General features: G+C 68.9%; 199 protein-coding genes, 2 pseudogenes and 2 riboswitches (2 of these 203 only partly in view). Of the genes and pseudogenes, 110 read left to right on the top strand and 91 right to left on the bottom strand.

The window, feature by feature from the left end; translation table 11 throughout:
* Positions 1–484, bottom strand: partial view of a 3-hydroxybutyrate dehydrogenase gene (locus tag ACFVVM_RS05890; protein WP_387613403.1) — the 5' portion only. Its footprint begins 263 nt before the window's first position; the window shows 484 of its 747 coding nt (coding positions 1–484); its start codon is at positions 482–484; its stop codon lies off the left edge, out of view.
* Positions 481–1,857, bottom strand: coding sequence for an MFS transporter (locus ACFVVM_RS05885; protein ID WP_387613400.1), 1,377 nt, complete (start codon positions 1,855–1,857; stop codon positions 481–483). Before ACFVVM_RS05885 ends, ACFVVM_RS05890 begins: the two co-directional genes overlap by 4 nt.
* Before the next feature lie 139 nt (positions 1,858–1,996).
* Here ACFVVM_RS05885 and ACFVVM_RS05880 point away from each other — a divergent pair, with 139 nt between their 5' ends.
* A complete protein-coding gene (locus ACFVVM_RS05880; protein ID WP_387613398.1) occupies positions 1,997–2,923 on the top strand; it encodes a LysR family transcriptional regulator in 927 nt (308 codons plus the stop codon).
* Positions 2,924–3,029: 106 nt separating this feature from the next.
* On the opposite strand, the gene ACFVVM_RS05875 is transcribed toward ACFVVM_RS05880, so the two are convergent.
* Complete coding sequence (locus ACFVVM_RS05875) at positions 3,030–3,470, bottom strand: exonuclease domain-containing protein (protein ID WP_387613395.1); 441 nt, start codon at positions 3,468–3,470, stop codon at positions 3,030–3,032.
* Between the two features lie 111 nt (positions 3,471–3,581).
* On the opposite strand from ACFVVM_RS05875, the gene ACFVVM_RS05870 reads away from it, so the two are divergent.
* From ACFVVM_RS05870 to ACFVVM_RS05860, 3 genes are all read left to right on the top strand, one after another.
* On the top strand, positions 3,582–3,902 hold the full coding sequence (locus ACFVVM_RS05870; RefSeq protein ID WP_387613394.1) for a hypothetical protein: 321 nt from the start codon (positions 3,582–3,584) through the stop codon (positions 3,900–3,902).
* A complete protein-coding gene (locus ACFVVM_RS05865; RefSeq protein ID WP_387613392.1) occupies positions 3,890–4,216 on the top strand; it encodes a transcriptional regulator in 327 nt (108 codons plus the stop codon). The genes ACFVVM_RS05870 and ACFVVM_RS05865 overlap by 13 nt, the downstream gene beginning before the upstream one ends.
* A 187-nt stretch (positions 4,217–4,403) precedes the next feature.
* Positions 4,404–4,919, top strand: coding sequence for a hypothetical protein (locus ACFVVM_RS05860; RefSeq protein WP_387613389.1), 516 nt, complete (start codon positions 4,404–4,406; stop codon positions 4,917–4,919).
* 6 nt (positions 4,920–4,925) lie between these two features.
* Here ACFVVM_RS05860 and ACFVVM_RS05855 read toward each other — a convergent pair whose 3' ends face one another.
* The 6 genes from ACFVVM_RS05855 to ACFVVM_RS05830 form a co-directional block, all read right to left on the bottom strand.
* Positions 4,926–5,546 carry a hypothetical protein gene (locus ACFVVM_RS05855; RefSeq protein WP_387613386.1) on the bottom strand — a complete coding sequence of 207 codons (621 nt, stop codon included), beginning with the start codon at positions 5,544–5,546 and terminating at the stop codon, positions 4,926–4,928.
* On the bottom strand, positions 5,543–6,331 hold the full coding sequence (locus ACFVVM_RS05850) for an ABC transporter ATP-binding protein (protein ID WP_387613383.1): 789 nt from the start codon (positions 6,329–6,331) through the stop codon (positions 5,543–5,545). The genes ACFVVM_RS05855 and ACFVVM_RS05850 overlap by 4 nt, the downstream gene beginning before the upstream one ends.
* On the bottom strand, positions 6,328–7,425 hold the full coding sequence (locus tag ACFVVM_RS05845) for a FecCD family ABC transporter permease (protein ID WP_387613381.1): 1,098 nt from the start codon (positions 7,423–7,425) through the stop codon (positions 6,328–6,330). Before ACFVVM_RS05845 ends, ACFVVM_RS05850 begins: the two co-directional genes overlap by 4 nt.
* Positions 7,422–8,420, bottom strand: coding sequence for a FecCD family ABC transporter permease (locus ACFVVM_RS05840; RefSeq protein WP_387613378.1), 999 nt, complete (start codon positions 8,418–8,420; stop codon positions 7,422–7,424). The genes ACFVVM_RS05845 and ACFVVM_RS05840 overlap by 4 nt, the downstream gene beginning before the upstream one ends.
* Positions 8,417–9,454 (bottom strand): ABC transporter substrate-binding protein, encoded by a 1,038-nt coding sequence (locus ACFVVM_RS05835; RefSeq protein WP_387613375.1) that lies wholly within the window; start codon positions 9,452–9,454, stop codon positions 8,417–8,419. Before ACFVVM_RS05835 ends, ACFVVM_RS05840 begins: the two co-directional genes overlap by 4 nt.
* A 28-nt stretch (positions 9,455–9,482) precedes the next feature.
* Positions 9,483–9,697: riboswitch (cobalamin riboswitch) on the bottom strand.
* Between the two features lie 26 nt (positions 9,698–9,723).
* On the bottom strand, positions 9,724–11,259 hold the full coding sequence (locus ACFVVM_RS05830) for a TerD family protein (RefSeq protein ID WP_387613372.1): 1,536 nt from the start codon (positions 11,257–11,259) through the stop codon (positions 9,724–9,726).
* Between the two features lie 242 nt (positions 11,260–11,501).
* On the opposite strand from ACFVVM_RS05830, the gene ACFVVM_RS05825 reads away from it, so the two are divergent.
* A complete protein-coding gene (locus ACFVVM_RS05825; RefSeq protein ID WP_387613370.1) occupies positions 11,502–12,383 on the top strand; it encodes a glucosyl-3-phosphoglycerate synthase in 882 nt (293 codons plus the stop codon).
* 64 nt (positions 12,384–12,447) lie between these two features.
* On the opposite strand, the gene ACFVVM_RS05820 is transcribed toward ACFVVM_RS05825, so the two are convergent.
* From ACFVVM_RS05820 to ACFVVM_RS05780, 9 genes are all read right to left on the bottom strand, one after another.
* Positions 12,448–14,304, bottom strand: coding sequence for an ATP-binding cassette domain-containing protein (locus ACFVVM_RS05820; RefSeq protein ID WP_387613367.1), 1,857 nt, complete (start codon positions 14,302–14,304; stop codon positions 12,448–12,450).
* A gap of 11 nt (positions 14,305–14,315) precedes the next feature.
* A complete protein-coding gene (locus ACFVVM_RS05815) occupies positions 14,316–15,509 on the bottom strand; it encodes a type III polyketide synthase (protein WP_387613365.1) in 1,194 nt (397 codons plus the stop codon).
* A gap of 43 nt (positions 15,510–15,552) precedes the next feature.
* Positions 15,553–17,022, bottom strand: coding sequence for a fatty acid desaturase (locus ACFVVM_RS05810; RefSeq protein WP_387613362.1), 1,470 nt, complete (start codon positions 17,020–17,022; stop codon positions 15,553–15,555).
* 208 nt (positions 17,023–17,230) lie between these two features.
* Positions 17,231–18,043: an LppX_LprAFG lipoprotein gene (locus tag ACFVVM_RS05805; RefSeq protein WP_387613360.1), complete on the bottom strand. Its 813-nt coding sequence runs from the start codon at positions 18,041–18,043 to the stop codon at positions 17,231–17,233.
* Between the two features lie 232 nt (positions 18,044–18,275).
* The gene (locus ACFVVM_RS05800) at positions 18,276–19,463 is read right to left on the bottom strand and encodes a dihydrolipoamide acetyltransferase family protein (protein ID WP_387613358.1); all 1,188 of its coding nucleotides are present in this window, start codon (positions 19,461–19,463) and stop codon (positions 18,276–18,278) included.
* 27 nt (positions 19,464–19,490) lie between these two features.
* A complete protein-coding gene (locus ACFVVM_RS05795) occupies positions 19,491–20,474 on the bottom strand; it encodes an alpha-ketoacid dehydrogenase subunit beta (protein WP_387613355.1) in 984 nt (327 codons plus the stop codon).
* Between the two features lie 19 nt (positions 20,475–20,493).
* Positions 20,494–21,540 (bottom strand): pyruvate dehydrogenase (acetyl-transferring) E1 component subunit alpha, encoded by a 1,047-nt coding sequence (pdhA, locus tag ACFVVM_RS05790; RefSeq protein ID WP_387613353.1) that lies wholly within the window; start codon positions 21,538–21,540, stop codon positions 20,494–20,496.
* Positions 21,541–21,552: 12 nt separating this feature from the next.
* Positions 21,553–23,001, bottom strand: coding sequence for a dihydrolipoyl dehydrogenase (gene lpdA, locus ACFVVM_RS05785; RefSeq protein WP_387613349.1), 1,449 nt, complete (start codon positions 22,999–23,001; stop codon positions 21,553–21,555).
* Between the two features lie 140 nt (positions 23,002–23,141).
* Positions 23,142–24,356: a PucR family transcriptional regulator gene (locus tag ACFVVM_RS05780; protein ID WP_387613347.1), complete on the bottom strand. Its 1,215-nt coding sequence runs from the start codon at positions 24,354–24,356 to the stop codon at positions 23,142–23,144.
* A 355-nt stretch (positions 24,357–24,711) separates the two neighbouring features.
* Between ACFVVM_RS05780 and ahpC the strand changes: the two genes are divergently transcribed.
* Together ahpC and ahpF are read left to right on the top strand one after the other, a co-directional pair.
* Entirely contained in the window at positions 24,712–25,275 is a 564-nt protein-coding gene (ahpC, locus tag ACFVVM_RS05775; protein ID WP_387613344.1) for an alkyl hydroperoxide reductase subunit C, read from the top strand.
* A 5-nt stretch (positions 25,276–25,280) separates the two neighbouring features.
* Entirely contained in the window at positions 25,281–26,900 is a 1,620-nt protein-coding gene (ahpF, locus tag ACFVVM_RS05770) for an alkyl hydroperoxide reductase subunit F (protein ID WP_387613342.1), read from the top strand.
* Between the two features lie 61 nt (positions 26,901–26,961).
* On the opposite strand, the gene ACFVVM_RS05765 is transcribed toward ahpF, so the two are convergent.
* Entirely contained in the window at positions 26,962–27,612 is a 651-nt protein-coding gene (locus ACFVVM_RS05765) for a TetR/AcrR family transcriptional regulator (RefSeq protein WP_387613339.1), read from the bottom strand.
* A gap of 173 nt (positions 27,613–27,785) precedes the next feature.
* The gene (locus tag ACFVVM_RS05760) at positions 27,786–29,150 is read right to left on the bottom strand and encodes a flavin monoamine oxidase family protein (protein WP_387613336.1); all 1,365 of its coding nucleotides are present in this window, start codon (positions 29,148–29,150) and stop codon (positions 27,786–27,788) included.
* Positions 29,151–29,344: 194 nt separating this feature from the next.
* On the opposite strand from ACFVVM_RS05760, the gene ACFVVM_RS05755 reads away from it, so the two are divergent.
* The 7 genes from ACFVVM_RS05755 to ACFVVM_RS05725 all read left to right on the top strand — a co-directional run bounded on the left by ACFVVM_RS05755 (position 29,345) and on the right by ACFVVM_RS05725 (position 36,789).
* Positions 29,345–30,415 (top strand): agmatine/peptidylarginine deiminase, encoded by a 1,071-nt coding sequence (locus ACFVVM_RS05755; RefSeq protein ID WP_387613333.1) that lies wholly within the window; start codon positions 29,345–29,347, stop codon positions 30,413–30,415.
* A complete protein-coding gene (locus ACFVVM_RS05750; protein ID WP_387613331.1) occupies positions 30,412–31,392 on the top strand; it encodes a nitrilase-related carbon-nitrogen hydrolase in 981 nt (326 codons plus the stop codon). Before ACFVVM_RS05755 ends, ACFVVM_RS05750 begins: the two co-directional genes overlap by 4 nt.
* Positions 31,393–31,595: 203 nt before the next feature.
* Entirely contained in the window at positions 31,596–33,107 is a 1,512-nt protein-coding gene (locus ACFVVM_RS05745; protein ID WP_387613329.1) for an ABC transporter substrate-binding protein, read from the top strand.
* Position 33,108: 1 nt separating this feature from the next.
* Positions 33,109–34,056, top strand: coding sequence for an ABC transporter permease (locus tag ACFVVM_RS05740; RefSeq protein ID WP_387613326.1), 948 nt, complete (start codon positions 33,109–33,111; stop codon positions 34,054–34,056).
* A complete protein-coding gene (locus ACFVVM_RS05735) occupies positions 34,053–34,949 on the top strand; it encodes an ABC transporter permease (protein WP_387613323.1) in 897 nt (298 codons plus the stop codon). Before ACFVVM_RS05740 ends, ACFVVM_RS05735 begins: the two co-directional genes overlap by 4 nt.
* Positions 34,946–35,995 (top strand): ABC transporter ATP-binding protein, encoded by a 1,050-nt coding sequence (locus ACFVVM_RS05730; protein ID WP_387613320.1) that lies wholly within the window; start codon positions 34,946–34,948, stop codon positions 35,993–35,995. The genes ACFVVM_RS05735 and ACFVVM_RS05730 overlap by 4 nt, the downstream gene beginning before the upstream one ends.
* Positions 35,992–36,789: an ABC transporter ATP-binding protein gene (locus ACFVVM_RS05725; protein ID WP_387613317.1), complete on the top strand. Its 798-nt coding sequence runs from the start codon at positions 35,992–35,994 to the stop codon at positions 36,787–36,789. The genes ACFVVM_RS05730 and ACFVVM_RS05725 overlap by 4 nt, the downstream gene beginning before the upstream one ends.
* 81 nt (positions 36,790–36,870) lie before the next feature.
* Here the strand turns inward: ACFVVM_RS05725 and ACFVVM_RS05720 are convergent, their stop codons facing one another.
* From ACFVVM_RS05720 to ACFVVM_RS05695, 6 genes are all read right to left on the bottom strand, one after another.
* The gene (locus ACFVVM_RS05720; protein ID WP_387613314.1) at positions 36,871–38,247 is read right to left on the bottom strand and encodes an APC family permease; all 1,377 of its coding nucleotides are present in this window, start codon (positions 38,245–38,247) and stop codon (positions 36,871–36,873) included.
* Between the two features lie 155 nt (positions 38,248–38,402).
* Entirely contained in the window at positions 38,403–39,251 is an 849-nt protein-coding gene (locus ACFVVM_RS05715) for a fumarylacetoacetate hydrolase family protein (RefSeq protein ID WP_387613310.1), read from the bottom strand.
* A 144-nt stretch (positions 39,252–39,395) separates the two neighbouring features.
* Positions 39,396–40,418: an agmatine/peptidylarginine deiminase gene (locus ACFVVM_RS05710; RefSeq protein ID WP_387613307.1), complete on the bottom strand. Its 1,023-nt coding sequence runs from the start codon at positions 40,416–40,418 to the stop codon at positions 39,396–39,398.
* Positions 40,415–41,407, bottom strand: a complete 993-nt coding sequence (locus tag ACFVVM_RS05705; protein ID WP_387616762.1) for a nitrilase-related carbon-nitrogen hydrolase — start codon at positions 41,405–41,407, stop codon at positions 40,415–40,417. The genes ACFVVM_RS05710 and ACFVVM_RS05705 overlap by 4 nt, the downstream gene beginning before the upstream one ends.
* Before the next feature lie 11 nt (positions 41,408–41,418).
* Positions 41,419–42,063, bottom strand: coding sequence for a TetR/AcrR family transcriptional regulator (locus ACFVVM_RS05700; protein ID WP_387613304.1), 645 nt, complete (start codon positions 42,061–42,063; stop codon positions 41,419–41,421).
* Positions 42,060–43,562 carry a purine-cytosine permease family protein gene (locus tag ACFVVM_RS05695; RefSeq protein ID WP_387616761.1) on the bottom strand — a complete coding sequence of 501 codons (1,503 nt, stop codon included), beginning with the start codon at positions 43,560–43,562 and terminating at the stop codon, positions 42,060–42,062. The genes ACFVVM_RS05700 and ACFVVM_RS05695 overlap by 4 nt, the downstream gene beginning before the upstream one ends.
* Before the next feature lie 247 nt (positions 43,563–43,809).
* Between ACFVVM_RS05695 and ACFVVM_RS05690 the strand changes: the two genes are divergently transcribed.
* Entirely contained in the window at positions 43,810–47,004 is a 3,195-nt protein-coding gene (locus ACFVVM_RS05690; protein WP_387613301.1) for an NAD-glutamate dehydrogenase domain-containing protein, read from the top strand.
* Here ACFVVM_RS05690 and ACFVVM_RS05685 read toward each other — a convergent pair.
* Complete coding sequence (locus ACFVVM_RS05685) at positions 46,985–48,511, bottom strand: PucR family transcriptional regulator (protein ID WP_387613298.1); 1,527 nt, start codon at positions 48,509–48,511, stop codon at positions 46,985–46,987. The genes ACFVVM_RS05690 and ACFVVM_RS05685 overlap by 20 nt on opposite strands.
* A 215-nt stretch (positions 48,512–48,726) precedes the next feature.
* Here ACFVVM_RS05685 and ACFVVM_RS05680 point away from each other — a divergent pair, with 215 nt between their 5' ends.
* The 6 genes from ACFVVM_RS05680 to ACFVVM_RS05655 all read left to right on the top strand — a co-directional run bounded on the left by ACFVVM_RS05680 (position 48,727) and on the right by ACFVVM_RS05655 (position 56,048).
* The gene (locus ACFVVM_RS05680) at positions 48,727–50,160 is read left to right on the top strand and encodes an aminobutyraldehyde dehydrogenase (protein ID WP_387613295.1); all 1,434 of its coding nucleotides are present in this window, start codon (positions 48,727–48,729) and stop codon (positions 50,158–50,160) included.
* A gap of 49 nt (positions 50,161–50,209) precedes the next feature.
* Positions 50,210–51,553 carry a 4-aminobutyrate--2-oxoglutarate transaminase gene (gene gabT, locus ACFVVM_RS05675; protein ID WP_387613292.1) on the top strand — a complete coding sequence of 448 codons (1,344 nt, stop codon included), beginning with the start codon at positions 50,210–50,212 and terminating at the stop codon, positions 51,551–51,553.
* A gap of 34 nt (positions 51,554–51,587) precedes the next feature.
* Entirely contained in the window at positions 51,588–53,045 is a 1,458-nt protein-coding gene (locus tag ACFVVM_RS05670) for an NAD-dependent succinate-semialdehyde dehydrogenase (RefSeq protein WP_387613289.1), read from the top strand.
* 33 nt (positions 53,046–53,078) lie between these two features.
* Positions 53,079–54,053 carry a nitrilase-related carbon-nitrogen hydrolase gene (locus ACFVVM_RS05665; RefSeq protein ID WP_387613287.1) on the top strand — a complete coding sequence of 325 codons (975 nt, stop codon included), beginning with the start codon at positions 53,079–53,081 and terminating at the stop codon, positions 54,051–54,053.
* 148 nt (positions 54,054–54,201) lie between these two features.
* Entirely contained in the window at positions 54,202–55,410 is a 1,209-nt protein-coding gene (locus tag ACFVVM_RS05660) for a serine/threonine-protein kinase (RefSeq protein ID WP_387613284.1), read from the top strand.
* Between the two features lie 65 nt (positions 55,411–55,475).
* A complete protein-coding gene (locus tag ACFVVM_RS05655; protein WP_387613282.1) occupies positions 55,476–56,048 on the top strand; it encodes a TetR/AcrR family transcriptional regulator in 573 nt (190 codons plus the stop codon).
* Positions 56,049–56,138: 90 nt separating this feature from the next.
* Here the strand turns inward: ACFVVM_RS05655 and ACFVVM_RS05650 are convergent, their stop codons facing one another.
* From ACFVVM_RS05650 to ACFVVM_RS05630, 5 genes are all read right to left on the bottom strand, one after another.
* The gene (locus ACFVVM_RS05650; protein ID WP_387613279.1) at positions 56,139–57,287 is read right to left on the bottom strand and encodes an agmatine/peptidylarginine deiminase; all 1,149 of its coding nucleotides are present in this window, start codon (positions 57,285–57,287) and stop codon (positions 56,139–56,141) included.
* Between the two features lie 53 nt (positions 57,288–57,340).
* Positions 57,341–58,555, bottom strand: a complete 1,215-nt coding sequence (locus ACFVVM_RS05645; protein ID WP_387613276.1) for a sensor histidine kinase — start codon at positions 58,553–58,555, stop codon at positions 57,341–57,343.
* A 5-nt stretch (positions 58,556–58,560) separates the two neighbouring features.
* The gene (locus ACFVVM_RS05640) at positions 58,561–59,631 is read right to left on the bottom strand and encodes an agmatine/peptidylarginine deiminase (protein ID WP_387613273.1); all 1,071 of its coding nucleotides are present in this window, start codon (positions 59,629–59,631) and stop codon (positions 58,561–58,563) included.
* 125 nt (positions 59,632–59,756) lie between these two features.
* Entirely contained in the window at positions 59,757–59,984 is a 228-nt protein-coding gene (locus ACFVVM_RS05635; protein WP_387613270.1) for a hypothetical protein, read from the bottom strand.
* Between the two features lie 303 nt (positions 59,985–60,287).
* Positions 60,288–61,214, bottom strand: a complete 927-nt coding sequence (locus ACFVVM_RS05630; protein ID WP_387613267.1) for a DUF4436 family protein — start codon at positions 61,212–61,214, stop codon at positions 60,288–60,290.
* 88 nt (positions 61,215–61,302) lie between these two features.
* On the opposite strand from ACFVVM_RS05630, the gene ACFVVM_RS05625 reads away from it, so the two are divergent.
* Positions 61,303–62,442: an agmatine deiminase family protein gene (locus tag ACFVVM_RS05625; protein WP_387613265.1), complete on the top strand. Its 1,140-nt coding sequence runs from the start codon at positions 61,303–61,305 to the stop codon at positions 62,440–62,442.
* A gap of 60 nt (positions 62,443–62,502) precedes the next feature.
* Here the strand turns inward: ACFVVM_RS05625 and ACFVVM_RS05620 are convergent, their stop codons facing one another.
* From ACFVVM_RS05620 to ACFVVM_RS05605, 4 genes are all read right to left on the bottom strand, one after another.
* Entirely contained in the window at positions 62,503–63,165 is a 663-nt protein-coding gene (locus ACFVVM_RS05620) for a response regulator (protein ID WP_387613262.1), read from the bottom strand.
* A 192-nt stretch (positions 63,166–63,357) separates the two neighbouring features.
* Complete coding sequence (locus ACFVVM_RS05615) at positions 63,358–63,576, bottom strand: hypothetical protein (RefSeq protein WP_387613259.1); 219 nt, start codon at positions 63,574–63,576, stop codon at positions 63,358–63,360.
* Positions 63,573–63,875, bottom strand: a complete 303-nt coding sequence (locus ACFVVM_RS05610; RefSeq protein ID WP_387613256.1) for a hypothetical protein — start codon at positions 63,873–63,875, stop codon at positions 63,573–63,575. Before ACFVVM_RS05610 ends, ACFVVM_RS05615 begins: the two co-directional genes overlap by 4 nt.
* A gap of 302 nt (positions 63,876–64,177) precedes the next feature.
* Positions 64,178–65,509 carry a hypothetical protein gene (locus tag ACFVVM_RS05605; RefSeq protein WP_387613253.1) on the bottom strand — a complete coding sequence of 444 codons (1,332 nt, stop codon included), beginning with the start codon at positions 65,507–65,509 and terminating at the stop codon, positions 64,178–64,180.
* 1,178 nt (positions 65,510–66,687) lie between these two features.
* Between ACFVVM_RS05605 and ACFVVM_RS05600 the strand changes: the two genes are divergently transcribed.
* The 3 genes from ACFVVM_RS05600 (at position 66,688) to ACFVVM_RS05590 (ending at position 68,652) form a co-directional block, all read left to right on the top strand.
* Positions 66,688–67,053, top strand: coding sequence for a hypothetical protein (locus ACFVVM_RS05600; RefSeq protein ID WP_387613250.1), 366 nt, complete (start codon positions 66,688–66,690; stop codon positions 67,051–67,053).
* Positions 67,050–67,610, top strand: a complete 561-nt coding sequence (locus ACFVVM_RS05595) for a hypothetical protein (protein ID WP_387613247.1) — start codon at positions 67,050–67,052, stop codon at positions 67,608–67,610. Before ACFVVM_RS05600 ends, ACFVVM_RS05595 begins: the two co-directional genes overlap by 4 nt.
* 499 nt (positions 67,611–68,109) lie before the next feature.
* On the top strand, positions 68,110–68,652 hold the full coding sequence (locus ACFVVM_RS05590; RefSeq protein WP_387613244.1) for a hypothetical protein: 543 nt from the start codon (positions 68,110–68,112) through the stop codon (positions 68,650–68,652).
* A gap of 98 nt (positions 68,653–68,750) precedes the next feature.
* On the opposite strand, the gene ACFVVM_RS05585 is transcribed toward ACFVVM_RS05590, so the two are convergent.
* Positions 68,751–69,434, bottom strand: coding sequence for a hypothetical protein (locus tag ACFVVM_RS05585; protein WP_387613242.1), 684 nt, complete (start codon positions 69,432–69,434; stop codon positions 68,751–68,753).
* A gap of 354 nt (positions 69,435–69,788) precedes the next feature.
* Between ACFVVM_RS05585 and ACFVVM_RS05580 the strand changes: the two genes are divergently transcribed.
* From ACFVVM_RS05580 to ACFVVM_RS05570, 3 genes are all read left to right on the top strand, one after another.
* Positions 69,789–71,435: an ankyrin repeat domain-containing protein gene (locus ACFVVM_RS05580; RefSeq protein ID WP_387613240.1), complete on the top strand. Its 1,647-nt coding sequence runs from the start codon at positions 69,789–69,791 to the stop codon at positions 71,433–71,435.
* Between the two features lie 113 nt (positions 71,436–71,548).
* Positions 71,549–71,926 carry a hypothetical protein gene (locus ACFVVM_RS05575; protein WP_387613238.1) on the top strand — a complete coding sequence of 126 codons (378 nt, stop codon included), beginning with the start codon at positions 71,549–71,551 and terminating at the stop codon, positions 71,924–71,926.
* A gap of 151 nt (positions 71,927–72,077) precedes the next feature.
* Positions 72,078–73,301, top strand: a complete 1,224-nt coding sequence (locus ACFVVM_RS05570) for a lipase family protein (RefSeq protein ID WP_387613236.1) — start codon at positions 72,078–72,080, stop codon at positions 73,299–73,301.
* 20 nt (positions 73,302–73,321) lie between these two features.
* On the opposite strand, the gene ACFVVM_RS05565 is transcribed toward ACFVVM_RS05570, so the two are convergent.
* The 6 genes from ACFVVM_RS05565 to ACFVVM_RS05540 all read right to left on the bottom strand — a co-directional run bounded on the left by ACFVVM_RS05565 (position 73,322) and on the right by ACFVVM_RS05540 (position 80,105).
* The gene (locus ACFVVM_RS05565) at positions 73,322–73,966 is read right to left on the bottom strand and encodes a TetR/AcrR family transcriptional regulator (protein ID WP_387613234.1); all 645 of its coding nucleotides are present in this window, start codon (positions 73,964–73,966) and stop codon (positions 73,322–73,324) included.
* Positions 73,967–73,975: 9 nt separating this feature from the next.
* The gene (locus ACFVVM_RS05560; protein ID WP_387613233.1) at positions 73,976–75,736 is read right to left on the bottom strand and encodes an ABC transporter ATP-binding protein; all 1,761 of its coding nucleotides are present in this window, start codon (positions 75,734–75,736) and stop codon (positions 73,976–73,978) included.
* Positions 75,733–77,613, bottom strand: a complete 1,881-nt coding sequence (locus ACFVVM_RS05555; protein WP_387613231.1) for an ABC transporter ATP-binding protein — start codon at positions 77,611–77,613, stop codon at positions 75,733–75,735. The genes ACFVVM_RS05560 and ACFVVM_RS05555 overlap by 4 nt, the downstream gene beginning before the upstream one ends.
* A gap of 362 nt (positions 77,614–77,975) precedes the next feature.
* Entirely contained in the window at positions 77,976–78,368 is a 393-nt protein-coding gene (locus ACFVVM_RS05550; RefSeq protein WP_387613229.1) for a hypothetical protein, read from the bottom strand.
* Positions 78,369–78,423: 55 nt separating this feature from the next.
* Entirely contained in the window at positions 78,424–79,254 is an 831-nt protein-coding gene (locus ACFVVM_RS05545) for an SAM-dependent methyltransferase (RefSeq protein ID WP_387613228.1), read from the bottom strand.
* A gap of 95 nt (positions 79,255–79,349) precedes the next feature.
* Positions 79,350–80,105, bottom strand: coding sequence for an SDR family oxidoreductase (locus ACFVVM_RS05540; protein WP_387613226.1), 756 nt, complete (start codon positions 80,103–80,105; stop codon positions 79,350–79,352).
* 155 nt (positions 80,106–80,260) lie between these two features.
* On the opposite strand from ACFVVM_RS05540, the gene ACFVVM_RS05535 reads away from it, so the two are divergent.
* Together ACFVVM_RS05535 and ACFVVM_RS05530 are read left to right on the top strand one after the other, a co-directional pair.
* The gene (locus ACFVVM_RS05535; RefSeq protein WP_387613224.1) at positions 80,261–82,264 is read left to right on the top strand and encodes a protein kinase; all 2,004 of its coding nucleotides are present in this window, start codon (positions 80,261–80,263) and stop codon (positions 82,262–82,264) included.
* The gene (locus tag ACFVVM_RS05530) at positions 82,240–83,457 is read left to right on the top strand and encodes a hypothetical protein (RefSeq protein WP_387613222.1); all 1,218 of its coding nucleotides are present in this window, start codon (positions 82,240–82,242) and stop codon (positions 83,455–83,457) included. The genes ACFVVM_RS05535 and ACFVVM_RS05530 overlap by 25 nt, the downstream gene beginning before the upstream one ends.
* Before the next feature lies 1 nt (position 83,458).
* Here the strand turns inward: ACFVVM_RS05530 and ACFVVM_RS05525 are convergent, their stop codons facing one another.
* A complete protein-coding gene (locus ACFVVM_RS05525) occupies positions 83,459–83,980 on the bottom strand; it encodes a glutathione peroxidase (protein ID WP_387613220.1) in 522 nt (173 codons plus the stop codon).
* A 137-nt stretch (positions 83,981–84,117) separates the two neighbouring features.
* On the opposite strand from ACFVVM_RS05525, the gene ACFVVM_RS05520 reads away from it, so the two are divergent.
* Together ACFVVM_RS05520 and ACFVVM_RS05515 are read left to right on the top strand one after the other, a co-directional pair.
* A complete protein-coding gene (locus tag ACFVVM_RS05520) occupies positions 84,118–85,608 on the top strand; it encodes an FAD-dependent oxidoreductase (protein WP_387613218.1) in 1,491 nt (496 codons plus the stop codon).
* A gap of 154 nt (positions 85,609–85,762) precedes the next feature.
* Positions 85,763–87,352 (top strand): GMC family oxidoreductase, encoded by a 1,590-nt coding sequence (locus ACFVVM_RS05515; protein WP_387613216.1) that lies wholly within the window; start codon positions 85,763–85,765, stop codon positions 87,350–87,352.
* A 45-nt stretch (positions 87,353–87,397) separates the two neighbouring features.
* Here the strand turns inward: ACFVVM_RS05515 and ACFVVM_RS05510 are convergent, their stop codons facing one another.
* Positions 87,398–89,149 carry a phytoene desaturase family protein gene (locus ACFVVM_RS05510; protein WP_387613214.1) on the bottom strand — a complete coding sequence of 584 codons (1,752 nt, stop codon included), beginning with the start codon at positions 89,147–89,149 and terminating at the stop codon, positions 87,398–87,400.
* A gap of 85 nt (positions 89,150–89,234) precedes the next feature.
* Between ACFVVM_RS05510 and ACFVVM_RS05505 the strand changes: the two genes are divergently transcribed.
* The gene (locus ACFVVM_RS05505; protein ID WP_387613212.1) at positions 89,235–89,807 is read left to right on the top strand and encodes a TetR/AcrR family transcriptional regulator; all 573 of its coding nucleotides are present in this window, start codon (positions 89,235–89,237) and stop codon (positions 89,805–89,807) included.
* Between the two features lie 99 nt (positions 89,808–89,906).
* Here ACFVVM_RS05505 and ACFVVM_RS05500 read toward each other — a convergent pair whose 3' ends face one another.
* Positions 89,907–90,383 (bottom strand): HAD-IIIC family phosphatase, encoded by a 477-nt coding sequence (locus tag ACFVVM_RS05500; RefSeq protein WP_387613211.1) that lies wholly within the window; start codon positions 90,381–90,383, stop codon positions 89,907–89,909.
* A gap of 207 nt (positions 90,384–90,590) precedes the next feature.
* Between ACFVVM_RS05500 and ACFVVM_RS05495 the strand changes: the two genes are divergently transcribed.
* Positions 90,591–91,817, top strand: a complete 1,227-nt coding sequence (locus ACFVVM_RS05495) for a PucR family transcriptional regulator (protein ID WP_387613209.1) — start codon at positions 90,591–90,593, stop codon at positions 91,815–91,817.
* A gap of 108 nt (positions 91,818–91,925) precedes the next feature.
* Positions 91,926–93,476 carry an acyl-CoA carboxylase subunit beta gene (locus ACFVVM_RS05490; RefSeq protein ID WP_387613207.1) on the top strand — a complete coding sequence of 517 codons (1,551 nt, stop codon included), beginning with the start codon at positions 91,926–91,928 and terminating at the stop codon, positions 93,474–93,476.
* On the opposite strand, the gene ACFVVM_RS05485 is transcribed toward ACFVVM_RS05490, so the two are convergent.
* Positions 93,477–94,835, bottom strand: coding sequence for a lipase family protein (locus ACFVVM_RS05485; RefSeq protein WP_387613205.1), 1,359 nt, complete (start codon positions 94,833–94,835; stop codon positions 93,477–93,479).
* A gap of 231 nt (positions 94,836–95,066) precedes the next feature.
* Positions 95,067–96,260, bottom strand: coding sequence for a lipase family protein (locus tag ACFVVM_RS05480; protein WP_387613203.1), 1,194 nt, complete (start codon positions 96,258–96,260; stop codon positions 95,067–95,069).
* 219 nt (positions 96,261–96,479) lie between these two features.
* On the opposite strand from ACFVVM_RS05480, the gene ACFVVM_RS05475 reads away from it, so the two are divergent.
* The 4 genes from ACFVVM_RS05475 to ACFVVM_RS05460 all read left to right on the top strand — a co-directional run bounded on the left by ACFVVM_RS05475 (position 96,480) and on the right by ACFVVM_RS05460 (position 98,671).
* Positions 96,480–96,797 (top strand): hypothetical protein, encoded by a 318-nt coding sequence (locus ACFVVM_RS05475; RefSeq protein ID WP_387613202.1) that lies wholly within the window; start codon positions 96,480–96,482, stop codon positions 96,795–96,797.
* A gap of 93 nt (positions 96,798–96,890) precedes the next feature.
* On the top strand, positions 96,891–97,376 hold the full coding sequence (locus ACFVVM_RS05470) for a DUF2599 domain-containing protein (protein WP_387613200.1): 486 nt from the start codon (positions 96,891–96,893) through the stop codon (positions 97,374–97,376).
* A gap of 35 nt (positions 97,377–97,411) precedes the next feature.
* Positions 97,412–98,068 (top strand): NAD(P)-binding oxidoreductase, encoded by a 657-nt coding sequence (locus ACFVVM_RS05465; protein WP_387613198.1) that lies wholly within the window; start codon positions 97,412–97,414, stop codon positions 98,066–98,068.
* Positions 98,069–98,416: 348 nt separating this feature from the next.
* Complete coding sequence (locus tag ACFVVM_RS05460; protein ID WP_071928500.1) at positions 98,417–98,671, top strand: hypothetical protein; 255 nt, start codon at positions 98,417–98,419, stop codon at positions 98,669–98,671.
* A gap of 71 nt (positions 98,672–98,742) precedes the next feature.
* Here ACFVVM_RS05460 and ACFVVM_RS05455 read toward each other — a convergent pair.
* Positions 98,743–99,627: pseudogene (locus tag ACFVVM_RS05455) on the bottom strand (helix-turn-helix domain-containing protein).
* A gap of 18 nt (positions 99,628–99,645) precedes the next feature.
* Positions 99,646–99,879 carry a DUF397 domain-containing protein gene (locus tag ACFVVM_RS05450; protein WP_387613195.1) on the bottom strand — a complete coding sequence of 78 codons (234 nt, stop codon included), beginning with the start codon at positions 99,877–99,879 and terminating at the stop codon, positions 99,646–99,648.
* Between the two features lie 357 nt (positions 99,880–100,236).
* Between ACFVVM_RS05450 and ACFVVM_RS05445 the strand changes: the two genes are divergently transcribed.
* The 6 genes from ACFVVM_RS05445 (at position 100,237) to ACFVVM_RS05420 (ending at position 106,311) form a co-directional block, all read left to right on the top strand.
* The gene (locus ACFVVM_RS05445) at positions 100,237–100,470 is read left to right on the top strand and encodes a hypothetical protein (RefSeq protein WP_387613193.1); all 234 of its coding nucleotides are present in this window, start codon (positions 100,237–100,239) and stop codon (positions 100,468–100,470) included.
* Between the two features lie 89 nt (positions 100,471–100,559).
* On the top strand, positions 100,560–100,994 hold the full coding sequence (locus ACFVVM_RS05440) for a CBS domain-containing protein (RefSeq protein ID WP_387613192.1): 435 nt from the start codon (positions 100,560–100,562) through the stop codon (positions 100,992–100,994).
* Between the two features lie 46 nt (positions 100,995–101,040).
* The gene (locus tag ACFVVM_RS05435; RefSeq protein ID WP_387613190.1) at positions 101,041–102,315 is read left to right on the top strand and encodes an aminotransferase class V-fold PLP-dependent enzyme; all 1,275 of its coding nucleotides are present in this window, start codon (positions 101,041–101,043) and stop codon (positions 102,313–102,315) included.
* 32 nt (positions 102,316–102,347) lie between these two features.
* Positions 102,348–103,598, top strand: coding sequence for a heavy-metal-associated domain-containing protein (locus ACFVVM_RS05430; RefSeq protein ID WP_387613188.1), 1,251 nt, complete (start codon positions 102,348–102,350; stop codon positions 103,596–103,598).
* Positions 103,595–104,998: an alanine racemase gene (locus ACFVVM_RS05425; RefSeq protein WP_387613186.1), complete on the top strand. Its 1,404-nt coding sequence runs from the start codon at positions 103,595–103,597 to the stop codon at positions 104,996–104,998. Before ACFVVM_RS05430 ends, ACFVVM_RS05425 begins: the two co-directional genes overlap by 4 nt.
* Positions 104,998–106,311: a pyridoxal-phosphate dependent enzyme gene (locus ACFVVM_RS05420; protein WP_387613185.1), complete on the top strand. Its 1,314-nt coding sequence runs from the start codon at positions 104,998–105,000 to the stop codon at positions 106,309–106,311. Before ACFVVM_RS05425 ends, ACFVVM_RS05420 begins: the two co-directional genes overlap by 1 nt.
* Here the strand turns inward: ACFVVM_RS05420 and ACFVVM_RS05415 are convergent, their stop codons facing one another.
* Positions 106,312–107,829 carry a condensation domain-containing protein gene (locus tag ACFVVM_RS05415; protein ID WP_387613183.1) on the bottom strand — a complete coding sequence of 506 codons (1,518 nt, stop codon included), beginning with the start codon at positions 107,827–107,829 and terminating at the stop codon, positions 106,312–106,314. It abuts the gene before it with no gap.
* Between the two features lie 217 nt (positions 107,830–108,046).
* Here ACFVVM_RS05415 and ACFVVM_RS05410 point away from each other — a divergent pair, with 217 nt between their 5' ends.
* The 4 genes from ACFVVM_RS05410 to ligD all read left to right on the top strand — a co-directional run bounded on the left by ACFVVM_RS05410 (position 108,047) and on the right by ligD (position 112,150).
* Complete coding sequence (locus tag ACFVVM_RS05410; RefSeq protein ID WP_387613181.1) at positions 108,047–108,439, top strand: cold shock domain-containing protein; 393 nt, start codon at positions 108,047–108,049, stop codon at positions 108,437–108,439.
* A gap of 202 nt (positions 108,440–108,641) precedes the next feature.
* Positions 108,642–110,054: a zinc ribbon domain-containing protein gene (locus ACFVVM_RS05405; protein ID WP_387613179.1), complete on the top strand. Its 1,413-nt coding sequence runs from the start codon at positions 108,642–108,644 to the stop codon at positions 110,052–110,054.
* 18 nt (positions 110,055–110,072) lie between these two features.
* Entirely contained in the window at positions 110,073–111,152 is a 1,080-nt protein-coding gene (locus ACFVVM_RS05400; protein WP_387613177.1) for an ATP-dependent DNA ligase, read from the top strand.
* On the top strand, positions 111,149–112,150 hold the full coding sequence (gene ligD, locus ACFVVM_RS05395; RefSeq protein WP_387613175.1) for a non-homologous end-joining DNA ligase: 1,002 nt from the start codon (positions 111,149–111,151) through the stop codon (positions 112,148–112,150). Before ACFVVM_RS05400 ends, ligD begins: the two co-directional genes overlap by 4 nt.
* Positions 112,151–112,153: 3 nt before the next feature.
* Here the strand turns inward: ligD and ACFVVM_RS05390 are convergent, their stop codons facing one another.
* On the bottom strand, positions 112,154–112,852 hold the full coding sequence (locus ACFVVM_RS05390) for a hypothetical protein (RefSeq protein WP_387613173.1): 699 nt from the start codon (positions 112,850–112,852) through the stop codon (positions 112,154–112,156).
* Between the two features lie 248 nt (positions 112,853–113,100).
* Between ACFVVM_RS05390 and ACFVVM_RS05385 the strand changes: the two genes are divergently transcribed.
* Positions 113,101–113,457 (top strand): hypothetical protein, encoded by a 357-nt coding sequence (locus ACFVVM_RS05385; RefSeq protein WP_387613171.1) that lies wholly within the window; start codon positions 113,101–113,103, stop codon positions 113,455–113,457.
* Here ACFVVM_RS05385 and ACFVVM_RS05380 read toward each other — a convergent pair.
* Positions 113,454–114,005 carry a TetR/AcrR family transcriptional regulator gene (locus ACFVVM_RS05380; RefSeq protein WP_387613169.1) on the bottom strand — a complete coding sequence of 184 codons (552 nt, stop codon included), beginning with the start codon at positions 114,003–114,005 and terminating at the stop codon, positions 113,454–113,456. The two genes, ACFVVM_RS05385 and ACFVVM_RS05380, sit on opposite strands and share 4 nt — an antisense overlap.
* 235 nt (positions 114,006–114,240) lie before the next feature.
* Here ACFVVM_RS05380 and ACFVVM_RS05375 point away from each other — a divergent pair, with 235 nt between their 5' ends.
* Together ACFVVM_RS05375 and ACFVVM_RS05370 are read left to right on the top strand one after the other, a co-directional pair.
* Entirely contained in the window at positions 114,241–115,671 is a 1,431-nt protein-coding gene (locus ACFVVM_RS05375) for an SDR family NAD(P)-dependent oxidoreductase (protein WP_387613167.1), read from the top strand.
* A 73-nt stretch (positions 115,672–115,744) separates the two neighbouring features.
* Entirely contained in the window at positions 115,745–116,125 is a 381-nt protein-coding gene (locus tag ACFVVM_RS05370) for a DUF2784 domain-containing protein (protein ID WP_387613165.1), read from the top strand.
* A 1-nt stretch (position 116,126) separates the two neighbouring features.
* Here ACFVVM_RS05370 and ACFVVM_RS05365 read toward each other — a convergent pair whose 3' ends face one another.
* Together ACFVVM_RS05365 and ACFVVM_RS05360 are read right to left on the bottom strand one after the other, a co-directional pair.
* Complete coding sequence (locus ACFVVM_RS05365; RefSeq protein ID WP_387613163.1) at positions 116,127–117,005, bottom strand: LGFP repeat-containing protein; 879 nt, start codon at positions 117,003–117,005, stop codon at positions 116,127–116,129.
* A 250-nt stretch (positions 117,006–117,255) separates the two neighbouring features.
* Positions 117,256–118,008, bottom strand: a complete 753-nt coding sequence (locus tag ACFVVM_RS05360) for a thioesterase II family protein (RefSeq protein WP_387613162.1) — start codon at positions 118,006–118,008, stop codon at positions 117,256–117,258.
* Between the two features lie 42 nt (positions 118,009–118,050).
* Between ACFVVM_RS05360 and ACFVVM_RS05355 the strand changes: the two genes are divergently transcribed.
* Positions 118,051–119,430, top strand: coding sequence for a CoA transferase (locus ACFVVM_RS05355; RefSeq protein ID WP_387613161.1), 1,380 nt, complete (start codon positions 118,051–118,053; stop codon positions 119,428–119,430).
* A gap of 93 nt (positions 119,431–119,523) precedes the next feature.
* Here the strand turns inward: ACFVVM_RS05355 and ACFVVM_RS05350 are convergent, their stop codons facing one another.
* Positions 119,524–120,093: a TetR family transcriptional regulator gene (locus ACFVVM_RS05350; RefSeq protein ID WP_387613159.1), complete on the bottom strand. Its 570-nt coding sequence runs from the start codon at positions 120,091–120,093 to the stop codon at positions 119,524–119,526.
* Between the two features lie 105 nt (positions 120,094–120,198).
* On the opposite strand from ACFVVM_RS05350, the gene ACFVVM_RS05345 reads away from it, so the two are divergent.
* The 3 genes from ACFVVM_RS05345 to ACFVVM_RS05335 all read left to right on the top strand — a co-directional run bounded on the left by ACFVVM_RS05345 (position 120,199) and on the right by ACFVVM_RS05335 (position 123,460).
* Complete coding sequence (locus tag ACFVVM_RS05345; protein ID WP_387613158.1) at positions 120,199–121,446, top strand: FAD-dependent monooxygenase; 1,248 nt, start codon at positions 120,199–120,201, stop codon at positions 121,444–121,446.
* A 92-nt stretch (positions 121,447–121,538) separates the two neighbouring features.
* A complete protein-coding gene (locus ACFVVM_RS05340) occupies positions 121,539–122,582 on the top strand; it encodes a nucleoside hydrolase (protein WP_387613156.1) in 1,044 nt (347 codons plus the stop codon).
* Positions 122,579–123,460, top strand: coding sequence for an amidohydrolase family protein (locus tag ACFVVM_RS05335; protein ID WP_387613154.1), 882 nt, complete (start codon positions 122,579–122,581; stop codon positions 123,458–123,460). The genes ACFVVM_RS05340 and ACFVVM_RS05335 overlap by 4 nt, the downstream gene beginning before the upstream one ends.
* Here the strand turns inward: ACFVVM_RS05335 and ACFVVM_RS05330 are convergent, their stop codons facing one another.
* The 3 genes from ACFVVM_RS05330 to ACFVVM_RS05320 form a co-directional block, all read right to left on the bottom strand.
* A complete protein-coding gene (locus tag ACFVVM_RS05330) occupies positions 123,461–124,489 on the bottom strand; it encodes an alpha/beta hydrolase (protein ID WP_387613152.1) in 1,029 nt (342 codons plus the stop codon).
* Between the two features lie 116 nt (positions 124,490–124,605).
* Positions 124,606–125,235 (bottom strand): response regulator, encoded by a 630-nt coding sequence (locus tag ACFVVM_RS05325; RefSeq protein ID WP_387616760.1) that lies wholly within the window; start codon positions 125,233–125,235, stop codon positions 124,606–124,608.
* Positions 125,232–126,398 carry a sensor histidine kinase gene (locus ACFVVM_RS05320; protein ID WP_387613150.1) on the bottom strand — a complete coding sequence of 389 codons (1,167 nt, stop codon included), beginning with the start codon at positions 126,396–126,398 and terminating at the stop codon, positions 125,232–125,234. Before ACFVVM_RS05320 ends, ACFVVM_RS05325 begins: the two co-directional genes overlap by 4 nt.
* A 159-nt stretch (positions 126,399–126,557) precedes the next feature.
* On the opposite strand from ACFVVM_RS05320, the gene ACFVVM_RS05315 reads away from it, so the two are divergent.
* The 3 genes from ACFVVM_RS05315 to ACFVVM_RS05305 all read left to right on the top strand — a co-directional run bounded on the left by ACFVVM_RS05315 (position 126,558) and on the right by ACFVVM_RS05305 (position 128,820).
* Positions 126,558–128,045 carry a multicopper oxidase family protein gene (locus tag ACFVVM_RS05315; protein WP_387613148.1) on the top strand — a complete coding sequence of 496 codons (1,488 nt, stop codon included), beginning with the start codon at positions 126,558–126,560 and terminating at the stop codon, positions 128,043–128,045.
* A gap of 68 nt (positions 128,046–128,113) precedes the next feature.
* Complete coding sequence (locus ACFVVM_RS05310) at positions 128,114–128,395, top strand: type II toxin-antitoxin system Phd/YefM family antitoxin (protein ID WP_387613147.1); 282 nt, start codon at positions 128,114–128,116, stop codon at positions 128,393–128,395.
* Entirely contained in the window at positions 128,392–128,820 is a 429-nt protein-coding gene (locus tag ACFVVM_RS05305; protein ID WP_387613145.1) for a type II toxin-antitoxin system VapC family toxin, read from the top strand. Before ACFVVM_RS05310 ends, ACFVVM_RS05305 begins: the two co-directional genes overlap by 4 nt.
* 4 nt (positions 128,821–128,824) lie before the next feature.
* Here ACFVVM_RS05305 and ACFVVM_RS05300 read toward each other — a convergent pair whose 3' ends face one another.
* The 4 genes from ACFVVM_RS05300 to ACFVVM_RS05285 form a co-directional block, all read right to left on the bottom strand.
* The gene (locus ACFVVM_RS05300; RefSeq protein ID WP_387613143.1) at positions 128,825–129,154 is read right to left on the bottom strand and encodes a hypothetical protein; all 330 of its coding nucleotides are present in this window, start codon (positions 129,152–129,154) and stop codon (positions 128,825–128,827) included.
* Between the two features lie 198 nt (positions 129,155–129,352).
* On the bottom strand, positions 129,353–130,495 hold the full coding sequence (meaB, locus tag ACFVVM_RS05295; protein WP_387613141.1) for a methylmalonyl Co-A mutase-associated GTPase MeaB: 1,143 nt from the start codon (positions 130,493–130,495) through the stop codon (positions 129,353–129,355).
* On the bottom strand, positions 130,492–132,756 hold the full coding sequence (gene scpA, locus ACFVVM_RS05290; protein ID WP_387613139.1) for a methylmalonyl-CoA mutase: 2,265 nt from the start codon (positions 132,754–132,756) through the stop codon (positions 130,492–130,494). Before scpA ends, meaB begins: the two co-directional genes overlap by 4 nt.
* Entirely contained in the window at positions 132,756–134,627 is a 1,872-nt protein-coding gene (locus ACFVVM_RS05285; protein WP_387613137.1) for a methylmalonyl-CoA mutase family protein, read from the bottom strand. The genes scpA and ACFVVM_RS05285 overlap by 1 nt, the downstream gene beginning before the upstream one ends.
* Positions 134,628–134,813: 186 nt before the next feature.
* Between ACFVVM_RS05285 and ACFVVM_RS05280 the strand changes: the two genes are divergently transcribed.
* From ACFVVM_RS05280 to ACFVVM_RS05210, 15 genes are all read left to right on the top strand, one after another.
* A complete protein-coding gene (locus tag ACFVVM_RS05280; RefSeq protein ID WP_387613135.1) occupies positions 134,814–135,500 on the top strand; it encodes a TVP38/TMEM64 family protein in 687 nt (228 codons plus the stop codon).
* 54 nt (positions 135,501–135,554) lie between these two features.
* Entirely contained in the window at positions 135,555–136,499 is a 945-nt protein-coding gene (locus tag ACFVVM_RS05275) for a hypothetical protein (RefSeq protein WP_387613133.1), read from the top strand.
* Positions 136,500–136,768: 269 nt separating this feature from the next.
* Entirely contained in the window at positions 136,769–138,193 is a 1,425-nt protein-coding gene (locus ACFVVM_RS05270) for a condensation domain-containing protein (protein WP_387613131.1), read from the top strand.
* A 2-nt stretch (positions 138,194–138,195) separates the two neighbouring features.
* Positions 138,196–139,452 (top strand): glycosyltransferase, encoded by a 1,257-nt coding sequence (locus ACFVVM_RS05265; RefSeq protein WP_387613129.1) that lies wholly within the window; start codon positions 138,196–138,198, stop codon positions 139,450–139,452.
* On the top strand, positions 139,449–140,411 hold the full coding sequence (locus tag ACFVVM_RS05260; protein ID WP_387613127.1) for an ATP-binding cassette domain-containing protein: 963 nt from the start codon (positions 139,449–139,451) through the stop codon (positions 140,409–140,411). Before ACFVVM_RS05265 ends, ACFVVM_RS05260 begins: the two co-directional genes overlap by 4 nt.
* Entirely contained in the window at positions 140,408–141,256 is an 849-nt protein-coding gene (locus ACFVVM_RS05255) for an ABC transporter permease (protein ID WP_387613125.1), read from the top strand. The genes ACFVVM_RS05260 and ACFVVM_RS05255 overlap by 4 nt, the downstream gene beginning before the upstream one ends.
* Before the next feature lie 10 nt (positions 141,257–141,266).
* The gene (locus ACFVVM_RS05250; protein ID WP_387613124.1) at positions 141,267–142,652 is read left to right on the top strand and encodes a hypothetical protein; all 1,386 of its coding nucleotides are present in this window, start codon (positions 141,267–141,269) and stop codon (positions 142,650–142,652) included.
* Between the two features lie 93 nt (positions 142,653–142,745).
* Positions 142,746–148,655, top strand: a complete 5,910-nt coding sequence (locus ACFVVM_RS05245; protein WP_387613122.1) for an amino acid adenylation domain-containing protein — start codon at positions 142,746–142,748, stop codon at positions 148,653–148,655.
* Positions 148,656–149,109: 454 nt separating this feature from the next.
* Positions 149,110–150,159, top strand: coding sequence for a 3-oxoacyl-ACP synthase III family protein (locus tag ACFVVM_RS05240; RefSeq protein ID WP_387613120.1), 1,050 nt, complete (start codon positions 149,110–149,112; stop codon positions 150,157–150,159).
* A gap of 8 nt (positions 150,160–150,167) precedes the next feature.
* On the top strand, positions 150,168–151,067 hold the full coding sequence (locus ACFVVM_RS05235; RefSeq protein ID WP_387613118.1) for a hypothetical protein: 900 nt from the start codon (positions 150,168–150,170) through the stop codon (positions 151,065–151,067).
* Entirely contained in the window at positions 151,064–152,725 is a 1,662-nt protein-coding gene (locus tag ACFVVM_RS05230; protein ID WP_387613116.1) for a fatty acid CoA ligase family protein, read from the top strand. Before ACFVVM_RS05235 ends, ACFVVM_RS05230 begins: the two co-directional genes overlap by 4 nt.
* The gene (locus ACFVVM_RS05225) at positions 152,722–153,765 is read left to right on the top strand and encodes an NAD-dependent epimerase/dehydratase family protein (protein ID WP_387613114.1); all 1,044 of its coding nucleotides are present in this window, start codon (positions 152,722–152,724) and stop codon (positions 153,763–153,765) included. The genes ACFVVM_RS05230 and ACFVVM_RS05225 overlap by 4 nt, the downstream gene beginning before the upstream one ends.
* Positions 153,766–153,794: 29 nt before the next feature.
* A complete protein-coding gene (locus ACFVVM_RS05220; RefSeq protein ID WP_387613112.1) occupies positions 153,795–155,000 on the top strand; it encodes a peptide synthetase in 1,206 nt (401 codons plus the stop codon).
* Complete coding sequence (locus ACFVVM_RS05215) at positions 154,997–157,162, top strand: MMPL family transporter (protein WP_387613111.1); 2,166 nt, start codon at positions 154,997–154,999, stop codon at positions 157,160–157,162. Before ACFVVM_RS05220 ends, ACFVVM_RS05215 begins: the two co-directional genes overlap by 4 nt.
* 170 nt (positions 157,163–157,332) lie before the next feature.
* Complete coding sequence (locus ACFVVM_RS05210) at positions 157,333–157,746, top strand: MerR family transcriptional regulator (RefSeq protein ID WP_387613109.1); 414 nt, start codon at positions 157,333–157,335, stop codon at positions 157,744–157,746.
* 6 nt (positions 157,747–157,752) lie between these two features.
* Here ACFVVM_RS05210 and ptsP read toward each other — a convergent pair whose 3' ends face one another.
* From ptsP to ACFVVM_RS05190, 4 genes are read right to left on the bottom strand one after another with little or no spacing between them, the layout of a single operon-like run.
* Positions 157,753–160,335, bottom strand: a complete 2,583-nt coding sequence (gene ptsP, locus ACFVVM_RS05205) for a phosphoenolpyruvate--protein phosphotransferase (protein ID WP_387613107.1) — start codon at positions 160,333–160,335, stop codon at positions 157,753–157,755.
* Positions 160,332–160,952, bottom strand: coding sequence for a dihydroxyacetone kinase subunit DhaL (gene dhaL, locus ACFVVM_RS05200; protein ID WP_387613105.1), 621 nt, complete (start codon positions 160,950–160,952; stop codon positions 160,332–160,334). Before dhaL ends, ptsP begins: the two co-directional genes overlap by 4 nt.
* 2 nt (positions 160,953–160,954) lie before the next feature.
* Positions 160,955–161,956 carry a dihydroxyacetone kinase subunit DhaK gene (gene dhaK, locus ACFVVM_RS05195; RefSeq protein WP_387613103.1) on the bottom strand — a complete coding sequence of 334 codons (1,002 nt, stop codon included), beginning with the start codon at positions 161,954–161,956 and terminating at the stop codon, positions 160,955–160,957.
* 13 nt (positions 161,957–161,969) lie between these two features.
* Complete coding sequence (locus ACFVVM_RS05190; protein ID WP_387613101.1) at positions 161,970–162,707, bottom strand: MIP/aquaporin family protein; 738 nt, start codon at positions 162,705–162,707, stop codon at positions 161,970–161,972.
* A 115-nt stretch (positions 162,708–162,822) separates the two neighbouring features.
* On the opposite strand from ACFVVM_RS05190, the gene ACFVVM_RS05185 reads away from it, so the two are divergent.
* Positions 162,823–163,566 (top strand): IclR family transcriptional regulator, encoded by a 744-nt coding sequence (locus ACFVVM_RS05185; RefSeq protein WP_387613099.1) that lies wholly within the window; start codon positions 162,823–162,825, stop codon positions 163,564–163,566.
* 43 nt (positions 163,567–163,609) lie between these two features.
* Here the strand turns inward: ACFVVM_RS05185 and ACFVVM_RS05180 are convergent, their stop codons facing one another.
* The 6 genes from ACFVVM_RS05180 to ACFVVM_RS05155 form a co-directional block, all read right to left on the bottom strand.
* Positions 163,610–165,361 (bottom strand): copper resistance CopC/CopD family protein, encoded by a 1,752-nt coding sequence (locus tag ACFVVM_RS05180; RefSeq protein ID WP_387613097.1) that lies wholly within the window; start codon positions 165,359–165,361, stop codon positions 163,610–163,612.
* A 534-nt stretch (positions 165,362–165,895) separates the two neighbouring features.
* Positions 165,896–166,591, bottom strand: a complete 696-nt coding sequence (locus ACFVVM_RS05175) for a YcnI family protein (RefSeq protein ID WP_387613095.1) — start codon at positions 166,589–166,591, stop codon at positions 165,896–165,898.
* On the bottom strand, positions 166,588–168,285 hold the full coding sequence (locus ACFVVM_RS05170) for a PLP-dependent cysteine synthase family protein (RefSeq protein WP_387613093.1): 1,698 nt from the start codon (positions 168,283–168,285) through the stop codon (positions 166,588–166,590). Before ACFVVM_RS05170 ends, ACFVVM_RS05175 begins: the two co-directional genes overlap by 4 nt.
* On the bottom strand, positions 168,282–169,133 hold the full coding sequence (locus ACFVVM_RS05165; protein ID WP_387613091.1) for an ABC transporter ATP-binding protein: 852 nt from the start codon (positions 169,131–169,133) through the stop codon (positions 168,282–168,284). The genes ACFVVM_RS05170 and ACFVVM_RS05165 overlap by 4 nt, the downstream gene beginning before the upstream one ends.
* Positions 169,127–170,137 (bottom strand): ABC transporter permease, encoded by a 1,011-nt coding sequence (locus tag ACFVVM_RS05160; RefSeq protein ID WP_387613089.1) that lies wholly within the window; start codon positions 170,135–170,137, stop codon positions 169,127–169,129. The genes ACFVVM_RS05165 and ACFVVM_RS05160 overlap by 7 nt, the downstream gene beginning before the upstream one ends.
* Positions 170,138–170,141: 4 nt before the next feature.
* Positions 170,142–171,239 carry an ABC transporter substrate-binding protein gene (locus tag ACFVVM_RS05155; RefSeq protein WP_387613087.1) on the bottom strand — a complete coding sequence of 366 codons (1,098 nt, stop codon included), beginning with the start codon at positions 171,237–171,239 and terminating at the stop codon, positions 170,142–170,144.
* Positions 171,240–171,463: 224 nt separating this feature from the next.
* On the opposite strand from ACFVVM_RS05155, the gene ACFVVM_RS05150 reads away from it, so the two are divergent.
* The 7 genes from ACFVVM_RS05150 to ACFVVM_RS05120 all read left to right on the top strand — a co-directional run bounded on the left by ACFVVM_RS05150 (position 171,464) and on the right by ACFVVM_RS05120 (position 178,669).
* A complete protein-coding gene (locus ACFVVM_RS05150) occupies positions 171,464–172,204 on the top strand; it encodes an IclR family transcriptional regulator (RefSeq protein WP_387613085.1) in 741 nt (246 codons plus the stop codon).
* A 316-nt stretch (positions 172,205–172,520) separates the two neighbouring features.
* Positions 172,521–173,603, top strand: coding sequence for an ABC transporter substrate-binding protein (locus ACFVVM_RS05145; protein ID WP_387613083.1), 1,083 nt, complete (start codon positions 172,521–172,523; stop codon positions 173,601–173,603).
* Entirely contained in the window at positions 173,600–174,451 is an 852-nt protein-coding gene (locus ACFVVM_RS05140) for an ABC transporter ATP-binding protein (protein ID WP_387613081.1), read from the top strand. Before ACFVVM_RS05145 ends, ACFVVM_RS05140 begins: the two co-directional genes overlap by 4 nt.
* Complete coding sequence (locus ACFVVM_RS05135; protein WP_387613079.1) at positions 174,444–175,328, top strand: ABC transporter permease; 885 nt, start codon at positions 174,444–174,446, stop codon at positions 175,326–175,328. The genes ACFVVM_RS05140 and ACFVVM_RS05135 overlap by 8 nt, the downstream gene beginning before the upstream one ends.
* A 15-nt stretch (positions 175,329–175,343) precedes the next feature.
* Positions 175,344–176,684 (top strand): LLM class flavin-dependent oxidoreductase, encoded by a 1,341-nt coding sequence (locus tag ACFVVM_RS05130; protein ID WP_387613077.1) that lies wholly within the window; start codon positions 175,344–175,346, stop codon positions 176,682–176,684.
* A gap of 66 nt (positions 176,685–176,750) precedes the next feature.
* Positions 176,751–178,334 (top strand): FAD-binding protein, encoded by a 1,584-nt coding sequence (locus tag ACFVVM_RS05125; RefSeq protein ID WP_387613075.1) that lies wholly within the window; start codon positions 176,751–176,753, stop codon positions 178,332–178,334.
* Complete coding sequence (locus tag ACFVVM_RS05120; RefSeq protein WP_387613073.1) at positions 178,331–178,669, top strand: 4Fe-4S dicluster domain-containing protein; 339 nt, start codon at positions 178,331–178,333, stop codon at positions 178,667–178,669. Before ACFVVM_RS05125 ends, ACFVVM_RS05120 begins: the two co-directional genes overlap by 4 nt.
* Here the strand turns inward: ACFVVM_RS05120 and ACFVVM_RS05115 are convergent.
* Positions 178,659–179,381, bottom strand: a complete 723-nt coding sequence (locus ACFVVM_RS05115; RefSeq protein WP_387613072.1) for a 2'-5' RNA ligase family protein — start codon at positions 179,379–179,381, stop codon at positions 178,659–178,661. The two genes, ACFVVM_RS05120 and ACFVVM_RS05115, sit on opposite strands and share 11 nt — an antisense overlap.
* A gap of 160 nt (positions 179,382–179,541) precedes the next feature.
* On the opposite strand from ACFVVM_RS05115, the gene ACFVVM_RS05110 reads away from it, so the two are divergent.
* A complete protein-coding gene (locus tag ACFVVM_RS05110; protein ID WP_387613071.1) occupies positions 179,542–179,880 on the top strand; it encodes a hypothetical protein in 339 nt (112 codons plus the stop codon).
* 4 nt (positions 179,881–179,884) lie between these two features.
* Here ACFVVM_RS05110 and ACFVVM_RS05105 read toward each other — a convergent pair whose 3' ends face one another.
* On the bottom strand, positions 179,885–180,256 hold the full coding sequence (locus tag ACFVVM_RS05105; RefSeq protein ID WP_387613069.1) for a YybH family protein: 372 nt from the start codon (positions 180,254–180,256) through the stop codon (positions 179,885–179,887).
* A gap of 545 nt (positions 180,257–180,801) precedes the next feature.
* Here ACFVVM_RS05105 and ACFVVM_RS05100 point away from each other — a divergent pair.
* The 6 genes from ACFVVM_RS05100 to ACFVVM_RS05075 all read left to right on the top strand — a co-directional run bounded on the left by ACFVVM_RS05100 (position 180,802) and on the right by ACFVVM_RS05075 (position 188,394).
* Positions 180,802–182,496, top strand: a complete 1,695-nt coding sequence (locus tag ACFVVM_RS05100; protein ID WP_387613067.1) for a condensation domain-containing protein — start codon at positions 180,802–180,804, stop codon at positions 182,494–182,496.
* A 4-nt stretch (positions 182,497–182,500) separates the two neighbouring features.
* Entirely contained in the window at positions 182,501–183,952 is a 1,452-nt protein-coding gene (locus ACFVVM_RS05095; protein ID WP_387613065.1) for a glycosyltransferase, read from the top strand.
* Positions 183,949–184,896: an ATP-binding cassette domain-containing protein gene (locus tag ACFVVM_RS05090; RefSeq protein WP_387613063.1), complete on the top strand. Its 948-nt coding sequence runs from the start codon at positions 183,949–183,951 to the stop codon at positions 184,894–184,896. The genes ACFVVM_RS05095 and ACFVVM_RS05090 overlap by 4 nt, the downstream gene beginning before the upstream one ends.
* 22 nt (positions 184,897–184,918) lie before the next feature.
* Positions 184,919–185,755 (top strand): ABC transporter permease, encoded by an 837-nt coding sequence (locus ACFVVM_RS05085; RefSeq protein ID WP_387613062.1) that lies wholly within the window; start codon positions 184,919–184,921, stop codon positions 185,753–185,755.
* Between the two features lie 10 nt (positions 185,756–185,765).
* Positions 185,766–187,133, top strand: a complete 1,368-nt coding sequence (locus ACFVVM_RS05080) for a hypothetical protein (RefSeq protein ID WP_387613060.1) — start codon at positions 185,766–185,768, stop codon at positions 187,131–187,133.
* An 82-nt stretch (positions 187,134–187,215) separates the two neighbouring features.
* Complete coding sequence (locus tag ACFVVM_RS05075; protein WP_387613058.1) at positions 187,216–188,394, top strand: NAD(P)/FAD-dependent oxidoreductase; 1,179 nt, start codon at positions 187,216–187,218, stop codon at positions 188,392–188,394.
* 8 nt (positions 188,395–188,402) lie between these two features.
* Here ACFVVM_RS05075 and ACFVVM_RS05070 read toward each other — a convergent pair whose 3' ends face one another.
* On the bottom strand, positions 188,403–189,581 hold the full coding sequence (locus tag ACFVVM_RS05070; RefSeq protein WP_387613057.1) for an FAD-dependent oxidoreductase: 1,179 nt from the start codon (positions 189,579–189,581) through the stop codon (positions 188,403–188,405).
* A 97-nt stretch (positions 189,582–189,678) separates the two neighbouring features.
* Here ACFVVM_RS05070 and ACFVVM_RS05065 point away from each other — a divergent pair, with 97 nt between their 5' ends.
* Complete coding sequence (locus ACFVVM_RS05065) at positions 189,679–190,323, top strand: TetR/AcrR family transcriptional regulator (protein ID WP_387613055.1); 645 nt, start codon at positions 189,679–189,681, stop codon at positions 190,321–190,323.
* Positions 190,324–190,409: 86 nt separating this feature from the next.
* On the top strand, positions 190,410–191,180 hold the full coding sequence (locus tag ACFVVM_RS05060) for a DUF899 family protein (RefSeq protein WP_387613053.1): 771 nt from the start codon (positions 190,410–190,412) through the stop codon (positions 191,178–191,180).
* Positions 191,181–191,273: 93 nt separating this feature from the next.
* On the opposite strand, the gene ACFVVM_RS05055 is transcribed toward ACFVVM_RS05060, so the two are convergent.
* Entirely contained in the window at positions 191,274–191,702 is a 429-nt protein-coding gene (locus ACFVVM_RS05055; protein ID WP_387613052.1) for a nitroreductase family deazaflavin-dependent oxidoreductase, read from the bottom strand.
* Positions 191,699–192,337: a TetR/AcrR family transcriptional regulator gene (locus tag ACFVVM_RS05050; RefSeq protein WP_387613050.1), complete on the bottom strand. Its 639-nt coding sequence runs from the start codon at positions 192,335–192,337 to the stop codon at positions 191,699–191,701. Before ACFVVM_RS05050 ends, ACFVVM_RS05055 begins: the two co-directional genes overlap by 4 nt.
* A gap of 405 nt (positions 192,338–192,742) precedes the next feature.
* On the opposite strand from ACFVVM_RS05050, the gene ACFVVM_RS05045 reads away from it, so the two are divergent.
* Together ACFVVM_RS05045 and ACFVVM_RS05040 are read left to right on the top strand one after the other, a co-directional pair.
* Positions 192,743–193,384: a PadR family transcriptional regulator gene (locus ACFVVM_RS05045; protein WP_387613048.1), complete on the top strand. Its 642-nt coding sequence runs from the start codon at positions 192,743–192,745 to the stop codon at positions 193,382–193,384.
* Positions 193,385–193,487: 103 nt separating this feature from the next.
* Positions 193,488–194,534 (top strand): alpha/beta fold hydrolase, encoded by a 1,047-nt coding sequence (locus ACFVVM_RS05040; RefSeq protein WP_387613047.1) that lies wholly within the window; start codon positions 193,488–193,490, stop codon positions 194,532–194,534.
* 536 nt (positions 194,535–195,070) lie between these two features.
* On the opposite strand, the gene ACFVVM_RS05035 is transcribed toward ACFVVM_RS05040, so the two are convergent.
* Positions 195,071–197,248: a malate synthase G gene (locus ACFVVM_RS05035; RefSeq protein ID WP_387613045.1), complete on the bottom strand. Its 2,178-nt coding sequence runs from the start codon at positions 197,246–197,248 to the stop codon at positions 195,071–195,073.
* Between the two features lie 246 nt (positions 197,249–197,494).
* Between ACFVVM_RS05035 and ACFVVM_RS05030 the strand changes: the two genes are divergently transcribed.
* From ACFVVM_RS05030 to ACFVVM_RS04985, 10 genes and pseudogenes are all read left to right on the top strand, one after another.
* Positions 197,495–198,163, top strand: coding sequence for a TetR/AcrR family transcriptional regulator (locus ACFVVM_RS05030; protein ID WP_387613043.1), 669 nt, complete (start codon positions 197,495–197,497; stop codon positions 198,161–198,163).
* A gap of 2 nt (positions 198,164–198,165) precedes the next feature.
* A complete protein-coding gene (locus ACFVVM_RS05025) occupies positions 198,166–199,455 on the top strand; it encodes an acyl-CoA dehydrogenase family protein (RefSeq protein ID WP_387613042.1) in 1,290 nt (429 codons plus the stop codon).
* Between the two features lie 88 nt (positions 199,456–199,543).
* Complete coding sequence (gene betT / locus ACFVVM_RS05020) at positions 199,544–201,697, top strand: choline BCCT transporter BetT (protein WP_387613041.1); 2,154 nt, start codon at positions 199,544–199,546, stop codon at positions 201,695–201,697.
* Positions 201,694–203,208 carry an aldehyde dehydrogenase family protein gene (locus ACFVVM_RS05015; protein ID WP_387613039.1) on the top strand — a complete coding sequence of 505 codons (1,515 nt, stop codon included), beginning with the start codon at positions 201,694–201,696 and terminating at the stop codon, positions 203,206–203,208. The genes betT and ACFVVM_RS05015 overlap by 4 nt, the downstream gene beginning before the upstream one ends.
* Positions 203,205–204,755 carry a GMC family oxidoreductase gene (locus ACFVVM_RS05010; RefSeq protein ID WP_387613037.1) on the top strand — a complete coding sequence of 517 codons (1,551 nt, stop codon included), beginning with the start codon at positions 203,205–203,207 and terminating at the stop codon, positions 204,753–204,755. The genes ACFVVM_RS05015 and ACFVVM_RS05010 overlap by 4 nt, the downstream gene beginning before the upstream one ends.
* Positions 204,756–204,871: 116 nt before the next feature.
* Positions 204,872–206,037, top strand: a pseudogene (locus ACFVVM_RS05005) (NAD(P)/FAD-dependent oxidoreductase).
* Between the two features lie 47 nt (positions 206,038–206,084).
* Positions 206,085–206,264: a hypothetical protein gene (locus ACFVVM_RS05000; RefSeq protein ID WP_387613036.1), complete on the top strand. Its 180-nt coding sequence runs from the start codon at positions 206,085–206,087 to the stop codon at positions 206,262–206,264.
* 59 nt (positions 206,265–206,323) lie between these two features.
* Positions 206,324–206,866 (top strand): HNH endonuclease, encoded by a 543-nt coding sequence (locus tag ACFVVM_RS04995; RefSeq protein WP_387613034.1) that lies wholly within the window; start codon positions 206,324–206,326, stop codon positions 206,864–206,866.
* A complete protein-coding gene (locus ACFVVM_RS04990) occupies positions 206,863–207,117 on the top strand; it encodes a WhiB family transcriptional regulator (RefSeq protein WP_387613032.1) in 255 nt (84 codons plus the stop codon). Before ACFVVM_RS04995 ends, ACFVVM_RS04990 begins: the two co-directional genes overlap by 4 nt.
* 112 nt (positions 207,118–207,229) lie before the next feature.
* Positions 207,230–208,897, top strand: a complete 1,668-nt coding sequence (locus ACFVVM_RS04985) for a substrate-binding domain-containing protein (protein ID WP_387613030.1) — start codon at positions 207,230–207,232, stop codon at positions 208,895–208,897.
* A gap of 16 nt (positions 208,898–208,913) precedes the next feature.
* Here the strand turns inward: ACFVVM_RS04985 and ACFVVM_RS04980 are convergent, their stop codons facing one another.
* From ACFVVM_RS04980 to ACFVVM_RS04970, 3 genes are all read right to left on the bottom strand, one after another.
* Entirely contained in the window at positions 208,914–210,461 is a 1,548-nt protein-coding gene (locus tag ACFVVM_RS04980) for a helix-turn-helix domain-containing protein (RefSeq protein ID WP_387613029.1), read from the bottom strand.
* Between the two features lie 136 nt (positions 210,462–210,597).
* Entirely contained in the window at positions 210,598–211,443 is an 846-nt protein-coding gene (locus tag ACFVVM_RS04975) for a virginiamycin B lyase (RefSeq protein WP_387613027.1), read from the bottom strand.
* Positions 211,436–212,911 (bottom strand): ABC-F family ATP-binding cassette domain-containing protein, encoded by a 1,476-nt coding sequence (locus ACFVVM_RS04970; RefSeq protein ID WP_387613025.1) that lies wholly within the window; start codon positions 212,909–212,911, stop codon positions 211,436–211,438. The genes ACFVVM_RS04975 and ACFVVM_RS04970 overlap by 8 nt, the downstream gene beginning before the upstream one ends.
* A gap of 73 nt (positions 212,912–212,984) precedes the next feature.
* On the opposite strand from ACFVVM_RS04970, the gene ACFVVM_RS04965 reads away from it, so the two are divergent.
* Positions 212,985–213,596: a TetR/AcrR family transcriptional regulator gene (locus tag ACFVVM_RS04965; protein ID WP_387613024.1), complete on the top strand. Its 612-nt coding sequence runs from the start codon at positions 212,985–212,987 to the stop codon at positions 213,594–213,596.
* Between the two features lie 22 nt (positions 213,597–213,618).
* On the opposite strand, the gene gcvP is transcribed toward ACFVVM_RS04965, so the two are convergent.
* The 7 genes from gcvP to ACFVVM_RS04930 form a co-directional block, all read right to left on the bottom strand.
* Entirely contained in the window at positions 213,619–216,429 is a 2,811-nt protein-coding gene (gene gcvP / locus ACFVVM_RS04960) for an aminomethyl-transferring glycine dehydrogenase (RefSeq protein WP_387613023.1), read from the bottom strand.
* 161 nt (positions 216,430–216,590) lie between these two features.
* Positions 216,591–216,690: riboswitch (glycine riboswitch) on the bottom strand.
* 211 nt (positions 216,691–216,901) lie between these two features.
* Complete coding sequence (locus ACFVVM_RS04955; protein WP_387613021.1) at positions 216,902–217,459, bottom strand: MerR family transcriptional regulator; 558 nt, start codon at positions 217,457–217,459, stop codon at positions 216,902–216,904.
* Between the two features lie 168 nt (positions 217,460–217,627).
* Entirely contained in the window at positions 217,628–218,101 is a 474-nt protein-coding gene (locus tag ACFVVM_RS04950) for a bifunctional nuclease family protein (RefSeq protein ID WP_387613020.1), read from the bottom strand.
* A 157-nt stretch (positions 218,102–218,258) separates the two neighbouring features.
* Complete coding sequence (locus ACFVVM_RS04945) at positions 218,259–219,041, bottom strand: MerR family transcriptional regulator (protein ID WP_387613018.1); 783 nt, start codon at positions 219,039–219,041, stop codon at positions 218,259–218,261.
* 70 nt (positions 219,042–219,111) lie between these two features.
* Positions 219,112–219,597, bottom strand: coding sequence for an FHA domain-containing protein (locus ACFVVM_RS04940; protein WP_110041099.1), 486 nt, complete (start codon positions 219,595–219,597; stop codon positions 219,112–219,114).
* Positions 219,598–219,775: 178 nt separating this feature from the next.
* Positions 219,776–220,174 (bottom strand): glycine cleavage system protein GcvH, encoded by a 399-nt coding sequence (gene gcvH, locus ACFVVM_RS04935; protein ID WP_387613016.1) that lies wholly within the window; start codon positions 220,172–220,174, stop codon positions 219,776–219,778.
* Positions 220,175–220,216: 42 nt separating this feature from the next.
* Positions 220,217–220,852, bottom strand: a complete 636-nt coding sequence (locus ACFVVM_RS04930; protein ID WP_387613015.1) for a CDP-alcohol phosphatidyltransferase family protein — start codon at positions 220,850–220,852, stop codon at positions 220,217–220,219.
* Between the two features lie 133 nt (positions 220,853–220,985).
* Here ACFVVM_RS04930 and ACFVVM_RS04925 point away from each other — a divergent pair, with 133 nt between their 5' ends.
* From ACFVVM_RS04925 to ACFVVM_RS04915, 3 genes are all read left to right on the top strand, one after another.
* A complete protein-coding gene (locus tag ACFVVM_RS04925; protein ID WP_387613013.1) occupies positions 220,986–222,383 on the top strand; it encodes a DUF2252 domain-containing protein in 1,398 nt (465 codons plus the stop codon).
* 100 nt (positions 222,384–222,483) lie between these two features.
* Positions 222,484–223,374, top strand: coding sequence for an NERD domain-containing protein (locus tag ACFVVM_RS04920; protein ID WP_387613012.1), 891 nt, complete (start codon positions 222,484–222,486; stop codon positions 223,372–223,374).
* A 43-nt stretch (positions 223,375–223,417) separates the two neighbouring features.
* Entirely contained in the window at positions 223,418–224,041 is a 624-nt protein-coding gene (locus ACFVVM_RS04915) for a phosphatase PAP2 family protein (RefSeq protein WP_387613010.1), read from the top strand.
* 25 nt (positions 224,042–224,066) lie between these two features.
* On the opposite strand, the gene ACFVVM_RS04910 is transcribed toward ACFVVM_RS04915, so the two are convergent.
* The gene (locus tag ACFVVM_RS04910; RefSeq protein WP_387613009.1) at positions 224,067–225,998 is read right to left on the bottom strand and encodes an acyl-CoA dehydrogenase; all 1,932 of its coding nucleotides are present in this window, start codon (positions 225,996–225,998) and stop codon (positions 224,067–224,069) included.
* Positions 225,999–226,099: 101 nt separating this feature from the next.
* Between ACFVVM_RS04910 and ACFVVM_RS04905 the strand changes: the two genes are divergently transcribed.
* Genes ACFVVM_RS04905 through ACFVVM_RS04895 form a run of 3 tightly spaced genes read left to right on the top strand, consistent with a single transcriptional unit; the run spans position 226,100 to position 229,302 of the window.
* Positions 226,100–226,747 carry a TetR family transcriptional regulator gene (locus ACFVVM_RS04905; RefSeq protein WP_387613008.1) on the top strand — a complete coding sequence of 216 codons (648 nt, stop codon included), beginning with the start codon at positions 226,100–226,102 and terminating at the stop codon, positions 226,745–226,747.
* Between the two features lie 3 nt (positions 226,748–226,750).
* A complete protein-coding gene (locus tag ACFVVM_RS04900) occupies positions 226,751–227,674 on the top strand; it encodes an ATP-binding cassette domain-containing protein (protein WP_387613007.1) in 924 nt (307 codons plus the stop codon).
* Entirely contained in the window at positions 227,671–229,302 is a 1,632-nt protein-coding gene (locus ACFVVM_RS04895) for an ABC transporter permease (protein WP_387613005.1), read from the top strand. Before ACFVVM_RS04900 ends, ACFVVM_RS04895 begins: the two co-directional genes overlap by 4 nt.
* 7 nt (positions 229,303–229,309) lie before the next feature.
* On the opposite strand, the gene ACFVVM_RS04890 is transcribed toward ACFVVM_RS04895, so the two are convergent.
* Positions 229,310–230,686: the 3' portion of a sugar transferase gene (locus ACFVVM_RS04890; protein WP_387613003.1), read on the bottom strand. It continues 120 nt past the right edge of the window; only the last 1,377 of its 1,497 coding nucleotides appear in the window; its start codon lies beyond the right edge, outside the window; the stop codon is at positions 229,310–229,312.

The raw sequence follows: 230,686 nt of genomic DNA, 5'->3' as shown, positions 1-230,686 counted from the left end.
CCCCTTCGAGAGCTGTCACCTTCGACAGCCCTTCCAGGCCGTGCTTGGCGGTCACATAGGCGACCTTGTACTGCGATGCGCGCAGCCCGTGCACCGACGAGATGTTCACGATCCGGCCGAATCCCCGCGCGTACATGTGCGGCAGCGCCGCGCGGATGAGCAGGAAGGGCGCCTCGACCATCAGGGTCTGCATGGCGCGGAACTGCTCGGGGTCGAAGGACTCGATCGGGCTGACGCGCTGGACTCCGGCGTTGTTCACCAGGATGTCCACGTCCAGGCGCAGGGCGGCCAGGGCGTCGACCTCGAGCAGGTCGACGGTCCAGGCGTGCCCGCCGATCTCCTCGGCGACCGTCTTCGCGCCGACGCCGTCGACATCGGCCACGGTCACCTCGGCACCGCGCGCGGCCAGGTCACGGGCACACGCCGCGCCGATCCCGCTCGCGGCGCCGGTGACCAGTGCTGTGCGTCCGGTGAGTTCGCTCATGCCGCAACGCCTTTCGCCTCGGTGGCGGCGTCGGCCAGGTCGACCGATTCGAGGTCGATACCGCGCGTCTCCCTGGCACAGATCACCGCGACCACGGTGACCGCCGCCGCCGCGGCCAGGTACCAGGCGATCGGGACCGAGGACCCGTAGACGTCGAGCAGGCGGACCGCGATGATCGGCGCCAGCGAGCCCGCGACGATCGAGGTCACCTGATAGCCCATCGACACACCGGAATACCGCATCCTGGTCGGGAACATCTCCGCCATGATGGCGGGCTGACCGGCGTACATGAGGCCGTGGAAGACCAGCCCGATGATGATCGCGAACAGGATGACCGCGCTGTGCCCGCTGTCCATCATCGGGAACGCGAAGAAGCCCCAGGTGCCCGCGGCGACCGCGCCGACCAGATACACCGGCCGCCGTCCGAACCGGTCGCCCAGATACCCGGCCAGCGGAATCACCAGGCAGTGCACGGCATGTGCGGCGAGCAGCCACCACAGGATGGTCGCGGTGTCGGCCTGCACGTGCACCTTCAGGTAGGTGATCGAGAAGGTGACGACCAGGTAGTACATGATGTTCTCGCCGAACCGCAGGCCCATCGCGGTGAACACGCCACGCGGGTACTTGCGCAGCACCTCGAACGGGCTGAACGCGGTCGCCTTCGACTGCTCCCTGGCCTGCTGCGCATCGAGGAAGATCGGGGCGTCGGTGACCTTGGTGCGCACGTAGTAGCCCACGAGCACGACCACCGCCGAGAGCCAGAACGCCACGCGCCAGCCCCAACTCAGGAAGGCCGCGTCCGACAGCGTCGAGGTCAGCACCAGCAGGACGACGGTGGCGAGCAGGTTGCCCATCGGCACGCCCGCCTGCGGCCAGCTCGACCAGAAGGCGCGGCTGCGGCTGGGACTGTGCTCGGCCACCAGCAGGACCGCGCCGCCCCATTCGCCGCCGATCGCGAAGCCCTGGATGAAGCGCAGGGTCACCAGCAGCGCGGGTGCCCAGTAGCCGATCTGGTTGAAGGTCGGCAGACAGCCCATCAGGAAGGTCGCGCCGCCGACGAGCACCAGGCTCACCTGCAACAGCTGCTTGCGACCGTATCGGTCGCCGAAGTAGCCGAACACGATGCCGCCGAGCGGGCGGGCCGCGAAGCCGACGGCGTAGGTGACGAACGCGGCCAGGATCGCGTCGAGCTCGCTGGTGCCCTGGGCGAAGAACACCTTCGAGAACACCAGCGTCGCGGCGGTGCCGTAGAGGAAGAACTCGTACCATTCGACGACGGTGCCCGCCATCGAGGCGGCCACCACCCGCCGCAGGCCCGAGGGGGCTTTGTCCGGCTCGTCCCCGGCCGGTCGGACCGCGCTGCGCACGCTCATCGGATCACTCCTTCAATGCTCCACATCACATCCGAGTCGAATTGTGATGTGACCCACATGTTCTGCGAGGAGTATTCGTGCAGATCCTTCTCGGCCGCAATGGTCAGTTTCGCACCAGCATTCTGCAAGAATGCAGATCATGAGCCCGTCTCCTTCGTCACCAGGGCGTAGACCGAGTGCCGACGATTTGCTGGTGCTGCTCGCCGTCGGCCGGTCGGGGCGCTACACCACCGCCGCCGACGAACTCGGCATCAACCACACGACGATCTCCCGGCGCATCGCGGCGCTCGAGCACGCCATCGGCGGGCGGGTGCTGACCCGCGTGACCGGCGGCTGGGAGCTCACCGAACTGGGCCGGGAAGCCCTCGCGGCGGCCGAAGCCGTGGAGGCCGCGGTCCGCACGCTCGGTTCGGCCGCGGGCGAGCGCACCCTCGAAGGTGTCGTCCGGCTCTCGGCCACCGATGGTTTCAGCGCGTATCTGGCCGCGCCGACGGCCGCGCGGGTCCAGCGCAGGCATCCGGGCGTGGCCGTCGAGATCATCGCCACCACCCGCCGGGCATCCACCCAGCGAACCGGGCTCGACATCGAAGTGGTGGTCGGCCGACCCCAGGTCCACCGCGCCGAGGCGATCGAACTCGGCGACTACTGCCTCGGCCTCTACGCCGCCCGCGACTACCTCGCCGAGCGCGGCACACCGTCGAGCGTCAGGGACCTCGCCGCCCATCCGCTGGTCTACTTCATCGAATCCATGCTCCAGGTCGACGACCTCGACATCGCCGCCGCCTTCGCCCCCGCCATGCGCCAGTCCGTCTCCTCCACCAACGTCTTCGTCCACGTGGAGGCCACCCGCGCCGCCGCGGGCCTCGGCCTGCTCCCCTGCTTCATGGCCGACCGCCACCCCGACCTGATCCGCGTCCTCCCGGCCGAGGTCAGCGTCCAACTCACCTACTGGCTCGTCACCCGCCCCGAAACCCTGCGTCGCCCCGAGGTGGCCGCGGTCATCGAGGCCCTCCGGACCACGGTCCGCGACCGCCGCGACGAACTCCTCGGCAGTCAGCCGGGCTAGCGGCTCAGTACCGGGGGCCATTTCCAGTTCGATCGCGCCGACATCTCCGAAACTGCGGTCGGTGCCGTCGAGTGCGGCAGCAAGGACGATCCGCGCACAGTGCTCGTCACATCGAGCCCGGCCGCCTCGGCGCGTGCGACCAGTTCGCATCGGCGACCATCGCCCGCAGAACCTGGGCCAGCACACGGGTGTCATCGAGCGCATCGTGAGCCTTGTGTTGTGGCACACCGTAATACGAGGCGAGAGTGCCCAGTTTGTAGTCGGGGGTCGGTGGCGCAACGCGACGCGCGAGAGCCAGCGTGCACATGCGGCGGTCCACCGGCAGCCGCGTACCGGTTCTGGCGAATTCGCGCGCGAGGAAGCCGTAGTCGAACAGCGCGTTGTGCGCCACCAGCATTCGACCCGCGAGCAGGCCTGACAGCTGGGCGCAGACCTGTACGAATTCCGGTGCACCGCGCAGTATCTCGGCTGTGCCCGTAGCGAAATAGGTTGATGGATGGAAACCTATTGGCCTAGAGTAACCATTGTGAACGAACTGTCCCCGCAAGATCAGCTCGACGTCGCTGCCTCGGTCACCCTGCGAGCCCGGACCGCGACGCCTATGCCCAGGTGGGTTCCACCCGTGGCAGCGCTACTGGGAGCCTCCAGCCTTATCGTGGTGGGCCTTGCTCGTCCCGAGTCCGACGATGCGGACTTCTGGACCGTCATGTCCCTCGGCGGCGCACTGTTCTGCGCATTCGTCGCCCTGATGAGCTGGATATGGCGCAGGGAACGCAACAGCGGAGTCGTTCCACGGTACTTGCTCGACCTGCCTCAGCGGCGCTGGCAGCGGGTTTCGCTGCTTCTGCTGGTCGTGCTGATTCCCGGCGTGGTGCAAGGGTTCCTCGACGGGTGGGCTCATGTCGTCTGTGCCGTGCTCCTCGGCGGCATCGGGTGGTGGGTGCTGGAACGGCAGCGGCGGGCTACATGCCCGAGCTGAGCGATGTGCTGGGCTCGCTGCCACGGTTGAAGCTGGTCGCGTTCCTGGACGGCTGCAAGCAGGCCGAGTTCGGCACCGTCGCGGACCTGTGCGTTCTGAACAAGTCCACGCTGTCGAAAGCGATGACCGTGCTCGAGGACGCCGGTTACGTCGAGGTTCGCAAGGGATATCTAGGGCGCAGGCCGAAAACCTGGCTCGCGCTGACCGATCACGGTCGGCTGGCCTATCGCGAACACCAAGCCGCTCTGGCAGCCCTCACCTCCATGGCAGAACGGGCCGAAGCCTCGACCCGGCCACCACCTCCCGAGGCGTGAAACCCGCCTGAACCCGACTCGCGCCGAGGTACGGCCCGCATTGCCAACCCGGTGGGAGGCCGATGATCGCTTGATACATCATATTCCGGTGGATCTAGATCAAATCAGGGCGCAGACCGACGAACTCGCGTCGAGGTTCGGTGTGCGGGCTCCGCGGATCGAGCTGGGCAAGGACTCGAACTGGTGCGTGGACGGGGTGCGTCCACGCTTGCGGGGCAACCGGTCGGTCCTGATCATCGGCCCCGCGTACGACAAGCTTTCACCAGCCGAGAAGCAAGGTGCACTCGCCGAAGCCGTTGTGCACGTGGACATGCAGCGGGCAGGTCGATGGAAGGCCGCCATGGTCGTCTTGTTCGTGGTTGGTGTGCCCTTCCTGACGTTGAGCTACCTCGCCGGGTACGCCACCGGCCGTGGCATCCTGCCCGAGATCGCCGGGTGGCAGGTGGGAGTGCTGAGTTTGCTGGCGTACGCGGCAGCGGTCATCACGGTGAACGCTGTCTGGGCTCGACGAATCCTCTATCAACTCGATCGTCGGATGCTGGACGTGCTGGGCGCAGAGATGGTGGCCTTGATACTGGATCTGGACGAGCGCAGTCGGATTCGCGCCCGCGGTGTGGTCGGCATTTTCGTCAAGCTCGTGTTGCCCAGCAAGGCTCGTCGTGCGCGGCGACTCGACAGCGACCTCCTGGCCGGGGTTGCGTGATCCGCACTAGGTCCCCTCGTTCGCATCGACCACGGAATCCAGTGCGTTGGTGTGCCATTGGCCGTCCGGGTAGGTGATGTAGAGCGGGCCCAGGTTGCAGGGGTTGAGACAGCCGGTGGGGGTGACCAGCGCGTCGGGATTGTCTTGGCGGAGAGTGCGGTGGAGTTCGGCCGCGCCGAAGACGGTGCAGCGCGGGCCGCGGCAGACCAGGATGTGTTCGGTGTGCTCGGGGATGTGGGACCAGGCTGGGCTGCGGAAGGCGCGGGGGCTCGCGGTGACGGGCGTGCCGCCCTCGGCCATCCTGGTGCGTACCACGTCGACGAAACCGGTTGCGGTGTCGATTCCTTCGGTGACCCGCACGTCGAGTTCGCGGCCGCGGGTCTCCTTCCAGTTGGCGACCGCGCGGGCGATCCAGGTCTCCAGGTAGCGGTCGCGCGGCACGGCCAGCGGGATCAGGGTGACCGGGATGTCGTCGCGGGCGGCCTCGTCGAGGGTGTCGTGGATGGTCGGTTCGCCCTGGTCGAGGAGCGCGTAGCCGATTCCGCAGGCCTCGGCGAGCGCGCCGACGGCGGTGAGGTCGACACCGGACGGGGTGGGCCGGGCGACGAAGACGTGACGGCGGGTCATGCGGTACGCACCGTTCGGCCGGCCGGAACCACCAGGGGCGTCCCGGTCATCGGATCGTCGATCACCGCGCACTCCACACCGAACACCTCGGCGACGAGTTCCGGGCGCACGATCTCGGCGGGCGAACCCTGCGCGACCACCCGGCCGTCCTTCATGGCGACGAGGTGATCGGCGTAGCGGGCCGCCAGGTTCAGATCGTGCAGCACGGCGATGATGGTGCGCGGCAGCAGGTTCCGCAGGACGTCGAGGATGTCGAGCTGGTGGGCGAGGTCGAGGAAGGTGGTCGGCTCGTCCAGCAGCATCACCTCCGGGTCCTGGGCCATCGCGAGCGCCAGCCACACCCGCTGCTTCTGTCCGCCGGAGAGCTGGTCGAGGGTGCGGTCGACCAGGTCGAGGGTGTCGGTGGCGGTCAGCGCCGCCCGGACCGCGTCCTCGTCGTCGGCCGACCACTGCCGGAACCATCGCTGATGCGGGTGACGGCCGCGCCCGACGAGATCGCCGACGGTGATGCCGTCGGGGGCGACGGGCTGCTGGGGCAGCATCCCCACCCGGCGCGCCACCGTCCGCGCCGGCTGCGGTGCGATGTCGGCACCGTCGAGCAGCACCGCGCCCGCGCTGGGAGCGGTCAGCCGGGCGAGGCCGCGCAGCAGGGTCGACTTGCCGCAACCGTTGCGGCCGACGATGACGGTGATCCGGCCGGGCGGGAAGTCGACGGTGGCATCGGAGACGATCGTGGTGTCGCCGTAGGCGAGTGCGAGTCCCTCGGTGGTGAGATGTGCGGTCATCCAGCATGTCCGATTCGGGTTGCGCGGGCGAGAAGGTAGACGAGAACGGGGGCGCCGAGCAGCGCGGTCACCACCCCGACGGGCAGTTCCGCCGGAAACAGCCTGCGCGCGGCCAGGTCGGCGGCGACGACCAGCAGCGCGCCCGCCGCCGCGGCCGGGGCGAGGCAGGCGCCGCGTTCGGCGAGCAGCCTGCGCACGATCTGCGGTGCCACCAGCGCCACGAAGGCGATCGGCCCCGCCGCTGCCGTGGCCAGCGCGGCGGCGGCCGAGGCGAGCACGATCAGGATGGTGCGGTGCGGGCCGCGTCTGCCTGCCAGCGAGTTGGCCAGCTCGTCGCCCAGTTCGAGCAGCGGCAGTGAGCGAGCGAACACGATCAGCGGCGGCACGACCACGGCGAGCGCCGCGACCGCGAACCAGACGTGCAGCCAGTCGCGATTGGCGAGACTGCCGGTGAGCCACATGGCGGCCGTATGCGCCTGGTAGACATTGGCTCTGGTGAGGATGAACGCGATGGCCGAGGACAACATGGCCGTCACCCCGATCCCGACCAGCACGAGCCGGTAGCCGTCGAGGCCGTCCTTCGTCGCCACCAGCACGATCAGCGCCATCGCCACGAACGCACCGGCCAACGCACCGCCGACCAGGCCGAGGCCGGTACCGCCGAGCAGCACACTCACCACCAGCGCGCCGAGCGAGGCGCCCGCGTTGATGCCGATGATCTCCGGGCTGACGAGGGGGTTCGTCGCGATCCGCTGCAGGATCGCGCCGGAGAGGGCGAAGGCGGCGCCGGTGGCGAGCCCGGTGAGCACGCGTGGCAGCCGGTCGGCGACGACGACGTCGTATTCGATGAGCGTGCCGCCACCGCTCAGGACCCGGAGCACGTCGGCGGTGGTGAGCGGATAGTGGCCGACAGTGAGCGACCAGGCCGCGATGGCCAGTGCCACCACTGTGAGCAGCACAGTGAGAAGCAGGGATCGCCGATGGACTCGGATGACGATCCGGCGGCCAGGCGAGCGCACCAGGAGGGTGCCGTCGGGGAGCACACTGCGTTCGGAGCGCGCCGGCTGCGGCCGCGTCCGCTGGGTGGACGTCACAGTGTCGCCACCTTCCGGTTGCGCACGAGATAGAGGAAGAACGGCGCACCGGCGAACGCGGTGATGATGCCGACCTGGATCTCCTGCGGCCGCGCGACGATCCGGCCGAGGATGTCGGCGAGCAGCAGCAGCGTCGGCCCGAGCACCGCCGACCAGACCAGCACCCACCGGTAGTCGTGTCCGACGAGCGCACGCGCGATGTGCGGGATCACCAGGCCGACGAACGCGATCGGCCCGGCGATCGCCACCGCCGACCCCGCGAGCAGCACCACACCGGCCGCGCCGGTCGCGCGCACCGCGACCAGGCGGGTACCGAGCGTGCGGGCCAGGTCGTCACCGATGGCGATGGCGTTCAGCGGCCGCGTCACCGCGACGGCCAGCACCGCGCCGACCGCGATGAACGGCGCTATCGCCCAGACGGATTCGGTGTCGGCCCGGCTCAGGGAGCCGACCACCCAGAATCGGAAGTTGTCGAAGGTGGTCCGGTCCAACAGCGTGATGGCCGTGGTGATGGACCCGCACAGCGCGGTGAACGCGGCACCGGCCAGCGCCAGCTTCACCGGTGTCGCACCGCCGAAGCCGAGCGAACCGAGCACGTAGACGAACACGGCCGCGACGGCGGCGCCGAGGAAGGCGAACCAGACGAAGCCCGCCGGGTCGGTCAGACTCAGCGCGCCCATCGCGAGCACGATCGCCAGCGAGGCACCGGCATTGATCCCGAGCAGGCCGGGCCCGGCGAGCGGGTTACGGGTGAGGCCCTGCATGACCACACCCGCCAGCGCGAGCGCGACACCGGCGAGCAGCCCGGCCAGCGTGCGCGGCAGCCGGATGTAGCGCACGACCCGGTCGCTGTCGGTGCCCTGGAAGTCGGTGAACGCCGCGAACGCCTGGTCGAGGGTGAGCGGGTGCGAGCCGATCAGGATCGAGGCCACGCAGACAGCGGCGAGCGCCGCACCGGCCAGGATCAGGCCGGTGCCGCGAACGGCGAGCGTCACCGTCCGAACAGATCGGGGTGGATCAGCTCGGCGACCAGTTCGGTGGCGTGCGCGATCCGCACACCGGCGGCGCGATCGGCGAACAGGAACGGATGCACGACGCCGTTGCGGACCGCGGTCAGGTTCGCGAAGGCCGGATTGCCGACGAGCTTGTCGACCTGGGGCTGTCCGTCGGCGCGGGTGTAGGTGGCCTTGCAGCAGGCGCTGGTGAGAATGATGTCGGGGTCGCGGGCGATGAGCTCCTCGGCGCCGATCTGGACGTTGCGGCGCTCGGTGAGGTCGGCGAAGGCGTTCACCCCGCCCGCCGCCTCGATGATCTGGGTGATGAAGTCGATGCCACCGGCGGCGGTGTAGGTGCCGTCGTCCTTGGGCGTGATCACCGCGACCCTCGGCTTCGGCGCGTCCGCCACCTTCGCGCCGACCGCGGCGATCCGCGCGCTCAGCTCCGTGACCACGTCCTCGGCCCGGTCTGAGACACCCCAGAGTGCTCCGAGGTCACGCAGATCCGCGTACACGTTCTCGAACCGCACGGTCTTGGGGTCGATCGCCTCGTCGGCGAGTCCGTCGGCGCTCGGGCACAGCGGGCTCACGACCCAGGTCTGTACGCCCAGCTCGTGCAGGCTCGCGCGGGTGCCGACGCTGTTCTGCGCCGACTTGGCGAACACGCCGTTGAACCCCGACAGCACGAAATCGGGCTTCTGGGAGAGCAATTCGTCGCGACTCGGCAGCTTCTCGACATAGGCCGACTTCGCCTGCGCGTCCTGGTATTCGGGCAGTACCGTGGAGTCGAGGAACGCGGTGCCGACGAGCCGGTCGGTGACACCGAGCGCGTGCGCGATCTCGATCGAGGGCTGGTAGGCGGCGTAGATGCGCTGCGGCGGTGCGCCGACGGTGATGTCGATCCCGCAGTTCGCGCGGGTCACGGCGTTCGCGCCGGTGGCTTCGGATTCGGGCTGCACACCACAACCGGCGACGACGACCGCACAAGCGATCAGCGCACCGGTACGTAGGCGCGCGACAACAGACAGGGTCACGGTGACGGCCTTCCAGGTCCTCGTGGAACGGTTACTGCGTAGCCGTGGCCGGTCTCCTGGCTGACGGGGATTCGCGCGACGGATCCACCTTCCCAGGGCACACGTGCCCCAGTGGCTCCGGACGACAACAGCCGTCCGGATCGATCCGTCGCTCCCGATCACAGTGGCGAGGGCCGCACCGGTTTCACACCGATTTCCCGAACACCACGGCTCGGGGACTGTACCAAGATCACTACTGGACGGTCGACTTCCCCCGGGTCATCGCGCGATCAGCGGGCGTCGGGGCAGCGGCCGGAGTAGGTGCTCAGACCCAGACCGTTGCTCTTCTTGCTGCGACCGACGGGGCCGTTCTTCGCGGAACGGACCCAATTGCCCGCGGTGTCGAGGACAGGCATGCGCTCGCTGAAGGCCCGGCTGTACTGGACGGTGCCATCGACGGTGAGGATGCCCTCGCGGACGTCGATGTGGGCGACGGTGGCCCAGAAGGAGTTCTTGCCGTTGCCGATCACGACGGTGATCTGGTCGGCGTCGGGACCCGGCAGGCCGTCGGGACCGGGGCGGCCGTAGCGGACGCGCACGCGCGGGTTGCCGAACTTGTCGATGGCGCCCGCGCCGTTGTCGACGGACTGGTAGACGTTGAGCAGCAGGTCGCCGTTCTCGGTGGGGCGCACGATCACTTGCTCGGTGGCGGGCAGGTTGTTGGCGCCGGGGCCGCGGCTGTCGCCCTGGTGGTGCATGAACGGCCAGGTGTTCAGGTCACCCTGGTGCCCCTTCTCACCGCTGATCACGACGTAGTCGCCGGTGACCTCGTTGCGGCAGAAGAAGTACACGTCGAGGTCACCGACCCCGAACTGGGTGACGCGGCCGTGCTGGTCGTATTTCGCACCGCGCCCGTCCCATTCGAGGCCGACGGTGAGGACGTAGCCCGGGTCACCCTTGCGCAGGTCGATGCTGGCGCGGCGGCTCGGCGAATCCTTGGTGAGGACGACGTCGACCTTGCGGAGGTCGATCGCGGGTCCTGAGGCGGGCGGAACCTGTTGTGGCGCACCGGCAGGCGTCGCGAAGGGGGCTTGCTGCTGGCCGTATTGGGGCGGCGCGGCAGGGTGCGGCTGCCCGGGAAACTGCGGCGCACCGGCAGGCTGGGGCGGCGCGAAAGACTGCGGCGGTGCGGGGTACTGCGGTGCGCCAGGCTGCGGCGGCACGGGGAACTGTGGCGCACCAGCAGGCTGCGGCGGCGCGAAAGACTGCGGCGGCGCGGGGTGTTGCGGCGCAACGGGTTGCGGCGCGGCGGGTTCCTCGTCGACGGAGATCCCGTGCTCGGTCGCGAAGGCCGCGAGCCCGGCGCTGTATCCCTGCCCGACCGCGTCGAGCCGCCACCCGCTCCCCCGGCGATACAGCGCGACGGCCTGCAACACCGTCTCGCTGTCCAGACCCGGCGGCACGAAGGTCAACGACTGACTCGCACCGGCGATCGAGATCCGCAACCCGGTGACCTCACCGAACCGAATCTCCTGTGCCTCGGTGCTGCCCGCGATCACGACCCGATGGATGTCGGCGGGCAATGCCGAAAGGTCCACCGACACAACAGCATCGGATTCCAGCTGCACGCCGGGCGCCGAGGGATTGTTGAAGAAGACGAAATCGGCGTCGGAGCGCACCTTGCCGTCGGCGGTCACCAGCACCGCGGACACATCCACCGCCCCCGCCGGGCTGTCGAGGTCGATGCGCACGGTGTAGCGCCCGTCGACCAGATCGGTCTTCGACCCCTTGGACACCTCGCCGACGGTTGCCGCGGTCCCACTCATGTCGTGCTCCTACCCCATCCGTGCGCCGACCGTCGCGCCCGATCGAGGTGATCGGCGCGACTCCGCTCCCACCGTACCTGCCGGGCGCCGGTGCCACGGCGGGTCGCGCACGAGGTGATCACCCCGGCGCGGTGTTCACCCTTGTCCCGCTCGATAGCGCCGCCGGTTCGCGCGTTGGCTTCGATCACAGCGTCCCGGAACATCGGTCGCGGACGCGGCCGCTGTGTCGTTCACTGGAGGCCATGGACGTCCGTGCGCTGATCGACCGCAAGCTGGGTCGCCGGGTCTCGGTGATCGTCCCCGCCCACGACGACGAGGACACCGTGGCCGGGGTGATCGCCTCCCTGCGACCGCTGCTCGGCGGACTCGTCGACGAACTGCTCGTGCTCGACGGCGGCTCCACCGACCGCACGGTGGCTCGCGCCCGGGCAGCGGGCGCCGCCGTCTACACCAGGGAGGAGGCGCTGCCCGAGATCTCGCCGCGCCCCGGCAAGGGTGAGGTGCTGTGGCGCTCGCTGGCGGTGTCAACGGGTGACGTGCTGGTGTTCCTGGACGCGGACCTGGTCGAACCCGATCCGATGTTCGTGCCGATGCTGGTCGAACCGCTGCTCGCCGATCCCGAGCTCGCCCTGGTCAAGGGCTACTACCGGCGTCCGATGACCAGCGGCCCCGGCTTCGACGCCGACGGCGGCGGCCGGGTCACCCAGTTGGTCGCGCGTCCCCTGCTCACCGCGCTCGCGCCCGCCCTGGCCGAGATCGTGCAACCACTCGGCGGGGAGTACGCCGCCACCCGTGCGCTGCTCGGCGAGATCTCGGTCGCCAGCGGCTACGGCGCCGAGATCGGGATCCTGCTCGATTGCTGGCAGCGCCACGGCCTCGCGGCCATCGCCCAGGTCGATCTGGGTGTGCGCGTGCACCGCAACCGGCCGACCCACGAGTTGGCGGTGATGAGCAGGCAGGTCGTCGCCACCCTGCTCGACCGGCTCGGCATCCGGGATTCCGGGATCGGGCTGGTGCAGTTCCTGCCGGGCGAGACGGGTTGGCAGCGCACGCCTTCGGAGGTGAGTCTCACCGACCGCCCGCCGATGACCCAGGTGATGGCGGCCCGGCGCGAGATCGCCTGACCGGGCACGCACGACGGGCGCCGGCTCGGCTCCATGGCCGGACCAGCGCCCGTTCGCTCGCGAATTACGCGGAGACCATGCCGAAGTCGAGCTTCACCAGCTGGTCGGCGCAGCCGAAGTAGCGGTCGTCGTGGGTGATCACGATGACCGTCTTCCCGCGGCGCTTCAGGTCGCTGAGGATCTCGTGATAGAAGACGTCGCGGAAGCGCGGCTCCTGATCGGCGGCCCATTCGTCGAAGACGTAGATCTGGCGGTCCTCGAGCAGCGCGGTGAGCAGCGCCAGGCGCTTACGCTGTCCCTGCGACAGATCCACGGTCGACAGGCGCCCGTCCCGCACGGTCACCTTGTGCGCGATCTGCAATTCCTCGAGATACCGCTGGACCTCGTCGTCGATCCCGGGGCGGTCGAAGCCCAGGTAGTCCTCGAACAGGTGGAAATCGGTGAACACCGCCGACGAGTTCTGCCGGTACCACTCGATGTTGTCGTGGTCGATCCGCTCCCCGTTGAGCGACAACGACCCCGTGCGCGGCACGTACAGACCGGTGATCAGCTTGGCCAGCGTCGACTTCCCGCTGCCGTTGCCGCCGACGATGAACGTGATCTGCCCCGGTTCGAAGACCAGGTCGATCGGACCGAGCCGGAAACCCGAGTCCGTGGACTCGTCGAGCCCGGGCGGCGGACCCAGCGGCACCGGCCGCACATCGGTCGCACCGTGATCGACCCACTTCTTGCCGTTCACATCCGGTTGGGCGGAGCCGGGATTCGCGCCGGGATGGGCGGGATGGCGTCCGCCCGGACCGGGATGGCCGTTGCGCGGCGGCATGCCGGGACGCGGCGGCGGACCACCGTGCCCGGGCGGACCACCCGGATGCGTACCGGGCGGCGGCGGCACCGGCGACGGCGCCTCGGACCGGTACACGTAGCTGACATCGGTCAGTTCCAGCTTGGCCTCTCCCGCCGCCGGACGATCCGAGTAGGGCAGCAGTTCCTCGTCGTGCAGGGTCTCCATGGACAGGTTCATCGCCCGGATCTTGGCCAGCGCCACGTCACCGCGCAGCAGGTCGGGGATGCGGTGCATGAAGTTCTGCATCGGCATCGCCAGGAACGTGGTGACCAGCACGTAGCCGACCATGGTCTCGCGCGGCAGTTCCAGCGCCACGGCGATGACGAACAGGATCAGCGCCATCGTCGTCAGCTGCAGTGCCTGGCCGAAGCCCTGCGCGTAGGAGAACTTCGAGCCCGCGTCGGTGTTCTGATCGCGCAGCGTGCCCGCCGAACCGAGCAGGTGCCGGTCCATGAAATCCTGCCGACGGCCGCGGTGCAGCTTCAGTTCCTTGATGCCGAGGGTGACGGCCTGGAACGAGCGCAGCAGCGCGTCCTCGTTCTCGCGGGCCTCGCGGTAGATCCCGCGCACCCGCTTGAGCACCATCTCGACACACGCGATGCCGACGAGTGTGCCCGCCACCGTCACCGCGAAGATCGGTCCCGACACGATGAAAAGGAACACGAAGCAGCCGACGATGGTCGCTACGTCGACGCAGATCGACGGGATGGCGGTCACCGCCTGCGACAGCGAGCGCACGTCCTCGGTCAGCGTCGCCATCAGGCGATGCATGCCGAGCCGTTCGAGGTGTTCCAGTGGCGCGGAGACGATTCCGGAGCTCAGGTCGCTGCGCAACCGGTAGATGGCCTCCTGTGAGAGCCGGATCAGCAGCACCTGCGAGAGCACGCCGCTGACCAGGATCACCAGCCCGGTGAACCCGAACCGCAGCAGCAGGTTGTCCGGCTGCGGGCGGGGTGAGACGACCGCGTTGATCAGCGTCACCAGGTAGGTGTTGGCCACGCCGCAGATCAGGCCCGCGGCGACCACGGCCGCGATCCTGGCCGGTGACAGCGCGGCGAGAAAACGGAGCAATTGCATGACTTACGCTCTCAGCTGCGGATGACATCGAAGACGATGCCCTCGAGGGTGACACCGGGCGCGAACGAGAACGCCACCCCGGTGGAGATCGGCGCCGCCGCCTGCGCGTCGCGGATCATCCGCTCCAGCACGAAGATCAGCGACACACTGAGCATGTTGCCGTGCTCGGCGAGCACCGCCCAGCTCGGCGCGGCGGCCTCGGCGGGGATGCCGAGCGAGCGCGCCGACTCCTCGATGATGCGCGGACCACCGGGGTGGATCGCCCACAGATCGACGGTCGACTTGTCCAAACCGTTGCGCGCCAGCACTTCCGAGACGACCGGGTCGACGCCGCGGTAGATGTAGTCGGGCAGGCTGGAGGCCAGTTCGCAGGTGATGCCCGCGTCCTGCACGCCGAGCACGATGCCGTCCTCGGCGTCGTCGAACAGGTGGCTGAAGCTGTCGCGGATCACCACGCTGCCCGCGGCGAGTGGCTGCTGCACCTGGTTGGCGCCGATCACCACCGCGCCGCAACCGTCGCCGAAGAGGCTGTGGGTGATCACGTCGTTGACGTCGTCGTCGAACACCGCGTTCACCGAACTCAACTCGATGCACAGCACCATCGACTTCTTGTCCGGGTGCGCCCGCACGTAGTCGACGGCGGTGCGGATGCCGTTCATCGCGGCGGCACAGCCCATGAAGTTGACGATCATCCGGTTGACCGTCGGCGCGAGGCCGAGCTGCTTGACCACGGCCACATCGACGCCGGGGGCGATGAATCCGGTACTGGTCACGAAGATCAGCTGCCCGATCTCCTCGGCCGGATCGGCCAGGCCCTCGACCGCGCGGCGGGCGACGTCGACGGCCAGCGGCACCGCGTGCTCGAAGAACAGGTTCATCCGCTCCCGGATGGTGGCGGGCTTACGGCTGAACTCGAGGAACTCCGGATCGAGCGGGTCGATCGCGAGGTGGCGGGTGTCGATCCTGGTCTTCTGGTAGATCCGCGGGATGCGCTGGCGCTGAGCGGGATCGGAGAACAGTTCGGCAACACGGCCGGCGTTGACGGTCTGTTCGACCACCCGCCGCGGCGAGCCCGTGGCGACCGCTTCGATCACGCCGACGGTGGTCGGCGGGGTGGGCGGTAGCAGGTCGTGTCCTCGCTCGACGTCGGCACTCCGGTGGGGGCCGTGGGGTCGGCGCGTACCTTCATCAAGGGAAACAGACACGGGTACAAATCCTTTCGAAACAGATATGACGTGACAGCGGAGCTCAGACGGTTCCGATGCCGGAGAAGCCCTGCGCGGTGTACACGACACAGGTCTTCAGCGCTGAGGGCGCGCAGTGCTCGCGCACGAAACCCCACTTGTTCTCCACGGCCTCGTTCGAGGGTGCGAGCAGGTAGGTCCGGCACAGCTTGGGGAAACGGTCACCGAAGAAGCTCTTGGCGGGCAGCCATTCCACGCCGAACTTCGCGGCTTCCTCGCGCACCACATTCTCGGTGGCGATATTGGCGAATCCGCTGCGCTGGAACGGAAGTACGTGATGCACGCGGTGCGAGCTCAGGCCCGCGGAGAGGAAGCAGTCGACGTACTTGTTGCCGACCACGGTCAGGTCGTAGGCCTGCTCGAGCTGGTTGACCGCCCAGTCCTCGGTGTCGCCGTGCGGCAGTTCCTCGGTCGGGATCTCGAAGTCGTGGCTGGCGACCACCATGAAGGTGCTGATCCACAGCGTGATCACGAATTGCAGGGCCCAGGCCCAGAAATCGCCCGCGATCGTGAAGACGACGAATTCGGCCACCAGCAGGAACCGGACACCGAACGAGCCGATGAAGTGCGGCAGCGCGCCTTTCCAGGTGCCGTACATGTCCTTGATGCCCACCTTGCGGGTGAGGCGGCAGACATCGAGCAGGCGAATGATCATGCCGGTGAGCAGGTGGCCGAATTTGTGCACGGTGTGCACGGGCACCCGGTACAGGCGCGGCACCTGCATCATCATCGTGAAGACGTTCTTCTTGATGTCGACTTCACTCTGGGTGTGCGGGTGGTGCAGCAGGGCATGACCGTCCGCGGTGACGAAAGACAGTGCGACATAATTCATGTCGAACGCGTTGACCGCGTATTTGTTGAGGCCCTTCTGCGCGCGATGGATCGCGTAATGGCCGAAACCGGCCAGTGAACTGCGCAGCAGCACCATCGCGATCACGAAGGCGGGCAACGGCATCCAGCTGGTGTCGTAGAGGCGCAGACCTTGCACCGCGAAATAGGCGACGATCAGGACACCGACGACGATGTCGAAGATTCGGTCCATGCGCTTCAGGCGGGCGGCGAGCTCGGGTTCCTTCAGCCGCGCCTTCACCTTGTGCAGCAGGTCGTTCTTGTCGTCGAACTTGTATTTCGGGGTGTCGTCCCAGCTGTTGAAGCCTTCCTTGAACAGGAAGTCGGGCGCGTTGTTCTTCGGGTGGATGTCCTCGGGAACGGCGTTGCGATCGAGGCTGTAGCGCTCGAGCATGCGCGCGATCTTTTCCGGGTCACGGTGGTAGGAACCGATGATCGAGGTGATGTCACGGTTCTTCGTGCGGCCGATGAAGAATTCCCCGCCGGGATGCTTGGAGATCCATTCGCTCAGGTCGTAGGCTCTGCCGTTGTAGACCCAGACGTTGTTGACGGGCGGCCGGCCCCCCGGACCCGGTGGTGGCGGGAGCTCCCGCTCCGCTTCATCAGGTCGATCATCGATCGTCATTGCTTTCTTCCTCCGTGTCCGATCGGCGTCGATGCGTCTTGCCTGCCGACCAGCGTCCCGACACGAATAGTCCTTGTGGCGCCTTGCATCTCGCTGAACAATCTCTTATTGGATACACACCCAGACGACACACGGCCCGGGGCCGCGCACGGCACGCTCGGTGCCGGACACGCGGTCCCCGGACCGGTGTGGGTAGGTGCTGCTCGGATCAGCCCGCGGGCTTGACGATGTTGACCGGCTTGGCCCAGTTGGACAGGCCGACGGTGACCTCGCCCTGGTCCTTCTTCACCACGGCGCGAACGAGATTCGGACCCTCACCGGTGGAGGCGGCCTCCGACGGCTTGGTCGAATCCGAGGCGGGCGGTGCCACGTCCTGGATCCACAGCGTGATCGGCAGGGTGCCCGCCTCCGCACCGATCCGCGGCACGATCGGGTCGATCACGGCGCCGTCGATGGTGCCGGTGATCTTGACGGTGGCGATGCCGTCGATGGTCTCGCGGGCCTCGGCCTTCGGGTTCTGCACGTTGGCGATGACGTTCGCGATGCCGAGGTCCTTGTCCAGGATGACGCCCGGATCGTAGACCTTCTCCGCCGGACCGGCGGGCACGTAGCGGCCACCGTTCTGGGTGTAGAGCACCTTGTCCACCACGAGGAACTTCGCCTCGGTGAACGGGTCGTCCGGGGTGAGCTTGACCTTCGCCTCGCCCATCGCCGCACCCGAGCCCTGGGTCTCGTTGGTGACATCGGCCGACACGGTCTCCACCGGCAGATCCGGCAGGTTCTCCACGTCGATCTTCAGGTGCACGGTGCGCAGGGTCTGGGTGGTCTTGGCCGACTCCGCCACGATCTGCGCGCCGTCGGGCAGTTCGGCCGGCGGCGGCGCGGTGGCGGTGGTCGAATCATCGGACGAGCAGCCGGTCACGAGGGCCGCGCCCAGCGCCGCCGCCGCGAAGACCGCGGTGATGCCGGAACGCCGCGCGAAACGGCGCCGGGGAGTGGGGTGCGAAGTGTTGTCGATCAAGATTCATCCCCTGGAGATGGTCGTATATCGCTTGGTTGAGGCAGCCGTAGCTGCCGCGTGCCTGCGACATGTTAAGCAGACCATCGGACATCTCGTGCTCCCCCGTCGGCGATAGTACCCGAGGTTTTCGATTTGCGAGTTGTCTGCGCGCACTATCGATTTCACACCACGTCCCCACCCTTGGCGAACCCCATCACCGCAGATCAGACCGGGGCCGACCGGTCCGGGGAGCTCAAACGACGATCCGCAACGGGGATTCGATTCGCTCTTTCAGGTTGGCCAGGAATTGGGCAGCCACCGCGCCGTCGATCGCACGGTGGTCTGCGGACAAGGTCACCCGAAGGATCGTGCGGGCGACCACTTCGTCGCCATCCAGACGTAGTTCCTCGGTCGCCGCACCGACCGCGAGGATCGCGGACTCCGGTGGATTGATGACCGCGGTGAACTGCTCGACGCCGAACATGCCGAGGTTCGAGAGGGTGAACGTGCCGCCGGTCATCTCGTCCGCGCGAAGTTTGCGGGCGCGGGCCCGGGTTGCCTTGTCCCGGATCTCGGCCGCGATCTCCGAGACACTCTTTCGGTCCGCGTCGCGGATCACCGGCACCAGCAGACCGACCGGTGTCGCTACCGCGATGCCGAGATTGATTCCGTTGTGACGCAGCAGTTTGTCGCCGGCGAAGCTGACGTTCACCGAGCGATCATCACGCAGGGCGCCGGCCACGGCCTTGACGAGCAGATCGTTGACGCTGATCTTGCTGTCCGCGGTATCTCCCTGCGTCTGGTTGACCCGGGCACGGAAGACGAGCAGGTCGGTCACATCGATCGCACTGGTCAGGTAGATGTGCGGTGCCTGTTGCTTGCTCTCGACGAGACGGGCCGCCGAGACCTGCTGGACCGAGGTGAGCGGCACCTCTTCGTAGTCGGCGGCAGCCGGACTCGCCTGCGCCACAGCCACACTCGGCATGGGCTGCCCGGCGGAGGCGGCAATGGGGACGGTCGGCACAGCGATCGCCCCGTGGGCGGCCTCGACGTCCTGCTTGGTGATGCGGCCACCTGGGCCGGTACCTTCCACGGTGACAAGGTCCACGCCCAGCTCGCGCGCGACCTTGCGGGCCAGCGGAGAGGTCTTCTGCCGGGCGGCGGAACTCGATTCCGCGGCGCCACCGGCAGACACCGAACCCCCCAGTCCGTCCCCGATGACAGCGATCGGTTCACCGATCGGGATGCGAGCGCCGGGCTCGGCCAGAATCCGTTCGAGTACGCCGTCGTCGTAGGCCTCGAGCTCCATGAGTGCTTTGTCGGTCTCGATCTCGGCGACGATCTCCCCGCGGGTGATCCGATCGCCGACCTGCTTCAACCACGAGGAGACGACACCGTCTTCCATGGTGTCCGAAAGCCTGGGCATGATGATGTCGGGCATTGCTTCTGTCCTTCGTCTTCCCGGTTCTCAGCGCCGTCGACCGACAGCAGCGAGGGTTTCGGTGGCCGCGGTGTAGAGGGAATCCGCGGACGGCAGTGCCAGTTTCTCCAGCGGTTTGGCGTATGGGAGTGGCACTTCGGCCATCGCGACCCGACGGACGGGGGCATCCAGGTAGTCGAACGCTCCGTCCGAGATCGAGGCGGCGATCTCCGCACCGATGCCATAGGTGAGCCAGTCGTCTTCACCGACGACCGCGCAGCCCGTCTTGCGAACGGACGCCACCACGGTGTCGCGATCGAGCGGACGCAGACTGCGCAGGTCGATCACCTCGGCGGAGATGCCCTCCGCGGCCAGGCGTTCAGCGACCTGGGTGGCGACGGTGGCCATGCGGGAGTAACCGATCAACGTGATGTCGGCGCCTTCCCTGGTGACCGCCGCCTTGCCGATCTGGATGGGCGGAAGATCTTCGGGTACTTCACCTTTGGTGTTGTAGAGGGCGAGATTCTCCAGGAACAGGACTGGATCGTCGTCTTCGATCGCGGCCTTGAGCAGTGCCCGCGCATCGGCAGGTGTGCTGGGCGCGACCACCTTCAACCCCGGCACGAAGGCGTAGTACAGCTCGATGTTCTGTGAGTGCGTGGCACCGAGTTGCTGGCCGCCACCACCCGGGGTTCGGATCACCATCGGTACGTTGGTCTGCCCGCCGAACATGCCATAGATCTTGGCGGCGTGATTCACGATCTGATCGAGCGCCAGCAGCGAGAAGTTGATCGTCATGATCTCGACGACCGGGCGCAGGCCCAGCATGGCCGCACCGATCGCGGCGCCGACAAAACCCTCCTCGGCGATCGGGGTGTCGCGAACTCGCTTCTCCCCGAACTCCGTGAGCAGGCCGGCGGTGATCTTGTAGGAGCCTTCGAAGACGCCGATCTCCTCACCGATCAGGAAGATGTCGTCGTCGCGCCGCATCTCTTCGCGCAGGGTTTCGCGCAGCGCATCGCGATAGGTCATGACAGGCACAGGGCAGTCCTCAGTGAGTGAAGAGCGGGTCGGCGGGCAGCCGGTGCGAGTCGCCCGGCACCGGGGTGGCGTAGTTGTAGTCGAACAGGGTGGCGGGATCGGGATGCGGGCTCGACTCGGCGAATTCGACGGCGGCGGCGACACCCGCGGTGACGTCGCGCTCGATGGTCGCGAGGGCATGGTCGGTCAGTACTCCGGCTTCCCGCAGGCGGTTCTGCCACAGCACGACGGGATCGTTGGCCTGTGCGAGGGCGACCGCGCCGCCGGCACGGTATTTCGCGGGGTCAACCACGGAGTGCCCCTTGAGCCGATGGCTCACCGCTTCGAGCAACGCGGGCCTTCCTTCGCGGCGCGCGTCCTCGATGAGCTCGCTCGCGAGGTCGCGCACGGCCAGCACATCCGTGCCGTCCACCCGCTCACCGCGCATGCGGTAGGCGGCGGCGCGCTTCCACAGATCCGGCTCGGCGGAGGACTTCTCGACCGTCGTACCCATCCCGGTGTGGTTGTTGATCACCAGGAACACGACCGGAAGCCGCCACAGCGCGGCGATGTTGAGCGACTCGTGAAAGGCGCCGATGTTCGTGGTGCCCTCCCCCATCTGGCAGACGACGACGTCGTCGCCGCCCTGGTAGTCGATGGCGAGCGCCGCTCCGATGGCGAGGGGAATCTGGCCACCGACGATGGCGTAGCCACCCAGTAGCCGGGTTGCGGTGTCATACATGTGCATCGATCCACCCCAGCCCTTCGAGGTCCCCGTCGAGCGACCATAGAGCTCCGCCATGACCCGGCCGGGTTCGATGCCCTTGGCCAGCGCGTAGCCGTGTTCGCGGTAGTTGGTGAACAGGTAGTCGGTGGGGCGCATCGCCGCGCCCACGCCGACCACGGTGGCTTCCTCGCCCAGATTGAGGTGGCAGTAGCCACCGATCCGGGCCTGCTGGTAGCTCTGCGCGGTACGTTCTTCGAAGCGCCGCACGAACAGCATGTCGCGGTAGAGCTTGCGGAGAGTGTCGGGATCGGCTGCGGCAATGGCAGATTCGGTCGTGGCTGGCACGGTCATCGGTCGAACTCCTCAGCGTTTGCGCGGGGCGATGTGCACCGGCAGCCCCAGACCGGCCATCGCGGTCTCCATGCCGATTTCGCCCAGGGTGGGGTGGGCGTGAATGGTGTCGGCCAGTTCGTCGAGGGTGGCCTCCAGCGAGATCGCCAGTGCGCCCTCGGCGATCAGATCGCTGGCCGACGGGCCGATGATGTGGACCCCGAGCACTTCTCCGTGGGTCCGGCCTGCGACGATCTTGACGAATCCCTCGGTCTCACCGAACGTCCTGGCCCGGCCGAGTGCCGCGAAGGGAAACTTCGCGACCGTCACCTGGTGGCCAGCTGCGAGCGCGGCTGCCTCGGTGAGGCCGACACTCGCCATCTCCGGGTGGGTGAACGTCGCCGCGGGGATCACCGAATAGTCGATGCGAGCATCGTGTCCGGCGATCACGTCCGCGGCGGTGAGCCCCTGGTGTGAGGCGACATGGGCCAGCAATGCCCGTCCGGTCACGTCCCCGATGGCGGACACGTGCTCGACACCGGTTCGCAGTCGATCGTCGACCTCGATGAAACCTCTGGTGTCGGTGGCGATTCCCGCGATGTCGAGACCGAGCTGTCCGGTGTTGGGCTTTCGCCCGACCCCGACGAGTACCACGTCAGCGGCCAGATCCCCGGCCTGCGGACCGCTCACCGACACCCGCAGCGGAGACCCGTCGGCGATGGCGGTGACAGTGGCGCCCGTGAGTACGGTGATGCCACGCTCGGTGAACGACCGACCGAGCGCCCGACCGATCTCCTCGTCCTCCGCGGGAACCAGTCGATCCCGCATCTCCACCACAGTGACCTGGCTGCCGAAGGCCGCGAACAGGCTCGCCCATTCCGCTCCGACCGCACTGCCGCCGATGACCACCAGCTTCTGCGGCACCTCGGTCAGGCCGAAGGCTCCGTCGGAGGTGACGACACCGGGCAGGTCGGCACCCGGAATCGGTAGGTCGGCCGGCACCGAACCGGTGGCGACGATGACGTCGCGCGCACTCACCTCGCGGACCCGGGTTCCCGGCGCGGCGGCGTATCGGGGGCCGCCGTCGAACACCGGCGAGGCGCCGACCTCGAGTACTTCCACCGTGGTCGGCCCGGTGAAACGCGCGTGTCCCTCGATCACCGTCACTCCATTGGCCCGCAGCAAGCTCGCGACACCATCGGTCAATTCCTTGACGATGGCGTCCTTGCGGGCGCGCACGGCGGCGAAGTCGTAGCGGACGTTCTCGGCGTGTATTCCGAATTCGGCCGCGGTGGTGACGGTCTGAAATACCTCTGCCGAACGGAGCATCGCCTTGGTGGGGATGCAACCCCAGTTCAGGCAGACACCGCCGGGCCGCTCCTTCTCCACCACGCACACCCGCAGGCCACGTTGCGCGGCCCGGATCGCGGCGACATATCCGCCCGGCCCGCCACCGATCACCAAGAGATCGAATTCCGGCACTCGTGGTGCTCCTCAGCTCGACGTTCACATCGACCCGGCCGGATGCGGCGGGCCATCAATCGAGTCTCGCGATCGGTCGATGCCCGAACAATCTGCCGACAGCCCAGAATTCGATGCCGGGAAATGGGCGCAGCGCCCAATCAGTCCGGCGTCGTCGCGACCAGGTCCATGGCAGCCAGCGCGAGGGAGAGTTCCAGATAGGACCGCTGCCCCTCCAGGCTCCGGCCCAGCAGCGCCGAGACCCGCTGCAACCGGTTGATCACGGTGTTTCGATGGCAGTGCAGCCGCGGCGCCGCGTTGGCCGCGGACCGGTTCTCCGCCAACCAGACCGCCAGCGTGTGCAACAGCACCTCGCGTTCCTTCGCGGGCAGCTCCAGCACCGGGCCGAGCGTGTCCTCGGTCATCGACCTGGTCAGGTCCGGAGATCGCAGCAGCAGGGCCTCGGGGTACCGCTGGTCCAGCGACACCAAGCCCTGTTCTGTCGAAGTCAAGGTGTCGAGGGTGAGCTCGGCCAGTGCGTACGCGGTGTCGATGTCGGCGAGTCCCGCCGCGACCGGCGACACTCCCGCTCGACCTCGAACCCGCTTCCGAACATGTTCCAGCACAGGGGTGCTGTCGCGTTGCTCCAAGGCGATCAAGCCGACGACGGTTCCTACCCGGTCGTGCCACACCGACCGAATGCCGACGGCCGCCAATGCCGCCTCGGTGCCGAACTCCACTGTCGTATCGTCGCCGCATACGACCACCAGGTAGCCACCGTGAGCCGGCAGATTCAGCTCGCGCGTGGCCCGTGCCGCGACCGCCGCTTCCTGCGCGCGACCCGCCAGCAAGTCCTCGATCAGCGCCTGGCGGAGCCGCTCGTCGTGCCGGACCCGCTCGAGTTCGGTGGTGCGAAAGGACGTGACGAGCGTCGAGGACATCCGGTCGATCACCGACCAGGTCGCCACCCCGACCTCGCGGAACTCCGCCGGAGGCAGCTCACTGCCTTTGTCGAGCATCGCCTCCCAGACCACCTGACCACCGAGGCGGAAGGTCCGCAGCATGACCTCCAACGGCACACCCTGCACCGCGCGGTTGCGACCGATGGCCGCCGCGACGTCGTCGCGGTCGAGCAGGGTGACGTCATCGGCCAGCAGATCCAGCACCCGGCCCAGATAGCGGCGGCACGCGGTGTCCAGATCGTCGCGGCTGACCGGCGAGTAGTCCGTCCACTCCGGCACGTCGGTGAAGATCGCGGCCAGCAGGCGCCGCGTCAACGTCGGGAGTTCCGTTCGGCACTGCGCCGCCAGGTGTCGGGTGCGCACCGAGGGACCGGCACGCTCGGGTGTCGTCACCCTACGGTCATCAGCGGGCATGGGGAAGGTCCTTGCGAATCGGCACTGGAATCGGAGTCATTATCCGGCGAAGCCTGGCCGATGCGAAACGCCCGGATGGCGAATCTCGACGGTGCGGTCGTGCCGGAATGTCCTTTGACTTGGGAAGATGCGACTTCCGCCGTCGAGAGCGCGATGCCGGATCGCCACCGACGGCCGGGCCCTGAGGTGAGTCGTCTGTCACATTTCCGCCGGAAATTTGATCGATTCCAGAAACGCAGGCAGCCCTTATTGGCTAGCACTATCAATCAATGAGCCAGTTTTGATTAGTTCTATCAATGAACGGTCGATAGCTTCGGAACCGACAACCCACCACCGTTCGGAATGAGGCCAGTTCATGTCGCTGATCAACAAGAGGATCAAGCCCTTCGCCGCGGAGGCGTTCAAAAACGGCGCCTTCGTGACGGTTTCCGACGAGGACATCAAGGGCAAGTGGGCGATCTTCTTCTTCTATCCCGCCGACTTCACCTTCGTCTGCCCGACCGAGCTCGGCGATCTCGCCGATCACTACCAGGAGCTGCAGCGTCTGGGCGTCGAGGTCTTCTCCGTCTCCACCGACACCCACTTCACCCACAAGGCGTGGCACGCGTCCTCCGACACCATCGGCAAGATCGAGTACGCGATGATCGGCGACCCGACCCTGCGGATCAGCACCGACTTCGAGGTGCTGCGCGAGGACGAGGGCCTCGCCGACCGCGGTACCTTCCTGGTCGACCCGGACGGCGTCATCCAGTTCACCGAGGTCACCGCCGAGGGCATCGGCCGTAACGCCGCCGAACTGCTCCGCAAGGTCAAGGCCGCGCAGTACGTGCGCTCGCACCCGGGCGAGGTCTGCCCGGCGAAGTGGGAGGAAGGCGACGACACCCTCGCCCCGTCGCTCGAGCTCGTCGGCAAGATCTGACTCGCATGCTCGAGACCGCGCTCGCACGCCAATTGAAGACACTGCTCGAGAAGCTGACTCAGCCGATCGAGCTGGTATCCACCCTCGACGACCGCGCCAAGTCCACCGAACTCGCCGAACTCCTCGACGAGATCGCGGGCCTGTCGGATCTGGTCACGCACGAGCGGACCGGCAGTGACCCGCGCCGGCCGTCGTTCGTCATCCGTCGCACCGGCACCGACATCGAGGTGCGCTTCGCAGGCGTCCCGCTCGGACACGAGTTCTCCTCCCTGGTCCTCGCGCTGCTCCAGGTCGGCGGCCACCCCTCCAAGGAGGCGGCGGAGCTGCTCGCGCAGGTGCGCGATCTCGAAGGGCACTACTCCTTCGAAACCTACTTCTCGCTGTCCTGCCAGAACTGCCCGGACGTCGTGCAGGCACTGAACCTGATGTGCGTGCTGAACCCCAACATCGAGCACATCGCGATCGATGGCGCCCTGTTCCCCGACGAGGTCGAAAGCCGTCAGGTCATGGCAGTGCCGACGGTGTTCCTCAACGGTGAGCCGTTCGACTCCGGACGGATGACGCTCGAGCAGATCGTCGGCCGGCTCGACACCGGGTCGGCCGAACGCACCGCCGCCGCGATCTCGCAGAAGGATCCCTTCGACGTCCTCGTCGTCGGCGGCGGACCGGCCGGCGCCACCGCGGCGATCTACGCGGCCAGGAAGGGAATTCGCACCGGCGTCGTGGCGGAGCGCTTCGGTGGCCAGACGCTCGACACCATGGGCATCGAGAACTTCGCGTCGGTCCCCTACACCGAGGGCCCGAAGTTCGCCGCCGAGCTGGAGAACCATGTTCGCCAGTACGACGTCGACATCATGAACACGCAGAACGCCGCGAAACTGACCCCCGCCGCCACGGCGCAGGGCTTGGTGGAGGTGGAGCTCGCGAGCGGTGCGCGGCTGCTCTCGCGCAGCGTGATCGTGTCCACCGGAGCGCGGTGGCGGTCGATGAACGTTCCCGGCGAGACCGAGTACCGGAACAAGGGCGTCACCTACTGCCCGCACTGCGACGGCCCCCTGTTCAAGGGCAAGCGGGTCGCGGTGGTCGGCGGCGGCAACTCCGGTGTGGAAGCCGCCATCGACCTCGCCGGAATCGTCGCCCACGTGACCCTGGTCGAATTCGACGCCGAGTTGCGCGCCGACGAGGTCCTGCAACGCAAGCTCCGCAGCCTGCCCAACGTCGAGATCCTGCTCAGCGCGCAGACGACCGAGGTCGTCGGTGACGGCGCGAAAGTCACCGGCCTGACCTACGCCGACCGCACGACCGAGACCTGGCACTCCGTCGCGGTGGACGGCGTCTTCGTGCAGATCGGCCTGCTGCCCAACACCGAATGGCTCTCCGGCACCGTCGATCTCACCCCCCGAGGCGAGATCGTCATCGACGATCACGGGCGCACGTCCGCCTCCGGCGTGTTCGCGGCGGGCGACTGCACCACGGCCCCGTTCAAACAGATCATCGTCGCCGCGGGAGCCGGAGCGACAGCGGCGCTCGGCGCGTTCGACCATCTGATCCGCACCTCGACGCCGGATGAGGAGAACAGCCAGGGCGAGCCTGCCGCGCGGTCGAAGGTTGCCGTTCTGCCATAGCGCGGGAGGCACCGGCCGAGGCCGTGCGCACGATGGACCGCATCGTGCGCACGGCAACCTTTCATCGTGCCCGAGGTGAACCCTGCGGGAACCTCGGTGACAGCCCGTCCAGGACGCGCTCCAGCCCGTACCCGAACGTGGCGGCCCGGATCTCGGCCTGTCCACGCGCCGAGATCGACTCCCCGGTTGGGTGATTCGATCCGGCGGAACAGTCGAGCCGCGATCTCGCCCGATCGACCAACTGCTGCTCCGAACAACCACTGCGCGCAACCTGCGCCAGCCGGCCGGTCTCGGCGACCGCCATGCCGACGACGTATCCGAGCACGGTCGAGATGGCGCTGTCGATCTCGTCGGCCGGGAATCCAGCGGCGTCGCAGACCGCGATCAACTCATCGACGAGGCGCCGGACATTCGGGCCAGGACAGTGCAGTCCCACACCGGGTAGCGCGGTCGCGATCCAGCTGTGCGCCAGCACCATCGCGCGCATGCTCCACGCACACGCGCTCATCGCGTCCCGCCACTGCGCGGGTCCGTCGCAGCCGGGAACGTGAACCTCGCCGTAGACCCGATCCACCGCCAGCTCGAGCAGTTCCTGCCGGTTGGCGATGTGCCGGTACATCGAAGTCGTCCCCGCCCCCAGCCGCCGCCCGAGCGCCCGCATGGTCAGGGCGTCGGCACCGTCGGCGTCCATGAGCGCGATCGCTTCGTCCACGATGCGCTCCGCCTTCGGTGCCGGCCGCACCCGAGTCGACGGTCGAGCCCACGCCGTCGAAACCGCTGGCGTATCAGCCATTCCGGGACAACCTCCTGCTGGCCGGCGGACATAGGGGCAAGACGCGCAATGGGCCGCGGACATCGTCCGCGGCCCATGAACCACTGCCCGGCTCAGACCGGACTGTGCTGCGCCACGATGGCGGCAGCGGCTGCCTTGCCCATGCGGACCGCGCCGTCGACGTGCTGGAAGCCATCGCCGATGAGGTCTGAACAGGCGAAGTGCATGGGCCCGATCGGGTCGCGGTGATCGTGGCCGTAGCGGGTCAGGCCGCCGAAGTCGAAGCTGACACCGTAGGCGCCGCGCGTCCATTCCTCCGAGCCCCAGTCGGATTCGTAGAAGACGACCGGGTCGGCGGCCTCGGGGCCCAGGTAGCGAACCAGGCAGTCGAGCGCGGCCCGCTTGCGTTCGGCGGGACCCATGGCGAAGTAGGCGTCGGCCTGCTCGTGGGCGATGAAGCCGACCATGGCGCCGTTGTCCATGCCGTGGTTGGTGTTGTCGTACACCTCCGAGACCATGTCGGTGTCGCTGAAACCGGTGCCGGACAGACCCTTCGCGCGCCAGAAGGGGGTCTCGTACACCGCGTGCACCTTCACCACGAAGCCGAAGGACATGTGCTGATACATCTGATGGCGGCGGCGCGGCAGCGGCGGATCGAAACTGATGCCCGCGTACAGGTTCGGCGGCACTGCCAGCACCAGGCGACCCGCGCGCACCTCGATGTCGCCGTCGGCGAAGACGGACACCCCCGAGTCGGACCACTGGATACGGCGGACCGGTGCGTTCAGATGCACGTCCTCGCCGAGGGCTGCGGCCAGACGCTGCGAAACCTGCTGCATTCCGCCGATGACCCGCTTGTCGAGCATGAAGGTGTCGGTGGCCAACGCGGTGTAGGAGCCCTGCGCGGCGGCCATGTGCAGGGCCTGCAGGGCGGAGAAGGTGTGCGCGGGCTTGGTCAGCATGGCGCCGGCGACGTAGAACGACACGGTCTCGCGCGCGTACTCGTTGTCGGACTGACGCTCGAGCCAGATGCTGAACGGCACCGAATCCAGTTCCGCCGCTTGCGGATGCGCCCAGGGGTCTTGCGGGCCCACCTCGGCCGCCAGCTCGTCGAGCAGCGTGATCAGCCGGGCGATCTCGTCGGCGGTCTCGGCGGGGGCGGGGAAGACGTCGCCGACGAATTGCTGCCGGGTGCCGTCCGCGGCCAGGTAGACCGATTCGCCCTCGCGGTACCGGGAGAACGTCTCCAGCCCCAGTTCCCGCACCATCTCCAGCGCGGCGGTGTGGTGCGGGGACAGCCACTGTCCGCCGATCTCGATCATCGCGCCATCGATGTCGCCGGTCCAGGTGCGGCCGCCGACCCGATCGCGGGCCTCCAGTACCGACACCGTCAGGCCGGACTTCCGCAGTTCCGCCGCAGCGGTGAGGCCGGATGGTCCAGCACCCACGATCACGACGTCACGAGTGATGACAGCCACGAGAGCTCCTTAACCGGTTATTCGAGGGTCTCCGGATAGCCCGGAGGTTGCTGTTCCAGTATGTGGGCCCGATCACGATCGCACCCGTGCCATTTCGGCACATGCCCCCTCCCGTCGATCGCCAGTTCGGCGGGAGGGGTCGGAATACCGAATTCTATCTTGACTAATTTTTTAGTTAGTGTGACGATCCTCTCATGACTCCGATCTCGAAGAGCCAGAACGAACCCATCACCCACCCTTCGACTCCCTGGCGGATGCCTGCCGAATGGGCACCCCACGAGCGAACCCTCATGGCGTGGCCGACCCGCGAAAGCCTGTGGGGCCCCTACTTCGCCGAGGCGAAGGCGGAGTACGCGGCCACGGCCAACGCGATCAGCAACTTCGAGCCCGTCCTCATGATCACCAACCCCGGCCAGGCCGACGAGGTCCGCGCGGCGTGCAACAGCGCGGTGGAGATCATGGAGCTGGGCATCGACGACTCCTGGATTCGGGACTCCGGTCCGCTCACCGTCCTCGACCAGGGCGGGCGGCGTGCCGCGGCGGATTTCCGCTTCAACTCGTGGGGCGAGCGGTTCCTGCCGTACGACCAGGACGCATCGATCGGTGCCAGGGTGCTTGCGGCACTCGGGATCGAGCGGCGGGCATCGGACATGATCCTCGAGGGCGGGGCGATCACGGTCGACGGTGAGGGGACGCTGATCACGACCGAGCAGTGCCTGCTCAATCCGAACCGCAACCCCTCGATGTCGCGCGCGGACATCGAGGACGAGCTGCGGCGCCGGCTGGGCATCGAGAAGGTGATCTGGCTTCCGTACGGCCACTTCGACGACACCCACACCGACGGGCACGTCGACGGCGTCTGCACCTACGTGCGGCCCGGCGTCGTCATCGCCCAGACCTGTGAGGATCCGTCCCTGCCCGACTTCGACCGGATGGCCGCCAACCTGAAGGTGCTGCGCGACTCCACCGATGCCGCCGGCCGCCGGTTCGAGATTCTCGAACTCCCCGAGTTCCCGGTCCAGACCCTGCCGGACGGCACCGAGACGATGGTGGCCTACGCCAACTTCTACATCGTGAACGGTGGCGTGATCGTGCCGATCGCGGAGCACGAGCTCGACGACCTCGCCCTGGCGACCTTGCGGCGGGCCTTCCCCGATCGCGAAGTGGTCGGCGTGCCCGGCAATGTCGTCGCCTACGGCGGCGGCGGCGTGCACTGCATCACCCAGCAGGTCGTGGCGGCCGGCACCGAAGGGGTGAACCGATGAGCGAGACCCACGTCGACGGCGCGCTCGGTCAGCGGGTCGAGTTCGACGGTGAGTTCGTGATCGCCACCGCGATCGACGCACCGCTGCCCTCCCCCGCTCGCGTGGAACCCGGGACGAGGACCCCGATCCGGGTCGGCGCCGTGCAGACCTCCTGGCACGCCGATCCGGACGAGCACCGCGCCGTACTCGCATCCGGCATCGCTCGCGCGGCGGCGCTGGGCGCCCAGGTGGTGTGTCTGCAGGAGCTGACCTTGAGCCCCTACTTCGCGACCGTCCCCGACAACCCCGACGCGGCCAACCATCGGGAACCGATTCCCGGTGGACCGACGACGGAGTTCGCGCGGGAGCTCGCGGCCCGGCACAACGTCCACGTCCACGCCTCGCTCTACGAACACAGCGACACCGGCCGCGGGTACAACACGGCGATCCTCGTCTCCCCCGCCGGCGATGTGCTCGCCCGCACGCGCAAACTGCACATCCCCGAATTCCCCGGCTATCACGAAGACCGGTACTTCGATTCGGCCGACAGCGGGTTCCCGGTGGTGACCGCCGCAGAAGGGCGATTCGGATTCCCCACCTGCTGGGATCAGTGGTTCCCCGAACTGGCCCGGGTCTACTCGCTGCACGGCGCGGAGATTCTCGTCTATCCGACGGCCATCGGCAGCGACCCCGACCTGAAGGAATTCGACACCCAGCCGATGTGGCACCAGATGATCGCGGGTAACGGTCTCGCCAACGCCACCTTCATGGTCGCGGTGAACCGAATCGGGCACGAGGACGGCATCACCTTCTACGGTTCGTCCTTCATCTCCGACCCGTACGGGCGGACGATCGTCCAAGCACCCCGTGACCGCGACACCGTGCTCGTGGCGGATCTCGACCTCGATCAGCGCCGGGACTGGCTCACGTTCGGCTTGCTCGACACTCGGCAGCCGACCAGCTACACCGCCCTGACCGCCAGTTCCACCGAGGCCTGACAAGCCACTCATCCACCCCCGGCGGCTCGCACGAGCTCACCGAGAAAGCCCATCCATCCCGAGGGACGAAAATGCACAGCACCACAAAGAAGGCCGTGGCTCTCGCTGCCGCGTGTACGACGGCAGTACTGGCGGGGTGTGGCGGACGGCCGGAAACAGCCGTGACCACCATATCCAGCGCACAGTTCCTAGACCTTCCCTCGATGACCGATGCGGCCGCCGGGCCGGTGGACAGCGTGACCTGGGCGCTGTACCGGGATCCGACCACCGTCGATCCGGCCACCGCGTTCGACTATCCCGAGAACACCGTCGTCTCGACGATGTGCGAAGCACTGCTGCGCCAGGAGCCGGACGGCACCATCGGGCCCGGACTGGCCAGTGAGTACCACTTCGCGACACCGACCACCCTGGTCATGAAGCTCCGCAGCGGCGTCACGTTCTGGGACGGACAGCCGTTGACCGCCGCCGATGTCGCCTTCAGCCTGGAACGCAACCTGGATCCGGCGACGGGAGGCTTCTACGCCACCGTCCTCGACCGGGTCACCTCGATCGAGATCGACGGATCCGACACGATCACCCTGAATCTCAGCAGTCCCGACTACTGGCTCCCTGGCGAACTGTCCTCGATGGCCGGCATGGTCATCCAGGAACGGTATGCCCGTGAGAAGGGACAGGCCTACGGCACGCCGGCCGGCGGGGCGATGTGCACCGGCCCGTACGAACTGGCGGAGTGGACACCCGGAAAACCTTTGCGGGTCACGCAGAACCCCGACTATTGGGATCCGTCGCTGAAACCGCTCACCCAGCAACTCGAATTCCGCGGGATCTCCAGCACCGCCACCCTGACCACCGGGCTGTCGACCGGTGAGATCGACGGATCCTGGCTGACCGACACCTCGACGCTTCGGCAGTTGCAGCAGACGGGCAACGTCGCCATCCATCTCGGCCCGTCGCTCGAGACCCAGTTCTTCATTCCCGCCGACCTCACCGGCGTTCTCGGCGACCTGCGGGTTCGCCAGGCACTGTCACTGGCATTCGACAGGAACAGCTTCAACAACGCGGTCTACGGCGGCAATGCCGTCAGTCCGCGGATGTCCACGAATCCGGGAACGTGGGGATTCGGCAAGGAGACCTTCACCGCGGCGTGGAACAACGCGGCCGATCCGACGCCCGACCTCGAGAAGGCCAAGGAACTCATCCGCGAAGCAGGCGCCGAAGGCAAGTCACTGGTCATCGGCACCTCCACCGGACTCGCGACGGTCAACACCGTGTCCAACGCGTGGATGCAAGCGGCCAACTCGATCGGGTTGCAGGCGAGCCTGCACAACGTGTCCCCGCAGAACTACATCGACTTCTTCACCGACCCCGAGGCCAGGAAGGACGTCGACGCCTTCAGCACCACGACCTACGGGGACTACGCCGATCCGGCCGCACTCATCGCCAGCTATGTGGAGCCCGCCGGCGTGCAGAACTACTCCGGCTACAGCAATCCAGAACTCTCCGCGACCCTCGAGCGGGCCCGGACGCAGGCCGATCCCGCGCTGCGGGCCGCGGCCACGGTCGAGGCCGACCAGCTGGTCATGCAGGACCTGCCGTGGATTCCGGTGGTCCATCCGCCCACGTTCCTGACACTCGACCGCACGCTGACCGGTGCTCCCTCCTCGTTCGGCTACATGCAGGCACCGTGGCTGGCCAGGCTCGGGCGGGGGGAATGACATGGGACGTTTCCTCCTCCGCCGCGGCGCGCTCCTGTTCGCCACGCTGTTCGTCTCGAGCATCGTGATCTATGCCGCCATGTACCTCGCGCCCGGTGACCCCATCGCCGTGCTCACAGGCGGACGGCAGATCACCCCGGAAGCGCGGGCGATCCTGACCGAGCGCTATCGCCTCGACGATCCGTTGCCGGTGCGCTACTGGCACTGGCTGACCTCCGCCCTGCAGGGCGACCTCGGATACTCCATCGGGACCAGGCAGGACGTGTCGACGCTGATCGCCGAACGCACACCGACGACCATCTCCCTGGTGGTGTACACCTCGCTGATCATCGTGATCGTCGGGGTCGGCATCGGTGTTCTGAGCGCACTGAAGCCCGGTTGGGTCGACACCTCGGCGCTGCTGGCGACCACCCTGCTGGCCGCGATTCCCTCGTTCGTGGCGGCGCTCGCCCTGATCAGTGTCTTCGCGGTCCAACTGCAGTGGTTTCCGGCGCTCGGCGAAGGCACCGGGTTCGTCGGTCAGCTCGAGCATCTGACGCTGCCCGCCATCGCCCTGGCGTGCTCGTCGCTGGCACTCGTCGCGCGGATCACCCGCACCTCGGTCCGGGCGGAGTCCAAACGCGAGCACGTGCAGACCGCGATCAGCCGCGGTCTGCCACCGGCGATCGTGTTACGCAGGCACATCCTGCGCAATGCCGCCATCCCGGTCACCACGGTCACCGGCCTGACCATCGCCTCGCTGATCGTCTTGGTCTCGATCGTGGAACAGGCGTTCAACCTCAACGGGCTGGGTTCATCGTTGGTGACCGCCGCACAGAACAGGGATTTCGCAGTGGTGCAGGCTATTTCGCTGCTCATGGTGGTGGCGTTCGTGATCGTCAACAGTATCGTCGATCTTCTCTACGCGGTGCTCGACCCCCGGGTCAGCCTCGGAACGGCCGCGGCATGACCGCCGCGACCGGGCATGCCCCGGTTCCGAGCACGGTCGTCACGGCCACCCCGCGGACGCGCCGATGGCAGGCGCTGAGCCTGCGCGGTGTCGGGTGGATCGGCTACACGAGCGCGGCGATCATCGCGGTGGCGACCTTGCTCGCGATCTTCGGACCACTGCTCGCACCGTTTCCCCCGAACCAGAGCGACCTCTCGCACGCGTTCGTCGGACCGACTCCCGCGCATCCACTGGGCTTCGACTCCCAGGGCCGAGATCTGCTGTCTCGGTTGCTGGTCGGTGCGCGCTCATCGATGCTCGGCGCGCTCATCGTCGTCGTGGTGTCGATCACCGCGGGAACGGCGCTCGCCGTGATCGCGGCGTGGCGGCGCGGATGGGTCGACAGCGTCATCTCGTCGGGGTCGAATCTGGTCTTCGCCTTCCCCGGGCTGCTCCTGGCGGTCCTCGCGGCCGCGGTCTTCGGCCCGAGTCAGTGGTCGGCCGCGCTGGCCTTGTCCGTCGCCTACACACCGTATGTCGCCAGGCTCATGCGAGGCGTGGCGTTGGCCGAACGGTCGCTGCCTTATATCGAGGCACTCGAAGTGCAGGGCAGTAGCGCCTGGTCCATCGGCGTCCGGCACCTCCTACCCAACATCGCGCCGTTGCTCGTCGCCCAGGCCACCATCCTGTTCGGTTGGGCCGCACTCGATCTCGCTGCGGTCTCCTTCCTCGGATTGGGAGTCACGCCGCCGCAGGCGGACTGGGGCGTCATGGTGTCGGAGGGCCAAACCGGTGTCCTCCAGGGTTTTCCCGCCGAAGCACTGATCGCCGGCACAGCCCTGGTCCTGGTCATCATCTCGTTCAACATCCTCGGCGAACGCCTCAACGACAGGCAGGACAGGCAACGCTCATGATCACCTCAGTACCCCACGCCGGGGTCAACCTGGCCACCAGGAGTCCGCTCGAGTACAGCGGGCCGCTCGTCGAGGTCGACGGGCTGAACCTGACACTGGAGGTCAACGGCGCCAAGCGGCAAGTGCTGCGCGATGTTTCGCTGACGATCGAGCGAGGCGAAGCGCTCGCGCTGGTCGGTGAGTCCGGTGCCGGAAAATCGATGACGGCGCGCACCATCGCCCAGCTTCTCCCCGATCGGGCCACCGCCACCGGCACCATCCGGTTCGACGGCCACGACCTGCTCGGACTGCGCGGTGAATCGTTGCGCCGCGTCCGCTCCGAGATGGCTGTGATCTTCCAGGATCCCCGCGCCTACATCAATCCGGTGCGCCGGATCGGTGACTTCCTCACCGAACAGTTGCGCACTGTCGGCCATGTCGACCGGCAGCAGGCGACCCAACGCGCACAGCAGATGCTCTCCGAGGTCGGTATCACCGACACCGCGCGCAGAATGCGCCAGTACCCGGGCGACCTGTCCGGCGGAATGCTGCAGCGGGTGATGATCGCCGCGGCCCTGCTCGGCGAGCCCAAGCTCATCCTCGCGGATGAGCCGACAACCGCCCTCGACGTGACGACGCAGTCGGAGGTGATGGCGATCCTCGACGAACTGCGGCACGCCGCCGGCGTCGCACTGTTGTTCATCACCCACGATCTGGATCTCGCCGCCGCGGTCTGCGACCGCACGACGGTGATGTACGCGGGTCAGATCGTCGAATCGCAGGAATCCGTGGCGTTGCACCACGATCCGCGCCACCCCTACACCGCCGCACTCGCCGCCGCCCGCCCCGATCTCGAGCGACCGAAGTCGAGACTCGCCGCGATTCCGGGCCACCCCATCGGGGCCTGGGAAGCGGCTGACACCTGCGCATTCGGACCACGGTGCCCGTTCCAGCAATCGAGCTGCACGGCATCTGGACCGGTGCCCCTGACCATCGAGTCCAGCTACGCGGTGCGGTGCCTGCGCGCCGACGAGCTCGGGCCGCGCCTGCGAGGAGACGTCGAATGACCGAGCCAGCCCTGCGGGTCTCCGGCCTGCGCAAGACCTTCGGTACGTTCACCGCGGTCGAGGACGTGTCCTTCGAACTCGCCGCCGGGTCCTCGATCGGGATCGTCGGTGAATCGGGCTCCGGAAAAACGACGGTGGCCCGCATGATCATCGGATTGGAGCAGCCGACAGCGGGCCGCATAGTCTGCTGCGGCAACGATCGGTCACGGCCTTCCCACTCGACCCGCGCCCGACGCGCGCGGGCACGCGAGGCCCAGATCGTGTTCCAGGACCCGTACACGAGTCTCGACCCGCACCGGACAGTGCTGCAGACACTCACCGAAGCTGTTCGCCTGCACGCGTCCGCGGCGATGTCTGGTATCGACCGGATCCAGCAACTGGCCGACATGGTTTCCCTCGATGCCCGCCTGCTCGCGTCCATGCCCGGGCACCTGTCCGGTGGCCAACGCCAGCGCGTCGCCATCGCCCGCGCCCTGGCCGCCAATCCCCGGGTGCTCGTGCTCGACGAGGCCGTCGCGGCCTTGGATGTCTCCATCCAGGCACAGATTCTCAATCTGCTGGACGACATTCGGGACACCACCGGGATCTCGTACCTGTTCATCACCCACGACCTGGGCGTCGTTCGGCAGGTGACCGACTCGTGCCTGGTCATGCAGGGCGGACGCGTCGTCGAGAGCGGCGACACCGACACCCTGCTCCGGGATCCGGCACATCCCTACACGTGCGCGCTGCTCGACAGCGTGCCCCGCCAGGGGTGGACTCCGCGACGCAGGCCCGCGCCCGAGACCAACTGACCTCCACCGACCAGCGCCGGCCACCGATGAGGGGGTGGCCGGCGCTGGCGCATGTCGGGCCCGATGAGGTCGGGCCTTCCGTCAGTGCTCCAGGTTCAAACTCGGTGGCGGGCGGCGGAATCCGCGAGTCAGGACGCCCAGGATCGCGAGACCCGCAGCGAGCCAACCGATGCCGATGACCAAGGCGGTCGCCGACAGGCTCGTCCACAGCCAGACGGTGAGCGCGAAACCGATGGTCGGCAGGATGCCGTACAGGACGATGTCGTTGCGGCCCTTGCGCTGACGGTCGATGACGTAGTGCTTGATCACCGACAGGTTGACCGCGGAGAAGGCGGCGAGTGCGCCGAAGCTGATCATGGACGCCAACGTCGTCAGATCGAGAACGAGCGCGAACAGCGAGATCACCGAGACGATGAGCACAGCGATCACCGGCGTCCCGAAGCGCATCGAGATGCGGCCGAACACATTGCGCGGAAGCACACCCTCCCGTCCCATGGAGTAGAGGATGCGCGACACCGATGCCTGCGCCGTGAGCGCGGATCCGAGTGAGCCCGCGATATAGGCAGCGGTGAAGAACACCGCCAAGAAGTTGCCGCCCGCGCTGGTCATCACGTCCAGCGAACCGGAGTCGACATCCGCGAACTCGTGGCTCGGAAACACGAGGTGACCGACGTAGGACAGCGACACGAAGATCAGACCGGCGATGACCGTGGTGGCCATGATCGCCCGCGGGATGTTGCGGGTCGGGTCGCGCGTCTCCTCCGCGAGCGTGGACACGGCGTCGAAACCGAGGAAGGACAAGCACAGAATCGCGGCGCCCGCGAAGAGCGGCGCCCACTCGCCACCGGCCCCGGTGAACGGTGCCAGCAGATCGGGACCGCCTCGGCGCATGATCGTGGCGATGGAGATCGCGATGAACACGACGACGAAGATCGCCTGGACGGTAACGATCAGCCCGCTGGCCTTCGCGACGCTGCTGATGCCCACGACGTTGAGAATCGTGACGACAGCGATCGCCGCGAGCACGAAGACCCATGCGGGCACGGCGGGGAACTGCGCGTTGAGGTAGAGACCGATGAGCAGGTAGTTGATCATCGGCAGGAAGAGGTAGTCGAGCAGCAGCGACCACCCCGCGGCGAAGCCCGCGCTGCCACCGAAGGACTTGCTCGTGTAGCTGTAGGCCGACCCGGCCAGTGGGTAGGCCCTGGCCATCGCACCGTAGGACCACGCGGTGAAGAGCATGGCGACCAGGGTGATCAGGTAGGTGGTCGGCAGTCGGCCACCCGTCAGGTCGGTGATCAGTCCGTACGTGGTGAAGATGGTGAGCGGCACCATGTAGACCAGGCCGAACAGGACCAAGGACGGCAATCCGAGCACTCGCCGCAAGTGGGCACCACCGGAGTGGTTGTCGCCGGGGACCGGGGTCGCGTTCCCGCGTAACGTTTCAGATGCGGACATCGTCGTAACTCACTCTCAGTGGCGAAGCAGCGTGCTGTGATGCGGGTCACCGTGTGGCCCGGGACAATTGTGTGAGCCCACCGCATCCGGCCGCACCAGCCAGAGTGTCGAAATCTCGCACCGGGATTCCGCCGGTCCGTACAGGTTCACAGCGCTCAGGACAGCGCCGGCTCGCCGATGTTCGACTCCTCGACAACGGGGTTGGTGAGCGTCCCCAGTCCATCGATCGAGACCGACACGACCATTCCCTCCCGCAGCGTTCGCCGGCCCGCGGGACTTCCGGTCAGAATCAGATCTCCCGGCTCCAGGCGGAAGGACCGGGAGACGTGGGCGACCAACTCGGGCACGCCGATGCGCATCTCCGCGGTGTTTCCCCGCTGCACGAGGTCGCCGTCGATCACGGTGGTGATGCCGACGGCGGTCGGGTCGAAGTCGGTATCGATCCAGGGGCCGAGGGGGCAGAACGAGTCGTAGCCCTTGGCACGTGACCACTGGCCGTCATCGACCATCAGATCGCGGGCCGAGACGTCGTTGGCGACCGTGTAGCCGAAGATGTACCGCGACGAGTCCGCGGCCGGGATCCGGCGGCCCCGCGCCCCGATGACCACCGCGAGCTCGCCCTCGGCCTCACAATGCGCGCTCTCGGGCGGCAGGCAGATCGGATCTCCGGGCCCGACGATCGATGATGGCGGCTTGAGGAACACCACGGGCTGTTCACCGGCGTGCCAACCCATTTCGGCCACGTGCGACGCGTAGTTCCGCCCGAGTGCCACCACCTTCGATGGTCGCGCCAGCGGTGCGAGCAGCCGCACAGCGGCAGTCGGCACGCGGCCGGCGCCCTGGACGGGCCCCACCAACGGGTCGCCGTCGAGTACGAAGATGTCTCCCCCGACGAGATGACCCCATCTCGGGGTCCTGGTGTCGGCGGTGGAAAAACGTACGATCTTCAATTTCGCTGTTCCGTCCTGCGTGGAGGCGTCGGCTCGAGCGGCGACCGGTGGCATCTCGCCGCCGGTCGCCGCTCGAGGTGGAGGTTTCGCCGGATCCGGTACGGGTGAACGCGCAACCGATCATAGCTTGACTAATATTTTAGTCAAGACTCGACAAACGTCGAATACACGGCCGATGCCAGCACACCGCGCAGTGCCTCAGCTGGACCTCGGCTGATGCTGGGTGATGCAGTGGATTCCACCGCCGCGCGCGAAGATCGGCCGGGCGTCGACCGTGACGACCTCGCGGCCGGGGTAGGCCGCCGCCAGCACATCGCGGGCCTCGTCGTCGTTCGGGTCGTCGAAGCCGCAGGCGATGACGCCACCGTTGACCACGAGGTGGTTGACGTAGCTGTAGTCCACCCAGCCCTCCGTGTCGCGCAAGGTGACCGGCGCCGGGATCTCCAGCACCTCCCACCGGCCACCACCGGAGTCGACACTCGCCGACAGCACCTCGAGGATCTCGCGGCTCACGGCGTGATCGGGATGCGCGGGATCGCGTTGGACGTGGACGAGCACCACGCCGGGCGCAGGGATGGTGGCGACGATGTCGACATGCCCGCGGGTACCGAGCTTCTCCGAGTCACGCGTCAGTCCACGCGGCAGCCAGATGACGTTGTCGGCGCCGATGGTGCGCGCCAACTCGGCCTCGACGTCGGCCTTGGACATCGTGGGATTGCGGAACGGGTCGAGCTGCACGGTCTCGGTGACCAGTACAGTGCCCCGTCCGTCGACGTGGATCCCGCCGCCCTCGTTGACCATCGACGACGACACCGCATCCGCCCCGGACCAGCGGGTGACCGCCGCGCCGATCGCCTGATCCTTTCCCCAGGTGGCCCAGTCCTGCTGCCCCCAACCGTTGAAGACCCAATCCACCGCGCCGAGCCGGCCGTCCTCGCCGAGCACGAACGTCGGCCCGATGTCGCGCATCCACGCGTCGTCGAGCGGCGCCTCGACGAGGTCGATGTGCGCGGACAGGTAGCGGCGGGCCACCGCGGCGTCGGCGGGGTCGACGACCATCGTCACCGGTTCGAACTCGGCGACGGCGTGCGCGACGCTCGACCATGTGGTGCGGGCCTCGTGCGCGTCCTCGGCGGTCTCGCTGATCGAGGAACCCAGCGGCGGGAACGCCATCCACACGCGCTCCTGTGGATCGGTCTCGCTCGGCATCCGCCACGTCATGAGCGGACCATCGCCGACGACAGGGCGGGAAGTTCGCCGTAGGGACGCTCGTGCTCGACCGGCTCGGTGAGGCGGCCGTAGGTGTCCGGGCGACGGGTGGTCAGGAACGGGAACAGGTCGAGCCAGTCCTTCCGTTGCTCCAGGTCGAGGTCGGCGACGAGGACGGTCTCCTCGTCGCGGGGTGCCGAGACGAGTACCCGGCCGTACGGATCGGAGATGAACGACGACCCGTAGAAGTGCACGCCGCCCTCGTCACCGCAGCGGTTCGGCACCACCATGAACGTGCCGTTGGTAATGCCGTTGGCGACGATCACCTTCTGCCACAGCGGCTGCGTGTCGAAGTCGGGGACGCTGGGTTCGGATCCGATGGCGGTCGGGTAGGCGAGGATCTCGGCGCCACCGAGGGAGTACATCCGGGCGACCTCGGGGAACCACTCGTCCCAGCAGGTCGGCAGCCCGAGGGCCGCGCCGTCCAGCTCAGCGGGTCGATACACCGGGTACGCCTCGTCGGCGTGGCCGCCACGGAAGTAGGTGTCCTCGTAGTAGCCGGCGCTGACCGGGATGTGCAGCTTGCGCGTGCGGCCGAGCAACTCGCCTGCCGGCGACACCAGGATCGCGGTGTTGAACCCCAGCCCGTCCGGGCCGTCGGCGCGCTCGTACAGCGAGGCGTGCACGGCCACGCCGTGTTCCTTCGCCGCCGCCGCCGCGAAGGCGAAGGTGGGGCCGGTCAGCAGGTCCTCGGCGTGCTCGCCCGGCGTGCCGGTGGCCCGCACGTCGGCGGGGTATCGCGAGAGCGTGAGCTCGGGCAGGAACACCACCCGGGCGCCGTGCTCGGCAGCCTGTGCGATGCCGCCGGCCAACGCCGCCCGCAGCGCGCCGGGATCGGGCAGCCACCGGTGCTGCACCAGAGCGACCCGCAGTGGCGGGCGGGTTCGGTCGACGAAGCGGGCAGGGGACGGCGGCGCGGTGAGAGCGGTCGACACCTTCATCGGTCGTGTGATCATCGATCTTCCTTCTGTGTGTGAATTTCTGAGCAGGTAACGGACATGACGGAGGGGCCCGGTCGGCGCACCGGGGACGGCATCACCATCCCGACGGCATCGAGCACGAGGGCGCGGGCCTCGTCGGCGCTGAGCTCGCCGCACAACCAGCGCCCGGACAAACCCTCGACCAGCGCCGTCATCGTGACCGCCGAGCGGTGCGGATCGATCGTGGCCACGACGTCACCCGCGGCCTGTGCCCGCGACACCGCGTCGGCGATCTCGGAGACCCAGGCCCGCGTGGTTCGGGCGAGCGGGCCGCGCAACGCCTCCTCGTAGACGGCGCACGCACGCACCTCGTTCCACGCGAGCGAGTTCTCGACCACATCGGGTCGCTCCTGGATCTCACCGAGCAGGGCGTGCAGCAATCTGTCGCGCGCTGAGTCGGCGGGCACGTCACTGGCGCTGCGATAGTCGCGGGCACGGTCGTTGATGTGGATCAGCGCGGCTTCGAGCAGCCCGATCCGGTCCTTGAAGTGGTAGTAGAGCAGCCCTGGTGACACGCCGGCCACCTCGGCCACATCGTGCACGCGCAGTCCCCGGATACCGCGTTCGGCGATCGCCTTCGCACTGGCCCGCAGGATCGCCTCCCGGCGCGCACTCATCGGGGATCTCCGGTCAGCCAGTCGGTCCTGCGCGGGTGTACCGGAGCGATACGTTCGGGCCAGAGCTTCAGGGCGAGAAGATATCCGGCCACCGCGATGACCACAGGCCCGAGCAGGCTGACGTCCACCCCTCCGGCGATGTCCGCGAAAGGTCCAGTGAACAGGGTGGTTTGGACGGTACAGATGCCGAACACCGAGGCCACCGCCCAGGGGATCACGGCTCGGGCGTTCCAGCCACCGGTGAACCAGTAGCGTCCGCCCCGCCGGCCCTCGTTGAAGACCTGGAGGTCCACCGGGTCGTACTGCCCACGGCGCGCGACCAGGAATCCGACGACGTTGATGGCCACCCACGGAGCCGCGGCGCCGTTGAGCACCAGGGTCATCGCGGTGATCGAATCCACGGCATCGACGACGAAGACGCCGAGATACAGCAGGACAACCGCCATCAGGGACGTGATCAGTGTGGTTTGCACCCGGCGCAGCCGCGGGATCAACGCCTCCAGGTCCAACCCACTGGCGTACACGTTCATGACGCCTTGTCCCAGTCCGCCCGCGAGCGCGATGACGACGATCGGGAGGACGTACCACCCCGGGGACGCGGAGACGAGATCGCTCACGTACGAGCCGGTCGGATCGGTGAAGGTGGACGCGGTGAACGAACCGAACGTCGCGGTCGCGAAGAGGCCGAAGAAGATACCGGCCGTTGTCGCGGCCAGGATCGACCGGTCGCTGTACTTCGTGTGGGAGATGCGGCGGCTGTAGTCGCCCAGGGTCGGCGCGTAGGAGAGCGGACCCCCGATCGCCAGGGCCACGACGAGAAGCCAGGTGGGCCAGAAGCCGCCGAGGAGGTAGTCGCCACCCGCGGCACCCGGATCGAACTCCCCGCCGAACGCGAACACCCCGAGCAGTAGCAGCACGCCCACCACGGGAAGGACGAACTTCTGCATGGTGACCACGGTGCCGTGGCCGAACAACGCCACGACGACGATCTCTGTCGCGATCACGCCGTAGCCCAGTGCGAGCATCGCATCGCTGGTCGGCGTTCCCAGGAGGCGGTGGGCGGCGGCCACGAGCGCGTCACCCGATGTCCACACCGCGATCGCCGCGTACGCCAGCGCGAACAGCAGGGTGAGCAGCGACCCGATCATCCGGCCGTTGACACCGAAGTGCGCCCCGCTCGAGACGGTGTTGCTGGTTCCGGTGCGCGGCCCGAGCAGCGACATCGGCGAGATGAGCAGCGTGCCGACAGCGAGTCCGACGGCACTCGCGGCGACCGCGCTCGGCCAGCTGAGGCCGAAGGTGATCGGGAGCCAGCCGAACACGATCACCGAGAACGCGAGATTGCCGCCGAAGTACACCGCGAGCATGTTCAGCGGTCGTGAATCACGTTGCGACTCGGGGATGTACTCCACCCCGACGGACTCGACATGGCCGAATCGGTCCCTGGTCGACGCGTCGGTGTGGTGATCGGAGTTCGCCCCCGGATCGGGTGTGCGCACGGTGTTGCGGGCGCTGCGCCTGACGAGCACGGCGGGCCTCCTGATTCGGATTCGTGGGATTCGATGTCGGTGATGGGCATCACACGCTCTGATACGAACGGTAGCTTCGACTGAATTTTCAGTCAAGCCCGGAGCCAAAAGGGAGCGCCCGGCTTCCGCTCGTGCACCGTTTTGGCGAGTGTGGTGGCGGTCTCATCCGAACAGACTCGTTCTCATCACACGATCTGCAACGAGGTAGGGACTATCGATGAGGCACATCGCCACGGCCGCCGGTCGAGATGGCACCGTATTGGACATCCGATCTGGCACCCTGACGCCGTCGCCGAACCGCGGGCGGCCGACACTGGAGTTCGACGCGATCGACCCGCAGGGCGACGGCGCCCTCGAAGCCACCCTCGCCTGGCCGACAGGTACTCCCCTGCTCGCCGATCTCGTGGAGACCTTCGCCCACATGGGCCTGTGCGTCGCCGCACACGAGCTGGTGTACGCGAGCGGGTCGGACGTCGACTTCTCGACCCTGCACCGATTCACGTTCTGCCCCACCGAGTTCGCCTGGGACGCAACCAGCGCGGACCTGGTGTCGCAGGCGTTCACCGCCGCGGTGTCCGGCGCCGCGGAGGTCGACGGCTTCATCCGGCTCGTGGCCGCCGCCCGGCTGCCCTGGTCGGAGGTGGTCCTCGTCCGGGCCGCAGGCCGCTACGTGCGACAGGCGGGACTCGAGCTGTCCGAATCCACCATCACCGACATCCTCTCCGCGCAGCCCACTTTCGTCGGTGCCCTCATCGACCTGTTCCGCGCGCGATTCACCCCGGATCTCACGGATCGTGACGAACGCGTCGCCGACGCCGACTCGGCATTGACCCGCAGTGTCGAGGCGACCTCCACTCTCGACGAGGACCGGTTGCTGCGGGGCATGTGGTCCTTCGTCTCGGCGACCTTGCGTACCAATTGGTTCCAGCGCGACCGCCGGCCGGACGCTCCGGTGGCCTTCAAGATCGACCCGTCACGAGTGAGTCCGCAGGCCGCGATCGTGCCTCATCGTGAAATCTTCGTGCACGCGCCGAATGTCGAAGGCAGTCACCTGCGCGGCGGACCCATCTCCCGAGGTGGTCTTCGCTGGTCCGACCGGCGAGATGACTTCCGGACCGAGGTACTCGGGCTGATGAAGACGCAGATCGTGAAGAACTCGCTGATCGTGCCCATGGGCGCCAAAGGCGCCTTCGTGGTCCGCAGCGCGGCGGAACCGACCCAGGACCAGGTCCGCCGCGCGTACTCCGACTTCATCGGGGCACTGCTCGACGTGACCGACAACATCGTCGAGGGCGCCATCGTGCACCCGCCCGACACCATGGTCTACGACGGTCCCGATCCCTACCTGGTGGTCGCCGCCGACAAGGGCACCGCGCGATTCTCCGACCTTGCCAACGGCATCGCGGCCGCCCGTGGCTTCTGGCTCGGGGACGGCTTCGCCTCCGGCGGTTCGGCCGGCTACGACCACAAGAAGATGGGTATCACCGCGCGCGGGGCATGGGGCTCGGTCCGGCGGCATCTCGCCGAGATCGGGCTCGACATCGACACCGACCCCTGCTCCGTCGTCGGGATCGGCGACATGTCCGGCGACGTGTTCGGCAACGGCATGCTGCTCTCCCCGCGGATCCGCCTGATCGGGGCCTTCGATCACCGCCACATCTTTCTCGACCCCGACCCCGATCCCGGCGCATCGCACCGCGAACGCGAACGCCTCTCCGCGCTGGCCCGCAGCAGCTGGGACGACTACGACCGCGCGGCGATCTCGCCCGGCGGTGGCGTGTGGCCGCGGACCTCGAAGTCGATCTCGTTGTCGCCCCAGGTACGCGAGCGACTCGGCGTCGAGGCTGCCGAGTTGCCGCCGCACCAGGTGATCCAGGCCCTGCTGCGCGCCGAGGTCGACCTGTTGTGGAACGGTGGCGTCGGCACCTATGTCAAGGCATCCACCGACACCAACGCCCAGGCCGCCGATCCGGCCAACGACGGCGTTCGCGTCGATGCCGACACCCTGCGGTGCCGATCGGTCGGCGAAGGCGGCAATCTCGGATTCACCCAACGCGCCAGGGTGGAGTTCGCGCTCGCGGGCGGCAAGATCAACGCCGACTTCATCGACAACGCGGCCGGGGTGGCCACCTCCGATCGCGAGGTCAATCTCAAGATCGCGCTCGACGCCCAGGTCCGCTCGGGCCGACTGGCCACCGCCGATCGCGATCGGCTGCTCGCCGATCTGGAGGCGCACGTCGCCGCCTCGGTACTCGCCGATTGCGATCGGCAGACACTGGCCATCAGCCTCGCCGAGGTCCACGCGCCGTTCCTGCTCAGCCGCCACGAACGGTTGATCGAGAACCTCGAGGAAGCCACCGGAATGAACCGAGCCGCGGAGGTGCTGCCCTCGGCGGGCGAGCTCGCGGCCCGGCAGCGTGCCGGTGCCGGCCTGGTGCGGCCGGAAATCGCGGTCCTGCTGGCGATGTCGAAGAATCTGGTCCGCAGTGAGCTCCTCGACTCCTCGGCCATCGACGATCCGGTGTTCGCCGACGTCCTGCTGGAGTACTTTCCCGCGCAGCTACACGACCGTTTCGACGCGGACCTGCGGGGTCACCGGGTAGCCCGCGAGATCGTCGCGGTCGTGCTGGCGAACGAGGTCATCGACCGCGTCGGCCCCGGGTTCATCCACCGGCTCGAGGAGCGGCTCGGGGTCAGCACCCCGGAGATCGTCGTCGCCTACTCCGTGGTCCGCGCGGTCTTCGACGTCGATCGCCTGTGGGCGCAAGCTCTGTCGCTGCCCGACATCGGCCAGCGGACACGCCTGGCTCTGCTGTTCGGCATCCACGACCTGATCGAGCGGGCCACCTCCTGGTTGCTGCGCCACACCGATCCGGCTGCTGATCCACGCGCCGAGATCGCCCGTCTCACACCGACGCTCACCGGCCTCACCGACGGACTGCCGCAGCTGACCGGCAGGCTCGACACCGACCTCGACACACTGCGGGTGCTCTCCCAGGCACTCGCCCTCGGCGAAACAGCTCACCGTGTCGGCCTGCCGATTCCCCAGGTCGGACAGGCCTACCGCGAGATCGGACGGGTGTTCGGGCTCGACTGGGTGGCCGAGGCGTCCCAGTCCGCTGTCGGCGCGGGATACTGGGAAACCATGGCCGCCGCCGTCATCGAGGACGAGCTGCATGAGAACTGGCATGCGCTGGCCGCGGTCGTCCTGCACGGTGCGGACCCCGACACCGAGGCCGAGGCGGCCATCGCCACGTGGCGATCCGACAACCCGACCAGCTCGGCCCGTCTCGAACATCTGCTCGGCGACCTGCGGCGCACGGGGTCGATCGACAGCGCGCGAGGTTGCGTGGTCAATGCCGAGCTCGCCCTCGCCGTGCGCGGGTCGCGGATCAGCGCCGGCGGGAGATGATCGCCAGGAGCAGCTCGGCGCGCACCCGGGCGATGTCCATGTCGCAGCCCAGGATCGTCTCGATGCGCGCGATCCGGCTGCGCAAGGTGTGGCGGTGCACGCCGAGGGTCGCCGCGGCCGACTCCCAGTGCCCGTTCGCCTCCAGGTAGGCGTGCAGGGAGGCCAGCAGCTCGGTGCCGTGGTTCGCGTCGTGGTCGGCCAGTGGCGTGATCATCATGTCGGCCACGGCATCGAGCACTCGCCGGGACTCCGGGAAGGTCAGCAAGGCGCTCCCGGCGAGTTCGGCGAACTCGACAGGCCGACCGCCGAACTCGGCCGCCGAGGCGGTGAGCCGGGACTGTTCGACCGCGGTCACGAGGTCGTCCACGCCATGGGCGCCACTCAGGCCGACGCGCAGAACCTTCAACTCGGTGGGAAGCAGACCGTGCAACAACCGCTGCGCGAAGTCGACGTCGTCGGCGCCCTGCAACAGCACAGTCAGACGGGTGTCGTCGCGACGGACGAACAGCTGCCGGGCGGCCGCGTTCATCTGCTCGTCCACCGCCGATTCCACTCTCGACATGATGTCGGCGGCCTCGCAGTGCACGGTCATCACCCGCAACCGCCCTCGGTCGTCGGCGGCCTGACCGACCTGGCTGCGGGCCGGTCCCAGATCCGACTCCGCGGACAACAGCAGCCCCAATGCCTCACTGTTGAGCCGATTCTGCATCGACCGGAGGCGAAGCGGCTTCTCGAACTCCAGGGCGAGCAGGGAATTCGCGTGTCCCAGCAGGATCTGGTCGACGTGTCCGAGCTGGGTCGGGCTCACCGCCGCCAGATAGCCGTGGACGACACTGCCGATGCCGATCCGCTGCACCGCGATGGTGGCGCCCGTACTACCGCCGGCCACACTGCTCACCGCCGACGTCGACCCACCGGCGGCGAGCGCCGCGACCTCGGCCAGTATCGCGCTGTCCACCGCGGCCGGGTGAACCTCGATCACCTGGGCCGACGCGTCGAGAAGGACCACCGTCACCGACGACGCTGCCGCCAACTCACGGATCGTGGCACTGGCGCCACGCTGGATCGCAGCGCGGGTCATCTTCGGCTGTGCCCGCGAAGCACGCAGCACCGCCTCGTACTCCTGTTCCGCGAGACGACCCATCACCTTCTTGGCCACCGCGGCGAACGGCGTCGGCAACGGCACCTCGAACAAGGGCAACGCGACCTCTTCCGCCGCCGCGATCAGACCGTCGGGCACCGACGCGTACGACAGGCCGGTGCCGAACCCGATGGCCGCGACCCCGCACTCGTCGAGATCACGCACGTACCGCAGGCGCTCGGCAGCGCCCTGCGGCAGACCGATGCCGGTGGTCAAGAGCAGTTCGCCGCCGGAGAGCCAGCGCGACGGATCGCTCAGCTCCGTGGTCAGGACGAAGGTGATGTCGCGACCGAGGCCTGCCGCTCCCGCCCGGAGCTCGAGGCCGAGCTCTGGCTGCGACAACAACCAACGGGCGGGCAGGTTCATCCGATACTCCAGTCCAATTTCCAGCCGACATCGAATGTGTCCCGAGCTCATCGACGGGCTCCACCCGACACTACATTCGCCGATCCGGTGATTGAACACCTCCCACGCGCGCCATTTCGGCAGATGACGTGTTCTGTGAGGCGGAGCACATTGTAAGAGCTGGCACGGCACGGCCGAAGCAGCGGAACACACCCCGACGGAGAGGACCGAACACCATGACGACGACCGAGCGCCTGCAGAACTATATCGACGGCGCGTTCGTCGACTCCGCGTCGAGCGAGGTGATCGACCTGATCAACCCCGTCGACGAGACCGTCGTCGGCAAGTCCCCCGTCTCCGTCGCGGCGGACGTCGACGCCGCCGTCGCCGCGGCGCGACGTGCGTTCGAGACGTGGGGCCGGACGACGCCGGGTCAGCGCCAGGCGGCGTTGCTGGCGCTGGCCGACGCGGTCGAGGCACACAGCGACGAGTTGGTCGAGGCGCAGTGCCGAAACACCGGACAGCCCAAGGCCGTGGTCGCCGCCGAGGAGGTCAAGGTCGGCGCGGACCAGCTGCGGTTCTTCGCGGGCGCGGCCAGGCTGCTCGAGGGCAAGTCGGCCGGCGAGTACATGGAGGGCTTCACCTCGTACGTGCGGCGCGAGCCCGTGGGCGTGGTCGGCCAGGTGACACCGTGGAACTACCCGCTCATGATGGCGATCTGGAAGATCGGGCCCGCGCTGGCCGCGGGAAACACCATCGTGCTCAAGCCCAGCGACACCACCCCCGAGAGCACACTGGTGCTGGCCGGGCTGACGAAGGGGATTCTGCCGGACGGCGTCCTCAATGTCGTGCTCGGCAACGCGCAGACCGGCGCGACCCTGGTCGAGCACCCGGCCCTCGGCCTGGTGTCGATCACCGGGTCGGTGCGCGCCGGAATCGCGGTGGCGGTGGCGGCCGCCAAACAGCTCAAGCGCGCGCATCTCGAACTGGGCGGCAAGGCGCCCGCGGTGGTGTTCGGCGATGCCGACATCGAGAAGGCCGCCGGAGGGATCGCGCAGGCGGCGTTCTTCAACGGCGGGCAGGACTGCACCGCGGCGACCCGGGTGCTGGTGCACGAATCGATCCACGATGCCTTCGTCGACGCCCTCGTCGCCAAGGCCGAGGACATCCGCCCTGGCCTGCCCAGTGACCCCGACGCGTTCTACGGACCGCTCAACAACGCCGGCCACTTCGCGCGCGTGTCCGAGAAGATCGCCGCGCTGCCGTCGTCCGCCACGATCCGCACCGGCGGCACCCGCGTCGGCGATACCGGGTACTTCTTCGCGCCCACCGTCATCACCGGCGTCGACCAGCACGACCCGATCGTGCAGGAGGAGACCTTCGGTCCCGTCCTGACCGTGCAGGCGTTCGCCGACGAACGCCAGGCCGTCGACCTCGCCAACGACGTCGACTACGGCCTGGCGGCCAGCGTCTGGACGCGCGATCACGGAACCGTGCAGCGCGTGTCGGCCGCGCTCGACGCCGGCGCGGTGTGGGTGAACTGCCACATCCCGCTGGTGGCGGAGATGCCGCACGGCGGCTTCAAGCAGTCCGGTTACGGCAAGGACCTCTCGGCCTACGGGGTCGAGGACTACACCCGGCTCAAGCACGTCATGAGCTCACACGACTGAGTCACACCGCGTATCCACCCAGGAACCACCACCCGAAGGACTTTCTGAAATGACCACCCTCTCCTACCGTCTCCCCCAGAAGCGCGCCCTGGTCACCGAGCTGCCCGGCCCCAAGTCGAGCGAACTCGGCGCCCGCCGCCGCGCCGCGGTCGCCGCCGGAGTCGGCTCCAGCGTCCCGGTCTACGCCGCGGACGCCGACGGTGGGGTCATCGTCGACGTGGACGGCAACTCGCTCATCGACCTCGGCGCCGGGATCGCGGTCACCAGCGTCGGAGCCTCCGATCCCCGGGTCGCTCGCGCCGTCGCCGAGCAGGCCGCCCACTTCACCCACACCTGCTTCATGGTCACCCCGTACGAGGCCTACATCCGCGTCGCGGAGGAACTCGCGGCACTGACCCCCGGTGACCACGACAAGCGCACGGTGCTGTTCAACTCCGGCGCCGAGGCGGTCGAGAACGCGGTCAAGGTCGCCCGCCTGGCCACCGGACGGACAGCGGTCGTCGCCTTCGACCACGCCTACCACGGACGCACCAACCTCACAATGGCCCTCACCGCGAAATCGATGCCCTACAAGACCCATTTCGGGCCGTTCGCGCCCGAGGTCTACCGGATGCCGATGTCGTACCCGTACCGTGACGAAACCGGCCTGACCGGTGAGCAGGCCGCCCAGCGCGCCATCACCGCGATCGAGAAGCAGATCGGCGCCGATTCCGTGGCCGCGATCATTCTCGAACCGATCCAGGGCGAGGGTGGGTTCATCGTTCCGGCACCGGGATTCCTGCCCACCCTGGTCGCCTGGGCTCGCCGGCACGGCGTGGTGTTCATCGCCGACGAAGTCCAGACCGGCTTCGCCCGGACCGGCTCCTGGTTCGCGTGCGACGACGAGGGCATCGTCCCCGACATCATCACCATGGCCAAAGGCATCGCCGGTGGTCTTCCCCTGTCGGCGATCACCGGCCGCGCCGAACTGCTCGACGCCGTGCATCCCGGCGGACTCGGCGGTACCTACGGTGGCAACCCGATCGCCTGCGCCGCCGCCCTCGCCGCGCTCGAGACCATGCGCGAGCACGACCTGCCCGCTCGGGCGCGCGAGATCGGCGAGACCGTCACCACCCGGCTGCGTGCGCTCGCCGCGGACGTCCCCGCCATCGGCGAGGTCCGCGGGCGGGGCGCGATGGTGGCGATCGAACTGGTCGAGGCCGGCACCACCGAACCCGACCCCGACCTGACCAAGGCCATCGCCGCCCGCGCCCTCGAACAGGGCGTGATCGTGCTGACCTGCGGCACCTACGGCAACGTCATCCGGCTGCTCCCGCCGCTGGTCATCGACGACGAGCTGCTCGACGACGCGCTCACCGTCCTCGAGCACGCCATCCGCACTTGCGCCTCCTGATCTCATCCCACCCACCGGTTACCCGAGGAACGACATGAGCACCATCGACCACCTTCTCGCCGCCGTACCCACCCGGCTCTGGATCGACGGCGAGGCCACCGATCCCGCCGACGGCGGGAGCTTCTCCGTCGTCGACCCCGCCACCGGCGCTGTCGTCGCCGAGGTCGCGAACGCCAGCGGCAAGGACGCGATCCGCGCGCTCGACGCGGCGTGCCGGGCGCAGCGTGACTGGGCCGCGACCCCGCCACGGCAGCGGTCGGTGATTCTGCGCCGGGCGTGGGAGCTGGTGATCGAGCGCACCGAGGACCTGGCGCTGCTGATGACCGTCGAGATGGGCAAGACGCTCACCGAGAGCGTGGGCGAAGTCGCCTACGGCGCCGAGTTCCTCCGCTGGTTCAGCGAGGAGGCGGTGCGGATCGGCGGCCGCTACACCGAGGCGCCGGCCGGGAACGGACGCATCCTGGTCACCAAGGAACCGGTGGGGCCGTGCCTGGCGATCACGCCGTGGAACTTCCCGCTGGCGATGGGCACGCGCAAGATCGGCGCCGCCCTGGCCGCGGGCTGCACGATGATCGTCAAACCCGCCGAGGACACCCCGCTCACCATGCTGTTGCTCGCCGAGATCTTCGCCGAGGCGGGGCTGCCCGCCGGGGTTCTCTCGGTGCTGCCCACCGCCGACGCAGCCGCGGTCACCGAGCCGTTGATCGCCGACCCGCGGCTGCGCAAGGTCACCTTCACCGGGTCGACCCGGGTGGGCAAGCTGCTCATCGAACAGTCCGCGCGGCAGGTGCAGCGCACGTCGATGGAGCTGGGTGGCAACGCCCCGTTCATCGTCTTCGACGACGCCGACCTCGAAGCCGCCGTGGCAGGCGCGATGGCGGCGAAGATGCGCAACGGCGGCGAGGCGTGCACCGCGGCCAACCGGTTCCTGGTGCACAACGCGGTGCGCGAGGAGTTCACCGCCGCGCTCACCGCGCGGATCGGCGCGCTGCGCGTCGGTCCCGGCTACGAGGCCGACACCGACCTCGGACCGCTGATCAACGAACGCCAGCGAGCCTCGGTGGCGGGCTTGGTCGCGGACGCGGTGGCCGGGGGCGCCCGCGTCCGCACCGGCGGACACGCCGTGGCGGGCCCGGGATTCTTCTTCGAACCGACCGTGCTCGACGAGATCCCGGCGGACGCGCGAATCCTGCGCGAGGAGATCTTCGGCCCGGTCGCGGCCATCACCGGATTCGACACCGAGGACGAGGCGGTCGCCGCGGCGAACTCCACCGAGTACGGGCTTGCTGCCTATTTCTACACCCGCGACCTCGACCGCGCACTGCGCGTGGCCGACGCGCTCGAGTCCGGAATGGTCGGCGTCAACCGCGGCGTGATCTCCGACCCCGCTGCCCCGTTCGGGGGCGTCAAACAGTCCGGTCTCGGCAGTGAGGGCGGCACCGAGGGCATCGAGGAATACCTCGTCACCAAGTACATCGCCCTGACCAACTGAACCAGCACCTCCACAATCACACCCAGGACACCCATGTTGACCATCACCTCCCTGACAGTGCCGAGTTCACCTGCCCGAGTGCGGGATTCGGCCCGGCCACCCCTTCGGGTCGCCCTGGTCCAGCACCGCTGGCAGGCCGACCGGGACGCCCTGCACGCCGAGCTGTTCGCGGGCATCGCCGAGGCCGCGAAGCTCGGCGCCCGGGTCGTGTTCCTGCCCGAGCTGACCCTCAGCCGCTACCCGGCCGCCACCCCGGGTGGTGCCAACCCCGGCGATCAGGCGGAGGACCTGCTCACCGGCCCCACCTTCACCTTCGCCGCCAAGGCCGCCGCCGAGCACGGCGTCCTGGTGCACGCCTCGCTCTACGAGCGCGACAGCGCTGCGAACGGCACCAGCCACGCCGATGGGCTGGGTTTCAACACGGCGATCCTCGTCGCACCGAACGGCCGACTCGTCGGCCGCACTCGCAAACTGCACATTCCGGTGACCGCCGGCTACTACGAGGACACCTACTTCCGTGGCGGTCCCGCCGACGACGCCTACCCGGTACACACCGTCGATCTGCTCGACGGCGCCCGCATCGGCATGCCGACCTGCTGGGACGAATGGTTCCCCGAGGTCGCGCGGCTGTACTCGCTCCGCGGTGCCGAGATCATCGCCTACCCCACCGCTATCGGCTCCGAACCGGACCACCCCGATTTCGACACCCAGCCGTTGTGGCAGCACGTGATCGTCGGCAACGGCATCGCGAACGGCACCTTCATGGTCGTCCCCAACCGGTATGGCCAGGAGGGCTCCCTGACCTTCTACGGCTCGTCGTTCATCTCCGATCCATACGGGCGGATCCTGGCGCAGGCCCCGCGAGACGAGTCCGCCGTCCTGGTGGCAGATCTCGACCTCGACCAGCGCGGCGACTGGCTGACACTGTTCCCGTTCCTCGCCACCCGACGCCCGGACACCTACGGCCAGCTCACCGCGCCGGTGGCGGCCACGCACCCTCTGGGATAACCGACCCGCGACCCTGCGACGGCCCGATCAGCGGTGCGAGACCGCCGATCGGGCCGTCGCGGATCGCGTCTGAACCTCCGTGTTAGGATTTGACTAATATTTTAGTCAATCACGGCAACGGCGTGATCCGTCCAACAGGAGAAGTCACGTGGAGGCAGTCAGGTTCGGACGCTACGAGCTCCAGGCGCTGATCGGCGAAGGCGGCATGGGGCAGGTCTACCGGGCCTACGACACCGAGACCGATCGCCGTGTGGCCCTCAAGGTGCTCCACGCGCACTCAGCCGCCGACCCTCGGTTCCGGGAGCGGTTTCGCCGGGAAGCGCACGCGGCGGCCAATCTGCACGACCCCCATATCGTCCCGATCCACCACTACGGGGAAATCGACGGGCGGCTGTACGTCGACATGCGCCTCATCGGGGGCGTCGATCTCCACACGCTGCTGGCGCGATCGGGCCAGATGAACCCGGATCTGGCCGTGTCGATCGTCGACCAGATCGCCGCCGCGCTGGACGCTGCCCACGCGAGCGGGGTCGTACACCGCGACATCAAGCCCGCCAACATCTTGATCGGCGCGCGAGATTTCGTGTACCTCATCGACTTCGGCATCGCCCACGCGTCCGGAGACAGCCCGCTCACCGATACCGGGTCGACGATGGGCACCTTCACCTATATGGCGCCGGAACGTTTCACCACGGGCGATTCCAGCGCCCGATCCGACGTCTACGCCCTGACCTGCGTGCTGTACGAATGCCTCACCGGCGTGCTGCCGTTCCCCGGAACCAGCCTCGAGCAGCAGATCAGTGGACATCTGGTCGCGCCTCCCCCACGACCGAGCATCGTGTGGCCCGGCGTGCCGTTCGGATTCGACGCGGTGATCGCCCGCGGAATGGCGAAGGACCCCGACGATCGCTATCGCACGGCAGGCGAACTCGCCACCGCGGCCCGGGACGCGCTCGTCGCCGGTCCGGACACCGAGCAGGCGACCGCGAAACTGGCCGGTCCCCTTCTCGCTTTCACGACGGCGCCGAATTCCCCGACCGCGACGACCGCGATCGCCGAGACGAAATCTGTTCGACCACCGGCCGCGGCCTCGCACCGAGCACGCACGCTGTGGACCGCGTGCCTGCTCGCGGCGACCATGGTGCTCATCATCGTCGGTGCGGTCTACTTGCTGACCGAATCCGAATCCAACCCGAGCCCCGCATCGGTACCGCGATCCACGACCAGCACGACACCTCCACCCCGGATCCCGACCACGACCGCCCCCTACGACTACTACGACGTACTGCCCCCCACCGTGCCGGAGTACGGCGACACGACAGACCCGTACGACACCACAGACCCCTATTACCAGTAACTTCAGCACCCGAGACCGTGGTCCGCGTCCGCGGCCCAGCCCGCCAGCCCGTAGAGTAGGAACCCGTGTCCGACCGTCAAACTCAGATTCTGGAAGCCGCGATTCGAGTCATTGCCCAGGATGGGGTTCGAGGGCTTCGCATCGAGAAGCTCGCCGCGGAGGCCGGGGTCTCCACCGCGTTGATCTACTACCACTTCAACGACCGGGCAGGGGTCCTGCACAGCGCCCTCGAGTTCATCAACAGCCAGGCTCAGCGCTACACCGACAACGGCACCTCGCCCGCGGATCCCCGCGCCGAGCTCGAGAAGACCCTCATGCTCGAGATCCAGGACAACCCCGACGTCCGCAACAACAGCATCGCGTGGGGGGAACTCCGGGCCAGTGCCGTCTTTTCGGACAACCTGCGCGAACAGCTGCGCACCACGACAGAGTCCTGGGTTGATGAGGTCACAACACTCATCAACCAGGCACGGGATGCCGAATTGACGCACCCCGACATCGACGCCACCGCGGCAGCCGAACGCCTCACCGCGCTCGTCGAGGGCTTGAGTGAGCGCTGGCTGAGTGGATCGATCACCGTGGAGCGGGCCAGAGAGCTTGTCTCCGGCGCGATCGTCGCCGAACTCGGCCGAATCTGAGCCGACCACCATCACATTGCAGCGACCGCGGCGCGGTCGGTCCGGAGTCGATGTCCGGACCGACCGCGCCGCACACGTCCAGCCGACGGCCTACGCCGCGGGCTCCTGCTGGGTGGTGCAGTGGATACCGCCGCCGCCCGCCGCGATTCCGTCGATGTCGATCTGCACGATCTCGCGGTCCGGGAACAGTCGTTCCAGCGTTTCCCGTGCCGCCGAATCCGCTTCGGGGTCACCGAATTCCGGCGCGATGACGGCGCCGTTGCAGACATAGAAGTTGATGTAGCCCGCGGCGAAGTCCGTGTGCTCCTCGTACTCCGGCCGAATCTCGGAGGGACCCTCCATCACCTCGATCTGCAGGGCGTTGCCGTGCACATCCGTTGCGCCCTCCAGGATTTCCAGGTGGCGGCGAGTGACGTCGTAGTCATAGGAATCCGGATCGTTGTCGAGTCCGGCCACCACCACCCCCGGCCCGGCGAAACGCGCGTAGAAGTCGGTGTGACCGTCCGTGATGTCCGCACCCGCGATGCCCGGCAACCAGATGATCTTCTCGAGTCCGAGCAGATACCCGAGTTCTTCTTCGACGGCGTCCTTGCTCCAGCCGGGGTTGCGATTGTTGTTCAGGATGCAGCTTTCGGTGATGATGGCGGTCCCCTCACCATCCACCTCGACGCCGCCGCCTTCGAAGACGAGGTCGGTGCGCAGTGTCTCCACGCCGGCGCGACCGGTGATGAACTGCGCCACCTTCGCGTCGTCGGTGTGCTCCTGCTTGTTGCCCCACCCGTTGAAATTGAAGTCGACGCCGGCGATCGTCCCGTTGTCCCTGACGAAAACCGGCCCGGTGTCGCGCATCCACAGATCGTCGAGTGGTGCCGCGATGAGTTCCACGTCGGCGCCGCCGATCAAGCCACGCGCCAGGTCCATGTCACTGGGTGGCACCAGCATGGACACCGGTTCGAACCGAGCGATGGACTGCGCGATCGTGGCCAGATTGCGCTGCACCACGGGCACCAGGTCATCGCCCCAGATCGCCGCGTTGGCCGCGAAGGCCATCCAGGTCCGGGTGTGTGGATCGCCTTCCTCTGGCATCACCCACAGGCGCCCGTCGCGCTGGATCCGTCCCGGGCCGGGATTGTTCCGGTTCTCGCTGCCCTCGTTGCCCTCGTTCGTGTCGTCGCACGCGGCAAGCAACAAACCGCCTGCCACCGCCATGCTCACCTGAAAGAATCGCCGCCGCTGCATTACACACTCCTCGATTGATTTGTTTGTCGACGTGTTGGCAATCCACGCCGGATTCAGCCGTCCTCGATTTCCCGACCCGAAACCGGGCTGGACGGAAGCCGGAGGTGAACGATGAACCCCCCTTCTGCCGTCGGCCCCGCGGTGAACTCACCGTTCAAATACTCGGCACGCTCAGCGATACCGCGAAGTCCGTATCGGGCGCTCGGCAGCCGAGATACCGGTCCGGATCCGGGGGTGTTGCGCACAACGGTCTCGATGTTCCCGCCGACGCAGCGGATTCCGATCGAGACCCGCGCACCCGGCGCATGCTTGCGCACGTTGGTCAACGATTCCTGCACCGTGCGGTAGATCGTCCGCTCGACCGCGGCCGGCAACGCTTCCACCCCGATCTCCAGCACCGCGTCGATTCCGCTGCGGTGCACCAACGAGGGCAGGTCGCCCAGGCCGGGTTGCGGTGCGAGGTCGGTGGAACCACCACCCGCCGCGCGTAACACGCCAACCATCTGCCGCAGTTCGTCGAGTGTCTGCCTGCACAACGTACGGATCACTCGCGCGCGGTCACGATCGTCCGGATCGGCCAGGGTGACCTGCATCGCTCCGGACTGCACGGCGATCAGGCTGACCTGGTGGGAGACGACATCGTGCATCTCACGCGCCAGGTGCGCCCGTTCACGCGCCAGTGCGGCAGCGACGAGCAACTCGTTCTCGCGCTGCTGCGTGCGCTGGACGGTCCGCAGCAGCGCCGCCCGTCGCTCTCTGCTGCGAGCGAGCAACCCCAGCACCGCTGGAGCAGCGGCGAACGCCGCCGACGAAACCAGCCAGTTGATGTTCTGCAGCCCTGTTTCGGCGCTGTCCCAATTCTCGGGCTCCCACCAACGAACGACCTTCCCGTAACCGAACAGCGTATTCAGCACGAAGACCACTGCGAAACAAGCGCAGATCCGCCGCATGGTCGCGGAGTTCGCCCGCGCCACCGAATAGAGCGCCACCGCGGCGGGCACGATCGCGGAGAACACCAGCGCCGGCAGAGTGAGAAAGAAAGCCGTTCCAGGATAGCGCCGCCGAAAGAGAACCGCGATGATCGCCACGGCGACAGTTGCCACGACAATCGGGCTGACGTATTCCAGATCCCAGGTGTAGCCGGAACCTTCGTCCTGTTCGAGTACTTCGGCGTCGAGAACTCCGCCCCACATGACCGCCTGCATGGCATCTGCCAACAGCACAACGATCAGCAGACTCTCGAAAGCGACGCGCCGAGGGGTGGTCATCGCCGTTATGGAGCCGGTTCTTGCTGTGTCGTGCAATGAATCCCGCCGCCACCGGCAGCGATCGCATCGATGTTGATCTGGACGATCTCCCGTCCGGGGAACAAGCGCCGCAGAGTCGCTTCGGCCGCACGATCGGCGTTCCAGTCACCGAATTCGGGAGCGATCACCGCACCATTGCACACATAGAAATTGATGTACCCCGCGGCGAAATCGTCCGACTCGAATCGCGGTCGCACCTCGGCGGGGGCCTCGAGCACTTCGATACGCAGCGAACGACCGTGCGCGTCGGTCGCGCCGCGCAGCATGTCCAGGTGCCGGCGTGTCACCTTGTGATCGAAGGACTTCGGATCCGGGTCGTAGCCGGCGACCACCACACCCGGCTCGGCGAAGCGCGCATAGAAGTCGGTGTGGCCGTCGGTGATGTCCATCCCGGCGATCCCGGGCAACCAGATGATCTTCTCGAGACCGAGCAGGTAGGCGAGTTCTTCTTCAACGTCCCGCTTCTTCCAGCCCGGATTGCGGTTGCGGTTGAGGACGCAGCTCTCGGTGATGATCGCCGTACCCTGGCCGTCGACCTCGATGCCACCGCCCTCGAGAACGAGATCTGTCTGCAGCCGCTCGACACCCGCCCGGTCGGCGAGGAGCTCGGCGACCCGAGCGTCGTGTCGATGCTTCTGTTTGTCGCCCCAACCGTTGAAGTTGAAGTCGACGGCCGCGTTGACACCTTCGCCGCGCACGAACACAGCGCCGGTGTCGCGCATCCACAGGTCGTCGAGCTGCGCGGGAACGAGCTCGACCGCATGGCCGACCAGGCTGTACGCCAGATCCATCTCGTCCGGTCGGACGAGCATCGACACCGGCTCGAATCGGGAAATGGTGGTGGCGATGGTCGCGAGGTCACGCTGCGCCTGTGGCAGCAGCTCCCGGCCCCACACACCGGCGCTCGCCCCGAACGCCATCCAGGTCCGCGCGTGCGGTTCCCCTTCGTCCGGCATCGACCATCGGCGGCCGTCGTCTTCGTTGTCGCCGACGCCGAGCAGCGCACCCAGTTCACCGGCAAAGCGCCTGAATCCCATCTTCTTCCCTTTCCCTCTCTTGACCGAGGATACATACTGACTGAAATTTTAGTCGAATCCTGTCCCGGAACGACGTCGGGTCCTGTCCGGCGCGCCGGACAGGACCCTCCGGAGATCGACCGCCGTCAGGCGTGCGCCCAGAACATCACGACCACCTGGTCATAGGGGTCAGGATCGACGCACACGATCGGAGTGCCCCAGGGATCGTTGTCACGCGCACCCACGACGCCGCACGCGTCACCGATCCGGTGCGCCGTGGGGTCGAAAAAGGCGGACGCCGGAGCGGCCAGGCCCACTGCGGCCGTCGAGACACCGACACCCACAACGAGAGCGGCGAGCATGTTCTTCTTCATCGTCATTCTTCCTTCGGATCAGTTGTCTGGAGCGATTTCCAAGCTATTGCGAATCCCGGAACCGCCGCATCCTCCGTAATGCCGACTTCACCGCGCCGAGCGGATGGTCTCCGCCAGCCGATGACGGAACAACTGTCGGGCGAATTCGCCGTTGCGACCGCGAATGCCACCGACACCGCAGGAGACACCCCCGCCGAAAGTCGGATCGATTCCCGTCGATCGGCCGTATCCGCACGTACCGCCGGCTGCCTACGCTGCTACCTCATGATCAACCGCAAAAGGCCGGCCCCGCGCCGGCCCGATTCATCGGCCATCGGCCGGTGCAGCGGTAGCCTCCGCTCTGGCGCCGGCGATCACGGTGGCGATGAGGCAGAAGGCGATGATCGCCTCCGCCCACAGAAACGCGACGTAATCCAACAGCGAGCCGATGGGCGGGGAACCCGGCGCGGTGTTTCGGAACGCCGCGAGCGCGAACAGGGTCGCGGCCATCCACCCCAGCGCCGCCCACACCAGCCCGAGACGACGGGTGATCAGGAACCGACTCCCGATCACGACCGCGATGGCCAATGCCCACATCGCGGCCATCATGAGTATCGCGAAGATCAATACGCCATTGGAGCGGCTCACGCTCACCTCGAATCCGGCGACCCCACCGTCGGAATAGGCTTCGACGGCGGGATGGAACAGCGCGTCGCTGTTGGCGAAACTCACTCGCACCGGAACCGGTTGGCCGCCCTGTACTGCGGCGAACTCGATATCGGTGGCGTACTTGTCGAACGGATAGTCGGTGATGGTGCCACCGGTGAGCGCCACCGGGACATCGACCGACGAGATTCGGGATTCCGCGCGAAAGACCAAGTCCTGCTGAATATTCGACGATGTCAGCAATATCAGATCCGCCGACGGGGAAAGTCCACCGTCGTCACTCAGCGCGCCGCGCGGCGTGGCCCGCACCCGCAGGGTGAGTTCGCGCCCGGCAGCATCGACGCGCTGAACGGAGGCGTCGATATCGATGCGGTCGGCGCTCTCGGACGTCGCGACGACGGTGGTCGTCTCCAAATCGAGCCGCTCCCCGACTTGCACCCAGATTCCCACCCCGATCGCGGCGATCGCGGCGATTATCGCGACAGGAAGAAAGGCGGGACGACGCTGGGCGATTGAACGCTTCGTTGTCACTCGATCCTCACCAGATTTCGATTCGGCGCCCGACATCGCGTCGGCGAGACCCATTCTCACCGACGCCCCACGAGGGGGAAAGCACCCGATGTCGAGGCGGTGTTTCCAATATTTCAGTCAATCATCCCCGAACGGAGAAACGATGAGTGAATTCAGCCGAAGGACGATGCTCCGGAACAGCGCCATGGCGGCTGCGGGCGGCGCGGCACTGCTGGGCCTCACCACAAACAACCCCGCCGGACTCATGGCCGTCGGCTCGGCCGCTCCCGGCAGCTCCAGCGGACAGTGGTTCATGCCCGCCGAGACCGCCCGGCACGCTCGCACTTTCATGGCCTGGCCACCGCTCGGCTCGGTGTGGACCGGCGAGGACGGACCGGCTGTCCAGGACGACATCGCGGCCATCGCCAGGGCCATCGCCGACTTCGAGCCGGTCGTCATCCTCGCCGAACCCGCCGAGGTCGATGCCGCCCAGCAGGCGTGCGGTTCCGGGGTCGAGGTCGTCCCGATTCCCACCGACGACCTGTGGATGCGCGACACCGGTCCGACTTTCGTCCTCGGCCCCGGCGGCCTGGCCGGTGTGGATCTGCACTTCAACGGATGGGGCAACAAACAGCCACACGGTCGCGACGGCCTGGTCGCGAGCTCACTCCTCGCCAGGATGGGCACTGCGCGCATCGACGCCGCGATCGTCGGCGAGGGCGGTTCGATCGAGGTGGACGGCGAGGGCACGCTGATGGCGACCGAGAGCTCGCTGGTCAACGCCAACCGCAATCCCGGAAAGTCCCGCGACGAAATCGAGCGCGCACTGAAGGACTGCACCGGCGCATCGAAGGTCATCTGGGTCAAAGGTGTGGCGGGACAGGACATCACCGACTTCCACATCGACGCTCTCGCCCGCTTCGCCGAGCATGGCGTCGTGCTGATGAGTCAGCCACCAGAAGGCGACAACGTGTGGACGCGCGCCTATGACCAAGCCCTCGGCGTGTTCCAGAACGAGACGGATGCCCGTGGTCGGCGCCTCGAGATCATCGACCTGCCCGAGCCGGACCCGCGCAACCTCGGCGACCGCGGCGAGGACTTCCTCGGGTCGTATGTGAACTACTACGTCGTCAACGGCGGCGTGATCATGCCCCGCTTCGGCGACCGCGCCGCGGACGACGTAGCCAAGGGAATCGTGGCGGATCTGCATCCCGGCCGCACCGTCGTCCAGATGGATATCGACACGATCGCCGAGGGCGGTGGCGGGATCCACTGCGCCACGCAACAGGAACCCGCTGTCTGAGCCGCCGTCGGCGGACCCACGAACGATCGCGGGTCCGCCGACGGGATCCGGCACGGAAGGTCACCGCCGTTTCGTCACATCCCCACCGAGCAGTCCGGCACGCTGAGCGACCAGCGCTGCCTGGACACGACTGTTCACTCCCAACTTGGCGAGAATCGCGCTCACATGATCTTTCACCGTCCCGATGCTGAGATAGATCCGCTGGCTGATCTCGCTGTTGGACAACCCCTCCGCCACCAGCACGAGGACTGCGCGCTCACGCTCGGTCACGGTTTCGAGTCGGGCGAGCTCTGCCTCGCTGGCAGCCGAACCGCTCAGATCAATGGCGCCTTCGAGCAGCGATGTCGCGGCTCTCGGCGACAGGACCACGCCCCCCGCGGCCAGTGTCCGGATCAGTTGCGCCATCTGCTCCGGGTCGGTGTCCTTCAGCAGAAAGCCCGCGGCGCCCGCACGCAAGGCGGCGATCACGTATTCGTCGGTATCGAAGGTCGTCAGCATCGCGACCACCGGCGGATCCGGCAGCGCACACACTCCGCCCAGCACCGTCAGCCCGTCGACATCGGGCATCCGGATGTCGAGCAGCACCACATCCGGACATGCCGTCTCGACGACTTCCACAGCCCCGGCACCGGAGCTGACGCCCACAACCTCTATGCCAGGGTCGACGTTCAGGATCATCTGGAATCCAGAACGCACCAATGCCTCGTCATCGACGATGACCACTCGAATCACAGTAACCCGCTTCAGTCCACGAATTGCAAGAACCACGGTACAGCACTGACCAAATATTCAATCAACGCACGACTCCCCTGCGGTTCCCACGGGGCGGCGGAGGTTCACCACCACGATTCCGACGTGCACCGGGACTCGCGCGCCGAACCACGTCACCCGGCTCACGCCACGCATCGACACCACTCAGCCGATCGCGTGCACCCACTGCCGGTGTTCGATCAGCGGGCGGAGACGATCCTCGTCGGTCATCGCGAGCAGCCCGGACAGCCGCCCACCCGCCACCTCGCCGGCCGGGGTGAAGACCTGCACCCAGGCGTCCGGCAGCACCGGCAGCGACATGCTCGTCAACTGCATGGCGATCGTGCCGACCACCAGATGCCGTATCGCCTTGACCACATTCACCGGCAAAACCGGGGAACAGCACGATAGGCGTCGTTGTGGGTCAGCACATCGTATTTCGCGGTCAACAGCGCCGCGGGCAGCGGAGACACCTGCTCCAGAATCATCGGCAGCCCAGGCGGCATGGCCCACTGCCCCGCCGAACTCGGCACGGCCGGCACATCGGCCAGCCGGTACAGATGCGCCTTCTCCACCGAATCGAGACACAGTGTGCGAGCGACGGCGTCGAGCACCTGAACGCTGGTATTGATCGGCCTGCCTTGTTCGAGCCAGGTGCACCAGGTGACGCCGACACCGGCCACATGTGCACCCTATGTACTCACGTTGCCTGAGCAGTGCAAAGGACACCTAAGAATGTCTCGGCCCAGTTCCATCACCGACCCGGTCAGCCGGGCTGTACTCAGGCGGCAATGTGGTGCAGGGAGAGGCTTGCCAAGTCGCGCGCTCAGCGCATTACCCGCACACTTGTGCTGACTAAAGTCAGTGCTGATCAGTCTGTTCTGAAACGTCTTGCGCTGATGAGGGTGCATGGGTCGCCGACCAAAGCGCGAGCGGATAGAAGTCTCCCGGCGACCTGCAACCCAGGTCCGCAGTCAGCCGCGGGTCAGGACCAACCCGCCACAGACGCAGCTCGGCACAACAGCTGCGCACCTTCCGCGACTCGCCCCTGACGAATCATCAATCTCGCCATCACATCGATGCTGTTGCCGAGACGGAAACCCGGTTCCACTACCGCAATCGCCTCGTCGAGCCGACCGACCGAGACCAGCAAATCGGACAGATACGCTGCACCCTCCGGTTCCCCGACTTCAGGACGAACCCGCAACTCCGCGATCGCCTGCGCGGTGTGGCCGCAGCAGTCGAGCAGCCCGGCGCGCTCGACCAGTAGCTCCCACGTCATGCCGCCCGCTATGACGGCGCAATCATCGATCAGCGCCAAGGCTTCGTCCGGACGCCCCAGGTCGAGAAGCAGCGTCCAAAAGAACTGCAGAGAAACAGCATCCAGAGGATCCACAGCTTTGCGCAGCTCTGCCAGCCCCTCCCCGACCCGGCCCGCACGGAGAAGCAACTGTCCCAGTGCCGCGTTTGGATGGTATGCCGCATGACAATTCTCGGGGTCGGGCATCGCACGGATAGCCGAAGCCACTCGATCCGCGTCCACATCTTCGGGCAGGTGCTCGACCACATGGCAGATCTCTCGAGCATCGGCGCGTTCTGCCAGCAGTTCACCCAACTCCTCGTAACGCTCATGGCGGATCAGCACCGTGATCAACTGTTCAATGATGTTGCTGGAAAACTGGTTCTCGCTCAGCAGGACGACGGCCGCATCAACTAGTCCTTGCCGCTCGAGCACCACCGCCAACAGCTCGACGTGCAAGACAATTCCGTCGAATCCCGCACCTGGCCGCCGAAGCCGGTCGATGGCCTGGCGCAACAACCGGGTGATTTCTTCGTCGCGACCCAACCCCTCACTGATCTCAACCAGCGTCCGCACATGAACCCAATCATGGACACCAGGCCGCAGCAGATCGACTGCCTCACCGGCGCGCCCGGCGTCGGCCAGCAGCCTCGCCGAATACTCGATGGCGTCGCGATCACCGCTCACGACCTTGGAACGACACAGCGCAAGAGCCTCGTCCGTGCGACTGCAGTCGGCCAATATCGTGGCGACGGCCTTCATCGCTGTCCACCAGCCGGTCTGGGCGAACGGCCGCAACACCTCGATCGCCGCGGCGTGCTGACCGTTCTGGTGTTGCACGGCCGCCAGACCGTGTGCGCAGAACCAGTCACCTTGCCCGGCCCGCCGCGTGACCTCCTCGACATGCCCGAGCTCGATCAGCAGCGACACATCCGACTCGTGCAGCCACCCGTCATACCAACGTCGACGCCGATCCAGTTCGGCTGCATCCTTCACCGTCGCAACGGTATCGGTCACGTCCAGTGATGCAAGCTGAGCTACTTCCTGGACCTATAAGGTACGCCGGCCGCACGGGTCGCGGCATGAGCCCGTTGGCGATGGCCCTGGCCCACCCGGACAAGACGACCGTCGCCACCGAGAACCTGCGATGCGGGCTGCGGGGTCAGTGGCTACCACGGACTCGATCTGCACCACGGAAACTCCAGCGTTTCCTCGATGCGACGGTGGAATCCCTACCGCGAGCCGGCGACGGCGCTGGTATGGGCGCTCACCGAGCGCCCGGTCGGCGATCCGGACAGCGGCGGGGTCGTCGACCTGCACAATCGGCTCCACGCGCGGCTGCGAGCTCCGCAGCTGTTGGTCGTTCTCGAACAGATGCGGCAATTGTCCCCACACTGTTCGGACCGAACACCTACCCGATCGCGGCTCAGGAGCGAGTCGTCTACGACGACGGGCTGATCGTCGTTGATGGGGAGCAGCGGCACCGTGGCACCTTCCTGCGACCGTCCGCCCTCACCGACCCCGACGTGCTGAGCCGAACCCTGCGCATCTGCGCGGACCACCGCGCGACAGACCTGGCGCATGCGATCCGGTGCGAGCAAACCCTGGTGACCGGCCTACCCGCTTCATCGAACGCGCCACCACGACGCCCGTCGCCCCGGGTCGTTACGAGGCGGACCCGCGACCGAGCGTCCCCGACCTGGTCGAACAGGTCTCGACGTGTGCCTCGGTGTGAGTCCGGACGCGGTGGCCCTGTATCTGCAGCTACTGACGCTCGCCCGCCCCACCGACCGCGCCGTGCGTTGCTTCAACGACTGGACTCCGGCCCGGCACAAGAAGATTCAAGCCGAGCTCGTCGCCGAGCGATCGGTCGTCGAAGACAAGCGTGCCCGGGCCGGACGCACGGCGTTCATCCCCGGACCGTGGACCTCGACGGTGCAGGCACCACACCTGCCGCTCGAGACCGCGAAGCTCCAGCGACACCTTGGTGCGCGTCGACGACAAGACCACCGTCGGCCCGTACACGGCGATTCTTCCCCCTCGCCCGCTCCACGAGATGTTCGCCGACGCTTGGGACTCCCGGAATGCCTGATCACGGCCGTGAGAGTTGTCGGCGTCGGGCAGAGGCGGTTCCGCGACAGTCGTGCTTGTTTCGGAGACGCGCTGGGTCCACGTAGAGTTCGGCGATGCGGTGGTTGTTCACGGTCCTGATCCTTTCTGCTACTTGTCTTTCGGTGGCACCAACGGCTTCGGCGGACCCGTTCGACGGCGAGCCAGTGAAGACCGTGCAGTTGGTCTACAACTTCGGCCGCTGCGACACGGACCTGCTCGTCTTCTCGAGTGATGTACCGGTGCGACTGGATCTCACGGTGCGCAATCAATTCGACCCGGAGGCGCGGATGCGGATTCCGCTCTTTCTCTGGTCCCATGACCTGCCGGTGACCATCGATCCGGTGACCCATTCGGTGAAGTTCATGGCGCGTGCGGGCGAATACGCGTTCGATGTCGTGACCGGGCCCGACGACCGCCCACTGTGCGAGGGCACGCTCATCGCCTTGTGAGCCCACGCTGGGCGCAGCACACCAAGCAGCAGGTAGAAGAGATCGAGCGACTTGGCGGTGAACTCGGCAAGGCGACGGATACGATGGAGCGGCTCAATACGACAGTGCGCAAGCAGAGTGCGTCGATCGACGCGGTGGAATCAGACCTGAAGGACTCCAAGGCCGACCTGTCGCTTGGAGCAGGGCAAGGTCGAGGAAGGCAAGCGCCAAAGGCCCGTGATGCCGAAACCTTCGAGAACGATCGGTCGCTGATCGAAGAGGTCATCGGCCAGCGCGACCAGCACGGCGGGGCGGCCTCCGCTCTGAAAACCCAACTCAAAACCGAGCGCGAAGCGCACAACCGCACCGAGGCCGCGTTGGTTTGGCGCGCGAGGCTGTTGAAGGTCATGCTCGCCGTCTGTCTCGTGCTGGCGGTTCTCGTTCTGCTCAGCAGCTATCGATCTCGAGGCATCAACGCCAAGAAAGCCTGGACCGGTCAGGAGCACCGAATGCGACTGAAAATGCAGCTGAATCAGTTCGGCGCGTTGTACAAACGGGATCGACCACACTCGGCCTGATCGCGCAGCCACCCGGCGTACCGTTGGACTGATGCTGTCGGTCGGGAGAGATTGGTGGAAGTCGCGACCATCCGCTCGATGCCCGCACCGGCACGCTGTGGTCAACACACGAACGAGCTAGTGCTCGCAGTCGCCCCGTGTGGGCTGTACATGGTCATTCCGCAGGCGAGGAAGGTGTGCGTGCGGTGGTACGCGGGGGTTGAGGAGTGTGTAACCGACGTCTCACCCCGGAAAGTGGTTCCACCTCTACACCACCTATCGCCTGAGCTGCGGAAATGCGCTAGCTGCGCCCGCTTGCTCGGGGGAGCACGGCGGGATGGGTACGCCTGCCCTGGTTGTGGCTCCTGAACGATCGCCATGCTTCGATCGAGGCTGCGCTCGTAGAGGAGTGAGACCCGTTGGTGCAGAACACTTCCTGACAAATGCCGCCCGGCAATGCAGCACGATGGCCGTAGACCAGCCCTGATCCCGCGCGCAGCGGGAGTCAGTTGGGGGAGCAATGACGGCAGCATTCTTCGCCGCGTTGGCCGGCTTGGTCGGCGTCATGATCGGGCGGCTGTGGGATATACGATCCGAATCGACTCGCTGGCGCCGCGATCAGAAGACCGCCAGCTATCAACGCGTCATCGAACAGTTCCAAGCCACCTACGAAGCGATTCGTGTAGTCGCCCTGACCGATACCGACGCAGCAGCATTTCACGCCCTGATCGAGCACACCCGTTCGGGCGGCTTCGCGGCCTGGGACAGCGCGGTAGCCGCCGTGTGGCTCCACGGGTCGACTGACGTCGTCATCGCGGTCACTGAACTCGACGAAGCACTCGGGGCCTTGTTCTCCGCCGCAACTGACCGGCAGATTCAAAACCGCGCCGAGTGGGAGCAGGCGCGCCAGCCAGCAGGGGCTGTTTTCAAACAGTTCGTCAACGCGGCGCGTAGGGAACTCGACCTTCCCCCAGCCCCTGTAAGAGTGTTCCACTCTGCACAGATACTCCCGACAACCGGGCACGACTCGGCCGCAATCACCGAACAGCGACGGGGCTCCTGATGACTGCCGCGCTACTGGCAGCGTGCGCTGCCGTCCTCGGCATCGTGATCGGCCGCTTCTGGGACCATCGCACCGAAGCAACCCGCTGGCGGCGGGGGTCATCTAAGAATGCGGGCGCACAGCGTGGTCGTCGTAGAGAATGACATCGGGCCTGTCTGGTAGATGGTGATGACGGCATCGGCGTCCGGGAAGTCCAGTTGGCACCAGTTCAACGAGCCGATTCCCACCACCTCGACCTGAGCTTTCGGATCGGTGCACGGCGTCAGTTCGAGGTCGGGGCGTGCGTCGTCGATCCAGGTTTCGGACTTCGCGTTGTACAGACATTCCCCGACGGTGGCGCTGCCCACCCACCGGGTCGGTGGTGCTGAGGTCGTAGTCGGTCCGAGAGCCCACGCGGGGATCGGGGTTGCAGGCGGCGCGGGCAGCGTCGGCGGATTGACAGCGCTGTAGATCATCAACGCCACCAGTGCCGCTGCGGCGATCGGGACTGCGAAGCCGACCACCTGCCAGCGTCGATAGAGCGGCTTCCCCGGCGACATCGGCGGCCACGGGTGATCCTCGGGCGCTCCGAGCCCACCGATCCTGATCCGGTGATACAGATTCGCGAGCATCATGGCGGGATTGATCAGCAGCGAGAATTTTCCCCACCATCCGCGCCACAGGCTGTCCGCGGTGAGATCGCGATACGTCGTCAGCCCACAGTCACGACAGAACGGACCGTCGACCTTGATGTTCTGTGATGTGAGGACCATGCCGCGGTGGCCGCGGAGAACCGCCCGCACGGCCGGGACCGCGCCGCAATGACGGCAGCGAACCGGGTTGTGGAGATGGCGAAACCTGTTTGAGGACAACGGGACCCGATCTGCGAATGGAGGAACTGGGTCCGCCGCGACATGCATGACGAAGCGATCGTAGCGCCATGTCCCAACCGCAAGTGAGACCGAGCGGGGGTCGGTGGGCTGACGCTGCACGGCGGTTTTCGCTTCGAGGGAAGAGATCTCGAAGCGGATCGGCGGCCTCGTGCACGGTGGGCGCAGATGAATAGGATCAGTGCGGTGCGGGGTGGGTTGAAGGGCAGAGGCGAGGACCGGACGTCGACGGTGATCGCGGCGGCAGGGGCCGGAGATGTGGTCCAGTTGACGCAGTTGCTGGACGAGTGGCCGGGTCTGGTGAACGCCAGAGGGTGGATGGATACCACCCCGCTGATCGAGGCGACGTGGCAGGCAGAGTCGTTTGCCGCGGTACAACTTCTGCTGGGCCGTGGCGCGGATCCGTTGGCGACGCGCGTGCACGGGGACAACGCTCTGCATTTCGCGACCAGCGGCCCGATCGCCGAACTGCTCGCCGAAGTAGCCGGACCGCGGGGACTGGCAGCGCGATATCTGTTCGAATCGACACCGCTGCACGTCGCTGTGAAGAAGAACCGGCGCGATGTCGTCGCCGCTTTCCTGACCGCGGGGGCTGATCCAGCGCTGACGGCCACTCGGGCCGCCGACGACAATCGGGTCACCGCCTTGGACCTCACGGACGACCCCGAGATCGCGCGCCTGTTGATCGACGCCAGCGCCCCGGTACAGACACCGCAACCGCACACTCCGCTACACCGTGCCTGTGCACTGGCCGCGGATCTGTCGTGGGCCGAGGTCGCCGAACTCCTGCTAGCACGCGGTGCCGATCCGGGACAGCGGGACGAATTCGGCGACACCGCAATCGACATCCTGAATCCCGATGCACCAGAGGCGCTGCGCGCCGCAATGATCGACATTCTGCATGCCGCGAACCGAACGCTCGAGCTCGAACTCCATGATGTCGTGGTCGGTGCGCACGAGGACTTGGCGATCCATCCTTCGCTCCCGGAAGCGTTGAGCAGTATGTACTCGGGCGCCTACCTGGTGCACTGGCGATTGACACCGGACCTCAAGCCGGTACGGATCATCAGAGTCCCTGGACGTCAGAAGATCCGTGGGCCCTACGGATCGACGAAAGGCATGCGAACGGCCTTTCTCGCGGACGAATCGGTGCTGTTGCGGGACTGGCGCGACCTCGACATCGTCGACGTACTCCCCGCTGAACTGTGTCCCCGGCGTGTGCAGGGATACGCGGCGTGGTCGCCGAACGGCCGGCTCCTCGCTCTCACTGGCGGTGAGGAGTTGGTGGTCGTCGACACCGAACACGGTCTGCGGCACGACGCCGACGATGACGAGGAGATCGTGCTGGGTGATTGGAGTATCACACCGCAGTTCTCTCCCGACGGGCGTCGTCTTGCCATCGGCAACTGCATGCAGGGGACAGCGTGGCTGAGTTTGATCGACGTCTCGGAACAAGGCGGCCTCTCCCACCGCTACGAACGCGAAGACCTGCCACGGACTGACCACTCCAACCTGGTTGGGTCAGTAACGTTCAGCCCGGACGGGCACCGATTCGCCGCCTGGATTCGACCGGACCACGGACAGAATCGACCGAACGGCTACCGCGGTCTCGTCGTGGTCGTAGACACAGCGACCGGCGACCCGGTGTGGCATCTTCGCATCGACAACGACGTGACCGGCGTTGACGGCGGGGTCTGGTCGGCATCGCTGTGCTTCGCTGCCTGCGGCAACTGGGTCGCGGTCGGTCTCGATACCGGTGTGCTCTGGTTGAACGCGGAGACAGGAGCACCTGCAACTCAACTCACGTCGATCGGCGCGGTGCGAACCCTGGCGGGCGCCGCCCACATCGGGGTTGTGGCGGCGACAGCGCGGGGTCTACACCGCGTTCCACCTCCACCACCCCTATCTCGATAACCTGCTGACATGGCGGAAAACAGGGCTCAGGTCGATTCGTCGCATTCCGGGGGCTTCCGATGACGCGTTTCCCGGATCGCCTTGCTCAGTGGCGAGGGGTCAGGTGTGAGCAGGTGCAGGCAGTCGAGTACGAGACGCCGTCGACCGAGTTGATCTTCTCGGTTGACACCACCATCGATTTCAGTGACGGGACGGGGTTATCTGCCCAATTTTGGAGGTTGACAAAGAAGGGCCGACCGGAGGTGAGCATCTTTGATCATCGTCGTCAGTACGGCTTGCCGGCGCCGATCGACGCCTTGAGCATTCTGCGTCATGAGCTTGTCGGCAGGACGTTGCTGGTAGCAGAGCTGGACCAAACCACGGCGGACTTGAGGTTCATGTTCGAAGGTGAACTGAGGCTGGAGGTCTTCAACTTCACCGGCTTCGAAATATGGGAGTTGACGTTCCCCGACGGCACTGGCGAGTTGTCGAACTATGCGCTCGAGGATTGACGGAAAGACCGCCGCCGCGTGGTTTCGGTACCTGGACGTGTGGATGCCCTCCCACCGGATCAGACTTCCCTGCGGTTTGGGTACCGGGTTCCATCAGATGCACTACGCTCGGCCGCGAACTAGAACAGGTTCTCGGGGTGGGAGTTTGGCGATGCGGGCGGAGAACGCGACACTGCGGGTGGCAGTGGTCGGTGCGGTTTTCGCGCTGATCGCGGCGTGCGCGGGTTGGGCTGTGGCTGTGCCGCTGCCGGAACAGGATCCGTTCTACGCCGAGGCCGCTGGTCTCGCGGACCTACCCAACGGGAGCGTGCTCGCGTCTCGGGCGATCGAACCGAAGTCGTTCCTGCAGCCGTTGCCCGCGGAGGCGTGGCAGGTGCAGTACAAGACGATCGACAATCATGGGGCGCCCCGGGCCTACGTCACGACAATTCTTGTGCCGCATCGGGAATGGACTGGCGGCGGTCCGCGTCCGTTGTTGTCGTACCAGGTCGCCGAAGATGGTGTCGGGTCGAAGTGCGCGCCCTCGTATGCGCTGCGCGGCGGGATCGATGCCGGGCCGAGCAATGCGTTTTCCGAGACCGGTGTGGTTCGTCTCGCCCTGGAACAGGGTTGGGCTGTGGTCGTGCCGGACTACCAGGGGCCCGACTCCGATTTCTTCGGTGCTGACGGCTATGCGCGCGGCGTGCTGGACAGCATTCGTGCCGCCAGGGCGTTCGCGCCCGCGGCCGTCGACCCCGCGGCGCCGATCGGCATGTGGGGATACTCCGGCGGGGCGCAGGCCACTGCGATCGCGGCCCAAGCGCAGAGCACCTACGCCCCGGATCTGCGATTGAACGGTGTGGTGCTGGGCGGGGTCGTCGCGGATCCGGAGGCCACCCTGTCCGGGTTCAGCGGTGGATTCGTCGGAGGGGCAGCTGTGGTCGGACTGGTGGGGTTGAACCGGTCCTATCCGGATGCCGGTGTGGCACAGTATCTCAACGAATCCGGCCGCGCGATGTTGGCGGTGAGCCAGGCCGATTGCCTGCATGACGCCGCTCTCGCGTATCCCTTTCTCGACGTGGCGGCACTGGAGGCTTGGCCCGGATCGATCACGGACAACCCCGAATTGAGCAAGGTTGTACGGAGGGCCAGTCCCTTGTTCTATCCGGGCATCCCCGCCGCGCCGGTGCTGGTCCATCACGCAGTCGGTGATCAGTTCGCGCCCATCGACGGGGCTCGGGCGCTCGCCGAAAAGTACTGTGCTGGCGGGATTGCGGTGCAGCGAGTCGAGAATCCGTTCGGCGAGCACGCTTCCGAAGCCGTGGTGGGATCATCGACGGCCATGGCCTATCTGGCCGACCGATTCGCGGCGAAGCCGGCGTCGAGCACCTGCTGATCAAGTGGGGCTTGCGCCCGTCACCCCTCCGGCCAGTCGTGTTCGAGGGCGGAGATGATGAAGCGCACCTTGACGTCGGTGCTCCCCCGGCCCGTCCACGATTCCTGGGGCTGGAGCACGGAGGTGTTGTCGCCCAGGGCTTCTCGGACGCGGTCGAGGCCGCTGGTTCCGGCGGGGTCGAGGGAGCGCATGGCCTGGACGCCGAGGTGACAGGCGAAGACGGTGTCGCCGAGGAAGTCCAGGGCGAACATGGCTTGGGCGGGGGTGATGCCCTGGGGGGTGAGGCTCGCGGCGTAGGCCTCGAGGATGTGGGCGATGCGGGTGAAGGACGGGGGGAAGGCGTAGACCACGCGGGGCAGGCCGGGGTTTTCCTCGCAGACGCGCCAGCATTCGTCGGCCCATCGGTGGAGGGTGTCCTGCCAGGTGGCGTCGGGGTCGGGGTGGCGGATCGTGGCGGCGATGGTGTCGAGGCAGGCGATGACGATGTCGTCGCGGGAGGCGAAGAGCCGGTAGATCGCGGTGGTGACGACGCCGATCCGGTCGGCGACGGCGGCGAGGGTGAACTTGTCGATGCCCTCGTCCATCGCCGCCCGGATCACGTCCTGCTCGGTGAAGGCGGGTTTGCGACCCACCTTCTTGCCCGCCGCCCATCCAGATCCGCTCATGCGCACAGGCTAATGGTTCGTCAGTTGCCACCCCTGGGAGCTGTGCAGGTGCTGCCAGAATCGGGCGTAGGTGCCCTCGGCCGCGAGGAGCTCGTCGTGGGTGCCCTGGGCGGCCACGGTGCCGTCGCTGTCGAACTGGATGATGTGATCGGCGCGGGCGATGGTGTCGAGGCGGTGCGCGATCACGATGACGGTGGCCTGTTCGCGCAGTTTCTCGACGGCGGCGACGATGTGGGCCTCGTTCTCCACGTCGAGGGCCGAGGTCGCCTCGTCGAGCAGGACGATGGGTGCGCGCTTGAGCAGTGCCCGGGCGATCGCCACGCGCTGGCGCTCACCGCCCGACAGCGCCCGACCGCCCTCGCCGACCCGCGTCTTCCAGCCGTCGGGCAGGCGTTCGGCGATCTCGATGACTCCGGCGAGGTCGGCGGCGGCCCGGACCTCGGCGGTGGTCGCGTCGGTGCGCCCGACCGCGACGTTGGACTCGAGGGTGTCGTCGAACAGGTAGACGTCCTGGAAGACCATCGACAGCTGGGCCATCAGCTGTTCGGTGGTCTGTTCGGTGACGGGCAGCCCGCCGACCGACACCGTTCCCGATTCGACGTCGTAGAACCGGCTGATGACGCGCACGACCGTGGTCTTGCCGCTGCCGGACGGGCCGACCAGGGCGGTCATCGATCCGGCGGGCACGGTCAGCGACACCTCGCGCAGCGCGGGCTCGGCATCGGCGTGATAGCGGAAGGTGACGCCGTCCAGCGCCACGGCGCCCGGCGCGGTGAACGTGGCGGGAGTGGCCGGTTCGGGGAGTGGCTCGGCGGTGAGCACCTCGTCCAGCGCGTCGAGCAGTGGACGGCGCGACTCGAGCCCCACCGCGTTCTCGGTGATCGACGAGAGGATGGACGAGAACCGCAGGGTCAGGCCGATGAAGGCCAGCGCGGGAATCGCCGCCAATGTCCCGGTGACCGCGAGCGATCCGGCCGCGCTGATCAGGGCGACGACCACACCCTGGGTGACCATTCCGCCTAGCAGCAGACCCGCGGACTCGAGCCACAGACCACGCGTCTTGGTGGTGTAGGCCCGGTCCAATTCCGCCGAAAGCGGGGCGAAATCCGCACTGCGCCCGCAGGATCGCAGCGCCCCCTGGCACTGGGCGTACTCCACGATCCGGTCCGCCAACGCGATCTCGGCCGGTTCGTGGATCGAGCGGCCCTTGCGCATGAGCCCGGTCGACACCAGGGTGATCACCACGAACACCGGCACCGCGAGGGTGAGGATCAGCCCGAGCAGCGGGTTCCAGAGCCAGGCCGCGACGATGATCACCGCGGCCGAGGTGACGCGGGCGACCAGCGGCCCGAACATGTGCGCGAAGATCTCCCCCGCCGACATCAGCTCCGTCGACACCATGCGCGAGAGGCGGCCCGCCACCGGACGGGCGAACCAGCCCAGCGGTTGCTTGGCGACCTGGTCGCCCACCAGCCGGTGGATGCTGACCAGGAAGTCGAGGGCGACGGCGTAGTTCTTCCTGCTCTGCAGATAGTTCACCGCGAAGCTGGCCGCGGCCAGCGCGGCGAGAACCCAGAGCCACCCGGCCAGGCCCATGCCCCACACGGGGCCGTCCTCGGCGAGCGCGCTGATGGTGGGCAGCAGCGCGGCCAGCGCCAGGCCCTCGACCAGCCCGGCCAGCACACTGACGGCGAGGGCGGTGCGGATCTTCTCCGGCCGCGACACCATCCGGCCCATCCTGGGCACGATATCGATCAGGGGCAGGGTCATCGCCGGTCTCCTTCGGGCGTGCCGGTGGTCAGCTCGGCGCCGGTGTCGCGCCACAGTTGGGCGTAGCCGGGTTCGGCGAGCAGTTCGTCGTGGGTGCCTGTTGCGGTGATCCGTCCCGAGTCGATGAGGATGATCTGGTCGACGCCGGTGATCACTTCCGGACGGTGGGCGATGAGCAGTACGGTCCGGCCGCGGGCGAGGGCCGAGAGCGCCTGCTGGATCTCGTGCTGGGATTCGGGATCGGTCAGCGCGGTGGCCTCGTCCAGCACCAGTACCGGTGCGTCGACGAGGAGTGCCCTGGCGATCGACACGCGTTGCGCCTGTCCGCCGGACAGTGCGGTGTCCTTGCCGTAGATCGTGTCGAATCCCTGTGGGAGTGCCTCGATCTCGTCGAGGATCTGTGCCGCGGCGGCGGCTTCGCGGATCTGGGTGTCGGTGGCGTCGGGGCGGCCGAGGGCGATGTTGTCCCGGAGGCTGATCCGCAGTAGTTGCGGATCCTGCAGCACGAAGCCCACCCGTGAGTACAGGTCGGTGATCTGCGCTACCGGGACGCCGCCGATGCTGATCGTGCCCGAGCCGGGGTCGTCGAACCGGGCCAGCAGCGTGGCGATCGTGGACTTGCCCGAACCCGACGGACCGACCAGTGCCGTGACGGTTCCCTCCCGCAGGGTGAAGCTCACGTCCTCGATGGCGAGACTCGAAGTGGTCTCCGCGCCATAGGAATAGCTGACGTGGTCGAAGACGACCTCGTGGGACCGCGGCTCGCTCCCCGTTTCGCCGTCCGGCAGCACGGGGGTGTCGAGCAGGTCGACGAGCCGCAGGGCGGCGCCGCCCGCCAGCTGCTGTGCCCACATCGAGTTCATCAGTACTTCCAGCGCGTACGGGATCAGCAGTGCGATCAGCGCGGTGGCCAGCACGTCGGCCGCCGTCACCGCGCCGCTGTGGACCAGCAGCGAGCCGACCCCGATGTTGACCAACAGCACCAGAGGTACGGCCAGGAACGACGTGGCGAGCGCGGAGACCCGGATCAGCGGTTTCACCCAGTCCAGGTAGAAGGCGTAGAACTCGTCGGCGGCGTCCTGATAGCTGCGGTGGGCCCGGCCGACGCGGCCGAAGGCCTTCACCACCGCGATGCCCGTGACGAACTCGACCATCCTGGCCGACACGGTCGACAGGCGCTGATCCATCTCGACGGTCTTCTCGCCCATGCCGATCATCGGCAGCATCATCGCGCCGATGTAGAAAGGCAGGGTCGCGATGGTCAGCAGGCCCAGCCGCCAGTCGATGACGAAGGCGTAGACCATGAGCGCGATCGGCATCACCACGGCGTTCGTGCCGTCGACCGGCTTGTGCGCGATGAGCTGGTGGACGGTGCCGATCTCGTCCTGCAGTGCCTTGCGCACCCTGCCCGAGTTGGTGGAGGTGAACCAGCCCAGTGGAACCCGGGCGAACCGCTCGACCATGCGCAGCCGGACGAGATGTCCGAACCGCGCGTCGGCCATGTGGGTGAGGGACAGCGCGACGAAGTAGATCACGAGCCGGAGCCCGAACGCGCCGAGCAGAATTCCCAGCCAGCGGTTCACCTCGGCCCCGTCGACGGCCAGCCCCGCGGCGTGGGCATCGAGGAGCACCTCCCCGATGCGGACCAAGGCGATGTAGGGAACCACGGCCAGCACACCCGACACCACCGCGAGCGACCTGCCCGCGGTCAAGGTCGCCGACACCGGTTTCAAAAGGTCACGCAGCGCCCGCGCGCCCGCCTTCTGCTGCTCCTTCATCCTGCGTTTCGTCTGCTGCTCGCCAGCCCCCTCGGCATCCCGCGGCGGTTCGCCGAGGAGATGTTCCGATGGGTCGGCCGACGTAGTCACTGCGGTCATGACACTCCTGGATCGGACCTACTGTTCACCCCAACCCGCAGCGGCACGACCACCATCAAGTTAGGTTTGCCATACTTAATAATGAATGGGGTTCACAATAAGGCAGCGCGGCACCGTCCACAAGAGCCCCGACCTGCCGCCGAGCTGGAAGCGGGCGGTGGTGCACCGATTTCGGCGGCGGAACGAGCGCCTGTACACGGACACTCTCGAAGTCTCGGACAGCTTTCGGACGGAAAACTGCGTCGAGGTCACCCGAAGCGGTGTGTGCTTTTCATCGATGGACGCGCCACTGCCATGCAAGAGGCGCATTTCGGTGGGATCGTCGTCGAAACGGCGTCCGATGAGTGGGAGAGTCCGCCGTATTACGGCGTGTAGACCATGTGTACCGCAAATTTGAAGCCGGAGTCCGTGTCCCGCACGTCAACTGCCAGGCAGAGGTCGCTGCGACCTTCTTCCGCGGTCCACAGATCGATCAGGACTTCCCAGCTCGCGCCGCCGCTCCACATGGCGCACGAAGTCTCCCAGGTTTGATCCGGTAGCTCGACAAGGGTCGCTCCGTAGGAATCGATGCTGTCTCGAATGTGTGCCGCCAGGTCGTTCGACAACGGCTCGACGGAGTCGATCTCGCCGATGAGCTGGTAGTCGTTGCGCGCGAGCGATCCAACGATCAAGTGGAGAACGGGCCGCCAGATGCCGGCGACGGGCCGCTGGATTTCGTCTTTGACGGGGAACAGACCGTTTTCCGGAGTACTCATCCGTCCATCGTGGTCGACCGATCCCGGTATCCGGGTGGTCCGGTACCCGTTTCGACTATCGCTTGTGGCCGATGCCGCCGAGGATGCAGTGGCGGACGGCGTTGAGGGGGGTGAGGTGGGGGCCGTCGGGCCACCAGTCGTCGCAGCGGACGAGGCCGGGGTCGACCATGTCGAGGGTGCCGAACATGGCTTGGATTTCGGGGCGGGTGCGGAAGCGGCCGCTGCCCATGGGGCTGTGGATGAACTTCTCTTCCATTTTGCGGGCGAGGTCGCTGTATTCGGGGGTTTGGGGGTCGTGGAAGTGGGCGATGGCCACGAAGGAACCCGCGGGCAGGGCGTCGATGTAGGTCTGCATGAGGGCGGGGCCGTCTTCGCCGAGGTAGTGGTGCAGGGTGCCGATGTGGAACAGGGCCAGGGGGCGGGTGAAGTCGAGTTCCTTGCGGACCGTGGTGTTTCCGAGGACCTCGAGTGGGCGGAAGATGTCGGCTTCGGCGATGTGGGTGCGGCTGTTGCTGGCCAGCAGGGCCTGGCCGTGCACCAGGACCGAGGGGTCGTTGTCGACGTAGACCACGCGCGATTGCGGGTTGACCCGCTGGACCACCTGGTGGGTGTTCTCGGCAGTGGGCAGGCCCGACCCGAGATCGAGGAACTGGTCGATGCCCGCCTTGGCCAGGAAACGGCACGCGCGGATCAGGAAATCGCGGTTGGCCCAGGCCAAGTCGTTCACCTGCGGGGCGACGGTGCGGACCTGGGCCAGCACCTCGCGGTCGACCTCGTAGTTGTCCTTGCCGTTGAGCGCGGCATCGTAGACACGCGCGATGCTCGCGCGTGTGGTGTCCACCCCGACCGGAACAGCGCTGGGGTAGGCGGCGGAAGATTGCGACATCGGGCGCCTCCGGGCCTCGAACCGACTGTTCGAACCAGCGTAGAGCATCGGTTCCGTTGGTACAGAAGCAATCCCGCCGCCTGCCCGCGGCGCCGTCAGCCCTCGATGGGCCAGCGATCGTCGAGCCACTCCTCGAAGGTGGGACCGGCGATGATCGTGTTCGAGCCCGCCAGCAGGGCGCCTTCGGCGAGCAGCAGATGGTCCGGATCGGTGGTGTCGACGACCTCGCGCACCTGCGCGGGTCCGCCGCGCCGGGCCACCAGTCGTGCGACCGCGTCCACGAGCCACCACTGCTGCGGTCCCGCGATCTCGACGAGATCGGTGCCGCCGTCGATGGCCACCTCGGCGACCTTCTCCGCGGCCGTGCGCGCGGCGACCAGTTGCGCGCGATAGCGCGGGATCTCGGCCGAATCCCCCTGCGTCGTCCAGGCGAGCATCATCTCGGCGAACTCGTGGAATTGCGCCGCCCGCACGATGTGCACCGGCACCGAGCCCTCTCGATAGGCCCTTTCCTGGGCGAGCTTGCCCGCGTAGTGCCCCGCGGTGAACCCGTCGATCCCGATGATCGACACCACCACGATCCGCCGGACCCCCGCCGCCCGTGCCGCGGCGCCGACCGTGCGGGCGACGGTGCCGAAGAACTCGGTGACCTCCGCCGTCTCGGTGGTGGTGGAGTTCACCGCGTCCACCACCACATCCACCCCGGTCAGCGCCGCCGCCAATCCCTGTCCGGACCGGACGTCGATTCCGGCCGACCGCGTGATCTCCACGATCTCCTCGCCCCGGTTCTTCAGGATGTCGACCACTTCCCGCCCGATCCGACCACTGGCCCCGACCACTGCGATCCGCATCTACCTTGCTCCTTCTTCGGTGTGGTTGTCACCGGGTCGACGAAGCAGACGAGCGATGTGTGACATCGAGTCAAGACCGCCGTGTACGGGACGCGGCGGCAGTGGTCACGGGTGTGACGATCGCTCGAGCAGCGATCCTGGGCTAAGTTGACAGCATGCACGAGCTCGCGGCCGGTGTGGTCTTCGCCGGTTTTCGGATCGAGCGGGTGCTCGGGTCGGGTGGGATGGGCAGTGTGTACGCGGCGCGGCATCCGCGGCTGCCTCGGTTGGTGGCGCTGAAGTTGCTGCATTCCTCGTATTCGGCCGATCCGGTGTTTCGGGGGCGGTTCGAGCGGGAGGCCGAGCTGGCGGGGCGGCTCGATCATCCGAACATCGTGGCGATTCACGATCGGGGCAGTGAGGACGGGCGGCTGTGGATCGCGATGCAGTATGTCGCGGGCAGCGATGCCGAGGCGGCGGTGCGGGAGGGGCCGGTGCCGTCGGAGCGGGCGCTGCACATCGCGCGGTCGACGGCGGACGCGCTGGACTTCGCGCACGCGGCCGGACTGCTGCACCGTGATGTGAAACCGGCCAACATCCTGCTACGCGACGGTGCGCCGGGAGTGAGTGTGCAGCAGGTGCTGCTCACCGATTTCGGGATCGCCAAGGCGATCGACGAGGGCACCGCGCTCACCCAGACCGGATCGCTGGTCGCGACCCTGCGCTACGCGGCGCCCGAGCAGCTCGACGGCAGGCAGGCGGGGCCGCGCTCGGATCAGTACTCGCTGGCGTGCACGCTGTTCCACCTGCTCGCCGGGCGGCCGCCCTACACCGCGACCACGGCGGGGGCGCTGGTCGGCGCGCATCTCATGCAGCCGGTCCCCCGGATCAGTGAGCTCGTCCCAGGGCTGTCGGTCGCGGTGGACGCGGCCTTCGAGCGGGCGCTGGCCAAGAATCCCGATCAGCGCTACGCGAGTTGCGCCGAGATGGTCGCGGCGGTCACCACCGCCGTGACCACGGGTGCTGCTCCGACTCAGCCGATCACCGATCCGCGCGCGCTGCTCGGTCAGGGAAACGCTCAACCGCACACCGATCCCCCGGCCGGCATTCCCGCTCAGACCTATGTCGATCCGCAGTCCGGCGACCGAACGCGCCCGAACACCGACCCACGTTCCGAGAATCCAGCCCACCGCTACACCGACCCACAGTCCGGCGGCCGCGCCCAGCCCTTCACCGACCAGCCGTTCGCCAATCCGGCCCAGCCCCACACGGACCCGCGTTCGGGCGGTCCGGCCCAGCCCCTCACAGACCCGCGTTCTGGCGGTCCGGCCCAGCCCCTCACGGACCCGCGCTCGACCGGTCCGGCCCAGTCCTACACGAACCCGCGCTCGGCCGGTTTAGCCCAGCCGTACACCGACCCAGGACTCGGCGGGCCCGACTCAGGCCCGTACAGCGGTGTCCCGCCATACACCGATCCGGCCGCCGGTCACTCGCTCACCGACGCCGGACGAGGGCAGCCATTAACCGGTCCGGGCAGCGCGATCCCCACGCACTCCTCCTCGAACAGTCATCCGCTCGATTCCGGCCGGTCAGCACACGAGAACGGCACTCGACGCGGCCGAACCCCCTGGATCGTGGCGGCCGTGCTCGGGGTGGCGGCCGTCCTCGCCATCGTGGCGACCATCGTGCTCACCAACCGGAGCGGGACGGGGACAGGTCCCGCGCCGAGCACGACGACGGTCGCGCCGACCACCACGGCCGACGCGTGGGCGGCGGCCAGGCCGACCATCGCGATGTTCCCCGATCTGCTTCCGGCGAGTCCGGACAGCGAGGGGTATCGGGGCTTGCGGTGCAGTTTCGCGACGAAGAATCCGGATGCGGTGTGGGACACCGGGTTCAACTGCACCGACCGGGAGAACCTGGAACTGCAGGTGCTCTCGCATCCCGATGCCGAGACCGTCGGGCGATTCGTGGCGACCATGCCCGCGGGCACGAGCGAGCAGGTGCGCTCGCGCTACGGCAGGCCGCTGACCGTGCGCAGTTTCAACGGCTCCACCGGGCCGTGGCTGCTGGTGCAGTTCGACGCCGCACCACATTCGACCGTGCTGCTCCAGGTGTTCTGGAAGGGCCACACCCATCAGGAGATGATCGACGAATGGTTGACCAGCGCACCCCTGTGACCGCGCGCCTGGCGCTGGGCGGGCTCGCCCTGCTGCTCGCCGGCTGCGCCTCCGTCGACGGTGCCGCGACGGCGGGCGAACTCGACGTGCGTGGCCTCGACGTGGGCAGCTACACCACCGCACCGGCCGATATCGAGGTCGGCCGCAAGCCCACCGACGGGCCGATCCTGGAAGGCCTGCGGATGGCGGGCGCGGTGGTGTTCCCGCACGAGGTCGACGAGTCGCTCACCCACAACTGGGGCACCGATGTCCTGGACACCCCGCGGCGGACCGCGGATGCCTCGGCGATCTCGAATGTCAATCTGGCGACGCTGGAACGGCACGGCATGATCGTCGGCTTCGACATCGCCGAGGGCAACCGGGCTTTCGACTCCGCGACCCCGACGATCGAGACCGACGCGCGGGTCACCCGGGTGGTCCTGCTGCGCTTCCCCGACACCGAGCGCGCCGCAGCGGCCGCGCGCGATCTGGAGACCACCGATTTCGCGGTGAGCCCGGACAACGAGGCGGTGCCGATCCCCGGATACCCTGCGGCACACGCGCATTGGCGCCCCGGCATCAAGACGATCGGCGCGACCTTCGCCCACGGCGAGATCGTGGTGAGCCTGTTCCTGCAGCATCCGACACCTGATATCGACGCCTTGGCCCAGCGTGTCGCCGATGTGCTCGACGCCCAGGTTCCATTGCTCGACGAGTTCATTCCCACCGCGCCCGACGAGATCGCCGAACTACCCCGCGATCCCGACGACATGCTGCGCCGCGCCCTGATTCCCGGTCCGGCCAACCAGCAGATCGCCATCTCCTCCCGCGAATTCGCGTCGTGGAACGGGCGCGCGACACTGCACTACCGGCCGAACGAGCCCGCCGAGCTGAGCGCGGCCTGGGACGACGGCGAGGTCGACAGCGTGGCGCACTCCTACAGCACCACGCTGTTCCGCTTCCGTGACGCCGATGCGGCGACCGCGTTCGGCGACGTCTGGCACGACACCCTCAGCGCGTCCGCGCATCCGGTCCCGACGCCCGAGGGTGTGCCGGGCGCGCACTGCGCCGAACGTCGCGCGGGCACCGCACCGGCGTTGACCCGGTGCTATGTGAGCTATCGCGGCTACGGCGCGTTCGTCAGCGGGCCCGAGCCCACCAGCGTTCGCCGGCAGGCCGCGGCACAGTACGCGCTGCTGGCGAACGCGCAGTAGCTCAGAGCTGGGCTTCGATCGCCTGCACGACCTCGTCGGCGTCCGGGGTGGTGCGCGGACGGAACCGGCCCGCGACCGCGCCGTCGCGACCGATCAGGAACTTCTCGAAGTTCCACTGGATGTCGCCCGCGGCGCCCTCGGCGTCGGCGGTCTCGACCAGCGCGGTGTAGAGCGGGTGGCGGTCGTCGCCGTTGACATCGGCCTTGGCCAGCAGCGGGAAGTCGACGCCGTAGGTGACCGCGCAGAACTCCTGGATCTCCTCGGCGCTGCCGGGCTCCTGACCCATGAACTGGTTGCAGGGGAAGCCGATCACGGTGAACCCGCGCTCGCCGTAGGTCTTCTGCAGTTCGACCAGGCCGCCGTACTGCGGGGTCAGCCCGCACTTGGAGGCCACGTTCACCAGCAGGACCGCCCGCTCGCCCGCCAGCGCGCCCAGCGTGGTCGGCTCACCGGCCAGGGTCTCCACCGCGATGTCTCGAATGTTCGCACTCACCACTGCACCACCAGATCTCGTCGTCCGCATCGGTCGAGCGCCACCGTACCGGAGCGCGCCCATCGCGCCCAGTGCAGCACAATGACCCGCCTACTGGAACACGTTCTTGTTTTGTCGACGGTGACGCGGCACCATTTCGGTACACACCCGAGCACCGGAGGCCTGCTGTGACCGAACCCCAACCCCGCATCGACACCGTCCGGCCGCTGCGCGCGAGCGCCGTCGCGCAGTGGGACCTCGAAGCCGACGTCGTGGTCGCCGGATACGGCATCGCCGGGGTGTGCGCGGCGATCGAGGCGGCGCGTGCCGGAGCGCGCGTGCAGATCCTGGAACGCACCGGCGGCTGGGGTGGTGCGGCCGCGCTGGCGGGCGGATTCGTCTATCTGGGCGGCGGCACCGGGCTGCAGAAGGCGCTGGGCTTCGACGACACCCCGGAGAACATGGCCACCTTCCTCACCGCGGCGCTCGGTCCCGGTGTCGACGAGGCCAAGATCGCCGACTACTGCGCCAACAGCGTCGAGCACTTCGACTGGCTGGTCGAGTGCGGTGTGCCGTTCAAGGAGTCGTTCTGGGGCGAACCCGGCTGGGAGCCGCCGCACGACGAGGGCCTGATGTACTCCGGCGGCGAGAACTCCGCACCGTTCCTCGACCTCGCGAAGCCGGCGCCGCGCGGGCATGTGCCGCAGCTGGCGGACAAGAAGATCGGTGAGCGCAGCGGCGGATACATGCTGATGAAGCCACTCGCCGACACCGTCGCCGAGCTCGGGATCGCCGTCGAGTACGACACCAGGATCCGGCGGCTGATCGTCGACGACGACGATCGCGTGGTCGGCGTGCTCGCGACCACCTACGGCAAACCGGTCACGGTGCGGGCCACCCGCGGTGTCGTGCTTGCCACCGGCAGCTTCGCCTACGACACCGAGATGATCGACCGCTACACGCCCAAGCTGAGCGGACGGCCCGGTGCGGCCATCGAGGAGCACGACGGCATCGGCATCCGCCTCGCCCAGGCCCTCGGCGCGGAGTTGGCGCACATGGACGCCAGCGAGGTCGCCATCTTCGGCGATCCGCAGATGATGGCGCGCGGCATCCTGGTCAACGGGCGCGGTCAGCGCTACATCACCGAGGACACCTATCCCGGCCGGATCGGGCAGGCGACGCTGCTGCAGCAGGACAATCAGGCGTTTCTCATCATCGACGAGAAGTCGCTCGAGGAAGCCCTCGCCACCGTGAGCGCCACGCCGTTCTTCCGGTTCCAGCCCACCTGGGTCGCCGAGACGGTCGCCGAGCTCGAAGCCGAGATGGGCCTGCCCGAGCAGACCCTGCAGACCACGATCGCCACCTACAACCGGCACGCCGAGAACGGCAGCGACCCGCTGCTGGGCAAGAAGCCCGAGTGGGTGCGCCCGATCTCGGGCTCGCTGGCCGGCTTCGACCTGCGCGGGTTCACCGCCGGATTCACCCTGGGCGGCCTGCGCACCGATCTGGACTCGCGGGTGCTGCACGTGAGCGGCGAACCGATTCCCGGGCTGTTCGCGGCGGGTCGGTGCACGTCGGGGCTGTGCGCGGGCGGCTACGTCAGCGGGGCCTCGCTCGGCGACGGCAGCTTCTACGGTCGTCGTGCCGGCAAGGCCGCGGCGGCATCCGCAACGGACTGAGCCACGCGGCACCCACCGGCGCCCCCGTGTCAGTACGCTGCTTGCAACGCCGTGGCCGACCACGAGTCCGGCTGTGCTCGCGGGCTTTTCACCGCCGCGAGCGGGCGTGTCCGAGTTGGCTACGACAGATGCAGTGCAGGATCGGAGTTAAACAGTGCAAGCAGGTGGGACGTCCGCGGATTACGTGATCGTCGGCTCCGGATCCGCGGGGGCGGTGCTCGCGAATCGGCTCAGCGCCGACGCGGGCACCACGGTCGTACTGTTGGAGGCCGGACCGGCCGACGACGACAAGTTCGCCCACATTCCGGCGGCGTTCTCGAAACTGTTCCGCACCGAGCGTGACTGGGACTACCTCACCGAGCCGCAGCCCGCCCTCGGTGACCGGCAGATCTACTGGCCGCGCGGCAAGACCTTCGGCGGCTCCTCGTCGATGAACGCGATGATGTGGGTGCGCGGCTTCCGCGCCGACTACGAGGAGTGGGGCCTGCTCGCCGGGGAGAAGTGGAACTTCGCCGCCGCGGTCGAGCAGTACCGCAAGATCGAGAACGTGCAGGACGCGCAGTTCCCCGACGAGGGCTCCAAGGGCCCGCTGCACGTGCAGCGCCAGCGCAGCCCGCGCGCGTCCACCCACGCGTTCCTGGAGGCCGCGCGCCAGGCGGGCCACGAGCTCGAGGCGCCGAATCGTCCCGCGCCCAAGGGCTTCGCCCAGACGATGGTGACCCAGCGCGACGGCAGGCGCTGGAGCACCGCCGATGCCTACCTGCGGCCGGCGATGAAGCGCGCGAATCTCACCGTGCACGCCGAAGCGCTGGCGACGCGGGTGCTGTTCGAGGGCACCCGGGCCACCGGGGTGGAGTACACCCAGGGCGGGCAGACCCACACCGTCACCGCCGATCGCGAGGTCATCCTGTGCGGCGGCGCGGTGAACAGCCCGCAGCTGCTGCAGCTCTCCGGCATCGGCGACCGGGAGGCGCTGGCCGAGCACGGCATCGACCTCGTCGCGCACTCCCCCGAGGTCGGCGAGAATCTGCAGGACCATCTGATCGCCGCGCTGGGCTACGGCGTCGAATCCGATTCGCTGTACACGGCGGAGAAGCTGCTCGAGCTGGTCAACTATCTGGTCCGGCACCGTGGCATGCTCACCTCCAATGTCGGTGAGGCGTACGGGTTCGTGCGCAGCGAGCCCGAGCTCGAGCACCCCGATCTGGAACTGATCTACGCGCCCGCGCCGTTCTATCACGAGGGTCTGGTCGAGGCGACCGAGCACGGGGTGGTCCTCGGCGCCATCCTGTTGCGCCCGCGCAGCCGCGGCAAGATCAGCCTGGCCTCGGCCGATCCGACCGTCAAGCCGGTGATCGATCCGCGGTATCTGTCCGACCCCGACGGCGCCGATCGCGCGGCGCTGGAAGCGGGACTGCGCGTGTGCGCCGGTTTGGCCGGGCAGCCCGCGCTCAAGGCCACCCTCGGCTCGCTGATCTACCCGCCGGAGTCGCCCGAGGATCTCGAGGGCACCATCGCGCTGACCATCGAGAAGTTCTCGCACACCCTCTACCACCCGGTCGGCACCTGCCGGATGGGCACCGACGCCGCCAGCGTCGTCACCCCGGAGCTGAAGGTGCGCGGTGTCGAGGGTCTGCGCGTCGCCGATGCCTCGGTGATGCCGTTGATCATCCGCGGCCACACCAACGCCCCCGCCATCTTCATCGGCGAGCAGGCCGCGGACTTCATCCTGGCCGAGGCCTGAGCCGAACCCGGTGGCGCGCCGACGATTCGGCGCGCCACCGGATCCTCACCCGAGCATGGGTGCGGCCTGCGCGTCCTCGTCCACGGTGTGGTCCTTCGACCCGTATCCGCGGCTGAAGGCCAGCGGATCGAAATCGGAACCCCACGGGGTGAGCCGGGACGGGTCGGCGAGCACGGCACCCTCGTGGGTCTCGCGCGCCAGGTCGCGACCGAGTATCGCGCCGGCGGCGTGTTGACCGCTGAGCATGGCTCCTTCGGTGCCGGGTCCCCACCTCGTGCTGGTGCCGACGGTGAACAACCCTGGGATGGGGGTTCGCACACCCGGCCGGAACGGTCCGGACTGGCTGGGGCCCATGGCGAGGCCGAACGGGGCGCCACCGCTGTTGCCGACGAACCGCTCCTGGGTCGCGGGCGTCGCCAGTTCGCTCCAGCGGACCTTCGACGAGGAGCCGGGGAACGCCTGTTCCATCCGCTCCAGCATAGCGTCGAGGACGATCTTCTTGACCTCGCGGTAGGTCCGGTCGGCGCGATATTCGCCGGTGGCCACGTCGTAGCCGCCGAATCCCCACAGCTTCGGGTCGTAGGGCGTGATGGTCTGCACCTCGACGGTCGCGTGCCCGTCCGGCGCGGCCCGCCGATTCGACGGATCGCGCCGCGACGACGACTGCACGAACATCGGCTGCCGCTTGGCGAACTCGCGGGCCCACGCGGCACCGTCGGCATGTCCACGACCGCCCACGACCGCACTGGACAACCGCTGCAGCGACCACAGCGAACCGGCATCGTCCCAAGTCGGGATGGCGAAGTAGTTGCTGTTCGGGGCAGTGCTCAGGTCGAGGTCGATACCGAAGAACCCGTTGATCAGCGGGTGTGACATGCGCCAGCGCTTCACCCGCTGCAGCTGCGCGAACGGCAGATTCCGCAGACCGACCAGATCGGTGTAGGTGCGGATGATGTCCGCGCCGGAAACCACCACCGGCGCCGTGATCCGCTCGCCACCGGCCAGTTCGACACCGCTCACCTTGCCGTTCTCGAGCAGAATCCGCTCGACCTTCGCGTTGGTGCGGATCGTCCCGCCGTGACCGCGAATCACCTCGGCGAAACCGGCGACCAGCATCTGCCCGCCGCCCTTCGGGTAGTAGGCGCCGCCACCGACATAGTTGCCGAAGAACCCGGCCTGCATCGCGGTGGTCACCGACAGCGGTGTCGAGGCCAGGGCGCCACACTGCACCGACAGCGCCATGATCGTCGCCGGTTTCAGTCCGCACGCGACCAGCAGCGAGATGTAGGGCGTCATCGCGAAGGGCGCCGCGGTTCCGGCCGCGGCCATGGCCTTGGCGAACCCGAGGTTCGAGGCCGGCGTGCGGCTGCGGTCGACCGACTCGCCGAGCTTGCGGATCACCGAGACGAAGCGGCGCAGCCCGCGCTCCTCACCTGGAAACGTCGCCAGCAGATTGGCCAGGTAGTTGTCCCAGCCGACGGGGGTTCGCAGTTCGAGGCCGGGCCCGATGATCGTGTCGAATCCCGACGGATCCAGCGGCAGCCACTCGATCCGGTCGTCGAGGCCGAGACCGCGCATCAGCGTGGGCACCTGACCGCCGGGCCCGCAGTCCCCGACGTAGTGGACCCCGCAGTCGAACTCCCACTTGCCCTGCCGCCGGAAGACATGCGAGCTGCCGCCGAGCACCGAGTATCGCTCCAGCAGCAGCACCCGCTGTCCGACAGCCGCCAGATGCGCCGCCGCGCTGCTGCCGCCGAGCCCGGAGCCGATCACGATCGCGTCGAATCGTTCACCCATCACGGAGGTCCTCTCACCAGGTTGGTGTTACTTAACGTCACACTAGCATGATCGGTCTACTATGGAGCCTGGTAGAAGGGACACCATGGCGAAAGAAGCGAAGGCACGGTTGATCGAGAGCGCGATCGACCTGATCCGCCGGGACGGCGTCGCCGGAACGGGGATCACCGAGGTCGTCGCGCACAGCGGGGCCGCCCGGCGCTCGATCTACCTGAATTTCCCCGGTGGGAAGGACCAGCTCGTCACCGAAGCCGTCACGGCGGCGGGAAAAGCGATCAGCCGGGCACTGGAGACGTTCGGCGAGGCGCATACGCCCTCGCAGACCCTCGCGAGCTTCATCGCGCTGTGGAAAGTAGCGCTGCTCGACAGCGACTTCCAGGCCGGCTGCCCGATCGCCGCGGGCGCGCTCGCCGGGTCGGCCGCACCCTCGGCGCCCGCCACCGCCGCGGCGACATTCGCCGACTGGGAGGCCCGGCTCACCGAGCAGCTCACCACCGCCGGAGTGGCCCCGCAGACCGCGGAATCCCTCGCGGTCATGGCCATCTCGACGATCGAGGGCGCGGTCCTGGTCAGTGTCTGCAGCCGCACGGTGCGACCACTCGATGTCGCGCTCGCGCACTTGAACGAGCTGCTCCGCCTGCACAGTCCGAGCGACTGACACCGCCGGATCGTCGCCCGGAATGGCAGTCGATGCATCTTTGCGCGTGATGCATTCCAGCGGGCATGCGAATGCACATGGCCCGCAGGCGGACCCGGGTCAGAAGGCGGGCACCCGGGCGAACCCCAGCGGGGGCGTCGGGAGCGGGCCCGAGCGCAGGTCGTGGCGGAAATCCGGCAGCAGCGGCAACATGTCGACATTGCGTGCGGCGTAGCAGCGCACCATCGGCAGCGCCCGCGACACCTCGGCCCGCTCGACCGGTTCGGCGTCGAGGAAGGCCAGCGCGTCGAGGCCCAGACCGAGCGTGTCGGCCAGCCGCACGATCGAGGCCGACTTGCGGCCCCAGCCCACCTCGACCGCCGAGAACATCTCGTAGAGGCCGTGCCGGTAGAGCGTGCGCAGCGTCCGCGCACGATCACCGCGCGCCGCGACGGCGTGCAGTACGCCGCGCTCGCTCAGTTTCCGCAGCGTGCGCAGTGCCTGTGGGCGCACCGCGGTGCTGGTCCCGTCATGGACCACACCGTCCCACAGGGTTTCGTCCAGTTCCCAGACCAGACAACGGACGGCAGGTCGCATGGTGCCCCTATCGGTTCGTTCCGGCGCGGAGAACTCTACAACCACCGATAGCTCGGGACCAGACTTGTGACCGGTCACCAAGGGCACTCGAAGGCATGGGCCCCGTACCCAGAAGCTGACGTTCCATTCCAGTTTTCTCGTCTCTTGGCTAGGGTGAAGTCGCTGGGCAGCCGGGGGTAGAGCCGAAACAGGGCGAAGGGAACACAGATGTCCGTTCACAATCCACCCCGACAATCGCTGACCGTCTCCGGCAGGCCGATGTCGTCGCCACTGAAGGACGTCCGCACGCTCTCGCGCCAGATGGTCGGCCATTTCGTCGCCAATGTCGCCCCCTGCGGCACGCTGCCGGGTGACGCCATCACCGGTGACGTCACCACGATCACCCGGATCTGCCTCGAATTCGCCGTCAGCATGCTCGACGGCCGCGACATCCCGAACAAGTTGCAGCGGCTGCAGGACGCGGCCAGCGGCTGGGCGCGCGAGGGCGTGCCGATCGACACGATCCACCACTCGATCGCCGAGGGCTTCAAGATGGGCCTGGACCTGGTGGTGTCGAGCGCGTCGGTCAAGGACTTCGACAACCTGCTCGACGGGGTGAAGGTGGTGATGGAGCTGCTCGACACCATCACCGCCCAGGTCTCGCTGGCCTATGTGCGGGAACTGCGCGGGGTGGTCAGCGAGCACCACACCGCCGTGCACACGCTGACCTCGGCACTGCTGGGTGGGCACAGCACCTCGACGATGGCCCGCGAATGCGGCATCGCGATCGCCGAGAACTACGCCGTGCTGGCCCTGGCCATCCCGCCGCACCGCGAGGAGGCCAACCCCGCCCTGGACACCAAGGTGGTGGCGCGGCGCAAGTTGCGCCGGGTGCAGGCCGAACTGGCCAAGCGCTGCGGCGATTCGGCGCTGTCGCTGCTCAGCGTCGACGGCGGCACCGTGCTGATCCCGGCCGACACCTTCGATCGCGAGGGTCTGGCCGCGCTGGTCGCCCAGCTCTCCCAGGCCGCGCAGGTCGGCATCACCGCGGCGCTGGTCGAGACGAGCACCACGGGGGTCCCCGACGCCGCCGACCAGTCCCACGAACTGCTCGACATGGTGCAGCGCCTCGAGGTGACCTCGGGGCTGTACCGCTTCGACGAGCTCGCCCTCGAGTACCAGCTGACCCGCCCCGGCCCCGGCCGGGAATTCCTCGGCTCGCTGCTCGACCCGCTGGATCAGTACCCCGAGTTGCTCGAGACCCTGCAACGCCACATCGCCAACAACCTCAATCGCCAGCGCACCGCGCGAGTGCTGCACGTGCACACCAACACGGTCGACTACCGGCTCAAGCGGATCGGGCAGCTCACCGGCTTCGATCCCACCCAGCCCTCGGGCCTGTGGTACCTGCGTTCGGCGCTGGTCGCGCGCAGTTACCGCTCCTCCGCCGCCTGACTCCCGCGCCGCCGCAATATTCTGGAACACTGACACTTCACAGTGTCCGCGGGCTACGCTCGCGACTGTCGCCAACGACGGCGAAGAGTGTGAAGGGCAAGACCACCGATGAGCGTGACGCGCGAAAAACTGGACCAGCTGCGGGACATCCTGGAGCTCGCCGAGGAACCGGCGGGCGAGGTCGGCATCGCGAAACGTAAATCGAAAGACATTCCCAGTGCGCGCGAGCGGGTCAGGGCGCTGCTCGACCCCGGCAGTTTCGTCGAAATGGGCAAATTGGTGCGCCAGCCGGGCCGCGCCGAAGCCATGTACGGCGACGGTGTCGTCACCGGCCGCGGCGAGATCGACGGCAGGCCGGTGGTGGTGATCGCGCACGACCAGACCGTCTTCGGCGGCTCGGTCGGCGAGATGTTCGGTCGCAAGGTCGCCGCGGCGCTCGACTTCGCGCTGGCGAACCTGTGCCCGGTCGTGGCGATCAACGATTCCGGCGGCGCCCGCATCCAGGACGCGGTCACCTCGCTGGCCTGGTACGCGATGATGAGCCGTCGCCAGGAACAGCTCTCCGGACTGGTGCCGCAGGTCTCGATCATGCTCGGCAAGTGCGCGGCCGGGTCGGTGTACGCGCCGGTCAACACCGATGTGCTGATCGCGACCGAGCAGTCCTACATGTTCGTCACCGGGCCCGAGGTGATCCGGGAGGTCACCGGCGAGGTCGTGACCATGGAGGAGCTCGGCGGCGCGCGGGTGCAAGCCGACAACGGCACCATCCACCATGTCGCCGCCGACGAGGCCGCCGCCTTCGCCTGGGCGCGTGCGTATCTGAGCTTCATGCCGTCGAGCTGCAACGAGCAGCCGCCGATCGTCAACCCCGGGCTGGAACCGGAGATCACCGACGCCGACCGCGAACTGAACACGATCATTCCCGATACCGACCGCACCGGCTACGACATGTACGACATCGTGCTGCGGCTGTTCGACGACGGCGAATTCCACGAGATGAGCGCCGCGACCGCGCCCAATCTCATCACCGGTTTCGCCAGGGTCGACGGGCGCCCGGTCGGCGTGGTGGCCAATCAGCCGATGGTGCTCGGCGGCGCCCTCGACGCCAAATGCTCCGACAAGGCAACCCATTTCATCCGGATCTGCGACGCGTTCCGGATCCCGCTGATCTTCGTCGTCGACACCCCCGGCGTGCTGCCCGGCGTCGACGAGGAACGCAATGGCGTGATCAAGCGCGGTGGCCGCTTCTTCCGCGCGGTGATCGAGGCGACCGTGCCGATGGTGACCGTGGTGGTGCGCAAGGCCTATGGCGGTGGCTACGCCGTGATGGGCTGCAAGCAACTCGGCGCCGATCTGAGCCTGGCCTGGCCGACCGCACGGATCGCGGTGATGGGCGCGGAGAGCGCGGTCGGCATCGTCGGCAGGCGACAGCTCGACCAGGTCCCCGCCGCCGATCGAACCGCGGTGCGCCAGTACATGATCGACCAGTACAACGCGACCGTGGCCACCCCGTGGATCGCGGCCGAGCGCGGCTATATCGACGCGGTGATCGAGCCGGCGCGCACCCGGCTCGAGATCCGCCACGCCCTGCGCCTGCTGCGCGAGAAGGAGGCGATCGTCCGCCCCAACCCGCGCAAACACGCGCTGTTCCCGGTGTGATCAGCACTCGCTGCGGGCCGCGACGCCCTGGAGCCGCTCGTCGAGCCACAGCATCGCCTCCGGATACCCGGTGACAGCGCCGACGATGTGTTCACCGAACACGCCGCGGTACACGGCGTTCGCACCGAGCGCGCACTGCTCGGCGTAGAGGTTGCGCGCACCCTCGGCGGGGATCCACCACTCCTGTTCGCCGTTGTAGATGTAGAGCGGGGTCGCCGAACGCATCCCGCCCATCCGGGTGATCTCGTAGATCTGGGTGGCCAGCTCCGAGCGCAGCGGGTCGGCGATGTTCGCGCCCACATCGATCGGCAGGTGCAGTACACCGGGCACCGCGAACACGCTCACGCACTGATCCTTCATCGGTGAGGTCGCCACCCAGCGCGCGAGATTGTTCATCGCGGCGAGGATCTCGGGCCGCTCGCGCCCGATCGCGAAGGTCGCGGCCATGAAGATGCCGGAGGCGAGATTGCCGTTCATGCTGCGCGCGAGCATCTCGAAGTCGGCAGGCACCCCGCCCAGTGCCGCGCCGACGATGACCTCGGCCAATTCCGGTGCGTAGGAATCGATCAGCTTGGCCGCGCCGTGCGTGGCGATGGCGCCACCGGAGTATCCGGTCATGGCGACGCGGCTCGTGCCATAGGTCGCGGGGTCACTCCCCCGGACCGCGCGGATCGCGTCGAGCACCGCGTGCCCGGCGACGTAGGGTTCGGCATAGGCCATCCACGGTCCCTCGTGATCGGGCACGAGCACCGCGTAGCCGCGCAGCACGGCCAGCTGGGTGGTGGGCGGCAGGAACTCGGTCATGCTCGACTGGGTCGAGATGCCATGTGTCAGTGTGTAACCCGGCGTGCACTTGCGGCCCAGCGCGTCGATCGGCAGGTTGTTGACCAGGACGGGCCGGTCCCCCGGCCCGGTCCAGTCGGTGGCGGGCACGATCAGGGTGGCGGTCGCGAAGGACGGCCGGCCGTGCGCGTCGGCGGTGCGATACTTGAGCAGGGTCGCCGAGCGGATGGGCACCAGGGTCAGCAGGCCCGCGACACGGGTGATGTCACGGGTCTCGATCAGCTCCCCCGGCGCCAGCTCGGCCAACCCCTCGGGCCAGTGATCGAAGATCGGATCGCCCACGGGCGAGGGCAGTACGGCCGCGCGCAACGCGGCGAGTTCGGCGGCCGGATCCCCCGCCTCGCCGCCGGCGGGCTGGACAGGTGAGGGCAGCACCTGGTCGATCCACCGTTGCAGCTCGGGCAGGAAGCCGGGCGCACCCGGGAGTTCGGGCGGTGGCGGATCGGCCGCGGCGGTGCCCACGGCGAACGAACACAGCAGCAGCAACGAACAGACGAGCACACGCACAGATCTCATGACACACGCGCCTTCGGGTGGATTCGTCGGTGACGTGCGGCGATGCGGTGCTTCGAATCCCGCCGAACCTCCCCCAGTGCGCCGTCGTCATCAGTGCAATCACGGTACGCCCGGCCGAGCGCGCGAGCCGGTCGTCGTAGTCGACTCGTGCGCGCAATGCCGCTCTATCGCAACAACAATCGGCCCGGATCCGCATCGGGGTCGCGGATCCGGGCCGATCGAAACCGGGTCTCAGCAGGTGCTGGGCGCCGGTTCCCCCTGCAGCCGCGCGTCGAGCCATCTCAGCGCGGACGGCAATCCGAGCACGGCCGCGGTCAGGTGGTCCGGGGTGGGCGTCGACTCGGTGACCACCGGCGTGCCCGCCGCGCACCAGCGGTGCGTGGTGGCGGTGATCGCGTCGACCGGGATGAGTCCGTCGATGGGCGAATGCCATTCGAACACCGGCATGGTCGGTGTGCCGGGATGGAGCTCGAGACTGTTCTCCTCCACGACGGCGCGGGCCTGTGGGTCCTCGACCAGGGAGGTGGTCGCGGCGAAGTCGAGAATGCCGCGCCCGGCACCCGCGCCGAGGATCTCGTTGGTGCACGCGTCGGCGATCGAGTCGCGCGCGGCGAGCCCGCGCGCGTTCATCTGCGCGCTGATCGGAAACCGTTCGGGATACTCACGTTCCAGGCCGATCCCGGCGGCCAGCGCGAGCCCGAACACCGGATGCGAACCGAAGCCCAGCCCCTCCAGCATCGACACCAGGTTCATCGGCACCCCGCCCATCGCGGCACCGGCGATGTCGAGCTCGGGCGCGTAGTCCGGCTGCAGCGCCGCCGCCCAGGCCGTGGCCATGCCACCGCCGGAGTAGCCCGCCATCGCCACTCTGCTCTCGCGCACCCGGAGCTGCTCGACCTGGCGCACGGCCCGGATCCCGTCGAGGGTGACCTGCCCGCCCAGTTTCGCGGCGCCGTAGGCGAAGTTGGGGCCGAGGTGATCGGGCAGCACCATCGTCCAGCCGCGGCGCAGGGCGAGGTTCCAGGCGACGGCCTCGCGCACCATCAGGTTCGGGTCGTCGGTGTAGAGCACCTTGGAGACCGAGCAGCGCACGCCGAGGCCGTTGATGATGTGCTGATACGACAACACCGGGGCATCGGCGGGCTGGTTGTTCGGCTGCAGCACCGTCGTCGTCGCGGCGATCGGCTCGCCCGCGGAGTTCGTCGACCGGAACTGGATCAGGGTGATCGTGGTATCGGGGAACATGGCCAGCGGCGGCATCGCCCGGACGCCGAGCACGTCGCCGGGCTCGGTGCCGGACAGGTCGTCGGGCTGGGCGTAGAACGGATCGGGGTCGGCGCTCGGGTACAGCGGGGCGCCGTGGCCCGCGGCGGGAACCAGCATCAGCACTGCCGCGACGAAACAGATCAGCAGAGTTCGGATCATGCGGCCCTCCTCCCGTGTCGCTGTCCTCGGCAGCGATACTTGCCGGTACCGTGGCTCGCCGGTACCCCTTTCGGACGACATCGGCGGAGCTCACAACACCCGCTCGGCGACCCTTGTGACCGGAGGCAAGCCATCTGCCGCACACCTGTGGGAGCCACACCGTCCCGATCCCGGGCCACTGTGAGATCTCCAGGCGAAAACCAGAACACGTTCTGCTCGATGGCGCGAGTCCTACTGTTCGGTAGGAAGGCGCTCACCAGCGCCGGGGCGAAAGGAGCACACGCCATGATCCCCCTCGACGAGAACATCGCCGCCACCTCCGACCGCATCGACCCGGCCGAGATACCCACCCGCCGCATCACCGTCTACTTCGACGGTCCCACCCCGCAGGACGCGCTCGTCCTCGAATACGCCGCCACCCAGGCCGAGGTCTGGGAGTTCACCTCGGCCGCCGTGCACTCGGGCCTGCTGGTGACCGTGGACGGCCGCGTCGGCCCAGGTCTGCGCCGATTGCCCTGCCGATCGTTGTGGCACTGATCCCGCCGCCACCGACACCGCCCGGCTCGCCGCACTAGGCTGGCCGGGCGGCCACGTCGGTGACCGCGGCACCGGAGCAGTGAAGGGGCGTTCGTGACACGGTGGCTGTACCGGCCCGCACTCGCCGTGCTGGCGCTGGCCGCGCTCACCGGTTGCGGTTCGACGGTCGAGGAGACCGTCGTCGCCACGACCACGACCTCGCCGAGCACGACCGCCAACAGGGTGCCGGCCACCATCCCGCCGCCGACGACCACCGTCGACCCGTACGCGGGCCTGCCGCTCATCGACACCGTGCGGTGGACCGAGAACATCGACGGTCCCCGGCTGCTGGTCTTCCCCACCGTCGCGGGCCGCAAGACCGCCGCCCCCGGCACCGATGAACTCGCCTGGCGGGAAGTGCTCGCCCTCGACGCCACCGCCGACGCGCCGGGCATGCGAGACCAGTTCCTCTGCCACTGGGTGTGGGCGAGGATGGTGGCGCCCGACAAGCCGAGCTGGAATCTCGAACCGTGGCGCCCCGATGTCGGCTATCAGGCCACGGTGTCGGCCAACTGCAATCCCGGCGGACCGGAACGCTGACTCCCCCGCCGAGCCGCTCGAAAGGAGCCCTTCCCATGCGCATCGTCGTCGCCGGTGGACACGGCAAGATCGCCCTGTTGCTGGCCCAGCAACTCACCCGCCGTGGCGACCAGGTCCACGCGCTCATCCGCGATCCCGGCCAGGCCGCCGACATCGCCGCGACCGGCGGCGTCCCGGTCATCTACGACATGGAACGCGACACCCCGGCCGACCTCGCGGCCGCGGTCGACGGATCGGACGCGGTGGTGTTCGCCGCGGGCGCCGGGCCCGGCAGCGGGGCCGCCCGCAAGTACACCGTCGACCTCAACGGCTCGGTTCAGCTGGCCGACGCCGCCGAGCAGACCGGCGTCCGCCGGTTCGTGCAGATCTCGACGATGGGCGCGGGCAGTCCGCCCGCCCCCGGCACCGACGAGGTGTGGGCCGCCTACATCGATGCCAAGACCCGGGCCGAAGCGGACCTGAAGTCCCGCGAACTCGACTGGACGGTCCTGCGTCCCGGCATTCTCACCGACGCCGAAGGCAACGGTCTGGTCACGCTCGGCGCACCGCCGATTCCGCGCGGAGAAGTGCCGCGCGCCGATGTCGCCGCGACCCTGGCGTCGATCTTGGTCGCGGACAACACCTTTCACCGCACGCTGGAGCTGGTCTCCGGATCCGAGCCGATCGAGGCCGCCGTCGCGGCGATTCGATAGCCGAAAATTAACCAACACAGGTTATTTCGCCCGATCGCGCGATCCGGACAGACCGGCGGTAATACCGTCACCACCCCATGTCACCGGTGAACCGCCGGTCACACCCCTGTTCCCCCGCGACCCGTCGCGATGACGGTGGCGTAAACGTGGATTCGCCGCTCAGAAGCCGGGAAATACGCCGCATCGAGACGGAATCGATCATGCAGATGTGCTTGCATCTGAAAGTGTCTCCGTCCTAAACTCAGGGCCGCAACACAATTCAGGGGACAGTCAGGGGAGGCCGCGAGCGGCACGCCTGGGGCTATAGTTGCCTTGGGTTTGCCACTGCCTACACACAGGGGCGTTCACATGAACAACACCAACGGCCGATACGGCCTCGCTGATCGCGCAGCGACCACCCACCCCGTCACCGCAGGGTGCTCCAGGGAAACCGCGGTTGCCTTCGTCATCGACGCCGTGGAGTCCACCGGCGCGGCGACTCGCAACGATTTCGACATCGACCGGATCGTGACCACCGCGCACGAACTGGCCGACGACTGGGATCTGCAGATGCTGACCCCCGACACGTTCTGGCGCATCGCCGCAGGCTGTATCCGCTACTGACCCGCCACGGCAAAGGCCGACCGAGCACGCTCGGTCGGCCGGTCGTTCCGGCGGATTCGCTCCGCTAGGCGTCAGTCCCGGTTGGCGTAGTCGAGCAGGATCTCCCGCGAACGATCCGGCCGTGAGGCCTGCACGCTGAGCTGATCCATGACCGACAGATACAGCGCCAGATCCTGGCGCCGCTCCAGATAGAGCGCGCTGGTGAGTTGCTCGAGGTAGACGATGTCGGGCAGCTCGGGCTCGGCGAAGCGCAGGATGCTGAACGAGCTCCCCGCCGCCGCGTGCCCACCCGCCGAGTACGGCAGGACCTGCACGGTCACGTTCGGCAGCGTCGACAACTCGGCCAGGTGGCGCAGCTGGGCGCGGTGCACCTCGCGGCCGCCGATCGGGCGATGCAGCACGGCCTCGTCGATCACCGCTCACACCACCGGTGGGTCGACCCGGCGCAACACGTCCTGGCGCCGTTGACGCACCTGCACCCGACGTTCGGTGTCGGCGTCGTCGAAGCCGAGGGTGACGATCGCCCTGGTGTATTCCGGGGTCTGCAGCAGACCGGGCACCAGCTGCGCCTCGTAGGTCCTGATCTGGCTGGCCGCCTGCTCGAGCCCGAGGTAGGTACTGAACCAGGAGGGCAGCAGATCGCTGTAGCGATGCCACCAGCCGGGTTCACTTGCCTGCCTGGCGAGTTCGAAGAAGGAGGCGCGCTCCGCGGTGTCGTGCACGCCGTAGAGCGTGAGCAGATCGCGGATGTCGCGCTCCTTGAAACCGGTGCGCCCCAACTCGAGTCGGCTGATCTTGGCGTGGGAACCACGGATCGCATCACCCGCGGCCTCACGGGTGATGCCCTTGCTCTCGCGAAGTTTCCGCAACTGCCCACCGAGCGCGATCCGCAGCACGGTGGGGCCGCGGTCGACAACCGGTTGCACGCGACCGATCTCGTCGGGTTCAGCCGTCATGGACGCCGATATTACCCATCAGCGGGTCAGGTAGTCGAACTCTCCGGCCTTCGCGCCGCGGATGAATGCGTCGATCTCGGGCCGGGTGTAGAAGATCACCGAGCCCTGCGGGTCGCGCGAGTTGCGCACGGCGACCGAACCGTCCGTCGCTTCGGCAACCTCCACGCAGTTCCCGCTGGGGTTGCTGAAGGTGCTCTTGCGCCAGGCACCCGTGCCCGGACGTTCACGCTGATCATGCCGCATTCCGGACATGCCACACTCCTGGTTCTCGAATGATGCCCACCGGTACGAAAGTTACAGATGCACGCACAAACGTTCTTGCAGATGCACTGTGCGATGCGCAGATTAACATGCTCGCGACCACCACGCACCGGTCGGTACTTACCCGACGTCACGACCTGGGCCCGTGCGAGAAGGTGACGTCCAGTCCCCTGAATTCGCAAGCGCCACAAGCCGATCACCGATCCGACACGACCGATTCGACTGTGCAGATGTTCTTGCATCTGCAAACGAAGCGGCCGTAGACTCGGTTTGCAAGATCACCGGGAGGTGCATCCGGCCCCACGCGCCGGAGACCTGCCTCCCGGCGCCGGATGTGAGGGGCCACGGATGAGCATTCCGTTTCGATCACCCCGCCGGGTCTCGGCCGGTACCGCCGGCCTCGAGGTCCCGCGACACCTCGGCGCGGCGGGAGTGCCGCCGACCGCCTGTACCGACGAGCCCAACGGGCTCACCTATCGGCAGGCGCGCGAGATGCTGCGCCAGCACGATGTGCACGGACCACAGTGTCGTCAGTGGCTGGCCGCCGCGGCCTACCTGTCCGCGGGGCTGGACGACGAATGACGCGGTCGTAACGTCTTCGTGCTGGTCAGACCCGGTCCGTCGGGGCATGCTGAGAGGCAACGTCGGCACGGGACACAGGTGAGCGGCACATGCGGATAGCGGAGATCCTGCGGAACAAGGGAGCGGCGGTCACCACGGTGGAGCCGCAGACAACGGTGCGCGCCCTGCTGCGGGTGCTCGCCGAGCGCAACATCGGCGCGGTGGTGGTCTCTCCCGATGGCGCCACGATCACCGGCATCGTGTCCGAGCGCGATGTGGTGCGCCGCCTCCACGAGCACGGTGCCGCCCTGCTCGATCAGCCGGTCACCGACATCATGACCGCGCAGGTCCGGACCTGCGGACCCGAGGACCACGTCGATTCCCTGCGCACGGTCATGACCGAGCACCGGATCCGGCACATGCCCGTCATCGAGCGGAACCGACTGGTCGGCATCGTCAGCATCGGCGATGTGGTCAAGAGCGCGATCACCGAGCTCGCCGCCGAACGCGAGCAGCTCGTCGACTATCTCCAGGGCAAGTACTGACGCCACCTCGGCTCGAAAAGCGTTGCGCGCGCGTATCGTTGATCGGGTGCACCCTCTCCGGCCCGCGCTCGCCGCCGTGCCGGTGCCGCACGCGCCCACGCCGGTGCCCGCCGCCGTTCGGCAGCGCTTCCCGGCCCTGGCCGATCCCGATGTGGTGTATCTCGACAGCGCCGCCACCACCCAGAAGCCCGATACCGTTATCGCGGCGGTGACGGCCTATCACGCCGAGCACACCGCGAACGCGGGCCGGGGCAGCTACAGCTGGGCGACCACCCTCGCCGCGCGGATCGCCGCGATCCGCACGCGCGCCGCCGGTTTCCTCGGTGCGCGGTATCCGGACGAGATCGTGTTCACCAGCGGGGCGACCGCCGCGCTCGGCGCGATCGCGCACAGCTGGGGCCTTGCCGTCCTCGACGATGGTGACGAGATCCTCTACAACCCCGCCGATCACGCCGCCAATGTGCTGCCGTGGCACCACCTGCGCGACACCATGGCCCGGTTCGGGCGCCGGATCGTGCTCCGCCCCTATCGCAGCACCGTGACCGGTGAGGCCGACACCGACGACATCCTCGCCCAGGTCGGCCCGCGCACCCGGCTGATCACCACCAGCCACCTGCACCACGTCTACGGCGGGCTCACCACGCTCGAGGAGCTGCGCGGCCGGATCGACCCCGCCATCGCGCTGTGTTTCGACTGCTCGCAGAGCGGCGGGCACCTGCCGGTGGACGTGACCGAGCTCGGCGCCGATTTCGCGGTGTTCGCCGCGCACAAGATGTTCGGGGCACCCGGCACCGGCCTGCTGTACTGCCGACGGCGCGTGCACGAGCAGCTGCGCCCGTTCCTGCCCGGTGGGCATTCCGGTGTGCGGATCACCGAGGCGGGCCTCGTCGGGACCGGTATGCCGGAACTGCTCGAGGGCGGCACCTACAACATTCCCGGAATCCTCTCCCTGGCACCCGCCTTCGATCTGCTCGACGAACTCGACCTGTTCGCCGTCGCCGCGCACAACCGTGAGCTCACCCGCTGTCTCATCGAGGGGCTGCGCCCGATTCCCGGGGTCGAGTTCCTGCCGGGTCCGGCCCACGCGAGCTGCGCGGTCGGGTACGGGATCGTCTCGTTCACCCTCGACGGGATCAGCGCGGCCGATCTCGGGTTCGTGCTGGCCGACGCGGGTTTCCTGGTCCGTACCGGAGCGCACTGCGTGCCCTCGGCCGACGCCGGGACGGGTTCGGTGCGGGTGAGCACCCATCTCTACAACACCCTCGACGAGATCGATCGATTCGTCGCCTGTGTGTCCGGCATCGCCGGGCACCGGCGTTGAGCACGACCTGCCCGAGCAGCCGAGGAGGAACGATGGGTACGTCCCCCGCGCCACACTACGATCGCCGCGGTGCGTCCGAGGTACTGGCCCGCCTGGCCGCACCCGGGCTCTTCGCGGCCACGGAGACCTCCGTGCCCGCGCGGATCACCTTCCGGGCCACGGCTTTACCGGCCGAGACCGGCAGTCACCTCACCCAGTCGCAGCGGATGTATCTGGAGCGGTTCATGCGCCCGTGCCGTCCGGAGCAGGTGACCAGCGCGACGCATCGGATCACCTGGACCGACACTGCGGGTGTGCCCAACACCGGGTATTTCCGCACCGCGGGCGCCGGTCCCGCACTCGCCGTCGTCGCGCGCGAGGCGGTGCTGGCACTGTGGCGTTCGCTGGCGGCCGCCGGTCTGCCGGAGCGTGCCGCCGCCCTGCCCGCCCACGACCACACCGTGCTCACCGCGACCACCACCGATCACGATCCGCACGAGATCTTCCGGGTCGGTGTGGAGGCGGCGGGACGGGCGCTGGTCCAGCACGGGCTGATCGCGGCCGACACGCCCTATCGCGGGATCGCCGAGCTGGCCGGGGGCCTGCGCGATTCCGGCATCTTCGCCGCGGTCGCCACCCGCTGGTTCTGGGAGTTGCAGGCCTCGACCTTCCGGCGCGGGATGATTCCGGTGCGCCTGGCCACCCAGCCCGATGGCAGCGTGCGCTACACCGCCGAGTCCATCGCCACCCTGCGCGCCATGAAGGACGCGACGATCGCCGACGCGCGGGCCGTGATGCACCGGGCCACCACCGAGGAGGGACTCGACATCGAGGCCGCGGTGGCGAAGTATCACGACGACCTCGATCTGATCTCCCGTCAGTACGCGTTGCTCGCGCCGGGCACCAGGCCCACCTGCCTGGCCGCGGCGCCCCGGACGGTCGACGGTGCCGCGGTGCATGTGCTGGCGACGGTCGTCGACCGTTTCGTCGAGACCGTCGCGGTGCTGGCGGACACGGTCGAGGTGGTCGAGGACACCACCGTGGTGGCGCTCGACGATTCCCGCGACGACGACGGTGTGTTCTCGGTGCCCGATATGAGCTGTCGGCACTGTGTCCGCACGATCACAGCGCTGCTCGAGTCGATGGACATCCCCGTCGTGGAGATCGATCTGGAGGCCAAGCGGGTGGTCGCGGGGATCCGTAGCCCACGTAACCGGTTCCGGGTCTTCGAGGCGCTGCGCGACGGCGGCTACAACCCGGTCGACGCCGTGTCGGCGCCGGTGCCGGGTGCGTCGGTGGGATGACGCCGCCCGCCGTTCCCGCCGCGCTGCATCCGTTGGTCGCCGCCTTCCTCGACGACCGCGAAGCCGTGCGCGCGGCGCTGCACCGGTTCGGCTCGCCCCTGCACCTGGTGTTCCCGCAGGTGTTCGAGGCGAATCTCGCCGCGCTGCGGGCGGTCTCGGACGCCGGGTCTGCGCGCCACCGGATCTGCTACGCGCACAAGGTGAACAACTCGGCGGCGTTCGCCCGGACGGCCGCGCGGGCGGGGATCGCCGTCGACGTGTCCTCGGTCCAGGAATTGCGCTCGGCGCTGGCCGCCGGATTCGCGCCGGATCGGATCGAGGTGACCGGGCCGAAGGGCGCGACGCTGCTGCGCGCCGCGCTGGCCGCCGGGGTGACGGTGAATGTCGACAATCTCTGGGAGCTCGCGCGGCTGGCCGAGCTGGCGACCGCGAATGTCGCTGTCCTGCTGCGGGTTTCCGGCTTCGCGGGCAGTGCGCCGAGCCGGTTCGGTGTGGACCTCACCGAGATCGACCTGGCCTTCGATCTGCTGGTCCGGCATCGCGAGCGGTTACGGTTCCTCGGGGTGGCGTTCCACCTCGACACCGCGGCGACGGCCGAACGAGTCCAGGCGGCGGGCGACTGCCTCGACCTGATCGAACGGGCGTACGCGCGCGATCTCACGCCGACGGTGCTCGACATCGGCGGCGGCCTGCGCCAGGTCTTCACCGCCGATGCCGGGAACTACGACGCCTACGATGCCGCCCTGCGCGCGGGCCTGCTCGGGCGCGGTCCCGCGGTGCACTGGGGCGCGAACACGTTCGGCTATCACGTCGCCGACGGCACCGCGCACGGCGGACCGGTGTTCCACAAGTACGCCAACACCGAGTCCGCGGCGGCCATTTTCGCCGAACTGCTCGCCGCTCCGCTGCCGGGTCATGGCGGGCGGGCATTGGGCACAGTGCTCGCCGACAATCTCCTGGAATTGTGGCTGGAGCCGGGCAAGGCACTGGTCGATCAGGCCGGAATCACCGTGGCAGAGGTCGAATTCGTGAAGCGAGCGGGCAACGGCGCCCAGCTGGTGCATCTGAACCTGAGCCGCGACACCGTGACCGCGGCCGATCAGGAGGTCCTCATCGATCCGATCGTTCTCGCCGACCCACCCGAATCCACGGCGGTCGGGGTGTATTTCGCCGGGCAGCTGTGTCTGGAACGGGATCTGATCACCCAGCGGCAGGTGCGGCTCGCCGGGCTGCCCGCGCCGGGCGATCCGGTGGTGTTCGTCAACACCGCCGCCTATCACACGGATTTGTCGGCGGCGCAGGCCGGCATGCACCCGCTGCCCACGAAAGTCGCTGTGCTGCACCATGATGGCGGTTTCGTGCTGTGTCCCGATGGCGACTATCGCCCCGAGGCCCGCTGATGGTCTACTCCCACATCACCGAGCTCATCGGCAACACTCCCCTGCTGCGCCTCGACCCCGCTGTCCACGGCTTGGACGGGGTCGAGCTCTACGCGAAACTGGAGTCGCACAACCCGTTCGGTTCGGTGAAGGACCGCGTCGCGTGGGCGATGATCCGTGACGACCTGGACCGGGTCGCCGCGGGCGGACAGTCGTTCATCGAGGCCTCCAGTGGCAACACCGCCAAGGCACTGCGGGTGCTCGGCGCATTGCACGGCATTCCGTTGCGGGCGGTCACCAATCGGATCAGGGTGGCCGAGGTCAGGCAGCTGTTGCAGCTGCTCGACACCGAGATCGTGGAACTGCCCGGCCTGTCGGAGTGCCCCGACCCGCATGCCGCCGATGACGTCTCCGCGGTCATCGAGCACACCATCGGCCAGGCGCCGCACCGCTGGTATCACCCCTCGCAGTACACCAACGAGCGCAACATCGCCGCTCATCACGACGGCACCGGCACCGAGATCGCCACCGATCTCGCCGATGCCGGGATCGCGCATCTCGACTACCTGATCGGTGGGCTCGGCACCACCGGCTCCACCCGCGGCACCGCGACCGCGCTGCTGGCGCACCATCCGGCGCTGCGCACCGTCGGGGTGGTGTCGGACCGGTTCGACTTCATTCCCGGGATCCGTTCCGAGCGCGAGATGTGGGAGGTCGGGCTGTTCCGGCCGGACTTCTACGACGAGATCGTCACCGTCGACTCGGCAGCCGCGATCACCGCCACCCTCGACCTGGTCCGCGGCTACGGCGTGCTCGCCGGACCCACCAGCGGCGCCGGGTACGCCGCCGCCCTGCGCACCCTCGCCGCCGCGCCGCGCCCGCCCGATCGCCCGCTCGTCGCGGTCCTGATCGTGTGCGACCGGCTCGAACCGTATCTGTCCTACTTCGCCAAGCGCCGACCCGAGCTCTTCGGCGCACCGACCGGTCCGCCCGCCCCCGGACCCGACGACACCGCTCCCGCCCTGTCACCCGACGAGCTCGCCGCGCTGGACCGGACCGGCAGGCCCACCATCGTCGACACCCGCGGCGCGATGGCCTATCGCGTCGGGCACGTGCCCGGCGCCCTCAACATCCGCGACGACCAGCTCGACGACATGCTCACCCAAGGCGTGCCGTTCGCCCGATCCCGGCCGGTGGTGTTCGTGTGCCCGATCGGCGAGACGTCCCAGCGATTCGCCGCACTGGCCCATCGGGCCGGCTACGACGCGTACAGCTTGGCGGGCGGCATCATCGCCTGGCGCGACGCGGGCCACGCGCTCGAGCGCGGTGGCTGATCAGACCAGTACCGTCACCGCCCGGCGAGCGGGCGCCAACGAGCGGGAACGGCCCGAAGCGGCCAGCAGGGGCGGAAGTGGCCCGCGATAGCCGTCGGCGAGCAGACCGACGACCGCGCGGAAGCGGGCGACGAACCGGTCGGCGGTGTCCTCGTCGAACCGGGCGGTCGGGTAGATGAAGGAGCCGTCGATTCCGGCGGGCGCGCCGTGCGAATCGTAGTGCTCGGTGAGCCCGAACTCGAGATCGTGCTTGGCCCTGATCACGCCGGTGGGTACCTCGGTGATCGAAAGGCCCGCGCCGGGTTCCGTGGCGGCGCGGGGAGTCTCGGCGCGCTGCAGGATGAGCGTCGCCTGGAACAGCGGGAAGGTGGCGTCCTGGAGCAGGCAGCGCTTGAGCCGGGGGTTGGGGGTGTCTGGGTGGGCGTAGGCGGCCAGTGCGACCCGGCGGACCTGGTCGACGAGTTCGTCGACATCGCCCGCACGATCCAGGCGCACCCGCATCAGCACGTCGTCGGAGAAATTGCCGACCAGATCGTCGAGCAGCCGGTGATCGCGCCCCGACACCGCGGTGGCGACGGTGACATCCCTGCTGCGGGCGAACGCGCCGACCGCCACCGCGAAGGCGGCCTGCAGCACCATGAACAGACTCGCCCGCCCGTCCTGTGCCAGCCGCAGCAAACCGGCGTGGGCGCGCGCGTCGAACGAGATCGGCAGCAGCGCACCGGTCGCCGGATCCGCCTGCGGGCCCGACGGTTCGCGCACGGGCAGGTCGAGCAGGGCGGGGCGGCCGGCCAGCGCATTGGCCCAGTACCGCAGCTGATGGGTGGCCCGGCTCCACTCGTCGGTGAACTCCCCGAGCTGTTCGTGCTTCCACAGCGTGTAGTCGGTGTAGGTGATCGGCAACGGCGCCCAGTCCGGTGCGGTACCGGCTCGGCAGGACAGGTAGGCGGTGATCAGATCACGGATCAGCGGGCCCATCGACCGGCCGTCGACCGAGATGTGGTGCACGACAAGGGCGATGACCACGTCATCGGGGGCAAGCACGTACATCCGCGCCCGCAGCGGGAGATCGGTGGCGAGATCGAAGGGCAGACGGGCCAGCGCGGCGATCGCGGGCCCGAGTTCGGCTTCGGTGACGCCACTTTCGGCCACATCGAGCGCGACCTCGGCGGGGTCGGCCACCACCTGGACCGGGCCGTGCTCGGTCACCGGATAGCGGGTCCGCAGCGGTTCGTGGCGCCGGACCAGGTGCCCGATGGCCGCGCGCAGGGCCGTCACATCGACGGGCGCGCCACGTAAACGCATGGCCCGCGCCACATTCCAGTCCGCGGACCGGCCGAGCCGGGCGGCCTGCCACATCCGCTCCTGGGCCGGCGCGAGCGGTACCCGCGCGGGCCGCGGCCGTGGCGCGAGAAGCGCGACGGGCGGTGTCGGCGGCCGGAAACACACCGCGTCGGTTCCGGTTCGCCGCGTCGTCACCAGCACGCCGCGACCGGCCTCGTATCCCCCCGACCTCATCCCCGCACCGGGGTCCAACACTCGCCTACGACCTCCACACCACATCGCTCAGGAGTGGGACGCTAACGAGCACAAGTGAACAATCAGTTACCGTGCTGTGACCGTGACCGGTCCACCGGCCAGGACCGCTCATCGATTTCCCTGACTATCCACTTTCCGGGAAAAACGCCCAAAAGCCGCGTTACAGTTGCCTCGGGAATGCGGAGCGAGGAGCTGGTTGGTGTCCATCGGGAAATTGGTGTCGTTCGACGGTTCACGGGGTTTCGGGTTCATTCGCCCCGATGACGGCGGGCCGGACGTGTTCGTCCATGTCAACGACATCGGCCTCGACGAGGACGAACTGCGCCAGGGCCGGTTGTTCGAATTCGATGTCACCGAGGGTGATCGGGGCCCCAAAGCCGTCAACCTGACCGCTGTCGGCCAGTCCGCGACCGCGCCCAAGGCACGCAAGGAGCGCGCGGGTGGCGACAAGCTCGGTGCCGAGGAACTCCGCCAGCAGATCACCGAACTGCTGCTCGACGCCTCCCCGGCCCTCACCGCGGCCGAGATCATCACCATCCGCGACCGGTTCGCCATCTTCGCCGACGAACACGGCTGGCTCGACTCCTGACCTCGCGCCGCCAACGCGCTGTCGAGGTCCGTCGCGATGTCGGTGCGCCGACCTACGATCGGGTCACGGACCGATGAATCGGGCGTGCTCGCGACGTCGACACGGGTGAACCACCACCCACGAGGAGGCGACATCCAGTGACTGATCCTTACTCACTTCTGTCCTCACCTGGACAGAAGGACGAGCTGACCGGCGGCAGCGTGTGAAGGTCACCCGTATCGCGTACAGCAGCAACCTCAACGCCGGAAAGTATGGGCAGCTCCAAGAGCAGGCTCGGCGTCTTGGTGTGGTGCGGTCGACGGTGTGGCGGCAGTTCGGCTCGATACAGGGCCTCGCGTGGTCGGACCGGCAGATCCGCGATGTGTGGATCGTCGACGGCACAGCGCAATCCTTCGGCGTGCTGGCGAACCCTTGGAAGGAAACAGTGCGCGATGCGGTCGCCGACATCACCGCGAACCGCGCCGCCGCGAAGGTCGAGGTCCGCCGGGCGATCAACCGGCGCACCACGAGCAAGACCGAGCGCACCCGCCTGTACACCGCGCTCGCCCGCGACACCTGGGACACAGGTCCTTACCTGTCCAGGCTCATGCGCCAGCACTGGCGGCGCGGCCGGAACAGGACCACGAATCAGATCGTGGTCCGTGCTGATCAATACAAGACGTTCACTCTCGCTGAGGGCGGGAACGTCTGGCTGGCCGTGCCCGGGCTGGAACGCCGACAGCTCGTCCGTATCCCCCTGAACACCACCGTCGCTCCCTCCGGCACACTGCGGCTGATCTTGCGCGGCAACCGGGTCGAAGTGCACTACCAGATCGACGCCGCAGCGATGAAGTCCTCGAAACGGCCGGTCGGAAACCGCACGGTCGGCGTCGACAAGGGATACACCGAAGTCCTCACCGACTCCGACGGTGAGCATCACGGAACCGAGCTGGGCGATCTGCTGAGGGCCGAGTCCGACCACCGCAAGACCAAGAACGCCCGCCGCGCCAAGCTTCGCAGCGTCGCGGAGAACGCCGAGCAACGCGGCGACCTGGCGAAGGCCCAGCGTATCCGTGTCAACAACCTCGGCATCCTCAAGCCTGAGCGACGCTCGAACGCCTGGCGGTGCCGGGTCCGCGACATCACCTTCCAAGCTGTCCACCAGGTAGCCGACAAGGCCGCGGTGATCGTGGCCGAAGACCTCACCAAGACTTTCGCCAGCCGCAAGAAGCTGGGAAAGAACACGAACCGAAGGCTCGCCGCGTGGACCAAAGGCGTCACCGCGGAAGCACTTCAGGCCGTGTCGGACCGCAGAGGTTCTGCGGTGCGGCTGGTCAACGCTGCCTACACCTCCCAAGTCGTTCCCTTCACGAGCATCCTTGGTGTCCGCGCAGGGGACCGGCTTCACTGCACCGAGTGCAGGGCGGTATGGCAAGCAGACCACGCCGCTGCGATCAACATCCAGGAACGCGACGGAGATCCCGACATCTCCCTGCACACCACACATACGCTGGTGAAGCAGATCCTCCAGGAAAGGACCGATCGCCAACGGACCAGACTGCCGGTCCAGGACTCCAGCACAGCACTCTGTGCGTGCGGAGAGCGAAACATCCGAATGCTCAACTCCGAGCAGTGAAATAGGAAGCAGGATCGGATGGATCTACCGGTGATGCCGCCAGTACGCCCCATGCTGGCCAAGTCGACGCCGTCGCTGCCACGAGAGCCGGGGCTGAGTTATGAACCCAAGTGGGACGGGTTCCGGTGCATCGTGTTCCGCGACGGCGACGAGATCGAGCTGGGTTCGCGCAACGATCGTCCACTCACCCGGTATTTTCCCGAGCTGGTCGACCTGTTGGCCGCCGCGCTGCCGCAGCGCTGTGTGGTCGACGGCGAGATCGTGGTCGTCACCGACGACGGTCTCGATTTCGACACCCTGCAGCAGCGCCTGCATCCGGCGGCGTCCCGGGTCAACAAGCTGGCCGTGGAGACACCGGCCAGCTTCGTCGCCTTCGACCTGCTCGCCCACGGCGACCGCGACCTGACCGCCGAACCGTTCACCGAACGCCGACGCGAGCTGGAGACGCTGCTCGACGCGGCGCCCGGCCGCATCCACCTCACTCCGATCACCCACGATCCCGACGTGGCCCAGGACTGGTTCACCCGATTCGAGGGCGCCGGTTTCGACGGTGTCATGGTCAAGGCCGACGACCTGGCCTATCTGCAGGACAAGCGGGTGATGCTCAAGGTCAAGCACGAGCGCACCGCCGACTGCGTGGTGGCGGGGTACCGGATGCACAAGGACGGCGAAGGTGTCGGGTCCCTGCTGCTCGGCCTGTTCGACGACGAAGGCAATCTGCATCATGTGGGCGTGGCGTCCAGTTTCACGGCGGCGCGGCGGCGGGAACTGCTCGGCGAGCTGGCGCCGCTGCGGGAGAACGCGCTGGTCGATCACCCCTGGCGCGACTGGGCCGACGCGGTCGCCCAGGCCAATGCCGAGGGCAAGATGCCGGGCGGGGTGAGCCGCTGGAGCGGTGGCAAGGACCTCTCGTGGGAGCCGTTGCGGCCGGAGCTGGTCGCGGAGGTGCGCTACGAGCACGTGCAGTCGGGGCGATTCCGGCACGGCGGGCGGCTGGTCCGCTTCCGCGCCGACCGCACCCCCGAGTCGTGTACCTACGCCCAGCTCGACGAAGTGGCGCCCGCCGAGCTCGGCGCGATCTTCGGAGCCCGGCGATGAGCGCCGCGGTCGAGGTCGAGGTGGACGGGCGCGCCCTGTCGATCAGCAATCCGGACAAGGTCTACTTCAGCAAGCGCGGGGAGACCAAGCTCGATCTGGTCCGCTACTACCAGGCAGTGGCCGATCCGCTGCTCGGCGTGATCGGCGACCGCCCACTGCTGCTGGAGCGCTATCCCGACGGCGCCTCGGGCAAGTCCTGGTTCCAGAAGCGGGTCCCCAAGTCGGCACCGGACTGGTTGCGGACCGTGGAGGTGTCCACCCCCAACGGCACCACCAGCGACGCACTGGTCGCCCACGATCTCGCGCACATCCTGTGGGCGGTGAACCAGGGCTGCCTCGGCTTCCACGTCTGGCCCAACCACATCGGCGACCTGCGCATCGCCGACGAACTGCGGATCGATCTCGACCCCTCGCCCGGCATCGGCTTCGACGATCTGCGCCGCGGCGCGGCGCGCACTCGCGACCTGCTGGCCGAATACGGCATCGACAGCCGGATCAAGACCTCCGGCTCGCGCGGGCTGCACATCTACGCCGCGCTGGAACCACGCTGGGACGGCTACGAGGTGCGCGCGGCCGCCGTCGCGCTGGCCAGGGAGCTCGAACGCCGCTACCCCGAGGAGATCACCGCGCACTGGTGGAAGGAGGAACGCGGGTCGCGGGTGTTCATCGACTACAACCAGAACGCGCCGCACAAGACCGTGTTCGGCGCCTGGTCGGTGCGCCCCAAGGTCGGCGGGCAGGTCTCCACCCCGATTGCCTGGACCGAACTCGACACGGTCGTGCCCGACGAGCTCACCCTCGCCACCGTCCCTGCCCGGCTGGCCGAACACGGTGATCCGTGGGCCGACCGCGCGCCCCAGTCGATCCAGTCGCTGCTGGAGATGTCCGAACGCGACATGGCCGCCGGGCTGATGGACGCGCCGTGGCCGCCGCAGTATCCGAAGATGCCGAACGAACCGCCCCGCGTGCAGCCGAGCCGCGCCAAGAAGACCGAGTAGGACCTACTCGGTCCACGGCACCCAGGCGCCGGTGCTCCCGCTGCCCTCGCACACCAGCGCGCGGTTGTCGGAGGTGCGACCCGACTTGTCCACCGACGGATCGCACCTCGCCCCCTCGGTGTAGTAGGAGCCGGCGACCCGGTACGGGCCCGACCAGGTGTATCCGTCGGTGCCGCGCAGACACAGCAGAGTCGCACCGTCTGCCGCGACGCCGAGCAGGCCGACCCGCTCGGCCGGGCACGCGGTGCCCTTCTCGACGACGCCGATGCCCGGGTCGGCCGGGCGGTCGTCGGTCGGGCTCACCACCGGGACCACCGTCGCGGAGGGCGCGCCCTGCGCGGATGCCGGGGTGCTCGTCGTCGTGGTGGCCAGGTTCGGCAGCTCCACGTCGAGCCCGCCGAACATCGCGAGCCCCACCACGGCCAGCGCCGCCACCTCCGTGATGCCGAGCAGCAGGGCGAACACCGCGATCCCCCGGCCGCGTGGATGGCCGAACGACAGCAGCCCGAACACGATGGCGATCGGGAACAGCAGGACCAGCGCGGCGGCCAAGGCCACCATCGCGTAGGGATTCACCCGTGGCTGCGCCCCGCCGAGCCCATCGGCGCCCGCCGGCGTCGCGTGTGGCCAGCGCTGACCGTTCCAGCGCCGGTCGTCCACCTCGTCCTCGGGGTCGTCGTCCCATTCCTCGTACCGTGCCATCAACCCCGGGTCCCTCTCCGATCTCCCCGGCGCGCACAACGATGCGCCGGGTCACGCGACGAGAATAAGGACTCCCGACCGGTCGGTCAGCGCAAACGGCAAATGCTCTGCCGCAGGCCCGCCGCCGAATTCAGGGGCATCGACACGGGTAACGAACCGGCAAACACCTTTGCCCGCGCGACCGGTCCGGGTCCATGCTGGTCATGAGTGAGCCGCTGCGCGCATCCCCAGCTCGCGAGGAGGACCCCATGTCCGAGAGCAGCACTTCGGCAGACCGGCAGCACTGGCACGCCCAGGCAGGCGACCTGCTGGCCGACGACTACAACGTGCCCGGCATCATCGCGTGCGGAATCGGGGTGGTCGGCCTGGCCTGCACCCTGGTGGCCGCGGGCTCGGGATACTTCGGCTGGGCGGTGATCGCCGGGATCGCCACGGCGGTGTTCCTGCTCGGCGGGCTGGCGGCGCTGGTGTACGAACATCGCCGCGAGGAGCGGATCGAACTGGCCTACGGCCGCAGCGGTCACGCGCCCGGCCATCTGGGCCCACAGCGCTACAGCGCCCGCGAGATCGCGATGCCCCATCCGCGCCGCGGGATCAGCGCCTAACCCACCGCGTCCTGGCGGGGTTCCAGGCTCGGGATGGTCTCGGTGATCACGGTGCGCAGGGTGTCGGCGAGCAGTCGATGCACCTGGTCCCTGGTGAGCGTGCCGCGGGTGATCCACTCGCGTCCGGCGACCTTCACCAGCCCCGCGTAGGCGAGGACCAGCGCGCGCGACTGTGCACTCTGTGCCAGTTCGGGGCGCCCGATCATCACCAGCATGCGCTCGGCGGCGGCGTCGTCGGCCTGATCGAGGATCTGCTCCACCTCGGGGTCGTCGCCGACGCCCTCGTGGCTGGTGACCTTCACCCAGGTGGTGCCGTGTTCGGCGATGGTGTCGAGCAGCCAGCCGACGATGGCGTCGACGCGTTCGCTCGGTGTCCCCTCGGGGATCGACACCTTCTCCGGCCGCGGCAGGGTCACCATCCGGCGCACGACCGCCAGATACAGGTCGCGCTTGTTGCCGAAATAGTGGTTGATCAGGCCGCGGGCCACGCCGGCGCGCTGGGCCAGTTCCGCGGTCGAGACCGCCGCGTACGGCCGCTCGCCGAACATATCGATGGCACATGCCAGGATCTGCGCGCGTCGCTCGTCGGGTTCGAGCCTGCGCCTGCGCGGCGCGTCTGCGGTATCGGTGTCGAGCGGGGAAATCGGAGGGCTCCGTCGGGTTCGGTGGTCGCCGCGCGGTTGCGGTGACGGTGCACCACGATACCCAGCGGGTCTGGCGCGCGGCCAATGAGACAATGGTTCACGTCCACCGCTCCCGCACGAAGGAATGTCGCACTCCCCGATGACCGAGAACATGATCGATCCGGACGAGTTGGCGACCTGTCTGCGAGTACTGGAACAAGCCGGGCAGCTGGAGAAGGAACATCCCGATTCGATCGCGGTGCAGCGCGCGGTCGGGCACATGTTCAAGAAGCTCAAGCAGCGTCGTCGCATCGAGGCGCGCGAGCAGGTCGCCACCGCCGATCGCGCCGTCATCGCGGCCACCGCCACCGGCTCACCGCAGCGCATCGACGACGAGACCGCCGGCATCCCGATCAGCTCGGCCACCTCCGGCGCGAGCGCGGGCACGCTGGTGCGCGCGCGGCCCTGCTACATCTGCAAGCAGCGCTACACCCAGGTCGACGCGTTCTACCACCAGCTGTGCCCCGACTGCGCCGCCGCGAGCCACGCCAAGCGTGATGCCCGCACCGACCTGTCGGGCAAGCGCGCGCTGCTCACCGGTGGCCGCGCCAAGATCGGCATGTACATCGCGCTGCGGCTGCTGCGCGACGGCGCGCACACCACCATCACCACCCGGTTCCCCAACGACGCGATCCGCCGCTTCGCCGCGATGGACGACAGCGCCGACTGGCTGCACCGCCTGCGCATCGTCGGCATCGATCTGCGTGACCCGGCCCAGGTCGTCGCGCTGGCCGATGATGTCGCGGCCCAGGGACCCCTCGACATCCTGATCAACAACGCCGCCCAGACCGTGCGCCGCTCGGCGGGCGCCTACAGCGCCCTCGTCGACGCCGAGACCGCGCCGCTGCCCGCGGGCGTGCTGCCGGAGATGGTCAGTTTCGGCAAGACCATGCAGGCCCATCCGACCGCGCTCACCGCCTCGCTGACCCCGTCGCTGTCGGCCGTCGACGTGGCCGAACTCGCCCTCGTCGCCGGGTCGGCGACCCCGGAGCGGATCGCGGCCGGTGTCGCCATCGACGCGGGCGGGCTCGTCCCCGATCTCGCGCACACCAACAGCTGGGTGCAGACCGTCGGCGAGGTCGACGCCACCGAGCTGCTCGAGGTGCAGCTGTGCAATTCGGTCGCGCCGTTCATCCTGGTCTCGCGGTTGCGGCCGACGATGGCCGCCGCGGCCGGGCGCCGCAAGTACGTGGTCAACGTCTCGGCCATGGAGGGTCAGTTCGGCCGCGGCTACAAGGGCCCCGGTCATCCGCACACGAACATGGCCAAGGCGGCACTGAACATGCTGACCCGCACCAGCGCGCTCGAGATGTTCGAGGCGGACTCGATCCTGATGTCCGCCGTCGACACCGGCTGGATCACCGACGAGCGCCCGCACTACACGAAGGTCCGTCTGGCCGAGGAGGGCTTCCACGCCCCGCTCGACCTCGTCGACGGCGCCGCCCGCGTCTACGACCCGATCGTGCAGGGTGAGAACGGGGTCGACCTGTACGGCTGCTTCTTGAAGGACTACCGGCCCTCCCCCTGGTGATCGCCTGACCAAGCGATGCCGAACCGGAATGTCGATCATGATTCCGGGCTCGACCGGGAACTATCCTGAAAAGGTGCCGTTCCGGGTGCTTGCCGACGTCTTCGCCGTCACGCACGTCGCGTTCATCGCGTACGTGGTCGCCGGCGGTTTCCTGGCGTGGCGGTGGCCACGCACGATCGGTCTGCATCTGCTGGCGGTGGCGTGGGGTTTCGGCACCATCCTGATCGGCTTCGACTGCCCGCTGACCCATGCCGAGAACTGGGCGCGCCAGCGGGCCGGAGTGGCCGAATTGCCGGCGACCGGCTTCATCGACCACTACCTGACCGGGGTGATCTATCCCGACAGCGCGCTGGGCCTGGTGCGGGTGCTCGCGGCGGTGACGGTGCTGGTGTCCTGGCTCGGGTATTGGCGCCTGCACCAGCGGCACCGCCGGATGAGCTCGGGTGCAGTCTGACTCAGCAGCGGGCGGAGTCGGTGACCGCGCCGGTCGCGCTGTTCCAGGTGACGCAACCGCCGACGAAGTCGCTGCGCTTGCCGCCGGGGATGTCGTACTCGTCGCTCACCGGGTAGCCGAGGTACGAGCGTTCCCAGCCGAGGGATGCCCAGCGGGCCCGGATGAGGCCGTTGACGCCGTGTGGGCCGGTCTGCGGGCTCCAATAGATCGATGCGCCTTGCCAGTCACCGCCGGTGAAGTGGTTGTACCAGCCGTTCTCCAGGCTCATCGTGTTGGTCGTCGGCCAGCCGTAGCGACCGTTCTCCCACCCCGAGTCGGCCCACTTCCGGTGGATGCCGTAGCCGCCCTGCCCGTAATCGTGCACCCAGTGTGCCGACGCGCCGGGCCGCCAGTAGATCGAGGCCTCCGGCGTGGTGCCGCCGCGGCTGAAGTGGCTGTAGCGGCCACCGAGTGTGGCGGTCGGGCACTCGTCGGTGATCGGGACACCGGTCGCGCGGTGCCCGCCCGCGTTCCACATGGTCTCCTTGATCAGTCCGTGTACCTCGTGCACACCGGTGTCGGCCCGCGAGTACAGGATCCCCGGTCCCTCGGGCGGACCGGCGTAGTCGCGCAGGAACACCCCGCCCTCTTCGCTTTCGCGTTCGGGGCCGGTCGGGGCACCGAGCAGCGCACGCAGCGCCGGGTCACTGTTGTAGCGGTCGTCGATGGCCGATCCGGCGGCGAGGGTCTGCGTCGAGGTCGTCACCGTACAGATCGGCCACCCGGCCTGGGCCGAGGCGGGTCCGATCGTGAGTGGAAACAGCCCGGCCAGCGCGACCGAGGAGGCGGCGGCGCCTACGCCGATCCGCCGTAAGGACGTGCGAAATATGTTGTGCGACATGGTCTACTCCCCAGACGAATGTTGTCGATACCAGTTCGCCGGGAAAAAGTCGGTAGTTACCGTTCCTACAGAATCGTTACGCGCATCGGGCGCCGTGATCGCCCCGAGACGTGCGCGCCTCGCACGGCGACGACGCCCGGCCGAGGGCGGACTCCTGGTCACGGCCGGGCACGGATCCCGTCGCCATCCGCAGACGCGACCGCTCGCGCCCGTCCGGAGACTATTCTGTTATCCGCGTCGCTGTCGTCGGTTACCTCAGGTGCCGCGTGATCTCCTCGGCGACCGGAACGGGCCGCTCGTCGAGGTAGAAGTGTCCGCCGGGGAAGGTCGTCAGGGTGAACGGCCCGTCGGTCATCGTCTCCCATTCCTCGGCCTGCGCGGGGGTGGCCGTGGGATCCTCGGTGCTGATCAGTGCCACGACCGGGCAGCTCAACCGCGGTCCGGGACGATGGCGGTAGGTCTCGACCGCCTGGTAGTCACCGCGGACGGCGGGCAGGATGAGTTCGGCGAGATCGGGTTCGGCGCGCAGCATCCGGACCGGTGCGGGATCGGCGGCCAGGCGTTCGAGGTCGTCGAGGAGCGCGTCGTCCGAGGCCTGGTGCAGCAGGGCGGTTTCCACGAACGTGGGCGCGGGACGGCCCGAGACGATGAGCGCGCGTACCGGTGCGCCACCCTCGGCGAGGCGACGCGCGGTCTCGTAGGCCACCGTCGCGCCCATGCTGTGCCCGAACAGCGTCCGCGCCGGTGCCGGCTGGGCCAGCAGGTCGGTGGCGATCCGGTCGGCGAGTGCGTGCAGGTCGGTGAGCACCGGCTCGTCGAGGCGGTCCTGGCGGCCGGGGTACTGCACCGCGGTCACGTCGACACCGGGGCCGACGTGCCGCGACAGCTCGCGATACACCGCGGCCGATCCGCCGCCCGGCGGGAAGCACACCAGCTGCCCGCCCGCGGACGGGTCCTTGCGCAGGACTCGAATCCATTCCGTGGCAGTCGCATTCACACCCACAGCACACTCCTCACCCATCGTTTCCGCAGCTAGGCTGGTCGAGTGACCACCGCACAGCAGCTCGTGCACGCCTACGAGGCCGGACTGGGACTCGCGCCGTCGACACCGATCGACGCCGCCGATCCGGGTGCCCGGCTGGCGGCAACGCTACCGGTCTGGGCGCTCGCCGGTGGCTCGGTCGCGGCGGTACAGCTGGCCGCGAACCGATTTCGCGCGGCGAGCGGGCCGGCGGTCCGGCCGGTCGTGGTCGATCCCACCCGGGTGACGGCGGCGTTCGCCGGTGAGCGGCTGTTCCGTCACAGTGGCGCCGCGCCCTCGATCTTCAGTCCGCTGTCCGGGTTCTTCCGCACCGCGGACGGCTGGGTGCGCACGCACGCCAATTACCCTCATCATCGCCGCCGCCTCGCCGGGGCGCTCGAGCTGGCCGACGACGTCGATGCCGAGCAGGTCGCCGCGCGGCTGGCAGCGATGTCGGCGGCGGAGGTCGAAGCGCTGGCGCTCGACGCGGGTGCGATCGCGGTGCGGGTGCGCGCGGAGGGTGAATGGTCGGGCAGCCCGATGGGGCGTGCCGCGGCGGCGGGACCGCTGGTCGCCCTCGAACGACGGGCGGACGGTGGGTCGACCGGCCAGGTCACCGCTGGAACCGACGCCCCCGCGGCACAACCCACTCCACCGCGGTCCGGGCTCGGGCACGCCCCCACGCTCGACCGGCCGCTGCGCGGTATCCGGGTGCTCGATCTGACCCGGGTACTGGCCGGTCCGGTCGCCACCCGCACCCTCGCGCTGCTCGGCGCCGACGTACTCCGCATCGATCCACCCCGCCTGCCCGAGATCGACTGGCAGTTCCGCGACACCTGCCAGGGCAAACGATCCACCCTGCTCGATCTGCGCACCAATCTCGCGCTGTTCGAACAGCTCCTCGACGAGGCCGACATCCTGGTGACCGGCTACCGGCCCGGCGCGCTCGCCGCCCTCGGCGTCCGGACTCGCCCCGGCCTGATCCACGCGAGCGTGTCGGCCTGGGGCGTCGCGGGGCCGTGGGGTGACCGGCGTGGCTTCGACAGCATCGTGCAGGCGGCGACGGGCATCTCGCTGATCGAAGGCTCGACGGACCGCCCTGGCGCGCTGCCTGCCCAAGCCCTCGACCACGCCTCCGGATATCTGCTGGCCGCCGGGGTGGTCGACGCGCTGCGGTCCCGCACCGACGACGGACACGGCCGTGACGTGAGAGTCTCCTTGGCCCGCACCGCTTCCTGGCTGCTCTCCGGTGACCGCACGCCCGACCATCCCGCCGCCGAGCCGCCCGACCCGGCGGACACGGTCACCCACGGCGACATCACCACCGCGGCACCGGCTTTCGCCGGTTACGCCGACTACCGTTGGCCCGCACCGGAATACGGCGGACACGACCCCCGCTGGTGAGCGTCGACCGGAGGCGCGGCGCGCCCTGGCACGGCATCGCCTCGAGCCAAGGCGAGCACGCTCGTGACCGTCGCGGAAGTGCCGAGGGAGCCGTCAATCCCCGGCGAGCGCCCTGACAGCCTCGGCGAGGTGGTCTCCGTCGGCCACCACCTGATCGGGATTCAGCAGCCACAGCACCGCCAGCCCCTGGACGAGCGCGAAGTACATCCGTCCGATGGCGGCGGCCTGCGCCTCGTCCAGTTCCGGATGCGACGCACGCATGTTCGCCGCGAGGTCGGCCGAGGCCGTCGACAGCTGATCACCCATCTGCGCCCTGGCTTCCGGTACGCGCACGATGCGCACGATGTTCTCGAGACTGGCCAGCATCGCCTCGTGATTGTCGGCGAACACGGCGGGCATGGCGTTCCACAGCTGCGTGAAGCCGGTCAGCAGCGGTGCGCCCGCGCCCTCTTCGATCAATTCCTGCATCGCGTCGCCGATCGCGTTGCCGAGCGCCTCCCCCAGCGCCTCGGTGACCAGGCGGTCCTTCGACCCGAAGTGATAGCCGATCGCGGCCAGGCTCACCCCGGCGGCCGCGGCGATGTCGCGCGCGGTCGCCTTGGCCACGCCGCGCTCCATGATGACCTTGCGCGCCCCCGCCAGCAGGTCTTCTCGATTGCCCATGCCGACAACCCTACCGGACCGTCTTAGACGTTTGTTCTAGACATTCGTGCCAACTTCGGTTAGACATATGTCTAAGATATTCGTTCTTCCAGACGGGATCACCTCATGACCTCCACCAGCCCCCTGCACGTGCTCGTCTCCGGCGGCGGTATCGCGGGCAACGCGGTCGCCCTCCAGCTGCTGCGCCACGGCATCCGCACCACCGTGGTCGAGCGCGCGACGGCTCCCCGCCCCGGCGGCCAGGCGGTCGACCTGCGCGGCCCGAGCAAAGCGGCTGCCGAGCGGATGGGGCTGATGCCGGGCATCGCGAAGCACCAGCTCGACGAACGGGGCATGGCCTACATCGACGGCAGGGGCAAGGTCTACGCGCGGATGGCGATGGCGGACTTCGACGGCAAGGGCGCGGTCGCCGACGTCGAGATCACCCGCGGCGACCTCAACCAGGTCCTGCTCGACGAGCTCGCCACCACCGACACCGGCGAGCTCGACTACCGCTACGGCGAGTGGATCGAGCGCATCGACCAGGACGGCACCGGCGTCGATGTCACGTTCGCTACCGGCGCCACCGAGCGCTTCGACCTGGTGATCGGCGCCGACGGGGTGCACTCGGCGACCCGCCGCCTGGTCTTCGGACCGGAGGAGGAGTTCAGCACCCATCTCGGCGGCTACGGCGCGTTCTTCACCATGGCGACCCCACCCGAGGTGGAACCGGGCTGGTTCGGCATGCGGCTGGTGCCCGGCGCCATGCTCGGCATCCGCCCCGACGGCGATCCGAGCACCGCCAAGGCGATCATCACCGTGCGCGCCGAGCGCGATCCCGCGCTGCGCCACGACGTCGACGCCCAGCGCGCGCTCCTCCGGCGGACACTCGGCGACGCGGGCTGGCACGCCTCCGCCGTCCTCGCCGCCATGGAGGCCACGTCCGACTTCTACTTCGACGAAGTGGCGCGGGTGGACGTGCCGGAACTCTCGGTCGGCCGGGTCACGCTGATCGGCGACGCGGGCTACTGCGGATCCCCGCTCAGCGGGATGGGCACCGCGATGGCCATCGTCGGCGCGTACGTCCTGGCCGCCGAGATCGCCGCCACCCCTGACGATCTCGCCGGCGCGCAGCGCCGCTACCAGGACACGATCACCCCGTTTCTGGACAAGGCCAAGGAGATCCCCGGCGGCGGACTCCCGATGATGCTCCCCCGCACCGCGGTGCTGACGAGGCTCGCGAAGCTCAACGTCCGCATCATGATGTCGCGCCTGATGCGTCCGCTGACCAAGCGGATCTACTTCGGGGACACCGAGGAGTTCACGCTCCCCACGTACCCCACTCGCCCGGCCGCGGCAACGCCCGCCGAGTAGCACGACGGCGCGGGTCGGCCACCGTGGCCTTCCGGCAGCGCCATCAGCAGACCTGCCGCCGAGCGGGTCCGGGGCACGGCTAGGGTCGAGCTGTGCCGCAGCAGATCATTCTCGACGTCGATACCGGGATCGATGATTCGCTGGCGCTGCTGTATCTGCTGGCCTCGCCGGAGGCCGAGATCATCGGGATCGCCGCGACCGCGGGCAATGTCCCGACCGCCCAGGTGGCCGTCAATACGCTCGCCCTGCTCGATCTGGCGCGCGCCGGCGAGATCGAGGTGGCCGCCGGTGCGGACGCGCCGCTGGCGATCCCGCTGCGCACCACCGAGGACACGCACGGCCCACAGGGTCTGGGCTACGCCGAGCTGCCGGTCCCGGCGCGGTCGCTGTCGGACCGGACGGCCGCGCGGATGTGGGTCGACCTGGTGCGGGACCGCCCGGGCGAGGTGACCGGCCTGTGCACCGGCCCACTGACCAATCTCGCACTGGCCCTGCGGATCGAGCCGGAACTACCGCGCCTGCTGCGGCGCCTGGTGATCATGGGCGGGGCGTTCAACCACCCCGGCAACACCACGCCGACCAACGAGTGGAACATCCATGTCGACCCGGAGGCGGCCAAGGAGGTCTTCGACGCGTTCTCGGCGGCGCCGCCGGATCGCAGGCCGCTGGTGTGCGCGCTCGACATCACCGAGTCCATCGAGATGCTGCCCGGGCACCTGGTCGCGCTGGCGGAGGCCGCGCAGAGCGTGCCGATCGAGCGGGTCGGCGCGGGTGCGGTACCCGAATGGCGTTCGGCGGCGAGCAATCCGATCATCCGCTATCTCACCGACGCGGTGCGGTTCTATTTCGACTTCCACCAGTCCTACGATCTGGGCTACCTGGCGCACATGCACGATCCGTTCGCCGCCGCGGTGGCCCTCGATCCGGCGCTGGCCACGACCCGCCCGGCCACGGTCGACGTCGAGCTGGCGGGCACCATCACCCGGGCGACCACGGTCGCCGACTGGGCGGGCATGTGGGGCCGGGAACCCAACGCCGACATCGTGATCGGCACCGACCCCGCCGTGTTCTTCGAACGTCTCGTCACCCGCGTCGGGGCCCTGGCCCGGCGCCTGTACCCGGAGCCGCCGTCATGACCGTCGATACCGCCGCCTACCTCGCCGATTTCCGGCGCCGCCTCGAGCTGCCCGCGATCGTCGACGTGCACACCCATTTCATGCCCGACCAGGTGATGCGCAAGGTGTGGGCCTATTTCGACACGGCCGGTCCGCTCACCGGGCGCGCCTGGCCGATCACCTACCGCGACGACGAGCAGGTCCGGCTGAAGACCTTGCGCGACTTCGGTGTTCGCGCGTTCACGTCGCTGGTCTATCCGCACAAGCCGCAGATGGGCGCCTGGCTCAACGACTGGACCGCCGATTTCGCCGCCCGCACCCCCGACTGCCTGCACACCGCCACCTTCTACCCGGAGCCGGACGCGCCCGACTACGTCCGCACGGCGCTGGACCGCGGCGCGCGGGTCTTCAAGGTGCACATCCAGGTCGGCGCCTTCTCACCGCTGGATCCGCTGCTCGACCCGGTGTGGTCGATCCTGGCCGAGTCCGGCACACCGGTGGTCATCCACTGCGGATCCGGCCCGGCGCCCGGCGAATTCACCGGCCCCGCCCCGATCGCCGAACTGCTGCGCCGCTTTCCGGGCCTGCGGCTGATCGTCGCCCACATGGGCACCCCGGAGTACACCGAGTTCCTCGACCTCGCCGAGCAGTACCCGCGGATGTATCTCGACACCACGATGGTGTGGACCGACTTCAGCGAGGGCGATTCCCCCTTCCCGCCCGGTGAACGAGATCGCCTGCGCCGCTTCGCCGATCGCATCCTGTTCGGCAGCGACTTCCCCAACATCCCGTACCCGTACGCCGAGTCCGTCGCCGCGCTCGAGCGCCTCGACCTCGGCGAGGAGTGGCTGCGCAAGGTCTGTCACGACAATGCGGTCGCGCTGTTCGAGCTCGATTGATCAGGCGGGGACCGCCATCCCCTCGGCCAGCAGTGGCCAGGAGTTCTTGAACGCCTTCTGCCAGTAACCCCAGGAGTGGGTGCCCCGGGTGGACAGGTCGAAGGTGGCCGGGATGTCGAGTTCGACGAGCCGATCCTGCAGATTCTTGGTGCACCAGTTCGTCGCGGCCTCGATCACCCCGCCGACGACGACCTGGTTGGCCAGGCCGACCGGTCCCCAGGTGACCAGGTGCGGATCGCCGAGCCGGTCGTGCTCACCGGGCAACCCGTTGCTGTTGGAGATGTAGAGCCGGGTCCCGCGCAGCCCTTCGGCATTGACCACCGGATCGTTGGCGGCCCACGCCGGGTCACCGGGCGGGCCGTACATGTTCGACGCGTCGCCGCCGCCCGTGGCGACGACGAGGTTCACGAACTGCCGTCCGATCGGATCGCTGATCTGCGCGCAGCCGCTGTAGGCGGCGACCGAGCGGTACAGCCCCGGCTTGGCGATCGCGAGCTGCAGGATGGAGGTGACCGACATCGAGTTGGCGGCGATCGCGTTGCGCCCGGTCGTGGCGAACAGGGTGTCGACCAGGGCGGGCAGTTCGTCGAGGAAGAAGGTGCGCCACTTGTTCACGCCGAGCATGGGATCGGGCTCGCGCCAATCGGTGTAGTAGCTCCACGCGCCGCCGATCGGCATGACCACGTTGACCGGCTTGTCGGCGAGGAAGTCCACCACATCGGTGTTCTCCTCCCAGGTGGCGGTGTCCTCGCCGCCACCGGCGCCGTTGACCAGATACAGCGACGGCCGCGGCACGGAGATGTCCGCCGGCCGCTGGACTTTCACCTCGACATCGCGCCCCATCGCGGCCGAATGGATCCGCACCATCACCTGCCGTCCCTGCACCGAGGTCACCTCGGCCCGCGACCCGTCGACCACCACCACCCGCTGTGTCACCGGCGCCTGCGCGGCGACCGCACCGGCACCTACGGTCGAACCCACCGCGACGAACACCGCCGCCAATGCCGACACCGCGCCGCGGCACCTCATCGATCGAACCTCCACACTGAAAACCGACCGCTTCAATGCGGTCAGTCACAGTATCGACCAAGATCACATCACCGTTACCGTTTTCTTACCGATTCGTCACCTGAGACAAGGGGCTGTCACAGGAGTTTGGAGGCGTAGACGGCGAGCCGGACGCGGTTGTCGGTGCCGGTCTTGTCGAGCAGATTGGCGATGTGGGTCTTGACCGTGCTCACGCCGAGGTACAGGCGGTCGGCGATCGCCTGGTTGCCGTGACCCTCGCCGACCAGGCGAAGTACCTCGAGTTCGCGGGGCGTGAGATCCGCTGGTACCGAAGCGGATTCGGGTCGCGTATGCAGGGCCCGGTCGATGAGGCGGCGCAGGAGGGCCGGGGAGAACAGGAGGTCGCCGTCGGCGGTGCGCCGGATCGCGTCGAGCAGGACCGCGGGTTCGGTGTCCTTGACGAAATAGCCCGTGGCACCGGCGGCGAGGGCGGGGAACAGGTGCTCGTCGTCGTCGAAGGTGGTGAGTACCAATACTTTCGCCCGTGGTGACGAGGTGAGGATCTGCCGGGTCGCGGCGACTCCGTCCAGGCCGGGCATGCGCAGGTCCATGACGACGAGGTCGGGTGCGAGTTCGGTGTAGCGGCGGACGGCCTCGACGCCGTCGGCGGCCTCCCCGACCACGACAAGATCGTCGGTGTCCTCGATGAGCATCCGCAGACCGGCCCGGATCAGTCGCTGATCGTCCACCAGCAGTACCCGGATCACGTCGGCTCCCCCGTCCGGTCGGGCAGCCATGCTCGCACCGCCCAGCTCGTCTCCTCTGCGCCGACCGCGAGAGTGCCGCCGGCGAGATCGGCGCGTTCGCGCATTCCGACGATGCCGTGTCCCGGCGGTGTGTCCGTCGCACCGCCGCCGATGCCGTGCCCGAGTGCTGTGGCCGTTGCTCCGCTGACCACGTCGACGCCGATGCCGCTGTCGCGTCGGCCGAGCCGGAACCGTACCGGCACAGCCTGATCCGCGTGCTTCATGACATTGGTCAGGGACTCCTGCACCAGGCGCAGCAGGGTGAGCCTGGTGATGGCGTCGAGTCCGTCCAGGTCGGGTTCGAGCTCGGCCTCGACGGTGAACCCGGCCGCGCGCACCCGGTCCAGGGCCGCGGTGATCTCGGTGGCGACGGCCTCGGGATCGACCAGCGCCACCGTGCCGAGGGCGGGATCGCGCAGCGCGGCGAGGAGCCTGCGGATGTCGGCGAGAGCATCGGCGGCGGTGCCACGCACGTCGTCGAGGACGGCGACGACGCGCGGATCGGCGGTGCGCACCACGTGTCCGGCCACCGAGATCCGCAGGATGATCGAGGCCATGTGGTGGGCGACCACATCGTGCAGTTCTCTGGCGAGGGCGGCGCGCTCGTCGATGCGGGTGCGGGCCTCGGCGTCGGCGGCGCGCAGGCGCAGGTTCTCGGCGAGGTCGCGCTGTCCGCGCAGGTACAGCCCGAGCAGCAGCGGCAGACCCACGTAGGCCGCCGCCTCGACCACGGTGGAGGCGCGCCCGATCGAGGTGTCGTGCAGGCCGACGCGACCGAGGACGACCGCGGCGGCCCACGCACCCGTCGCCACCCAGACCGGCGCCTGCCGGTGCGAGCGCGCGATCACGTCGACGAGGGCCACCGCGCCCAGATAGGGCACCAGGCCCGACACACCCCACGCCGGGGTGCGGAGCATCGGCACGGCCAGGACCGACAGCACGATCGACACCGCCAGCGGTCGGCGCGCGCCCGCGAGGAACACCACGCCCGCGGCCATCGCCAGCAACCAGTAGTGCGCAGGCACCCGGTACTGGCCAGGGTACGTGCTGGCCAGCAGCAGCACCGGGACGAGTACCAGCGGCAGCCAGCGAAGCAGCTGCCTCCGGGCGCGGATGTCGATCACGCACCCACGCTAGGTGACGAATCGGCAGTAGCACGCGATCGGCGCGTTCGCAACCGCCGAGCGGCCGGAAACGGGCCGCGGTGGTCCGGCCGCTCGGCGGAGTCGCCGCGACCGGGGCCGATCGAAGCTGGAGGTTCCCGCACAGACAAGGAGCACACGTTGGTCTCGCGACGAGGTTTTCTCACCGGGCTCGCCATTGTTCCGGTGGCGTATGCCGCCGGATGTTCGATCCGGCCCTCGGCGCCGGAGTCGACAACCGGGAGCCGCCCGCTGCCGATCCCGCCGCTCGCCCCGTCCACCGTCGACGTCGACGGCATCCGCCGGTTCACCCTGCGGGCCCAGCCGGGCAGCACCGAGATGGTCCGCGGGACGCGGACGCCGACCTGGGGGTACAGCGGGTCGGTGCTCGGCCCGACCATCCGGGCCCGCCGTGGCGAGCGGGTCGCGTTCACCATCACCAACGACCTGCCGGAGCCGACCTCGGTGCACTGGCACGGCATGCATGTGCCCGCGGAGTTCGACGGTGGCCCCCATCAGATGATCGCGCCCGGTGCGACCTGGGCACCGGGGTGGACGGTTCAGCAGCAGGCCGCGACGCTCTGGTACCACCCGCATCCGCACGGCGCGACCGAAAAGCACGTGCAGCGTGGGCTTTCCGGATTCTTCCTCGTGGATGACGACAGTGCCGAGTCCTTCGGACTGCCGAACGACTACGGGGTCGACGACATTCCGCTCGTGATCCAGGACCGCCGCTTCACCGCCGATGGCCGGATCGACGAATCCGACACCACCGATGTCGGGCTGCTCGGCGACACCATTGTCACCAATGGAATCACCGACGCCCACCTCACCGTCACCACCGAACGCGTCCGGCTGCGCGTCCTCAACGGGTCGTCCGGGCGTCTCTACAACCTCGCCCTCGCCGATGGGAGGCCGTTCGAGCTCATCGCGACCGACGGTGGGCTGATGCCCGAACCGGTTGCGCTGGAACAGATCCAGCTCAGCCCGGGCGAGCGAGCGGAACTGCTGGTCACCCTGCGTCCCGGCGAGAACGTCACGGTACGGTCGCTGTCGATCACCGACCGCACCGGCATCGATCGCGCCGCCGAGTTCGGCTTCGACGACACCTTCGACATCCTGACCCTGCGTGCCGCCGACACCCTGCGCCCCGCCGCCGCGCTTCCCACGACCATGGTCCCGATGACGCCCCTCGCCGCGGCGACCACCGCGCCGACCCGGACCTTCGACCTGCAGTGGTTCATGATCAACAACCACCGCATGGACATGAACCGCATCGACATGACCATCCCCGTCGACACCACCGAGGTCTGGTCGGTCCGCAACAAGGACAACTGGCCGCACAACTTCCACGTCCACGACGTCCAGTTCCAGATCCTCGCCATCGACGGCACTCCCCCACCCCCTGCCCTGTCCGGCTGGAAGGACACCGTCTACACCGCCCCCGACACCACCTACACCCTCGCCATGCACTTCGCCGACCACACCGACCCCACCTACCCGTACATGTACCACTGCCACCTCCTCCACCACGAGGACAAGGGCATGATGGGCCAATTCCTCGTCCTCGCTCCCGGCCAGCAACCCGCGCCGATGCAGATGGACATGAGCGGCATGGACCACGGCTGATCCGAGTCATGGACAGGCCAGGAAATTCTGTCTAGTCTGTCCACACAGAGCCGAGAGGATGGTGCTTCATGCGGTGGCAGGTTCAAGAAGCCAAGCAACGCTTCTCCGAGGTGTTGCGCGCGGTCGAGGCCGAAGGGCCACAGACGATCACCCGACACGGGGATGAGGTGGCTGTGGTCATCGATATCGCGGAGTATCGCCGCTTGACTCGACCGGATATCGGGTTCGTGGATCGACTCCTGGTGACATTCGGTGGGCTCGGCGACGAGATCGCCGACGCGGTCGACGAAGTCGAGAACAGCAGGTCGCAGTCCATGCCTCGTGACCTCGACCTCTCCGAGTTCTCGTGAGCTATCTCCTCGACACGAACGTCGTGTCCGAGCTCATGCGCAAAGCACCGGCACCGGAAGTACTGGCCTGGTTCGAGCGCAACCGCACCGGGGAGTTGTGGTTGAGCGTCATCACGGTCGGCGAACTCCGCCGCGGTATCGCGCTCCTGCGGGCACGCGCCGAGACCGTCCGCGCCGATCGGATCGAACGGGCGGTCGACGATGTCGAGGGCAGCTTCGCCCACCGGATCCTCGCCGTGGACACCGCGGTCGCCCACCGCTGGGCCCTCTTCGCGACGGCGCGGGTCGACGTCAGCGACGGGCTCATCGCCGCCACCGCCCTGACCCACGGCCACACCGTCGCCACCCGCAACACGAAGCATTTCCTCGACACCGGTGTCGCCTTGGTGAATCCGTTCGACGCGGTGTCGGACCTACCCGGCTGACCCCTCAGTTCGCCGGTCGCAGTCCCATCCGGGTCATGACGACGGCGCACAGGGCCACAGACGCGAGGGTGCGCTTCCAGAGGCGGATCACCGCTTGTTCGAGGATGATGCCGATGCGGTCGGCGCAGGTGGTGGCTTCGGCGATCGCCATGCGGTCGTGGACGAGGGTGGGGTCGCTGAGGATTTCGTCCAGGCGCAGGCCCGCGACGGCCTGTTCGCCGGTGAGGGGCTGTTCGGGGAGCCAGGTGAGACGCCAGCGGCCGTCGTCGCCGAGAACGGCGCGCTCGGGAGTGCGGTCACTGCCGAGGGTTCGGCCTGTACGGAAGATCGCCATCAGTGCCTCCTAGGGCCCAGGCTTTCGCTTCCACCTTCCACGGTCCACGAAAATCTCCCCAGACAACAGCTGGCAAATCGCCCAATTCCGGATTATCATGCCCGGAATATCCCGCTCAGCTGCGCAAATAGTATTCATTACCAAACAGCACCCGCAGCAGCGACGCAGGCAGCGAATCCACAGTGAAGCGATCCGCTCCTACTTTCCGTCGAAGGCGTTCAGGATCTCTTCGGCGGCGAGGGCGGGGGTGAGGGTACCGGCGCGGACGGCCGATTCCACTTGGGCCCGCATGGTTTTCACGTTCGGGTTGTCGGCGAGGCGGCGCAGGATCTGGTCGTGGACCATGGTCCAGGTCCAGTCGACCTGCTGGCGGCGGCGCTTCTCGGCGAATTCGCCCGCGTCGGTGAGGACTCGGCGGTGTTCGAGGACGGTGTCCCAGAACTTCTCGAGGCCGACGCCTTCCAGGCCGCTCATGGTCAGCACCGGCGGGCGCCAGAGGGCGTCGTGGGGGTGGATCAGGCGCAGGGCGCCCTGGAGTTCGCGAGCCGCGCTCTTGGCCTCGAGTTCGTGCTTGCCGTCGGCCTTGTTCACCGCGACGAGTTCGGCCAGCTCCAGCACACCCTTCTTGATGCCCTGCAACTGATCTCCGGTGCGGGCCAGGGTGAGGAAGCAGAAGACGTCGACCATGTTGGCGACGGTCACCTCGGACTGGCCGACCCCGACGGTCTCGACCAGGATCACGTCGTAACCCGCGGCCTCGAGCAGCACGATGGTCTCGCGGGTGGCCTTGGCGACGCCGCCGAGTGTGCCCGCGGTCGGCGAGGGGCGGATGAACGCGTCGGGTTCCAGGGACAACCGCGCCATGCGGGTCTTGTCACCGAGGATCGAGCCGCCGGTGCGCGTCGAGGACGGGTCGACCGCGAGCACGGCCACCCGGTGGCCCTTGGCGAGCAGGTTCATGCCGAGCGCGTCGATGAAGGTCGACTTGCCCACGCCGGGGACACCGGTGATGCCGACCCGGTTCGACACGATCGCCCCCGGCTCGGGACCCAGCCGCAGCAGCAACTGCTGCGCCAGCTCCCGATGATCGGCCCGGGTGGACTCGACCAGGGTGATCGCCCTGGCCAGCGCGGCCCGCTGACCTGCGGCGATACCCTCGGCGAGCTCACCGACATCGATGCGTCGCGGAGCGCGGGGCCCACCCCGGCCCGCATTGCGCGGTGCGCCGACGCCCGCGGTGGTGCCGAGCCGGGGATGGGCCTCGGGACGCGGCGACGGGTGCGCGCCGGAGCGGGCATCCCGGAGCGGGACGCCCGTCTCCTCGGGTCCGTGACCGCTCATGCGTCGCTGCCGCCGCCGATCTCGTGTCCGAGCGCCTCGCCCAGCTTCTTCAGCAGGTCGATGGCGGCATCGGCGATGACGGTGCCGGGCGGGAAGATCGCCGCGGCGCCTGCCTCGTAGAGCTCGTCGAAGTCACCGGGCGGGATGACCCCGCCGACGATGACCATGATGTCGGGCCGCCCGACCTCGGCCAGCGCCTGCCGCAGGGCGGGCACCAGGGTGAGATGACCGGCCGCCAGCGAGGAGACGCCGACGATGTGCACGTCGTTGTCGGCCGCCTGGCGCGCCACCTCTTCGGGGGTCTGGAACAGCGGGCCCACGTCGACGTCCATGCCGAGGTCGGCGAAGGCGGTCGCGATCACCTTCTGGCCGCGGTCGTGCCCGTCCTGGCCCATCTTGGCGACCAGGATGCGCGGTCGGCGGCCCTCGGCCTCGGCGAACTCCTCCACCAGTTCGATGGCGGCGCCGATGTTGGTCGCCTTGCCTGCTTCGTCGCGGTACACACCGGACAGGGTACGGATTTCGGCCTGATGGCGACCGTAGACCTTCTCCAGCGCGTCGGAGATCTCGCCGACGGTGGCGCTGGCGCGCGCGGCCTCGATGGCCAGAGCGAGGAGGTTGTTCTCCATGCCGCCCTCCGAGGAGGCGGCGGCGCGGGTCAGGTTGGCCAGCGCGGCCTCGACGGCGACCGAATCCCGTTCGGCGCGAAGCCGTTCCAGCTTCTCGATCTGCTCGGCCCGCACCCGCGAGTTCTCGACCTTGAGGACCTCGACCTGCTGGTCCTCTTCGACCTGGTACTTGTTGACGCCGATCACCGGCTGCTGCCCGGTGTCGATACGCGCCTGGGTGCGTGCGGCGGCCTCTTCGATGCGCAGCTTCGGAATGCCTTCCGAGATCGCTTGCGCCATGCCGCCGTGCGCCTCCACCTCGGCGATGTGCGCGCGGGCGCGTTCGGCGAGCTGGTGGGTGAGCCATTCGACGTAGTAGGAGCCGCCCCACGGGTCGATCGGGCGCGTGGTGTTGGACTCCTGCTGGATCAGCAGCTGGGTGTTGCGGGCGATGCGGGCGGAGAAGTCCGTCGGCAGCGCGAGGGCCTCGTCGAGGGCGTTGGTGTGCAGCGACTGGGTGTGGCCCTGCGTCGCCGCCATCGCCTCGATGCAGGTGCGCGCCACATTGTTGTAGGCGTCCTGCGCGGTGAGCGACCAGCCCGAGGTCTGCGAATGGGTGCGCAGCGACAGCGATTTCGCGCTCTTGGGCTCGAACTTCGAGACCAGCTCGCTCCACAGCAGGCGCCCGGCGCGCAGCTTGGCGACCTCCATGAAGAAGTTCATGCCGATGGCCCAGAAGAACGACAGGCGCGGCGCGAACTTGTCGACATCCATGCCCGCGGCGATACCTGCCCGGATGTACTCGACACCGTCGGCCAGGGTGTAGGCCAGCTCCAGATCGGCTGTCGCACCGGCCTCTTGGATGTGGTAGCCCGAGATGGAGATCGAGTTGAACTTCGGCATCTTCGCGCTGGTGAAGGCGAAGATGTCGGAGATGATCCGCATGGAGGGCTTGGGCGGATAGATGTAGGTGTTGCGGACCATGAACTCTTTCAGAATGTCGTTCTGAATCGTTCCGGCCAGCAGTTCGGGGCCGACGCCCTGCTCTTCGGCGGCGACGACGTAGAGCGCCAGGATCGGCAGCACCGCGCCGTTCATGGTCATCGACACCGACACCTGATCCAGGGGGATCTGGTCGAAGAGCTGGCGCATGTCCAGGATCGAGTCGATCGCGACACCCGCCATACCCACGTCGCCCTGGACGCGGGGGTGGTCGGAGTCGTAGCCACGGTGGGTGGCGAGGTCGAAGGCGACCGAGAGGCCCTTCTGCCCGGCCTGCAGGTTGCGGCGGTAGAAGGCGTTGGAATCCGCGGCGGTGGAGAAGCCCGCGTACTGGCGGATCGTCCACGGCTGGTTCACGTACATGGTCGGGTAGGGCCCGCGCAGGAACGGCGCGACGCCGGGCACGGTGTCGAGCGGATAGCCCTGCGCGACAACAGCATCCCGGTCGGCCTTGGTGAATACCGGCGGCACGTCGATACCCTCGGGCGTCGACCAGACCAGCTGCTCGGCGGTGGTGTGGTTCGCCGTGGCCGCGTTCGTCACGAACTCGCGCACCTGGTCGGCGTCGACGGCGGCCGCGTCGGGGGCGTGCTCGGTGAGCGGTACCTCGGCGAAGCTACCGACGACGTGCTCGATATCGGATGTGGTCATCAGGCTCCCACCTTCTCCAGCAGCTGCGACAGGACCGCGACCGCGTCGATGCGCAGGGCGAGGTATCCGTCGGGACGCTGTGTACCGCTGTACTGCGCGACGGCTTTCTCCGCACCGGCCAGCAGCACGGTCTCGACGCCGGCGGCGCGCAGGGCGTCGACCGCCTCGCCCGCCTGCTCGCCGTAGCGCTTGTCGGCACCGCACAGGACCGCGATGCGCGCACCGGATTCCGTGGCGGCATTGGCGATTCCGTCGATCGCGAGTGGTCCGGGGTTGATCGATTCGATCCCGCCGGAGGCCAGCACGTTCGCGGTGAAGATGGTCCGCGCGTTATGCTCGGCGACCGGGCCCAGCGGCACGATCAGCGCCTTCGGGCGGGCGCCGTTGGCGGCGAGGTAGGCATCGGACCGGTTGCGCAGCGTCTCGAACGCGGCACCGTAGCGCGCGTTCGGGCCCGGCTCGCGCGCCTGCTCCGACAGCGGTGCCTCGGCGAGGTTGGGGAATTCGTTGACCCCGGTCACCGCGGCGCGGCGATGCGCGACATCGGCGGCGCGGGTGGCGGCGGTCTCGACGATCCGCGCCGCGAGCACACCGGAGTCGAGCGCGGCGAGGTAGCCGCCCGCGGCCTCGAGCTCCTGCATGAATTCCCAGGCCTTGGCGGCGAGTTCGTCGGTGAGCGCGTCGACGTACCAGGAACCGGCGGCCGGGTCCTGCACGTGCCCGAGGTGGGATTCCTCGAGCAGCAGCAGCTGGGTGTTGCGGGCCATCCGCTGCGAGAACGTGGTCGACACACCCAGTTCGCCCGGGGGCAGGGCCGCGTCGAAGGGCAGCACGGTCACCGAATCGGCGCCACCGACACCGGCGCCGAAGGCGGCCAGGGTGGTGCGCAGCAGGTTCACCCACGGATCGCGCTGGGTCATCATGGCGGCCGAGGTGATCGCGTGCTGGGGCGCGGCGCCGAAGGCGGGGGCACCGCACACCTGCGCGACGCGGGCCCACAGGCGCCGGGCCGCACGGAATTTCACGATGGTGGCGAACTGGTCGTCGGTGGCCGCGAAGCGGAACTCGAGCTGACCGAACGCGTCGGCGATGTCGACCCCGGCGCCGGTCAGCAGGCGCAGGTACGCCAGACCCACGGCGATGGCCGCGCCCACTTCCTGGGCATCGGAGGCGCCGGCGTTGTGGAAGGCGATGCCATCCACGGTGATCGCGCGCACCGTCTCGGGCCGGGCGATCGCGCGCACGGCCAGTGCGACGGCCTCGGCCTGGTCGACGTCTTCGGCGCCGGTGAAGGCGCTGGTCAGCGGGGCGGCGGCGAGGCCGACCCGGATCTGCGCGCGATCGGCGATCGAGTAGCCGTCGAGGATCTCGAACACCTGCTCGGCGGCGGCGCCGGTGGCCGCGCCGGCGACCAGGGTCAGCGGGGCCAGCTCGAACAGCAGCCCGCGCAGCGCGACGGGAATGCCCTCGACGGGCACGCCGTAGGGTCCGGCGCCGAGCGCGATGGCGCTCACGCCGTTCTCCAGGCCGGTCAGGATCGCCCGGTTGGTGGCCTCGGCGTCGTCCTCCCCGGCGAACGCGCTGACGAACCAGCCGCGCTGCGGGTCACGCGTGGCGTCGCCGCCGCGGACGTAGGGGAAGGCGCCGGGCAGCGGCTGCTCGGGCAGCTCGTCGCGGCGGGTGTAGAGCGGGGCGATGGTCAGCCCGTCGTAGGTGGTCTCGTCGAGCAGGTGCTCGGGTTCGGCGGGGAGTTCGGAGGCCTCGACCCGTCGCGCTTTGGCCAGCACGCCCGCCACGCCCTTGCGCCACGCGGCGTATTCGGGCACCGGTTCCGGGGCGAGTCCCGCCCCGGACTCTGAACCAATCGGCATAGCTGCTGTTCTCTCTTCCATTCGACGACCGCACCCCGGTGTGCTGTCGATCCGGCGCGTCCACCCACGCTGTGGCGCTGGTCCGACACTCCGGCGACCGGGATGCGTCCGGTTCCTTCATGATGCTAACTGTGACACCCTGTCCACTCACTCGGGCCATCCCCTACCGGTCGGTACGCTGATCCGGTGTCCCGACTGATCCGTTCCCCGCGCCTGCTCCTGGCTCTGGCGGGGTTCGCCGTGCTGTTCGTCACGGCGATGCTGGTACCGCTACCTGGTCCACAGCAGATCCGGGACTGGGCGGGCGGGGCGGGGCCCCTGCTGCCGGTGCTGTTCTTCCTCTTCTATGCGGTGGTCGCGGTGGCCCCGGTTCCGCGCACCGTGCTGACGGTGACCAGCGGGGTGTTGTTCGGTCCGGTGCTCGGTTCGGTGCTCGCGCTCGGGGCCAGCGCGGTGAGCGCGGTGGTGGCTCTGCTCGGGGTCCGAGTGCTCGGCCGCGATCGGGTCGCCGAGCATCTGACCCATCCCGCGGTGCGGGCGGTCGACGAGCGCTTGGCCCGGCGCGGGTGGCTCTCGGTGGCGGCGTTGCGGATGATCCCGGTCGCCCCGTTCTCGATCGTCAACTACTGCTGTGGCCTGTCCTCGGTCCGGCTCACGCCGTATCTCGTTGCCACCCTTGCCGGTTCGGCGCCGGGCACGATCTCGACGGTGGTGCTGGCCGGATCCCTGGCCGGGGACACCCATCCGGTGGCGATCGCGGTGTCGGCGGTCTGTCTGTCGCTCGGACTGATCGGGTTGGTCATCGATGCCCGGCTGCCGCTGCCCGGTGCGCCGACGACCGAGCCGGTCGAACCCGTACCCGCGACGCACTGACCGCTCGGCGCGCCTGCGTCATCACGCCGACAGGCGGCCGGATAATCCCAGGTCATGGCGATGACAGTGGGACGACGATCCGCACTCGCGCTGCTGGCCGGGCTCCCACTGCTGGCCGCGGGCACGGCGGGGGCCCAGTCCGCGCTCGGCCCCGGGGTCGGCATCGATCCGCCGCGCACGCCGGTCCGCTACACGATGACCGCGTTCCGCGCCGACGACGACGCCACCCTGGCCGTCTACGAATCCACCGACGGCACCGATTTCACCCCGCTCGCCGAGCACGCCTTCACCCCGCCGCGCGGCCTGGTCCGCGACCCCAGCATCCTGCGGCACACCGACGGCCTCTACTACCTGACGTACACCATCGCCGGTGACGCCACCGCGATCGGCATGGCCCGCAGCCGCGACCGGATCACCTGGACCGCGCTGCCCGAGGTGCCGATGCTCGTCGTGGGCAAGCTGGACGGCGCGTGGGCGCCGGAGTGGTACACCGACGCGGCGGGCCGGGTCGGCATCATCGTCTCGCTGACCTGGGGCCACGGCTTCACCCCGCACCTGCTCGTTCCGCTCGACGCGGGCCTCACCCGGTGGGCGCCGCCGGTGCCGCTGTTCGGGCTGAGTCCCGGCGGCCCCGGCTCGCTGGGCTATATAGACACCACGCTGGTGCGCCTGGCGGGCAAGGTGTTCGCGTTCGTGAAGAACGAGGACTCCAAGTTGATCGAACTCGCCGTCGCCGACCACCCCCTCGGGCCGTACGGGTTCCTCGCGACCGGCGACTGGGCGGGCTGGGGCGGTCCCCGTGAGGGACAGTCGGTGGTCCCCCTTCCCGGCGGCGGCCACCGCATCTACCTCGACGCCTACACCGAGAACCGGTACTGGTCCAGCGACAGCTATGACGGATTCCGGACCTGGTCGCCACCGGCCGAGCTGCCGAGCCTGTCCGGCGTGGTCCGCCACGGCACGGTCCTCGCCGAATACGGCCCGCTCGCCGCACCCTGACCTGCGATGACGCGGAGAATGCCCCCTACTTCATGGGCATTGGTTACGCTGGCGAACCATCACACTCCGAAAGTGATGTACTTCACATCATCCAATTGTGACTAAGGTGTGTTTCAGAAAACTCTCAGAGTTATAGACTCGCGAATAGCCCAGGGTTCGCCAGCTACATCCGGTGCGGGATCCAGAGCAACATCCGGTATCGCATCCCGCGATCACCGCACTCCCATTCGCGCCGATCTCGGCTCGCACCCACCACGAGGTGACCCGGCATGGAATACACCCATCTGTCCGAATTCCGGATTCGCGACGGGGAACTGTCGATCTGGACCCCCGCGACGACCACGCCCGACGCCTGGTACGACGACCAGCGCCCGCTGGCCAGCGTCCACGCGCAGTATCTCGGCTTCAACGATCCCGATGATCCGCGTCCGGGTCGCGGCCGCTGGATCGGCACGGTCTTCGAGATGGACGCCCCGCTCGACGAACAGGCCTGGGCGCGCACCCTCGAGCTCTGGCACGATCGCCACGAGGGTTTCCGCACCACCGTCGCATCCACCCGCGACGGCGACTACCACCGGGTGACGACGGCACCGGGCACGGTGCGCGTCACCGCCGCCGCGGTCCCCGACCTCGTCGACGGCGAGCAGATCAACGAGTTCCTGTGCGACACACTGGAACTGCGACTGTCCCCGCTCACCTGGCCGCATCTGCTGGTGGCCACCGTCGCCCACGACACCGACGACTTCACCGTCCTGGTCGGCGCCGATCACTCGGTGCTCGACGCCTACTCCCAGGCCGTGCTCATCCTCGAGCTGCGCACCCTCTACACCGCGGTCACCACCGGCGGCGAGATCCGCGACTCGGCCACCTTCGGCAGCCCCGCCGATTTCGCGGCGATCGAGCGCGCCGCCGCCGAGGAGCTCACTCCCGAATCCCCCGCCGTCGCGGTGTGGCGCGAATTCCTCGGCGCGCCGGGCTCGCCCATGCCCCGCTTCGCCGCCGGTCAGGTCGTCGAACTCGACGGCGAGCACGCCCAGCCCAGCCTCTCGCGCACGCTGCTGACCCTCAACCAGCTCGAGGAGGTCGAGGCCGCGCTCGACCGGATCAAGCACCGGCTCTCGGTGACCGTGTTCGCCGCGCTGGCGACCGCGTCCAGGGAGGTGTTCGGCGAGGACCGCTTCCGGACGGTGATGCCGATCGCCACCCGCCCCGATCTGACCTGGCTCGAGTCGATGGGCTGGTTCGTCAACGTGGTCCCCGTCGACATCACCCTGCCGCCGGGCGCCGACATGTCGGCCGCGCTCGACGCGACCCGTGCCGCGCTCAAACGCGCGCACGTGTGCAACGACGCGTCCTGGGGCCGGTCGCTGGCCATGGTCGGCGCGGTGGAGGGCCCGACCTTCGGTGCCTCGTTCCTCGACATCCGGATGCTGCCCGACTACGAACTCGTCGCCGATCTGCGCGGACGGACACTGCGCGCGGTGTCGTATTCGACCGAGGAGGTGTACTTCTGGGTCGTGCGCGGCCCCGACGGCCTCTATGTCTCCACCCGCTATCCCGCCGGCCTGCCGGACCCGGTGATGGACCGGTTCCTCACCGAATTCGCCAGGGCCATGTACGCGGTGACCGCGATCGCCGCACCGGCCGTGGCAGTGCAGGCCGAGACCGCGTCGGCGGCGCTGAGCGCGGGCTGAGCATGCGCGCACTGCTGGCCTTCACCGGAAGCCGCGGCGACGCCCAGCCGGGCATGCTGCTGGCCCGCGAGCTCCGCGCTCGCGGGCATTCGGTGACGCTCGCGCTCTCGCCCAATCTCGTCGAATTCGCCGCCACACTCGGCATCACGGCCGTCGGCTTCGGCCGCGACAGTGCCGAACTGTTGCGCACCCAGCACGCCGATCGCCGGTTCCGCAGCGCCTCGCCGCGCCAGCGGGTGCGGGCGGTGCTGGATCTGCAGCGGCGCGGGGTGGCCGAGGCGGTGCGGGATCTGCTCGTCCTCGCCCCCGGTCACGATGTGGTGGTGACCGGGATGGCGGGCGAGGAGGCGGCCGAGAAGGCCGCCCGGCGGGTCGGATTGCCGCTGGCCGCAGTGCATTTCTTCCCGATCCACCCGAATCGCTCGGTGCCGGTGGTGCCCACGGTCTGGGGCGAACGGATTCCGGGTGCGCTCAATCGCCGGATCTGGTTGGGCCTGCGCCGGGCCCGTGATGCCGCGCTGGCCCAGCCGCTGGCCGAGTTCGGCATCGTCGAACATCCGCTGCCCGACCGGGTGTCGATCCAGGCCTATGACGTCGAGCTGTTTCCCGGGCTGGCCGCCGAGCTGCCCGCCCGGCATCCGGTCACCGGGTTCGCCGTCGATGCCGACGGATTCCTCGGCCGCCGGGTCGATCCCGCGCTCGGGCGATGGCTCGACGCGGGGGCGGCGCCGATCTATGTCGGCTTCGGCTCGATGACCGTCGACGACCCGGCGACGCTGGTGACGATGTTGCGCGCGGTCTGCGCCCGGCGCCGTCGCCGCCTGCTGCTGGCCGCGGGCTGGGCGGGCATCGAACCGTTGCTCGGGGACGAGGTGGCGATCGTCGACCAGCTCGACCACGCCGCGGTGTTCCCGCGCTGCGTCGCCGCGGTGCACCACGGTGGCGCGGGGACGACCGCGGCCGCGCTGCGAGCCGGTGTGCCCCAAGTGATCTGCTCGATCCAGGCCGATCAGCCGTACTGGGGCCGCGCGCTGTCGCGACTCGGGCTCGCCGCGACCGCGCGAGCCGCCGACCTCGACGCACCGACGCTCACCACCCTGCTGGACCGGGTCGCCGATCCCGAAGTCGTGGCCCGTGCCGCCGCCTACGCGAGCCGTTTCCCCGACCACGGGGTGGCCCGGGCCGCCGACGAGGTGGAAGCCCTTGTGCCCCTGACCGTCCCGACGTCCGCCTTCGACCATGCCGGGAGGCCGCAGTGAGCACCGAGATCGCCGTCCGCACCCACGGGCTCGGCAAGTCCTATGGCGACTTCACCGCTGTCGGTGAGGTCGACCTCAGCATTCCCGCCGGGTCGGTCTTCGCCATGCTCGGCCCCAACGGTGCGGGCAAGACCACCACCGTCCGGATGCTGGCGACGCTGTTGCGTCCCGACCGGGGCAGCGCCGAGGTGTTCGGCTACGACGTCGTGCGGGACGCGACGGCGGTGCGGTCGATGATCGGGCTCACCGGCCAGTACGCCTCGGTCGACGAAACCCTGTCCGCCGCCGAGAATCTGCGCCTGTTCGGCCGGTTGCTCGGTCTGTCCCGGCGCGAGGCGGCCCGGCGCGGCGACGAACTCCTGGAGGAATTCGAGCTCACGGCGGTGGCGCGGCGCAGTGTCAGCGCCTTCTCCGGCGGCATGCGACGACGCCTCGACCTGGCCGCCACCTTGATCACCGTGCCCCCGTTGATCTTCCTCGACGAACCGACCACCGGCCTCGACCCGCACACCCGCGACCGGATGTGGGGCATCGTGCGCGGACTGGTCGCCCGGGGCGCGACCGTCCTGCTCACCACCCAGTACCTCGAGGAGGCCGACGCGCTGGCCGACCGGATCGCGGTCATCGATCGTGGTTCGCTCGTCGCCGAGGGCACCGCCGCCGAACTCAAGGCCTCGATCGGCGATCAGGTGCTGCGCCTGGACATCCCCGACACCGCCGACCTCCGCCGGGCCGAGGCGTTGATCCAGGAGCTCACCGGCGAGGTGCCGGAGGGATCGTCGTCGGGCACGTTGACCGTGGCGCTGCGGGATGTCGCCGTCGGCGCCGAGATCGTCGCGGCCTGTCGCGCCGCGGACATCGCGCTGCGCGGCTTCGCGGTGGACCGGCCCGACCTCAACGAGGTGTTCCTCGCCTTGACCGGTCATGCGCGGTCGTCGGACCGAGTCGATGCGGCATGACCGCCCTGCGTGAAAGTTCGGGACCCGCCATGACCCTCACCACCGCGGCGCCACCCCAGGTTGTCCGCGCACCCCGCGTCACCCGGGTCAGTCCGCTTGCCGCCCTGCGTCATTCGCTGATGATGGCCTGGCGCGGCCTGCTCACCTTCCGGCACAGTCCACAGCTGCTCTACGACGCCATCCTGCTGCCGATCGTCGGCCCCGTCCTGTTCGGCAGCATCTTCGGCACCGCCATCGCGGGCAGTATGCAGGCGTATCTGCCGCTGATGATTCCCGGCGTGCTGGTCCAGATCGTGCTCACCTCCTCGGTCGCCACCGGCGTGCAGCTGTCCGAGGACATCCACTCCGGGGTCTTCGATCGCTTCGTCGCCATGCCCATCGCCCGCTCCGCACCCGTCGCCGGGGCCTTGCTGGCGGGCATGGTGCGCTACCTCATCGCCGCGACCACCGTGGTGATCGTCGGCTTCTGCATGGGATACCGGCCCGAGCACACCCTGGGCTTCCTGGCGGGCGCCGTGCTGGTCGTGTTCGCCACCACCGCGATCAGCTGGCTGTTCGCCTTCATCGGCGCCACGGTCGCCCGGCCCGCTGCTGTGCAGGGCATGTCCATGCTGGTGCTCACCTTCCTCGGTTTCGCCTCCAACGCCCTGGTCCCTGAGGAGGCCATGCCCACCTGGATGCGGCACGTCTCGGACCTGAATCCGGTGTCGTACCTGGTTTCCGCGGTGCGGACGCTGTCCGCGCACGGCACGGTCGGCGCCGATGCCTGGTGGTCGCTGGTGGCCTCGGTGGTGGTCGTCGCCGTCTTCGCGCCGCTGACCGTGCGCACCCTGCGTTCCCGATGAGGAGTCCTCGATGACCGTCACCTCCCCCGCCGTCACGGTGGCCGCCGGACCCACCGGCCTCAACCGCATCACCGCCGACGACGACCTGTTCTTCAAACTGCACAGCCTCTACCCGAACGCCCTGGTCAACCAGCTGGCCTACCGGTTCGACACTCCGGTGGACCGGGAACTGCTGGCCCGCTGGCACGCGCATCTGGCGACCGGATTCATCGCCCGCCGGGTGCGCACCACCCGCTTCCCGATCGCCCGCCCGCACTGGGAACCGGCGACCGAGTCGCTGCCGCTGCGCTGGTCGGACGCCCCGGTGCCCGAGGACGAGGTGCTCGACTGGTTCCTCGCCCAGGCCGCGGTGGAGTTCGATCCCGAACGCGGACTGGTGTGGCAGCTCGCCGGGGCGCCCACCGAATCCGGCGGCACCGTGGTCACCCTGGTCGCCTCGCACGTGGTCTGTGACGGCGGCGGCATGATGCACGCCATCGTCGACTCGCTCGACCGGCTCGCGCGCGGCGAGCGGCCCGACCGGGCGACCAGCGCGGGCAGGCTCGTCGGTCCGGTGGCCGGGGCGGGTCGTTTCGCCGCCGATCTCGCCGACGCCCGTGGTCAGCTGCGCGCGGTCGCCCGGGGAATCAAGGCCGCCCGCCGCGCGGGGGGTGTGCGGGAACCCGCGCGCAATCCGCGTCCGGCGCAGCCACGGCTGCCACACGCCGACACCTGGCAGGCCCCCGATGCCATCGTCCAGCTCGACCTCGCCGAATGGGAGCGCGTGGCCGCGGCGCACGGCGGCACCACCAACGGCCTGCTGATCGGTGTCGCGGTCGGGCTGCTCGGGCGCAGCGGTCGCATCGCCGACGGCGCCGAGGTCCGCGTCGACATCCCGCATTCGCTGCGCGAGGCCGACGATCCCCGGGCCAATGCCACCACCGGCCTGCCGATCGGCGTCATCTATCGCGACGGCGTCCGCACCGATCTGCCCGCCGTCCGCGCCGCGCTCAAGGCCGCGGGCCTCGCCTATCGCGACCCCGCGACCATCCCCGCGATCCAGCATCTGCAACCGGTGCAGATGCTGCTGCCGAAGGCGGTGCTGCACCGCTTCGCCCGCACCGCCAAGGCGCCGGAGTGCCTGTGCACCAACATGGGTCGCACGGCCCAGAACATCGCCGTGCTCGGTGGGCACCGGGCGCGCGCGGTGATCATGCGCCCGGTCGTCAATCCCGGGCCGGTCGAGTTGTTCCGCCAGGTCGAGGTGGGCGTCAATCTGGCCTTCTCCTGCGACGACGACACCGTGACCCTGGTGGTGACCGGCGCCGATCCCGACCGCTTCCCCAGCAGGGCGGCCCTGCGGGAGCTGCTGGCCGCGGAGTTCGCCGAGTGGGCTCTGACCCCGCGTTTCTGGTGACCGGCGGGTGCGCGGAAACGTAGACGACACTACGCAAATCAGACAAGGTTAGGCTACCCTTCACCGACAGTTCCGTCGGAAGGCAGTGGCACCATGAGTTCGTTCGGCCCCGCGCACCCGTTCCTACCGCTCAGCGCGGCGCAGCGAGAGATCTGGTTCGCCCAGCAGTTGCTGGGCGCGGTGCCGATCACGATCGCGCAGTACGTCGACCTCACCGGCCCACTGGATCCCGCCCTCCACCGGGAGGCGGGTCGGCGCGCGGCCCGCGAACTCGGCCTCTACCAGCGCTTCGCGCTCGTCGACGGCGAACCGGTCCAGATCCCCGACACCACGCTGCGCGACGAGGTCGAGGTCCTCGATCTGCGCGAGCGCGACGATGCCGAGGCCGCCGCGTTCGCGTGGATGCGCGCCCATCAGCAGACCCCGTTCGATGTGCTCGCCGATCCCGCGATCCACACGACCGTGCTGCGGATCGGCGCCGAACGCCACTTCCTCTACACCCGCGCCCATCACATCGCCCTCGACGGCTACGGCGCCATGCGCCTGCACGAACGTCTCGCCCTGCACTACGCGGCCCTGGTCGAAGGCACCGAACTGCCGGAGGAGACCGTCGACTCCCCCGCGCTGCTGGTGGCCGCCGACACCGACTATCGAGCCTCGCGCCGGTTCGACACCGACCGTGCGCACTGGGCCGCGCAGCTGGCCGAGCTGCCCGAGCCGGTCACCCTCGCCACGCGGGTCGGCGAGCCGGATCCGTTGCCCATGCTGGCCGGGGCCGCGCTGTCGGCCGAGGTGGTCACCGCGCTCGGGGAACGCGCCGCGGGTCCCGGCAACGCACCGGTGGTCGTGGCCGCCTTCGCCACCTATCTGGCACGGATGACCGGCGGCGACGCGGTCTCGCTGAGCCTGCCGATGACCGCGCGGACCACCGCCGCGCTGCGTCGCTGCGCCGGGATGACCGCCACAGTGCTTCCCCTGCACTGCCCGACCGGTGCCACCGTCGGCGACGCCGTGACCGCGGCCCGCACGGCACTGACCGGGGCGTTGCGGCACCAGCGCTATCGCGGCGCGGACATGCACCGCGACGCCGGACGTTCGGTGCGCTCGCTCGGCTTCGGCCCCGCGGTCAACATCATGAACTTCCACCCGGAGGTGACCCTCGGCGCCGCGCACGGCACGGTGCACGTGCTCTCGACCGGCCCGGTGGAGGATCTGGCCTTGAACCTGTACGCCACCTCGGCGGGCGTGCGCGTCGAACTGGAGGCCAACCGCAACCGCTACCACCCCGACGAGCTGGCCGCGCACCTGCGCCGGTTCCTCGCCCTGCTCACCGAGTTCGCCACCGCCGAGCCGGGCACCCCGACCGCGGCGCTGTCGCTGCTCTCGGAAGCCGAAGCGGCCCAGCTGGTTCCGTGGCGCGGCACCGAGGCCACCGCCCCCGCCACCCTGGCCGCGATCATCGCGGCGGCCGTGACCGCCAATCCGGACGGCACCGCGATCGTGCACGGCGAGCGGAGCTGGACCTACACCGAATTCGACGCCGAGACCACCCGGCTGGCCCGCGCCCTGCTCGCGGCGGGCGCCGGACCGGAGACCCTGGTCGCCATGGCGGTGGAACGCTCCGCCGAGTCGGTGGCGGCGGTGTGGGCGACCACCAAGTCCGGTGCCGGGTTCGTGCCGATCGATCCCGGCTATCCGCCGGAGCGCATCGCGCACATCCTCGGCGATTGCGATGCCACCCTGGGCGTCACCACCGGCGCGCACCGGGCGAGCCTGCCCGACACGATCCAGTGGCTGATCCTGGACGAATCCGCCACCACCGCACCGTATTCCGACGCGCCGATCACCGATGCCGATCGTCCGGTCGCGCTGCGCCCCGAGCACCCCGCCTACCTGATCTACACCAGCGGGTCGACGGGACTGCCCAAGGGCGTGCTGGTCACCCACGGCGGCCTGGCGAATCTGGCCGCCGAACGCCGGGACCGCTACGACCTCGGACCGCACGCGCGCACCCTGCACCACGCCTCACCCGGTTTCGACATGGCCGTCGGCGAGATCCTGTGCGGTCTGGCCGGTGCCGCGACGCTGGTCGTCGCGCCGCGCTACGTGATGGCCGGGCCCGATCTCGCCGAGCTCATGCGCCGCGAGCGGGTCACCAACGCGATCATCACCCCCGCGGTCCTGGCGACCCTGGACTCCGACGCACTGCCCGAGCTGGTCGTGCTGGGGGTCGGCGGCGAGGCGATCCGCGCCGATCTGGTCGACGTGTGGTCACGGAACCGGTTGATGCGCAACGGGTACGGGCCGACCGAGGCCACCGATATCGCGACCATCGCCGAGCTCACCAGCGGCACGCCGGTGACGATCGGGGCCCCGCTGCGCGGCTTCCACGCCGTCGTCCTCGACACCGCCTTGCGCCCGGTACCGCCCGGCGCGATCGGCGAGCTCTACCTCGGCGGGCCCGCGCTGGCCCGTGGCTACCACCGCAGGCACGCTCTCACAGCGACCCGGTTCGTCGCCGATCCCCACGGCCCGGCCGGCGGACGGCTCTACCGCACCGGCGATCTGGTCACGGTGACCGAGGGTCCCGACCCCGCACTGATCTACCACGGCCGCAGCGACTTCCAGATCAAGGTGCGCGGCCATCGCATCGAGCCCGGCGAGATCGAGACCACGCTCACCGGGCTGCACGATGTCGCACGTGCCGCCGTCACCGCGCACCAGGATCGGCGCGGCACGCACCTGGTCGCCTATCTCGTGCCTGCCGCCGGTGCCGTACTCGATACCGCGGCGGTGCGAGCCGCGATTGCGGATCTGCTGCCCGCCTATCTGCGACCGGGCGCCTACGTCGTGCTGGACACGCTGCCGCTCACACCCAATGGCAAGCTCGACGCCCGCCGGCTGCCGAGCCCCGATTTCGGCCGCGCCGGTTTCCGCGCGCCCGCCACCACCGACGAGCGACTGGTCGCCGCGGTGTTCACCGAGATCCTCGGGGTGGCGCGGATCGGCGCCGACGACGACTTCTTCGACCTGGGCGGTACCTCGCTGACCGCCACCCAGGTCGCGGGACGACTCGGCGTAGGTGTCCGCGCGATCTTCGACGCACCGACGGTGACCGCCCTGGCCGCCGGTCTCGGACAAGGCACCCGAGCCGAGGAGCCGGTGGCAGGACCACGCCCGCAACGGCTTTCGCCGGCTCCCGCACAGCTGCGCATGTGGCTGCTCAACCAGCTCTACCCCACCTCGGCCGCCTATCACCTGCCGATCGCGCTGCGACTGACCGGCGCCCTCGACCTCGACGCGCTCACCGCCGCCGTGCACGCGGTGGTCGAGCGCCACGAGGTGTTGCGCACGGTCTACCCGGTGGACGAGTCCGGCCCGCGGCTACGGATTCTCGACACCGACAGGGCACTGGCGGGCCTGCGGCTGGACCCGGTCCCCGTCACCGAGGACCGCCTGGCCGACGAGTTGGCCGCCCAGGTCGCCGCCCCGTTCGATGTCACCACCGACCTCCCGTTCCGGTTGACGCTGTGGCGCCTCGGCCCGGCCGAGCACGTACTGGCGCTGGTCGCCCACCACATCGCGGCCGACGGCTGGTCACACGGACCACTGGTCGCCGATCTGTCCATCGCCTATGCGGCACAGGCGAATCGGCGCGCGCCCGACTGGGCGCCGCTGCCGCTGCAGTACGCCGACTACACCCTGTGGCGGCTGCGCACGCTCGGTGATCGCACCGATCCCACGTCACCGGCCGCCCGGCAACTCGCGTACTGGGTCACCACCCTGGCGGGCGCGCCGGACCGGCTGGCGCTGCCCGTCGACCGAGTACGCACGGCGGGCGGCGACTCCGGCAGCGCGGGCGCGACCGTGGACTTCGCGGTCGGCGCCGAGACCGCCGACGCGCTCACCCGGCTGGCCCGCGAACACCATGCCACCGCCCACATGGCAGGCCACGCCGCCTTCGCCGTTCTGCTGCACCAGCTCTCGGGCAGCGACGACATCACCGTCGGCACCCCGGTGGCCGGGCGCGGCCATCCCGCCCTCGACCGCCTGGTCGGCATGTTCGTCAACACGCTGCCCTTGCGCACGACGATCGACGCGGACGAGCCGTTCACCGCGCTGCTCGCCCGTTCCCGCGCGGTCACGCTGGCCGCGCTCGACCACGGTGACGTGCCCTTCGACCACATCGTGGAGGCGGTGAACCCGCCGCGTGACGAGACCCGTAATCCCCTGTTCCAGGCCGTGTTCTCGTTCGAGAACCTGCCCGCGCCCACCGAGATCACCCTGGGCGAGCTGTCGATCGATGTCGTCGACCTGCCCCGCGACACCACCCACTTCGACCTGGCGCTGACCCTGCGCGAGCAGCCCGGCGAGCCCGGATACCGTGCGAGCCTGCGGTACGCGACCGACCTGTTCGACGCCGCCACCATCGCCGAGTTCGCCGACCAGTACCTGCGCATCCTGCGGTCCGTCACCGCGCGACCGGCCGCGACGGTGGCGCAGCTGCGCGATCCGGGCACCGACCTGCTCCGGAGCCGGGTCGTCGAGACGGCCCCGGCCGCCACCGAACCGGTGCCCGCGCACCATCCCACCGTGCGTGAACTGGCGGTGGCCAGGGTCTTCGCCGATGTCCTCGGCCTGGACTCGGTGGCCGTGGACGACAACTTCTTCGACCTGGGCGGCACCTCGCTGCTCGTGTTCACGCTGCGGGCCGAACTCGCCGGGCGGCTGGGCCTGGATGTCGAACCGCGCACGCTGTTCGAGGCGGCGACGCCACGGGGCGTGACGACCGCGGTCTCGACCGGCGCGGCGGAGGCGGCCGAGGGTCGCTGGATCGCGACGCTCGAAGCGGACGCGCAGCTCGACCCCGCCTTCGCCGTGACACCTACCGAGCCCGGCGATTTCGGTCCCGCCCAGGCCGCGCTGCTGACCGGTGCGACCGGTTTCGTCGGCATCCACCTGCTGCGTGAGCTGCTCGATCGCACCCCGGCCAGGGTCTGGTGCCTGGTCCGCGCCGAAGACACCGACGCCGCCCATCGCCGGATCGTGGCCACCATGGACCGTTTCGGGCTCGACGCCACCGATGTTCGCGACCGGGTGGTGCCACTGCCCGGCGATCTGGCCGCGCCGCGCCTCGGCCTGTCCGAGGCGGACTGGTCCACGCTGGCCGCCGAGATCGACGTGATCTACCACAACGGCGCCAAGGTCAACCATCTCGAGCCCTACGAGACGCTGCGCGCGGCCAATGTCGGTGGCACCGCGGAGGTGCTGCGGCTGGCGGTGACCACCCGGGTCAAGACGCTGCACTACGTGTCCTCGGTGTCGGTGGCGGTGGGCATCGACCACCGCGGCATCGTCGCCGAGGACACCATGATCGAGGCGGCGGCGGTGCCGCGCAACGGTTATCTGGCCAGCAAGTGGGTCGCCGAACAGCTGGTGCTTGCGGCCGCCGCGCGTGGTCTGCCCGTCGCGGTGCACCGGCCCGGCCTGGTGTCGGGTGCGACCGGCCACGGCGCGGTCAGCAGCGACGACGCCTTCTGGACGCTGATCCGCGCGGCGGCCCACCTCGGCATCGCCCCCGAGATCGGTGCGGCCCGAGTGACTTTGGCGCCGGTCGACTACGTCGCGCGCGCGGTGGTCGCGCTGGCCGCCGCCCGGCACCCGAACACCGAGATCTATCACCTGGTGAACCAGGAGCCGACGCCGGTCGTCGACATTCTGGATGTGGTGCGCGAGAGCGGATATCCGGTCGAGGTCATCGGTGTCGAGGACGCCGCGCACCGGCTGGCGGACCGGATCTCCGAGCACACCGATCTGATGCGGGCCGCGCTCATCGCGGAGAACTATCTCGGTGGCGGCGGTGACGCGCTTCTCGTGGACGATCGCGGCGCCAGGGCGGCGCTGGCGGGCACCGGGGTCGTCTGCCCGCGGGTCGACGAGGCGGTGCTGCGGCGCTATATCGCCGGGTTCGTCGCCAGCGGTCTGCTGCCGCAGCCGGTGTGAATCCGCGGACGGCCCCGCCGAATTCCGTGCGGGGCCGTCGCGGGCAACTGCTACCCGGAGACAAATTTCTCGAGTGCGATTCTGCTCCGAGAACAAGGTCGGTCACCGCGGCATCTATTCACCGACCCCCGTCAGGGTGAAGTCACTCACTACGCGGGCACCGTTCTGTGACACTCCACACCGGTCGGCGACCCCACCGAGGCGATAGCCGAGTTATAGCTTCTCCCCATGGATGCGGCCCAGAGCCTGGTAAGTCAGCATTTCCCGCGTTCGAATCCAGTTAGCCAATCGATAGCTGTACTGTCCGACACTTTAAGTCACACATAATGAATCGGCCGAATGTGACGGCCGTATCAACGGTCCTCCACCCCCTGACTCTCCGGTAAGGTTCCATCCCATCGACGATGCGAAATCGTCCTCTGGCACCCATTTCCGAACGCATTCAGGAGCTCACGTGTCGCATTCGCGTTTCGAATCCATCGGCGCATATCTTCCGTCGAGCATTTTGTCCACGGCCGAATTGATATCGCGCTTGAAAACACCGCCGTCCTTCGATCTGGAAAAGATCACCGGCGTGAAAGAACGCCGGGTGCGCGATACCCGGCCGGAGAGCCGCGAGGATTCGTTCACGCTGGCGATCAAGGCCGCGCAGGACTGTCTTTCCCGGTCCCGCTACGCCCCGGACGAAGTGGAGGTGATCATCTCCTGTTCGATCACCCGCAGCAACGACGGCACCCGCATGTACATGGAACCCTCGTTCGCCTCGACGATCGCCAAGACCCTCGGCGCCGAGCGGGCGATCACCTTCGACGTGTCCAACGCGTGCGCCGGAATGCTCACCGGCGCATACATTCTCGACCGGATGATCCGCTCGGGCGTGGTGCGCAACGGCATGGTGGTCAGTGGTGAGGCGATCACCCCGATCGCCGAGACCGCGGTGAACGAGATCTCCGAGAAGTACGACCTGCAGTTCGCCTCGCTCTCGGTCGGCGACTCCGGCTGCGCGGTGATCCTCGACCAGGCCGTCGACGATGCCGACAAGATCCACTACATCGAATTGCTCACCGCCGCCGAGCATTCGCACCTGTGCCTGGGCATGCCCAGCGACAAGTCGTCCGGGGTGGCGCTCTACACCGACAACCGCAAGATGCACAACGAGGCGCGGTTCCTGCTGTGGCCCGACGCACAGGGCACCTTCCTCGAACAGCAGGGCAGCGACTTCGCCGCCGAGCAGTTCGACTACATCATCCACCACCAATTCGGCGCCGCCGCCGTGCCGTACATCAACGCCGTGGCCGCGCGGGAATTCGGCGCCGAGATGCCGCCGGATCTCAATGTCATCGAGAAATACGGAAACACCTCGACGACATCGCATTTCATCGTGCTGCACGATCAGCTGTCCGACCAGAACATCGAAGCCGGGTCGAAGCTGCTGATGGTGCCCGCCGCCTCCGGCGTCGTCGCGGGTTTCCTGTCCACCACCATCTCCTCCCTGAAGGTCTGAGGTTCGTCATGGGCGTGCGTATCCGAGCCACCGGCACCAGCAACACCACCGACACCCACAGCATCGTCGAGCACAGCGGCCGCGCGGCACGACAGAGCCTGGAGCGGGCCGCGATCCGGCCCGATCAGGTCGGCGTGCTGATCAACACCGGCATCTTCCGCGACTCGAACACCGTCGAACCGGCGGTCGCCGCGCTGATCCAGAAGGCGGCGGGCATCGGGTTGGACTACACCCGCACCGATCCGCGGACCTTCTCCTTCGATCTCATGAACGGCGCGGTCGGCGTGCTCAATGCCGTGCAGGTCGCGAGCTCGGTGCTCGCGACCGGGAGCACCGAACACGTGCTGATCGTCGCGGGCGACACCCACCCCTCGCTCACCCGGTCCGCGGCCGATGCCGAATTCCCCTATGCCACAGCGGGTGCGGCGCTGCTGCTCGAACAGGTCGACGGGCCCGAAGGTTTCGGGCCGGTGCACATCGCGACCGCCCCCGGCACTCCCGCCGGGGAGGCCTATGTCGACACCGCCACCATGGGTACCGCCGGGCGCGGGCTGATGACCATCGAGCGTGACGCCGACTTCGAGGACCGGATCCTCGCTGTCGCAGGCGATGTCGCACGAGCGGCGCTGGCCGAGGCCACCGATGCCAGGGTCGCGCTGATCGCCTCGACCCCCAGCGCGCACTTCCCCAAGCGCCTGGCCGATGCGCTCGGTATCGACCAGGACGCCGTGCGTACCCCCGATCTCACCGATGGCGACCCGCACACCAGCGCGCTGCCGCTGGCCTACGACCGGGCGATCGCGGCGGGCACCCTCGACGGCTACACCCACGTGCTGTTCGTCGCGGCGGGCGCGGGTCCGTCGGCGGCGGCCGCCCTCTACCGGCTACCGGTCGGAACCACCGCGTGAGCACTGCGACCTACTGGCAGACCATCGACGGTTTCCGCGAGCGCGCCGCGGCGGACCCGCAGCGCGCGGCGGTGATCTACCCGGACGGCAAGCGGGCCGACGGCCTGCCCGACTACCGGTCGATCAGCTACCGCGAGCTCGATCGGTGGTCGGATGCGATCGCCGAGCAGCTCACCCGGTCGGGGGTGGGCAGCGGGACGCGCACCATCGTGTTGGTGCTGCCCAGTCCGGAGCTGTACGCGATCCTGTTCGCGCTGTTGAAGATCGGCGCGGTGCCGGTGGTGATCGACCCCGGCATGGGGATCCGGCGGATGGTGCACTGTCTGCGTGCCGTGCGCGCCGAGGCGTTCATCGGTATCCCGCAGGCGCATGCCGTGCGGGTGCTGTTCGCCCGCAGCTTCCGGGAGGTGCGCACCACCCTCACGGTCGGACGGCGCTGGTTCTGGCGCGGACCGACCCTGCGGTCGTGGGGGCGCACGCCGACCTCCACGGTGACCGATCGGGTACCCGCCCAGCCCTCGGACGTCCTGATCATCGGCTTCACCACCGGCAGCACCGGTCCGGCGAAGGCCGTCGAGCTGACCCACGGCAATCTCGCGGCCATGGTGGAGCAGGTCCACGCCGCGCGCGGGCACACCGATCCGGATACCTCGCTGGTCACGCTGCCGCTGGTCGGTGTGCTCGATCTGCTGCTCGGCTCGCGGTGCGTGTTGCCCCCGCTGATCCCGAGCAAGGTCGGTTCCACCGATCCGGCGCACGTGGCCGACGCGATCGACCGGTTCGGGGTGCGGACCATGTTCGCCTCCCCCGCCGTGCTCATTCCGCTGCTCGAGTACCTGCGCACGCATCCGGTGGAACTGCCGTCGCTGGGCAGCATCTTCTCCGGTGGTGCGCCGGTCCCCGACTGGTGTGTGGCCGGGTTGCGCGAGGTGTTGCGCGAGGACGCCGAGGTCTATGCCGGCTACGGGTCGACCGAGGCACTGCCCATGTCGACCATCGAATCGCGTGAACTCCTCGACGGTTTGGTGGAGCGGGCGCACCGGGGCGAGGGCACCTGCATCGGGCGCCCGGCCGATCGCGTCGAGGTGCGGTTGGTGTCGATCACCGACGAACCGATCGCGCAGTGGGCCGACGCCGAGATCCCGACCGGTGAGCGCGCGGTGGGGGAACTGGTCGTCGCGGGACCGAATGTCAGCACGCGCTACTACTGGCCCGAGAAGGCGAACACGGCAGGCAAGATCGCCGACGGCGAGCGGATCTGGCATCGCACCGGCGATCTGGGCTGGATCGACGAGCAGGGCCGGATCTGGTTCTGCGGGCGCAAGAGTCAGCGTGTCGAGACCGCGCGGGGACCGATGTTCACCGTGCAGGTCGAGCAGGTCTTCAATGTGGTGGCCGGGGTGTCGCGCACCGCGCTCGTCGGGGTCGGCCCGGTGGGCGCGCAGCGACCGGTGCTGTGCGTGGAGCTCGAGCCGGGCGCGGACCCGGTGGCCGCGCAGACCCGGTTGCGCACGCGGGCGGTCGAATTCGACACCGTCGCACCGATTGTCGACTTCCCGATCCATCCGGGCTTCCCGGTCGACATCCGCCACAACGCCAAGATCGGGCGTGAGGAACTCGCCCGCTGGGCGACCAAGCAGCAGGACGGGCAGCGATGAAGATTCTGGTCACCGGCGCCTCGGGGTTTCTCGGCGGCGCGCTGGTACGGGCGCTGGTCGCCGACGACGCGCACGAGGTGTCGATCCTGGTGCGCCGCACCAGCGTTCTCGACGATCTCGGTGCGGCCGCGGACCGGGTGACGCTCGTGTACGGCGATCTCACCGACGCGGCGTCGCTGGTGCGCGCCACCGACGGCATGGATGTGGTGATCCACAGTGCCGCGCGCGTCGACGAACGCGGGACCAGGGAACGCTTCTGGATCGAGAACGTCCGGGCCACCGAACTGCTGCTCGACGCCGCCCGCCGGGGTGGGGCGAGCCGGTTCGTGTTCGTGTCCAGCCCCAGCGCGCTGATGGATCGCGATGGCGGCGACCAGCACGACGTCGACGAATCGCTGCCGTACCCGCGCCGCTATCTCAACTTCTACTCCGAGACCAAGGCGGCCGCCGAGCAGGCCGTGCTCGCCGCGAACGCACCCGGATTCACCACGGTCGCGCTGCGGCCGCGGGCGATCTGGGGTGCGGGTGACCGGTCGGGGCCGATCGTGCGGCTGCTCGGCCGCACCGCCGAGGGCAAGCTGCCCGATCTGTCCTACGGGCGGACCGTCGAGGCCTCGCTGTGCCACGTGGACAACATCGTCCACGCGGGTGTGCTCGCGCTGACCTCGGACAAGATCGGCGGCAAGGCCTATTTCATCGCCGACGCCGAGAAGACCGATGTGTGGGGATTTCTCGGCGAGGTCGCGACCCGGCTGGGTTACCAGCCGCCGTCGCGGCAACCGAATCCGCGCGTTCTCGCCGCGGTCGTCGCGGCCATCGAGACGGTGTGGCGGATTCCGGCGGTGGCGAATCGCTGGTCGCCGCCGCTGTCGCGCTATGCCGTCGCCCTGATGACGCGCAGCGCCACCTACGACACCGGCGCCGCCGAGCGCGATCTCGGCTACGCGCCGGTCGTCGACCGCGAGACCGGGCTCACCGCGTTCCTGGACTGGCTCGACCGCCAGGGCGGCGTCGAGGCGCTGACCAGGGACCTGCGGTAGTCACCGTCCGACCGACTCACCGGAGAATCATGAACGCCACCAATCCTTTCCGTCGCGGCATCTCGACCACCGAACGCATGTACTTCCCGATGCGGGAGCTGGCGCCGCCGTTCCTCATGCAGCTGGCGATCCCCGGCGAGGGCGAGATCGATCCCGAGCGGCTGCGCCGGGCGGTCGCGGTCGCCGCGGCGGTGACGCCCGGTGCCCGGCTGGTGCGGCGCGGCACGGAATGGGTCGACGGCGGGGTCGGCCCGGCGGTCCGGGTCGTGCCGGGGCACCGGCTGCTCGGGCCCGCGCTCGAAGCCGACCCGGTGCTCACCAGCACCATCGGCCCGACCCCGGAGACCACCGTCGAGGTGCTGTTGCTGACCGGCGACCCGGTGACGCTGATCTTCCGGGTCTTCCACGGCGTGATGGACGGCATGGGCATGGTCGTGTGGGCGAGCAATGTCCTGCGGGCGCTGCGCGGTGATGAGCCGCTCCCGCAGCCGGACCCCGTCGCCGATCAGGAACTCGTGCAGCGGATCGGCGCGCCCGGCAAGCCGACGCCGATGGTGCCGCGTTACCGCAGTGCGGTCGGGCGGGGCAGGCAGCGGCGTGGCGTGGCCCGGCATCTGCTGCGTCACCGGGTGGTCGAGGCCACCGGGCCGGGTGCGCTGGCCCGCGTCTGCGCGCTGCTGGCCGCCGAGACGCCCGGCACCTCGCGCATCATGATGCCGGTCGATCTGCGCCGCCACGATCCCGAACTGCGGTCCACCGCCAATCTGGCGCTGCCGCTGTTCCTCGATATCGCGCCCGGTAGCGACTGGTCCCGGATCCGGGAGCAGATCAAGACCGGGCTGCACGAGCGACGTGAGCTGAACCAGCTGGCCAACACCCGGATCACCCTGGTGCCCGACCGGATCAACCGCGGTGTCCTGCACACCACGAACTGGCTGGGCGCGCGGGTGGGCCGGAATCTGGCCTCGGCCACGGTCTCGCACATGGGCCGGTTCACCGCCGACGAACTCGCCGTGCCCGGCTTCCGGCCGACCGGACTGTTCGTGCTGCCCCAGCACAGCGTGGCCATGCCACTGCTGTTCGGGCTCACCGAGTTCGACGGGCGCACGCATCTGACCGTGTCCGCGCGCAACGGTGCCGGGATCGAGGACCGGGTGGAGGCACTGCTCGATCGGATCGTCGCCATGCTCGAAGCCGACCTGCCCGTGCGTGATTCGGCGGATCCGCGGCGATGAGTGTCCTGGCTCGGCTCGTCCTGGCCCGACCGCGCGCCGTCCTGGCGGTGGTCGTGGTGTTCATCGGTCTGTGCGCCGCGTACGGCGCGGGGGTCACCGAACGACTCAGCGCGGGTGGGTTCATCGACCCGGACAGTGAGTCCGCGCTGGTGGATCGGGTGGTCACCGAGCATCTGGGCCCACAGAGTCCCGATGTGGTCGCGCTCTACACCGCGCCCGACGGAACGACCATCGACGAGCTCGGGCCGCGGGTTCGCGCGGGGATCGAGCGGATCGACCCGGAGTTGCTGGCGCGCCCGGTGGACAGCTACTGGACCGCGCAGCCGCCGCGCAAGAACTTCCTGGTCTCGGAAGACAGAAGGCACGCGGTCGCGGTGGTGTTCACCGCCGGTGACGACACCGAGCGCATCGCCGCCTATCCCGCGATCGCCGAGGCGCTGCGGGTGCCCGATGTCGAGACCCGGCTGTCGGGCTACAGCGCGCTGAACACCGAGATCATCGAGCGGTCCCAGCGCGATCTCATCGTGGCGGAGTCGATCTCGCTGCCGTTGACGCTGGTGATCCTCGTGCTGGTGTTCGGTGGGCTCGCCGCCGGTGCGTTGCCGGTGGTGGTCGGGGTGCTCGCGGTCGGGGGTGCGCTGGGCGCCATCCGGTTGCTGGCGGAAACGACCGAGGTGACCACCTTCGCGGTCAACATCGCCTCGCTGCTCGGCCTCGGCATGGCCATCGACTATGGGTTGTTCCTGGTCAGCAGGTTCCGGGAGGAGTACGGCGCGAGTGGGGACGTACGCGCGGCCGTGGCACGGACCTACGCGACCGCGGGGCGCACCGTCGCGGTCTCCGCGCTGCTGTTGATCTGCGCGTTCGCGGGCACTCTCGTGTTCCCGCAGGCGGTGCTGCGCTCGCTCGGCATCGGCGCGATCGCGGCGGTGGCGCTGGCCGCGGTACTTTCACTCACCGTGCTGCCCGCGCTGCTCACGCTGTTCGGCCCGCGGATCGGGCGGGCGAAGTCCTCGACGCGCACCGAGCACTTCTGGGGCCGGGTGGTCGACGGGGTGCTGCGGCGTCCGGGGACGGTGGCGATCGTCGTCGGCGCGATCCTGCTCGTGCTGGCCGCACCGCTCACCGGTATCCGGCTCGGGGAGATCGATCATCGCGCGCTGCCGCTCGGCAGCGACATGCGCGACACCGTCGAAGAGCTCACCGAGACCTTCCCCGCCGCGGCGAGCGGGGCGACGGTGCTGCTGCGCGGTGTCGATGGTGCCGTGCCGCCGTCGGCGGCGGTGGGCCGGGTTCTGCGGGAGGTCGGCGCGCTCGACGGCGTCGACGAGGTGGTCCAGGTGGGGCGCGACGAGGATTTCGTCGTCGTGCACGTCTTCCTCACCGACGCCGACCGCAGCGAGGCCGCCACCGCGACTGTCGAGGCCGTGCGCGCGCTCGAACCGCCCGAGGGGACCACGATCGCCGTCGGCGGCGACACCGCGGCCACCCTGGACAGCGTCGAGTCCACCCTGGGCAACCTGCCGCTGATGATCGCGGTCATGGTGCTCGCCACGATGGTCCTGCTGACGATGGCGTTCCGGTCCCTCGTGCTGCCGATCAAGGCCGTGCTGATGGCCTTCCTCAGCCTGGCCGCCACCTTCGGCGTGCTGACCTGGATCTTCTACGAGGGCCACCTGGCCTCGGTCCTCGGCATCAGTCCCGGCCCGCTGCCCGCGGGCATGACCGTGCTGATCATCGCCGTGGTGTTCGGGCTGTCCACCGACTACGAGGTCTTCCTGCTCTCCCGCATGGCCGAGGCGCACCGCGACGGCGCCGACACCGCCGCCGCGGTCCGCACCGGCACCGTCACCACCGCCCGCGTCATCACCGCGGCCGCGGTCCTGCTCATCCTGGTCACCGGCGCCTTCGCCCTCTCCCCGCTCACCCCCATGCGCCTGCTCGGCCTCGGCATGATCATCGCCCTGATCCTCGACGCCACCCTCGTCCGCATGCTCCTCGTCCCCGCCCTGGTCCAGCTCATGGGCCCGGCCAACTGGTGGCTACCGCGGCTATCGTGGAGGCGTGGGAATCATGGGCGAGCTGTTTCCGGGCAAGAAGCTGCAGAACGAGGAGACGGGCGACTCGAACGGGCAACCCAGGGAGCCGCGCCTCGATCTTGACCTGGACGCGGGTGTGATCCGGCTGTCCGGCGCGGTCGCGCCGCGCACCGAGGACCGCGAATCCGACGCCTGACGTCGCGGGCTCTCGCCGAGCACTTGCATCCGGTACCCGGGTACAGGTTTACCGTGGGTAGCGGAGACCAGGGTGAGTCGGCGATCGGTGGATGGTCATGGACGGGTTGCGCACGAGTGAGCTGGCAGCGGCCGCGGGCGTGAATGTGCAGACCCTGCGATATTACGAGCGGCGCGGACTCCTGGCCGAGCCGCGCCGGACCCTGGGTGGACATCGGCAGTATCCGGAACAGGCGGTGACGGTGCTGCGGGTGATCAAGGCCGCCCAGCGACTCGGATTCACCCTCGACGAGGTCGCCGAGCTCCTCGCCGCCACCCCGGTCGGCCGACGGCGCACCGATGCCGGGCTGCACGCCCGCGCGGCACGAAAACTGAGCGAGGTCGATGCGAAGCTGGCCGAGCTCACCGCGGTGCGCGACACCTTGCGTGCGGCGCTGGCTGCGGGGTGTGACGACCTGCTGGTCTGCAGCGAAACCCCCTGCTGCCCTGTGCCGTTCGATTCCCGGCGCTGACGATCGTCAAGTCAATGCCCGGACCTCCTGCGCGGACTCGCACGTCAGGGCGCGCGTCGCGAGCGCGCGGCACGCGGCGGTGTCGAGTTCGCGGACCGCGGCCTTCACCAGTGGCACCGAGGGTGGCGAGACGCTGAGTTCGTCGACGCCGAGGCCGAGTAGCAGGGGTACGGCGGCGGGGTCGGCGGCCGCTTCGCCGCAGACCGCCACCCGGGCTCGCCCGGCGATGCCGCGGCGGACGGCGTCGACGAGGTGGAGGACGCCGGGGTCGAGCGGGTCGGCGAGGGCGCCGAGGGATTCGTTGCCGCGTTCGGCGGCCAGCGCGTACTGGGTGAGGTCGTTGGTGCCGATGCTCACGAAGTCCACGTGCTCGGCGAAGGCAGCGGCTTTGGCCGCGGCGGCGGGGACCTCGATCATGATGCCGACTTCCAGGGCGATATCGGGGTCGACGACCTCGGCGAGGATGCGGCGGGCCGCCCGCAGTTCGGCGAGCTGGGTGATCATCGGGAACATGACGCCGATGGGGTGATCGGCGGCGACCCGGCCGATCGCGGTGAGTTGATCACGCAGCAGGTGCGGCTGGGCGAGTGCGAGCCGGATGCCCCTGACCCCGAGGAAGGGGTTCGCCTCCGGCGCCTGGTCGATGTAGGGCAGCGGTTTGTCGCCGCCCACGTCGAGGGTGCGCAGGATCAGGCGGCGCCCGTCGGCAGCCTCGGCGAGCGCCCGGTACATCTGTTCCTGTTCGTCGACCGACGGTGCGGCGGCGCGGCCGAGGAACAGGAATTCGGTGCGGACCAGCCCCGCGAGATCGGCGCCGTTGCGCACGGCGGCCCGCGCGTCGTCCAGCGATCCGATGTTGGCCGCGACGTGCACGGTCACCCCATCGGTCGTGGTGGCGGGCCTGCGGGCCTCGTGGACGGCGGCTTCGCGCTGTTTCTGTTGCGCGACAGCGCGTTCGGTGTAGTCGGCGAGGACATTGTCCCCTGGGCCGACGACCACGGTGCCGACCTTTCCGTCCACGGCGACGACGATCCCCTCCGGCGCCTCGAGCACCCCGGACCCGGCGCCGACGACGGCGGGGATTCCCCGGGCGCGCACCAGGATCGTGCTGTGGGCCGTCGGACTCCCGTGCGCGAGCACGATTCCGGCCACCAGCGTCGGGTCGAGCGCGGCGGCCTGCGCGGGCGTGAGGTCGGCCGCGACGAGCACACCGGCCCGGCTGATCACCTGGGCCGAGCGGCCGAGCAAGGCCACCAGCACCTGGTCGCGCACGGCTCGCAGGTCACCGGCCCGCGCGCGCTGGTAGTCGTCGGGCAGCCGGTCGAGCTCGTCCGCGGCGGCGCCGAGTGTCCGGCTCCACGCCGAGGCCGCGGTCTCGCCCGCGGCGAGGCGTTCGTGTACGGCGCCGAGTAGTTCGGTGTCGTCGAGCAGCAGCTGATGCGCCTCGAAGATCCCCGCTTCCCCGCCCGCTCGGGCGCGCAGGCGGTCGATGTCGGCGCGCACCGCGGTGAGTGCGGCATCGAGGCGGAGCCGTTCGTCCGCGGGCGAGGCGGCCGGGTCCACCGCGGCGAGGTCGGCGCCGGTGAACTCCTCGGCCGCGATCCGCCACAGCGGCCCGATTCCGATGCCGGGCGACGCGGGCAACGGGCCGCCCCGGTGTTCGACCGTCGGTGGCGCGGTGACACCGGACGGTTCCTCGTCGAAGTGCCGGTCGGCCAGTGCCAGCACCCGTTCGACGGCCGTCTCGGCATCGGAACCCGTTGCCGTGACCTCGATCCGGTGCCCGGACAGCGCGCCGAGCGCCGCCGTCCGGCTCAGGCTCGACGCGGGCGCGGGGCCCGCGCCGGTCGTGAGATTGCGCAGCAGGACCTGCGCGTCGAGTGCGCGCACGGCACCGACAAGCTTGGCCGCGGGCCGCGCGTGCAGTCCGTGGGGATTCTCGACCACGAACTCAGCCCGCGCCCGCGGACCGGATTCCGCTGGCGCAGCCGACGACCCAACATCGACACCGGCATCCCCACAGGCACCGCTGCCAGCACCAGCACCCCCGCCGGCACCAGCACCGCCACCGGCACCGGCACCGGCACGGCCACCCGCACCAGCAACGCCACCTGTACCGCGATCGGTGCCAGCACCGCCATCGGTACCGCCACCGCCACCAGTATCGGCATCGGCATCGGCATCGGCATCGGAGCCCAGGTGTACTTGCTTGCCCGCCAACGCATTCGATGCCTCGCCGGCCGCTTCGGCCAGATCCGCGCCGCCCGCCGCCGAAACCGCCGCGGCCATCAGCCCTTCGACGAACGGTGCGGCGCACAAGCGCACGCGATGTTCGCCCGGGAGCAGGTCGATGGCGAGTTCGGCCGAGAGCACCGCGCTGCCCATGTCCATGAGCACCAACACGCCGTCACCACTGTCGGCGGCGGTGATCGCCTCCGACACCGCGACCGCGTCGGTGCCGAATGTCGTCTCGTCCAGCCCGGCCGCGATCTCGATACGCACCGGCTGCTCGTGCAGCATCTCGCGCGCCAGCGTGACTGCCGCCCGGGCGAGCGCGTGACTGTGCGAGACCGCCACGATCCCGATCATCGCAGCGCCTCGCGCGCGGCGCGGACCAGCAGGGTCGCACTGGTCGCCCCCGGATCCTGGTGTCCGACACTGCGTTCCCCCAGATAGGAGGCGCGGCCCTTGCGCGCGATGAGCGGAATCGTCGCGTCGCGGCCCGCCGTGGCCGCCACGAGCGCCGCATCGAGCGCCTCGGGAAGCGCGGCGCCCGCGGCCAGCTCCGCGTCGAGCGCGGTGGCGGCGGGGGCGAGCGCGTCGAACATCGTCTTGTCACCCGACTCGGCCTTGCCGCGCGCGACCACCCCGTCCAGCCCCGCCCGGAAGGCCGCGGCGAAGGCCGGTCCGTCGAGCTCGCCGGTCCCGGCCGCGGCGGCACTGCGCAGGAAGAACGTGCCGTAGAGCGGACCACTCGCACCGCCGACACTACGGATCAGCACCATCCCCGCCTGTTTGAGCACCGCCCCCGGGGTTGGCTGCGGATCGTCGTCGAGCGCGGCCACGACCGCGGCGGCACCCCGCTGCATGTTGCTGCCGTGGTCGGCATCGCCGATGGCGGCGTCGAGGGCGGTGAGTTCCTCGGTGTGCTCGTCGATCAGCGTCGCGAATGCGCGCAGCCACCGACTCGGATCGATCGTCGTCATGATCAGGCTCCCCAGCGCAGGGCGGGCGTGCGCACCGGCGCGTCCCACAGTGTCAGCAGTTCGTCGTCGAGCTCGGTCAGCGTCACCGAGCAGCCTGCCATCTCCAGCGAGGTGATGTACGGACCGACCAGCGAGCGAGCGATCCGCACGCCGTGGGCGGCCAGGATCCGTGCGACCTCGTCGAACACGATGTACAGCTCGAGCAGCGGAGTACCGCCCATGCCGTTGACGAAGCAGAGCACCTCCGTGCCCGCGCGCCACGGCAGATCGGCCAGGATCGGCTCGACCAGCATCGCGGCGACCTCCTTGGCGGGCGCGAGCTCGGCCCGGCGCCGCCCCGGCTCGCCGTGGATGCCGACGCCGATCTCCATCTCCCCCTCGCCGAGTTCGAAGGTGGGCTTGCCCGCGGCGGGCACCGTGCACGAGGTCAGCGCCATGCCCATGCTGCGGGTGCGATCGTTCACCGTGCGCGCCACGGCGGCGACCTCGTCCAGCGCACGGCCCTGCTCGGCCGCGGCCCCGGCGATCTTCTCCACCACCACGGTGCCCGCGACACCGCGGCGGCCCGCGGTGAACAGGCTGTCCTGCACGGCGACATCGTCGTTCACGATCACGGGCACCACCGTGGTGCCGGTCTCGGCGGCGGCCAGTTCGGCGGCCATCTCGAAGTTCATCACGTCACCGGTGTAGTTCTTCACGATGTGCAGCACCCCGGCGCCGGTGTCCACGGCGGTGGTCGCGGCCAGGATCTGGTCGGGCACGGGCGAGGTGAAAACCTCACCGGCACAGGCGACATCGAGCATGCCCGCGCCGACGAACCCGCTGTGCAGCGGTTCGTGCCCCGAACCGCCGCCCGAGAGCAGCGCCACCTTGCCGGGCGCGGGCGGCTCGGCACGGAACACCAGGCGGTTGTCCAGGTCGACCCGCAGCTCCGGGTGCGCGGCGGCCAGACCCGAGAGCGCGTCGTGGATCACCGTCGCGGGATCGTTGATCAGTTTCTTCATCGGTTGTCTCTCCTCAAGCGGCCGTGTCGGCGGTGACACGGACGGGGTCGGTGCGGGTCAGCGCGCGCACCACGAGTGCGGCGGCAGCGCCCGCACAGAATTCGGCGGCCAGGTAGACCGGGGCCTGGCCCCAGTCCACCGCGCCACCCCAGACCTGCTGGATCAGCATGGGTCCCAGCGTGCGCGCGGGGTTGATGGACGCGCCGGTGGCGGGGGCGACCGGCACGATCACGGCGAACACCACCAGGCCGATCGCGATACCGGCGAAGCCGGGCGGTGCGGCGCGCTGCACCACCAGCAGAACGGTCAGGACCAGGATGAACGTCCCGACGAACTCGGCGACGAACGCCTGCCCGGCGCCCACGCCCTCGCCGTAGGCGGCGACACCGAGGCCGACCTCGCTGGCCCGCCGGCCGAGCACGCCGATGATCGCCAGCGCGCCCAGCACCGCGCCGACCAGCTGGGCGGCGAGATAGGCGGGGACCCGTCGCCACGGGAACTGCCCGGTCAGCGCCAGTGCCAGTGTCACCGCCGGGTTGATGTGGTTGCCGGACACGTGACCGAAGGCGTACACGGTCGCGACCACGACCGTGCCGAAGGCCAGCGAGATGATGCCGAGGTCGGCCATCGTGAACGGCGCCTCGCCGTTGACGATGAGCGTGGCAGGCACCGCACCGACACCGACGAACACGAGGAATGCCGTACCGAGGACTTCGGCGGCGAGTTGCTGCGGGGTACGCAGACCATCCATGGGGATCTCCCGAGGTATTCTCGAATCAGATTCGACATTGTCGAATTGAATTCGTAGAGTACGTTGATGTTGCCTGCGTCACAAGACCCAGCGAGTGATTCATGAAAGGCACGGCGTGATCCAGTCGGTCGATCGAGCTGTCCGCATCCTGTTCGCCCTGCAGGGCTCGCGGCGGATGACCCTGTCGGAGTTGGCCGCCGAGCTCGGACTGCCCGCGACCACGACGCACGGCATCGTGCGCACGCTCACCGCGCACGGCATGGTGGTCCAGGAGCACGGCGGCGGCCGCTACCAGCTCGGTCCCGCGGTCCTTCGCCTCGGCAACGTCTACCTCGACACGCTCGACCTGCGGGCCCGCGCCCTGACCTGGGCTCATGAACTGGCCAGACAGACCGGACTCGCGGTGCGCGTCGGCGTGCTGCTCGGCGAGGACATCGTGATCATCCACCACGAGCCGCGCCCCGACGGCAGCAGGCAGATGCCCGAGGTCGGCATCGAGATCCCCGCGCACGCCAGTGCGCTCGGCAAAGCCGTGCTCGCCCATCTCGCGCCCGCCGACGTCGAGTTGCGCAGCATGACCGGCGCCACCGTCACCGATCCCGCGCAGCTGGCCGCGCAACTGCGCGAGGTGGCGGCGACCGGCCTCGGCTACGAGTGCGATGAGGCGGTGCTGGGCGAATCCTGTGTCGCCGGAGCGGTTTTCGATCGCGCGGGGGCCGTCGTCGGTGCGGTCGGCGTAGTGCTGCCGACCACCGATTGGCCCGCGGGCGAGGCGACGATCGACGCCGTCCGTACCACCGCCAGGACCATCTCCCGGGAACTCGGCGCGACTAGTTGGCCGGCACCGCCCCCGCGATAGGCCGAGACACCGATCGCGTTGACCGGTTCGAACTGTCCTGCGGTTACCAGACCCGGTACGGCACCGTCGCCGCGTAGGCCGTGCTGCGGTCGACGGTGACGGTGAGGCGCAGGTGCCACTCCCCTCGGCCCGGGATTCGGGGCTCGGCGAGGAAGTGGTCGGGGCCGAGGTTCTCCGGGGTGACCCGGCGGAATTCGATGTCGAGGGGCAGGGTTTCGTCGTCGCGGGTCAGGCGGCCGGTCAGTTCTAGGACATCGAGCGGTGTTCCGGTCGCGTCGGCGATCCGCACGGTGAATTCCTGTTCGCCCGAGCCTGCTCCGTCGACGTCGAGGACGGCGGTCAGCGGGCCGAGGGCCACGTTCGTGTGCACCGGCGGGTCGTAGGCATCGCGGGCCGGGGTGATTCCGGCCAGGACGGCGCTCACGACGAGCACGGCACCCAGGACCACGGATTCGATCCGCAGCAGTCCGCGAGAGGTCGCGACCCGCGCGCCGTCGTGGAGTCGGCGCCGGATCACCGACGCGACGGTGAGCGCCAGTGCCACCAGGGCGAGTTTGGCGAGCAGCAGGCGGCCCCAGCTCGTGGTCCACAGTGCGGCAAGGGGTTCCACGCCGCGCACCGCCTGTACGGTGCCGGTCACCGCCAGGACGGCGACGGCGCCGATCGCGAGGGCGCCGAAACGTCGCAGCGCCGCGATGCGCTCGGCACCTCGCCAGAGCAACAGTGCCGCGACGATCCCGCCGCCCCACACGGCCATCGCCGCGATATGAGCCGTCGTACTCGCCACTGCCACAAGGCGATTCGGTCCCGCCACGGCATGCCCCGACGCTGCGGCAGCAACAATGACGATCAGCGCACCCACCGCCGCCGGAACGAGCGCAGGGTACGCGGCGGGGATGCGAACCAGGAAGCTTTCGACGAGCGAACCGTCCGACAAGCGGCCTCGAAGCCGCGCGTGATCGGATTCTCCGTGCGCTCGGTGCGCCGAGGTCCCGTGTATCGCGCTCGCCCGATCTCCTGATGCCTCGCCGCGGTCAGCGGTACGGGCGCCGGACACAGCTCCTACGCTGACGGGCACACCGCCGCGCACCTGACCGGACTGTGTAGCAAGCACTTTCACGGCGCGGGTGAGACCGAACGCGAGTAGTACGGCGCCGAAGGCGCGGAGCAGGGCCGAGGCGCCGGTGGTGGAGGTCAGTGCGTTCGACCAGACGGCGGGGTCGGTCCAGCCTGCGGTGCCGCCGAGGCGGCCGGGGGTGAGGGCGAAGATCGCGACGGCGGTTGTGGCGACCAGGGCCGCTCCGGCGAGGCCGGACTGTCGGACAGCCGCGGGTGGGGCCGGGCCGCACACCAGGACGACCACCGTTACACCGAGGGCGAGGACGATGCCGAGATAGCCGAGGGCGGTGAGCAATCGGACCATCGTGTCCAGGGCGGCGAGGAGTGGATCGGGGGCCGGAGCTGCGAGGGTGGTGTCGGGTGGGGTGCCGAGGCCGAAGACACTGGACCCGCCGACGGTGTGGCCGTCGGCGGACAGGATGACCCAGCTGAGCAGGTAGGTGCCGTCGGCCAGGTCGGCGGGCAGGGTGGTGGAGATGGTGTGATCGTTGTCGGTGTAGCGGATCTCGCCGGTCGGCACCCGGACGCCGTCGCGGTCGAGCACGGCCAGGCCCGATTCGGCGACGGTGACGGCTTCGTCGAACGTGACCGATACGCGGTCCTGCCCGGACGGCAGCACGGTGCCGTAACCGGGGTCGGTGCCGACGAGCACCGCGTGCGCCGCAGCGACGCCCACCGCACCCAACGTCCACAAGCATGTGGCGAACAACACGACCGCCCAACGCAATCCACGTCGACGTCGCTCCGCACACCCCGGATATGCCCCACGAATCAGCAGCTCAGCAGCGGCTTCCCGCGACCGCCTGCCTCTGCCGAATTCGGCAGAGAAGGAGGCCGACACCGCGACCGGGGCAGCATGGACGTACGCGAGCAGTCCGGCAAGCTCGCTGTCGTGCGCCCCCGCACCGCGAGCCGGCTCGGCGCCCTCGTCCGCGTCGGCTCGGCCGCGCGGACAGAGCCCCGCGCGCGCCTGATGCCGATCGAGGCCGACGTGTGCGCGACTATCCACCGACGAAAGCCGTCCAAGCGAGTACCGAGGCGGTGAGCGCGTCGCCCCACCCCGGGTCTCGCTCGTCCGGGGACGGCTGCTCCCGGGGCTCGACCGCCGAGTCCGCCCGGTGGTTCGGTGGTCCGCCGGCCAACCGTCGCCACCACGGGCGCGCACCGCGCGCCCAGTGGATGTCTGCGCCGCCCATTGCCGCCGTCACCATCACCGCGCCGTGGGTGCCGGGGGTTCGGTACGCCGTCCCCGGACGAAGAAGGCGAGGCCCGCGATCACCAGCGCGACCAGGGATACGGCCAGTCCGGCCGAGTCCGACCAGCCGCTCGGGGCGGCTGCCGCGACCGCGGGCGGCGACGAATTGCCGTGCGCCCCTGCGTGTCCGCCGCCGGTGAGCCGGATCTCCGGGGCCGGTTTGTCGGCCTCGGTGCCGTCGACGCTCTGCTCGATCCAGCCGACCACCGTGCCGTCGCTGTAGGTCTGACGGGTGGGCAAAGTGAGGACGCCGGATTCCGGGAACGGGCCGAGGAGCAGCCGGAATTCGGCGAACTCACCCGGCGCCACCCCGGATCCGTCGCGGGCGGTGAACGTCACCGTCGACACCGCCTCGCCGATCTTCTTGCCGTGCCCGTTGTCGATCGGGGTGCTCAGGCGAGTGCTCCGCAGCACCACGTCCCAGCCCGGCGTGGTCTCGTTGCGCACCACGGCCAGCGGTTGATCGCGCGGCAGGTCCACCTCGAGGCCGACCGTGCTGGCGGTGGCCGATTCCGTCGGCACCCGCAGGGTCACCACCGTGTAGGCGCCGGGTGCCGCGTCCGGCGCGACGGCGGTGACGTGGGCGTTGGCGGGAGCAGCGAGCAGCAGCGGTGCCACGAGGACCGGAACGACCCAGCCCGCGCGTCTCATCGCGCACCCGCCTCGGCAATGCCCGCCGAGTTCTCCGCGGCGATCGGATCGGCCGAACCCGAGACAGCCGACGCGGTGTCGACCGACGCCGCAGCGATGGACCCTGTCCCGACCGACGCGGTGCCGACAGACCCGGCAACGATGAACTCGTTTTCGACCGACTCGGTTTCGGCCGACTCGGTTTCGGCCGGCGCCGTCGCACCGGGCGCCGCGACGCCGGACCCGCTGTCGGCCGACTTCGTGTCGCCGGACTCGGCGCCCGACACCTCCACCGCAGCCTTGCCCAGATCAGCGATGTCGAGCGAGCCGACGACCTGGCCCTCGTGCACGATCAGCACCTCACCACGTTGGTCGGCGAGCCTGCGCACAGCAACATCCACCGGTTCGGTCGTTCCTGCGAACGGGAGCGGCGGGTCCAGATGATCAGCCACGGTGTCACCCTCGGGTGCCGTGGCCAGACCGGAGGCCGTCACGGCGCCGAGCACCTCGGCCACCACGATCGGTCCCGCCGACGGTCGCGCCAGGACGACCGGAAGCGCCTCGCGCGCAGCGAGTTCGGCGCGAGCATCGGCGACGGTGGTCGTCGAGGCGAGGACACGGACGGCACCGGGCCGCGCGGCGAGCAGGGTTTCCGGCTCCGCGGACAGCAGCGAACCCACAATGGGCGACGTATGCGACACCAGCAGCGGGAACCCGAACTGCCCCAACCAGCCGTCGTCGAAGTACTTCGACAGGTAGCCCCGCCCGGAGTCGGGTGCGATCACCACCACGACGTCGTCGGGACCGAGCGTCCGCGCCACCCGCAGGGCGGCCGCGATCGACGTGCCCGACGAGCCGCCGAGCAGGAGTCCTTCCTCCTTGGCCAGGCGATGCAGCACCCGCAGGGACTCCCCGTCGGGAATCCGCTCGATCCGGTCGATCACGGCGGTGTGGTAGGACTCCGGCCACTCGTCGAGCTCGGTCTCCGGGTGCAGGTAGTGCCCGACCGATTCGACGTACCAGGCGCGCCCGTCACCACCGCCGTACACCGAGGTCTCGGGATCGGCACCGACCACCTGCACCCGACCCGAGGACGCCTCCTTGAGGAATTCGCCTGCCCCACTGACGGTTCCGCCGGTACCGATGCCCGCTACGTAGTGGGTGACGGTGCCGCCGGTCTGGGCCCAGATCTCGGGGCCGGTGGTCTGGCGGTGCGCATCGGGGTTGGCCGGATTGTCGTACTGACCGGCGAACCAGGCGCCGGGAATCTCCTCGACCAGTCGCAGCGCGACACTACGCAGGTGTTCCGGGTGCCCGACCGGTCGTCCACCGGGCGTCACGTGGACCTCGGCGCCGTAGGCCCGCAGCAGCGCGATCTTGTCGCGGCTGGACTTGTCCGGCACGACCACCACCGTGCGATACCCCCGCGCGGCGGCGATCGCGGCCAACCCGATGCCGGTATTACCGGAGGTGGCCTCGACGACCACCCCACCGGGCCGCAACTCCCCCGCCGCCTCGGCGGTGTCGAGCATGTTGCGCGCCGCCCGATCCTTCACGCTGCCACCGGGATTGAGGTATTCGAGCTTGACGTAAACCGTGGCCGCGATGCCCTCGGTGATCCGGTTGAGCCGGACCAGCGGGGTGTGCCCGACGGCCTGGTCGATGGACTCGAAGACCGCCGCGGTACGCGTGGATTGCCCGATGTCGATGGTCATGCCGCCGACCTTCCTGTTTCGCCGAGCAACCGCAGCACTTCACGCCGCAGTCGCAGATAGTCGGGGTTGTCGTGATCGCGGGGACGCTCGAGCTCCACCGGGAGTTCGGCGATCACCTTGCCGGGGCGCGGGGAGAACACCACCACGCGATCGGCCAGGCGCAGGGCCTCGTCCACATCGTGGGTGACCAGTACCCCGGTGAAGCCGTCGGCCTGCCACAGCCGGGCGATTTCCTGCTGCAGGGTGGCCCTGGTCAGCGCGTCGAGCTTGCCCAGTGGCTCGTCGAGCAGGAACAGCCGCGGCCGGTTCACCAGCGCCCGTGCCAGCGAGACCCGCTGGGCCATACCGCCGGAGAGCTGCGCGGGCAGGCTGTCGCGGAAGCTGTCGAGGCCGACGAGCCGCAGGGCCTCCTCGATCCGCTCGCGGTCGGCTTCGAGGGTGCCGCGGGCCTGGGGACCCAGTGCCACGTTCTCGGCGACCGTGCGCCACGGGAACAGGGTCGCGTCCTGGAACATCAACGCGCGGTGCGGATCCGGGCCGTGGACCTCGTCGCCGTCGACCCGCACGCTGCCGCGCGAGGGTCGTTCCAGTCCGGCCAGCAGCCGCAGCAGCGTCGACTTGCCACAGCCGGACGGACCGAGAAGGGCGACGAACTCGCCGGGTTCGATGCGCAGGCTGATGTCGGTGAGCACCCGCAGCCTGCCCAGTTCCTGGGCCCGGGTCGGGGTGGGCGCGGGTCGGCCGAGCAGCCGGTCGAGGACACCGCGGCGGCGTGGTCCGTCGACGCTGAACTGGTGGGACACGCCCTCGATGTCCACGGCGCTGCCGAGCAGCAGATCGTTCACCATCGCACCAGATCCTTCTGCCAGTTCAGGGCCCGGTTACGGACCCGGAACAAGATCAACATCAGCAACCGGCAGACCACCACCATGATGATGATCGCGGTGTACATGCGCGGGTAGGCGGCCCAGCCCTTGGTCCACTGGATGTACCAGCCGAGACCGTCGCGCACACCCAGCAGTTCGGCCACCGCCAGCGCGCCCAGCGAGGCACCGAGCCCCATGAACAGCCCGGTGAAGATGCTCGGCAGCGCCCCGGGCACCGCGACCCGCCAGATCAGGAAACGTGGTGAGGCGCCCAGGGTCTGGGCCACGTCGAAGTAGCCGCGGGCCACCCCGGCGATACCGGCGCGGGTCAGCACCGCCACCGGGAACCACACGCCGAACGCGACCATGAACACACTGCCTGCGTACGTCGACGGCGAGAGCACCAGCACCAGCGGCAGCAATGTCGCCGCGGGTACCGGTCCGAAGAACTGGAGGAACGGATTGCCCCAGTACGAGGCGACTTTCGACCAGCCCATCGCCAGTCCGGTGCCGAAGCCGGCGATCGCGCCGATGGTGAAGCCGATCAGCAACAGCAGCACCGAATGCCAGGTGCTCGAGGCGAGGATGCCCGCGTCCTCGTAGAAGGCGAGCAGCAGGTGTTGCGGCGAGGCGAAGTGCGGCGGCACCAGCCAGCCGGTCTTGGCGGTCGTCCACTCCCACACCAGCACCCACGCGCCGATCACCCCGATCCACGGCGTCCACTCCCGCAGTTGGGCCGCGGTCGCGTAGCGGGTGTAGCCCAGGATCGCCCAGCCGGTGAGCACCACGGTGACACCCGCGAAGAGCAGTCCGGCGGCCAGCGGGTCGGCGGCGTCGATCCGGTCCGGCAGCCCGAGGGTGAGCGCGGCGGTCAGCGCCCAGATCGCCCAGGTCACCGCGAAGCCGAGCGTGGGCGGGTACCGCAACGCCCGCGCGGTGGCGGGCGCCGCGGTGGCCGTGACCGGCTTCGCGACTGTCGTGGTCAACGGCTCACCACTTCAGGCCGAGATCGACGTACACCTTGTTCGCCAGCGCGTCGGGATCGGTCTTGCGGTCGAGATACCCAGTTTTGGCGAATTTCGCGATGCCGGGGGTGATCTCGGCCTTGAGCTTGGACGCCGACGGGTTGTAGCCATAGGTCGCCAGAATGGACTCGACCACGGGCAGTTCGGCGGCGACGTACTTGTGCTCGACCTGCAGGGCGGCCGTGGCCGGGATGTTGGCACCCACCCAGCGACTGCCCTCCGCCCAGGCGGTCACCAGCGCCCGCGCCGCATCCGGATCCTCGCGCAACAGTTTGCCGTTGATCGCCGTGGCGCAGCAGTAGTGCTGTTTGTTGATGCCCTGCGAGTTGTTGGTCAGCTCGCGGGCCTTGCCCTTCAGCGTGGGCAGCAGGGCGATCGGGTCGCTCGCCGCGATCGCGACGATCTCGCCGCGATCGAGGGCGTCGGGCAGCTGGTCGTTGGCGAAGACGCGCCAGTCCACGTCCTCGCTCGGGTTCAGTCCCGCGTCGAGCAGGTCGAGGGAGAAGAACGACATGGCCGAGTCGCCGATGGCTCCGACGCCGACCGGCTGGCCGCGCAGTTCCGCCACCGACTTGATCGGGCTGTCCGGCGGCACCACGATGCGCAGGCAGCCCTCGTGCAGGCCGACCGCGAGCTTGGCGTCGATGCCCTGTTCGATGGGCTTGAGCCAGGAGAAGAAGATGCCGGGCGCGGCGTCGAGCTTGCCGGCGCCGACGGCGTCCTTGATCTCGTCGCCACCGGTCTTGATGATCTCGACATCCAGACCGTGCTTCTCGAAGATGCCCTGATGGACGGCCGCGTAGAGCGGCGCCTCACAGATGCCGCCACCGTGCCCGATCTTGAGGGCCCGGTTCACCCCGCCCGCGCCCGGCGTGCGGCGAGTGGTCAGCCAGGCGGCGAGGCCACCGCCGCCCACCACGGCCACCGCCGCGCCCGCACCGGCGAACAGCGTGCGCCGCGACAAGGCCGGGCCGGGCCGCTCGGGCGCCGCGGTCAGGTCCTCTTCCTCGTGCGGCGTGTCCGCCACCGGAGGTACTGCATCGCCCGGCTCGGTATTGCTCATCGAAACCCTCGTTCTCTCCACACAATTCGGCGCACGCGATGCGCACGGTCCACCGGCCGCGCGTGCATGTCCTCAGCGTCCCCGCAACCTCCCGGCGCCGACAGGTTTGTTCTCACCCGGATTCGATCGCCGCGCGCGCATTTCGCTCACCGGTGCGCCGAATCATTGCGCCGGCCGATACCGGTGGCGATAGTTCACCCCACGTCGTCGAGCAGGAGGCCTTCATGACCGCCACCGAACCACCGCGCTCCGGCGCCCAAGCCGTCGACCGCGCCGTCCATGTGCTGAATTGCTTTCAGGGCGGCGATCCCGAATTGTCGTTGAGCGAACTCGCGCAACGCGCCGGGTTACCGGTGAGCACCACCTTCCGGCTGGCGCAGGCGCTGGTGCGCGGCAGGCTGCTCGAACAGGACCCGGCCACCGACCGCTATCGGATCGGGCACGGCCTGGCCTGTCTGGCCCGCCCCGCCCTGTCGCGACTCGGGCTCGATGCCGCGGCGCCACACCTGTACGCGCTGGCGGCGGGGATCAAGATCACCGTCAGTCTCAGTGTCGCCGACGCCGACGAGGCACTGACCGTGTTCCAGGCGCGACCACCGGTCTCCTTCTGCCACAACCAGATTCCCCTGGAACGTCGGCCGCTACAGGCCAGTGCCGTCGGGCACGCGTTGCTCGCGCACGCCGCCGCCGGCGCCGATCGCGGCAACGGCGAATTGTTCGACACCGTGCGCAGGCGCGGCTTCGCGGTGGAGGAGATCGACAGCGACGAGCCGATCCGCGCGATCGCCGTCCCGGTGCTCGGGCCGGATCGGCAGGTGTGGGGCGCGCTCGGCGTACAGGCCCGCGCGGTGCGGCTCGATCGCGATCTCGTGCGCGCCGTCATTCCGGCCATGCATCAGATCGCGGTGCGCATCGGCCCGTATTTCCATACCGCCGCCGCTGGTCAGGGATTCGACTCACCGTGATTTCCACGATGTGAAATCAGCATTGCTCCAGCGGTGACAGTCGCGCACCATGTAATTCGAGGCGGCGTCCCCGACGCCGCCCCCGGCACCGAAAGTCCCGACATGATCGAATCTCCCGCGCTCGTCCGCCGTCGCACGGTGGACCTCATGCGCCTGGCCCACGGATTCTGTCGCCGCTGACCCCGCGGCGGCGATTCCGCGCCGCCGAATTCCCCTTTTCTCCACCCCCGGTAATCCGCCATTCGTGCGGATCGTCGCGGCGTGCCTTTGCCGGCCGCCGCGCGATCACGCACGCCGTCGAAAGAATTCGCCGAACATGTTGTCCAAGACCTTCCGACGACGTCCGCTGCGCGCGCTCGCCGCCGCCCTCGTCGCGCCCGCCGCTCTCGCGGTGGTCACCGCCTGCGGCAGCTCCGAGCCCGCCACCAACGCCGACGGCAAGGCGGTGCTGCGCTACCAGGGCCAGACCGGGCAGGTCACGCCCTTCGAACTGGCCGACGACCTCGGCTACTTCGACAAGATCTCCTTGCAGTGGGAGGGCGACTCCACCAGCGGCCCGGCCAATATCCAGGCCGCGGCCACCAAGCAGCTCGAGTTCGGCAGCGCCTTCAACGGCGCGGTGGTCAAGCTCGCCGCCGGTGGCGCGCCGGTCCAGGCGGTGCTCAGCTCCTACGGCTCCGACGCCAAGTCCTTCACCGGCTACTTCGTGCGCGAGGGCGCGGGCGTCACCACCGCCCGCGACCTGATCGGCAAGAAGGTCGGCGTGAACACCCTGGGCGCCCACCACGAGTTCGTCACCCGTGAATGGCTGCACCAGCAGGGCCTCAGCGAGGACGAGATCAAGCAGGTCCAGCTGATCGTGGTGCCGCCGGTGAACACCGAGGAAGCGCTGCGCAGCGGGCAGATCGATGTGGGCGCGCTCGGCAGCGTGTTCCGGGAGACCGCGGTGGAGCGGGGCGGGCTGCACCCGCTGTTCACCGACAAGGACATCTTCGGCGAGTTCAACTACGGCACCTACGTCTTCCGCAAGGACTACATCGCCCAGAACCCCGAGGCCGTGCGCGATTTCGTGCAGGGCACCGCACGGGCCACCCGCTGGCTGCAGATCACCCCGCGCGAGGAGGTCGTCGCCAAGTTCACCGAGATCATCAACAAGCGCGGCCGCAACGAGAACCTGAAGCTGCTCGACTACTGGCGCAGCCCCGGCCTGCCGGTACCGGGCGCGGTGATCGTGGACAAGGAGATCCAGATCTGGATCGACTGGCTCGAGCGCAACGGCGAACTGCCCGGGGGCAAGCTCGCCGCCGCCGACCTCTACACCAATGCCGACAACCCCTACGCCAACGGCACCTATCAGCCGACCAGCGGCCCGACCGGAGAGGTGGTGGCCGCGAAATGAGCAGCGCCACAGCAAAGCTCACGCTCAACGGGGTGAGCAAACAATTCGCCGTGCGGGGCACGGCGGAGAAGTTCACCGCGGTCGACGACATCTCCATCGAGGTCGCCGCGGGCGAGTTCCTCGTGCTGGTCGGGCCCAGTGGTTCGGGCAAGTCCACGCTGCTGGACCTGCTCGGTGGACTCAGCACGCCCAGTTCGGGTGAGATTCTGCTCGACGGCGCCCCGATCACCGGTCCCGGGCTCGACCGCGGCGTGGTGTTCCAGCAGTACGCGCTGCTGCCCTGGCGCACCGCCCGCGCCAACATCCAGTTCGGCCTGGAGGCCAAGGGCGTGCCCCGCAAGGAGCGCAAGGCGATCGCCGACCACTACCTGGAGCTCGTCGGGCTGGCCGGTTTCGGTGACCGCTACCCGCACGAGTTGTCCGGCGGCATGAAGCAGCGCGTGGCCATCGCCCGCAGCCTGGCCTTCGATCCCGAGGTGCTGCTGATGGACGAGCCGTTCGCCGCGCTGGACGCCCAGACCAGGGAGTCGCTGCAGGACGAACTGCTGCGGATCTGGCGCACCACCGGCAAGACCATCCTGTTCATCACCCACGGCATCGACGAGGCGGTTTATCTGGGCCAGCGGGTCGCGGTGCTGACCTCGCGTCCGGGCCGGGTCAAGGCCGTGATCGACATCGACATCGACCGGGGCGGGGACACCGATGTGCGCTCCAGCGAGCAGTTCCGCGACTACCGCCACCGCATCTGGACCGAATTGCAGAGCGAGGTGAGCCGGGCCCAGCAGCTCGAGCTCGCCGACACCGCCACCGTGGCCGCGTCCACCGACAGGAGTCCCGCCCATGTCTAGCGCCGTCCCGCTGCTCGACCGTCCGGCCGAGGTCGCGACCGAACCACCCGAACCCGCCCGCAAACCGGTCGAGGTGCCGACCGGCTTGTCCCGCGCCGCGAGTGCCACCGGTCGCGTCCTGTACCGCGTTTTCAAACCGCTGTTGGCCATCGTGCTGCTGCTCGGCGCGTGGGAGCTCGCACCGCGCTTCGGCGTGGTCGACGAGGTGTTCCTGCCGCCGTTCTCGGTGGTGGTGGAGGCGTTCGTCGAGCTCGCCGCCAACGGTCAACTGGGCGAACATGTCTCGGCCAGCCTCACCCGTTCGCTCACCGGCTTCTCCATCGCCCTGGTGATCGCGGTTCCGGTGGGGATCGCCATCGCCTGGTACCAGCCGGTCTCGGATTTCCTGAACCCGGTGCTGGAGCTGTTCCGCAACACCGCTGCCCTGGCGCTGCTGCCGGTGTTCGTGCTGATCCTCGGCATCGGCGAGACGTCCAAGATCGCGCTGATCGGCTTCGCGACCTTCTTCCCGATCCTGCTCAACACCATCACCGGGGTGCGCACCGTCGACCCACTGCTGGTGAAATCGGCCGTGTCGCTGGGCTTCTCGCCGCTGCGGCTGTTCCAGAAGGTGATCCTGCCCGCGGCCATCCCGTCCATCTTCACCGGCATCCGGATGGCGGCGGCGGGGTCGATCCTGGTGCTCATCGCCGCGGAGATGATCGGCGCGCGGGCCGGTCTCGGCTATCTGATCACCGCCGCGCAGCAGAACTTCCAGATCCCGCAGATGTACGCGGGCATCGTGGCCATCTCGCTGATCGGCCTCGGTTTCAACTTCGCCCTCGTCGCCCTGGAACGCCGCCTCTCGCGCTGGCGCACCTCCCCGACCAACGCCTGATCAGGAGCTCTTCTCGTGTCTCGCAAGACCTTTCACCTCAATGCCTTCCTGATGGGTGTCGGCCACCACGAGGCGGCCTGGCGCCATCCCCGGACCGACGAGCGGCGCGTGCTCGATGTGCGCCACTTCCAGGAGCTCGGGCGCATCGCCGAGCGCGGCAAGCTCGACTCGGTGTTCTTCGCCGACACCCTCGCGGTCGGTCCGCGCGTGGAACGCAACGCGCTCACCGTGTTCGAACCGGTGACGCTGCTCTCGGCCATCGCCGCCGTCACCGAGCGGGTCGGCCTGATCGCCACCGCGTCCACCAGCTACAACGAACCGTTCAATCTGGCCCGCAAGTTCGCCTCCCTCGACCACATCAGCGCCGGGCGGGCCGGGTGGAACATCGTCACCTCCGGCAATGTCGACGAGGCCTACAACTTCGGCCTCGACGCGATTCCCGAGCACGCCCGACGCTACGAGCGGGCCGAGGAGTTCGTCGACGTGGCGCTGTCGCTGTGGGACAGCTGGGAGTCCGACGCGGTCGTGCTCGATCCCGAGACCGGGGTGTTCGCCGATCCGGCCAAGGTGCACGCCCTCGACTACGCCGGGGAGCGGTTCCGGGTGCGGGGGCCGCTGAACTCGCCGCGTGGTCCGCAGGGCAGGCCGTTGCTGGTGCAGGCGGGGTCCTCGGAGTCGGGCAAGGAATTCGCCGCCCACCGCGCCGAGGCCGTGTTCACCGCCCAGCGCACCGTCGAGGAAGGCGTGCGGTTCTACCGCGATCTCAAGTCGCGGCTGGCGAAATACGGTCGCGCCGAGCACGAGTTGAAGGTGCTGCCCGGGCTGGTGCCGTTCATCGCCGACACCGCCGAGGAGGCCAGAGCGCTCGAGCAGGAGTTCACCGACCTGATCTCCCCCGATTACGCCCTGCGCCAGCTGTCCTCGATGCTCGGGATCGACCTCACCGCGCACGCCCTCGACGCACCGCTGCCACCGCTGCCCGCCGAGAGCGAGATCCAGGGCGGCAAGAGCCGGTTCACCCTGGTCAAGGAGCTCGCCGAGAGCGAGGAGCTGACCGTGCGCCAGCTCATCGGCAAGCTCGGTGGCGGCCGTGGGCACCGAACCTTCGCCGGCACGCCCGAGCAGGTGGCCGACGAGTTGCAGACCTGGTTCGAGGCGGGCGCGGCCGACGGATTCAACATCATGCCGCCGTATCTGCCCGGTGGACTCGAGGTCTTCGTGGACCGGGTGGTGCCGATCCTCCAGGAACGCGGCCTGTTCCGGGCGGACTACGAATCCACCACCCTGCGTGGTCATTACGGCCTGGATCCAGTGGAAAGCCAGTTCGCCGAGCGGGATTCGCGGGTGAGCGCCTGACAGGCACTCCCGACCGCACACCACTGCTCGACTCAGCCCAATCCGCACCACCCCGAGGAGCCCCTGTTGACCTGGCAGACAACCACCGACGTCCTCATCATCGGCGGCGGCCCCGCCGCATCCTGGGCCGCCATCCACGCCCGCGAGGCAGGCGCCGACGTCATCCTCGTCGACAAGGGCTACTGCGGAACCAGCGGCGCCACCGCACCGTCCGGCACCGGCGTCTGGTACGTCGCCCGCGAGGAGACCGCCCGCGCCAACGCCAAGGCCAGCCGCGAGGCACTGGGCGGCTACCTCGCCGACCACTACTGGATGGACCGCGTCCTCGACCAGACCTACGCCAACATGAACCGCCTCGCCACCGAGGGGCGCTACCCGTTCCCGGTCGACCCGGCCACCGGCGCCTCACTGCGCACCGGTGTGCAGGGCCCGGAGTACATGCGCCGAATGCGGGCCTGGCTCAACCGGATCGGGGTGCGGATCCTCGATCACTCCCCCGCCCTGGAACTGCTCGTCGACGACTCCGGCGCGGTCCGCGGCGCGGCGGGCCATCAGCGTCAGCTCGATCGCGACTACCGGATCACCGCGGGCGCGGTGGTGCTCGCCACCGGCGGCTGTGCGTTCCTGTCCCGCGCGCTCGGCACCAATGTCGACACCGGCGACGGCGCCCTGATGGCGGCCGAGGCCGGCGCCACATTCTCCGGCATGGAGTTCTCCAACGCCTACGCCATCGTCCCCAAGGGCTCCACGATCACCAAGACCGCCTACTACGGGTACGCCACCTTCTTCGGCGAGGACGGCAGCGTGCTCGAGGGCGCCGGGTCAACCAAGGGCCGCTCGGTGATCGCGCGAACCCTGTTGCGGGAGAAGGTCTTCGCCCAGCTCGATCGGGCGGACGCGACGGTCCAGGAGCAGATGCGCGTCGGCCAGCCGAACTTCTTCCTCCAGTTCGACCGGCGCGGAATCGACCCGTTCACCCAGCGTTTCGAGATCGATCTGCTCGCCGAGGGCACCGTCCGCGGCACCGGCGGCATAGATGTGATCGACGACGACTGCGCCACCACGGTTCCCGGCCTGTACGTCGCGGGGGACGCGGCCACGCGGGAGCGGATCTGCGGCGGCTTCACCGGCGGCGGCAGCCACAACGCGGCCTGGGCGATGTCCTCGGGCAGCTGGGCCGGTGGGGGCGCGGCCCGGCACGCACTGGAGGCAGGCCGGCCGACAGCGGTGCACGGCATCGGCGGAGTCGGCTTGCGCCCCAGCGAATCCCCATCGGTCACCGCCGACGAGATCGTCACCGCCGCACAGCACGAACTGCTCCCGTTCGAGAAGAACTACCTGCGCCACGGCGACCGGATGCGTCCCGCCCTGGCGCGGCTCGACGAGCTGTGGGACACGGCCGCGGCACACCTCGGCGGCAGCACGGGCGACGAGCGGGTCCGCGCCCGCCAGGCCGCGGCGATCACCGCGGTCGGTCGCCTGATGTACCGATCGGCCCTGGCGCGCACCGAGACCCGGGGCATGAGCAAGCGGGCCGATCATCCCGAGCTCGACCCGGAGCAGCATCACCACCTGCTCTCCGGCGGCCTCGATCAGCCGTGGGTCGGCCCCGCGAGCACCCGCGACGCCGGGCTGGCGGTGGCGTCGTGATCGAACTGCTGCGGGCGCAGGACTGCATCGGCTGCGACAAGTGCGTCGATGCCTGCCCCACCAATGTCTTCGATCGCGCCGAGGGCGGCATCCCGGTCATCGCGCGGCAATCCGATTGCCAGACCTGCTTCATGTGCGAGGCCTACTGCCCCACCGATGCCCTCTACGTGTCCCCGGAAGCGACCCCGCTCCCGCCGGAGGCGGAGGTGCCCACCGAGCACATCGGCCGCTACCGCGAGAAGCTCGGCTGGGGACGTGGCCGGACGGCGGGCGCGCGCGTGGCCGTCGGTCCGCGGCTGCCGCACGGCGCGCCGCCGCCACGGCTCACCCAGTGAACAGGTCGGCGGTCACGTGGCGCGGCAGCGTACCGAACAGCGGGCCGTCATAGATGGTGCGCTCGACCACCGGATCGGGCACGCGCAGCAGTTCGGCGGTGCTGACCTCACAGAAGTCGTACCGGTCGTTCTCGCGCTGCAATTCGACCAGCGACACCTCCGAGACGGTGTCGTCGAGGGAGAAGTCGGCGAAGCCGTCCGTGTCGAGGGCGGCCTCGATGGCGCACACCGGCATCGGCCCGGTCGCGTGGGCCAGGGTCAGATAGGGGCGCAGCGGCTCACCGAACTCGGGGATTCGCTCGCGAATCCACACCCCGGTCAGCGCGCTGATCAGGTCTTCGCGCACTCGCAACAGTTCCTCCGGCAGGGCGATCGGCAGGCGCACCGAGTCGGCGGCGACCACCGGCGGGCCGAAGGTGAGCTGGAACGGCGCGTGCCCGGCCAGCAGTTCGCGCGCACCGGCGACCAGCGCCGCCAGGTGCACCCCCTTGACCCCGTCGACGAAACCGACACCCTGCACGGCCACCCGCAGCCGGGCGACATCGACCTGTTCGAGCCCGGGTAATCGGCTCAGCACCGGGGCGAAGATCTCCACCAGCTTGTCGGCGACCGGCTGGGTGGGGGTGACCTGCCAGTCGTAGAACGACCGGCCCGGCGTCCACCCCGGCCGCCACCACCAGCGGCTGGCAACAGTCATCTCGCTCGCGATCATGGTGTCCCACCTCTCGATCTCCGCGATGCCAGTTACCTGTCAGCGACGCTATTACCGCTGAGAGCTCGTCACAACGCAGCGAGACCGATCTGTTGCGTCTTCGATCCCGAGTCCACGCTTTGACCGACAACCCGTGCGCCAGAGTCTCTACACTGGCCGCATGCCAGTTCGACGGCTGATCACGCTCTCCGCGTTCGCCTTCCTCGTCCCGCTCGCCTCCGCCTGCACCATGACCGGTCCCGGTACCACCACCGAGTGCACCGTCAGCGGGTGCACCGTCACCTTCGACCGGGGTGTGGACGCCAAGGCCTCGGTCCTCGGCATCGACGCGGAGCTGGTCGCCGTCGAGGGCGATCTGGTCACGCTGAGCATCGGTGGCCAGCGGGTGACCGTGCCGGTCGGGGAATCCGAGGCCACGGGCGGCACGAACGTGCGGGTCAGTGAGGTCACGCCGGACAAGGTGGTCGTGGAGCTCGCGACCGGACTCGAACAGAACTGAGCACTCAGCCCAGGACGTTGGGCTGATCGAGAATCCAGCGCCAGCTGCCGTCGGCTTGGCGGCGCGCCACCTCGACGGTCGCGCCGGAGCCGCCGGGCAGGCGCGAGGAGGTCAGGGCCAGGTCGCCCGCGCGTAAGGCGGGCGCCTGACTGCCCAGCTGGAAGACCGGGCGGTCGGCGACCAGGCGCGCGTAGGCGGCCCTGATCTCCTCGATGCCGGTGGCCACGACTCCGTTCGGCAGCGCGAGCACCGCGTCGGATTCGTACAGTTCGACCAGGCCGTCCACGTCACCGGCATTCAACCGCTCGACCACCAGCCGGCTCAGATCCTCCGGGCGCTGTGCGCGTTCACGCATCGCGTCGATGTTCTCGGTCATCGCCACCCTCCTCGACATGGGTTGTGCCGCAACGGTAACGCCGGGGTACGACACGAACGGGCCGCGCAACCCGAAAAGACGGTCGCGGGCACTTTTCCGGCGGGAACAGCGCGCCGACACATATCGCTTCGGACATAGTGCCGATCGCCCATGAATGGCGCTGGATGAACACACGGGAAACGCAGTTGGACAACCGTCCATTGGCATTGTGATCACGGCGACAGTGAGCGACTTTCGCCCGTGAACAAAATGTCAGCGGACACCGCCGTTCTCGAATAGTTCCATTCCGAAACAGTCTGTACAGCAAGCGAAATCACTGGTGGAAACAATGGAAATACCAGGCCGGGGACTTTTGTTCAGCCCAAACCGTGATGCCGGTCACGGGCTCGCGTTTCCCGGAAACGCCGATACGCTCTACCTCGCCGAGGCTTCCCCGGGAATTGACCGTCGAAGATCCGGAGCGCATCAGGTGACACAGCGAGGTGTTCTCCCGAATCCCATCCTTTCGCCGAATCGGCATGTATTCGTCACGAGGTGAACCCGCCATGGAATACACCCATTTGTCCGAATTCGAGATCCGCTCCGGCGCCTTGTCGATCTGGACGCCCGAACTGGCCACCGGCGCCTGGCAGCGCGATGACCGGCCGCTGACCAGCGTGCACGCCGGTTACTGCGCGAGCGTCGATCCCGCCGATCCACGACCGGGCCGTGGGCGCTGGATCGGCACGGTGTTCGAGATGGACGCGCCCTTCGACGCCCCCACCTGGTGCGAGACGCTGCGGCGCTGGCACGCCAGGCACGAGGGACTGCGCACCACCGTGGCCGCCGAGCCGGGGACACCACCCCGCAGGCTCGTCGCCGACGCCCTCGCCGTGACCATCGCCGAGCAGCCGGTCGACGGACTCACCGACGGTGCCCTGATCAATGAATTCCTCTGCGGTGCACTCGAATTGCGGCTGTCGCCACTGGTGTGGCCGCACTGCCTCACCGCCACGGTCACCCACGACGAAACCGCGAACTTCACCGTGCTCGTCGCCGCCGACCACTCGGTGATGGACGCCTACTCCCAGGCCATCCTCATCCTCGAGCTGCGTGCCCTCTACGGCGAAGTCGGTGCAGGTGAGGCGTCACGCGAGTCGGACACCTTCGGGAGTGCGGCCGATTTCGCCGTGCTCGAGCGGGCGGCCGCCGCGGAACTCGACGTCGACGCACCGGCCGTCGCGGTCTGGCGGGCATTCCTCGCCGGTGGTGACGGGATGCCGCGATTCGCCGCGCACGCGCACCGACCAGTGCCCGCCGACCTGCCGCAGCCCAGTGTGTCGCGACGCGTGCTCGACCTCGCCGCGCTCGAGGACCTGGAAGCGGCGCTCGACCAGGTCCGGCACCGGATGTCGGTGGCGGTGTTCGCCGCGCTCGCGGTCGCGGGGCGGGAGCGGTTCGGCACGGACCGGATGCGGACCGTCATGCCGATCGCGACCAGGCCCGACCTGCGCTGGCTCGAGTCGATGGGGTGGTTCGTCAATGTCGTCCCGGTCGACATCGCGCTCGAGCCCGGCACGGGCATCGCCGGTGCGCTCGAATCCACGCGCGCGGCACTGCGGTGCTCGCGCGCGGCCAACGACGCCTCCTGGTCTCGGGTGCTGGAACTGCTCGAGGTCGCCGAGACACCGCGCTTCGGCGTCTCCTTCCTCGACATCCGCGTCCTGCCCGGCTACGAACTGGTCGCCGAACTGCGCGGGCGGACATTGCGCGCGGTGTCCTACTCACCCGACGAGGTCTTCCTGTGGGTGGTCCGCGCGGCCGACGGCCTCTACGTCTCGACCCGCTACCCGGCCGCACTACCCGCCGAGGTGATGGACGACTACCTCACCGAGTTCGGCCGGGCACTCACCTCGATCGCGTCGACACATCTCGACGCATCGGTTCCCGCCGTCGCGCTGACCTCCGCTGTCGACCCCACCGTCGACCCGACCGCCACCGCTGTCGACCTCACCGTCGACCCGACCGCCACCAACGTCGAGCCCACCGTCGACCCGACCGCCACCAACGTCGAGCCCACCGTCGGCCTGCCCGCGACCACCTCGGAGTCCGCCGTCGTCGGATCGCGTCCGTCCATCCCCGCACCGGCTGCAGTTCGTCGCCGCTCGGACCCCAGTGGCGCCGACCTCCACTCCCCCGCACGTCCGGCATCGGCCGTCGACGAGGCGACACCGATGCCCGCCGTCGCGCAGGCGGGGTGAGCGGATGCGAGCACTGTTGGCCTTCACAGGCAGCCGTGGTGACGCGCAACCGGGCATTCTGTTGGCGCGAGCACTGCGCGAGCGCGGGCACGAGGTGACCTTGGCGTTGGCGCCGAATCTGGTGGCTTTCGCGCTGGACCACGGCGTTCCGGCCGTGCCGTTCGGGTGCGACACCGGCGATCTGTTGCACGCCCAGCGCACGGATGAACGTTTCGCCGCGCGTGACCCCCGGGCGCGATCGCGTGCGCTGTTCGAGCTCCAGCGGCGCGGGGTGCCCGAGGCGCTCGCGGATCTGCGGGCGCTCGCGCCGGGGCACGACGTGGTGGTGGCGGGGATGGCGGGTGAGGAGCTGGCCGAATCGGTCGCGCGGTCGATCGGCGTGCCGTTCGCGGCCGTGCACTTCTTCCCGATCCACCCCAACAGCGCCGTTCCGGTCGTGCCCACCCGCTGGGCGGCGCGGCTGCCCGGAGTCGTGCACCGCTGGGGTTGGTCGATGCTGGCGCGAGCCAGGGCGGCGGCGTTGTCCCCGGTGCTGCCCGCCGATCTCGACCCTGCCACACCGAGCGTGCGAATCCAGGCCTACGACCCCGATCTCTTCCCCGGGCTCCGCGCCGAATTGCCCGGCCCCTTCGCCGGGTTCCCGATCGACGTGGACGGGCTCCTCCGAGATCGGACGAGCGGGGTCCGCATCACCCCAAACGGTTCGGTCACCAGCACTCGTCCCGGCGAAGATTCCTGGGACCTGCCGCCATCCGCCACCACTCGCCCTCTGGCGGACGAATCCTCCACCGCTCCTATGGGTCCCAACACGGACACACTGTCGACCAGCACCTCGGCGTGGGGCACCGAGTTCGGTGCCCAGCTCGTAATCGACTCTGCCACAACTGTTTTCGATGTAGATCATGCTCTACACGCGTGGCTCGAGTCCGGGACCGCGCCGATCTATGTCGGGTTCGGGTCGATGGATGTCGGCGATCCGGTCGCGTTCGTGGCAATGCTGCGCGCGGTCTGTGCGGCGCGAGGGCGCAGGCTGCTGCTCGCGTCGGGGTGGGCCGATATCGCACCCGGTATCGACGACCAGGTCGCCGTTGTCGGGCAGGTCGATCACGCCCGTGTGCTGCCGCAGTGCGTGGCCGCGGTGCATCACGGTGGCGCAGGCACCACGGCAGCCGCACTGCGGGCCGGGGTGCCGCAGGTGATCTGCTCGGTGCAGGCCGATCAGCCCTACTGGGGGCAGGCGCTGCAGCGTCTCGGTCTCGCCGCGACGACACCGGCCCGAACACTCACCGCCGCGAAGCTCACCGCGCTACTCGATCTGGTCGCCGCACCCGAGGTCGGCAGGCGCGCGGCGAACTGGGCGGCCGGGTTGCGCACCGACGGCGTCGCGCGCACCGCCGACGCGGTGGAACACCTGCTCGACACCGCTGAGATCCACACCGCAGGGAGGCTGCAATGAACACCGACATCGCCATCCGCACCACCGGTCTCGGCAAGTCCTACGGCGATTTCACCGCCGTCGGCGGCGTCGATCTCACCGTCACGGCCGGGACGGTCTTCGCCCTGCTCGGACCCAACGGCGCGGGCAAGACCACCACGGTCCGCATGCTCGCCACCCTGGTCCGTCCCGATCGCGGCGGCGCGGAGGTCTTCGGCTACGACGTCTTGCGCGACGCCACCGCCGTGCGCTCCATGATCGGGCTCACCGGCCAGTACGCCTCGGTCGACGAAACCCTCACCGCCGGTGAGAATCTGCGCCTGTTCGGCCGCCTGCTCGGGCTCACCCGGCGCGCGGCGGCCCGTCGCAGCGCCGAGCTGCTCGAGCAGTTCGAGCTGGCGGCGGTCACCGACCGCCCCGTAGGCCAGTTCTCCGGGGGGATGCGCAGACGCCTCGACCTGGCGGCGACGCTGCTCACCGATCCGCCGCTGATCTTCCTGGACGAACCGACCACCGGCCTTGACCCGCACACCCGCGACCGCATGTGGGGCATCATCCGCGGGCTCGTCGCCCGCGGCGCGACCGTGCTGCTCACCACGCAGTACCTCGAGGAAGCCGACGCGCTCGCCGACCGGATCGCCGTCATCGACCGCGGCGCGATCGTCGCCGAGGGCACCGCCACGGAGTTGAAGTCCTCCCTCGGCGCACAGGTGCTGCGGCTGGATCTCCTCGACCCGACCCAGTCCGTGCGCGCGCGGGCGATCGTCGCCGAGCTCACCGGCGTCCCGCCCGAGGACGCCGCCGAAGGCACGCTCACCATCGCCCTCGCCGACGCGGGCATCGCCGCCGACATCGTCACGGCCTGCCGGGCCGACGGCATCGCGCTGCGCGGTTTCGCCGTCGACCGACCGGATCTGAACGAGGTCTTCCTCGCTCTCACCGGCACCGCGCGCACCGCCGCCTGATCTCGAGAAAGCCGAGGACATCATGACCGTCACCATCGCCGAGATCGCCGTCGAGCCGACCACTCGCGCCATGATCGACCGCCGCCCCCGGATCACCCACGTCGGGCTGCGCGCCGCGCTGTTCCAGTCCCTGATGATGGCCTGGCGCGGCCTGCTCACCTTCCGCCACAGCCCCCAGCTGCTCTACGACGCACTGCTGCTGCCGATCGTCGGGCCGCTGCTGTTCGGCAGTATTTTCGGCACCGCCATCGCGGGCAGCACCCAGGCGTACCTGCCGATCCTGATCCCCGGCGTGCTGGTGCAGATCGTGCTCACCTCCTCGGTCGCCACGGGAGTCCAGCTGTCCGAGGACATCCGGTCGGGGGTGTTCGACCGGTTCGTCGCCATGCCGATCGCACGGTCGGCGCCGGTCGCGGGCGCACTGCTGGCCGGGGCGACGCGGTATGTGATCGCGGCGACCACGGTGGTGATCGTCGGGTTCGCCATGGGCTACCGGCCCGAGCATCCGGTGGGATTTCTCGCGGGCGCGGTGCTGGTGGTGCTGGCGACCACCGCGATCAGCTGGCTGTTCGCGTTCATCGGCGTCACCGTGTCGCGCCCGGCCGCGGTGCAGGGCATGTCGATGCTGGTGCTCACCTTCCTGAGTTTCGCGTCCAACGCGCTGGTGCCCGAGACGGTCATGCCGACCTGGCTGCGGTACGTCTCCGACTACAACCCGGTGTCCTATCTCGTCTCGGCCGTGCGCGCGCTCGCCGAGCACGGCACCGTCGGCGCCGACGCCTGCTGGGCGGTGCTGGCCTCGCTCGTCGTCGCCGCGGTGTTCGCGCCGCTGACCGTCCGCACCCTGCGTGCCCGCTGAGGAGCCACCCATGACACTCACCGCACCGGCGACCGCCGCCGCCGTCAACCGGCTCACCGCCGACGACGATCTGTTCCTGAAGCTGCACAGCCTCTACGGCAATGCGCTGGTCAACCAGCTGGCCTGGCGGTTCGACGAACCACTCGGCCGCGAGCTGCTCGACCGCTTCCACGCCCAGCTCGCCCACGGTTTCCTGGCCCGCCGGGTCCAGCGCACCCGGATCCCGTTCGCCCGGCCGTACTGGCTGCCGGCCACTGACGCGCTGCCGCTGGGCTGGGGCACGGTTCCGGTCGCCGACGACGAGATCCTGGACTGGTACTTCGCGCAGAGCCGCGTGGATTTCGATCCCGACACCGGGCGGGTGTGGCGGTTGTCCGCGGCGCCGACGACCGCGGGCGGGACACTCGTCTCGCTCGTGACCTCGCATGTCGCCTCCGATGGCGGTGCGGTGCTGTTCGCCGTCGGTGACGCGCTGGATCGACTGCGGTTCGACGAACAACCGGACCGGACAACGGGTTCAGGCCGTCTCGTCGGAGAAGCCCCGCGCGATGCGGTCCGCGCCGATCTCACCGACGCGGGCAGCCAACTGCGCGCCGTCGCCCACGGCATTCGGGCCGCGATCGCCGCGCGCAAGGTCACCGAACCCGACCGCACACCGCGACCCGACGCGCCCCGACTCCCGTTGCCACCGCGGTGGTCGCCCGCGGACCTGGTGGTGCAACTCGACCACGACGACTGGAATGCCGCCGCCGCAACACATTCCGGCACCGCGAACGGGCTGCTGATCGCCCTCGGCGCGGGACTGCTCGGCCGCAGCGGCCGGGTCGGCGAGGCTGCCGACATCCGCGTCGACGTCCCGCACTCGATGCGTACCGCCGACGATCCCCGCGCGAATGCCACCACGGGACTGCCGATTTCGGTCCCCTACCGGCACGATCGGCGCATCGATCTCGCCGGAGTGCGCGGTGCGGTGAAGAGCGCGGCGCTGGCCTACCGCGATCCCGCCACCACCCCCGCCCTGCAGCATCTGCAACCGGTGCAGCGGATCCTGCCGCGCTGGGTCCTGCACCGGTTCGCCCGCACCGCCAAGGCGCCCGAATGCCTGTGCACCAATCTCGGTGCGACCGCGCAGGGCGTCGCCGAGATCGCCGGGCAGCGCGCCTCGGCGGTGCTCATGCGCCCGGTCGTGTGCACCGGCGAGACCGAGCTGTTCCGCCGGGTCGAGGTCGGGGTGAACCTGTCGCTGTGCACCGACGGCCGCACCGTCACCCTGGCCGTCACCGGCGCCGATCCCGACCGCTTCCCCACCCGCGCCGCCCTGCGCACCCTGCTCACCACCGAGTTGGCGAGCTGGGGCCTGACACCGCGCTACTGGTAGCTGTGATCCACCGCACCGGCTGTCACAACGTCGGCGCGGTCGGCGTCTTGTGTCCGAACCCGGAACAACCGAGGAGGACACCATGACCGACAAGACCCACGTGGTCGTGATCGGCGGCGGATACGCGGGCGTGATGGCGGCCAACCGGCTGACCCGGCGCGCGGACGTGACCGTGACACTGATCAATCCACGACCCAGCTTCGTCGAGCGGATCCGCCTGCACCAACTGGTGGGCGGAAACCACGATGCCGTAGTCGACTACGCCCGCATCCTCAACGATCGGGTCCGGCTGGTGGTCGACACCGTGACCCGCATCGACAGCGCCGACCGCCGCGTCACGCTGTCCGCGGGCGCGGCACTCGACTACGACTACCTCGTCTACGCCGTCGGCAGCGGCACCGCGGGCCCACAGGTCCCCGGTGCCGACGAATTCGCCTACCCGATCGGAACTTTCGAGCAGGCACAGCGACTGCGGGCGGTCATCGACACCACCCCCGCGACCGCCGCGGTGACGGTGGTCGGCGCCGGTCCGGCCGGCATCGAGACCGCCGCCGAACTCGCCGAACAAGGCCGCACCGTCACTCTGGTCTGCGGCGAGGTACTCGGACCGTATCTGCATCCGCGCGGCAGGCGCTCGGTCGCTCGACGACTCGCCGCGCTCGGGGTGACCGTGCTCGACGGCCCCGACGCGACCGTACGCGCCGTGACCCGCGAGACCCTTCGGCTCAGCGGCGGCCACACCCTGCGCAGCGCGGTGACCATCTGGACCACCGGCTTCGGTGTGCCCGACCTCGCCGCGCGCAGTGGCCTGAGCACCGATGCGCTGGGCCGCCTGCGCACCGACGAGACGCTGACCAGCATCGACGACGACCACATCGTCGCGGCAGGCGATTCGGCGGCGCCCTCGGACCTGCCGTTCCGGATGGGCTGCCAGTCCGCGGTGCAGCTGGGACCACAGGCCGCCGAGACGGTCCTGCGCCGACTCGCCGGGACCGAACCCGCACCGGTCGACGTGGGGTTCGCGGGGCAGTGCATCAGCCTGGGCCGTCGCCGGGGCATCTTCCAGTTCGCGCACAGGGACGACACCGCCAAGAAGCACTACCTGGGCGGACGGCCCGGCGCGACGCTCAAGGAGCTCATCTGCTGGAGCACTGTCTGGCAGCTGCGCTACGAGTCCCGCCATCCCGGTGCCCGCACCTGGTGGGCCGTGGACGACACGCGCCGCGAGATGGTGCGCGCGCACGCCGATGCCGTCCGCTGATCCGCCGGTCAGGACCTGGTCGCGCGCTGGATGGAACGCTCGGCCAGGCCGCGGATCCCGGGGAGCTGGATCGCCCGGATCATGAGGTCGCGAGCCCAGATGTGTGCCGACGACGGCGGGGCGTACTGGCTCATCCCCTTGCGCGCCAATGCCTGTCGCTTGCGGACCTCCGGGCGCAGCGCCGTTTCCCAGTGGGCCAGGGCGGTGGGGACATCGTGTTCGTCCAGGGCGGCGCCGAGCCGGTCGGCCCCGGCCAGCGCCAGGGCGGCGCCGTGCCCGGCGAACAGCGTGACGCACCAGGCCGCGTCGCCGAGCAGGACGACCCGGCCCCGGCTCCAGGTGTCCATCACCACCTGACCGACCGAATCGAAGTAGGCCGCGCCCGGATCGGCGGCGAGCTGGTCCAGCGCGTCGGGCACCGCGCCGCCCAGATCGCCGAAGGCCGCGGTCAGCGCCGCGACCGGGCCGTCGCGCAGCTCGCTCGCCGGGTCGTCGTGGCGGTAGGTGAAGAACGCCGAGGAGCGCTCCGGACCCAGGTTGATCACCGCCGCGGTGCGGCGCGGTCCGATGAAGGTGGCGCCCGCGCCGTCGGGCACCTCGCTCGGTACGCGGTCGAGCGGGAGCGCGCCGACGAGATGGCGCATGTCCACGCGGAACTCGTCCTCGGGACCGAAAACGATGCCGCGGACACCGGAGTGCAGGCCGTCGGCGCCGACGAGCAGCTCGGCCCGCTCGTGCGAGCCGTCGCTCAGCCCGATCCTGACCTCGTCGTCGTCCTGGTCGACCGTCCGCACGGTGGTGCCGAAGCGGACGGTGACGCCCTCGGGCAGTGCCTCGAACAGCGCGGATTCCAGATCGCCGCGGAACACCGTCAGCGCCCGTGACCCCAGCGCGGCGGCGGCGAACGTGGCTGGCACCGTGAGCTTTTCGCGTCCGTCGGCCCGCACGAGGATCGAGGTGAACACACCGAGATCGCGCCCCGCCAGCCGTTCGAGCACACCGAGATTCTCCGCGGCGTCGTAACCGCCGCCGAGCAGGTTCACCAGATAGCCGCTGCTGCGCCGCCCGGGTGCCCGCTCGACCACCAGCACCTGCCAACCCGCCCGGTGCAACCGCAGCGCGGTGGCCAAGCCCGCGATGCCTGCCCCCGCGATGACCGCTCGTCGTGTCCGTACTCCACTGTCCACCACAGTCGCTCCCTCGTTCGCGCCAAGAATGAGCACTTGCTCAAACCAAGTATGAGCATCTGCTCATCCTCGGCGCAAGTCACGTAGACTCGAGGGCGTGCCGAGAGGAATCGCGATTCCGGAGATCAGACAGCAGCTGTTCGCGGCCGCCGAGCGCGTGATCATTCGCGACGGGCCGGGGCGGCTCAGCGGTCGCGCGGTGACGGGCGAGGCGGGTGTGGCCACCGGGCTGCTCTATGCCCATTTCGCCGATCTCGACGACTTCCTGGCCGCCTACGCGGTCGACCGCGCCTTCCTGGTCTCCGCCGAGGCCGCCACGCTGCCCGACCGCGCGGGACGGGGCAGCGTCGCGGGAAACCTGTCCGGCGCCATCCTCTCGATTCCGGCCGCGACCGTGCTGGCCTCCGCCCGGCTGCTCGTCGCCCGGCCCGAACTCACCGTGCGGGTGCACGCCGTCCTCGGTGACAAGACCGCCGGGCTGGAGGCCATCGAAAGCGCCGCCACCACCTATCTCGCCGACGAGCAGCGCCACGGCCGGGTCGTTCGGTCCGCCGATCCCGCATCGCTCGCCCTCGCCCTGGTCGGCATGTTCCACCACCTCGTACTGACCGAGGACTCCGAAGACGAGGTCCGCACCCGCACCCGGCGCACCGTCGCCGGGCTGATCGACCCGTTCACCGTGGCCTCACCACAGCACGACACGGCCACCGATCGAGTCGGCCGCCCCGCACCACCCCCGTGAGCCCACAACCGTCGGCGATGAGTTTCGACCGCGCCGGGAGTCTGCACTGGTGACCGCCCGACCCGAGAGACTGCACGGAGGCGACCATGCCGAACGACCCGACCACCGCCCTGCCCGGCCGCCCGCCCATCGTCGACCGCGCCACCTGGCAGTCCGCCCGCGACGAACTGCTCATCCGGGAGAAGGCCCACACCCGCGCGGGTGACGCCCTGGCCGCGGACCGCCGACGGCTACCGATGGTCGAGTTCGACGGAACGGTCGAAGTCGTCGGCGCCGACGGCCCCGTCCCCTTCCTCGACCTGTTCCAGGGCCGCGACGAACTCGTCGTCTACAAACACATGTGGCACGACGGCGCCCCACACCAGGGCCAGTGCGAGGGCTGCACCACCACGGCCTGGCACATACACGACGCGTCCTACCTCAACGCCCGCGGCGTCTCCTACGCCGTCCTGACCACGGGCCCGTGGGACGAGGTCGCCCCCTATGTCGAGTTCATGGGCTACACCCAGCCCTGGTACTCGGTGCGCGGGTTGGCCGAACCGATCGGCAACTACATGGGCTCGATCACCGCCTACCTCCGCGACGGCGACCGCACATTCCTCACCTACGCCACGACAGGTCGAGGCAACGAACGTGTCAACGCCTCACTCGGCCTCCTCGACATGACACCGTACGGGCGCGGTGAAGCATGGGAGGACAACCCCGAGGACTGGCCCTCAGGGAGCGACGCCTGCTGGTCCTGGCGCACAGACGCGAACGGCAACGCCACCTGGGGCCCGACCAGCCGTCCGGTCCCCCAATGGACCCGCCCCGGCGCAACGCCGGTGCAAACTCTCGGCAGGCGCGGCCACCACTGACCCCCAACACAAGGCCATTCGGGCTGCGCCACACTGGGAGATGATCGCCGAGATCTTCCCCGCCGGAGCCCAGCTGCAAGCTCGCAGGGTGAGTCAGCGGGCGCGGAGTTCGACGATCGGCAGCGGGCGGGTGGTCTTCTTCTGATATTCGGTGTACCTGCCATTGTTGACCGTGTCGACGATCTTCCAGCGACGGTCGTAGTCGGGGTCGCCGGGCAGGGTGGGACGGGCGGTGACGCGCAGACGACGGCGGCCGATCTGGATTTCATTGTCGGGGTCGGCCTTCAGGTTGGCGAACCACGCCGGAGGTTTGGGTGCGCCGCCATTGGAGGCGACCACGAGGTAGGCATCGCCGTCACGGCCATAGGTGAGGGCGCTGGTACGGGGCAGGGCGGTGCGGCGGCCGACGGTGCGTAGCAGCAGGGTCGGATTGCCGAACAGGAGGCGGTGACCGATCAGGCCATCGGTGGTCTCGTAGATCCACTGATGGGCGCGCAGAACTGTCTGGAAAATGTCGCTCACTGAAGTGCCTCCGGGTTGTGGAATGCGGGCAGGGCGGGGATGAAGGTGCTGGCGAACTGGCGAATCCGTTGTGGGGGAAAGGCTTCGGGCTCGGCCAGGACGAGACGGCCGGCTTCCCAGAACAGGGCGTAAATGGTGCGGGCGGTGAGTTCGACATCAATCTCGGACAGCCGCTCGGGTGGTGTGGCGGCTCTGACGAAAGTCACCAGAGCCGCGATGAACGCTTGCCGACCGCTTTCGAGTCGGCGACGAAAGGCGGGGGTGCTGGCGTTCGCGATCAAGAAGATGGCCCGCCAGCGGTCGGGCGCATCCAGCACCGCGGTGAGGAAGTGCTCAACGCTGTCCGACACGGCCTGGACCGGATCACCCACGGTTGCCGAGGGCACCACTGCTGCCATCCCGGCCAGGGCCGCAGCCTCTTCTCGGTCCAGCGAGGCGCGCAGCAGCTGTTCGGAGTCGGTGAACAGCCCGTAGACGACCGGGCGGCTGACGCCCGCTTCCTTGGCCACGGTGTCGATGGACACCTTGTGCACGCCCTGCTCGACGATGACACGCAGGACCGCATCCAAGAGCTGTTCACGTCGCTCTTCGGGAGCCATTCGCGGCGCGTACACGCGGCCACGCTGTTCGGCCATCTCGCCTTCCACCCCCTCGTCGTCCGGGCGAGCTTGACATCCGCCAGCACCTCTACAAATACTACACTCACTGTAGCTACAGTATCTGTAGCTTTGATGGGTCGCCGTCGCGCTGGAAAACCGCCACCGGGCAAGCTGTCGGTCATCTCCATGCCACCGCCAAGCAGTGCCCACAGGCATCTGCTCAGCCTTTCACCGGTCGGCCGGTCTGCCAGACCGCGTCGAAACTGTCGTTATAGGTGCCGAACAAGCCACCGTCGACTGATTTTGGAGGTCTCCACCACACCATGGCCGATGATCCGGGTTCGTGGCGAACGGTCCCCGATCACCTCGAGATACGCTTCTAATCAAACTTGACTAACTCAACCCAATCCGTGCGCAACACCGAGAGAAGGACTCGAACCCATGGGAAAGGTCGCGATCGAGACGAGAGGGTTGAGCGGAGGTGGGCGCACGTCGGCGACGAAGCTCCTGGTGCTCGGTATCGTGCACCTCTCCGGCGGCGCGCATGGCTACCAGGTGCGGTCCGAACTGCAGAGCTGGGGTGCGGAGAGTTGGGCCAAGATCAAGCCCGGCTCGATTTATCACGCGCTGAAGAAAGCGGCGGCCGATGGCCTCCTCACCGAACACGCCGAGCCGGGCAACTCCGGGCCGGAGCGCGTTCTGTACCGCGCGACAACTCGGGGACGTGACGAGATGGTCGAACTGGTCTGCGACGGTCTGCGGCGCACCCACGACCCGGACATGCTCAACGCGTCCATCGCCATGTTGCCCATGCTGACCAGGACAGATGCCATAGCGCACATCAACGAGCGGGTCGCGCGCCTGGAAGCGGAGCTCGTAGTGCAGGCCAACTGGCGGGAGCACCCCGATCGGGACACCCCCGAACACGTCCGCGATCAGGCCGAACTGTGGGCGGGACACGCACGCACCGAACTGGAGTGGGCGAAGAGCCTGAGCAAACGACTGTCCGAGGGCGCCTACACCATGGCCGATGATCCGGGTTCGTGGCGAACGATCCCCGATCCCCTCGAGATGCACTCCTAATCAAACTTGACTAGCCGTTTCCTTCGCGCGTACTCTGGCCAAGTAATCAAACTTGACTAGCCCAACCAATCCGTTCGCAACACCAAGCGAAGGAATCGAACCCATGGGAAAGCTCGCGATCGAGACGAGAGGGTTGAAGAAGAGCTTCGGCAAGACCCACGCGGTCGCCGGTGTCGACCTGGCCGTGAGCGCCGGGGGCGTGTACGGCGTTCGCCGACATCAGGGCTGGCCAGTGGCTCCTGCACCCGACCGGTGCTGTCATCGTCCGCACGCTGCTCAGGCGCCGAGACAAACCTCCCGAACGGAGATGTGTGAGATGAACGAGATGGCCTTTCGCGTGACATCGAACGATGGCACCACCATCGCCTACGACAGGGAAGGAAGCGGTCCGGCCGTCATTCTGGTGGGCGGAGCACTCGACGGGGGGGTGGAGAACGCTCCCTTGGCGCCTACTCTCGCCGAGCGCTTCACGGTCTACAACTATGCCCGTCGGGGACGCGGCGCGAGCGGCTTCACCGAGCCGTACGCCGTGGAAAGGGAGATCGAGGACCTGGATGCGTTGATCGCGGAGGCGGGCGGCTCGGCACACCTGTTCGGGGCGTCCTCAGGCGGCGCGCTGGCGCTGGAAGCCGCCGCGGCCGGGTCAGCCATCGACACGATCGCCGTCTGGGAGGTGCCCTACGCGGTAGGGGACGACATACGCCCGCGATTCGAGGAGTACATCGCAGACACCCGACGCGCCTTCGACGCCGGGCGAGACGAGGAGGTTCTCGAACTGTTCATGCGCATGACCGGCGCCTCCGACGACAACATCGCGGCCAGGAAAGCGGCAGGCAAGCAGACGGCGCACTGGGCGGATTCGGTCGCCCTCGCGCCCACGCTGGTCCACGACAGCGTCTTCCTCAATCGCTACCGATTGCCGGCCGATCGACTGGCAACGGTCACCCAACCGGTCCTGGTCACCACCGGAGGACCGATCACGGTCCCTTATATGGCAGGCCTGCCCTCGGACTTCTTCGACCGCGCAGCCGACGAGCTTGCAGACCAATTACCCCACGTTCAACGGGAGACCCTCGAGGTCCCGGATCACGTCGTCGACCCACAGACCGTCGGACCACTGTTGCTACGGTTCTTCAGCACCGAACACTGAGGGGCCCGCGAGGTGTTGCGGGAACACCGATCAGGCACCTGACCTAGGCCTCAGCGGGACTCGACCTGGCCTACTCGCTGCTCATCGGCTCCGTCGTCGGTCGTACCCCGCACTCCGGGCCGACTCGGTACCGCCCACCGAAGCCCTGCGCAGCACATGACCAGGCACCTCGGTAGGGCCAGTCATTCCGGACTGTGGTCGCATGCGGTCACCTGAGGTAAATAGATGTTTGAATGCGCATATCTACACCTCTTACTACCGCATAGGGCAGGTCAACCCGGCCGCGCTCGCGCACGCTCGATGCCTGCCGCTTCCTGCCGAGCCCGGCCCGAACCATACTCATCGACTCGCTGCCCCACGCGGACCAGATCGCCGAACGGCCGAGGATGTCCACCTGATTGGCACAGGCTTGAGGATGGCGACCCGGTAGGCACGATGGTCTCCAGTGACGGCAGCGGCCCCGCCTCGGATTTCTCCGGGGCGGGGCCGCAAGCGAAAAGTACTGCTATGAGCTACTTTTCAACCAATCGACACCACTACTTCTGCGCAGCCTTGAACTCGCGGCGACGCCGGTGCAGGATCGGCTCGGTGTAGCCGTTGGGCTGCTTGGTGCCTTCCAGGACCAGTTCCTTGGCGGCCTGGAACGCGATGCTGTCGTCGAAGTTCGGCGCCAGCGGGCGGTAGCTGGGGTCCTTCGCGTTCTGGCGGTCGACGACCGGGGCCATGCGCTCGAGGCTGGCGATCACGTCGGCCTCGGTGACGATGCCGTGGCGCAGCCAGTTGGCGACCAGCTGGCTCGAGATGCGCAGGGTGGCACGGTCTTCCATCAGGCCGATGTCGTTGATGTCGGGCACCTTCGAGCAACCGACACCGTGATCGATCCAGCGGACCACGTAGCCCAGGATGCCCTGGGAGTTGTTGTCCAGTTCCTGGCGCTTCTCCTCGTCGGACCAGTCGGTGGACTGGGCCAGGGGGATCTCCAGGATCTGGTCGACGGTGGCGCGGGGGCCGCCCTTGGCGATCTCGGACTGCCGCTTGAACACGTCCACCTGGTGGTAGTGGGTGGCGTGCAGGGTGGCGGCGGTCGGCGAGGGCACCCACGCGGTGTTGGCGCCGGCCTTGGGGTGGCCGATCTTCTGCTCGAGCATGCCTGCCATCAGGTCGGGCATGGCCCACATGCCCTTGCCGATCTGGGCCTTGCCGGGCAGGCCCTTGGCCAGGCCGGTGTCGACGTTCCAGTCCTCGTAGGAGGTGATCCAGGTCTGGGTCTTCATCTCGGCCTTGCGGACCATCGGCCCGGCCTCCATGGAGGTGTGGATCTCGTCGCCGGTGCGGTCCAGGAAGCCGGTGTTGATGAACACCACGCGCTCCTTGGCGGCCTCGATGGAGGCGGCGAGGTTGACCGTGGTGCGGCGCTCCTCGTCCATGATGCCGACCTTGAGGGTGTTGCGGGTCAGGCCGAGGACGTCCTCGATCCGGCCGAACAGCTCGTTGGTGAACGCGGCCTCGTCGGGGCCGTGCATCTTCGGCTTCACGATGTAGACCGAGCCGGTGCGGGTGTTGGCCAGCTTGGCGGTGCCGTTGAGCGAGTGCACGGCGATCAGCGAGGTGATCAGGCCGTCGAGGATGCCCTCGGGGATCTCGTTACCCTCGGCGTCGATGATCGCGTCGGAGGTCATCAGGTGGCCCACGTTGCGCACGAACAGCAGCGAGCGGCCGTGCAGCACCAGCTCGGAACCGTCGAGCGCGGTGTAGACGCGGTCGGGGTTCATGGTGCGGGTGAAGGTCTTGCCGCCCTTGGTGACCTCTTCGGCCAGGTCGCCCTTGTTCAGGCCGAGCCAGTTGCGGTAACAGACGACCTTGTCCTCGGCGTCGACCGCGGCGACCGAGTCCTCGAAGTCCATGATCGTGGTGAGCGCGGACTCGAGCACGATGTCCTTGACACCGGCGGTGTCGGTCGAGCCGATCGGCGAGTTCGCGTCGATCTGGATCTCGATGTGCAGGCCGTTGTGCTTGAGCAGCACCGAGGTGGGGGCCTCGGGGTCACCGAGGTAGCCGAGCAGCTGCGAGGGATCGGCCAGGCCGATGTCGGTGCCGTCCTCCAGGCCGACCTCGAGCTCGCCGTCGACGATCTTGTAGTACGACGAACCGATGTGGCTACCGGTGATCAGGGTGACGGCGTCGTCGAGGAAGTTGCGGCCCCACTCGATGACCTTGTCGCCGCGCACGCGGTTGTAGCCGCTGCCCTTCTCGGCGCCGTTGGCCTCGGAGATGGCGTCGGTGCCGTAGAGCGCGTCGTAGAGCGAGCCCCAGCGCGCGTTGGCGGCGTTGATCGCGAAGCGCGCGTTCATCACCGGCACCACGAGCTGCGGGCCCGCGGTGGTGGCGATCTCGGCGTCGACGTTGCCGGTGCCGATCTGGAACGGCGCGGGCTCGGGACGCAGGTAACCGATCTCGGTCAGGAACTGCTTGTAGGCGGCCTTGTCGTAGCCGGCGCCCGGGCTCTCCTGATGCCAGGCATCGAGCTTGCCCTGGATCTCGTCGCGTTCGGCCAGCAGGGCGCGGTTGCGCGGGGCGAGATCGTTGACGACCTGCTCGGCACCGGCCCAGAACGCGGCGGAATCCACGCCGGTACCGGGGAGCGCCTCGTTCTCGATGAAATCGTGGAGAACGCTCGCCACCTGGAGCCCGCCGACCTGAATCCGCTCTGTCATCTACTGCCTCACTTTGGGTGAAAACCGGGTGGGAAAAGTCGATGTCATGTTACCCGTGGGTAGAGATGGCATCTCGTGTGGGTTGGAACGCCAAGGGCGGCCGGTCCATTCCGCCACGCCGAGACCCCGCGTCGGCGAGGTGGGCGTGGCGGACCACCCCTTGATTGTAGGCCCGCGGCCAATTAATGTACTGATCGGAACATTATGCGGCGGCGAGTCCGGCTCGCCCGGTCGAGCGGAGGCACGGTGAGCGTCACGCAACCCACCGATCCGGTCGCTCCGGTGCGTCGCCGCGGCCGCCCACCCGGCGGCGATCGAGGCGCGGCGCAGACCCGCGCGCGGATCCGTGCCGCCGCGATCGAACTGTTCGCCGACCGGGGCTTCCACGCCACCGGTGTCGCCGAGATCGGCGCCAAGGCCGACGTCCAGCGCGGCGCGCTCTACTACCACATCGGTTCCAAGCAGGAGCTGCTGTGGGAGATCCTGCGCGACTACACCCGCCTGCTGCTCGACGACGCCGAACGCATCGTCGCGGCGGGTGCCGACCCTGTCCAGACCCTGCGCGAGCTGATCCGCAGCCACGTGGAGTTGATCGTCGCGCATCGGCGCACGGTGACGGTGCACGTGCGCGACGCCGACGCGCTCACCGCCGAGCGGGCCGCCGACCTGCAACGGTTGCGCGACCGCATCCAGCGGCTCTGGCAGGACGTCGTCGACGCCGGGCATGCCGCCGGGCTGCTGCGCAGTGCCGATCACGTCGTCACCAACGGGCTGCTCGGCATGCTCAACTCGCTCGGCTTCTGGTACCGCGAACGCGGCGTGCACTCCCCCGCCGAGATCGCCGAGATCGCCGAGATCCTCACCGAAACCGTCCTGTCCGGGCTCATCGCGCCGGGCGACCACACGAAAGGCTGACCATGGCTTGGGATTTCGAGACCGATCCAGAATACCAGCGCGAGCTCGACTGGGTCGCGGAATTCGTCCGCACCGAGGTCGAGCCCCTGGATCTGCTCTACCCCAATCCCTACGACCGGACCGACCCCGAGATCCGCGCGCTGATGCGGCCGCTGCAGCAGCAGGTCAAGGACAGGGGCCTGTGGGCCTGCCATCTCGGTCCGGAACTGGGTGGTCCCGGCTACGGCCAGCTCAAGCTCGCGCTGCTCAACGAGGTGCTCGGCACGTCGATGTGGGCGCCGCTGGTGTTCGGTTGCCAGGCACCGGATTCCGGCAATGCCGAGATCCTGGCTCACTTCGGCACCGAGGAGCAGAAAGCGAAGTATCTGCGCCCACTGCTCGACGGCGAGATCGGCTCCTGTTACGCGATGACCGAACCCACCGGCGGCTCCGATCCGACCGCCTTCCAGACGACCGCCGTGCGCGACGGTGACGAGTGGGTCATCAACGGCGAGAAGTGGTTCAACTCCGCGGCCGAGTTCGCCACCTTCCACATCGTGATGGTGGTGACCGATCCCGAGGCCGCACCGCATCAGCGGCTCTCGATGTTCATCGTGCCCGCCGACGCGCCCGGCCTGGACCTGGTCCGCAATTTCACCGTGCCCGGATTCAGCGAACACGAGGGCCATCTGCGCTTCACCGATGTGCGCGTGCCCGCCGATCACCTGCTGGGTGCGGAGGGTGCCGGATTCATCGTCGCCCAGACCCGCCTCGGCGGTGGCCGCGTGCACCACGCGATGCGCACGGTGGCGCTGGTCCGCAAGGCGTTCGACATGATGTGCGAGCGCGCGGTGTCGCGTCCGGCCCGCAAGGGTGTGCTCGGCGGCTTCCAGATGACCCAGGAGCGCATCGCCGACAGCTGGATCCAGATGGAGCAGTTCCGGTTGCTGGTGCTGCGCACCGCGTGGCGCATCGATCGGGCGCAGGACTACCGCGCGGTGCGCAAGGACATCGCCGCGATCAAGGTCGCGATGCCGACGGTGATGAACGACATCGCCCGGCGCGCGCTGCATCTGCACGGCGCGATGGGTGTCAGCGACGACCTGCCGTTCCTCGACATGACCACCTACGCCGAGGTGATGGCCATCGCCGACGGCCCGACCGAGGTGCACAAGATCACCCTCGCCAAGGAGGTGCTCGCGCAGTACACCCCGGGTGATCCGGTGTACCCCAGTGGTTTCCGGCCCGCGCTGCGGGTAGAGGCGCGGGATCTGGTCGCCCGTCGGCTCGAACGTGAGGTCGGCAACCTCTGAGCGACCCGGTGGCGCACCGGTCCGCGACGGCGGGCCGGTGAGCCGGAGATCCCCGACCGGGGGCTGATCGCGAACTACCCTTCGTCGCATGGGTGGTGTCAACAATCCCGGCCGGGGCGACACCGAGGACGGTGCGGCGGATTCGGTGAAGCCGGCGCATCCCGAGGCTGGCCGCGGCTCGGTCAACCGGCCGGTGTTCCTGACCGCGGCCACGATCGTGCTCGCCTTCGCGATCTGGGCGCTGGCCGCACCGGGCAGCGCCGAGACGGTCGTGGTCGAGGTGAAGAACTTCATCGTCACCTGGTTCGGCTGGTGGTATTTCATTCTCGCCACTGCCATCGTCGGGCTGGTGGTGTTCCTCGGCGCCAGCAAATACGGGCGCTACCGACTCGGCCCGGAACAGTCCCGCCCCGAGTACAGCCTGTTCTCCTGGACCGCGATGCTGTTCGCGGCGGGCATCGGCATCGACCTGATGTTCTTCTCGGTCGCCGAGCCCGTCTACAACTACCTCAACCCGCCCGTCGGGCCGGCCGAGACCAATCACGCTGCCCGCGAGGCGGTCACCTGGACGATCTTCCACTACGGCATCACCGGCTGGTCGATGTACGCGCTGATGGGCGGGGCGCTGGCCTACTTCGCCTTCCGCCACAATCTGCCGCTCACCATCCGGGCGGCGCTCTACCCGATCTTCGGCAAACGCGTGCACGGACGCTGGGGCGACGCGATCGATGTGGCCGCGGTGCTCGGCACCATCTTCGGCATCGCCACCTCGCTGGGTATCGGCATCGTGCAGCTCAACTACGGCCTGCACGAGATGTTCGGGGTCGCGGAGGGCAAGGCCGCTCAGATCGCGCTGATCGTGCTGTCAGTGCTCATCGCGACGCTCTCGGCGACCTCCGGTGTCGACCGCGGCATCCGGCGGCTGTCCGAACTCAATGTCATCCTCGCGATCGCGCTGATGTTCTACATCCTGGTGGCGGGCAAGGCCGACTTCCTGCTCAACGCGCTCACCCAGAACGTCGGCGACTACTTCTCGACCTTCCCCGACCGCACCCTCGACACCTTCGCCTGGGACCGCAATCCCGAGACGGCCAACGAACCGACCGCGTGGCTCGATGGCTGGACCCTGTTCTTCTGGGCGTGGTGGGTCGCGTGGGCGCCGTTCGTCGGACTGTTCCTCGCCCGCATCTCCCGTGGACGCACGCTGCGCCAGTTCGTTTTCGGGGTGCTGGTCGTGCCGTTCAGCTTCATCCTGCTGTGGATCTCGATCTTCGGCAACAGCGCGCTCGACCTGGCCCGCACCGATGGCGAGTTCGCCGAGACGACCGCCGCACGCGCCGAGATCGGCTTCTACTCCCTGCTCGAGCGCTACCCGGGCGCACCGATGCTGCTGGGTATCGCGACCATCACCGGCCTGCTGTTCTATGTGACCAGCGCCGACTCCGGGGCACTGGTCATGGGCAATTTCACCTCGAAGCTGTCCGATCCGATGGCCGACTGCGCGCGCAGCACCCGCATCTTCTGGTCGGTGGCGATCGGCCTGCTCACCCTGTCGATGCTGTTCGCCGGTGCCGGTGGGTCCATCACCACCCTGCAGAACGCGACCATCATCATGGGTCTGCCGTTCTCGTTCATTCTGGCGCTCATCGGGATCTCGCTGCTGCGCTCGGTGCGCAACGAGTCGTTCAAGCTCGACAGCTACCGCACCTCCCTGCCCAAGGCCTTCGCCTCGGGCCGCGGACCGTCCGAATCGGGCAGCTGGCGGCGCCGACTCCTGGCGACCATCCTCTATCCGGGGCCCGCGGCGAGCCGCAGGTTCATCACCAACACCGTCCTCCCGGCGATGCGCGAGGTGGCGGCCGAGTTCGAGGGCATGGGCGTGGCGGCGACCATCGACGAGTCCGGGCGCAACGAGGGCCTGCCGTCGCCGCGCCTGCTCGTCGACCAGGCCAACGAGCCGCGCTTCGAGTACGGCGTGTGGCCGGTGTCAGCGCCCGCGCCCACCTACGCCGTGCTCGCGCAGCGGGCCGACGACCGGTATTTCCGCTGCGAGGTCTACCTGTCCGAGGGCACTCAGGGCTACTCGCTCAACGGGTACAGCCGCGAACAGGTCATCGGCGACATTCTCGACCAGTACGAACGTCATCTCGGCTATCTGCACCTGCGCCGCTCGGCGGGCGATCACCACGAGCCCGAATCCGGCGGCACCGACACCGATCAGGAAGGGACTTCGACGTCATGAGCGAGACCCTCTACATCGACGGCGCGTGGCGCCCGGCGGCCTCCGGCGAGACCCGCGAGATCCGCTGCCCGGCCGATGATTCCGTCGTCGGTGTGGTGGCCGAGGCGGGCGCGGCCGATACCGAGGCCGCCATCGCCGCGGCCCGGCGCGCCTTCGACGACGGCCCGTGGCGCGCGACCTCGGCCGCCGAACGCGGCGATCTGCTGCTGCGCGTGGCCGATGCCATCGATGCCCGGCAGGCGGAATTCGTGCGCGCCGAGACCCTCGACACCGGCAAGCGGCCCTACGAGTCCGAGATCGACATGTCCGACATCGCGAACTGCTTCCGGTATTTCGGCAAGCTCGCCGCCGAGGACGCGGGCCGGGTGGTCGACGCGGGTTCCCCCGATGTCGACTCGCGCATCGTCTACGAGCCGGTCGGGGTGTGCGGATTGATCACCCCGTGGAACTATCCGCTACTGCAGGCGGCCTGGAAGATCGCCCCGGCCCTGGCGGCGGGCAATACGTTCGTTCTCAAGCCCGCCGAGCTCACCCCGCACACCGCGATCCTGCTGATGTCGGTGCTCGACGACCTCGGTGTGCCGCCGGGTGTGGCCAATCTGGTGCTCGGCGCGGGCGCCACGGCGGGCGCGCCGCTGTCCGCGCATCCCGATGTCGACCTGGTCTCGTTCACCGGCGGGCTGGCCACCGGCAAGGTCATCGCGCGCGAGGCGGCCGCGACGGTGAAGAAGGTGGCGCTGGAGCTGGGCGGCAAGAACCCCAATGTCATCTTCGCCGACGCGTGCGATACCGACGAGCGGCTCGCGGCGGCCGTGGACAACGCCCTCAACGCGGCCTTCCTGCATTCCGGTCAGGTGTGTTCCGCCGGTGCGCGGTTGGTGATCGAGGAGTCGGTGCACGACCGCTTCGTCGACGAGCTGGTGCGCCGGGCCGAGCAGATCCGGCTCGGGCTCCCCTTCGCCGAGGGCACCGAGACCGGCCCGCTCATCTCGGCCGCGCATCGCGACAAGGTGCACGCCTATGTCGAGCAGGCGCGCGCCGAGGGTGCCGTCATCCGCACCGGTGGCGAATTCGCCTATGGCGACCAGGGTTCGGGCGATCTCGACAACGGCTGGTTCTATCTGCCGACCGTCATCGACGGCGCCACCAGGGACATGGCGTGCGTGCACGACGAGGCGTTCGGACCGACCGTCACCGTGGAAACCTTCCGCACCGAGGACGAGGCCGTCGTCATCGGCAACGACACCGAATACGGCCTGGCCGGTGCCGTGTGGTCCGGTGACGCCGCCCGCGCCCGGCGCATCGCCGCGCGGCTGCGTCACGGCACGGTGTGGGTCAACGACTTCGGGCCGTATCTGCCGCAGGCCGAGTGGGGCGGTTTCGGCCGCTCCGGGGTCGGCCGCGAGCTCGGGCCGTCCGGGTTCCACGAATACCGCGAGGCCAAGCACGTCTACGAGAACCTCCGGCCGGGCGTCACCGGCTGGTTCGCCGAACGAGGGGAGCAGCTGTGAGCGACTACGACTACGTGATCGTCGGCGGTGGATCCGCGGGTGCGGCCGTGGCGGCCCGGCTCTCGGAGGACCCGTCGGTGACGGTGTGCCTGCTCGAGGCGGGGCCCTCCGATGTCGACGATCCGGCCATCCTGCAGCTGGACCGCTGGATGGAGCTGCTCGAGTCGGGCTACGACTGGGACTATCCCATCGAGCCGCAGGAGAACGGCAATTCGTTCATGCGTCACGCCCGCGCCAAGGTCCTCGGCGGGTGTTCCTCGCACAACAGCTGTATCGCGTTCTGGGCGCCGCGCGAGGATCTCGACGCCTGGGAACGCGAGCACGGTGCCGACGGGTGGGGCGCCGATTCGGTCTATCGGCTCTATTCGAAGATCGAGACCAACGATGCTCCCGGTGAGCACCACGGCCGCCGCGGCCCGGTGCACATCATGACGGTCCCGCCGAACGATCCGTGCGGAGTGGCGGTCCTCGACGCGTGCGAGGCGGTCGGGATTCCGCGCGCGGAGTTCAACTCCGGCGAGACCGTTGTCAACGGCGCCAACTTCTTTCAGATCAACCGGCTCCCCGACGGCACGCGGTCGTCGTCGTCGGTGAGCTATCTGCATCCGAATCTCGACCGCCCCAATCTCACCGTCCGCACGGGTGCCTGGGTGAAGAAGATCGTGATCGAGAACGGGCGCGCGGTCGGCGTCGACATCACCGACAACGCCTTCGGGCGCACCACCCGGATCACCGCCGGACGCGAGGTGATCGTCTCCGCGGGCGCCATCGATTCGCCGAAGCTGCTCATGCTCTCCGGGATCGGACCCGCGGATCACCTGCGCGAGAACGGCATCGAGGTCCTCGTCGACTCCCCAGGCGTCGGCGCGCATCTGCAGGATCATCCCGAGGGGGTGATCGGCTTCGAGACGACTCGCCCGATGATCGACACCTCGACGCAGTGGTGGGAGGCGGGGATCTTCACCCCCACCGTCGACGGCCTCGACCGGCCGGACCTGATGATGCACTACGGCAGCGTCCCGTTCGACATGCACACCCTGCGCCAGGGCTACCCCACCGCCGAGAACACCTTCTGCCTGACTCCGAATGTGACACAGGCCCGTTCACGCGGCACCGTCCGCCTGCGCTCCCGCGATTTCCGCGACAAGCCCCGCGTCGACCCGCGCTACTTCACCGACCCCGAGGGCCATGACCTGCGGGTGATGATCGCCGGCATCCGTAAGGCCCGCGAGATCGCCGCCGCCGCACCGCTTTCCGACTGGGTGGCGCGCGAGCTGTATCCGGGACCCGAAGTACAGACCGACGCCGAACTGGCCGACTACATCCGGCGCACCCACAACACGGTCTACCACCCGGTCGGCACCGTCCGGATGGGCCCGGTCGACGACCCGATGAGCCCGCTCGATCCGCAGCTGCGCGTCAAGGGTGTCGACGGGCTCCGGGTAGCCGACGCCTCGGTGTTTCCGGCCCACACCACGGTGAACCCGAACATCACCGTGATGCTGGTCGGCGAACGCTGCGCCGAGCTGGTGGCGGCGAGCCGGTAGCACCGTGACGCGGTGATGTCGTGCAGCGCGGGTCAGCGGACGGTCACGTTCGGCCCGGATACATGACCTGCGCCACCTTCTGTCACACCGGGGCGGCCGTCGGTGTCACCTAGAGCATGACCGAACATGCCAAGACCACAGTTGTCGTCATCGGCGGCGGCTACGCGGGCACCGTGGCCGCCAATCGTCTCCAGCGCGACGATGTCGACATCACTCTCGTCAATCCACGTCCGTACCTGGTCGAACGTATTCGGCTGCACCAACTGGTCGCAGGCACCCACACCGCGGCCACCGACTTCGACACTCTGCTCGGCACCGGTGTTCGACTCGTCGTCGACACGGTCACCCGTATCGACACCGCCACCCGCATCGTGCACCTGGACTCGGGTTCGACGCTGGACTACGACTATGTCGTCTACGCGGTCGGCAGCACCGGCGCGGTCTCCACCGCAGTGCCCGGCGCCGCCGAGTTCGCCTATCCGATCAGCGAATGGGAATCCGCGCAGCGACTACGCAGCACCCTCGACCGGCTGCCGTCCGGCGCGCCGATCGTGGTCGTCGGCGGTGGGCTCACTGGCATCGAGACCGCAGCCGAGCTCGCCGAACAGGGCCGCGCCGTCACCTGCTCGGCGGTGGGCAGGTGGCGCCGACCTTCCACGAATCCGCCCGCCGATCGGTCACCGAACGGTTGGCGAAGCTGGGAGCCCGGGTGCTGCCGGGGGCGAGAGTGGCCGAGGTCCGGTCGGATCGGGTCGTGCTGACCGACGGCACCGCACTGCCCGCCTCGGTCGCGATCTGGACGGCCGGATTCGGCGTGCCCGACCTGGCCGCGCGCAGCGGACTGTGTACCGACGAGCTGGGCAGACTGCTCACCGACGAGACCCTGACCAGCCTCGACGACGATCGCATCCTCGCCGCCGGTGACGCCTCGGCGCCGTCGGGGCAGCCGCTGCGGATGAGCTGCCAGGCCGCCGAGCCACTGGGTGCCCATGCCGCCGACACCGTGCTGGCCCGAATCGCCGGGTCGGAGCCCGCGCCGTTGAACCTCGGATTCGTCGGTTCCTGTGTCGGCCTGGGTCGTCACGCGGCGACCACCCAGTTCGCCCGTCGCGACGACACCGCCGTGCGTTTCGCCGTCGGCGGCCGCCTGGGGGCCGTCATCAAGGAGGTCGTCTGCCGGGGCACGGTGTCGTCCATCCGACGCGAAGCCCGCAAGCCCGGCTCGCTGTTCGCGCTGAGGGGGTCGGGTAACCGCGCCGAACCGGTCCGTGACCGGAAATAAATCAGCCGACATTCGGCGGCGCCTGTGCCACCATTGATCACACGCCGGTGATTCAGCCCGGCGGCACCGACGAGCAGCATCGAGAGGAGGAGACGGCCGTGAAACCCCTTGCGTCACAGCGACAGTCCGACAAGACCTATCGCCGCGCGAATCTGGCCGCCAGCGTGTCGCGTGAAGCGATGCCGGCGGGTATCCATCCCGCGGCCGATCTCCGGATCGCGGCCTGACCGCCCACTCCCCCGCACTGTCCTCCGACGTTCGCTTCTCTCGAAACATGGTGATTCCCATGACGATCCGTCATGTCGTCGACCCGACGGCGCCCACTTCCGACACCTGGATACGTAACCGGGTGCTCGTCCTCAACGCCAGCTACGAGGCCCTCGACGAGATCACCGCCGACCGCGCCGTGACACTGCTCATCAGCGGTGCCGCGGAAACCGTCATCGAGCGGGCGCCGCGGTTTCCGATCCGGTCCCAACACCTGGTGATCGGACTGCCGGAGACCATCCGCCTGCTGCGCTACGTCTACCTGGCCCACGTGGCCCCGGTCGGCGACGACAGCCGCGCGACGCTGGCCGGTGTGCTGCGCCGCGACAAGCAGCGGTGCGGCTACTGCGCCGACTGGGCGCAAACCGTCGACCACATCCGCCCGCGCAGCCGCGGCGGACCCAACACCTGGAGCAATCTGATCGCCTGCTGCGCGCCGTGCAACGCGGGCAAGGCCGACCGCACCCCCGAAGAGGCGGGGATGCGGCTGCTGTGGGAGCCGAAGGCGCCCGCCCCGCTCGCCCGCACGCAGCGCCGGATCTGGAAGGAGTACGCGCCGTGACCACCACCGACTTCGCACTGACCGAACTGCTGACCCTGTCCGATTCGGGCCGGTGGCACCGCGCCGCCTGCCGCGGTGACCCCAACCACGAGGCGTGGTTCCCGTACCCGTCGCAGGACTTCGACTACGCCCGCCGGATCTGCGCCGATTGCCCGCTGCTCGCGGGGTGCGGCGAGTACGCGGGGCGGACGGGCCAGTCGGGGGTCTGGGGCGGCCGCGAGTACGACCGCGGCCGGGTGATCCGCGAGTAGCGGCTGCGGGCCGGATGCCGGAGACGGTATCCGGCCCGCGGTCGTGACCTGCGACGATGCGCACGGGTATGCGCCGTACCGGGCGGTCGTCGGCACTCCTTAAACTTGCCGCGTGGGTACACATCGCAGCGGGACCAGATCTCGAAGTATCAGCAAAGGTCCGGTTATCGCGGCGGCGGTACTCGTGCTGGTGCTCGTCGGCGTTTTCGGCTGGTTCCAGCTCAGTGATCGCGCGGCGAGCACCGATGTCGCGGCCGCCGCCGAATGCGTCGAGGGGCCCGCCTCGCTCGACATCACCGTCGACCCGGCGATCGCCGGTCCGGTCCGCGCCGCCGCGGACCGCTACAACGCGAGCAAGCCCCGCGTGCGCGACCACTGCGCCCAGGTGAAGGTGTCGGCGCGTCCCTCGGACGCGCTGATCGCCGGGCTGGGTGCGGTCGACCAGTGGGATCCGGCGCTCGGCCCGAAGCCGGGTCTGTGGATCGCCGACTCGAGCCGGTCGATCGATCTGGTCCGCGTCCCCGGACTGATCGAGGGCACACCCGCCTCCATCGCCACCAGCCCGATCGTGCTCGCCGTCCCCGACGCGCTGCGCCAGGCGCTCGAGCAGCACCAGGTGACCTGGTCCGATCTGCCGCGCCTGCAGCAGGGCTCGCTCGACGAGATCGGGCTGTCGGGCTGGGGTGGGCTGCGGATGGCGCTGCCGGTCGGTGACGCCACGACCGCCGCGGCCGCCGCGATCGGCGCGGAGATCTCGGGCACCGAGCCGCTCACCGAACAGGCCGCGGGTTCGGGTCAGGTCGTCGCCGCGATCTCCGGGCTGGCCGCGGGCGCGCAGACCCCGGCCGACCTGATGACCGCGACGGCGGCCATCAGCGACGATCCCACCGCCGACGACATCCACGCCGTGGCCGCTACCGAACAGCAACTCGGCGCGGGCGGTCTCACCGCGTTCCGTCCGGCGGGTACCGCGCCGATCGCCGACTACCCGGCCGCCCTGATCTCGGGCCCCTGGGTGGACAAGACCCAGAACCTGATCGCCTCGCGCTTCATCGACTTCCTGCGTTCCCCCGAGTCGGCGGGCGCACTGGCCACCGAGGGGTTCGGCCCTGCCATCGGCTCCGCCCCGGCGAACCCGTCGAAGGAGGCGCTGCAGAAGGTGCGCGCCACGCTCGAGAACCCGGTTCTCGGCGTCAACGCCACCGTCCTGCTCGACGTGTCCTCGTCGATGGGGACCACCGAGGGCTCGATGACCCGCCTGGCCAACGCCGGTGCCGCGATCGCCTCGACCCTGCAGGTGATGCCGCCGGACTTCGGCCTCGGCCTGTGGACCTTCGGCAAGAACCTCGACGGCACCACCCCCTACCAGGTGCAGGTCGACACCGACCTGCTCACCGACAGCCAGCGCACCGCCGTCGCCTCGGCCGTCACCTCCACGCGCGCGAGCCAGCTCACCGCCGACCAGGCCTATCCGAGCCTGCTCGCCGCCTACCGCGCCGCGATCACCGGCTACTCCCCCGGCCGCACGAACTCGATCCTGCTGATCACCGACGGCCCCGACGACGACTCGACCCTCAGCGGCACCGACCTGATCAACCAGATCACCGCGGCGACGAAGTCGGACACACCCGTCCGCATCGACGTCATCGTGGTCGGCGGCGAAGGCACCCAGACCCTGCAAACCGTCGCCGAACAAACCGGCGGCACCTACACCCGCCTGACCACCAGCAACGATCTCGGCTTCGGCACCGCGGTCGTCAAGGCCCTCACCACTCCCTGACCCGGCATCGAGTCCGCTACTGATCGCGGAAGGTTTCGATCTGCGCGCCGAGCCGTTCGAGGCGACCGGCGAGTTGCTCGTATCCGCGGTTGATCACGTAGATGTTGCGTAGCACCGACGTGCCTTTCGCGGCGAGCATGGCGAGCAGGATGACCACGGCCGGGCGCAGGGCCGGCGGGCAGATGACTTCGGCGGCCGACCAGTGGGTGGGGCCCTCGACGTAGACGCGGTGCGGGTCGAGCAGTGTGATCGACGCGCCGAGCTTGGTCAGTTCGGTCAGATAGATGGCCCGGTTCTCGTACACCCAGTCGTGGACAAGGGTCTTGCCCTCCGCCGCGGCCGCGATGAGGGCGAAGAACGGCAGGTTGTCGATGTTGAGCCCGGGAAATGGCATGGGGTGCACTTTGTCTCGTGGTGCATGCAGCCGTGAGGGGTGCACGGTCAGGTCCGCCAGTCGAGTGCGCCCGTTCGCGGCGGCGTATTCGGCGGTCAGGTCGAACCGCAAGTGCATCTGTTCCAGGAGCGCGAGTTCGACTTCCAGGAACTCCACCGGCACTCGCTGTATCTCGAGCGTGGAGTTGGTGGCGACACCGGCCGTGATCAGGCTCATCGCCTCGATCGGGTCTTCGGACGGCGAGTAGTCGACATCGACGTCGATCCGCGAGCGGCCGTGGACCGTCAGCGTGGTCGTGCCGACCCCGTCGACCTCGACGCCCAGTTTCGCGAGGAAAAAACACAGGTCCTGGACCATGTAGTTCGAGCTGGCATTGCGGATGACGGTGACGCCGTCGCGCCGGGCCGCCGCCAGCACCGCGTTCTCGGTGACGGTGTCCCCGCGCTCGACGAGCACGATGGGCTGTGCCGGGGTGCGCCTGGGCGAGGCCAGGACGCGGTAGTTGCCGTCGGTGGTGTCGATCTCGATTCCGAAGGGACGCAACGCGGCCAGATGGGGCTCGACGGTGCGCGTTCCGAGCGCGCACCCACCGGCGTAGGGAAGCTGGAACTCGTCATAGTCGTGGACCAGCGGACCGAGGAACAGGATGATGCTGCGAGTGCGGCGGGCCGCCTCGACATTCATCGCCTCCAGATCCAGCACCGGCGGCGGAATGATCTCGAGATCCCCGCTGTCACCGAGCCATTCCACCCCGACGCCGATGCTGCGCAGGACTTCGACGAGCCGATTGACCTCCTCGATCCGGGCGACGCGCCGCAGGACGGTGCGCCCGGAGTTCAGCAGCGCCGCGCAGAGCAGGGAGACGCTGGCGTTCTTGCTGGTGTTGACCGCGATCGACCCGGACAGCGGCTTCCCGCCCACGATGCGCAAATGGGTTGGGCCGCTTGCCTGTCCGACGGTGACCAGCTCGGTGTCCAGCGCCCGGCCGACCCTGGCGAGCATCTCCAGACTGACGTTCTGATGGCCGCGTTCGATCCGGTTGACCGCGCTCTGCGAGGTGCCGAGCGCCGCTGCCAGCTCGGTCTGCGTCCAGCCGCGAGACTTCCTCGATTCCCGTACGAGCCGGCCGATTTGCTCGAGTTGATCAGTTCGTCCGGTCGCTGCAATCACGGACAGAAAATATCACAGATGAGATTCTGTTCGCGCTGTTGCTCAGAACACCAGAATATTGATCTCATATGCGAGATTTCAGTGCGGAGCTCGCGTTCATGCTGTCCCCGCGTGCACGCCTGCCGCACCAGGTGCCCTACGGCCGAACCTCCACCAGCGCACCGGATTCCATGGCGACCCAGACGTGTCCCGTGCGGTCGACGGCGAGTCCGTGCGGCTCCTTTCCCGGCAGGTCAAGGTGGCTGATCGCGCCGTCGACGGTGATCCGGCCGAGCTTGCCGCTGCCCCACTCGGTGAACCACAGTGCACCATCGGAACCTGCGACGACGGCGTGTGGCCGAGCGGCGGGGTCGGGCAGGGCGAATTCGGTGACCGCGCCACCGATATCGATCCGGCCGATGGCGCCCGCGCCGATCTCGGTGAACCACAGCGCACCGTCAGGGCCTGCCGCAATACCGACCGGGGCGGCGGCTTCGGTCGGCAGTGGATGGATGGTCAGCGCGAGGTCGCGGTCGACTCGGCCGATCGCATTGCCCTGGTTCACTGTGAACCACAGTGCCCCATCGGATCCCGGAGTGATCATCGAGGGCATACCGTCCACCTCGACTGAGCTGATGGTGCCGTCGGCGGCCAGGCGACCGACCCGGCCCGCCTGCAATTCGGTGAACCAGAGCGCGCCGTCGGGACCGGTGCACAGCCCGTAGGGGCCGTCCATGGATCGACTTGTCACCGCCCCGTCCGTGGTGATGCGCCCGAGACGGCCGCCCTGGAATTCGGTGAACCACAACGCATTGTCGGGTCCGGTCACGATGACGGTGGGCTGTCCGTCGGCGGGGTCGAGCGCGAACGTCTCCACCGCGCCGTCGGCGTAGCGCCCGATCACACCTTGGGCGACCAGGGTGAACCACAGCGCGCCGTCCGGCCCGACCGTGATCCCGTACGGCGCACCGGGTACTTCTACTTCTCGTACGATCTCAGCCAAAGTCCTGGATTCCCTTCTGTGTTCCCCGGAATCGACGGCGCAGTGCCCGATCGTGCGACACCACGACCACCGCGCCCCGGTAGTCGTTCAACGCCCGTTCCACCTCGTCGACCAGCCGCAGCGAGAGGTGGTTGGTCGGCTCGTCGAGCAGCAGCAGATCGTGTTCCTCGGCGAGCACCCTGGCCAGCGCGAGCCTGCGCCGCTGCCCCTCGGACAGGGTACCCACGGCGCGATCGAGCAGGTCGGGAGCGAACAGGCCGGTGGCGATCAGCGCGGCACGCCCGAAACCATAGGCCTCGGTGACAGTGCGGTCCGGATCGAAGCGCTCCTCCTGGCGCAGATAGCCGACCCGGCCCGGCGCCGCCGCGTGGATCGCGTCGAGCAGCGTCGACTTACCCGCACCGTTGGGGCCGTGGATCAGCAGCCGCTCCCGAGGCCCCAGGGTCACCGGGCCGATCGTGAACTCCGCGCCCGTGCCCGCCGCGAAGCGACCACGGAACCGCAGAGGTTCGAGCGGGCGCGGCACCGGATCGGCACGCAGGCGACGCAGTTGTTCGGCGGTGTGCCGGACCCGTGAGGCGACCGAGCTCTGCACCCGCCCGGCATTGCGGTCGTAGGCCATCTTGTTGTTGTCGGTCATCGACCGGCCCGGCGCCACCTGGTGCGCGGTGGTGGTCGCGAACTCCTCGAGCCGCGCGATCTCCTCGCGCCACCGCGCGTACGCCTGCTCCCAGCGCACGCGCGCAGCGGCCTGTTCGGCCAGGAAGCCGGAATAGCCACCGCCGAACCGAGTCAGGCCGCCGTCGGCCACCTCGATGATGGCGGTGACCACCCGGTCGAGGAAGATCCGGTCGTGCGAGACCACGACGACGGTGCCCTGGTGCGTGCGCAGCCGATTCTCCAACCAGAACAGCGCGGCTTCGTCGAGGTGATTGGTCGGCTCGTCGAGCAGCAGCACCTCCGGCGACGCCGCGAGCAGGCAAGCCAGGCCCAGCCGTGCCCGCTCGCCGCCGGACAGACTCTCGAGGGTGCGCTCACGCTCGATCCCGGCCAGGCCGAGTCCGTACATCGACGACTCGACCCTGGCATCGGCGCCGTAACCGTCGCGCGCCTCGAACCGGGTGAGCAGCGTGCCGTAGCGATCCATGTCCTGCGCCTCGGCCGCGTCCCGCATGCCGCGCTCCAGTTCCCGCAGCTCCGCGAGCGCCGATTCGATCGCCGCGCCCACGGTCTCCCCGGTCAGGATCTGCGCCAGGTGGCCGAGTCCACCGTCGGTGGTGACTGTGCGAGTGCCATCGTCGGCGTGCTCCAGTCCCGCCAGGATGCGCAGCAGGGTCGATTTGCCCGAGCCGTTCTCGCCGACGATCCCGACGCGCTCACCGGGCCGGATCGTCATCGAGACGCCATCGAGCACCGGCCTGCCCGCATTGGACTTCGACACTCCGCGCAGGGTCAGTTGAGTGGTCAAACAGTGCTCCAATCGCAACTTGTGTAGCCTTAAAGCTACCGAGCCGCACCAACTAACGCAACAGGAGTTGTTTTTGGAACCGCAACGTCGACCCGGCGGCCGCAGTGCCAGGGTCAGGGAGGCGGTCCTCGACGCGACGACCGCCGAACTCGCCGAACACGGCTACCCGGCGCTGACCGTGGAGGCCGTCGCCCAGCGCGCCGGTGTGCACAAGACCACCGTCTACCGCCGCTGGCGCAGCCCCGAGGGACTCGTCGCCGACGCACTCGACCGCGCCGCCGAACAGTCGTGGCCGATTCCCGACACCGGAACGCTCACCGACGACCTCCGCACCCTGACCGAACTCCTGCGCACCGGCTTCACCGCCCCCGAGTCGGCCCCGGTCGCGACCGCTTTCGTCGCCGCAGGCATGCACCATCCCGAGGCCGCCGCGGCACTGCGCACCTTCTACGCCGCCCGGCATCGCGAGGCCGCCGTGATCATCGATCGCGCCGTCGCCCGCGGCGAACTCGAACCCGGCCTCGCTGCCGTCGAGATCATCCGGTTCGCGGTGGCACCGCTGTTCCACCGCTTGTTCATCACCCATGAACCGGTCACCGCCGCGGACGCCGAGCGCGCGGCCGATGCCGCGATCGCGGTGGCCCGCCTGCCCCGGAACACCGAAAAGCCCGGACCACCAAGGTGATCCGGGCCTCGTCGGGGGTGTGTCAGTCGGTGTAGGCGTCCAGCGGCGGGCACGAGCACACCAGGTTGCGGTCACCGAAGGCGCCATCGATGCGACGAACGGGCGGCCACACCTTCGGCCGGGCGTGGCCCAGACCCCGTGGGTAGACGGCGATCTCACGGCTGTAGGGATGATCCCACTCGCCGACCAGGCTGGCCGCGGTGTGCGGCGCGCCGCGCAGCGGATTGTCGGTGACCGGCCAGACGCCCGCCGCCACCTGGTCGATCTCGGCACGAATGGCGATCATCGCGCCGATGAACTCGTCGAGCTCCTCGAGATTCTCGCTCTCGGTGGGCTCCACCATCAGGGTGCCCGCGACCGGGAAGCTCATGGTCGGAGCGTGGAAACCGTAGTCGGCCAAGCGCTTTGCCACATCGTCGACGGTGACGCCGGTCTGCTTGGTGATCTCGCGCAGATCCAGGATGCACTCGTGGGCGACCATGCCGTTCTCGCCGGTGTAGAGCACCGGGAAGTAGGCGTCGAGGCGGCGGGCGATGTAGTTGGCCGAGGCGATGGCGGTCAGCGTCGCCGCGCGCAGGCCCTCGGCGCCCATCATCCGGATGTAGGCCCAGGTGATCGGCAGGATCGAGGCCGAACCGTACTTCGCGGCCGACACCGCGTGCGAGTCGGTGTGCAGCGGATCGCCGGGCAGGTACTGCGCCAGATGCGAGCGCACCGCCACCGGACCCACACCGGGACCGCCGCCGCCGTGCGGGATGCAGAAGGTCTTGTGCAGGTTCAGGTGGCTCACGTCGCCGCCGAAGCGACCCGGACGGGCAAGGCCGACAAGGGCATTGAGGTTCGCGCCGTCGACGTAGACCTGGCCGCCGGCGTCGTGCACCAGCGCGCACAGCTCGGCGACTTCGTGCTCGTACACGCCGTGCGTGGACGGGTAGGTGATCATGATGCAGGCCAGCCGCTCGGCGTGATCGGCGATCTTGGCGCGCAGGTCGTCGAGGTCGACGTCACCGTTGGGACGGCACTTCACGACCTCGACCCGCATGCCGACCATCGCCGCCGACGCCGCGTTGGTGCCGTGCGCGCTGGACGGGATCAGGCAGGTGTCGCGGTGGTCGTCGCCGCGATCGAGGTGGTAGCGCCGGATGGCGAGCAGGCCCGCGTACTCGCCCTGGCTGCCCGCGTTGGGCTGCAGGCTCACCGCGTCGTAGCCGGTGATCTCGGCCAGCCACCGCTCGAGATCCCCGATCAGCGCCAGGATGCCGGGCACGTCCTCGGTGGGCGCGAAGGGGTGCAGCCGGGCGAAACCGGGCCAGGTGATGGCCTCCATCTCGGCGGTCGCGTTGAGCTTCATGGTGCAGGAACCGAGCGGAATCATGCTGCGGTCCAGCGCGATGTCCTTGTCCGAGAGCGAGCGCAGGTAGCGCAGCATGGCGGTCTCGGTGTGGTGGCGGGTGAACGCCGGGTGCGTCAGGTAGTCCGAGGTGCGGGTCTCGATCGAGACCGGCTCGACGACTTCCCCGGCATCGGAAGCCGAAGCGGTGCCGAAGGATTCGACGACCGCGGCCACATGGGTGTCGGTGGTCGCCTCGTCGCAGGCGATCGCGACATGATCGGCATCGACCAGCCGCAGGTTGATGCCCTGCGACTTCGCCTTGGCGACAACGGCTTCCGCGCCACCGGGCACGTGCGCGAGCACGGTGTCGAAGAACGCGCCGTGCACGACGGCGCCACCGAGCCCGGCGGCGATGGCGGCGGCCTGCCCGTGCACCCGGCGCGCGATGGCGCGCAGCCCGTTGGCACCGTGGTAGCTCGCGTACATGGCGGCCACGATGGCCAGCAGCACCTGCGCGGTACAGATGTTGGAGGTGGCCTTCTCCCGGCGGATGTGCTGTTCACGGGTCTGCAGGGCGAGGCGGTAGGCGGGGGCGCCGTCGGCGTCGACCGACACGCCGACCAGGCGGCCCGGCAACTGCCGGGCGAAGGCGGTGCGCACGGCCAGGTAGCCCGCGTGCGGACCACCGAAGCCCATCGGCACGCCGAAACGCTGGGTGGTGCCGAAACACACATCGGCACCCTGCTCGCCGGGCGGAGTGATCAGGGTCAGCGCCAGCAGGTCGGCACCGGCGGCGACCAGCGCGCCACGCTCGTGCGCGGCGGTGAACAGTGCGGTCCAGTCGACGATGCGGCCCGAAGCGCCGGGCGTCTGCACCAGCACGCCGAAGAACTCGCCCTCGGGCAGCACACCGGTCGACAGATCGGCTTCCACGATCTCGATGCCCAGCGGCTCGGCCCTGGTGGCGAGGATGGTCTTGGTCTGCGGGAACAGATCGACGTCGATGAGCAGCCGGGCCGACTTGGACTTGCCCGCCCGGCGCAGCAGCGTCATGGCCTCGGCCGCGGCGGTCGCCTCGTCGAGCATCGACGCGTTGGCCACGTCCATACCGGTCAGGTCCGACACCATGGTCTGGAAGTTGAGCAGCGCCTCGAGGCGGCCCTGGCTGATCTCGGGCTGGTACGGGGTGTAGGCGGTGTACCAGGCCGGATTCTCCAGCAGATTGCGCACGAGCACCGGCGGGGTGAGCGTGTCGTAGTAGCCGAGGCCGATCATCGAGGTGGCCACGGTGTTGGCGGCGGCGAGGGCGGCCAGCTCGGCGAGCACCTCGTGCTCGGAGGCGGGCGCGGGCAGGGCGCCGAGGCCGGACTCGTCGAGGATCGTGGCGGGCAGCGCCGTGGTCGCGAGCGCGTCGAGGGACTCGACGCCGACGGTCGCGAGGATCCGGGCGAGTTCGTCGGAATCGGGTCCGATGTGGCGGTCGGCGAACGAACGGGTCACGGCAGCTCCAGGTCGGGCGGGTCGACCTCGTGGTCGACGGGTACCAGCCCTCCCCCTCTGTCTGTGCGCCTGAGAGATTCGGTGACCCGGCCGACGTACGGCGGCCGCGTCCCTTTCCCCGTGGGCGGGCAGCCGGATGCCACCGCTTTCCAGAGGCGTCGAATCATCGCGCGGTCCCTGTTGCCTGAGAGATTGACGGGGAGGTGCTGCTCCTTCGGCGCCCGGACCCTCACGGCTCCAGGACTCTCCCGCACGACGGCGACGCACCTTCGAGTCTAGAACGAGCAAACCCCCGGCCGCGCCACCAGGGGCACGCCGGGGGTGTAGTGCTCATCACTGTTCCGCCTCCCCGAGTATTCGGGCCAGACCGAGGTGCCGGGAGACACCCTTCGGCGGCAAGACCTGGGATCGTGGGCGGGTTCGCTCGTACCCGGTGAGTTACCCATGTACTTGCGAGATCGCACGGTTCTGACTATCCGGTCTTACGGTTCTCCCTGGCCTTACGCCGATAGGACAGTTCGTCCTCCGGGCGATCGGTGATCGCCGTCGCCCGCTCGGCGGGGAAATCGGCGATCGCGCCGGTCAGTTCTCGCATGGCGCCGCTGACCGCGATTCCGAAGACGCCCTGCCCGCCCTGCAGTAAATCGACTACCTCCTCGGGCGAGGTGCACTCGTACACCGAGGTTCCATCGGAGAACAGCGTGATCCCGGCCAGATCCGGCACGCCGCGGCTGCGCAGATGATCGACGGCGATCCGAATGTTCTGTAAAGAGATGCCCGCGTCCAGCAGCCGTTTCACGATCTTGAGGACAAGGATGTCCTTGAACGAGTACAGCCGCTGACTCCCCGACCCCGCCGCGCCTCTTATGGACGGCACGACCAGCCCGGTCCGGGCCCAGTAGTCGAGTTGACGGTAGGTGATTCCCGCGACCTGACACGCACTGGGCACCCGGTAGCCGACCAGATCGTCCGGCACCGAGTCGTCCGGGAACAAGCCAGGCTGAACCACATCCTGCGTTTGCTCTTCCACTGACCGCTCCTTGCTCTGCCGACGTTCGCTGGCCCCACAGTCACGACGGATGTTGCCCGACTTTCGAGGTTACTCCTGCCATTGTCGGACGAGCACTGTCGTCACACCAAGCACCACGGACGGCGATTCCCTCGACCTCTACTTCAGGTATAGAAGATCGCCGGTAGATCAGCTGTCGGTGGCCTTGAAATCGTCGGGTGAGACCGACTCCAGGAACTCCTTGAACTTCTCGACCTCGTCCTCGCGCTCGTCGGGCATCACCAGCCCCGCCTCCACGAGGACCGGTTCCTCCGCGTAGATCGGGCACCCGACGCGCAAGGCGATCGCCACCGAGTCGGAGGGCCGCGCGGAGACCCTGAGGTCTCCCTCGAAGACCAGATCGGCGTAGAAGGTGCCCTCCTGCAGATCCACGATCCGCACTTCCTTGAGGGTGTGCCCGAGTTCGGTGATCAGAATCTTGATCAGATCGTGAGTGAGCGGACGGATCGGGGTGACCCCCTCCTGCTCGAGCACGATCGCGGTGGCCTCGGCCTGCCCGATCCAGATCGGCAGGTACCGCTCACCGTCGGCCTCCCGCAGCAGCAGCACGGGCTGGTTCTGTGGCTGCTCGACACGGATGCCGATCACGCGCATCTCGCTCATGCTCTGTCCTGCCTCCCATACTCGCCGCCGGCCCGGCACGACCCCTGCCCAGCTCGACGTACCACGAGTCTAGGCGAATTCCCGGCCGGGCAAGGATGACGTTTCCGCCCAAATCGGTGTGTTGCCGGGGTTATACCGAATCACCCGCCCGGGAGTGTCAGCCGCCGAGCGCGGTGCGCACCGCGGCTTTCACCAGTGCCGCGTGCAGGTTCAGCGACAGTGCCGCGAGTTCGCGGACGGTCTCCTCGGCCCTGGCGCGCGCGTCGGCGTCGCGGCTCTTGGCGATCGGCGCGGCGATCTGGGCAACCAGCGCCGCCTCCCGGTCGGCGGCCAGTTTGAACGCGCGCAGGTGCCTGGCCTCCAGCCCGAACTCGGCCATCGACTTGGCCGCACGGGCCAGGGTCACCGCATCGGACTCGAAGAACCCGCCCGCGCCGGGGACGATGAGTCCCGCGCGCAGCAGATCGTCGAGGAAACGGTCGTCGATCTCGGCCTTGGCGAGCACATCGGCCCTGGTGAGCCGCACGCCCACCTCGACGCGCAATTCCTCGGGAGTGATCTCGCCCGGCACGACACCGAGCCTGCGCGGTGCGGCGGGCGCCGCGTCCTCGGTACCGGCGCCCGCGGAGCCGGACCGCTGTCCGGACTCCGCGGCGCCACGGTGGTGGGCGCGGGCGCGCGCTTCACGCACACCCAGCGTCGCCGCACCGCTGTCGATCGCTTCCAACTGCTCCTTGATCACCTTCAGCGGCAGGTACTGATCGCGTTGCGCGGTCAGGACGAAGCGCAGCCGCTCGTAGTCGGCAACAGAAAACCGCCGGTATCCCGACGGCGTTCGTTCCGGCCGGATCAGGCCCTCGGATTCGAGGAACCGGATCTTGGAGATGGTGATGTCAGGAAAATCAGGTCGCAGCAGGTCGAGAACGGAGCCGATCGACATCCCTCCGCGCGCCCACTGCGCCGCTCCCGTCACAGCACTGTGCCCTTCGCGGACACCAGCACCGTAGGGGTCATCGCGACCCCGCGCCCGACGCCGATTCGTTCGCCTGGGCGCGCGGACCGGTCAGGAAGACCAGCCGGAACTTGCCGATCTGGACCTCGTCGCCGTTCTGCAGCTCCGAGGAGTCCACCGGCTCCCGGTTGACGTAGGTGCCGTTGAGGCTGCCCACATCGACGACCTGGAACGAGTCGTCGTCCTGACGGAACTCCGCGTGCCGACGGCTGACGGTGACGTCGTCGAGAAAGATGTCACTGTCGGGATGGCGACCGGCCGAGGTGGTCGGCTGATCCAGCAGAAAACGCGAGCCCGCGTTCGGGCCACGCTTGACCACCAGGAGGGCCGCGCCGACCGGCAGGCCCTCGACGCCCTGCACCGGCTGTTCGCCGGTCGGCTCTCCGGAGCGCGACGCGTCGACCTCGTTGAGGAAGTCCGCGCGGAAGACCGATGTCGTCTCGGCCGCGGTCTCCCCGTAACCCGGGTCCCTGTTCTCGCTCACCGTTTCTCTCCTCCTCGAACCTGATTATCCATGCAAGCAGGTGCTGTATTCGGCGACACGACCGGCGCGATCACATCGCCAGGATAAAGATCCCGGCGTCGATTCCCCGACGTATCCGCTTGGCTTTGACCGTACCCTGCCGGGGCGCACCCGTGCAGGGAGAACTGTGAAGGCTGACTCAGCCCCCGATAACTCCTTGATAACCCGCCGCATCCAGCAGTTCACCGAGGGCGGAATCGAGCGCCGACTCGTCGTCGAAGGCGAGGTCGAACAGCCATCCTTCGTTGTAGGGATCGGTGTTGAGCGTCTCCGGCGACTGCACCAGATCCTCGTTCACCGCAACGACTTTCCCCTTCAGCGGAGCGTAGATGTCGGACACGCTCTTGGTCGACTCGACCTCGGCGATGCTCTCGCCCGCGGTCACGTCCTTGTCGACCTCGGGCAGCTGCACGAACACCACGTCACCGAGCTGTGACTGGGCGTAGTCGGTGATACCGACACGGACCGCCGTCGGTCCGGTCCGCCGCACCCATTCGTGCTCCTCGGTGTAGTGCAGATCCTCGGGGGTCCGGGTCACAGGACGTCCTTTCGTCGTCAACGTTGCGCGTAACAGTATCGACTAGCTCCCGCGGTGCGGCACAGGCGGTATCGATCGGGCCACGGCGACCGCCAGCCCCGCGTAGAGCAGCCCCGTCCACACGTACAGTGCGGTGCCCCAGATCAGCAGTGCCCAGCCGAACGCCCAGCCGAATCCGGCCCCGGCCCAGTCCATTTCCCCGGTGAGGATCCAGGGCAGCGCCGACATCAACGCGAAGGTGGCGGCTTTACCCAGGTAGATCACGGTCGGGGCGGGCAGATCACGGCGTTTGTACACCGACAGCGTGGCGGTCAACACCAGGTCACGGCCGATCAGGATCACCGCGATCCACCACGGGATCAGGCCGCGCGCGACGAACGCCACCAGGGTTGTCACCAGATACAACCGGTCGACGAGCGGGTCGAGCAGCGCGCCGAGGCGGGAGGCCTGGTCGAGGATCCTGGCGAGTTTGCCGTCGAGGAAATCGGTGATGCCGCTGGCGATCAGCAGGGTGAAGGCCCAGCCGTCGGCGTGGCGTACCAGCAGCAGCCAGAGGAACACCGGGATGCCGATCAGGCGGAACATACTGAGCACATTGGGCACGGTCAGGATGCGGTCGCTGAACACGCCACCGGTTTCGGTGTCGTGCGTGCCCGGCGTTCCCGATTCGGTTGCCACGCCCCTGCTTACCGCACCGACCCCGGGTTGCGCCATCCGGCCACGCCGAAACGCCCCCGGCGGCGTCCGCATCGGGCCTGGTCGGCGCCGACCGGGCTGCCGCCGGAGCACCGAGCCGCTAACCTCGGCAGTCGTGTCCGACAGTGGTATCGATCTGCGCTCCTACGTCTCCGCCGAGGATGCCCGTGAGCGCGGTCGCGCCGCGCGTGAACGGGTTCCGGTCACCGCGCGCGATCGGGCCGCGCACAGCCCGGATCGGCCCTCGGTTCTCGACTTCGTCGAGACCAGTAACCGGGGCCGGATCGACCGGCTCGTGCCGCTGCGCATCGGCCGGATGACGGCGACCCCGTTCACCTTCTTCCGCGGCGCCGCCGGGCTGATGGCCGCCGACCTCGCCGCGGGTCCGGTCAGCGGTTTGCTCGCGCAGATCTGTGGCGATGCTCACGCCGCCAACTTCGGTCTCTACGGCACCCAGCGCGGTGAGATCGTCATGGATGTCAACGATTTCGACGAGACGGTCGTCGGCCCGTGGGAGTGGGACCTGGAACGGCTCGCGGCGAGCCTGATCCTGGCCGGGCGGGAGAGCGGTGCCGACGAGGACGACTGCGTCCGCGCCGCGCGCGATGCCGCCCGGTCCTACCGGCACACCGTCGACGAACTCGCCACGATGCCGTTCATGCAGTCCTGGCACGGGCTGCACGACGAGTCGATCCTGGCCACCGCCAAGGCCGAGGACCTGCTCGACGACTTCGCGAAGGCCGCCAAGAAGGCCCGCAAGAACACCAGCGCCAAGGTGGTGGCGAAATGGACCGAGCATCTGGAGGACCACGAGACCGGGATCAGCGAGCACCGGTTCGTCAGTGATCCGCCGATCCTCACCGCCGTCGACGCGCGGGTCGCGGAGGCGGTGATCGACGGCCTGGAACGCTACGCGGGCACCGTCCGGGAGTCGCGGCGCAATCTGCTGGCCCGGTTCGCGGTCTCGGATGTGGCGTTCCGGATCGTCGGCACCGGCAGCGTGGGGCTGCACAGCTATGTGGCGCTGCTGCACGGCAACGACGGCGAGTCGCTGGTGCTCCAGATCAAACAGGCGACCCCGTCCGCGCTGGCGCCGTTCCTGCCCGCGACGGCGCCGCGGCACGAGGGCGAGCGCATCGTGGCCGGCGCGCGGACGGTGCAGTCCGAGACCGACATCCTGCTCGGCTGGACCACCGTCGAGCTGGCCGAGCCGCTGCCGTTCATCGTGCGCCAGTTCCGCAATCTCAAGGGCAGTATCGACCCGGCCGGGCTCTCCGCTGACGACCTCGACGACTACGGCAGACTGGCCGGTGCGCTGCTCGCCAGGGCGCACGCGCGGTCGCTGGACCCGAGGGCGCTGGCGGGCTATCTCCAGACCGACGGCGCCGAGGACGACCGGTTCGAGGCGGCGATCGCCCGGTACGCCGTGCGGTACGCCGATCGCACCGAGGCCGATCACGCCGAGCTGGTCGCGGCCGTGGCGGCGGGTCGGCTGCCCGCCGAGCCGAGCTGAACACCGGCACCGTCCTGCCCGGCATCGACCGGCGAGCGAGCTACGATGTACGCCAACGGTTCTCGGCCCGCGGCGCCAACGACCCAGAAGGGTGGTCCCCATGCTCGTGCGCGTGCAGAATGCGGCAGGCACCGAAGCCGAGCTCGCACTGTTGGATTGGCTGCGCACCTGGCGGGAGCCGGGCAATCCGCACGGCATCGCCGTCGTCAACTGCAGCATGTTCCATGCCGACCGGCTGCACCACTTCGACGCCGTGGTCTTCACCCCCACCAGCTGCGTGGTGATCGAGGCGGAGTTGTTCGCCGTGCCCCAGGACGGTGTGCTCGAGATCCCGCTCAACGGACCGTGGATGGTCTCCGGCGAGATCGCCCAGTTCACCGGCACGGAGAAGTCGACGCCGCTGGAGCGCTCGCGCGAGCACACCTTCGCCCTGCAGGACTATCTCGCCGCGCGCGGGCTGGGCCAGCGCGCGGTGCACGGGCTCGGTCTCATCGTGCCGATGCCGGAGGCCCAGATCGACGTCCACCAGGAGTGGACCGATCCCAGCTTCGACGTGATCGTCACCGACGATCCGCACCGGCTCGAGATGTACTTCGAGATGCTGTCCAAGAAGGACCACAACCGCTGGACGGCCAACGACATCGCGATCGTGTTCCGCGGCATGGGCATCCTGCCGTACCTGCCGGGTCCGCAGGACCTGCTCGACGAGGGGTTCTTCGGCCCGATCGATGTGACGCTGTGGCACGGCGGCCCCAGCCAGGCCCAGGCCGAGGCCTATGCCGAGGATCTGGCCCGGCGCGAGCGCGAAGCGCAGTCGAGCGGACTGGTTGCGCCGTGGTACAGCCCGTGGAAGCTCTACCCGCGCGTCGGCGGCGATCTCCATTTCGGTCGAGCGTTCCTGCGGATCACCCTCGCCCTCGGCATGATCGTCGCCATGGCGTGGGTGCTGTGGATCCTGGTCTCCGTAGTGCTCACCTACGGCCCCGCCTGAGCTGTCGGCACCGGCCGAGGGGCCGACAGCTATCGTCGCGTCCGTGACCGACCCCGCGACGCGTTCCGCCACCGCCCTGCGCGCCACGGTGATCGGCGGGGGCGCCGTGGTCACCGCCGCGATCCCGCTGGCCTTCCCCGTCGACGGTGGCCCGACCGATCTCGACACGGCGATGTCGACACGGATCGAGGAGACGGTCTCCCCCACGCTCGGACAGTGGCTCGTCGCCCCGAGCAACACTCCGGTGGTGCTGGTCGCACTGATCGCGGCGTGCGCCTGGTTCGCCCTGCACCGGCGGTGGTGGGCGGCGGTGACGATGCTGGTCGTGCCCGAGGTCGCGGTGGCGATCAACACCTGGGTGCTGAAACCGCTGTGGGCGCGCGAGCTCCACGACTACCTCGCGTACCCGAGTGGGCACACCGTCCACATGGTCGCTGTCGCAACGACTTTCGCCTGCCTCGTGCGAGATCTCCGCGCACGGTGCGTGATCGGCGCCCTGACCGTGCTCGCCCTGCTGGCGATCGTCGTCGGCATGGTCGAACGCGGCTACCACCACCCCACCGATGTACTCGGCGGCGCCGCGGCGGGAGTCTCGCTGGCCGTCGCACTGTGCTGGATCTCGCAAATGCTCCGGACACGCGAACGCCGCGCCGGCTCGTCGAGGTGACGAGCCGACGCGGCGAACATGAGAGCTACCGGCGGTCGAAAACGCTGGCGTCGTGCAGCATTTCGGCGCGCAGCATGTTCTCGGGCACGCCCATCGCCTCGACCAGGGTCGGTGCGTCGGCGCGCAGGCGGTCGACGAGCTCGTTCACGCCGCGGCGCACGGCCTTGGCCCGCTCCACCGACATGAACCGGTGCATGATGAACCAGGCCAGGTTCTCTTCGAGGGTGGCGTACACGTAGAGATCGCAGACGGATTCGGCCAGCGCCTTGGCATCGGGGTCCTCGATGGCGGCGATGCCATCCACGAATTCCTCGAGCACCAGCCGGTCGATGTGCGCGCCGCCGGCGGCCAGGATGTGGTCCTGGGCGTTGTTGAACGCCTCGAACGGGCCGGTGTCGGCCGCGCGGGCGCGCAGCCGGTGCGCGGCGGTGCGCAGCAGGTAGTCCTCGCGGTCGGCGAACAGCTGCAGCTGCACCGAGCGCTTGGACAGGTCACCCTCGTCGACGCTCTCGTCGCCGCGGTCGCGCAGGGTCTGGATCAGCTGGCGCACACCGGAACGCTTGCGCACCACGTCACCGGCCATGGTGGCGGCGAACTTCACCCAGCCGAGCGCGTCGAGGTCGCGGACCTCGTCGGAGTACGAGGTGAGCAGTTCCTTCGCCACGAGCTGGGTGAGCACCACGTTGTCACCCTCGAAAGTGGTGAACACGTCGGTGTCGGCCTTGAGGGTGACCAGGCGGTTCTCGGTGAGATAGCCCGCGCCGCCGCAGGCTTCGCGGCACTCCTGGATCGCGCGGGTGGCGTGGCGGGTCTGGGCGACCTTCAGACCGGCGGCCCGCTTCTCCAGCGCGCGCTGGGCGGCCGGGTCGGTCTCGCGCCCGGTCTGCACCAGGTCCATCCGCCGGACGAGATCGTTCTGCGCGAACGACAACGCGAACGACTTCGCGACCAGCGGCAGCAGCCTGCGCTGATGGCTGCGGTAGTCCAGGAGCACGGTCTCCTCGCCGGTGTCGGGATCGGCGAACTGCCTGCGGGCCAGCGCGTAGCGCACGGCGATGCTCAGCGCCACCCGCGCGCCCGCCGCGGCCGCGCCGCCGACGCTGACCCGGCCGCGCACCAGCGTGCCGAGCGTGGTGAAGAAGCGGCGGCTCGGATTCTCGATCTCGGAGCTGTAGGTGCCGTCGGGGTCGACATCGGCGTAGCGGTTGAGCAGGTTCTCCCGCGGAATCCGTACCTGGTCGAAGACGATGCGGCCGTTGTCGACGCCGAGCAGACCGCCCTTGAGGCCGTCGTCGTAGGTGGTCACGCCCGGCAGGTCGGCACCCTGCTCGTCGCGGATCGGCACCAGCAGGCAGTGCACGCCCTTGCTCTCGCCGTTGGTGATCAACTGGGCGAACACCGCGGCGATCCGCGCGTGCACCGCGGCGCCACCGATGTAGTCCTTGCGCGCCGACGGGGTCGGGCTGTGGATGACGAATTCCTGGGTGTCCGCGTCGTAGGTGGCTGTGGTCTCCAGGTTCGCCACGTCGCTGCCGTGCCCGGACTCGGTCATCGCGAAACAGCCGAGCAGGTCCAGCGAGATCAACTGCTTGATGTAGTCACGGTGGCGTTCGGTGCCGAGGTTCTCCACCGCGCCACCGAAAAGTCCCCACTGCACACCGGATTTCACCCACAGCGACAGGTCGGTGTAGGCCAGCATCTCCAGCCCGGTGACCGCGCCGCCCGGGTCGCCGGTGCCGCCGTTCTCCGGCCGGAAACCGCGTTCGGCGTAGCCGAGAGCGGTGATCGCGCGCATCTGGTCGAGCACACGCTCGCGCTGGGCGTGGAAGTCGAGTTCGGGGTCCCCGAAGAACCGGTCTTCGGCGAGCTGGATTCGTGCCTGTTCGCGGACCGCGCGCCAGGGTCCGTCCAGGGCCGCGCGGAGATGTTCTGCCGTCGTCGATGTGCCGGTAGCCATGAACTCGACCATAGCCGGGCGCCGGTCGAACGGGTTGCCGACGAGTCCGACACGACATTTTTCCCCTGGCGCATTAAACACTCGTTCAGTACATTGAACATGTGTACAGCCCATCGCAGACGCCAGCCACCCCGACCGCCGACCTGACCACCGCGGCCAGAATTCGCGAGGCCGCGATCGACCTGTTCGGCGAGCAGGGTTTCGGGGTCGGCGTCCGAGCGATCGCGACGGCGGCGGGCGTGTCACCCGGCCTGGTCAACCATCACTTCGGTTCCAAGGACGGCCTGCGCGCCGCCTGCGATGCCAGGGTGCTCGAGATCATTCGCGACGAGAAGCTGCGCGCCGTCAGCACTCCCGGGCCAGGGGCCATGCTCGCCTCCGTCGCCGACATCGAGCGCTATGCCCCGGTCGCCGCCTATCTGATGCGCAGCTTCCAGGCCGGCGGAGCTCTGGCGGAAGCACTGGTCGAGCACATGGTCGCCGATGCGATCGAGTACCAGCAGGTCGGCGTCGAGTCCGGCCACCTGCGACCCAGCCGCGACCCGGCGGCCAGGGCCAGATACCTCGTGCTCTGCCACATCGGCGCGATGAATCTGGCCCTGCAACTACGCCGGCAACGCGAGGGAGAGCTCGACTACCGCGCCGCGATGCGTGACTTCGCCGACGAGATGCTCATGCCCGCCTTCGAGCTCTACACCTATGGCCTGCTGACCGATTCGACCCTGTACGACACGCTCACCGAGGAGTAGCCGATGCCCGCCCCGACCACCGACCGGATCATCGACGTCCGTGCCCTGCACAAGCGGTTCGGCCGCTTCACCGCCCTGGACGGCCTCGACCTACGCGTGGGTGCGGGCGAGATCCATGGTTTCCTCGGCCCCAACGGGGCGGGCAAGTCGACGACCATCCGCATCCTGCTCGGCGTCCTGCGGGCCGATGGCGGGGAGGCGACGCTGTTAGGCCGCGATCCGTGGTCCGACGCGGTCGCGCTGCACCACCGGATCGCCTATGTGCCGGGCGATGTCACGCTGTGGCCGTCGCTGACCGGCGGGGAGACGATCGACCTGCTCGCCCGCATGCGCGGCGGACTCGACCAGGATCGGCGGACCGAACTGATCGAGCGGTTCGGGCTCGACCCGACGAAGAAGGCACGCACCTACTCCAAGGGCAATCGGCAGAAGGTCGCGCTGGTGTCGGCGTTCTCGGCGACGGCGGACCTGCTGATCCTCGACGAACCGACCTCCGGGCTGGACCCGCTGATGGAACGGATCTTCCAGGAATGCGTCCGCGAGGCGGCTGCGCGCGGGGTGACGGTGCTGCTGTCGAGCCACATCCTCTCCGAGGTCGAGCACCTGTGCGACCGGGTGACGATCATTCGCGCCGGGCGCACCGTCGAATCCGGTTCGCTGGCGCAGCTGCGGCATCTGAGCCGCACGTCGATCACCGCCGAGCTGATCGGTGACCCCGGCGAGGTGGCGTCGTTGCCCGGCGTCGACGATGTCGAGCGCGACGGTTCTACGCTGCGCTGCCAGGTCGACGCCGAGCATCTCGGCACGCTGATCCGCGTGCTCGGTGACGCGGGGGTACGCAGCCTCACCAGCGCGCCACCGACGCTGGAGGAACTGTTCCTGCGGCACTACCACGTCGACGCCGTCGCCGCGGAGGTGCCGGCATGACCACCGTCACCGCCCCTGCTTTCACCGGATCATCCTGGGCGGCAGGCGATTTCGCCGGTACCGGGCAGATGCTGCGCCTGTACCTGCGCCGTGACCGGGTGGTCGCGCCGCTGTGGGCGCTGCTGATCGGGCTGCTGCCCGCGCTACAGGCGGTCTCGATCCGCGGCATGTACGGCAGCCCCGAGCAGCTCGAGCAGCTCGCGGCGACGACCGCGGCGAGCCCCGCGCTGATCGCCATGTACGGCCCGGTCTTCGGCTCCTCGCTCGGCTCCATCGGCACCTGGGAGGCCGGGTCGGCCTACGCGATGATCGCGATCGCCGCGGTCCTCACGGTGATTCGGCACACCAGGGTCGAGGAGGAGACCGGCCGGGCCGAACTGGTGGCCGCCACCAGCATCGGGCGCTTCGCCGGTCTCACCGGCGCGCTGCTGCTCACCGGCGGCGCCGCGCTCGTCGCCGGAATCACCTGCACCGCGGCACTACTCGCCCTCGAGCTCCCGCTGTCGGGCGCGCTCGCCTTCGGTGCGGCACTGGCGGGGTCGGGCATCGTATGGGCCACCGTGGCCGCGGTCGCCGCCCAGCTCAGTACCGGCGCCCGGATCGCGCGCGGCGTCGCCTTCGGTGCGCTCGGCGCCGCGTTCGCGGTGCGCGCGGTCGGCGATGCGGGAAACGGTGTGCTGTCGTGGTTCTCACCGCTGGGCTGGTGCCTGCAGATCCGGCCCTTCGCCGACGAGCGCTGGTGGGTGCTGCTGCCGCTCGGCGCGCTGGCCGTCGGCGCGACGCTGCTCGCCTATCGACTGCGGCGCACCCGCGATCTGGGTGCGGGCCTGCTGGCCGAGCGACCGGGACCGCCCGCGGCGAGCCCGGCGCTGTCGGGTCCGGTGGGTCTGGCCTGGCGGCTCCAGCGCGGGTCGCTGCTCGGCTGGACGGTCGGGTTCGGCCTGTACGGCCTGCTGATCGGCGGCGCGGTGAACAGCGTCGGCTCGATGCTCGACGACAGCGGCTCGCTGCGCGATGTGGTGACCTCGATCGGCGGTTCGGCGGATCTGGAGAAGTCGTTCATCGCCTACGCGATCACCGTCCTCGGCGCCGCCGCGGCCGCCTACTCGGTGTCGGCGGTTCTGCGCCTGCACGAGGAGGAGACGACCGGCCGGGCCGAGTCGGTGCTGGCGACCGCGGTCGGCCGGGTGCGCTTCGCCGCGAGCCACCTGCTGTTCGCGATCGTGGGTCCGGCCGTGGCCCTGCTGGTCTCGGGCACCGCGATCGGGGTGGTCTGGGGCGCGACCGACGGCGATCTCCCGAACAAACTCGGCGAATCGCTCGCCGGGGCCGCCGTGCAGCTGCCCGCGGTCTGGGTGATCACCGCGCTCGCGGTCCTGCTCTACGGGTTCGTGCCCGCCTACACACCCCTGGCCTGGGGCGTGCTGAGCGCCACGATCGTGATCTTCCTGTTCGGCTCGCTGGGCGGCCTGCCGCAATGGGTGCTCGACCTGGTCCCGTTCGTGCACCCGCCGAAACTGCCCGGCGGGGCCTTCGACCTCGTCCCGATCCTCTGGCTCACCGCCATCGCGCTCACCGGCATCGTGCTCGGTCTGGCCGCGTTCCGGCGTCGCGATCTGCGTCAGTAGGTGCGGCTCAGTAGGCGCCCTCGCCGCGGGTGACCACCCCGATGGTGCGGGCGATCAGGGCGAGATCGAGGAACATCGACCAGTTCTCGACATAGGAGAGGTCGAGGCGCACCGAGTCCTCCGGTGACAGGTCCGAGCGCCCGCTGACCTGCCACAGCCCGGTGACGCCCGGCTTCACCAGCAGGCGCCTGCGGGTCTCGCCGTCGTAGCTGTCGACCTCGCGCTGGACCTGCGGGCGCGGGCCGACCACGCTCATGTCCCCGCGCAGCACGTTGAAGAACTGCGGCAGCTCGTCGAGGCTGTACTTGCGCAGGAAACGGCCGACCGGCGTGACCCGCGGATCGTCTTTGACCTTGAAGAACACCGGGTTGCCGCCGTGGCGTTCGATGAGCGCGTCCACGGCGGCATCGGCGTCGGCGAGCATGCTGCGGAACTTGATCATCCGGAACGGGACACCGTCGCGGCCGATCCGCTCGGACAGGTAGAACACCGGGCCCTCACTGGTCAGTTTCACCGCCAGCGCGATGGCCGCGAGCATCGGCGCGACGAGGATCAGCACGATCGCGGCGAAGCAGAAGTCGAACACGGCCTTGCGGTTGGACTTGGCGTGGCCGTAGCGCGGCGGGTCGATGTGCAGCATCGGCATCCCGGCCACGAGCCGGTTGGTCAGCCGGGCGCCCGCGATGTCGACGACACCGGGCGCCACGATCAGATCCACCCCCAGGGGATCCAATTCCCATGCCATGCGCCGCAATTCGGCCGGACCGAGGTGATCGGTCGCGGCGACGGCGACGGAATCGGCCCGGCTGCGGCGGACCGCGTCGAGCACCGACCGGTCGTCGCCGAGCACCGAGGGGCCCTCGGACGAATCGAACTGCCGCCCACCGGATCCGGTCGGCACGCACACCCCGACCACCCGGTATCCGGACCCGGGATCGCCGGTGAAGGCGGTGGCCATCGCGTGCGCGGCCTCCGGCGAACCGACGACCAGGACCGCGGTGTGGCACCGGCCCTGTGCCCGCCAGCGCCGCAACCGCAACCGCCAGGCCATCCGGCCCGCCACCAGGACGCACAATCCGGCGGGCAGCGCGATGGCCAGATAGCCGCGGGCGACCTCGATCCGGAACAGCAGTGCCAGGATCGCGAGCACGCCGAACAGCCCGAGGGTCGCCGAGACCAGCCTGCGGAACTCCTCACCGCCGGTGCCGAGCACCTGCGGCGCGCGGGTGCGATAGCCGTGCATCAGGGCCAACCAGCCCGCCGCCAAGGCCAGCGACACCACCGAATAGCCCACCTCGTAGGGCAGCGGCCACGCCAGCGGCGGTGCGGCCGGACCGCCGAAGCGGATGATCTGCGCGGCGAGGACCGCACCGAACACGGCGAC

The sequence above is a fragment of the Nocardia sp. NPDC058176 genome (assembly GCF_042883805.1).
Classification (GTDB): domain Bacteria; phylum Actinomycetota; class Actinomycetes; order Mycobacteriales; family Mycobacteriaceae; genus Nocardia.
Note: the sequence above shows the minus strand (reverse complement) of the source record. Positions and strands in the feature narration are given on the sequence as shown.

Coding starts and splice junctions, on each gene's coding strand:
- ACFVVM_RS05885 (WP_387613400.1), bottom strand. CDS start 1,857: ATGAGCGTGCGCAGCGCGGTCCGACCGGCCGGGGACGAGCCGGACAAA.
- ACFVVM_RS05880 (WP_387613398.1), top strand. CDS start 1,997: ATGAGCCCGTCTCCTTCGTCACCAGGGCGTAGACCGAGTGCCGACGAT.
- ACFVVM_RS05865 (WP_387613392.1), top strand. CDS start 3,890: ATGCCCGAGCTGAGCGATGTGCTGGGCTCGCTGCCACGGTTGAAGCTG.
- ACFVVM_RS05855 (WP_387613386.1), bottom strand. CDS start 5,546: ATGACCCGCCGTCACGTCTTCGTCGCCCGGCCCACCCCGTCCGGTGTC.
- ACFVVM_RS05850 (WP_387613383.1), bottom strand. CDS start 6,331: ATGACCGCACATCTCACCACCGAGGGACTCGCACTCGCCTACGGCGAC.
- ACFVVM_RS05830 (WP_387613372.1), bottom strand. CDS start 11,259: ATGAGTGGGACCGCGGCAACCGTCGGCGAGGTGTCCAAGGGGTCGAAG.
- ACFVVM_RS05825 (WP_387613370.1), top strand. CDS start 11,502: ATGGACGTCCGTGCGCTGATCGACCGCAAGCTGGGTCGCCGGGTCTCG.
- ACFVVM_RS05820 (WP_387613367.1), bottom strand. CDS start 14,304: ATGCAATTGCTCCGTTTTCTCGCCGCGCTGTCACCGGCCAGGATCGCG.
- ACFVVM_RS05810 (WP_387613362.1), bottom strand. CDS start 17,022: ATGACGATCGATGATCGACCTGATGAAGCGGAGCGGGAGCTCCCGCCA.
- ACFVVM_RS05800 (WP_387613358.1), bottom strand. CDS start 19,463: ATGCCCGACATCATCATGCCCAGGCTTTCGGACACCATGGAAGACGGT.
- ACFVVM_RS05795 (WP_387613355.1), bottom strand. CDS start 20,474: ATGACCTATCGCGATGCGCTGCGCGAAACCCTGCGCGAAGAGATGCGG.
- pdhA (WP_387613353.1), bottom strand. CDS start 21,540: ATGACCGTGCCAGCCACGACCGAATCTGCCATTGCCGCAGCCGATCCC.
- ACFVVM_RS05780 (WP_387613347.1), bottom strand. CDS start 24,356: ATGCCCGCTGATGACCGTAGGGTGACGACACCCGAGCGTGCCGGTCCC.
- ahpC (WP_387613344.1), top strand. CDS start 24,712: ATGTCGCTGATCAACAAGAGGATCAAGCCCTTCGCCGCGGAGGCGTTC.
- ahpF (WP_387613342.1), top strand. CDS start 25,281: ATGCTCGAGACCGCGCTCGCACGCCAATTGAAGACACTGCTCGAGAAG.
- ACFVVM_RS05755 (WP_387613333.1), top strand. CDS start 29,345: ATGACTCCGATCTCGAAGAGCCAGAACGAACCCATCACCCACCCTTCG.
- ACFVVM_RS05750 (WP_387613331.1), top strand. CDS start 30,412: ATGAGCGAGACCCACGTCGACGGCGCGCTCGGTCAGCGGGTCGAGTTC.
- ACFVVM_RS05745 (WP_387613329.1), top strand. CDS start 31,596: ATGACCGATGCGGCCGCCGGGCCGGTGGACAGCGTGACCTGGGCGCTG.
- ACFVVM_RS05740 (WP_387613326.1), top strand. CDS start 33,109: ATGGGACGTTTCCTCCTCCGCCGCGGCGCGCTCCTGTTCGCCACGCTG.
- ACFVVM_RS05735 (WP_387613323.1), top strand. CDS start 34,053: ATGACCGCCGCGACCGGGCATGCCCCGGTTCCGAGCACGGTCGTCACG.
- ACFVVM_RS05730 (WP_387613320.1), top strand. CDS start 34,946: ATGATCACCTCAGTACCCCACGCCGGGGTCAACCTGGCCACCAGGAGT.
- ACFVVM_RS05725 (WP_387613317.1), top strand. CDS start 35,992: ATGACCGAGCCAGCCCTGCGGGTCTCCGGCCTGCGCAAGACCTTCGGT.
- ACFVVM_RS05720 (WP_387613314.1), bottom strand. CDS start 38,247: ATGTCCGCATCTGAAACGTTACGCGGGAACGCGACCCCGGTCCCCGGC.
- ACFVVM_RS05715 (WP_387613310.1), bottom strand. CDS start 39,251: ATGCCACCGGTCGCCGCTCGAGCCGACGCCTCCACGCAGGACGGAACA.
- ACFVVM_RS05710 (WP_387613307.1), bottom strand. CDS start 40,418: ATGACGTGGCGGATGCCGAGCGAGACCGATCCACAGGAGCGCGTGTGG.
- ACFVVM_RS05705 (WP_387616762.1), bottom strand. CDS start 41,407: ATGAAGGTGTCGACCGCTCTCACCGCGCCGCCGTCCCCTGCCCGCTTC.
- ACFVVM_RS05700 (WP_387613304.1), bottom strand. CDS start 42,063: ATGAGTGCGCGCCGGGAGGCGATCCTGCGGGCCAGTGCGAAGGCGATC.
- ACFVVM_RS05690 (WP_387613301.1), top strand. CDS start 43,810: ATGAGGCACATCGCCACGGCCGCCGGTCGAGATGGCACCGTATTGGAC.
- ACFVVM_RS05685 (WP_387613298.1), bottom strand. CDS start 48,511: ATGAACCTGCCCGCCCGTTGGTTGTTGTCGCAGCCAGAGCTCGGCCTC.
- ACFVVM_RS05680 (WP_387613295.1), top strand. CDS start 48,727: ATGACGACGACCGAGCGCCTGCAGAACTATATCGACGGCGCGTTCGTC.
- gabT (WP_387613292.1), top strand. CDS start 50,210: ATGACCACCCTCTCCTACCGTCTCCCCCAGAAGCGCGCCCTGGTCACC.
- ACFVVM_RS05670 (WP_387613289.1), top strand. CDS start 51,588: ATGAGCACCATCGACCACCTTCTCGCCGCCGTACCCACCCGGCTCTGG.
- ACFVVM_RS05665 (WP_387613287.1), top strand. CDS start 53,079: ATGTTGACCATCACCTCCCTGACAGTGCCGAGTTCACCTGCCCGAGTG.
- ACFVVM_RS05650 (WP_387613279.1), bottom strand. CDS start 57,287: ATGCAGCGGCGGCGATTCTTTCAGGTGAGCATGGCGGTGGCAGGCGGT.
- ACFVVM_RS05645 (WP_387613276.1), bottom strand. CDS start 58,555: ATGACCACCCCTCGGCGCGTCGCTTTCGAGAGTCTGCTGATCGTTGTG.
- ACFVVM_RS05640 (WP_387613273.1), bottom strand. CDS start 59,631: ATGGGATTCAGGCGCTTTGCCGGTGAACTGGGTGCGCTGCTCGGCGTC.
- ACFVVM_RS05635 (WP_387613270.1), bottom strand. CDS start 59,984: ATGAAGAAGAACATGCTCGCCGCTCTCGTTGTGGGTGTCGGTGTCTCG.
- ACFVVM_RS05630 (WP_387613267.1), bottom strand. CDS start 61,214: ATGGGTCTCGCCGACGCGATGTCGGGCGCCGAATCGAAATCTGGTGAG.
- ACFVVM_RS05625 (WP_387613265.1), top strand. CDS start 61,303: ATGAGTGAATTCAGCCGAAGGACGATGCTCCGGAACAGCGCCATGGCG.
- ACFVVM_RS05590 (WP_387613244.1), top strand. CDS start 68,110: ATGACGGCAGCATTCTTCGCCGCGTTGGCCGGCTTGGTCGGCGTCATG.
- ACFVVM_RS05570 (WP_387613236.1), top strand. CDS start 72,078: ATGCGGGCGGAGAACGCGACACTGCGGGTGGCAGTGGTCGGTGCGGTT.
- ACFVVM_RS05565 (WP_387613234.1), bottom strand. CDS start 73,966: ATGAGCGGATCTGGATGGGCGGCGGGCAAGAAGGTGGGTCGCAAACCC.
- ACFVVM_RS05560 (WP_387613233.1), bottom strand. CDS start 75,736: ATGACCCTGCCCCTGATCGATATCGTGCCCAGGATGGGCCGGATGGTG.
- ACFVVM_RS05555 (WP_387613231.1), bottom strand. CDS start 77,613: ATGACCGCAGTGACTACGTCGGCCGACCCATCGGAACATCTCCTCGGC.
- ACFVVM_RS05550 (WP_387613229.1), bottom strand. CDS start 78,368: ATGAGTACTCCGGAAAACGGTCTGTTCCCCGTCAAAGACGAAATCCAG.
- ACFVVM_RS05545 (WP_387613228.1), bottom strand. CDS start 79,254: ATGTCGCAATCTTCCGCCGCCTACCCCAGCGCTGTTCCGGTCGGGGTG.
- ACFVVM_RS05540 (WP_387613226.1), bottom strand. CDS start 80,105: ATGCGGATCGCAGTGGTCGGGGCCAGTGGTCGGATCGGGCGGGAAGTG.
- ACFVVM_RS05535 (WP_387613224.1), top strand. CDS start 80,261: ATGCACGAGCTCGCGGCCGGTGTGGTCTTCGCCGGTTTTCGGATCGAG.
- ACFVVM_RS05530 (WP_387613222.1), top strand. CDS start 82,240: ATGGTTGACCAGCGCACCCCTGTGACCGCGCGCCTGGCGCTGGGCGGG.
- ACFVVM_RS05525 (WP_387613220.1), bottom strand. CDS start 83,980: ATGCGGACGACGAGATCTGGTGGTGCAGTGGTGAGTGCGAACATTCGA.
- ACFVVM_RS05510 (WP_387613214.1), bottom strand. CDS start 89,149: ATGGGTGAACGATTCGACGCGATCGTGATCGGCTCCGGGCTCGGCGGC.
- ACFVVM_RS05505 (WP_387613212.1), top strand. CDS start 89,235: ATGGCGAAAGAAGCGAAGGCACGGTTGATCGAGAGCGCGATCGACCTG.
- ACFVVM_RS05500 (WP_387613211.1), bottom strand. CDS start 90,383: ATGCGACCTGCCGTCCGTTGTCTGGTCTGGGAACTGGACGAAACCCTG.
- ACFVVM_RS05495 (WP_387613209.1), top strand. CDS start 90,591: ATGTCCGTTCACAATCCACCCCGACAATCGCTGACCGTCTCCGGCAGG.
- ACFVVM_RS05490 (WP_387613207.1), top strand. CDS start 91,926: ATGAGCGTGACGCGCGAAAAACTGGACCAGCTGCGGGACATCCTGGAG.
- ACFVVM_RS05485 (WP_387613205.1), bottom strand. CDS start 94,835: ATGAGATCTGTGCGTGTGCTCGTCTGTTCGTTGCTGCTGCTGTGTTCG.
- ACFVVM_RS05480 (WP_387613203.1), bottom strand. CDS start 96,260: ATGATCCGAACTCTGCTGATCTGTTTCGTCGCGGCAGTGCTGATGCTG.
- ACFVVM_RS05475 (WP_387613202.1), top strand. CDS start 96,480: ATGGCGCGAGTCCTACTGTTCGGTAGGAAGGCGCTCACCAGCGCCGGG.
- ACFVVM_RS05465 (WP_387613198.1), top strand. CDS start 97,412: ATGCGCATCGTCGTCGCCGGTGGACACGGCAAGATCGCCCTGTTGCTG.
- ACFVVM_RS05460 (WP_071928500.1), top strand. CDS start 98,417: ATGAACAACACCAACGGCCGATACGGCCTCGCTGATCGCGCAGCGACC.
- ACFVVM_RS05450 (WP_387613195.1), bottom strand. CDS start 99,879: ATGTCCGGAATGCGGCATGATCAGCGTGAACGTCCGGGCACGGGTGCC.
- ACFVVM_RS05445 (WP_387613193.1), top strand. CDS start 100,237: ATGAGCATTCCGTTTCGATCACCCCGCCGGGTCTCGGCCGGTACCGCC.
- ACFVVM_RS05440 (WP_387613192.1), top strand. CDS start 100,560: ATGCGGATAGCGGAGATCCTGCGGAACAAGGGAGCGGCGGTCACCACG.
- ACFVVM_RS05430 (WP_387613188.1), top strand. CDS start 102,348: ATGGGTACGTCCCCCGCGCCACACTACGATCGCCGCGGTGCGTCCGAG.
- ACFVVM_RS05425 (WP_387613186.1), top strand. CDS start 103,595: ATGACGCCGCCCGCCGTTCCCGCCGCGCTGCATCCGTTGGTCGCCGCC.
- ACFVVM_RS05420 (WP_387613185.1), top strand. CDS start 104,998: ATGGTCTACTCCCACATCACCGAGCTCATCGGCAACACTCCCCTGCTG.
- ACFVVM_RS05415 (WP_387613183.1), bottom strand. CDS start 107,829: ATGAGGTCGGGGGGATACGAGGCCGGTCGCGGCGTGCTGGTGACGACG.
- ACFVVM_RS05400 (WP_387613177.1), top strand. CDS start 110,073: ATGGATCTACCGGTGATGCCGCCAGTACGCCCCATGCTGGCCAAGTCG.
- ligD (WP_387613175.1), top strand. CDS start 111,149: ATGAGCGCCGCGGTCGAGGTCGAGGTGGACGGGCGCGCCCTGTCGATC.
- ACFVVM_RS05390 (WP_387613173.1), bottom strand. CDS start 112,852: ATGGCACGGTACGAGGAATGGGACGACGACCCCGAGGACGAGGTGGAC.
- ACFVVM_RS05385 (WP_387613171.1), top strand. CDS start 113,101: ATGTCCGAGAGCAGCACTTCGGCAGACCGGCAGCACTGGCACGCCCAG.
- ACFVVM_RS05380 (WP_387613169.1), bottom strand. CDS start 114,005: ATGTTCGGCGAGCGGCCGTACGCGGCGGTCTCGACCGCGGAACTGGCC.
- ACFVVM_RS05375 (WP_387613167.1), top strand. CDS start 114,241: ATGACCGAGAACATGATCGATCCGGACGAGTTGGCGACCTGTCTGCGA.
- ACFVVM_RS05365 (WP_387613163.1), bottom strand. CDS start 117,005: ATGTCGCACAACATATTTCGCACGTCCTTACGGCGGATCGGCGTAGGC.
- ACFVVM_RS05350 (WP_387613159.1), bottom strand. CDS start 120,093: ATGGGCAATCGAGAAGACCTGCTGGCGGGGGCGCGCAAGGTCATCATG.
- ACFVVM_RS05345 (WP_387613158.1), top strand. CDS start 120,199: ATGACCTCCACCAGCCCCCTGCACGTGCTCGTCTCCGGCGGCGGTATC.
- ACFVVM_RS05335 (WP_387613154.1), top strand. CDS start 122,579: ATGACCGTCGATACCGCCGCCTACCTCGCCGATTTCCGGCGCCGCCTC.
- ACFVVM_RS05330 (WP_387613152.1), bottom strand. CDS start 124,489: ATGAGGTGCCGCGGCGCGGTGTCGGCATTGGCGGCGGTGTTCGTCGCG.
- ACFVVM_RS05310 (WP_387613147.1), top strand. CDS start 128,114: ATGCGGTGGCAGGTTCAAGAAGCCAAGCAACGCTTCTCCGAGGTGTTG.
- ACFVVM_RS05300 (WP_387613143.1), bottom strand. CDS start 129,154: ATGGCGATCTTCCGTACAGGCCGAACCCTCGGCAGTGACCGCACTCCC.
- meaB (WP_387613141.1), bottom strand. CDS start 130,495: ATGAGCGGTCACGGACCCGAGGAGACGGGCGTCCCGCTCCGGGATGCC.
- scpA (WP_387613139.1), bottom strand. CDS start 132,756: ATGACCACATCCGATATCGAGCACGTCGTCGGTAGCTTCGCCGAGGTA.
- ACFVVM_RS05285 (WP_387613137.1), bottom strand. CDS start 134,627: ATGCCGATTGGTTCAGAGTCCGGGGCGGGACTCGCCCCGGAACCGGTG.
- ACFVVM_RS05275 (WP_387613133.1), top strand. CDS start 135,555: ATGGCGATGACAGTGGGACGACGATCCGCACTCGCGCTGCTGGCCGGG.
- ACFVVM_RS05270 (WP_387613131.1), top strand. CDS start 136,769: ATGGAATACACCCATCTGTCCGAATTCCGGATTCGCGACGGGGAACTG.
- ACFVVM_RS05265 (WP_387613129.1), top strand. CDS start 138,196: ATGCGCGCACTGCTGGCCTTCACCGGAAGCCGCGGCGACGCCCAGCCG.
- ACFVVM_RS05255 (WP_387613125.1), top strand. CDS start 140,408: ATGACCGCCCTGCGTGAAAGTTCGGGACCCGCCATGACCCTCACCACC.
- ACFVVM_RS05250 (WP_387613124.1), top strand. CDS start 141,267: ATGACCGTCACCTCCCCCGCCGTCACGGTGGCCGCCGGACCCACCGGC.
- ACFVVM_RS05245 (WP_387613122.1), top strand. CDS start 142,746: ATGAGTTCGTTCGGCCCCGCGCACCCGTTCCTACCGCTCAGCGCGGCG.
- ACFVVM_RS05235 (WP_387613118.1), top strand. CDS start 150,168: ATGGGCGTGCGTATCCGAGCCACCGGCACCAGCAACACCACCGACACC.
- ACFVVM_RS05225 (WP_387613114.1), top strand. CDS start 152,722: ATGAAGATTCTGGTCACCGGCGCCTCGGGGTTTCTCGGCGGCGCGCTG.
- ACFVVM_RS05220 (WP_387613112.1), top strand. CDS start 153,795: ATGAACGCCACCAATCCTTTCCGTCGCGGCATCTCGACCACCGAACGC.
- ACFVVM_RS05215 (WP_387613111.1), top strand. CDS start 154,997: ATGAGTGTCCTGGCTCGGCTCGTCCTGGCCCGACCGCGCGCCGTCCTG.
- ACFVVM_RS05210 (WP_387613109.1), top strand. CDS start 157,333: ATGGACGGGTTGCGCACGAGTGAGCTGGCAGCGGCCGCGGGCGTGAAT.
- ptsP (WP_387613107.1), bottom strand. CDS start 160,335: ATGATCGGGATCGTGGCGGTCTCGCACAGTCACGCGCTCGCCCGGGCG.
- dhaL (WP_387613105.1), bottom strand. CDS start 160,952: ATGACGACGATCGATCCGAGTCGGTGGCTGCGCGCATTCGCGACGCTG.
- dhaK (WP_387613103.1), bottom strand. CDS start 161,956: ATGAAGAAACTGATCAACGATCCCGCGACGGTGATCCACGACGCGCTC.
- ACFVVM_RS05190 (WP_387613101.1), bottom strand. CDS start 162,707: ATGGATGGTCTGCGTACCCCGCAGCAACTCGCCGCCGAAGTCCTCGGT.
- ACFVVM_RS05175 (WP_387613095.1), bottom strand. CDS start 166,591: ATGAGACGCGCGGGCTGGGTCGTTCCGGTCCTCGTGGCACCGCTGCTG.
- ACFVVM_RS05170 (WP_387613093.1), bottom strand. CDS start 168,285: ATGACCATCGACATCGGGCAATCCACGCGTACCGCGGCGGTCTTCGAG.
- ACFVVM_RS05165 (WP_387613091.1), bottom strand. CDS start 169,133: ATGGTGAACGATCTGCTGCTCGGCAGCGCCGTGGACATCGAGGGCGTG.
- ACFVVM_RS05155 (WP_387613087.1), bottom strand. CDS start 171,239: ATGAGCAATACCGAGCCGGGCGATGCAGTACCTCCGGTGGCGGACACG.
- ACFVVM_RS05150 (WP_387613085.1), top strand. CDS start 171,464: ATGACCGCCACCGAACCACCGCGCTCCGGCGCCCAAGCCGTCGACCGC.
- ACFVVM_RS05145 (WP_387613083.1), top strand. CDS start 172,521: ATGTTGTCCAAGACCTTCCGACGACGTCCGCTGCGCGCGCTCGCCGCC.
- ACFVVM_RS05140 (WP_387613081.1), top strand. CDS start 173,600: ATGAGCAGCGCCACAGCAAAGCTCACGCTCAACGGGGTGAGCAAACAA.
- ACFVVM_RS05135 (WP_387613079.1), top strand. CDS start 174,444: ATGTCTAGCGCCGTCCCGCTGCTCGACCGTCCGGCCGAGGTCGCGACC.
- ACFVVM_RS05115 (WP_387613072.1), bottom strand. CDS start 179,381: ATGATCGCGAGCGAGATGACTGTTGCCAGCCGCTGGTGGTGGCGGCCG.
- ACFVVM_RS05110 (WP_387613071.1), top strand. CDS start 179,542: ATGCCAGTTCGACGGCTGATCACGCTCTCCGCGTTCGCCTTCCTCGTC.
- ACFVVM_RS05105 (WP_387613069.1), bottom strand. CDS start 180,256: ATGACCGAGAACATCGACGCGATGCGTGAACGCGCACAGCGCCCGGAG.
- ACFVVM_RS05100 (WP_387613067.1), top strand. CDS start 180,802: ATGGAATACACCCATTTGTCCGAATTCGAGATCCGCTCCGGCGCCTTG.
- ACFVVM_RS05095 (WP_387613065.1), top strand. CDS start 182,501: ATGCGAGCACTGTTGGCCTTCACAGGCAGCCGTGGTGACGCGCAACCG.
- ACFVVM_RS05090 (WP_387613063.1), top strand. CDS start 183,949: ATGAACACCGACATCGCCATCCGCACCACCGGTCTCGGCAAGTCCTAC.
- ACFVVM_RS05085 (WP_387613062.1), top strand. CDS start 184,919: ATGACCGTCACCATCGCCGAGATCGCCGTCGAGCCGACCACTCGCGCC.
- ACFVVM_RS05080 (WP_387613060.1), top strand. CDS start 185,766: ATGACACTCACCGCACCGGCGACCGCCGCCGCCGTCAACCGGCTCACC.
- ACFVVM_RS05075 (WP_387613058.1), top strand. CDS start 187,216: ATGACCGACAAGACCCACGTGGTCGTGATCGGCGGCGGATACGCGGGC.
- ACFVVM_RS05060 (WP_387613053.1), top strand. CDS start 190,410: ATGCCGAACGACCCGACCACCGCCCTGCCCGGCCGCCCGCCCATCGTC.
- ACFVVM_RS05050 (WP_387613050.1), bottom strand. CDS start 192,337: ATGGCCGAACAGCGTGGCCGCGTGTACGCGCCGCGAATGGCTCCCGAA.
- ACFVVM_RS05045 (WP_387613048.1), top strand. CDS start 192,743: ATGGGAAAGGTCGCGATCGAGACGAGAGGGTTGAGCGGAGGTGGGCGC.
- ACFVVM_RS05040 (WP_387613047.1), top strand. CDS start 193,488: ATGGGAAAGCTCGCGATCGAGACGAGAGGGTTGAAGAAGAGCTTCGGC.
- ACFVVM_RS05035 (WP_387613045.1), bottom strand. CDS start 197,248: ATGACAGAGCGGATTCAGGTCGGCGGGCTCCAGGTGGCGAGCGTTCTC.
- ACFVVM_RS05025 (WP_387613042.1), top strand. CDS start 198,166: ATGGCTTGGGATTTCGAGACCGATCCAGAATACCAGCGCGAGCTCGAC.
- betT (WP_387613041.1), top strand. CDS start 199,544: ATGGGTGGTGTCAACAATCCCGGCCGGGGCGACACCGAGGACGGTGCG.
- ACFVVM_RS05015 (WP_387613039.1), top strand. CDS start 201,694: ATGAGCGAGACCCTCTACATCGACGGCGCGTGGCGCCCGGCGGCCTCC.
- ACFVVM_RS04995 (WP_387613034.1), top strand. CDS start 206,324: ATGACGATCCGTCATGTCGTCGACCCGACGGCGCCCACTTCCGACACC.
- ACFVVM_RS04950 (WP_387613020.1), bottom strand. CDS start 218,101: ATGAGCGAGATGCGCGTGATCGGCATCCGTGTCGAGCAGCCACAGAAC.
- ACFVVM_RS04945 (WP_387613018.1), bottom strand. CDS start 219,041: ATGTCGATCGGCTCCGTTCTCGACCTGCTGCGACCTGATTTTCCTGAC.
- ACFVVM_RS04920 (WP_387613012.1), top strand. CDS start 222,484: ATGCTCGTGCGCGTGCAGAATGCGGCAGGCACCGAAGCCGAGCTCGCA.
- ACFVVM_RS04910 (WP_387613009.1), bottom strand. CDS start 225,998: ATGGCTACCGGCACATCGACGACGGCAGAACATCTCCGCGCGGCCCTG.
- ACFVVM_RS04900 (WP_387613007.1), top strand. CDS start 226,751: ATGCCCGCCCCGACCACCGACCGGATCATCGACGTCCGTGCCCTGCAC.
- ACFVVM_RS04895 (WP_387613005.1), top strand. CDS start 227,671: ATGACCACCGTCACCGCCCCTGCTTTCACCGGATCATCCTGGGCGGCA.